Raw genomic sequence first — 220,364 nt, 5'->3', positions numbered from 1 at the left:
TAGGAGCTGGCTTGCCAGCGATGACGTCAGCACATCCAACATCTTCCTCGCCTGAAAAACCGCCTTCGCTGGCAAGCCAGCTCCTACAAGGTGATCACCATCAGACACAAATCCCGGCAACACCAATAAACCTGTAGGAGCTGGCTTGCCAGCGATGAGGCCGGCACAGCCAACACACCGCCATCGCCAGCAGGCTCGCACAGTTCAGGCTGAAAGTGATATCGCAAAGTCAACCGCGGTAATGGGCACATAAATCAGGGCGATTATCGAATACGCTTTGCGCGATTTTGCATAAAACGCGCAGACAGGAAGCACGATCATGATGACATCCAGGGCGCCCCAAAGTGCTATCGGCGATGCCCGGAATAAAACGACGTTCACGACGAGCCCGAGGAAAAGATAAGTCGACAGTGACAGAAGGGCATAGCGGCCATCCTGTTCAAAGTAGACACGAAGACCCTGTTGCTCGTCCTCGCTTCGGCTTGGCAGCAATAATGCGGCAGATACAAAAAGCGATAATGCCAACAAAACGAGCAATAGAAACTCAAGAAACGAGAATGTCCCTTTTATCTCGGGCAGCGCGTTGACGGCCCACCAGAAATCCAGCTGTGTGGCGAAAAGCATTGCCGCCCAGACCAGCGCAACCCAATCAGGCTTGGCCACACGACGGATGCGGAACACCGTCAACGCCCCCAGAAGCAGGCGCGTCACGGACAGCCCCAATATCATCGAGAGTACCGTGGCAACGATAGGGAAGTTGCTCATGATCGCTCCTGAACACCCATGATCTGGCAAGCGTAGACGATGGCTGCAGGGTGGCCATACCGGCGGGAGGCGCCGCAAGACGGGGGCTTTCAGGGGGGATGGTGGTCGGAAACAGCCGCCTGGCGTCCTGACAGGGACATGCGCAAGGGCGAGCACTTTGGTCTACGCTCATGTCTGATAGTGAACGTGGATGTCGGCGCCAGTCTGAGAACGGGGTTACTTTTCAGGGGCGGACGAATGCTATCAACCAGCGCGAAATGATTTCCAGGGGGGGTTGAGTCACACAAGGCTGGATTGATTCTCTGTCCTGTCATGTTGGCTTTGCACGTCGATCAGCCTCGATTTTGCGCAGACCTGTATACGTATACAACGCCTGAGAGTGTCGGCGATTTTACAGCCCGCTTGAAAAGGTATACCGCACATGCACGGCGCACTGCTTCGTTCCGGTAGTCTGCAAGAATTCAACGTGTTGGGGGTCGAAGGTCAGCCGGTGCATAGCGCTGCCTTGCAGTTGCGTGAAGCCATCCGGTTGAAAATCGGGCGTGAGGCCGCCGACTGCCTGGCCATTCCGCAGAAAAATGAAAGCGGCGATCGCATCGACTGGTATGCGCCTTTCGAGGGAGATGTGGTGCCCTGGTCTGCTGCGGTCAGTGAAGAGCGGGACTCGGCCTATTCCCGTTTGGAGCGTTTGCACGCTCAACTGCGTTCAGCCAGCGAGTTGATGCGTGCAGCGTCGCAGAGCCGGGAGAATCAGGTCTTTGGACGGTTGTTGGAAAAAACCGTGCATTTCCCCGCCAACGATCATGTCTATCTGGTCGATGGCCGGCCCGTGGTGACGTTCTGGGGCTTCACTGATCCAGAGGGCAACCGTGAGCGGGATCCTTTGTCCGGCTTGCGGCCCGCTCCGAACTTGGTTCTCGATCCTGGTATGGAAACGCCCAAGCATGAAGTGCCGATCGACAGCAAGGGTGTAACAAAACCTTGGTGGCGCTGGCTCTGGCTGTTGCTGCCTGTGCTTCTGCTGTTGGCACTGCTGTTCCTGATGCGCTCCTGTTTTCCGTCAGTACAGTTGCCCTTGAACCTTTCTCAAGTCGACTTGCCTGGTTTGCCGCCGCCACAGGTTCAACCCGTGCCGATTGAAACTCATGTCGTGCAGGGCGCGGCGACCGGGACTGTGGGTACCGTCGGCGTCAATGGCGTGCAAGGAGGAGCGGGGAGCGCGGCGGAAAACACCGCCGCCGACGTCGACAAAACGCTTCCTGCCGATGCCGGGTTACCGGCGAGTGATCCGTTGGCGCCGCAGGTTCCCGGCTCACCGGTACTCCCTGCCGATTCGACTGCCTCGCCACCCGAGCAAACCCCAACTCCGGCCCAGCCAGAATCCGTACCGTCGGCACCGCAGCAGGCGGGCCAGAAGAACGGGGCCGATGCCGCACCCTTGGCCATCCCAGCCGGGGCACAAGCCAACGGTTCGACCGATTTTCTCAATGGCACCTGGAAGGCCGGTGCCGGTATCCAGGATGCCAGTACCGGGCGCCCGCTACAGTTGGAGTACGACTTCAAGAATGGCGCCGGCGAAGTACGGGTGCGCACCAGTAATGGCGTCGAATGCGTTGGCAAGGCCCAGGCCTCGATGAAGGGTGGCAACCTGGCGATCAATAACCAGGGCGTGGCCACTTGCAAGGATGGCAGCAGTTACACGATGCCCGACGTCAAGTGTGCGCCGGGGGCGAAAACGGTGGCGCAATGCACAGGTAACTACGGGAGCCAGCAGTTCCCGATGTCGATGAAACAGGGCAGCCAATAGCGCGGAAGAACAGCACTATGTTTCCAGACACGACCGATTATGAAGAAAGAATCACCCTGATCATGGGAAGCGGCATCCAGTTCCTGGATTTCGCGCTCAGGCTCGACCTGCGTCATGAAATGCCTGGCGAGTTCGCCCGTCAGAGCGAGAATGGCCCGATGGCTCGCCTGCTGCTGGACGAGCGCAGCGACAGCTACTTTCACCCGGCGCTTCCCGGGCGCGCGGTCAGTCCTGATTACAGTGTCGCCATCGATCAATCGTTGCGATTGCTCAAGGGCAACTGGCTGCCGCTGCCGTTTTTGCGCTTCAGTCCACCGCGCCGGTTTGACGACGGCCCTTCGAACTGGGCACGGGTGCGTATCGTCGAACTCAAGGACCCTGATCAGGATGGCAACACCCACCGTATCTGCTTTGCTTTCGATACCAGCGTCCTGGTCGGTCGCAGCGATACCACCTACCTGGCGCCGACTCAGAGTGACGTCAAGGTGGGGGCCACGTTCGCCTTGGCCCATCGGGCTGACGAGATGGGATGGTTCCTCGACCTTCGCTGGGTCGACGGCTGGTTGCGCGAGGTGTTTACCGAACAGGCGCAGAACCCGCCGATTCGCATGCAACTGGATGACATCGAAGAGCAGTGCCGCGAGTTCTACCACCAGGCGCACTACCTCAACCTCCTGCATCTGCTGGGGACCCTGCTGCGAGTACCCGAGATCAAGGTGGTGTCCAACCGTGACAGCGACATGCAAAAGGCCATTCCCGTGGACATGGTGCTGGACGTGGGCAATTCACGGACATGCGGCATCCTGATCGAGGATCACCCCCAGGAGAGCGACGGCCTGAGCAAACGCTACGAGCTTGAATTGCGCGACCTGACGCAGCCGGAACAGGTCTATCCAGAGCCGTTCGAGAGCCGCGTAGAATTCTCTCAAGCGGTTTTCGGCAAGGATCATTTCTCGGTCCAGAGCGGTCGCAGCGAAGCCTTTCGCTGGCCCTCCATTGTGCGTGTCGGCCGCGAGGCGGGTCGTTTGGCCAGCCGCCGACGGGGCACCGAGGGTTCGACAGGCTTGTCCAGTCCCAAGCGTTACCTGTGGGATCAAGACCTCTACGAGCCGGGCTGGCGCTTCAACTGCGCCTTCGTCAAGACCGAGACCGAGCCCCATGCGACTGCCGCGCCCGTGGCCGGGCTCATCAACGAGATCGGCCAGGCGCTCTATAACCTGCCCGTCGAAGATCGCATGCCGGTCTTCCATCCACACTATTCACGCAGCTCGTTGATGACCTTCATGCTGTCGGAGGTGCTGGGGCAGGCGCTGATGCAGATCAACAGCCCTTCGCAGCGTTCGCGCATGAGCCACTCCAGGGTGCCGCGTCACCTGCGCTCGATCATCCTCACCATCCCGCCGTCGATGCCCAAGCCCGAGCGGGAGATATTCTCGAAATGCATGGAGCAGGCCATCGGCCTGGTCTGGAAAAGCCTCGGCTGGCATCCCGAGGACGAGTCGATCAACATCAAGGACCCGAAGAGCCGTGAAACGGCATGGCCCTGGCTGCCCGAGGTGCACGTCCAGTGGGATGAGGCCACCTGCGGCCAGGTGGTCTACCTGTTCAATGAGACGCAAAACAATTTCGCCGGTCGCCCCGAGGAGTTCTTCGCCACGATGTCGCGGCCCGACAAGGCCGACAAGAGCCGTTTGACCATCGCCTCGATCGACATTGGCGGCGGTACCACGGACCTGGTGATCACCGACTACAGCCTCGACGACGGTAAAGGCGACAACGTCTACATCAAGCCCGAACAGTGTTTTCGCGATGGCTTCAAGATCGCGGGCGACGACATCCTGCTGGATGTGATCCGCCTGTTCGTGCTGCCTGCGGTGAACGACGCTTTGCTCAAGGCCGGGGTCGAGAAGCCCGAACCGCTCCTTTCCAAGCTGATCGGCAGTGAACCGCTGACCGTACAGGAAGCCGTCTTGCGCCAGCAGTTGACCCTGCAAGTGTTCAGCCCCATCGGCCTTTGTCTGCTCAAGGCCTATGAAACGTACGACCCGCTGGAGCCGAGCAGTCTGGTCAGCGCTACGTTCGGCGAGCTGCTTGGCAACGAGCAGCCCACCGCGGATGTGCTGGATTATTTCAGTGCGGCGGTGCGCCGGCAGCTGGGTAACGGGGCGGGGGGCTTCGACCTGCTGCAAATCCCGCTCAATGTCAGCTTGAGGCGTATCCATGAAGCTTTCATCGGCGACCGGATGAACATCGGCAAGAGCATCCAGGCACTCTGCGAAATCGTCTATAGCTACCCTTGCGATGTTCTCCTGCTGACGGGACGTCCGTCGCGATTGCCAGGCATCCAGGCGCTGTTTCGCAAGCTGCTGCCGCTGCCGCCGGGCCGCATCCTGCCGTTGAACCAGTACCGAACCGGTGGCTGGTATCCGTTCAACAAACAGGACTGTATCGACGATCCCAAGACCACCGCGGCGGTGGGCGCCATGCTCTGCCTGTTGAGTCGCGGCATGCGGCTGCCTAATTTCTTTTTCCGGGCGGCGGCCTTCAAACCGTACTCGACGCTCAAGTACCTGGGGTTGATCGACAACAACAACGTCATCAAGGACAGCAACATCTATTTGTCCGGGATCAACCTGGACGACCCGGACTACAGTCTCCCCGATACCGCCTTTGACATGCGCGGCACCATGCGCCTGGGCTTTCGCCAGCTCGACAGCGAACGCTGGTCGGCTGCGCCGCTGTACATACTCAGCATCGATAACCCACGTTTGCGCGAGGACGTGGCTGCCAAGGGGCTGGTGCTCAAAGTGCGCCTGGGCATCACCCGGTCACGTAACCCGGCCGAAGGCAGCGAGAGTTTCGAGTTCGTCGGCGCCGAGTCGACCCAGGGCGCGATCAGTCGCAGTCACCTGCGCCTGAAGCTCAATACCCTGTCGGATGCGGGGTTGGGCGAATCCCAATATTGGCTCGACAGTGGGAGTGTGTACCGCAAATGACCACTCGTATCTCACCCCAACACCTGGCCCGGGATTGGGCTGCAATCCACGTGGGCGCCGGTGACGCGATCAACTGGATCAGCGAAGTACGCCGTAGTGCCCCGAGGCTGGACAACGAGGCCGACGATCTGATCCTGAGCCTGCGCCGGATACGCAACAGCGCAACGAGCCTGGGCGCGGCCTCTGAGCGCCCCATGACGGTGGGTTTTTTTGGCCTGTCGCAAGCGGGCAAGTCCTACCTGATCTCGACCCTGGCTGCGGGTACCAATGGCATGCTGGAGACCGACCTGGGCGGCCAACGGCTGGACTTCCTCACCCATGTCAACCCACCCGGCTCCGGCAAGGAAGCGACGGGGCTGGTGACCCGCTTCAGTCGCACGGCCAAACCGGGCCCGGACGACTTCCCGCTGGAGCTCAAGCTGTTCGCCGAGGTCGAGCTGGCCAAGGTCCTGGCCAACGCTTACTTCAATGATTTCGACACGGAAAAGGTGCAGTACCGCATCAACGAAACGGCCGTATTGCAGTTGCTCAAGGAGTTGGGCAAGCGACGCCAGGAGCGGGTGGTGCCTGGTATGAGCGAGGACGACGTCGTCTCGTTGTGGGACTATCTGCATAGCAGTTTTCCTGGCTCCCTCGCCGTACTCAATGGCTACTACTGGCCCGTGGCGGTGGAGCTTGCACCCTATCTGCGAGTCGAGGATCGCGTCAGGTTGTTCGCGATTTTCTGGGGTGAGCTGGCCGAGTTGAGTGCGGCTTACCTGGAGTTCGCCCGGGCGTTAGCCAGTCTGGGCAACCCGGATCGGGTCTATGCGCCCGCTGAAGCCTTGGTGCGCCCTACAGCGCAAGGCGGGTTGTCCCAGGCCGACAGCATCATGAATGTGGACATGCTGGAGCGCCTTGGTACACCCACCGACTTGCGAATCAAAGTCCGCCCATGGCGCGATGGCGTGTTGCACGCAGAAGTCGAACTGTCATTGGCGCAACTGGCGACACTGACTGCAGAGTTGGTTTTCCCGCTGGCCGAGCCCACCAGCGAGCCGTTGTTCGAGGAGGTCGACCTGCTCGATTTCCCCGGCTATCGCGGTCGCCTCAACATTGAATCCCTCGACGATGTGCGACGCGCATTGGGCCGTGATAAAGCCAGCCCGGTAGCCCAATTGATTTTGCGTGGCAAGGTGGCCTATCTGTTCGAGCGTTATACGGACAGCCAGGAAATGAACGTGCTGGTCGTATGCACGCCCTCAAACAAACAGTCGGATGTCACCAGCGTCGGTCCGGTGCTCAGCAGATGGATCGACAAGACCCAGGGTGCAACACCGCAAGAGCGTGCCCGGCGCAAGAACGGTCTGCTCTGGGCCATCACCATGTTTGATATACGCATCGCCAATGACCTGGACACAGGCGAGGACCTGCTGCGCATTGGCTGGGGCAGTGGCGGCATGATGAAAATGACCATGCTGGAGCGCTTTGGCCAGTACGCCTGGCTTCAGGAGTGGGCGGCCGGGAATGCGTTCGACAATACCTTTCTGGTGCGCAAGCCGCGGATGAAAGTGGCCTTTCTTGACCTGAAGGACGGGCAGGAAGTCGGCATCAACGGTGCGTTGGATGATCACTTGAAATTGATGCGGCAAACCTTCAGTGAAGATCAGACGGTGCGTCAGCATGTGCGTGATGCCGGCGTCGCCTGGGATGCCATGCTGGCCTTGAACGATGGAGGCATTGGGCGCATCAGCGCCTACCTGCGACTGGTAGCGCTGCGCGAAACGAAGCTGGTGCGCATCCGCGAGCAAATGGACGACGTACTGCACCAGCTGGAGACGCGCCTGGGGCGCTGGTACCAGGCTGAAGGCGCGGGTGAGCTGGAGAAAAAACGTGGCATCGCCAAACAGATTTCCGAGGCTATATGGCCGCGTCGGGCACTTCTGGGCGAGCTGCTCCAGCGCATGCAACTGGCGGATGACAAACTGCGTGGCCTGTACCTGCGGGCGGGTGAGGAGGATTCCGGCGTACCCGCCGCCGAGGGTGTTGGCAGCGCGGTAAAACTGGGCGCCGACCTGGGCGGCGACGATGGCTTCGACCTCTTCGATGAACCGCAAGTGCCGGTGGCACCGGCTGACACGGTTGTGCGCTCCAGTGGCAGCGACTCGCGTTTCGCCCAGGCGGTCTTGCGTGAGTGGATCGGTCATCTGCGCCACATTCCCGAGGACGTGCGCCTGATGACCTACCTGGGATTGGCCAAGCCTGCGATCGAAGCCCTGGTGGATGAAATCATTACGGGTGCGACTCGCCTCAACCTGCAGCAGCGTCTGCTGCAAGCCATCGTGCGCACCGAACAGGTGGGCAGCAAGCGCGAACAGCTGGTCAGTCGTCAGGTGCTGACGGCAAAAATGATCCTGGCGGACTTCATCGGTTGGCTGGGCTTTATCGATATGGAACTGGAACAACGACCGCAGAGCCGCGCGAACCCGGGGGCGAAACTGTTCCAGCCGCCCGAGAGAATCGCTGCGGGCCAGTTGCCGAAGTTGCTGCCCCAACCGTTGGAGCATACCCGCGGCTATGTGGGTGATTGGCTGGTGGCACTGGCCACCATCGCTACGGACAACGCCGGTCATAGCGCAGGGAGGGAGATCACGCCGCAGCAGAACGAGTCACTGGGGCGGATCATCGCGACCTTCGCAGCGGCCAGGGCGGTCTAGCCATGATCATCACGCTCAAGGCCGCAGCCAGCGGACAACCCGGCCGGGGCGAGTTGAGCGTGCCTGGCTGGAAGGGCGGCGAGACCGCTTTGGAGGTCACTGTCCGGCGCAGCCAGGATGGTCGTTACCTTGACTCCGATGGGACGTGGAGCAGTACCCCTGTCTGGCATGCCCTCCAGGGGCTGGCGTTTGCCAAGGATACGCTGACCGGTGAAGTAGGGCCCTGGCTGGTCGATCCCTTGTTGCTTGATCACCGGATGACCTACGAGGTGCAGTTGCGTGATGGTGTCGTCAGCGACAAGGGCGTACTGCGTATCTCCGGAACCATCCTTTCTTCGCTCGCCGCTGGAAACCCTCAAGGTGGGGAGGGTCGGGACAAGCCTGTCATTCACGCGCCCGAGAAGGTTCCGCTCGAGGAGGTTCAAGAGCCGGAAGAGATTATTGCGCTACGGGACGAACCGCGCGAAGAGCGCACGCCACCCAGGCGTTGGTGGCCATGGGCAGTGCTTGCTGCTTGCGGAGTGTTTGCGGCCGTATTGGTCGGGTACTTCTATTGGCCTTTCACTGCGACGCAGGCTCCAGAACATCTGGCCCAGTGCAGTAGTGAGGTCCTCAAGCAAAGCAGCGATGACATGGCGTTCATCCAGGCCTGCCTGAAAACCAAACCGAGCAGTGAACAAGTGCTGGAGGTCATTGCCCGCGCCAAAGAAGCCGGCCGCTGTGAATTGGCCACGCGGTTGTATGCCTATCAGGGCCAGGCCGGCGATGCCGACGTCGCGTTGGCTTATGCGCGCGAGCTCGATCCGAAAACATTCACCCCCGGCGGTTGCATCAAGGAAGCCGATGCGGAAACCGCGGCCTACTGGTACGAGATCGTGGAGTCCAGGGATGGTAAGAACCTCGAAGTCAAACAGCGTCTGGAAGAGTTGCGAAAAAAATGATGGAACACACCAGAACGAGTACGTGCCTGCATAGGTTGGCCTGGCTTGGGTTGCTGCTGATGGGCGCTTTCGCCACCCCGTTGGCCGCCGAGGAAAAACCCCTTCTGCAGGAAGGCAAGAAAACGCTCTACCAGCGCGTGCTGACCACGCCCGGTTGCCAGCTGCGCGAGAGCACCGGCGCGAGCACGGGGAAGGCTGTCCCCACCTTTACCCGGTTCTACGTTTATCAGCGTGACAAGCAATGGCTGCGGGTCGGCCCCGACAGCCTCGGCAAGAGTATCGGCTGGATCGACAAGGCCTGTTCGGTCGAATGGAAGATGCAGATGACCCTGGTCCTGACCAACCCGGCCGATCGAGAACCCCTGCTGTTTTTTCGCGAGCGCAAAACCCTCGATCAGATGGTTACCGCGGCGGACGCGAGCGCATTGCTCAAGCCCATTCGCGCCAACATGAAAAGCTCGGGACGCGATCCCAAGGTGATCGCCCGCGAGCCTGACTACTACGTCGATCCGGCGAAAAACTTCTATCTGTTGCCGGTGATCGAGGCGCAGGAAGTCATGACGAAGAAGGGCTACAGGCTACGGGTGCTGAACATCGCCTCGGTCAGTGCTCCGGCAAAAGCACAAGATGCCGAGAAGCCCGACGCGAAGAACGAAGCCAATATGCTCAAAGGCTTTTCTGCCGCAGTGGTCTTTGTCATCGACTCGACCAAATCGATGGGCCCTTACATCGATCGCACCCGGGAAGCGGTGACGAAGATCTACCAACGCGTTGAACAGGAGCAACTGCTCGATCGAGTCAAGTTCGGCCTGGTTGCCTACCGCTCCAGTATCAAGGCGGTGCCGGGCCTTGAGTATGTCAGCAAAATGTATGTCGACCCTTCAACCGTGAAGGGTGGCAGCGATTTTCTCGGCAGGGTCGCGGCGTTGAAACCGGCCAGGGTTTCCAGTAGCCGGTTCGACGAAGATGCCTATGCAGGTGTGATGCAGGCCCTGGACCAGGTCGCCTGGAACGAGTTCGGCGCCCGCTATATCGTCCTTATCAGCGACGCGGGGGCGCTTTCCGGGGGCGACGAGTTATCGGGCACCGGGCTCGACGCCGACCAGGTGCGCCTGGAAGCCAAACATAGAGGGGTGGCCATTTACACGCTGCACCTGAAAACCCCGAGTGGGGTCAAGAATCACGACTCCGCCCAGGCCCAATACACTGATCTGGCACTCAACCCCTACCTCAATAAACCCCTCTACTACCCCGTCGACGCCGGCGATGTCAGCCATTTCGGTGCCAGGATCGACGACCTGGCGAGTGCTATCACCGATCAGGTCAAGGCCGCCTACCGTGGCGACATGGCCGCCGGCAGTGCCCTGGGCGCGGATGCCGATTACGGCAAGGCAACGCCGGCGCCCACCAAGGCGGTCGCGGGCCAGCCAGCCGATGACAGCATGCTGGCCGACGCCGCATTGCTGGGACATGCCATGCGCCTGGCCTACCTGGGCGAGAAAACGGGGGCAAGCGTGCCTCCGGTATTCCAGGCCTGGATCAGTGATCGCGATCTCCTTGAGCAGCAGGTGCCGACCACGGAGGTTCGCGTCCTGCTGACCAAGGCCCAGCTCAGCGATTTGAGTGACGTGGTCCGCCGTATTGCGGATGCGGCCAACGAGGGGCTGATCTCGCCGGCCGATATGTTCGACCGCTTGCGTTCAGTGGCCGCGACCATGGGGCGTGACCCCAACCAATTGGCCAAGGGCGATTCGCCAACGCTCGGCCAGCTGGGCCTGATGGGGGAATACCTGGACGGGGTGCCCTATCCGAGCGAGGTGCTGAGCCTGGATGAAGATGAGTGGAAGCGCATGACCGGTACGCAGCAACAGGAACTCATCCGGCGCCTGAACACCAAACTCAAACTCTACCAGCGCTATAACGCGGATGTTGATCGCTGGGTGTCACTGGCAGAAGGCAGCGACCCCAGCGAGCACGTCTACCCGGTGCCGCTGGACGCGCTGCCCTGAATGGAGCGAGACCATGCTGTTGATCGAGGACCTGGGTATCAAGCGTGGCGTGGGCGCCGACAGCCTGATGATCAGCTTGCCGCGGCTGGCCTTGCACAGGGGCGAGATCGCAGCGATCACGGGTGCCAGCGGCAGTGGCAAGAGCACCTTGCTGGAGATGATTGGCCTGGTCCTGCGCCCTGAGCGGCTCGGCACCTATCGTCTGGCCACCGAACAGCCATTGGATATCGCCCGGTTGTTGCGCGAGGATCGCCATGGTCTCCTGGCCGACATTCGCGCCCAACGCCTGGGCTTTGTGCTCCAGACCGGAGGGCTGTTACCGTTTCTGCGTGTGCGGCAGAACATCGACCTGCCGCGGCGCATGCTTGGGCTGCCGCGCGAAAGCGAATTGGTCGAGACCGCCATTGAACGCCTTGGATTGAGCCATTTGTTGCGCAAGTGGCCGGCCCAGCTGTCCATAGGCGAGCGGCAGCGCGTGTCGTTCGTGCGCGCCATCGCCCACCAACCGGCGTTGCTGCTGGCCGATGAGCCCACGGCAGCACTCGACCCGATCCAGGCGCGCAAGCTGTTCGAGTTGATTCTCGAGCTTGTCCAGCGCTTCCAGATAGCCGCGTTATTGGTGACCCACGATTGGGACCTGGTGCGCGACTGTGGCGTACGAAACATCGTCGGCCATCCGACTACCGACGCCGACTGTGCTGGCACGGTGTTCCATGAGAGCGCCTGAAACAGGCGGCCGACGGCGGCTGCTGCTGGAGCTGGCGGCGCGTGACCTGTGGCACGACCGCAATGTTTCCCTGTGCATCGTCGCCTCCCTCGTGGCCGTGATCGCGCCGTTGCTGCTGCTGTTCGGGCTCAAATACGGGGTAGTGACGCAACTGCGTGACAAGTTGCTCCGCGACCCGAGCAACCTGCAAGTTCAAGTGCTCGGCAACTACAAGCTCGATCGGCAGTGGTTCCAACAACTGAATGGGCTACCGGGGGTCGGCTTCAACCTGCCGCTGACCCGCTCGCTGAATACCGTGGCCGACCTCTTCCTTGACCCTGTGCATTTCGTTTCGGGCGCCGAGGTGATTCCCAGCGCCAACGGCGATCCCCTGTTGGGCGAACTGGCAGCGCCCCAGGCCTTCGACCAGGTCGTGCTGAGTGCCAGCGCGGCGCGCAAACTCGGGGTCGGCACCGGCGAGCGCATTCACCTGCTCGTGCAGCGAAAGCTCCATGACCAAGAGGAAACCGGGCAACTGGAAGTGAACGTCAGCGGCATCCTCGCCGAAGGGGCTTTCCCGCGGCCTGGGGTACTGGTCACCCTGGAACTGCTCGAAGCTATCGAGAGCCTTCGTGATGGCGACCTGTCGCCGTTGTTTGGCCTGGAGACGGGCAACGGGCCGGCGCTGCCCCGTGAGTTCTACTCCAGTGCACGGATCTATGCCAAGGGGCTGGACGAGGTCGCCGGTATCGCCCAATGGTTGCAGCAGGGCAATATCGAGAGCAAAAACAGCGTTCATGAAATCGAATCGGTCAAGGCCATTACCCGGGTGCTGGGCCTGATCTTCTCCGTCATCGCATGGACAGCGGTCATGGGGTGCACGGCGTCGCTGGCCGGCGCCTTCCTGGCCAACATCGACCGCAAGCGCAAGGGCCTGGCGTTGTTGCGACTGCTGGGCTTTCGCCGGGCAGGGGTGGCCGCTTTTGTGATGATCCAGGCTGCGCTGCTGACATGCCTGGCCTTCATTCTGGGCTATGGCGCCTACCTGGCGGGAAGCGCGGTATTCAACCACGCGCTGGGAGTCGATATGGCAAAGGATGAGTTCGCCTGCCGATTGGAAAATATTCATGTGCTGCTGGCTTTTGTCAGTGCCTTGCTGCTCGCGGTGCTTGTCGCGGGCATAGGAGTGCTTCGTGCGATACAGATCCAACCGTCCGAAAGTCTGCGCGACATTTGAGCGTTATTGGCTCGCTGCGCTGGGTTGCCTGCTGGCCTTGGGCAGCCTGGACGCGCAGGCGGCCTGGGACGCCGAGTACTTCAACCCCATGCCGCAGGAACAGGACGTTATCCTGCCCATGCCGTGCAACGGGTCCATGGTCTTTCGCAAAATCAACGTGCCGGCGGCAAAAGGGCCGCTGGACGACTACTCCATCACGCTGGGGCAGGACAGTGACGAGTGGGGCTACCTGGAGCAGGCCCGACCCACCCAGATTGCCGGCAGTTTCGCCGACAATTCCGCGAAGTCGACCCGTTATTACCTGCTGGCCAAGTATGAGCTGAGCCAACTGCAGTACCAGGCCGTGATGGCCGATACCTGCCCGGTACCTGCACTCATGCTGCGCCTGCCGCAGACGGGGGTGAGCTGGTTCGATGCCACCCATTTCGCCGACAAGTACACGCTCTGGTTACGCAAGAACGCTGCGAAGGCCCTGCCCAAGGAAGATGACGTCGCCGGCTTCCTGCGTCTGCCAACGGAAGTCGAATGGGAGTTTGCCGCGCGCGGCGGCATTGCCGTGTCGGCGGCCGAATTCCGTGACATGCGCTTTCCCACGCCAGAGGGGTTGAACGCTTATGCCTGGTTCGCCGGATCACAATCGGCCAATGGCAAGCTCCAGCTCGGTGGCCTGCTCAAGCCCAACCCCGTCGGGTTGCACGACATGCTCGGCAACGTCGAGGAAATGACTTTCGAACCTTTTCACCTGAACAAGCTGAACCGCCAGCACGGCCAGGCCGGCGGCTTCATTCTGCGCGGCGGCAGCTACCTGACGCCCCAGGCGGATCTGCGCACGTCGATGCGCCATGAGCAGCCGTATTACAACAATACCGGCAGTGAGCAGAGTCGCTTCAAGAGCAGTGGTTTCCGCCTCGCCCTGGTGGCCCCCACGCTGACTTCACTCGAACGGGTCAAACAGATAGAAAGCGATTGGAAAACCCTGGGTGTCCGGCCTGAAACCGCCAGTTCCGAGGGGCAGCAGGCGGCCAGCAAGGATCCGGTCAAGGAGATCACCAGCATCGCCGCCGGCGTCGAAGACAATGCGCTCAAGTTGCAGCTGGAACAGCTGCGCAGTGATCTGCGCGCCAACACCCTGGCACGTGACGAGCAGCGCGACCACGCGATCCGTTCGGAGCTGCAACTGGGGACATTTCTGTGCACCAAGATGAAGGACGACGCAGAGCTTCTCGACTTGAACGAGAAGCTCTTCAAGATGACCTGCGCAGCGCAGAGCACCCTGGACAAATCGACCTGTCCTGCCCGTCGCAAGCGGCTCGACGAGCAGGGTAAAGTGCTCGACTTCCTGCAAAACTACTACGCCGATACGGTCGTCAACGGTGCCCTCAACTACAGTCAGGCGACGGTAGAACCGCAGGTGGGTGTGGTGGCCCAGCAAATGGCCGCGCGCGGCAAGAACAACCTGCGCACTTACCTCGACACCTACTGGAACCACCTGCAAGGCTACATGCAGAGTGGCAAGGTCGCCCGCAGTCACTGGCTCGAGAAGTGCAAATCCATCCCGACCGAAGGAGCAAAGACATGAACCCGGCACCCACTCGTCAACGCGTTCTGACAGGCCTCCTGCTGGTTTGCTTCCTGAACCTGGCGGGCTGCCAGGGTTCGGGGTCGATGTATTCCGATAGCCAGGCACCGGTGGATCCGCGCATAGCCAATAGCCGCTCCGCGGAATTTTTCAGCACCTCGGGGTGGCAGGCTTGCGCGGGTGGTGCAGGGGTCGGAATCCTCGGTTGCATGTTGGGCAACCCGAGTAACCAGACCCAATGCATGCTGATCTCGGCCGCTGTCATGTGCGGCGTCGGCATGGGCGCCAATTACTATCTGGATTACCTTCGCACCCGATACGCCAATGACGAACAGCGTCTGGATGCCATGACCGCCGACGTACGCAAGGACAACCAGGAGTTGCGCGCCCTCACGCAGTCTGCCCGCAGCGTGATCAACGACGACAAGCAAAAGATTGCCCAGATAAAAAAGGCCAACACAGCCAATCAACAGCAGCGCAGCAGAGCCCAGCAACAGCTGGCCGAAATCGATTCCAACACCGCCTTCCTCAAGGACAAACTGGCCAATGCCCAGGCCAAGCACCAGGAGTGGCAGAAGGTGGCGGTTTCCCAGCATGGCTCGGGTGCGCGAATGGATGCCCTGAACGCGGAAATCAACAACATGCAGCAGCAGATTACTGCCTTGCAGAACGAAATCGACCAGCTGTCCCAGCAGCGTTCCTCCATTCGATTGGGCTGAGGATCGAGCCATGCACGCACTCATTCGTTGCACGCTGGCTTCCGGTCTGATCGGCCTGGGTGGGTGCGCGGTCACTGCTGCCGATTGTGACCCGAACAATGCAGACGCCAGCTTCAACACCAAGTTCGGTTGTAACGTGCAAGGCGTCTATGCCCAGCGAGTCACCGAGAAAGAGAAGGTTCTGCTCGATGAACAGGAGGCCAATCGGTTGTTCCGCAACGTTTACGCGGCCATCGAAAAAGAGCGCGCCAGCGTCAGCAGCGAGCTTGGCCAGCAACAACGTGCCAATGACGAGCTGAACCGCTCGCTGAAAGCCTTGCTCGCCAGGCTCAACGAGAAGTCCAAGGGCAACCAGCGCGTCCAGGCGCAGATCAGCCAACTGGAAAAGGACATGGCCAAGGTCAACGACTCTGACGAAAAAGCCGTGATGCAGAAGCAGTATGAGTTGCAGCGTTTGCGCGACAACGTGGCCGATCTGGAAAGCGGCCTGGGATTGCGTTGAGTACCCTGAAGCCAAGGCAGGAATCACTCGAACATGAAACGAATCGCTCGTCAGTCCACACAAAACCAGAGTGCCGCCGATGTACTGGCCGGCCACGAGGAACTGATCGGCATTCTGAAACGCCACTTGCCGCCGAGTACGGCGACCCTGTTTGCCAAACCCAAAGCGGTTGAAGGGGACGTCATCGAGTGGTACAGCGACCTGGGTGGGCAGCCTTTGCCTTTCACCCAGTTGCCGGCCAGGGAGGCGGCCGAGGTTCGCCACCTGCTCGGTGAACGTCTTGCAGCGGTGGAGCGTTTGGCAACGCAGCTCCAAGGGCAGGGCGCAGATGGCCAGCGGCAGGCAAGCCTGTTGCGCCAGGCCGCTCGCTACCCCGCCGACAGCAACCTCTTCAGCCTGAACGGGCAACCGGTGCTGACCTTCTGGGGCGGTGGACAGCCCCCGCCAGCGATCATCCCACGGCGGTCCGTCGCGGCTGTAGAGGGTGCGGGCGCGCAGGAGAGCGCCGCGGTTGAGGGGCGGCCGCCCCGTCGTTGGTGGCTCTGGGCATTATTGCTGCTGCTTTTGCTCGCGCTCCTGGCAGCGCTCTGGTGGTGGCTGTTCTGCCGCGAGAAGCCGGTGGAAGTGCCGCCGCCCGTGGTGCCTCCTCAAGTCGAGGAGCCCAGGCAAGTGCCACCGGCGCCTGAACCAGAACCTGAACCAGTGGCTAAACCTGAATCTGAGCCTGAGCCTGCGCCTCAACCGGTGCCTGAGCCTCAACCGGAGCCCAAGCCTGCGCCGCCGCCAGCACCGCCGCCACCGCCACCCAAGCCAGTACCACCGCCTAAACCTGATCCAGTCGAGGCACTGGCCAAGCGTGTTGATGCGGCCGGCAGCAACTGCACCACCTTGCAGGGCATGTTGACCCAGGAGCCGCTGCTCAAGAGCAACCCGGCCCTGAAGACCCGGGTTACCGAGCAGCTCCAGCGTCACTGCAAAGAACAGATGATCACCAATGCGAAGAATCTCTGTCCGGATCAACGCCCCAAGGAACTGGCCCCGGAATTGTTGATTGTCTTCGATGCGTCCGGGTCGATGGACATCAGCCTGCTGGCCACCGATGAAGATCTCGAAAGAGCCGGTATGGAGGAGAAGATGGACAGGTTCGCCCGGATGATGACCGGGACGTCAGACACCAGGGCCCGGGAGTATGTGGTGCGTGAGCCCAAGCGCATCACGGCAGCCAAGCAGGCCACCAGCGCCGTCGTGCGGCAACTGTCCAGTGACATCAATGTCGGCCTGGTGCTGGTCGAGGACTGCCCACAGGCCACGAGCGTGGGTTACTTCTCCCCGGGGCAGCGCGGCAATCTGCTGTCGCGCATTGCGGCCATTCAACCCGTCAAGAGCACGCCTCTGGCGGATGGCATCGCCAAGGCCGGGCAGATGCTCGATGGCGTCAATCGTGAGTCGGTGATGCTGGTCGTCTCCGATGGCGTCGAAAGCTGCGGCCGCGACCCTTGTACCGTGGCACGCGCCCTGGCCCGCAGCAAACCCCACTTGAAGATCAATGTGATCGACATTCTCGGCACCGGCGCGGGTAACTGCCTGGCGCAGCTGACTGGCGGCAAGGTCTTCACGGCCAATAACGTCAACGAGTTGTCCTCGATGACCACGCGCGCGGCTCAAGACGTCATGGTCCCCGAGCATTGCAAGCGTTGACGGGGGCTTGGGGTAACGCTTCAGCAGAGCGTTCTCCTGTCCAGAACCCTGAACCTCAAGTGCACGGATGTGCCCTGTTTTTCCTGGATGGTCAGACTCGCTTCGCCGCCGAAGCTTTCCATGATCTGCTTGACCATGATGAACCCTATACCGAGCCTGCCGTGTCGGGTGGTGTAGAAAGACTTGTAGGCCATCATTTGCTGTTGGCGTGCAGAGCCACCCCCGGTGTCGCCAATGGTCAGGTTCAGCCACTGTCGGGCTTCATCCACGCTCGTCTGGATGGTCAGTTTTCCTGCTGTCGGCATCGCTTCTATGGCATTGGCAATGACGCTATTGAAAATCTGCGAAAGCAAAAGCGGATGACTGATTATCCAGGGCGAGGGCTCATTCTTGAACTCGACCTGGATTTTTGCATGACTCAGTTGCGCGCTGAAACTGTCAAGTGTGGCCTGTAGCATCGGCATCGGATCCACCCGTTCTGCCTCGCCGCGGATCGGGCCCAGGCACAGCAGTAATTCCTGCACCCAGCGCGACATCCGATCCACCTGGCCGACAATGTCTTCGATCTGCTTCTTTGCAGGCTGGCCTTCCATGTCTTTCGCCAACTCTGCGCTGGAACGGATGCAAGCCAGTGGATTACGAAGGCTGTGGGCGACGGCGGTGGACATTTCACCCAAGCCAACGTAGGTCTTGTTGGCAACGACTTGCTCCTCTTGCGAGGCCAATTGAACCGAGGTTCGTCGAGCAATCCGGTAAATCGCGAAATAAAGCAGCAGGCCGCCCATCGTGGTCAGCCAGATTATCCAGTGCCCGCGATTGAGGCGTTCAATCAGGTCGAAGGGCTCCCGGTAAATTTCAACCACCGCCAGAATGTTGCCCTGGCCATCGGCGAGAGGGATGTAACTCTCGATGAAGAACTTTTTCGGCGGGTGCAGGAATTTCTGCTCGCTGCGGCCTGCATCAACCTTACTGTATCGAGTGGATATACGTTCTTTGGAGTTGAATGCCTCTTTCAGCTCGTCATTCAAGAATACTTGCCCAACCAACTTCGGGTTGGTGGACCAGATGACGGTTCCAAGGGGAGAGTAAATGGAGATCAGGAGCGAGTTTGGCAGACGCGATAGATAATCCACGAGCTCGGAGCTGACAGCCTGGCTGCTCTGCCTGGTTTCTTCTGACGTCCTCTCATGTTGAACGAATGGCCGGCCTTCCTCGATCTGCATGGCCGCCAGCCCGCGATGACGTATCTCGCCTTTTGCAATGGTCTGGATGAACTGCGCCGACATCAGGGCATCGCGTTCAAGACTTTCCGCGACCAGGAAGTTTGTCGAAAAAGAACCCAACCCAAACGCTATGACGCTGATGAGCAGGAAACTGGCGATCGAAAACCAGCGCAGGAGATTGAATTGTCGAGTGGGTGCAATCGCGTCAGCCGTTCTACGGTGAAAGCGTTTATGCAATACGTCGATTGCCGGCATAGGGCGTACTCCTGGGTATGCTGTGGAAGTTCCAGCAACTTCAACCACTCATCCAAGCCCTGCAGGAGCAGCACTATCCATGCCAATGATTTGTCCGGATGACATGCCCAACACCTGTGCAACGCCGCGCTTGGTGGTGCGCCTTGCAATCATTTCGCCAGGAAAAACGCCAGGCACCCAGCGGGTTTCACAACCCATGTTCGGGGGGATTTCCCCTGCGTTTGGGATAGCGATTGCTCAGGAGGCGTTCACGCTCACGCCTGATCCATCGCCTCGGCCATCCCCTGATCCTCACCCAGAAAACCACCACTCTGATGCTGCCAGAGCCGCGCGTAGGTGCCGTTTCTTTCCAGCAGTTGAGCGTGGGTGCCTTGTTCGATGATGCGTCCCTCATCCATGACAATCAGCCGATCCATGGCCGCAATCGTCGACAGTCGATGGGCGATGGCGATGACGGTCTTGCCCTGCATCATTTCATCGAGGCTTTCCTGGATGGCGACTTCGACTTCGGAGTCCAGGGCGCTGGTGGCCTCGTCGAGTAACAGGATCGGAGCGTTCTTGAGCATCACCCGGGCGATGGCGATGCGTTGGCGCTGGCCGCCCGAGAGCTTGATGCCACGCTCACCCACCAAGGTGTCATAGCCGCTATGGCCTTGCCGATCGCTCAATTGACTGATGAAACCGTCGGCCTGGGCATTCGCCGCGGCGCTGCGGATCTGCGCGTCGGTGGCGTCCGGGCGACCGTAGGCGATGTTGTCGCGAATGGAGCGGTGCAACAGGGATGTGTCCTGAGTGACCATGCCGATGGCGCTGCGCAGGCTGTCCTGGGTCACCTGGGCGATGTTTTGCCCGTCGATGCGAATCTCGCCGCTGTCTACGTCATAGAAACGCAGCAGCAGGTTGATCAGCGTCGATTTGCCTGCACCGGAACGACCCACCAGGCCGATCTTTTCGCCTGGGCGGATGTTCAGACTCAAGCCGTCGAGCACCTGGCGTTCACCGTTGTAGTTGAAGCTCACCTTGTCAAAGGTTACCGCGCCGCCAGAGGGCACCAGCACGCTGGCGTTCGGCGCGTCCTGCACCTTGGGGCCCCGGGTCAGGGTGGCCATGCCATCCTGCACGGTGCCGATGTTTTCGAACAGCGAAGTCATTTGCCACATGATCCAATGCGACATGCCATTGATACGCAACGCCATGGCTGTGATGGCCGCCACGGCACCTGCACCGACCTCACCCTGGTGCCATAGCCACAGGGCATAGCCGCCTGCTGCCATGATCAACGCCACCACCAACGCCTGGTTCACGATCTCGAACTGGCTGACCAGGCGCATCTGGCGAAAGCCGGTTTGCTTGAAATCCTCCATCGCCGCGCGCGCAAAATGCGCTTCACGATTGGAGTGGGAGAACAGTTTCACTGTGGTGATATTGGTGTAGGCGTCGGAAATACGCCCCGTCATTGACGATCGTGCATGGGCCTGTTCCTGCCCGACTTGCCCCAGGCGAGGCACGAAGTACAGCATGGCCAGCCCGAACAACGCGACCCAGGCAATAAAAGGCAGCATGAGTTTCAGGGCGAAGCCGCCGGCCAGTGCGATGATCGCAATGAAGTAAACGCCGATGCCGGGTGCGATTTCGATGAGGGTGAACAGGACTTCGCGCACGGCCAATGCCGTCTGCATCACCTTGGTCGTGACCCGGCCTGAGAATTCATCGGAAAAGAATGAGAGGCTTTGACGCAGCATCAGCCGATGGAAGTCCCAGCGCAGGCGTAGCGGCAAATTGATCGCCAATATCTGGTGCTGCACCATGGTGCGCAGCGCCACCAGCCCGATGCTGGTCAGCAACACGATCGCGATCCCCCACAGCACTCGACTTTCCTGCCCGTTCGCATCGCCACCGGCCTGCCATGTCGAGAGCAGGTCCACGACCTGCCCAAGAAAGGAAAACAGCCAGGCTTCGTAGATCGACACACTGGCACTGAGCAGCGCAAGCAAAAGGACATAACCGCGGGCGCCTCGCATGCAGGCCCACAGGAACCGCATCAGGCCGACAGGCGGTGGTGGAGCTTCGTCGGGGGGAAATGGGTCGAGCCTTTGTTCAAACACGCGAAGCATTGTGGTCTCCGAATTGGTCAGCGTGAGGGGATTCTGCCATTTAATGGTTGCTTTGCGGGTTTGCAGGTTGAGTAATATGGCTAGGGGCCATGCCTCTGCACTAATCAGTTACCATTGGTATAAGGGAATAGTTAGCGACTACTCGCAAGCGTTCCACATGGAAGGGAATCAATAAACATGGATGGTGTGCATTCTGTGCAGGTTATTGCCGTGACCGGCGCAAAGGGCGGCGTCGGCAAGACGACTGTCGCGGTGAATCTTTCGTTGGCGCTTGCGAAACTTGGAAGGCGAGTGGTATTGCTTGATGGCGATCTTGGCTTGGCCAATATCGATACGCTGTTGGGGCTTTCCCGTCAGTACACGCTTGCCGATTTGATTGAAGGTCGCTGTGAGCTGTCCGATGTGCTTGTGCACGGTCCGGGCGGGGTACGAATCGCCCCCGCGGCTTCAGGCATCCAGAGCATGGCTCATTTGTCTGCGGCCCAGCACGCAGGCCTGATCCAGGCCTTCAGTGAAATCGGGGACAGTCTCGATGTGCTGGTCATTGACACAGCTGCAGGCATCGGCGCGTCCGTGATCAGTCTCGTCCGGGCGGCCCACGAAGTCCTGTTGGTGGTCTGCGACGAACCGGCTTCGATCACCGATGCCTACGCACTGATCAAACTGCTCAATCGTGATTACGGCTTAGTCCGCTTCCGGGTGATGGTCAATATGGCGCGTAGCCCTCAGGAGGGTCGCGCCCTGTTCGCCAAACTGGCCAAGGTCACCGATCACTTCCTCGACGTTTCCCTGCGGTATGTGGGAATGGTGCCGTACGATGAATATGCGCGTAGGGCGGTGCGCAAGCAGCGAGCGGTCTACGAACAATTTCCGCACTCGAAGTGCGCCCAGGCATTTCAGGAAATCGCTTTGAAGGTTGACGCTTGGCCTTTACCGGATTCCCCTGGAGGGCATATGGAGTTCTTCGTCGAGCGACTTGTCGAACATTCGAGAAAGCCGTAAAGAGCCTCAAGAGATGGAGAAGAGAAAAGGGATAGATGTATTTTTCCGGATTTATTTTTTCTGGAAATAATCCGTCCCGTTTTCGCGCTGTCGCAGCCTTGCCGGGATTTTTCAGGTCAGTAATACAGGTCGTCTTCGTCATCTCGCAGGTGGCAGTACCACCCATACAGCGAAGCAACAAGGGTGACAACGATCATAGCTATCAGGATGAAGATCAGATAACGCATCGTACTCGGCTGCCTTTTTGGTGCGAGTGTATGGTTGGGATGCGTCCTTGCTGGGGAGCGAATTTAAGCCACGTGGGCAAACTGCTGTCTGTAGGGCAATGCCCTATATGGCGGCTTTTTTTCCTTAGAAGGGGCTAGGGGGTTGCGGTGGGGGTGGCCATTAAACGGCCATTACCTTTATTTTAAGGATATTTCGTAAAGCACGGGGGCGCTGTAGAGGCAGCAGGGGTCGAATGTGCAGTTACACTCGAGAGGTGGCTTGGCTAGCAATCAGGGTGCTAGCGTAAGGAAAATTGGCAAGAGCGGCAAAATGACTCTAGAAGAACTTGCAATTGAAGAAGCTGCTATTGCGTTCGCGAAGGCTCAGCGTGCCTCAATCGCCCGAAAAATTGCCAACACCGACATCTTTATTCCTGAAAAATCGCCGATAACTGTTTTCATGGCCGGGTCACCAGGTGCGGGCAAGACCGAGGTCTCCAAAGCTATGGTGGAGGCTTTTGAAAGCGGGGACTTGGGCTTTGCAAGGCAGCGTGTGCTCCGTATCGATCCTGATGAATTTCGAAGCTTGCTTCCTGGGTACACTGGATGTAACTCATATTTGTTCCAGCGGGCAGTAACAAAGATTCTCGAAAAGGTTTTGGATCGTGCATTTGAAAAGCGTTTGTCGTTCATTCTCGATGGGACGATGGCGAATATCGAGGTGGCAAAACGAAATATTGATAGGGTATTGAGGTATGGTGGCGTTGCACAAATCATGTATGTCTATCAGCGGCCGGAGTTGGCTTGGGATTTTGTAAAAGCTCGGGAGATAACCGAGGGGCGAAACATTCCAATGGATGAGTTCGTTCGCCAATACTTGGCTGTGCGTAGGAACATCGCCGAACTAAGACGCTGCTACGACGTAAATGTTTATGTTGATCTACTCATTAAGAATACTGATGGCTCAGACGAGTCATACGAGGAAGGCGTTTCGGCGGAGCAGATTGACGCTATGCTTCCTGAAACCTATGATCAGGTTGAGCTCATCAAGCTCCTAACCGAGGTCGACAGAAATGACTGCAGCTAAGACCGGAAAAACCAGTCCTATGGCTGAATTTTTCTGCAATGCGTCCCCAGAGACGAAACGGGGCGTGTTCAAAAATGTGATCAGCAAGGCCATTGCTTCTCAACGCGATGTTGTCGAGAAAGCAGAGGCCATCAAGAACGCACACAAAACTGAGAAGACTTCAGCTTACTCGGATCGTGAGACTGACGAAAAAGCTCAGCTCAGCAAAGTGTCGTAATGCTCTTATGCGTTCGAATCGCAGCAGGTTTCCCCGAAAATCCGATACCGGATCTCTGGCATCGGATTTTTTATGTTTGTTCAGTAGGATCTGCTCGAGATCGACGACCTTTTCAACTTCTGCAGCGCGACGCCAGACTGCACAAAACACACTCAAAGCGAAGCCGATTCCTGTGGTGAGCGTACCAGCGTAGGCAGTGCGCACCTTGGGCGGTGATGAGAGCTTCAGTTCTTGTGTCGTAAGCTCAGAAACGACAAAGCCCTGAATAATCAGGGCTTTGTCGTATCAGATATGGCGGAGGCGATGGGATTCGAACTCATGGACCTGTTACAGTCGACGGTTTTCAAGACCGTTGCCTTAAACCACTCGGCCACACCTCCGTTTGTGTTGCGGGCGCCATAATACCTGAATGAAACACACTGTCAAACTCTCTGCATAGCTTGTTACAGGGCGTCTGTTATGATCTTTGCGACTGAACGTTTCAAACCAACAGGAGTGTCGCCATGCGCGAACAGGATTACGCAGTTAATAACAGCGTGCAGGCTGAGCAGCTAGAGGTTAGCCGCGTCCTGCGCAACACATACGGCTTGCTCGCTCTCACCCTCGCATTCAGCGGCGTGATGGCGTTTGTCGCCCAGCAGATGCGTGTCGGCTACCCGAACATCTTCGTGGTGCTGATCGGTTTCTACGGCCTTTTCTTCCTCACCAACAAGCTTCGTGATTCCGCCTGGGGCCTGGTGTCCGCCTTTGCCCTGACCGGTTTCATGGGCTTCCTGCTCGGCCCGATCCTCAACCGTTACCTGGGCATGCAGGGCGGTGCCGAGGTCGTGAGTTCGGCGTTTGCGATGACAGCCCTGGTGTTCGGCGGTCTGTCGGCCTATGTGCTGATCACCCGCAAGGACATGAGCTTCCTCGGCGGTTTCATCACGGCGGGCTTCTTTGTGCTGCTGGGTGCGACGCTGGCCAGCTTCTTCTTCCAGATCAGCGGCCTGCAACTGGCGATCAGCGCGGGCTTCGTGCTGTTCTCCTCGGTTTGCATCCTGTTCCAGACCAGCGCCATCATCCACGGCGGCGAGCGTAACTACATCATGGCTACCATCAGCCTGTATGTATCGATCTACAACCTGTTCATCAGCTTGTTGCAGCTGTTTGGCATCATGAGCCGCGATGATTGATCGCCAGCCATGATTGAAAAAACCCGCTTCGGCGGGTTTTTTTATGCCCGGCTTCTGTACCGGCGGCTATGCCATGGGTGGCAGGCGGCGCTTGACCGGGGTTTTCTTGACGATGGCGGTGTTGGTTTCGGCGTGGGTGTTGAGGCGGTCGAGCAGGGTGTCCAGTTGTTCCATCGAGCGCACATGCAGGCGGGCGATGAAGCAGTCGTCACCGGTGACCTTGTCGCACTCGGTGAACTCGGGGATGGCCATGATCTGCCGTTCCACTTCCTGCAACTGGCCGGGCAGCGGGCGGATGCGCACGATGGCCTGCAGCTGATAACCGAAACACTTCGGGTCGATTTCCACGGTGTAGCCCTTGAGCACCCCACGTTCCTCGAGACGGCGCAGGCGCTCGGCGACGCTGGGAGAGGACAGGCCGCTGATCTGCGCCAGGGCCTTGAGCGAACGTCGCGAGTCTTCCATCAAGGCGGTGATCAGCACCTGGTCGATGTCATCGGTCATGGCGAAACCTCAATTAGGCAGTTATGCAAAATTGCCTTCGCATTAAAGGCAGATTCGAAGTTTAGCCTGCTTTTTGCACTGGAGCAGCGCCCCGGTCAATTGGCATACTTTGCCCATCAATCACAGGAGTCTGATGATGGACAACTCGATACGTCGCGGCTCGTTCGAAATGACCGCCGCCATGCTGATCTCCGGGACCATTGGCTGGTTCGTGCTGGTGTCCGGGCAACCGGTGCTGGATGTGGTGTTCTGGCGCTGCCTGTTCGGCGCCGGCACCTTGCTGTTGATTTGCGCGGCCTTCGGTTTTTTGCGTGCGGACATCCTGACCCGCACCACCTTCCTGCTGGCGGTGCTCAGCGGCGTGGCGATCGTCGGCAACTGGGTGCTGCTGTTCGCCTCTTATTCCCGGGCCTCGATTGCCATCGGGACGGCGGTCTACAACGTCCAGCCGTTCATGCTGGTGGGGCTGGCGGCGCTGTTTCTCAACGAAAAAATCACCCTGCAGAAACTGGCCTGGCTGGCGGTTTCCTTTCTCGGGATGCTGGCGATCGTCAGTGCCCATGGCGGTCAGGGCGAAAGCGGCAGCCAGTACCTGATCGGCATTGTCCTGGCGCTGGGGGCAGCGTTCCTTTACGCGATCGCGGCGTTGATCATCAAGCGCCTGACCGGGACGCCACCGCATCTGATTGCGCTGATCCAGGTCAGCACCGGCGTGCTGCTGCTCGCGCCATTCGCGCATTTTTCGGCGCTGCCGCAAGCGCCGGGCGAGTGGGGCAGCCTGGTGACGCTGGGCATCGTGCACACCGGCGTGATGTATGTGTTGTTGTATGGCGCGATCCAGAAACTGCCGACGGCGCTGACCGGCGCGCTGTCGTTCATCTACCCGATTGCGGCGATCTTCGTCGACTGGTTTGCCTTCGGCCATCGCCTGGAACCGCTGCAATGGATTGGGGTTGCCGCGATTCTGCTGGCCGCTGCCGGCATGCAGCAGGGCTGGAGTTTGAAATTCCGGCGCACAGTGACCCCATGAACCCGTCAGATGTTCCAGTTCGGCGCGGTCCTGGCCAGGCGCTGGCGCATATCGCCGATGTTGGCGGCCAGTTGCTCAGTCAATAAACGGTAACCGTCCAGGGCGTTGTACACCGGTGCTTTGAGACTGACGACCGGTAACGCCATGGGGCGGTTCAGCCGCTCGGTGACGCCGGACTTCAGCGCCCGAGCCATGCCGATCAATTGCACGCGAATCAGCCGATGCTCCGCTTTCAATGCCGTTTGCAGGTCACTGGCGTCCGGCCGGGTGTTGCCCAGTATCTCCAGGGTGCTGACACACAGACGCAGTTGGCGCTGGATGGCATCGAGTTCGGTCATGGAAATCTTCACCTCCTTGGACACCGATGGCATCAGTGAGCGCAGCTGCACCATCACGGTGTTGAGGCGGCCCATCAGCTTGAGGTGTTCGTCGGCCGTCACCGATTGGCCGCTGATGATGCGCCCGTAGAGTGTCGCGCAATCTCGCAAGGCGTCAGCCAGGTTGTAACGCCAGGAATAGACCGCATAGAGCGGCAGGGCGAAGGAAAACGCCAGCGCCAGGGCAATGCCGATCAGGATGTCGACCCCGCGCCACAGCCCGTCGGAGACTGGATTGTCACCATGGCCGGCGACGATGAAGACGGTAATGCCGGCCAGCAGCGCGGTGTAGCCGCCTTTGCCGATGGCGTGGTACGAGAAAAATCCGCACACCACCGCCATGGCGAAATAGGTCAGCCACGGCATGCCGAGCCAGGACTGTTGCACCACCAGCACCAGGCCGACAGCCGCCCCGACCAGGGTGCCGATGGCGCGCTCGGCGGCTTTTTTGCCGATGTTGCCATGGTGCTGCAAGCCGCCGATCACCACCAGCATCGTCACAGAGGCCCACTCGCCGTGGGGCAGGTGGATGCCGGTGGTCAGCAGGATCGACGCCAGTAACCCGAGCGACACCCGTACCGCATGGATCATCCGCGCATGGCGATAGCGCCGGTACGGGTCCAGCAACGGACGCAGTAACCGACGCAGCAGCGGTGGCAGGCGAAGGGCCGTGGATGCGCTCAGGTTGGCTCTCCTCAGAAGATGTAATCAGTGGTCAGGAAGCTGGAACTGCGGCCGCTGATGATCTCGCTGATGAGATCCTTGTTGGTCTCCTGGAACTTGGTCGCCACCAGCGTGCGGATCGAAAACACCCTTAGGGCGTCATGGACCGACAAGGTGCCCTCGGCGGAATTTTTCCGGCCGTTGAACGGGTAGGTGTCCGGGCCGCGCTGACATTGGGCGTTGAGGTTGATGCGCCCGACCTGGTTGGCGAAGGTATCGACCAGTCGGCCGACCGCCACCGGGTTGGTGCCGAAGATGCTCAGTTGCTGGCCGAAGTCCGATTCGAGGACGTAATCGATCACCGTGTCCAGATGGCGATAGGGCACGATCGGCACCACCGGGCCAAATTGCTCTTCCTGGTAGACCCGCATCTGCGGCGTCACCGGGTACAGCACGGCAGGGTAGAAGAACGACGCGCGGGCCTCGCCGCCATGGGGGTTCACCACTTTGGCGCCCTTGCTTTCGGCGTCGGCCACCAATGAGTGCAGGTAATCGACCTTGGATGACTCCGGCAGCGGCGTCAGGGCCACGCCGCTGTCCCAGGGCATGCCGGGCTTGAGCGTGGCGAGCTTGGCGTTGAATTTCTCGATGAAGGCATCGACTACGTCTTCATGGACAAAAAGAATCTTCAACGCGGTGCAACGCTGGCCGTTGAAGGACAGGGCGCCGGTGACGGCTTCGTTGACCGCGTTGTCCAGGTCTACCTCCGGCAGGACGATACCGGGGTTCTTCGCATCGAGTCCCAGCGCCGCACGCAGGCGATGGGGCCTTGGATGCAGTTTCTTCAGGTCGCTGGCGGCCTTGTTGGTGCCGATGAAGGCAAAGATGTCGATGTTGCCGCTGGCCATCAGCGCACTGACCGTCTCGCGCCCGCTGCCGTAGATCACGTTGATCACCCCGGCCGGGAAGCTGTCGCGGAAGGCCTCGAGCAATGGGCGAATCAACAGCACGCCAAGCTTGGCCGGCTTGAACACCACGGTGTTGCCCATGATCAGCGCCGGGATCAGCGTGGTGAAGGTTTCGTTCAGCGGATAGTTGTAGGGCCCCATGCACAGCGCCACGCCCAGCGGTACGCGGCGGATCTGGCCGAGGGTGTCCTGTTCCAGCTCGAAGCGGCTGGAGCGACGGTCGAGTTCCTTGAGGGCGTTGATGGTGTCGACGATGTAGTCGCAGGTGCGGTCGAATTCCTTCTCCGAGTCCTTGAGGTTCTTGCCGATTTCCCACATCAGCAACTTGACCACCGCGTCGCGCTGTTCGCGCATGTGGCCGAGGAAGGTTTCGACGTGCTGGATGCGCTCGGCCACGCGCATGGTCGGCCACAAACCCTGGCCGCGATCATAGGCGCGCACCGCGGCATCGAGGGCGGTCAGGGCGGTGGCGGCATCCAGCAGCGGCGTGCTGCCGAGGATGACTTGTTCATCGCCGCCGGGGCCTGCGAGGTACACCGGGCTGCGAACCTGGGCGAGGGGACCTGGCCAGGTCTTGAGGACGCCGTCGACCAGGTACTCACGTTGTTCGGTCGGGCCGTCGAGACGGTATTTTTCCGGGATGCTGACGGCATCGGGAAACAGGTTGCCAAGGATCTGTGCTGTGGTCATGTCGCTACCCCGTGTGTAGTGTCAGCCGTGCGCTTATGGCTAGCCGTTGAAGAATCCGGTTCAAGGGTTATACGCCTTGTTGATGCGGTTTTTTAGCTGCAATCGAGCGCTGATGGGCAGAATAGAGGGGTGAAGCTGTGGTTGTTGTGCTTCAAGCGTAGACCGCAAACGGCGTTGGGTGAAACGCGATCTTTTGACCTGGGAGCACACAATGGCGGGTGTCGAGGTTAAACTTCGCGCTCTTTCATAAGGAGTTCACATGAGTCACTACCAGCCGGGCATCCTCGCCACCCCTGTTCCGCCTCTCGCTCGTCATATGTTTTTCGCCCTGGAATCGGTGGCTGCACTGCCGGCTGCGCTGGACAAGCTGATGCAACTGGTGGACGGCAAATCGGCGGTGGTCGGTTTCGGTGAGTCCCTGGTCAAGGCCCTCGACGGGCATATCGAAGGCTTGCGGTCATTTCCGGCGCTGGCCGGTGTCGGTGTCGACAACCCGTCGACGCAACAGGCGCTGTGGTGCTGGTTGCACGGTACCGACCGTGGCGAACTGCTCAACCGCAGCCACGCCTTCGAGGCGGCCTTGGCGCCGGCCCTGCGCCTGGTGCAAGTCACCGAGGGTTTCCGCCACCGTGACGGCCATGACCTGACCGGCTACGAAGACGGCACCGAAAACCCCCGTGACGAAGCCGCCGCGGCCGCCGCGCTGGTGGGGGCGGGCGTCGAGGGCACGGTGGGCGGCAGTTTTGCCGCGCTCCAGCAGTGGCAGCATGACCTCAAGGGTTTTCGCGCGATGCCGTCCCATGAGACGGATGACATCATGGGCCGTCGCCTGAGCGATAACGAAGAACTCGACGACGCACCGATCTCTGCCCACGTCAAACGCACCGCCCAGGAGAGTTTTGCCCCTGAAGCGTTCGTGGTTCGCCGCTCGATGCCGTGGATCGAAGGCGACCGCGCCGGGCTGATGTTCCTGGCCTTCGGTTTTTCCCTTGATGCCTTCGAGGTTCAGCTGCGACGCATGAGTGGGCTGGAGGACGGTATTACCGATGGCTTGTACCGCATCAGCCGTCCGATCACCGGCGGCTATTACTGGTGCCCGCCGTTGAAGGATGGCCATCTCGACCTGCGTGCGCTGCGCATCGGCTGAGACATTATCTGTAGGAGCCGGCTTGCCGGCGAATAGGGCGATGCGGTGAGTCAGGCATACCGCTTTCGCTGGCAAGCCAGCTCCTACAGTGAATCTAACCTTATGCTCAAACGGTATTTCTCATTCCCGTACTTAGAACCATAAGATCACATCATAACTCGTTATGACAAGTGATCCTCATGACCGATAACGTTCTATCCCTCAGCCCTCTTTCACACAGCAGTGTCCCGCTGCACACCCAGCTGCGCGACATCCTCCGTGCGCGCATCCTCGACGGTGAATACCCGCAGGACAGCCAGATGCCTTCCGAAAGCGAGCTCGGCACACTGTTCAAGGTCAGCCGCATCACGGTGCGCCAGGCCCTCGGCGATCTGCAGAAGGAAGGGCTGATCTTCAAGATCCACGGCAAGGGCACCTTCGTCGCCAAGCCGAAAACCTTCCAGAACGTCAGCACCCTGCAAGGCCTCGCCGAGTCCATGACCGGTCGCGGTTATGAGGTGATCAACCGCCTGCGCAGCTTCAAATTCATCGCCGCCGACAAGCTGGTCGCCGAACGCTTGCAGGTTGCCGAAGGCGAGACCGTGGCGCAGATCAAGCGGGTACGGCTGATCAACCGCGAGCCGATTTCGCTGGAAATCACCTACCTGCCCAAAGCCCTTGGCGAACGCCTGGAGAAGGCTGACCTGGTCACCCGCGACATCTTCCTGATCCTGGAAAACGACTGCGGCCTGGCCCTGGGTCACGCTGACCTCGCCATCGACGCGGTGCTGGCCGACAGCGACCTGACCCAGGCGCTGAACGTCGAGGCCGGCTCGCCGATCATGCGCATCGAGCGCCTGACCCACGACGCCCAAGGCCGCCCAGTGGACTTCGAACACCTTTACTACCGTGGCGATGCCTTCCAGTACCGCCTGCGGATCGACCGGCAAAAAGGGGATCAGGCATGACCCGAACGACACTGGAACAGGAATACGACATCGTCGTGATCGGCGGCGGCACCGCGGGGCCCATGGCGGCGATCAAGGCCAAGGAGCGCAACCGCGATCTGCGCGTGTTGTTGATCGACAAGGCCAACGTCAAGCGCAGCGGCGCGATCAGCATGGGCATGGACGGCCTGAACAACGCGATCATTCCCGGCCACTCGACACCGGAGCAGTACACCAAGGAAATCACCATCGCCAACGACGGCATCGTCAATCAGGCCGCGGTGTATGCCTACGCCACCCACAGTTTCGAGACCATCGAGCAACTGGACCGCTGGGGCGTGAAGTTCGAGAAGGACGAGACCGGCGACTACGCGGTGAAGAAGGTCCACCACATGGGCGCCTACGTGCTGCCGATGCCGGAAGGGCATGACATCAAGAAAGTGCTCTACCGGCAGTTGAAGCGGGCACGGGTGAGCATCACCAACCGCCTGGTCTGCACCCGCTTGCTGACTGGCAGCGAGGGGGCGGTCAACGGCGTGATGGGGTTCGATTGCCGCACCGCCGACTTCCATGTGATCAAGGCCAAGGCGGTGATCCTAGCCTGCGGTGCCGCCGGGCGCCTGGGCCTGCCGGCCTCGGGGTACCTGATGGGCACCTACGAAAACCCGACCAATGCCGGCGACGGTTACGCCATGGCCTATCACGCCGGGGCGGAACTGGCGAACCTGGAATGCTTCCAGATCAACCCGCTGATCAAGGACTACAACGGCCCGGCCTGCGCCTATGTTACGGGTCCCCTGGGCGGCTACACCGCCAACAACAAGGGCGAGCGCTTCATCGAGTGCGACTACTGGAGCGGGCAGATGATGTGGGAGTTCCACCAGGAACTGGATAGCGGCAACGGCCCGGTGTTCCTCAAGCTCGATCACCTGGCCGAGGAAACCATCCAGAACATCGAAGAGATCCTGCACAGCAACGAGCGGCCGAGCCGCGGTCAGTTCCACGCCAATCGCGGCACCGATTACCGCACGCAGATGGTCGAGATGCACATCTCCGAGATCGGCTTTTGCAGCGGGCATTCGGCGTCGGGGGTGTGGGTCAACGAGAAGGCCGAGACGTCGGTCAAAGGCCTGTATTCGGCGGGTGACATGGCCGCGGTGCCGCACAACTACATGCTCGGTGCGTTCACCTATGGCTGGTTTGCCGGCAACAATGCGGCGGACTTCGTCGCCGGCCGCGAGTTTTCAGCGCTGGATGCCGAGCAGATCGAAATCGAGAAACAGCGGGTCTATGCGCCCCTTGATCGCGAACACGGCCTGCCACCGGCCCAGGTCGAGTACAAGCTGCGCCGCTTCGTCAACGACTACCTGCAGCCGCCGAAAGTGACGAAAAAGATGCAGATCGGCCTGCAACGCTTCAGCGACATCCAGCGCGACCTCGATCAGATCAAGGCCCATAACGCCCATGAGCTGATGCGTGCCATGGAAGTCAGCATGATCCGCGACTGCGCCGAAATGGCCGCCCGCGCTTCGCTGTTCCGCGCCGAAAGTCGCTGGGGGCTTTACCACTACCGGGTCGATCATCCGCAGCGCAACGACAGCGACTGGTTCTGTCACTGCCATCTGAAGAAGGGGGAAGACGGCCTGATGAGGAGTTTCAAGAAAGCCGTCGAGCCTTACATCATCCCGCTGGACGCCGATGAAATGCAGGCCTACGACCGGTTGCGGGTCGGTGCCGATGCGGCTTGAGCATGACACTAGAGAGAGACCGTGAAATGGCCTACCAACCCCAGGAAATATTCTTTCGCTCCAATGCACCGGTCACCGTCGATGAGGACCTGTGCATCGCCCACAAAGGCTGCACCGTGTGCGTCGACGTCTGCCCGATGGACCTGCTGGCGATCAACCCGGCCACGCAAAAGGCCTACATGGCCTTTGATGAATGCTGGTACTGCATGCCCTGTGAAAAGGACTGCCCGACGGGGGCGGTGAAAGTCGATATCCCTTATTTGCTGCGTTGAAACACAATCAATGTGGGAGCGGGCTTGCTCGCGAAGACGCCGGCATGGCTGGCATCTCCATTGACTGAAAAGGACGCTTTCGCGAGCAAGCCCGCTCCCACAGGGGATCGCGTACAGACAAATCAAAACGCCATCCGGCCACCCCCGGACGCTTGCTTCAAGACACCCCTCGTTTCCCACCACGCCCTGATCGTGGCGGAGACGAACATCCTATAAATGATTCGAGGGGAAACACTCATGCTCTTACGTGCAGCGATTGCCGGTCTGGTACTGGCTTCATTCACCTTGTCGGCCCAGGCCGAAACCATCCGCATTGCCATCGGCACCCAGGACACCACCATCAACTGCGCCGCCGGCGGCCTGTTGATTCGCGAGCTGGGCCTGCTGGACAAATACCTGCCCCACGACGGCCAGTACAAAGACGCCCAGTACGACATCGAGTGGAAGAACTTCACCAGTGGCGCGCCGCTAACCAACGAGATGGTCGCCGGCAAGCTCGACTTTGGCGCCATGGCCGACTTCCCTGGTTCATTCAACGGCGTGGCGTTTGAAACCGCCGGCAAGCACAGCCTGTTCATCAGCGTGCTGTCGGGAAGCACCCAGGGCAGTGGCAACGGCATCGTGGTGCCGAGCGCCTCGGGTGTGCAGTCGCTGGCCGAACTCAAGGGCAAGACCATCTCCGTGCCGTTCGCCTCGACCGCCCACGGCATGTTGCTGCGCGCGGTGGCGGCCCAGGGCTGGGACCCGCTCAAGGACGTGAACATCATCGCCCAGCCGCCGGAAGTCGCCGGTTCCGCGTTGCAGGCCGGCAAGATCGACGCCCATGCCGACTTCGTGCCGTTCGCCGAACTGTTCCCGAGCCGCGGGTTCGCGCGCAAGATCTACGACGGTTCCCAGGCCGGCGCGCCGACCTTCCACGGGGCGCTGGTCGACCAGGCCTATGCGAAGAAATACCCGGAAGTCGTCGTCGCCTACCTGCGCGCCAGCCTCGAAGCCAATCAGCTACTCGCCGCCGAGCCTGAGAAGTACAGCGAACTGATCGCCAAGGTCACCGGGGTCGACGCCGAGGTCAACTACCTGTTCCACGGCCCCCTCGGCGTACAGACTCGCGACCTCACCTGGAAACCTGAATACCGCCAGGCCGTCGGTACCGCTATCGATACCCTTAAGTTGTTGAAGAAAGCCGATCGCGGGCTCGACCTGAATACCTTTATCGACGACCAGTACATCCGCGCCGCGTTCAAGGCCTCGAAGCTGGACTACAACGCGCAGCTTGCGAACTACCAGCAGACGCCGCTTAAAGCCGTCGATGCCTCCAGCGGCGAAGCCATCACCGACTTCAGCCATGTGGCCGAGATCTGGGTGCGCGGCGAGCCGAAAGTCCGTCAGTACGCTTCGGCGCAAGCGGCATTCACCGCGCTGGCCGCGCTGAAGCAGGAAGGCAAGAACATCCGCGCGGTGTATGCCCAGGCCGCTGACAGCGGGATCAAGTTGCTGGCGGACCAGGCGTGGTTTGCCAGTGATGCCAAGGGGCATTTGAGTGCATTCCTGCTCAAAGGCCAGGCCCAACAATTCGCCACGGCACAGGGCGGCAAGGTGTTCGATTTCACCGACGCCACTACCCAGGCCGTGGCCGCCCGCTAACCGCAAAACACCTCGAACCTGTAGGAGCTGGCTTGCCAGCGAAGGCGCCCGACCAGCCAACATCAATGTTGACTGACACACCGCAATCGCTGGCAAGCCAGCTCCTACAGGTTTCCCGGTGAGAGGGAATATTGTGTACGGATCATTTTTACGCTGGATTCCGAGGGCAGCATCCTTGCTGCTCTGCCTGCTGTTCTGGCACGTCGCCGCCAGCCACCACTGGAACCTTGGCCTGGTGACCTTCGCCAACGTCCCCACCCCCGTGGCCGTCATTGAAGCGGCGCTGGGCCTCGGTGACTCCGGCAAGCTCGCCCGGCACCTGGGCAGCAGCCTCAGCCGGGTATTTGCCGGTTACTTCGCTGCCCTGGTCATCGGCGTCGCCCTGGGCCTGGCCATCGGCCGCTCGAAGTGGGCCGAAGACTTGTTGCTGCCACCCCTGGAAGTACTGCGCCCAATCCCCGCCGTGGCCTGGATTCCCCTGGCGATCCTGATGTTTCCCTCGTCCGAGCTGTCGATGGTCTTCATCACCTTTACCGGCGCCTTGTTCCCGATCCTGCTCAATACCATGCACGGCGTCGAAGGTGTCGACCCACGGCTGATCGCCTCGGCGAAAAGCCTCGGGGCAGGGCGCCGGGCGATGTTGCTGGAAGTGATCCTGCCGGGTGCCGCACCGAGCATCATCACCGGCCTGGCCATCGGCATGGGCACCTCGTGGTTCTGCCTGGTGACGGCCGAGATGATCTCCGGCCAATACGGCATCGGTTATTACACCTGGGAGTCCTACACCATCCAGAACTACCCCGACATCGTGGTCGGCATGCTGCTGATCGGCGTACTCGGGATGGGCAGCAGCCTGCTGATCAAACGCCTGGGCGGCGTGTTCACGCCCTGGCACCGACCACGAGGAAAAGCCTGATGAGCGTTTTTCAACAGCCTGAAGGGCGTATCGATATCCGCGCTTTGTCGATCAGCCTGGGCGAGGGCAGTGCAGCATTCGAAGCCGTGCAGGGCCTGGACTGTCTGATCGAACCGGGGCAGTTCGTGTGCATCCTCGGGCCGTCCGGTTGCGGCAAGTCCACCTTGCTCGGCGCACTGGCCGGGCATCTGACAACGTACACCGGGACCCTGAATGTCGACGGTGCAAAAGTCTCGGGACCGTCGCCGCAACGCGGCATGGTGTTCCAGCATCACACGTTGTTCCCCTGGCGAACCGTGCGCGACAACGTGGCTTTCGGCCTGAAAATGCGCGGGGTCGGTAAAGTCGAGCGACACCAGGCCGCCGACGAAATCCTCGCCCTGGTGGGCCTGCAAGACTTCGCCGAGCGCTGGCCGGACCAGCTCTCCGGCGGCATGCAGCAGCGGGTGGAAATCGCCCGGGTGCTGGTCAATCGGCCACGGCTGTTGCTCATGGACGAGCCCTTTGGTGCCCTCGATGCCCTGACCCGTTTGAACATGCAGGAGCTGTTGCTGGACATCTGGACGCGCATCCGCACCACCGTGGTCTTTGTCACCCATGACATCGACGAAGCGCTGTTCCTCGCTGACCGCCTGCTGGTCATGAGTTCGCGTCCCGGGCGGATCATCGAAGACTTGCGCCTGGATTTCCCCCGGCCACGCACGAGCGAACTGGTGACCAGCCATGAGTTTTCCCGCTTGAAGCGACACTGCCTCGAATTATTGCGTCACGAAGATGGTCGGCAATTACCGCGCCTGAACCCTCTCGGACTGCCCCCTGAAAACAAACTGCCGCGATTTGCCCTATGACCTCACTATTCGATGTAACCGACAACGACGACATTCTCGCCCTGCAACCGCGACTGACCGATGACGATGCCGGCGTGCGCCGCATTGCATTGATCGAACTGGCCGACCTGGAAGAGCCGGACGGCTTGCTGTGGCTGGTCAATCGACTGGCTGAGGACCCGGCCGAAGAGGTCCGTGCCGAAGCCGCACGCTTGCTGGAGGCCTGGGAAGATGAACCGGTGGTCGAGGCGCTGTGCCAGGCGCTGACCGATCCATCCGTCGCGGTGCAAACTGCTGCCGCGCAAAGCCTCAGCCTGCTCAAGAGCGAAGCGGCGGGCCGGGTGATCCTGCCGTGGACCGGGCATGCCGACATCGGCGTGCGCATTGCCGCGTTCAGGGCCCTGCGCGAGTTGCGCTACCCTCAGGCGGCCTCGGCAGCGCTGTTGGCGTTGGGTGATCAGGACGCCAATGTCCGCCGTGAAGCGGTGGGTGTGCTGGGCTGGCTCAAACAGCTCGACGCCTTGCCGGCCCTGGCGCGCCTGGCCAGCGCCGACCCGGACACCGAAGTGCGCCGCGCCGCCACCGGCGCCCTCGGCCTGGCGTCCGACGCGCAGGTGCTGCCGGCCCTGCGCCAGGCCTTGCAGGACCAGGCCTGGCAAGTGCGCGAGGAAGCCGCCACCACCCTGGGCAAGGTTGGGCACGCTAACGCCGGCCCGGCATTGGTCCAAGCCTTGAGCGACGATTACTGGCAAGTGCGCCTGCGCGCGACCCGCAGCCTGGGTCGTTTGCGTTACGCCCAGGCTTTAGACGCGCTGATCGGCACCCTTGGCCACCGCATCAGCAACCTGCGCAAGGAAGCCGCCCTGGCCCTTGGTGAGTTGAACGATAAAGGCGCCATCGCGCCGTTGCAGGCGGCGCAGGACGATGGCGATCCGGAAGTGCGCAAGGCGGTGCGCATTGCCCTGAGTCAGCTGCAATGAACCCGGTGGCGGTGGGCAATTCCCGTAGCAAACAACAACTGCGCTTGAACTGGCCGGATGGCCGCGAGCAGTTGCTCAATCACGCAGAGTTGCGCCGGCAGTGCCCGTGTTCGCAGTGCCGGGCGTTTCGATTGCGGGGGATGACACCGCTGGTGGATTCACGCGTTCAGGTGATCGAAGTGAATTCCCAGGGGTACGGATTGCAATTGGTGTTCAGTGATGGGCATGAGCGGGGGATCTACCCGTGGGCTTACCTCGCCGGGCTTGGTCGGTGAATGGAATGCCGCTTTCGCTGGCAAGCCAGCTCCTACAATTTATCGGTGTTGCCACCAATAATGTGGTCACCTGGGTCCCTGTAGGAGCTGGCTTGCCAGCGAAGGCAATCTCAAATTCAGCACAAGATTCAAAGGCCAAATACAGAGTGGGCATTCAAAAGGATTTGCTGATGCTTGCCACCACCGTCGCGCTGCACACGTCGTCGAAGCCCCAGTTGCTGGTGCACTGGCTCTTGGACAAATCGGTGTCGATATAGCTCAGGCCCAGCATCACACCCGCCAGTTCGTGGGTCAGCTTGACCTCCCATTCACGGTAGGAATCCTCGGCTTCACCCGAGCTCGAATACAGGTGCGGGTCCTTGAAGTCCATCAAGCCGTAGCGCAGTTTCAGGCCGGTGTCGTAGGGCAATTCGGTCTCGTAGCCGACATAGCTGTAGAGCGAGTTCTGCTCGCTGTCGATGCCCGGTGCATCGTCGGAATAATAGGCGCCGAGTTTCACCCCATAGACGCTGAGAATCCCGTAGACCTCGCTTTGGTTGAATTGGCTCTCCTTCGGGTACGAATATTTGAGGTAGCCCAGGTCGAGGTTGATGGCGTCTGTGGCCTCCCAGAACCAACCGGCGTAGTAATCGACTTCCTGCCGGGTCTTCAGGCCGTAGCCAAAATCGACGTTGGACGTCCATGCGCCCAGGTACAGGCCGCTGCTGTGTTGCAGGGTGGCACCGGCCTGCAAGGCGGGGTCGTTCTGGGTTTGCGAGATGCCGCGGGTGCGGTAGTCGCTGGCCAGGGTCACGTCCAGCAGCAAGGAGAAATCATCGTTCAAGGGCACGGCCTGGCTGCACAAGGGCAGCAAACTCAAGGAACCGAGGGCGAACAGGGTGAAAGCTTTCATGGGGGTACGTCCCGTTGCTTTTTATTGTTAAGGGCAGGATTGTTATGGGCAGATTTCAAGCAAGGCTGCGCCGGGCCTCGTGTCGTAAAACACGAGGTCGGGCAGGGGGGGCGGTTTTTGTTAGAGGGTTGCCGCGTAGACTTGCCGGCCGGCGAACCAGGTCTGCAGCACCTGGGTGTCGTGCAGGGCTTTTTCGTCGACGCTGAATACATCGCGGTCGACCACGATGAAGTCGGCCTGTTTGCCGGCGCTCAGCGAGCCGATCTGTTTGTCCAGGCCAATGGTGCGGGCGGCGTTGAGGGTGTAGGCATAGAGCATGGTTTCGCGGTCGATGCGCTCCTCGGCGTTGAGCACGCCCAATGGACCGACCCGGGTCATGGCCTGGGCCATGGCGTTGAACGGGTTCGGCGTGGACACCGGCCAGTCGCTGGCCCCGGAAAGGGTCGCGCCCTGTGTGAGCAGCGAGTGCGCCGGGTACTGGTAACGGAACGCCTGGGCACTGACGTACGGCTTGATCATGTCCGTGGTGTAGTCGTCGGCGCTGGCCCAGAGCAGTTGCATCGAGGCGATGACGTCGAGGGGTTTGAAGCGGGCGAACTCTTTCGGGTTGACGATCTGCAAGTGCGTGATGGAGTGGGGCACGCCGCTCTGCCGGTCCTTGCGCGCCTGGGCAATGCCGTTCAGCGATTCGCGCACCGCACGGTCGCCGATGGCGTGGATGTGCACCAGCCAGCCGCGCTGATCGATGGCGCTGACCAGCTCACCGAAGTGCTTCGGATCGATCAGCAGTTCGCCCGGTTTGTGCGAGTTGGTATAGGGGTCGATCATCGCTGCGCTTTGTGCCGGGTACTCGATCACGCCATCGGCGAAGATCTTGATGCCGGGCAGCGTAAGGTTGGGAATGCCCTGGAATTGCTGGCGGACCTTATCGAGGGTGTCGAGATCGGCCGGAACGCTCTTGCCGTTGGCCACCAGCAGCGCGGCGACGTGGGCGGTCATGCCGCCACTTTCTGACAGGGCCTTGTACACCGGCAGCACGCCGACGGTTTTCTCCGTGGGCTTGAGGGCGAAAACCGGCTCGCCGGGCGCAGCGTTGGCGGCGGGGTCCATCCAGGCGGTGATGCCGAGGCTGTTGTTGTAGCTCACGGCGGTTTGCGCCGCTTTCAACATGTCGGCGGCACTCGGCGATGGCATTTTCGAGGCCACCCGGTCCCACCCGGCGTCCACCAGGAAGCCGTTGGGGCTGCCGTCGGCGAGTTTGCCGATGGTGTCTTTCTCGGCGTCTGGCAGGGTTTTGAGCAGCGCGGCATCGATGCCGCCGCGCTTGAGCATCACGTTGTTGGCCCAGGCCGTGTGGTGGTCGCTGCCGGTGAATACCACGCCGACGTCGGCCCATTCGCCGCTGTTGAATTTCTTGCCCAGCGCTTCGGCCTGGGCCCAGTAAGCCGAACTCATGCCGGCCACGCTCAGGACATCGCCATGCTTGGCCTTGCCGTCGTCACGCCAGGCGCGCAGGCGTTTTTCCAGTTCGTCGAGTTCGACCACCTCGTCTGCCATGTTGGCCGAGACCATTTCCAGGCCCCCGAAAATCGCGTGGGAGTGGCTGTCGATCAGGCCGGGCATCAGGGTCTTGCCGCCCAGGTCGATGACTTGGGTGCCCGACTCGATCAGGGCCTTGATCTGGGCATCGCTGCCCACTTGCAACACCTTGCCATCCTGTACCGCCAGTGCCTGGACCTTGGGCTGGTTAGCGTCGGCGGTGAAGATCTTGCCGTTGAACAGCACCAGGTCGGTCGCCGCCATGGCTTCCAACGAGGCAAAACTGACTGCCACCATCAACAGATTCGGGATGAATCTTTTCATTGAATGTTTCCTTGTTATTGCGTCTGATGGCCAGATTAGTGGCTTGCCGCGCTTGGCAGAACGCCTCACTCACGAAAAACGTTTTTGCCTGAATGGAAAAAGTATGGACAAGCTGGGTGCACTGAAAATGTTCGTGGTCACGGCGCAACTGGGCAGCTTCAGCCGCGCCGCCGAGCAATTGGGCAAAACCCCGTCGGCGCTGACCAAAGCGGTCAACCACCTGGAGGCGGAACTCGGCGCGCGTTTGTTCGAACGCAGCACCCGGCGGATCCTGCTTACGGAATCCGGGCGGCTCTACCTTGAAACTGCGCGCCAGGTGTTGCAGCGACTGGACGAGGCCGGCGAGGAGATCGAGCAATTGCAGCATGGTTTGCGCGGCAGCCTGAAAATCACCGCGCCGCTGGCCTATGGGCAGGCCTTTCTCGATCAGGTATGTGGCGGTTTTCTTGACCAGTACCCGCAGATCAACCTGCAGGTGGACCTGTGCGACGACTTCGTCAATCTGCTGGAGAGCGGCCATGACCTGGCCTTGCGCGAAGGGCACGACGACTTGCCGGGGTTGATCGCGCGCGTGGTCGGCAGCAATTGCCTGGCGCTGTGCGCGAGCCCGCAATACCTCGAACGCAAGGGGCAGGCGGTCACCCCGCAAACCCTCGACGAGCATGACTGGTTGCTGTATTGGCATCCGTTGCTCAGTCGCGAATTCTGGTGGGTCGAGCGCGACGGCCAGCGCCTGAGCCTGCCGCAGCCTCAGGCACCACGCCTGCGCAGCGACAACTACGACCTGCTGCTGGCCAATGCCCTGGCCGGACGCGGCCTGCTGCATACGCCCTTGTGGAGCGCGGCGCCGTACATCGCCGATGGCCGGCTGGTGCGGTTGATGGCCGACTACGACATAGACCCGGACAGCTTCGGCCCGCACATCCTGGCGGTGTATCCCAGCCATCGACGGGCCACGGCCAAGGTGCTGGCGTTCATCGATTACATCGCAGGTTTCCTGGCATCCCGTGGTTTGGGCGTACCCGTGATTCCCCCTGTAGGAGCTGTCTCGTGAAACGAGGCTGCGATCTTTTGATTTTGTTTTCAGAGAGCAAGATCAAAAGATCGCAGCCTCGTTTCACTCGTCAGCTCCTACACACAGGTGCTTGTCAGATAATTCCCACAGGAGTACAAATGTACTCCATGACAACCCTGACTCCCCGCCGTACCGCCATCCTGACCTTCATCCGCGAACGTATCGCCGAGCACGGTCAGTCCCCGAGCCTCGCTGAAATCAGCGAGGCGTTCGGTTTCGCCTCCCGCAGCGTGGCGCGCAAACATGTGCTGGCGCTGACCGAAGCCGGGTTTATCGAGGTCAACCCGCATCAGGCCCGGGGCATTCGCCTGCTCGGGCAGCCGCCGCGCCCTGAGCTGCTGGACATCCCGGTACTCGGCCGGGTGGCGGCCGGTGCGCCGATCGGTGCCGATGCCGAGGTCCACAGCCGTTTGCTGTTCGATCCGTCGATGTTCTCCCGGGTGCCGGACTACCTGCTGCGGGTGCGCGGCGACTCGATGATCGAGGATGGCATTCTCGACGGCGACCTGGTGGGCGTGCACCGCAGCCCCGAGGCGCTGAACGGCCAGATCGTCGTGGCGCGTCTCGACGGCGAAGTCACCATCAAGCGCTTCGAACGGGTCGGCGACCGGGTTCGCCTGCTGCCGCGCAACCCGGCCTATCAGCCGATCATCGTCGAAAGTGATCGAGACCTGGCCATCGAAGGGGTGTTCTGCGGCCTGGTGAGGCAAGGCTGATGGGTGCCGTCGTTGCGCTGGATACGCTGTTCAATGGCGGCCAGGTCTGGCGAGGCCGGCCTGCGCCGCCGGCCGTCAGCCCGCAACCCACCGGGCATGCCGCGCTGGATGCGGCGTTGCCCACGGGCGGCTGGCCGGAGGCGGCCCTGACGGAAATCCTCCTGGCCGGGCAGGGTGTGGGCGAATTGCAACTGGTGTGGCCGGCGCTGGCGCGGCTGTCGGCGGCGGGCGAACGCATCGTCCTGGTGGCGCCGCCGTATGTGCCGTATCCCCAGGCCTGGCAGAGCGCCGGGGTCGATCTGCGCCAATTGTCGATCATCCAGGCCAGCGAGCGCGATGCATTGTGGGCGGCGGAACAGTGCCTGCGTTCGGGCAGTTGCGGCGCGGTGCTGTGCTGGCCGCACAAGGCCGATGACCGCGCCTTGCGCCGCTTGCAGGTGGCCGCGGAAACCGGCTCGACCCTGGCCTTCGCCTATCGCTCGCTCAGTGAAGCGATCAACCCGTCGCCAGCGGCCCTGCGCATCGCCATCGATGCCAGGCCGGCACAGTTGCGGGTGCTCAAGTGCCGGGGCGGCTTGGCCCGTTCGGCGCCGATTGCCTTCGCCGTGGGGCATTGAGGTTGCCATGCGCTGGGTGTGTATTCTGTTCCCGCAATTGGCGCTGGACGCGGTACTGCGTCAGCGCGCCGACCCCGACGAACCGCTGGCGCTGTTGACCGGCCCGGCCCAGCGTCGGGTGTTGCAGGCGGTCAATGGTCCGGCACGGGCCCTGGGCTTGCGTCCCGGCCAGTCCATGAGCGCCGCCCAGGCCTTGAGCAAGGGTTTTGCCACCGCCGAGTACGACGTCGCCGCCATCGAACACTGGCAGCAATTTCTCGCCGCCTGGGCCTATCGCTTCAGCTCCCAGGTCAGCGTGCATTACCCACGGGCGCTGGTGTTCGAAATCGAGTCCAGCCTGGGTTTGTTTGGCGGCTGGGCGCCATTCGAGGCGCGTTTGCGGGCAGAACTCGGCGAGCTGGGGTTTCGTCACCGCATCGTCGCCGCGCCCAACCCGGTGGCGGCGCGGATGCTGGCCAACGCCCATGACGGCCTGGTGGTGCCGGACGAGCAAGCCTTGCAGCATCACCTCGGGCAATTGCCCGTCGACCGTATCGGGTTGCAAGCCAGCGTGGCCACGGCGTTGTCGCGCATGGGCCTGCGCACCTTGAGCCAAGTGCAGGCGTTGCCCCGGCACAGCCTGGCCCGGCGTTTCGAGGCCGAGGTGCTCAAGCACCTGGATGCCTTGCTGGGCACACGGCGGTTGGCGCTGACGTTCTACCTGCCGCCGGACCGTTTTGATGTGCGCATCGAGCTCAATTTCGATGTGCAGTCCCATCAGGCCTTGCTGTTTCCATTGCGCCGATTGACCGGTGACCTGTCGGCGTTCCTCTGCGGTCGGGACAGCGGCGTGCAGCGTTTCGACCTGCATCTGGAACACGCCGGGCTGCCAGACACGCTGATCAAGGTCGGCCTGCTCAGCGCCGAGCGCGATCCGGCCATGCTGTTCGAACTGGCCCGGGGGCGACTGGAGCAAGTCCAGGTCGAGGCCCCGGTGCGCGGTTTTCGCCTGCGCGCCGAAGACTTGCCGAGCTTCGTTCCGCAGTTTCAGGAGCTGTTCGACGATCGCCCGCAGCAGACCTTGCCCTGGGCGCAACTGCGCGAGCGCCTGCGCGCGCGGCTGGGGGATGACGCGGTGCATGGCCTGGGCTTTCAGGCCGATCACCGCCCCGAGTGCGCGTGGCAGGCCAGTGCAGACAACCAGCCCTGTACGGGCTTGCCGACCGTGCAGCGGCCGGGCTGGCTGCTGACCGAGCCGCTGGCGGTGCACGAAGGCTCGGCGCGCATCCTCATGGGACCGGAACGCATCGAGTCCGGTTGGTGGGACGGCGATGATGTGCGCCGCGATTACTACCTGATCGAAACCCGCGCCGGCCAGCAGGGTTGGGCTTATCGCGCGGTGGGCGAGGGTGGCCCGTTGTGGCTGCAGGGCTGGTTCGCATGAACGCCGGATATGCCGAGCTGCACTGCCTGTCGAACTTCAGTTTCCAGCGCGGTGCTTCCAGTGCCCTCGAGCTGTTCCAGCGGGCGAAAAAACAGGGCTACCAGGCCCTGGCGATCACCGACGAATGTACCCTGGCCGGTATCGTCCGTGCCTGGCAGGCGGCGAAGTCGGTGGAGTTGCCACTGATCATCGGCAGTGAAGTGCGCATCGAAAATGGCCCGAAACTGGTGTTGCTGGTGGAAAACCTCGAAGGTTACCAGACCCTGTGCCGACTGATCACCCGCGCCCGACGCCGTACACAGAAAGGCCAGTATCAAGTGCTGCGCGAAGACTTCGACGAACCCTTGCCAGGGCTGTTGGCGCTGTGGATCCCGGACGCGGTCGATGACGTTGAACAAGGCCAGTGGTTGCAGCAGGTCTTCGCCGAGCGCCTGTGGCTGGCGGTCCAGCTGCATCGCGGCCAGGACGATAGCCGGCGCCTGCGTGATCTGCTGGCGTTGGCCAGGGAACTGCGGATACCTGCGGTGGCCAGCGGCGATGTGCACATGCACGCGCGCGGACGCCGGGCCCTGCAGGACACCATGACCGCGATCCGCCATCACCTGCCGGTGGCCGATGCCGGGCTGCGCCTGCACCCCAACGGCGAGCGGCACCTGCGCGGCCTCGATGTGCTGCGCGAGCTCTATCCGCCTGCCTTGCTCGACGAAACCCTGAACATTGTCCGGCGCTGTACCTTTGATCTTGGCCAGCTGCGTTATCAGTATCCGCGGGAGCTGGTGCCAGATGGACACAGCGCAACCTCCTGGCTGAGGGAATTGACCGAGCGCGGCATTCGCGAGCGCTGGCCCCAGGGTGCCAGCGAGAAAGTGCGCGGGCTGATCGACAAGGAACTGGGGCTGATCGCCGAGCTCGGTTACGAGAGTTATTTCCTCACCGTCCAGGACATCGTCGCCTTCGCCCGGCGCGAAAAAATCCTCTGTCAGGGCCGGGGCTCGGCGGCCAACTCGGCGGTGTGTTTCGCCTTGGGCATCACGGAGATCGACCCCGACCGCATGAACATGCTGTTTGAACGCTTTCTTTCCAAGGAACGCGACGAGCCCCCGGATATCGATGTGGACTTCGAGCACGAGCGCCGCGAAGAAGTCCTGCAGTACGTATTCCAGCGTTATGGCCGCACCCGCGCGGCCTTGACCGCCGTGGTCAGCACTTACCACGCGGCCGGTGCCGTGCGCGATGTGGCCAAGGCCTTGGGGCTGCCGCCGGACCAGATCAATGCCCTGGCCGATTGCTGTGGACACTGGAGTGATGAAACACCGCCCGTGGAGCGCCTGCGTGAAGGCGGTTTCGATCCCGAGAGCCCGGTGCTGCGCCGGGTGTTGAGCTTGACCCAGCAGTTGATCGGTTTCCCCCGGCACCTGTCCCAGCACCCTGGCGGCTTCGTGATTTCCGAGCAGCCGCTGGACCACCTGGTGCCGGTGGAAAACGCCGCCATGGCCGAGCGCACCATCATCCAGTGGGACAAGGACGATCTGGACGCGGTCGGCCTGCTCAAGGTGGATATCCTCGCGCTGGGCATGCTCAGCGCGATTCGCCGTTGCCTTGATCTGCTGCGGCGTCATCGCAACCTCGACTTGAGCCTGGCGACCATCCCCTCTGAGGACTCGCTGACCTACGACATGATTGGCCGCGCCGACACCATCGGCGTGTTCCAGATCGAGTCCCGGGCGCAGATGTCGATGCTGCCCCGGCTCAAGCCGCGCGAGTTCTATGACCTGGTGATCGAGGTGGCCATCGTGCGGCCCGGGCCGATCCAGGGTGGCATGGTGCACCCGTACCTGCGCCGACGAAACAAGGAAGAGCTGGAAAGCTATCCCTCCGAAGAATTGCGCGAGGTGTTGAAACGCACCTTGGGCGTGCCGCTGTTCCAGGAACAGGTGATGCAGATCGCCATCGTCGCCGCCGACTACAGCCCCGGCGAAGCCGATCAGTTGCGCCGCTCCATGGCCGCCTGGAAACGCCATGGCGGACTGGAACCACACAAGGAACGCCTGGCCGCCGGGATGAAGAAAAAAGGCTACAGCGCCGACTTCGCCGCGCAGATCTTCGAGCAGATCAAGGGCTTTGGCAGCTACGGTTTTCCCGAATCCCACGCCGCCAGTTTTGCCTTGCTGACCTACGCCAGTTGCTGGTTGAAATGCCACGAACCGGCGGCTTTCGCCTGTGCCCTGATCAACAGTTGGCCCATGGGCTTCTACAGCCCGGACCAGATTCTGCAGGACGCGCGTCGCCACCATTTGCAGATCCGCCCGGTGGACGTGCGGGCCAGCGACTGGGATTGCAGCCTGGAGCCGATTGCCGGCGCGCAGCCGGCGATTCGCATGGGGTTACGCATGATCAAGGGCTTTCGCGAGGACGATGCCCGGCGCATCGAGGCGGCGCGGTCCAAGGGCGCGTTTGCCGACATCGCCGACCTGGGCGAACGGGCCCGCCTGGATGCCCGCGCCCAGGAACAACTGGCCGATGCCGGTGCATTGCGCGGGCTGGCCGGCGACCGGCATCGGGCGCGCTGGGAAGTGGCGGGGGTGGAAAAACAGCTCGGTCTGTTTGCCGGCCTGCCCCGTCAGGAGGAGGACGCGGTGGCGTTGCCCAGACCCACGGTGGGTGAGGACCTGCTGGCCGATTACAACAGCCTGGGCACCACCCTCGGGCCGCATCCGTTGGCCTTGTTGCGCGGCGAATTGAAAGCCCGTCGCTGCCGCAGTTCCAGGGAGTTGCTGGAGGTTGAGCACGGGCGACCGGTCAGCGTCGCCGGGCTGGTGACCGGTCGCCAACGGCCGAGCACCGCCAGCGGTGTGACCTTCGTCACCCTGGAAGACGAGTTCGGCAACGTCAACGTGGTGGTCTGGCGCGACCTGGCCGAGCGCCAGCGCCAGGTGTTGGTGGGGTCGCAGCTGCTCAAGGTCGATGGGCGCTGGGAGAAGGAGGGGGATGTGCGGCATTTGATAGCCGGGCGCTTGAGCGACCTGAGCCCACTGCTCGACGGCATCACCGTGCGCAGCCGCGACTTCCACTGACACACGCAACCCCCTGTAGGAGCGAGCTTGCTCGCGATGGACCTGAGAGCGCCGCGGGCTGTCAGGTTATCAGCGTTATCGTTGACGACCATCGCGAGCAAGCTCGCTCCTACAGGTTTTGGGGTGTGTCTGGTTATTTGGTGGAGGGCCAGAGGCGTTCGCCACCACCTGGTGCGTCCGTCCACGCCTGCAAAGAACGGGTTGGCAGGTCGAAGTAGTCGCGCGTGCGCGCATACCCATGCCCACCCATCCGCCCGATCGCATCAAGCCCCAGTTGATCGATGTACAGGGTCTTCGGGTCGATCAGCTCATCGCGCACATGGGCCATCAACACTTCACCAAGGATGATCTCCCGCGACTGGCCGATGGACAGCGCCATCATCCGCCGGCATTCCAGGGCCACCGGCGCTTCGCCGATGCGTGGGCATCTGACCGTGGTGCCGGGGATGGCGGTGAGGCCGGCGGCGGTCAGCTCGTCGAAACCCGGAGCGAAGGGCACGGCGCAGACGTTCATGGCTTCCACCAGGGCATCGCTGACGATGTTCACGGTGAACTCCTGGTTGAGCTGGATGTTGCGCGTGGTGTCCTTGGGACTCTGGTCGCCGTAGTTTTCCACGCCCAGCGCCAGGATCGGCGGATCGGCAGACAGCGCGTTGAAGAAGCTGAACGGCGCAGCATTGACGCGGCCTTCAGCGTCGACGGTGGTGACCAGGGCAATCGGCCGTGGCACCACGCTGCCGATCAGGATCTTGTATTTGTCTCGCGCACTCAGCGTGCTGAAATCGAAGCTTTGCATAGGCAGGATTCTCTAAAGGAGTGGATCGATGGCGCAGAGCGGCGCCTGTGCGCTGTAGTCGTCGGCGAACGGGATAGCCGGCTGGAACAGGGTCTTCCAGTCCGGTTGGCCGAAGGCTCGGTCGCTGTGGCTGCGCATCAGTTTTTCGAATTGCCGTTGGGCCTGGCGCTGCAGGGCGGGGTAGTCGACGCCCTGCACCTGACGGTCCTGCATCACGCAGCGACCGTCGATGTAGCTGGCGATGCAATCGTCACCGCGCCCGGCCAAAACCAGGTTTTTCAGTGGGTCGAACAGCGGTCCCAGGTGCAGGCCGCGCAGGTTGAACACGGTGATGTCGGCCTTGGCCCCCGGTGCCAGGCGCCCGAGATCGTCGCGTCCCAGGGCCTTGGCGCCGCCGAGTGTGGCGGCGTTGTACAGGTCCAGGGTGCTGGTCAGTGCATTGCCGCCTTCCATCAAGCGCGCGATGTTCAAGCCCTGGCGCATGTTGTCCAACAGGTCCGCCGGCCAGGTGTCGGTACCCAGGGCGAAGTTGATGCCCTTGGCGCGATAGCGACCAAAGGAATTCAGCGCCTCGCCATCCCGGGCGAACACCACCGGGCAATGCACCAGGCTGGCGCCGCTATCCACCAGCCGTTGCAGATCATCATGGCCCCGGGTGTAGATGCCATGGGGCAACAGGCTGCGCGGGGTCAGCAGGTGCAGATCCTCCAGCCAAGCCAGCGGCGAAAAACCGCGCAGTTGTTCAACCATCGCCACCTCGCCGAGCCCCTGGCAGCAGTGCAAACGCATCGGCGCGTTGAGTTCGCGGCTCAGTGCCGCGGTGCGTTGCAACAGCGCCGGCGTGCAGGTCTGGATGCGATCCGGCAGCAGCGCGCCGCGAATCAGGCCGCCATGAGCGCCATCGAAATTCCGGAAAAACCGCTCGGCCGCCTCGAGCCCGGCCATGCCCCGGGCTTCCTGCCAGTGATGGGCCAGCGTGCCGTCTGCCTGCCAGTAGCTCATGCCGCTCATGTAGCAGGGGCCAAGGTAAGTGCGCAGCCCCAGCTCGGCCGCCACCCCGGCCACCGCGGCAAACTCGTCGTAGGTTTCGGCCCACTCGCGGTAGTACATCGAGGTGATCGGCATGGCCGTGGTGATGCCGTTGCGGATCAATTGGGTGAAGGCGTAGCGGTATTTGAAGACTTCTTCTTCGGCGCTGTAGCTTTCCCGTGGGCCGCGCGCCAGATACTGCGCCGACCACATCCGGCCCATGGCGCGCTCGTCGCCGTTGTCCAGGGTCAGCACCGTGGAATCGAGATCGCCCAGCGCATCCAGATCGATGAAACCCGGGCCGATCAGCGCGTTGCCATGGTCGATCCACTGATCCACCGGCCCGGCGTAATCTCGCCCGACAAACAGGATGCGCGCGCCTTCGAACACCACTTCGCCGTCGCGCCACAGCACATGTTGCGCGCCGTCGAAGCCGACTACGCAGCTGGCCCGCAAGCCGATGCGTTTCACCGGCGGCTTTCCAGCAGACGACCGCCAGACGCGATCAGTTGACCACCGCGATACACCTGGCGAACCGGCCGCGAAACCACGGCTTCGCCCAGGGTCTGAACCGGCATCAACAGGAAATCCGCTGGCCGACCAATTTCCAGGCCATAGTTTTCACAGCCTAGCGCCCGAGCGCCATTGTCCGTCGCCGCCGCAAACGCCGCCGCCAGTTCTTCGTCCTTGTTCAAGTCGAAACGAAACGCCAGCAGCATCGCCCGCTCCAGCATGTCGCCGTTGCCCATGGGCGACCAGGCGTCGCGAATCCCGTCGGAACCCAGGCAGACGTTGACACCAGCCTCGCGCAACGCCAGGAACGGCGGCACTGCGCAGTCGGCCGGCGCCGAACTCATCAGCGAAATACCCAGCGCCGCCAGGCGTTCGGCCACAGGCTTGACCTGGCTCCAGGGCAACATGCCCAGGCAATAGGCATGGCTGATCATCACCCGGCCGTGCAGCCCGAAGCGCTCGGTGTAGTCGGCGATCAGCGCGATCTGCCACAGGCCCAGCTCGCCCTTGTCGTGCAGGTGGATGTCGACGCCACGCTCGAACTCGCTGGCCAGGTTGAACACGAAGTCGAGCTGCGCCACGGGGTCGTTGTCGATGCCGCAGGGATCAAGCCCCCCGACGTTCTCCACGCCCAGGGCCATGGCTTCGCGCATCAGCTCGGCGGTGCCGGGGCGGCTGATGAGGCCGGTTTGCGGGAACACCACCAGTTGCAGGTCGATAAGGTCGCGGTATTTTTCCCGCAGTTGCTGCATGGCTTCGACATGGCGCAGGCCGAATTCGGGGTCGATGTCGACGTGGCAACGCATCGTCAGCGAGCCGCGGGCAATGCAGTTTTCCAGCAGGGCGCCGGCCCGTTGCGCGATGGGGGCGGTGACTTCCCGCAGGATTCGGCGTTCGTTGGCGATGTAGTCCTTGAGGGTGGGACCTGCGCTGTTCGGGCGCCAGGGTTGGCCCCAGAGGGTCTTGTCCAGGTGTACGTGGCTTTCCACCAGGGCGGGGGTCAGCAGCTGGTTCTGGCCGTCGATGTCGGTGGCCAGCAGCTCGGTGTTCGAGGCCGGGCGACGTTGGGTGAAGTGGCCGTTTTCGATCAGTAGGTCTTCGGCGGTTGAGCCGTAGGGGCGCACGTTGCGTAGCCAGCGGGGTTGGGTCATTTCATACCTCCAATTCTGTGTTGTTCAGGCGGGCCTCTTCGCTGGCAAGCCAGCTCCTACAGGGGGACGTCGGCGTAAACACAATACCTGTAGGAGCTGGCTTGCCAGCGAAGGCCGCGAACTGGTCCAGGATCAGCCCTTGAGCTTCGCCCAAATGCGGTCCTGCAGCTCCCGCGCCTTGTTGCTGCATTCCTTCTCCGGGCGCAGGCGCGAGGCGAATTCGTCGGGCATGTTGATGGCGTCCATCACTCGCCACTTGGCGTCGATCAGCTTGTCGCTCTGGATGCCGTTGTCATAGGCGATAGCGTTGGACACGGCCGCGGCGTTTTCCGGTTTCATCATCCAGTCGATGAAGATCTTCGCGTTGCCGGGGTGCGGCGCGCTTTTCGGTACGGCGAAGTTGTCCTGGAACATCGCCAGGCCTTCCTTCGGGTACACGTACTTGATGGTGCTCTTCTGCAAGGTGGCCCGGGCCGTGGAGCCGTTCCAGTTCTGCATCATGATCACTTCACCGGAGGCCATGCGATCGACGGTGTTGTCCGAGCTGTACATCTTCAGGAAGGGCTTCTGCTTTTGCAGCAGCTCCAGGATGCGCTTGGCGTCCTGGGGGTTTTCGCTGCATTCGTCGACATTCAGATAGTGGCTGGCGGCGTTGATCACGCTGCTGGAGGTGTCGAGGGCGGCGAGTTGGCCTTGCAGTTCCTTGCGCGGCTCGAAGAACTCTTTCCACGAGTCGTCCAGTTTGCCGCCCGGCACCCGCGCGCTGTCATAGGAGAACCCGGTGGTGCCCCACAGGTACGGCGCCGAGAACTTGCGGCCGGGGTCGAAGCTCGGGTCGCGGAACGCCGGCTTGACGTGCTGGAAGTTGGGCAAGGCCGATGCGTCGATTTCCAGTAGCAGGTCCTGGTTGATCAGGGTGCGCATGATCGATTGCGACGGCACGATCACGTCGTACGCCGCGCCGCCTGCCTGCAACTTGGCCAGCAGGGTTTCGTTGCTGTCGTAGCCGTCCATGGTGACCTTGATCCCGGTCTCCTTTTCGAACTTGGCCAGCAGGTCGACCGGGTAATAGTCGGTCCAGTTGTAGAAGAACAGTTCCTTGGGCTCAGCGGCCTGTGTACTCAACGCGGTGAAGCAACTCAGGGCCAGACCGGCAACAGCGAAGCACATGCTTTTTGTTTTCATGGTTGAAGCGCTCCAGGATTATTGGTTTTTGCCGCGCTGTCCCAGCCAGAAGGCCAGCACCACCAGCACGATGGAAATCACCAGCATCAGGGTCGAGATCGCGTTGATCTCCGGCGTCACGCCGGCCTTGATCGCGGAGAAGATGTACACCGGCAACGTGGTCGAACCGGGACCGGCGACGAAGAAGGTCATGATGAAATCGTCGAGGCTGACCACGAACGCCAGCACCGACCCGGACAGCACCGCCGGCCACAACAGCGGCAGCGTCACCCGGCGAAACACCTGCCACGGATTGGCGTACAGGTCGTTCGCCGCTTCCAGCAGGCTCTTGTCCAGGTCATTGAGCCGCGCGCGGATCGGCAGGTAGGCGAAGGGAATGCAGAAGCCGACGTGCGCGACGATCACCGTCAGCAAACCGAGCTTGATTCCCAGCGCCATGAACAGCAGCAGGGTGGCGACGGCGGTGACGATCTCCGGCAGGATCAGCGGCAGGTTGATCCCGCCTTCGACCATCTTCTGCCCATAGAACGGCCGGTAGGTCGCCAGTGCCGCAAGCAGCGCAATTGCCGTGGCACATACCGTGGCGATGCTGGCGACGATGATCGAGTTCAGCGCCGCGGTCTGGATCGACGGGTTGGCGAGGATCCGTCCGTACCAGGCGAACGAGAACTCGGTCCACACCGTCGCCGAGCGGTTGGCGTTGAAGCTGTAGGCGATCAGCACGAAGATCGGCAGGTACAGATAGGCCAGGATCAGCAGGCTGACTTCCCGGGTCATCGGCAGTTTTTTCAAGTGCAGGGCGATCATGCGGTGGCTCCTCGGCGAAGCGTTTTGGCGGCGCTGCGGCTATAGAGGGCGTACAGCACCAGAGACAGCAGCAGAATCCCCAGCAGCAGGAACGACAGCGAACTGCCCAGTGGCCAGTTACGCGCCGTGCCGAACTGTTGCTGGATCAGGTTGCCGATCATCAGCGTCTTGCCGCCGCCGAGAATCGCCGGGGTGATGAAGGCACCGAGGCTCGGTACGAACACCAGCAATGAGCCGGCAATCACCCCCGGCATCGACAGCGGCAAAATGATCCGCCGCAGCGCATGCCAGCGATTGGCACCCAGGTCATAGGCGGCTTCCACCAGGCGCCAGTCGAGTTTTTCCAGGGTCGAGTAGATCGGCAAAATCATGAACGGCAGGAAGCTGTAGACCAGCCCGACGCTGACCGCGAAGTCGTTGTAGAGCAGGGTGATGCCGCCGGCCTGGGGCAACAGCGCGTTGAGGCTCTGGGCGACCCAGCCCTGTTCGCGCAGGATGATCAACCAGGCGTAGTTGCGGATCAACAGGTTGGTCCAGAACGGGATGGTGATCAGCAACACCATCAGGTTGCGCCGCCGCGGGGTCAGGCTCGACATCCACAGCGCCACCGGAAAGCCGAACAGGAAACACAGCACCGTGGTGCCGCCGGCCTGGAACACCGAGCGGATCAGCGCCTGGGCGTAGACCCAGTTCAGCTCCAGTTCGCCGTCGAAACCTTCCTGGAAAAACAGCTGCACGTAGCTTTGCAATTGCCAGTCGGCCTGCCAGTCGACGCCGCCATAGACGTTGCGCGGCAACAGGCTGATATAGCCCATGATGCCCAGCGGAATGGCGATCAGAGACAGCAGGGTCAGGACCACCGGGCTGAGCAACAGCGCGCGGTTGAGGGCTGGGGAAGTGCTGCTGACGCTCATCTCAGGCCTCCATCAACAGGCAGGCGTGGGGCGGAAGGTTGACCGCGACACGGTCGCCAACCCCGCGATTGCGGTTCAGGCCTTCGTTGTTTTCGCGCAGCATGACCTTGATGTCGTTGTTCAGGCGGCACTGGTAGAGGGTCGCCGTACCGACATACAACACCGCCTCGATCACCCCGCGCAGGTGGTGTGGTTGCGTCGGGTCGACCAGTTGCGAACGCTCCGGGCGGAACGCCAGTTGCACGCTGGAGCCGTCGAAGCCCTGGGCCGGGCAGGGGATTTCCACCGGCATGCCGTTGGGCACGAAGAGCTTCTCGTTCTGCTGACCACGTTTGATATGGCCGGGAAGGAAGTTGATGTCGCCGATGAACTGGGCGACGAACCGATGCTGGGGGTTTTCGTAGATGTCGTTGGGTGTGCCGATCTGCAGGATCTTGCCGGCGGACATCACAGCGATGCGATCGGACAGGGTCAGGGCTTCTTCCTGGTCGTGGGTGACGAAGATGAAGGTGATCCCGGCTTCCTTCTGCACGCGCTTGAGTTCGACCTGCATTTCCTTGCGCAGCTTGAGGTCCAGCGCCGACAACGGCTCGTCGAGCAACAGCACCTTGGGCTTCGGCGCCAGGGCCCGGGCCAGCGCCACGCGCTGCTGCTGGCCACCGGATAATTCCGCCGGTTTGCGCTGGGCCAGGTGTTGCATTTGCACCAGCGCCAGCATCTCATCGACCCGTTGCGGGATCAGCTTGCGATCAAGACCCTGCATCTCGAGGCCGAAGGCGATATTCTGCGCAACACTCATGTGCGGAAACAGCGCGTAGCTCTGGAACACCGTGTTGACCCTACGCTTGAACGGCGGCAGATCGTTGACCGGTTCCCCGGCCAGGCGAATCTCGCCTTCGCTGACGTGCTCGAAACCGGCGATGGTGCGCAGCAGGGTGGTCTTGCCGCAGCCGGAGGGGCCGAGCAGGGTGAAGAATTCGTTGTCGGCGATGTCGACCGAGACATTGTCCAGGGCTGGCGCCAGTCCGGGATCGTCGGAATAACGTTTTGAGACGTTTCGCACTTCAATTGCAACTGGATGACCCATAATGGTGCATTCCTCTAATTATTGTATGCAAAATCTGGATGCAATTTAGAAATACCCGGATTAACCTGCTTGTGCAACCCCCTTTTGCAAGGCTGTGGATTCGCCTGGAGTGGGTTGCGTAGCGATCAAGGAGTCATCGAATGGCGGAAAAGAAACTGGAAACCACGGTCGACCGCGTCTACCAAGGGGTTTACGAGGCGATCAGCAAACGCTCGCTGCGGCCTGGCATGAAGCTGGGCGAGGCTTCGTTGGCCGAACTTTTCAATGTCAGCCGCACGTCGGTGCGTGCCGCGCTCAAGCAATTGGAGGCCGATGGACTGGTCACCACCGAGCCCAATAAAGGTGCGTCGGTGTCGCTGCCGAGCGACGAAGAGATCCGTTCGTTGTTCGAAACCCGGCGCCTGGTCGAGATCGGCATCGTCAGCGAACTGTGTCGCCGACGCGATACGGCAGTGACCCGGGATCTGCGCGATCACCTGCTGCTGGAGGACGAGGCGCATCGCAACGGTGACCACGAACGCTTGATCCACCTGCTCGGCGAGTTCCACATCAAGCTGGCCCGCAGCCTGAACAACCCGGTCTTACTCGACTGGTTCCAGAAGCTGATCTCCCGAGCCTCGCTGTACGCCGCCGCGCTGGACGACGACAGCCACGAAGCCTGCCGCGACGACGAACACCTGCGGTTGATCGAGTACATCGAGGCGGGCAACCAGAGCGCGGCGATCGAGCTGACCTGCATCCATCTGAACGGGATCGAGAAGGCGATTCTGGATGTGGCGGCGACTTTGAAAACTGGCTATCACCCGCTCAAGCACCTGATCGAGGTCTAATGCTCCCCGCACCCCTTGTAGGAGCTGCCGAAGGCTGCGATCTTTTGATCTGCTTTGAGAAAATCAAAGTCAAAAGATCGCAGCCTTCGGCAGCTCCTACAGGGGGGGCTGCGTCAATTTCTCGAATCAGCTATACCTCTATGAAACCATTGCCATCCGCGATGCTCGAATCAAACGGGTGCAATAACCGGGACGCAGAGCCAGTCGATGCAGTTTCTAGAAGATAGCCACGGGTGTGCCGGCTGGGACGGCGAAATGGCCGAGCGTATTCGTGCGTTCGACTGGAGCCGGACCGAGCTGGGCAGCCTCGATGCCTGGCCGAGAAGCCTGAGCAGTTCGGTGCAGTTGATGCTCGCCTCGCCGTTGCCGATGGTGATGTTGTGGGGGCGGCCCGGCTACATGATCTACAACGACGCCTATTCGAAATTTGCCGGCGGGCGCCATCCCTATCTGTTGGGGGCGCCGGTGGAACTGGGCTGGCCGGAAGTGGCCGAATTCAATCGGCATGTGGTCGATACCTGCCTGGCCGGCGGCACCTTGTCCTACCGTGGCAAAGAGCTGGTGCTGCTGCGCGACGGCGTGCCCGAAGACGTCTGGATGGACCTCTATTACAGCCCGGTGGCGGACGATGACGGCAAGCCGGCCGGGGTCATGGCGATGGTCGTCGAGACCACGGAGCATGTGATTTCCGAACGTCTTCGGCAGGTGGCCGAAGATGCTTATCGCGCCGATAACGAGCGGGTACGCCTGGCATTGAATGCGGGCGCCTTGCTCGGTTCGTTCGTCTGGGACGTCAAGGCCAATGTGCTGAGCGGTGACGAGCGTTTCGCCCGGACTTTTTCCTACCCGGCCGAGCAAGACCTGGCCGACTTGCCATCGGACATTGCCGAAGCACGGATTCATCCCGACGACCTGAGCTGGATGCAGGAACAGGTCCAGCAATCAGTGGAAACCGGCGAGCCCTTTAATGCCGAATACCGGGTGCTGCGCACCGATGGCAGCTACTGTTGGGTACTCGCCAGTGGCTGCTGCGAGTTCAATGCAGAGGGCGAACCGTTTCGTTTCCCCGGGGTGCTGATCGACATCCATGAACGCAAGAGCGCCGAAGAATCCTTGCTCAGGTTCACCCGCAATCTGGAGCAGCGGGTCGCCGACGAAGTCGAGGCACGTCTCGCGGCGGAAGAGCAATTGCGCCAGTCACAGAAACTCGAGGCCATTGGCGGCCTGACGGGGGGCGTGGCCCATGACTTCAATAATCTGCTGCAAGTGATCGCCGGCAACCTGCACCTGCTGGCCCGGCATGAGCCGCAGAACGCCAATGTCCAGCGTCGGGTGGCGGCGTCGATTGCCGCCGTCGAGCGTGGGGCAAAATTGTCTGCGCAATTGCTCGCGTTTGCCCGTCGCCAGCCGCTGTCCCCGGCCATTTGTACGCCGCAGCAGATCTTCGACGAACTTGGCGAACTGTTGCAGCGTGCGCTGGGGGAAACCATCCACGTCCATATGAGCGCGCCACCGGATTCCTGGCAGGTCTTCGTCGATCGCAATCAACTGGAAAACGCCATCCTCAACCTGGCGATCAATGCCCGTGACGCCATGAAGGGTGAGGGGACCATCGACCTCAGCGCCGACAACATCGGCCTTGACCAGGTTTTTTGCGCCGGCAAGGGCATTGCCGCCGGCGACTATGTGCGGGTGTCCGTGGCTGACAGTGGTGCGGGTATGCCGCCGCAGGTGCTGGCCCAGGCGTTCGAGCCGTTTTTTACCACCAAGCCCGACGGCCAGGGCACGGGGCTTGGGTTGAGCATGGTGTTCGGTTTCGTCAAGCAGAGTGGCGGGCACATCGAGATGTCCAGCGTCGAGGGGCAGGGCACCCGGGTGCAGATGTATTTCCCGCGCAGCCTGCGTTCGATGGACAGTGAAACGCCCCGTGCCGATGTGCCGCAACAGGGCGCCAACGAGCGGGTCCTGGTGGTCGAGGACAATGAGGCGGTGCGCGTTTCCACCGTGGAGTTGTTGCGCGAAGAAGGCTATCAGGTGCTCACCGCCGCCAATGCCGACGTTGCCATGCAGATGTTGCTGGAGGGCGCGGCGGTGGACCTGATCTTCACCGACGTGGTCATGCCTGGTTTGATAAAAAGCTCGGACCTGGCGGCATGGGCCAAGGTACAGGAACCCCCGGTGGCGGTGTTGTTCACCTCCGGCCACACCCGTGACATCATCTCGCGCAACCACCAGCTCAGCCCGGATACCCATTTACTGAGCAAGCCCTATGGGCCGCAAGCGTTGACGCAGATGATCCGCACGGTTCTCAACGGCTGAACATGTCCTGTAGGAGCTGCCGCAGGCTGCGATCTCTTGACTTTGATTTTTCAAAACAAGATCAAAAGATCGCAGCCTGCGGCAGCTCCTACAGGTGTTTCGTGACTTTCTTGAATTCAGGCTGGGCCATGACTGACAAACGCACCTCCAACCCTCCCTCCGGCATGGTCAGGGTGCGTGGCGCCCGGGAGCACAACCTCAAGAACGTCGATGTCGACATTCCCCGCGATGCCCTGGTGGTGTTCACCGGGGTGTCCGGCTCGGGCAAGTCGTCCCTGGCGTTTTCGACACTGTACGCCGAAGCCCAGCGCCGCTATTTCGAGTCCGTGGCGCCTTATGCGCGACGCCTGATCGATCAGGTGGGCGTGCCGGATGTCGATTCCATCGAGGGCTTGCCGCCCGCGGTGGCCTTGCAGCAGCAACGGGGCACGCCGAGCACGCGGTCTTCGGTGGGCAGCGTCACGACCTTGTCGAGCCTGATCCGCATGCTGTATTCCCGTGCCGGCAGTTACCCGCCGGGGCAGCCGATGCTCTACGCCGAAGACTTTTCTCCGAACACGCCCCAGGGCGCGTGCCCGCAATGCCACGGCCTGGGCAGGGTGTATGAGGTCACCGAAGCACTGATGGTGCCGGACCCGAGCCTGACCATCCGCCAGCGCGCCGTGGCCTCCTGGCCCATGGCCTGGCAGGGCCAGAACCTGCGGGACATCCTGGTGACCCTGGGCTATGACGTCGATGTGCCCTGGCGCGACCTGCCGAAGAAGCAGCGTGACTGGATTCTCTTCACCGAAGAAACCCCGACGGTGCCGGTGTACGCCGGGCTCACCCCGAAGGAAACCCGGGTCGCCCTCAAGCGCAAGATGGAACCGAGTTACCAGGGCACCTTCACCGGCGCCAGGCGCTACATCCTGCACACCTTCACCCATTCGCAAAGTGCGTTGATGAAGAAGCGCGTCTCGCGCTTCATGCTCGGTAGCCCTTGCCCATTGTGCGACGGCAAGCGCCTCAAGCACGAAGCCCTTTCGGTGACTTTCGCCGGCTACGACATCGGCGAACTGTCCCAAATGCCCTTGCTGCAAGTGGCAGAAGTACTCAAGCCAGTGGCGGCCCGGCATTACCTCGAAGAGGGCGATGAGGCGGGAGAGGTATTAACTCACCAGCAAACCCGCGAGGCCCGTGAACAGCGCGTGGCCCACGGTGCCAGTGGCCATGCCAACGCCCCGGATGTACGCCACACGCCGAATCTCTCGGTGGAAAAACGCCTCGCCGCGCAACGCATTGCCCAGGATCTTCTGGAGCGGGTCAGCACCCTGACCGACCTGGGCCTGGGTTACCTGGCCCTGGAGCGCAGTACGCCGACGCTGTCGTCTGGCGAATTGCAACGCCTGCGCCTGGCGACCCAGCTGGGCTCGCAGTTGTTCGGCGTGATCTACGTGCTGGATGAGCCCTCGGCCGGCTTGCACCCGGCCGACGGTGAAGCACTGTTCGAAGCCCTGCAACGCTTGAAAGCCGCGGGCAATACCCTGTTTGTGGTCGAGCACGACCTGGAAACCATGCGCCGCGCCGACTGGTTGATCGATGTCGGCCCGGCGGCGGGCGAGCATGGCGGCCGGGTGCTGTACAGCGGTGCGCCGGCGGGGCTGGCAGCAGTGAAGGATTCGCAGACCCGCGCCTACCTGTTCGCCGAACACGCCAACCAATCCCGTCGTCCGCGTAAGGCCAGCGACTGGCTGCGTCTTGAAGGCGTCACGCGCAACAATCTGGACAACCTCAGCGTCGAGTTTCCGTTGGGCTGTTTCACGGCGGTGACCGGGGTGTCGGGCTCGGGGAAATCCAGCCTGGTCAGCCAGGCGTTGCTGGAGCTGGTCGGTGCGCATCTGGGGCGTCCGGGCACTGAGAGCGAACCGCAGGAACTGAGCCTGGAAGATGAAGCGCCGACCGTCAGTGGCGGGCAGGTTGCGGCGGGGCTGGCGTCGATCAAGCGTTTGGTGCAGGTCGATCAGAAGCCCATTGGCCGTACGCCGCGCTCTAACCTCGCGACCTACACCGGGCTGTTCGACAATGTACGCAAGCTCTACGCCGCCACGCCCGAGGCGCAGGCGGCGGGTTACGATGCCGGGCAGTTTTCCTTCAATGTCGCCAAGGGCCGCTGCCCGACCTGTGAAGGCGAAGGTTTTGTCAGCGTCGAATTGCTGTTCATGCCCAGCGTCTACGCGCCATGCCCGACCTGCCACGGCGCGCGCTACAACCCCGAGACGCTGGCGATCACCTGGCAGGACCTGACCATTGCCCAGGTGCTGCAACTGACCGTGGACCAGGCCGTGGACGTGTTCGCCGAACAAGCGGCGGTGCGTCGGTCCCTGGAGGTGCTGCGCGATATCGGCCTGGGCTACCTGCGCCTCGGCCAACCGGCGACCGAGCTGTCCGGGGGTGAAGCCCAGCGCATCAAGCTGGCCACCGAGCTGCAACGCAACCAGCGCGGGGCGACGCTCTACGTGCTCGATGAACCGACAACGGGCCTGCACCCGCGCGACGTCGATCGTCTGCTCGAGCAGTTGAACAACCTGGTGACGGCTGGGCACACGGTGATCGTCGTCGAACATGAAATGCGCGTGGTGGCGCAGAGTGACTGGGTGATCGATATCGGCCCGGGGGCGGGGGATCAGGGGGGCAAGGTTGTGGTGGCGGGGGAGCCGCGGAAAGTCGCGAGCAGCAAAAAGAGCCGAACAGCGCCATTTCTCGCCAGGGTTCTTGGGCATTGAAGATCAAAAGATCGCAGCCTGCGGCAGCTCCTACAGGGAAACGCGTACCCCTGTAGGAGCTGCCGCAGGCTGCGATCTTTTAATCAGGCGCCGTTGATGGTGCGCCGTACCTTGTCCAGCAGCTCATTGATCTGGAACGGCTTGATCAGTATCTCCATGCCGTCGCCGAGAAACACCTGGCGGTTGATCGCGGTTTCGGCATAGCCGGTCATGAACAGGATCGGCAGGTGCTCGCGCCAGCCCCGAGCGATGTCGGCCAATTCCCGGCCGCTCATGCGCGGCAGGCCGACATCGGTCAGCAACAGGTCGATGGATTCGTCGTTCTGCAGGCGTTCGAGGGCGCCCTCGATGTCGGCCGCCTGGGTGCAACGATAGCCGGCATCCACCAGCACTTCGGCGACGAACATGCGCACCGACGGCGTGTCCTCGACGATCAGCACATGTTCACCGCCACCCTCGGCAGGCGTCGTCGTCGATTCGACCGCGACGGCGGTGGGGTCGGCGCTGGCCGGCAACATGATGGTGACTTCGGTGCCGCGTCGCGCCACGCTGCGGATGTGCGCATCGCCCCCTGACTGGCGAGCGAAACCGTAGATCGTCGACAAGCCGAGCCCGGTGCCCTGGCCCAGGGGCTTGGTGGTGAAAAACGGGTCGAACACCTTGTCGATCACATGGTGTTCGATACCGGTGCCATCGTCGCGCACCGACAGCGCGACATAGGCACCATCGGCCAGGTTGGGGTCGCCGTGGGAATAGGCCGCATAGGTGTTGACCCAGATATTGCCGCCCTGGGGCAGGGCATCCCGGGCGTTGATCACCAGGTTGAGCACAGCGCTTTCCAGTTGAATCGGATCGACCAGCGCGATGGCGGGTTTGCTCGTCAGTTCAAGCTTGAGGGCAATGCGTTCGCCGATGGTGCGCACCAGCAGTTCCTCGAGGGAGCGGATGTGCTCGTTGATGTCCACGGGCCGGGTATCGAGGGGTTGCTGACGGGCGAACGCGAGCAGGCGATGGGTCAGGGAGGCGGCACTCATGGCCGAGTTCAGCGCCGCTTCGGCATAGAACGCGACCTTGTCGGTGCGTGTCTCGGCAACGCGCTTCTGGATCAGTTCCAGGCTGGTGATGATGCCGGTGAGCAGGTTGTTGAAGTCGTGGGCAATGCCGCCGGTCAGCTTGCCCAGGGCGTCCATTTTCTGCACCTGCAACAGCTGGGCTTCGGTGCGCGCGCGTTCGGCGACTTCGTTGGCCAGTTGGGTCGTGGCGTCGTCCAGTCGTGCCAGGTGCGAGCGTTCGCGGTGCCGGTGTTCGGTGACATCTTCGACGAACACCAGGCTCAATTCTGGTGTGCGGTAGGGTGAAATCTGCCACTCGGTTTCGCGAATCTCCCCCTGCACGCTCATGCTCAAGGTGCCTTTCCAGCGTTCGCCATAGGCCAGGCGCAGGCGCAGTTCCTCGATGACCGCGCACTGATCGTCGGCGAAACACTGGCGCAGGGTATCGGGGTCGAGGTTGTCCTGGATCAGTTGGGCGAACGCATGGTTGCACTCGTGGACCTTGAGTTGGGCATCCAGCACGGCGATGGGGGCCGACACATTGACAAAAATCTCGCGAAAGCGCGCCTCGCTTTCCCGCAGGGCATTCTCGGTTTCGCGCACCCGCAGCAAGGTGCGCAGGGTCGCCAGCAGCACATCCGGGTCCACCGGGTGGATCAGGTAGGCGTCGGCGCCGGCGTCGAGGCCAGTGATGATGTCGCCGGTCTGGATCGACGCTGCGGACACATGAATCACCGGGAGCAGGGCGGTAGCAGGCTCCGAGCGCAGTTTACGAACGATGTCGAAGCCGCTCATGTCCGGCAGGTTGACGTCGAGGATCAAGGCGTCGATCGCCACGCTGGCGATCAACTCCAGGCCTTCGCTGCCGGTGCCGGACTCCAGCACCTCATAGCCGTGGCGTTCCAGGCGCCGGCGCAAGGCATAGCGCGTGGCGACGTTGTCGTCGACGATCAGCAAGCGCAGGTCACGTTTCATCGGCAGGCTCCATGGCGATGGCCAGCGGGATGATCACGAAAAAGGTCGAGCCCACGCCCGGTGTGCTCTGGACCCCGACTTCGCCCCCCAGCAGCAGCGCGAAGCGTTTGCACAGCGACAGCCCGAGCCCGGTTCCACGCAGGCGTTTTTGCAGCGGAGAGTCGACTTGGGAGAAGTCTTCAAACAATGCGCCATGTAGCTCTGGAGCGATACCAATTCCGCTGTCGCTGACGGCGAAACGCACGTAGTCATCGTTTTCCAGTCGCGCCGAGACCCGCACTTCGCCGCGGGTGGTGAACTTCAACGAGTTGGCAATGAAGTTGCGCAGGATCTGCGCGAGCTTCTTGTCGTCGGTGTACAGCCGGGGCAGGCCCACCGGCTCCTCGAAGATAAGGTCCACGGCGCTGGTATCGACAATTGGCCTGAACATGCCGCGCAGGGCGGCGAACAGGTCGAACATGTCGAACCAGGCCGGGGAAATGGTGATGCGCCCGGCTTCGATCTTCGCCAGGTCCAGCAGGTCGTCGACCATGTCGCTCAGCTCCCGCGCGGCATTGCTGACGAAGGCCACCTGCTTGTGCTGCTCGTCACTGAGGGGGCCGTCGAGTTCATCGCTCAGCAGGCTGGCGATGCTCAGGATCGAACCCAGGGGCGTGCGAAACTCATGGCTCATGTAGGACAGGAAGCGGCTTTTCAGGTCCGAAGCCTGGCGCAGCTGTTCGGCCTGGTTGTCGAGTTCGGCATACAGCGCCAGTACGCCCTGGTTGGTTTCATCCAGCTCGGCGCGCAGGGCGTTGGCTTCACCCTGCAAGCGCGCGATCATGGCGGCTTGTTCGTCGATTTGACTCATGGGCATTTCAGCCATGGGCTGCCTCCAGGGCAATGACCAGTACCGTGACATCGTCTCGTCCACGGCAGAAATCGCGGTGCAGGATGGCGGCAATCACGGCCGGATGGCGGTGCACCAGGCCGGGGTAGTCCGCCAGGTTCCAGCGCGACTGCAGGCCGTCGCTGTACATGATCAGCAATTGTCCGCTCACTTGAGCATAGTCAAAGGGTTGCGCCTTTCGATATTGCCCGCCGACGATGCCGGGGTGCGAGGCCAGGCCGCGGGATTTGTCCGGTGCGACCAGGCAGGCGCCGATGTTGCCGATGCCGACGAACTGCAACGCATCGCGGCCAGCGTCGAACTGGACAATCGCCAGCGCACCGCCACGGGTACCGGTCATGGCCTGATGAATGTCTTCCAGCGCCAGCAACGGTGAGGCGAAGGGCTGCAGCGCGTAGGCTTTTTCGCCAGCGCGAGCGGCGAGTTCGGCTTCTTCGCCATGGCCCAGGCCATCGATCACCAGGGCGCTGATGCGTGGTCCGTCGAACGCCAGGTGCCAGGTATCGCCGCAGGCGGGATCGTCGCGCAACGAATGCTGGCTGACGCCGATGCGCAGGTCCCGGGCCTTGTCCGTGCGTGGGTACAAGCGCGTGAGCAGCACGGCACCCCGTGAATCGGCATACACATCGAACACCTCGGTCTGGCGCGACACGGCGCCCAGGCCGATGCCCTGGGTGCCGCCGGTGGAAAACCCGTCGGCCAGGCAGGCCTGCAGGTCAAAGCCCTGGGCGCGGTCGATGGCGAGCATCTCGATGCCGGCACCGCTAACCCGGGGCAAGACCCTCAGGTGCAATTCGCCGCGGGTGGCGTGCTTGAGAATATTGCTGGCAAGTTCGGTGGCGACCAACGCTACCCGTCCCGCGTCCGTGGTGTCGAAGCCATGAAGCTCTGCGAGTTTTTGCGCGGTGCGCCGTGCATGTCCGATCTGGCTGTTGTCCTCGATGACCAGCACTTGGGTCATCGTTCCACCGAAGTTCATGTCCATCGGGTAATCGTCACGCGAGTACCCTTTCCTGGCGCAGTGTCGAGTTCGAATTCATTGACCAGGCGCTTGGCGCCGGTCAGGCCCAGGCCCAGCCCGGAACCGGAGGTCCAGCCATCGGTCATGGCCAGCTTGATGTCGGGGATGCCCGGGCCTTCGTCACGGAAGACCAGGCGCAGGCCCACGCGCGGGTCTTCATCGAGGATCTGCCAGTCCATGTCGCCGCCACCGCCGTACACCATGGTATTGCGCGCCAGCTCGCTGACCGCGGTGACCATTTTGGTCAGGTCGATAAGGCGCATGCCGCATTCCTGGGCGAGTTTGCGCGCCAGTTGTCGGGCCAGGACCACGTCCTGCTCGATGTGAATCGGATGAGTGCCGCTGCTGCGCACAGTCATTGTTCGCGTACTCGTGCCTGAAGCAGTTTCATCCCGCGCTCGACGTTCAGCGCGGTACTCACGCCGGGCAGGGTGAGGCCAAGCTCCACCAGGGTGATGGCCACCGCGGGCTGCATGCCGACCAGCACGGTCTGGGCGTCCATGATGCTCGACAGCCCGGAAATGGTCCCGATCATCCGGCCGATGAACGAATCCACCATGTCCAGGGCGGAGATATCGATCAGCACGCCGCGGGCGGAGGTCCGGCTGATGCGCTCGGACAGGTCGTCTTGCAGGGTCAGGGCCAACTGGTCATGCATGTCCACCTGGATGGTCACCAGCAGGAAGTCGCCCATTTGCAGAATCGGAATGCGCTCCATCTCAATGCGCCTTGCTGACGGTCAGTCCCAGCCGGGTCAGGGCCAGTTTCAGGGCATCGGCCAGGTTGGCCTTGGTCACCACGCCTTGCAGGTCAAGGCCCAGGTGCACGATGGTCTGGGCGATCTGCGGGCGAACGCCGCTGATGATGCAGTCGGCCCCCATCAGGCGGATGGCGGTGACGGTCTTGAGCAGGTGCTGGGCCACCAGGGTATCGACGGTCGGTACACCGGTGATGTCGATGATGGCGATCTCCGAGCCGGTGTCGACGATCCGCTGCAGCAGTGATTCCATCACCACCTGGGTGCGTTGCGAGTCCAGCGTGCCGATCATCGGCAGGGCGAGGACGCCGTCCCACAGCTTGACCACCGGGGTCGACAGCTCCAGCAGTTCTTCCTGCTGGCGCTTGATTACCGCCTCGCGGGATTTCTGGAAGGTGCGGATGGTGTGCATGCCCAGGGCGTCGAGCAATTCGGAGATTTCCCAGAGTTGCTCGGCCAACAGCGCCGGGCTGTCCTGGTAATGGTTCTGCAACAGGGCAAACAGCGGACCCTTGAGCGAGAAGATGAAGCTGGCGGTCTGGTGAGAATCCTGGCCGAGTTGGGCACGGCTCTGGGAGAGCTTGTCGAGGAACTGGCGAATCTCATCCCAGCCGGACGTGGCAATGTTCTGGCCGTTGCCATTTTGCAGGCCCGAGATGACCAACTGCAGGAATTCCGAGGCCTGCTGTTGCAGGTCCTGCTCTTTGAGATTGCGCGTGGCGCCGCTGGACTCCAGGCCATTTTTCCATTCGGTCAGCAGTTGTGCCTGGTTGTTCTTCATCGCATCGAGCGTGCTGGTTTGCAGTGCCGCCATGGGACTTGTCTCCTTGAATGTGTGCGGCCGATTCCCCAAAAAATGACCGGCGCAAAGCAATGACATTTGGCGGATGAAATAGTTGTTGCGTTCGACAGGTATTTTCATCCGATACACAAGGACTGTAGGACAAAGACGAAGGGAACGTTGGTCGCGTGGTGGAGTTCGAACGGTTATGACCCGACGGTTTCGAACGCGACGCACGAGGTACTTATGAAAGATGAAAATGAACTAGACGAAAACGCCAAGACCCCCGAGCCGGAAAGTGCCGACAAAGCGGTCGATCAGAAAAATGTGCACAGCGATAATGACAACGAGTTCAGCCCGGGCTTCAAACCTGATCCTGATCGCCCCAAGCCTGGCGATGACACGGATGCCGATATCGATACCGACGGCGGTTAGGCTCGGCCCCAAACAAAAAGACCGCATGGATTCATGCGGTCTTTTTGTTTGATGAGCGGATTACTTGTCCGGATGCGCGGCTTGAAGCTTCTTCGCCATTTCCAGATGTTTTTCCAGCCCCGGCAACATTTTTTGCGCAAAGCCCTTGAGCTCCGTGGCGCCTTTGGTCTTGTCGTCGGTCACGGTATTGGCTTGTTTCTTGAACAGTTCGATGGTGTTTTCGTGTGCCTTGACCTGGTTGTTGGCGTAGGCCGAATCGAAGGACTCGTCACGCATGTCGAGGAGCTTTTCCTTGGCCTGTTTCACCAGTGTCGTGGTGTCCGGCACTTCAATGTCATTCTTTTTCGCGATGGTCGCCAGTTCATCGTTGGCCTTGGAATGATCGGTGATCATCATGTTGGCGAACGCCTTGATATCGGCTGACTGGCTTTTTTCCAGGGCCAGGCGGCTGGTCTCGATCTCGGCGATGCCGCCTTCGGCTGCCTTGTCGACAAAATCGTTATCGGTTGCCGCGAATGCCGCGCCCATGGTGGTGCTCAGGGCGATGGCCAGAGTGAGGTGGCGCAGGTTAAATCCGTCCATTGGTTCTTCTCCACACGGTAGTTCATGGGCGATCGAGTTGATCGTTATTCTGTGGAGGTCGCGGGTGGGGTAAAGGTTTTATCGCATTTGCGACAGGACGACGAACGGACACCGCTGGTCTGACAGGTGGTCGACAGAACGGGCCAACCAAGGCCATTCTGATAGTTGGCGAACGCAATCAATCGCGTTTGCTACCGATTAACAAACGGAGGTGTTCCATGCCGGTGCCCCATGACCTTTATCAGGATTTGAGTTGCACAAAGGAAGATATCCAGCAGAAACGCACCAAGGATCCGTTACTGGATTCACTGATCAACAAATACTCCCAGGCGGACGCCGAAGTGGTGAAGGCAGAGCAAGCCAAATCCAGTGATGACACGGTGACAAAGCTCAAGGCGAAGCGCCTGGAGGTCAAGGACAAGATCGTCAAGCAACTCCAGTTGCCGTGAGCCACCGACAATCGGTGGCTGAATAATTGGAACGGCGATATTGACCGGCACCTCGAATGTCTAGAGCCCGATGACGCGGCTTCATGCGAGGTGCCTCATGTCCGACCCAAAATTTCCCAGCGAAGAACAAGGGGGCTACGACCCCATTCCGACCCATCCCGAACCCTTGAGTCCCGGCCGTACTGCGGTCAATCCGGAGGACGAGCCGGGCATTGATGAACTGCCGAACAATGAAGGTGCCATTCCCATGGATCAGGACGACGGCACTGACATCGATCGGGAGCGGGTGCGGGAAGAAACCGATAATGCGGTGCGCGATGACGAGGCCGATCCGCGATAACCCAGAAACCACAGATCCCCTTGTGGGAGCGGGCTTGCTCGCGAAAGCGGTGTCCCATTCAGCATAGAAGTTGAATGTAATGGCCTCTTCGCGAGCAAGCCCGCTCCCACATTTGGATCTGCGTTAATTCTGCAACGCCGTGCTCAGTGGCAATCGCGCCATGTTTTTCGCTTTCAACGAGCCAAAATACAACCACTCCCCATACTCGCGCACGGTGGTGATCGGCGAGTAGCTGTCGCTGCTGCCGTCCTGCAGGTTGGCGATCACCTTGCCCTCAAGGTCCAGCCCCAGCACAAAGGCGCGTTTTTCCACCGGCCTGGGCAGGAGGGTCATCGCTCGGGCGATCATCTTGCGCACGAAAGGGTGCGCCGCCGTTTTGTCGAGCAAGGCGTTGCGCGGCGCATACAGCGCCACCCAGAAGCGGTCGCGACCATTGAAGGCCAGGTTGTCGGGAAACCCCGGCAGGTTGTCGATGAACAGGTCATGATTGCCGGCGTTCGGCCCGCTCAGCCAGTAGCGAGTGATGCGATACGCGCCGGTTTCGTTGACCAGCACATAGGCATCGTCCGGCCCCAGGGTAACGCCATTGGCAAACTCCAGCTTGTCCAGCAGCACCGAGGTCTTGCCGGTCTGGAAGTCATAGCGCAGCAAGCGCCCGTCGCCGCCATGTTCGATGATGGCCTGGCCGTCCTTGCCGTAGCCGAACCGGCTGGAGGCGTCGCTGAAGTAGGCGTAGTGCCCGGGCTTGTCGATGGCCACGTCGTCGGTGAAACCAAACGGCACGCCATTGGCGTCGGTGGTCAAGGCCACCAGGCGACCCTGGGCGTCCAGCGACAACAAGCCCTTGACCGCATCGGCGATCACCAGCAAGCCATTGGGGTGGCGGGCCAACCCCAGGGGGCGGCCGCCGGTGTCGGCCAAGACCTTGGTGTCCTGGCCGTCCAGGCTGGTGCGAATGACCCTGCCATCATGCAAGCCGGTGATCAGCGCGTTGTTTTCCATGAGCAGCGCTTCGGGGCCGTCGATGTCTGCGGCGCCGACGCGCTCCACGCCCTTGAGGCGCTGGTTGTCCGCGTACGGGCCGCTGCTGAGGGACGGCGCCGGTTGCGGGGTCCAGGCGACGGGCTTGACCTTGGTCGGCATCAACAGCAGGAAGGCGACGAGGACAACGATCAGCAGCAACAGCCAATGATGAAACCTGATCGTTCGGCTCACGCACGCACTCCTGTCGACGCCAGGTATCTTTCTGCGGTTTCGCGAAGTGCCAGCATCGACGCCGCCGATTCCCGTTCGATCCGTCGCTTGAGCAGCAACTGGTTGGCCATGCGCATCGCCAATCCACTGAACCGGTATTCCAGCGTGCGAACAAAGCGCGTGCCATCGCCCTCGGCCGCGCATTCGTAGGTCAGCAACAATGACAGACCATTATCGCCATGGGCCCGGGCAATCCAGCGGCGTCCAGGCAGATACTCATCGACCACCCAGCTCAAGTGTCCGTCACGCCCACCGGCGCGGATGTCCTCCTCGAACCGCGCGCCGGCATGCAAGGGCCCGTTCTGGCCATCGATCCTGAGGGAAGAGGGATGCCAATCCGGCCAGTGGATCACGGTGCTGGCATAGGCCAGCACGGTAATGGGATCACCGGCGATATCGACTTTATGTTGCATGCGGGTCATGGGCGTTCTCTTCAGGTGCTGGAAGTCCGGTTCCGGTTCCGGCTCCCAATAGAGGGTGCCGAACAGGTAATCCATCAACGGAAAAACGATGTTGAAATTGCGCTGCTGCATCATTTCGCGGCGGTGATGCAGTTCATGCAGGCGCCGCATCTGGCGGATCCAGGGCAGGCGCGTGATCCGGTTGTGCGGCGGCAAATGCTCACAGGCATGGAACACTTCATAGGTCAGGTACCCCAGGACCAGACAGCCGCCAACCAGTCCGGCAACGTTCGCATCCAGGGGCTTGAGCAGCCACCACAGGGGCAGGGTGACCAGCAGTGTGTGCAGCACGATCAGCCAGGCCGGGAACAGGATCACCCGCCAGTCGCGAGCACTCTCGTAGGTCATGTGGCCGGGGGCGAAAAAGCTGTGGTGGTCGCCGGCGTGGCGGGCATAGAACATCCGCGCGAAGCTTTTTTTGTGATGGCCCAGGTGCCGATGCACCAGGTACACGACGAGATTGAAGAACAGCAAGGCCACCGGTACCGACAGCCATTCGAGGAGCGTTACCTGGTGCACGGTGCTCCAGAAAACGCCGATCGCCACCAGGCCGAACACCAGTACGAAGGTGCCATGCAGCCAGGGGTTATAACGGGGATGAATGTCGCAACGGTAACGGGCGCGGAATGCTTCGGTGGTCTGCCTCACTGCAATCACCTGTCTTTTTTGTTATCTCCAGCAGATTAGCCGATCCCGCGGTTTTGGCTGGCAGCCGCTGGATTTTATTGCCGCCCCATCTCCCGCGGTTGTATCCGATCCACTGTGCGGGCTTGCCAGCGATGGCGGCATGACAGCAAACCAATCTCTCGCGGCTGTACCCGATCAAACTGTAGGAGCTGGCTTGCCGGCGATGACGGCCTCACAGCCAACCAATCTCTCGCGGCTGTACCCGATCTACTGTGGGAGCCGGCCTGCCGGCGATGGCGTCCTGACAGACGACCTATTATTTGCTAACCGAGTACATATCCATTCCTGCGGTAACGGCCGCTTATGGTTTCGCTCTTACAGCGAGTCACTTGGAAAAACGGAACGCCGCCCGGCCCCAAGTAACCAAGGGCTCTTGCCCCTGGCGTTCGGTGCCTCGCTAATGCTCGGCATGCCCTCGCTCCGGTCCTGCTCCGTGGGCCCACTGCGCAGAACCTCCACTCGGCCTCTCGATGGGGCAAGAAAATCAAAAGCCAGATCAAAAGCCAAAGCCAAAGCGAGGCGAGCTAACGCTCGACCTCGTTGTTGGGTGGGTACGCGTTCCCCTGTAGGAGCTGGCTTGTCGGGTCGCCGCATCGCAGCGATGGCGCCCGAAAGAACAGTGCAGTATTCAAAGCCTACTCAAGTCAGCGGATTCCACCGCTGCGACCAATCATCATCGCTCCTGATCACCTCGCGCAGCAGGTCGAAGGCCCGTTGCAGCGCCGGCGAGTCGCGGTCGCGGGAGTAGACAAGGTAGGTCGGGTAACTGAATTCCGGGGCCTTGGGCACAGGCTCCAGCATGCCGTTTTCCAGGTAGCTCTGGACCACCCGGGTGCGGAAGTAGCCGCTGCCACCGTGTTCGAGGATGTACTGCAACCCCAGGGGGCCAAGGTTGAAACTGAGCGCCGCCTTGGCTTTTTCCGGCAGGGCGGCGTCGTGCTGGCGGCGAAAGTGCTGGCCCCAGTCGATGTACACATAGGGTTCGGGGCGCTCGGGGTGACGTACGAGGATGAGTTTTTCCTCGAGGATCTGCTCGACCTGCAGGCGCGGCCAGTATTCGGGTTGATAGACCAGCGCCGCATCGAGCACGCCCAGCTCCAGTTGGCGCAGCAGGTTTTCGCCGTCGCGGATTTCCATGCGCAGCGCATGGCCGGGAATCCTGTCGCGCAGCACGCCGGCCCAACGGAGCATCAACGGATTGCACAGGCTGACCTCGCCACCGATGTGCAGGACGTCGTGGAACCCCTCGGGCAAGGGCAAGTCCCGGCGTGCGGCCTCCCAGGTTTCCACCAGTTGATTGGCATAGATCACGAAGGCTTCGCCATTGGGCGTCAGGCGGGCCCCGGCGCGGTTGCGCACGAACAGCGTGCTGCCCAGGTGGCTTTCGAGCTTCTGTACCCGCGCGGTGATGGCGGTCTGGGTGACGTGGAGTTTCTCGGCGGCCGCGGCAAGGCTGCCGTGGCGGACGATTTCCAGGAAGGTGCGGGCGAGGTCGATGTCCATGGGGTGGCCGGTGCAGGAAATGCTCGCATTGTAAGAGCAGGCTTCGCCAGCTGTCACAGGTGGTGTTCAGCGATGAAGAATGCACCTTCCACGCAGATCCAATGTGGGAGCGGGCTTGCTCGCGAAGGGGTCATGTCAATCAACGGAAATGTTGACTGAACTACCGCCTTCGCGAGCAAGCCCGCTCCCACATTGGGTTGCGATGCTAGCGAGATTGTCGTTTAGAACGCGAAACACGAACAGCCAAACGCCCCCCAGAACCCACGGAAGTCACTGACCGGCGCATTCGACAAGCGCGCCCGCTCATGACTGTGCGCATGCACCGCACACGCCCCGACGCATTGATGCACCTGGGCCGTCAGCGGCGCCGATGCTTTCCAGTGCCCAGGCACCTTGGTCACTGGCGACCACTCCGGTACCACGGGGATGGGCGGCGGCCCGAGTTTTTCGAACTCGACGCTGGCGTAGACGATCTTGCCATCGACCAGGGTCAGCACCGATTCGATACCCTTGATACCTTCGGCCTCCATATGGAAATAGTCCCCTGACAAGGCAATCAGGTCCGCCAGTTGCCCGACCTTGATCTGACCCTTCTTGCCTTGCTCGGACGAGAACCAGGCGCTGCCATGGGTGAACAGCTCCAGCGCGGTGTCACGGCTCAAGCCCTGCGGGTACAACGCCAGGCCGCCGACCGTGCGGCCACTGACCAGCCAGTACAGCGAAGTCCAGGGGTTGTAGCTCGACACTCGCGTCGCATCGGTGCCGGCACCCACCGGTACGCCTTCGGCCAACATGCGGGCAATCGGCGGCGTGTGTTCGGCCGCCTTGGCGCCATAGCGGTCGACGAAGTACTCGCCCTGGAAGGCCATGCGATCCTGGATGGCGATGCCGCCGCCCAGCGCCTTGACCCGCTCGATGTTCTGCGCGGTGATGGTTTCGGCGTGGTCGAAAAACCACGGCAGGCCGTCGAACGGAATGTCGCGGTTGACCTTTTCGAACACGTCGAGCATGCGGCTGATGGATTCGTTGTAGGTGGCATGCAGGCGAAACGGCCAGCGTTGCTCCACCAGGTGCCGTACCACCGGTTCCAGGTCCTGTTCCATGGAAGCCGGCAGGTCCGGGCGCGGTTCAAGGAAGTCTTCGAAATCCGCCGCCGAGAACACCAGCATTTCCCCGGCACCGTTGTGCCGCAGGAAATCGTCGCCCTGGCCGTAGCGCGAGGTACTGGTCCAGTTCTTGAAGTCGGTCAGTTCTTCCTTGGGCTTCTGGGTAAACAGGTTGTAGGCGATGCGCACGGTAAGTTGCTGGTCCTTGGCCAACTGCTGGATGACCTGGTAGTCGTCCGGGTAATTCTGATAACCACCGCCGGCGTCGATCGCGCTGGTGACCCCCAGGCGATTGAGTTCGCGCATGAATTGCCGGGTCGAGTTGACCTGGTACTCCAGCGGTAGTTTCGGTCCTTTGGCCAGCGTCGAATAGAGAATCATTGCGTTGGGCCGGGCGATCAACATGCCAGTGGGATCGCCGTTGGCATCGCGCTGGATTTCGCCGCCTGGCGGGTTCGGCGTATCGCGGGTATATCCCACCACTTTCAGCGCGGCGCGATTGAGTAAAGCACGATCGTACAGGTGCAGGACAAACACCGGCGTGTCGGGGGCGGCCTTGTTCAATTCGTCAAGCGTGGGCAGGCGCTTTTCGGCGAACTGGAATTCGTTCCAGCCACCGACCACCCGTACCCACTGCGGCGTTGGCGTGCGGTCGGCCTGGTCCTTGAGCAGGCGCAAGGCATCGACCAGCGAGGGTACGCCTTCCCAGCGCAGTTCGAGGTTGTAGTTGAGGCCGCCACGGATCAGGTGCAAGTGTGAGTCATTGAGGCCGGGGATCACCGTGCGCCCGTGCAGGTCGATGACTTGCGTGCCGGGGCCTTGCAACGCCATGGCCTGGGCGTCGCTGCCGACCACCACGAAGCGCCCGTCCTTGATGGCGACGGCACTGGCCTGGGGTTTCTTGCGATCGACGGTGTGCAGGCGTCCGTTGTAGAGAATGAGGTCGGCGGGGGTGTCTGGCATGGTTTTACTCCCTGCGAACAGCGGGCTGATCCAGGCACCGACGGCGCCTGCGCCAAGACCTTGCAGTACGTGACGGCGGTTGACGCCGTTGTGTTCCTCGGGTGGGCTCATATCAGTGCTCTGCGCAACGTGAGTTGAGGGCAAACAGCTGAAGCCAGCCGCATGCGGCCAGAAGGAATATAGTCGGCAAATTCGCAGTGAGTGGTTTTCAAACGCCGAAAACGACGAATCCCGCCACAAGGGGCGGGATTCGTTTGCAGCCAGGCGCGCTTGCGAAAGCCGCAAGCGGCGCGCTTAGGCCGGGAACAGCTCGGACAGTTTCATCGCCAGCATCATGTCGCCTTCAGCGCGCAGTTTGCCGCCCATGAACGCTTGCATGCCGTCGGTTTCGCCGCTGACGATGCCTTGCAGGGTTTCGCCGTCCATCACCAGGGTCACCTGGGCGTCCGGGTTTTCGCCTTCCTGCAGCTCGCAGGTGCTGTCCTTGACGACCAGTGAGAAGTTCTTGGTGTCGTCGATGCGGAAACCGAAGACCAGGTCCAGACCGGCAGCAGCGGCTGGGTTGAACTTGGCTTTCATTGCTTGTACGGCATCAGCTACGGAGGTCATGGTTTGATCCTTTTTTTGGTGATTAGAGCTGGGTGATTACAGCCAGGGTCACAATAGTCCGGACTCAGCGAAACGTGATGAGTTCGGGGGTCTTCAACAGTTGCAGGTGCGCATGACTGTTGAAGGAAGCCAGGGCCACCTCGCGACCACGAAACTTCAGGTGGTTGAGCGAGGTATTGACGATTTGCCAGTTCAGTTCAAACGCCTGTTTGGCAGGCATTTGGGTAATGAGGTGGAGCAGGGCGGTAATGGTGCCGCCGGAGGTGAACACGGCGATTTTCTGGGTGTTGTCGGCTTGTTCGAGGATGCGCTGCAAGCCGGCCTGAACCCGCTCGACAAAACCCAGCCAGCTTTCCAGGCCCGGCGTGTCATAGGTGCCGGCGAGCCAGCGTTCGATGATCAGGGCGAAGATGCGTTGGAACTCGCCTCGGTTCTGTGCGGCGTTGCGCAGGATGTTCAGCGCGTCGGGCTCGTCCGGCAGCATGGCCGGCAACAGCGCGCGGATCACCGCGTCAGCATCGAATTCATTGAACGCCGAATCGGTCTCCAGGATCGGCACCGGCAGGCCCACGGCGGCGTATTGTTCCAGTGCGCTGTTGGCCGTATGTTGCTGGCGACGCAAGTCGCCCGACAGGCACCGATCGAAGCTGATACCGAGTTCGGCGAGGTGCTGGCCGAGAATTTCCGCCTGGCGAATACCGGTGGGCGACAGGACGTCATAATCGTCTGCACCAAAGGAGGCCTGGCCATGTCGAATCAAATAGATGCTGCCCACGTCCGCGTCGTCCCGGTACGTTGAAGGTTTGGCGAGGTTATGAGGATGGCGCTGAGCTGTCAATGAAAAAACATACGCTTGTTTGAAATGCCCGTTACAGCCCTGTTGCCAGAGGTTTCACGACTGGTCGCAGGGGCGGCGCATGGGTATGCTGGTGATATCCCGCGCACTTGCATGCCGCGCAACGTTTAAGGAGTCCCTGTGGAGTTTTTGTCCGAGTACGCCGTTTTCCTGGCCAAGACCGTGACCCTGGTGATCGCCATCCTGGTGGTGCTGGCCAGCTTTGCGGCCTTGCGCAGCAAAGGTCGACGCAAATCCGCCGGCCAGTTGCAGGTCAGCAAACTGAATGATTTCTACAAGGGGCTGCGCGAACGCCTGGAGCAAACCTTGCTCGACAAGGACCAGCTCAAGGCCTTGCGCAAGTCCCAGGTCAAGAGCGAGAAAAAACAGAAGAAGCAGCCCGAGGCCAAACCGCGGGTGTTCGTGCTGGACTTCGACGGCGACATCAAGGCCTCGGCCACTGAAAGCCTGCGCCACGAAATCACCGCGCTGCTGACCCTCGCCACGCCCAAGGACGAAGTGGTACTGCGCCTGGAAAGCGGTGGCGGCATGGTCCACAGCTACGGCCTGGCGTCCTCGCAGTTGGCCCGTATCCGTGAGGCCGGCGTACCGCTGACCGTGTGCATCGACAAGGTCGCGGCCAGCGGCGGCTACATGATGGCGTGCATTGGCGAGAAGATCATCAGCGCGCCGTTCGCAATCCTCGGCTCGATCGGTGTGGTCGCGCAGTTGCCCAACGTCAATCGCCTGTTGAAAAAGCACGACATCGACTTCGAGGTGCTGACCGCCGGCGAATACAAACGCACCCTGACGGTATTTGGCGAAAACACCGAGAAGGGCCGGGAGAAATTCCAGGAAGACCTGGACATTACCCATCAGTTGTTCAAGAACTTCGTTGCCCGCTATCGCCCGCAACTGGCCATCGACGATGTGGCCACCGGTGAAATCTGGCTGGGCATTGCGGCGCTGGACAAGCAACTGGTGGACGAACTGAAGACCAGTGACGAGTACCTGGCCGAGCGCGCCAAGCAATCCGAGCTTTATCACCTGCATTACGCCGAACGCAAAAGCCTGCAGGAGCGTATCGGCATGGCAGCAAGTGGTTCGGTCGATCGTGTGTTGCTGAGCTGGTGGAGTCGCTTGACCCAGCAACGCTTCTGGTAATTTCCTGGGTCGTTGAAAAAAAACCGTGGGTAATTCCACGGTTTTTTTCTTTCAGGGCGATCCAAATTCCTTGCGAAGAAGGGAAGTTTCCTAAGCCCCCTGACGATTGCTCCCGCTTTTAGGGGGATCGGGGCCGGGTATGGTGGTGTTCCTGAAATGAGCGCAAAGGAATGCACCATGAATGAAATACCTCCCGTCAATGCTGCAAGCCCTGATCCCGCGTCGGCCCTGCGAATGCGCGATGAACTGAAAACCGCTTTGGCCATCTCCCTGCCGCAAACCCCCGGTCAGTTTGGCGAGCAGTTGATCAAAAAACAGTGGGGCCAGTACATCGATCCGGCGACAGCCCAGCTGGTGACCCTGGATTACGATTACAAGGGGCATCCTGCGCAGAACGGCATCCACCAGGGACGGGTGGCAAGTTCCATGTCCCTGGTGCAGGCGTTGCTGTCCAACTATCAGACCGTGGGCGACGGGCGCTTCGGTGAATCCGCGTTTGGGTTGTACACGCCACCGGATGTCGGGCCGTCGATAAGGATCGTGGCCCACGTTGACGAGTTTGCCGACATTGGCAGCGGCAACCACGCCAGCTATGAAGGCATCTACTGCCAGACTGTGCCGCAAGGCTACGGACCCGCCACTCAGATCGCCGTTAGGCCCGCCGATTTCAAGCAGTGGGTCTGGGGACTGGATCTCCAGGGCCTGTACCAGGCCTACCTCGGGCAAGCCTGGCCAGCGGACGCCGAGATTGTCGCAGTCAAACCGAACGCCCTGAAAACCTCGGCCAAAGCCGCCCTCGTCATGGCTGCTTTTCTGCAGTTTCGTGAGAAAAGCCTGAGCCAGAAAGGTCTGGAACTGGCCCTGCAGGCGGCGGGACTGCCGCCTGACCAGACATGGGCAACCCTGAAACTCGAACAACTGCAGGCACCGGGTCGCAGGCTGGCGCAGCTGAAGTCGGGTCGCCTGAAGCTCTATCGCTACAGCTCGAAGGATATCTGGGGCTGGCGTGATCCGAATGGCCGGATTGTTTTGTACATTCCCGGTAACTCTTCTCCGCTGCACCTATTCAGCGATGCCGGACAACTGCATCAATGGGTGGTGGAGCAGGGCACAAGTGACGCGACGAAACTGGCCCTGGCTGCGCACTTTGCCGAGGAGGACCGCAAGGACGGTACGTTCCATGCGGGTGTGGTGACGGCGTTGGACGGTATGGCGGTCTATCCGCGGCAACACCGGTTGACCAAAGAAGCGGGTTTCTTCAATGACGACGGTTTCTGGGAACCTGCCCGCTACATCGGTTTCGATGACTCGCCAGCAGGCGCCGACCCGTTTGCCCACCTGGTGTTGGCCATGAAGGAGGCCTCCCTGGCCAGTGTCAAAACCATTCGTGACGATGCCCAGGTCAATCGGGATAACCTGAGTGCCGCCGTCGAACCTGTGGTGCAGTGGATCAACCGTTTTGGCCCCCTGGCGCTGTTCGTCCCCGGTGGCGAAGGATTGCTGGCGCTGGCCGGCATCATCGACGCCGGTTATGGTCTTGATCAGGCGGTCAACGGTGAAACCGCGGATGATCGAGGGGCGGGCGTCACCCGAACAGTGTTTGGCTTGCTCAACGCGCTGCCGCTGGCAGGCGCAGGCGCGGTGCTGAAGGACGATGCTGAGGCAGGCGCCATTGCCGAGCGTTCCCGCGAACCGGGCCAGAATGCGGGCGATGCCAGGCCATTGCCGGATCAGGCCGCGGACCCCTCTGCGCCAACGGCCCCCGCAGCGTTGAACCGTGTGCAGCTTCTGCGCGGAATCGGACCCTCAGTGGCATCCTTGAGCGATGAAGTGCTGGCGCAGATCGGCAAGGTCAGCGAAATCGATGATGACATGCTGCGCCTGATGAACAGTGGGCGCCCGCCGACGCCCTTGCTGGCCGATACCATCAGCCGATTCAGGATCGATCAGGAACTCGGGCAGGCGGCAATGTCTCAACGCGCGCGTGCCGAGCTGTTTTCCACCCGGTACCAGGCGCTTCAGCACTCGGAACATCAGTGGGTGCGGTTGTTCCAGCGGCAATACCCTGGCCTGCCCAGGAGCGCCATCGAACATATGCTCGAGCGCTATGGCGTGGACCTCCAGAGCCCGGTGGACGCTGCACGCGTGCGGCAAGCATTCAAGCAGCTGAACCAAAAGGCCCTGCAATATCAGGAGCATGTGCGGCTCAATCGTGCCTATGAAGGCTTGTACATTCGCTCGCAGGTCACTGCGGAATCGGACACCCTGGCCCTGCATTCGCTGAAAAACCTGCCCGGATGGCCAAGGAGCCTGCGAATTGAAGTGCGCGAGCACTCCGTCATCGGCCCAATGCTGGACCGTAGCGGCGCGCTTGACGCCTCGAGCGTCCGTCGACTGATCAAGGTGGATGGCCATTACCAGGGGCGAGCCGGGCAGATAGACTTTTATGCAGCGCTTGTCGAAGTCTTGTCCGAGGACGAGCGTTCGGCATTGCAATTGTCTGCGGTTGATCCGGCATTGGCGTTGCGGCTGCAAGTCGGTAAGCAGGCATTGCCACGCCCGGAGCTGGTGCTCGGACTGCACAGGATGGACAGCGGCCTGCCCTTCGAGACGCAAGGGCTGCGTGGCGGCGGTTTCCCCGGTACGCCGCAGGGCGCGGCACTGACGCACGAAATGATGAGGCTGCAGCTCAAGGAGATCTACCCGGATTTCACCGATACTGAAGCCGATGAGCTGCTACAGCGTACCGGTGGCGGTGCGCAGGCACACATCGATTGGCTGAAACAACAGTTCCAGCAGCTCAACACGGACTTGAATGCCTGGATCGATCAGGTGATGGACGACATCGAGGACATGGACATTGACTTCCTCGACGCAGACGATGACGGGGCAGAGGGACTGGCGGATGAGGAGATCGAAGAGCATAACGAAGAGCTGGTCCAGAACGCGATCAACTACGAACGGGAAACCAGGATCGAGCTGGCTGACGAGCTTAAAGACATCTGGCAAAGGCGTGCGAAAGACGACCTGCGCGTTTATGAAGGCGCAGAACTTGTTGGATTCAGGCTGCACATGGGCTTCGAGAACTATCACCGATTGCCGGTCCTGAACATCCGGTTCAACCATGTCGTCGAGTTATCGATGCCACGCTTCCATGTGGCCGAACGTGGAACCTTGAACGGGTTCCTGGAGTGTTTTCCGAATCTGCAGACCTTGGATCTCGAAAGCGCCGAACTGATTGAATTCGACGCCCAGGGCAATGGGCAGACTGTACTGCCGACGGCCATCTTCAGTCTGACGCGTCTCACTTCGCTCAATCTCAAGTCCACCGGCCTGAAGTTCACCGTAGAGACATCAGGGCAGTTGAGCGGGTTGGTCAGGCTTCACACCCTGGACCTGAGTGACAATCCACTGGAAGTACCCCCTGTGCTGCTGCGGATGAATGACTTGCGGCGGCTGAACTTGAACAACACCCAAATTAACCGGTGCCCTTACGGCATCAGGGATGAGCCGTACATGATCTCACTGGATTTGCGTGACAACCAGATTGCGCGGATTCCGCCCGCGGTGATGAATCAGGCTGTCTCGGTGGATCGTGTGCTGCTGTGGGGCAATCCGTTGACGGACGAGGACACGCTGCGCCGACTGATTACTCATCGTGAGCAAACCGGGATCAATTTATGGCTGGGCGCGCCAGGCGCTGACTACGGACAACCGATGGCATGGCTACGAGACTGCGACGCCACGTTGCAACAGTTCCGACAAGCACTTTGGCAGCGGTTGGCAGGCAAACCCTCCGGTACGCGGTTCTTGAGCGCAATAGACAGGCTAAGCCTGACCCCCGACTTCCGGGTCGCGTATCCGACACTGCAGGCACGCGTCTGGCGACTCCTGGAGGAGGCGGATGCTTCAGAGATCGTATGGAGTCGATTGATCGCGGTGCGTGGGCGGCTGGAAAACCCATGGGTGGCTTTCAGGATGCTGGAACAAATCGCAGGCCTTTGAACGGATTTTATCCGTGGTGCCTGCAAGGAGGGAGCCTTGAACCCCGAACGGGGTTCAAGGCTGGACGATCAGCGGCGACGGAACAGCGGCAGCGGTTCGTCGGTGGCGGCCTGATAGGTCACCGAGAAGTCCTTGAGACCTTCCAGGGCTTCGTACGGGTCTTTATCGGGGCGAATCGCGAACGCATCGAAACCGCAGCGGTGCAGGTAGAACAACTGGTCGCGCAGCACGTCGCCAATCGCCCGCAGCTCGCCTTTGAAACCGTAACGGTCACGCAGCAGCCGGGCGTTGGAGTAGTTGCGGCCATCGGTGAAGGCCGGGAAGTTCAGGGCGATGACCTGGAAACTCGCCACGTCTTCACCGATTTCTTCCGCTTCTTCATCGGCGTCCAGCCAGATGCCCAGGCCGCCGTCGCGGGCCAGGAGCATGCGGCTGTGTTCACGCCACAACTGCAGCGGGACGATGTAGTCGTCGCAGTTGGTGATTTCGTCGATGCTGAAATCCTTGGGCAGCAGGTGCCAGGTTTCGTCGACGACTTCGTTGTTCTTAATGATTCGCTGCATAGACGCGTTCCTTGAAGAGGTCGATGCCAATACGCTGGTAGGTGTCGATGAAACGCTCGTCTTCGGTACGTTGTTCGATGTACACGTCGATCAGCTTCTCGATCACGTCAGGCATGGCTTCCTGGGCGAAGGACGGGCCGAGGATCTTGCCCAGGCTGGCGTCACGGCTGGCGCTGCCGCCGAGGGACACCTGGTAGAACTCTTCGCCTTTCTTGTCCACCCCGAGGATGCCGATGTGGCCGACGTGGTGGTGACCACAGGCGTTCATGCAACCGGAGATGTTCAGGTCCAGTTCACCGATGTCGAACAGGTAGTCCAGGTCGTCGAAACGGCGCTGGATCGATTCGGCGATCGGGATCGACTTGGCGTTGGCCAGGGAGCAGAAATCGCCACCCGGGCAGCAGATGATGTCGGTCAGCAGGCCGATGTTCGGCGTGGCGAAACCTTGCTCGCGCAACTCGCCCCACAGGGTGAACAGCTTTTCCTGCTCGACGTCGGCCAGGATGATGTTCTGCTCGTGGGAAGTGCGCAGTTGACCGTAGCTGTAGCGCTCGGCCAGGTCGGCCACGGCGTCGAGCTGCTTGTCGGTGATGTCGCCCGGGGCGACGCCGGTCGGCTTCAGGGACAGGGTCACGGCAACATAACCTGGCTTCTTGTGGGCCAGGGTATTGCGTGCGCGCCAGCGGGCAAAGCCCGGGTGCTGTTGGTCGAGTTCGGCCAGGGCGGCGGCCTGGTCGTCCAGCGCCTTGTAGTCCGGGTCGACGAAGTGTTTGGCGACGCGATGGACTTCGGCTTCGGTCAGCGTGGTCTGGCCACCGCGCAGGTGCTCCATTTCCGCGTCGACTTTCTGGGCGAAGACTTCAGGGGTCAGCGCCTTGACGAGGATCTTGATCCGCGCCTTGTACTTGTTGTCGCGACGGCCATAGCGGTTGTAGACCCGCAGGATGGCGTCGAGGTAGCTCAACAGGTCCTGCCACGGCAGGAATTCGTTGATGAACGCACCGACGACCGGCGTACGGCCCAGGCCACCGCCGACCAGCACGCGGAAACCCAGTTCGCCAGCGGCGTTGTGCACCGGCTCAAGGCCGATGTCATGGACTTCGATGGCGGCACGGTCGGAGGTCGAACCGTTGACGGCGATCTTGAACTTGCGCGGCAGGTAGGCGAATTCCGGGTGGAAGGTGGTCCACTGGCGGACGATCTCGCACCATGGGCGCGGATCGATCAATTCGTCGGCAGCGACACCGGCGAACTGGTCGGTGGTGACGTTGCGCAGGCAGTTGCCGCTGGTCTGGATCGCGTGCATCTGCACAGTCGCCAGTTCAGCCAGGATGTCCGGGATGTCTTCCACGGCCGGCCAGTTGAACTGCACGTTCTGCCGGGTGCTGATGTGCGCGTAGCCCTTGTCGTAGTCGCGGGCAATCCTGGCCATCATTCGCATTTGCCGCGAAGTCAGCTGGCCGTAAGGCACGGCGACTCGCAACATCGGCGCGAAACGCTGGATATAAAGGCCATTTTGCAGGCGCAGGGGGCGGAATTCTTCTTCGCTCAGCTCGCCTGCCAGATAGCGTCGGGTCTGATCACGGAACTGCTTGACGCGGTCCTCGATGATCCGCTGATCGTATTCGTCGTATACGTACATATAAGTCCTGTTCTCAGGCTTGGGTCGCTCGGATACCGCTGCGTTTTTGTGCTTGCCGGAGTCCGATAAAACCTCTGCAATTCTGCGCGCACGGCCGCGCACTCCCTACGGAGCCGGGGCAAGATACCAGTTTGCGGTTATGCGCAAAAGTGATGTTTGAGTATATGTAAAGAACCAAAAGGACTAATGAGAATCGTTGTTGCAAAGACCCTGTTTGTGGTGCGGGCAATCGTCGTCTTTAATGTGATCGAGTCTTTATGCAATCACCGATAAAACCGACAAGAGGCGATGCAATGAGCAACCCAACCAAAGCAACGAAAAGCGATAGTTCGGTCGATGCCTGGGCGATCCTGTTCCTGATCATCCTGGTCGTTGGCACTGCGGTATTCTGGGTCAGTCACCAATAAACCAACCCGTCCGGGTCCCATTCCGACGATTGTCGGACAAAAACCCGAATAAACGCCGTTTTCCGGGGTTTCGCTGGCTATAATGCGCGGCGAATTTCCGGGGCTCGGACGATCAATGCTGAAGTTCTTCTACTCCTTCCTGCTGCTGTTCGGCGCGGTTCACAGCACTGCTGCCCGAGCGGAATCGGTGTTGTTCCTGAACCCCGGAACGACCGAAGAAGCCTTCTGGGTCAGCTATTCGCAGTTCATGCAGGCGGCAGCCACGGACCTGGGCATCGACCTGCGGATTCTCTACTCCCAACGCATGCCGGAACTTACCCTGGCGCAAGCGCGTGTGGCGCTGCAAGGCCCCGGGCGTCCGGACTACCTGGTGTTCGTCAACGAACAATACGTCGCCCCGCAGATCATTCGCCTGGCCGAGGGCAGCGGGGTGAAGCTGTTCATGGTCAACGCGTCCTTGACGGCCAACCAGATGAGCCTGCTGGGCGAGCGCCCTGAGCGCCTGGGCAGCCTGGTGCCCAATGACGAGGAGGGCGGCTACCTGATGCTCAAGGAGCTGATTCGCCAGCATCCCCCCGTGGCGCCCGGGGAGGTCATCGAGCTACTGGCGTTTTCCGGCCTGAAAATCACCCCTTCGGCGCAGCTGCGCGAACAGGGCATGCTGCGGGCCCTGGCCGAGCACCCGCACGTGCGCTTGCGCCAGCTGGTTTACAGCGGCTGGACCCGGGAGCGGGCGTATGAACAGGCCGGGCTGCTGTTCCGGCGTTACCCGAAGGTCTCGCTGGTGTGGTCAGCCAATGACGAAATGGCGTTTGGCGCCATGCAGGCGTATTCGGAGACGGGCGGGGTTCCGGGCAAGGATGCCTTGTTCAGTGCGGTCAACAGCTCGCCGACGGCGTTACAGGCGTTGCTCGACGGACGCCTCAGCGTGCTGGTGGGCGGGCACTTCACCCTGGGTGGCTGGGCGTTGGTGGAGTTGCATGACCTGGATCAGGGTGTGGATCTCGACCATTACGGCGGCCGGGACCGGCGGATCCCGTTGCTGCAAATGATCGACAAGGCACAGGCCCGGCGATTGCTGGCCATGGGCGAATCACCGGCCTACGGTGTGAACTTCCGTCGACTGTCAGCCAAAGGCCGGCCGACGTCGTATCGCTATCCGTTCAGCCTGCAAACCCTGATGCGTTAAATGCCGGCCAGATGCAACACCAGTTGCACGATGCCATACAGCGTCAAGGCGAACACCGCCGTGAACACAATCCCCAGGATCACGAAATGGCTGGGCTTGCCGTGGGTAAAGTCCCGCGCCCGGTTTTTCCCGCTCTGCACCCCGAACGCCGCCGCCATGACGCTGTGCAGCATCTGCCAGAAGGTCGGCGGCTTGTTGTCGGCTGGATCGTCCATAAACCCCTCTTCACCAAGGTGTGAGAGCTAAGCATAGCCAAACCCCATAACTATGTACCGCCACGCCGGCGGATGGCCGTGATGTCCTGACCCGCTCTCAATCGAGCAACAGGAATCACATCATGCCGGACCTTTCCACACCCGCTGAATCCGGGTTTCATGTCCCGTTTATCAAGAGCCGTGTTCCCGACTGGACGCGTCACCTGGCCACCCCCCATCTGCAGGCCATGACACTGGCGCGCAATCCTGCCCAGCGTTTCATCGAGGCTTACCCCGAACTGTATGCCAAGGCGTCACCGGCGTTGCGCCAGGCTTTGCTCGACAGCCAGGCACGGAGCAATGTTTCCACTCAGGCGCTGGCCACGACGCTCAAGGATTTGCAGGGCATTACCGAATTTGCCAAGCCATTGCTGACCGATGCGCTACAGAAAACATTCGGCCAGGCGCCGGATGTGACCGACACGGCGCTGTTTCATCTGCGCTCGCCCAATCGGGCCGAAGAGCAGTCATTGTTGCAGGCGGCGCTGCGCAACTTCGAAGAGGACGAGCGCTTTGACGAAGTGGCCTTGCAGGAGACCAGCGCGCTGGCGCCTGCAGGGGCACTGGAAAGTCACCGCTACGATCAAAGCGAGCACTACCCGTTTGCGAAGGTGCGCTACAGCATCCGTGACAAGTTGTCGATCGAGCCCGCGGCATTCGCCAGCCTGTGCCGGGAGCTGGACGTGGGCAAGCAGTATCAGGACCACCTGAGTGCCGTGTTCGAGGCGCCCGACAAGGCGGCGACTGTCCGCCAGCAGACGATTGCGGCGAACAAGGACAGGATGCGCGTGCAGGCGCATGTCGCGTTGCTACAGTCGAATATTGACCCTGCGGACCATGCCACGGTGTTGGCGCTACTCGACGGAGCCTCGCCCGTGCGGCTCGATGGGGCCTTGGTCGCCTACAGTCGGCTGCACGTTTTTGGCTCGGAACTGAACGACGTACTGATCATTGGCGCTGCGTCGCGCCGAACCAGGGCGGCCCTGCAGAATCCCTGGCTCGGTCTTCTGCCGTTTTCATCCTTGCTGCCCACCCAAATAGATGATACCCGGATCATCGTCTACATCCCGGGCGATCCCGTCAGTCCTCTCAAGGCGTATGGCTCGGGCCGCGAGTTTGCCCGGGACCTTGCGATCAAGCTGCGTACGTACAGTTACCAGCGGTTCTTCACCAGCTTTGTCGCACAGGATGAATCGAGCCGTTTCTTTCGCCGGCTCAAGGCCCAGCTCAAGGTCCAGAAGTGGGACCCGGCCCCGGTTTATCCGGGCCCGCCCTATAACCGGGACGCGTTCCGCGAGGGCATGTATGTAGAAGTGTGGAACGAGGAGGTCGACCTGGGCATGGATGAAACCTTCATTGATGGCGAGGTGTTTGGCGCCTGTTATGAGTTTCATCTGGCCCGGGTGAAGTCCAACGCCAGGTTGCTGGCAATACCCACCGCCGAGGTTGACCACGAGGCCTGGATTGCCCGGCTCGAACACTATGCCGAATGTGGGCTGAGCGTCTTGAACGTGGCAGCCTTTTTCGTGCCAGGGTTGGGCGAGGTCATGCTGGCCGTCACCGCCGTGCAATTGACCTACGAGGTTTACCAGGGGATGCAAGCGTGGAAAGAGGCAGACGCCGAGGAGGCCTGGGGCCACCTCAGTTCGGTCTTGCAGAACGTGGCGTTCATGGCCGTGTTGGGTGCGGTGGCACACAAGGCACCACCGATCACGACCTCACGGTTTGTCAATGGCATGACCCGGATCGCCACGCCTTTTGGCGAGCCGCGTTTGTGGAGTCCGGATCTGGCCCCCTACAAGAGCAGTGTTTCCCTGGATGGAATCGAGCCGAACGCTTTGGGGCAGTATAAGATCGGGGGCAGGACCTACATTCGACAAGAGGGCAATGTCTACGAAAAGACCTTCGACCCGGCGTTGCAACAATGGCGGATCAAACACCCCAGCGACCCCCGGGCCTATCAACCTGTCTTGCGGCACAACCAGCACGGCGCCTGGCGCCACACGCTGGAACGGCCACTGGAATGGGATCGCTCGGCACTGTTGCGGCGGATGGGGCCGCAGATGGACGGTTTTTCCGATGCGCAGTTGCAGCAGATTGCCGAGGTCAGCGGCGTCAGTGATGACGCGTTGCGCCAGATGCACATCGATCACCAGCCACCGCCGCCGCTGTTGGCCGAGACCATCAGGTGGTTCAGAGGCGATCGGCAGGGGAGTGCTCACGAGGCTGATATCGAGCGACTGCAACGCAGTTTCCCGACGCTGTCGCCGGAGGGCGCGCGACAGGTGCTGGACAATGCCAGTGCTGCCGAGCTGGCCCAATTGCGCGACACCGCGAAAATACCCTTGCGCCAGGCCAGCGAGATTTGCGCCCATCTACAGCAAGCCAGCCTGAATCGGGCGCTCTGCGGTTTGCATCTGCAAGACATGGCGTCATTGGCCAGCGACCGTCTTGCGCTGCACTGTCTGGAGCAGTTGCCCGGCTGGGCGGCTGATCTACGCGTGGAAATGCGTACCGGTTCGCTCAAGGGCCCACTGCTGGACAGCGTCGGCAGCGACAGTGCGACGATTCGCTATTACCTGGTCAAGGGCGACGGTTACTTTCGCGCCTATGACGCGCAGGGCAGGGCTCTCAACAATTTGCCCGTCCATGGCCGCAATCTCTTCGAATCGCTACTGGAGTACTTGCCCGAAGCGGCACGGGCGAAACTGGATGGCAATCAAGTCCAGGCTTTGCAAAACAAACTGGCGAATTATGCCGGTGCTCATCGCCACGAGATGTCGCTGATCCTCAAGCAGCGCCCGTTGAATGGCGCCGGGCCGTCGCTACGATTGCCCGATGGCCGCCTCGGATACCTGGCCAGTGGCCGTGGGGTCGGTTTCCCGGATGGCGCGTTGGTCTCCAGGGTGCGAGACCTCTACCCGAACCTTTCCGATGCGCAAGCCAGTCAGTTCGTCAGAGGCCGTCTGAGTGCGGGAGACACCGATCGGCAAGTGTTCAATCTGTTGAACAACCGTCAACGGGAATTCGAGGCATTGGACCGCGCGTTGAACAACTGGGTCGACGCTGGCGAGCAGGCCCCTGCGGGTGGGCCGTCGCGCCGGGTCATCGCCGATCGGTTGATCCAGTGCTGGCGCAACGGTCTTGATCGAGGATTGGAGCCCGCTTTCGAGCTGAATTTAAGTGGGGCTGACACGTTGCCCGATTGGGATGCCGACTTCACTCATGTGCGCAGTGTACGACTGACCAGTGATCAGCTCATCGGTGATTCGGGCGTTGCGCTGCTGCGGCGGTTTGCGAAGCTCAAAAAACTGGAGATTTCCGTGCGAGGGCAGGATATGGCTGCCTTGGCCGAGAAATTGCCGGGATTGACGGCTATTACCGAGCTGGCGCTTGAAAGCCCGTTGCCGACCTTTGCGCCGCCATTGGTGCGGGCGCTGGAAGGGATGACTCAGCTTGAGCAGTTGGCGCTCACGGGCAATATGGGCGCCATGGACTTCAGCACGCTGACCAATCTGCGGTCCCTGAGGTTGGCGGGGGATCTGACCGAATGGCCGAACGGGGTGTTCGGCTTGAGCAGGCTGGAAACCCTCGATTTACGACGGATGCCGATCAGGTCGCTGCCTGACGAGCTGTTCAGTGGCAATGAGTCGCTATGGCGACGCATGCAGCTCAATTGGGCTGCGCTGGAACCGCAGGCCTTCAAGAAAGCCTATGGTTATGTGCACGACAACCCGGCCCATTTACTCAACGAGCCGCAAATGGTTGCCAGGTACTGCAGGGGGCGATTGTCAGAACTGGCACCCAATGATGACACCTTTGCATCGGACGCAATGGCGCAATTCAGTAAAGACGGGCTGTCCGGACGAGCATTACTGGATCAGGTCGAGGCACTGCATCAGCAGCAGCTGGCATTGAGTCAGTCGTTGGACGCCTGGAAGGACAGGGTTGTTCGGGTTGACGGCAGGCAGATGGAGTTACACCACCGCGCGCTGATCGCTGAAAAGATCCGCGAATGCTTTCTCAAGGGGCTGCGTGCCCGGTATGCACCCGCCCAGCCTGTGGCAGGCCCGTCGTGGGGGCAAGGTGACGCGCTGTTTGAAGGGTTGGACCTGACGGGATTTGGACCGTTGGGCGATTTACCCGAGCTTGGCGATACGGTCTTTGCTCATGTGCGCAGCCTGAAGCTCAGTAACAGCGCGCTATCGACCGAGCACGTCAGTGATTTTCTGAGTGGATTTCCCCAGCTGCGCGCACTCGACCTCAGCGCCAACCGGCTGACCGGGCTGCCCCAGGCACTTGACGGGCTCGGGCAACTGCGCGAGTTGAACCTCTCATACAATCAGCTGACGATCACGGCGTCGGCGCAAGCGCGGTTGAACCGTATGACCGCCTTGGAAACCCTGAACCTGGCCTACAACCGGGTCGGCGCCTTGCAGGTCGGTTCGATGACGGGCCTGCAAAGCCTGGACCTGAGCCATAGCAATATCCGCAACTGGCCCGAGGGTGTGCTGGCGTTGCCCAACCTGCGCCGTCTGGCCCTGAATCACAGCGGCATCACGGACATCCCCGCGGCGGCCCTGGCCGGGCATGACCAGCTGTTGGCGGCGACTTCGCTGCAAGGTTGCCGGCTGAGCCCGCAAGCGTTGACGTCGGTACGGACATACGCTGACCGCACGGCGTCGCGCAACCCGCTGGGTATCGAACGATTGCACCTGTCTGCCGGACGAACCGGAGGCGATCCGGAGTTCTATCCGGTTGAAGTATCGGAGCGCCCGGACCTGATACTGCCGTTGCACCTGGAGCCGGGCGAAGGTGACGTGCCCCGGACAGCGGCCGCCAGGCTGCAACGTCTTGATCCTCAACTCGGCGCTGCTCAAGCCGTTGAACGGATTGATGCCTGGCTCACCCGGGGCATGAGCGCTCTGGAAATTGAAGCCCGGCTGGTCCAGTGGCAGCAACAGCGGACGCAATTGATCAAGCAGTTGAATGACTGGATCGATGTCCCGGCCTTTCGCGGCCATCAGGGCTGGGTGGGCGCGTTGGACCGCCGCCGGGCGGCTAACCAGCTCCTGGAGTGCTGGCGGGCGACCTTGCGCGAGGCGCCTGCGGCCGAGGGCGCAGCGACTGATGCCGTGCTGGACTTTGCCGGCCTGGTCATCGGTGATTTGCCGGCCTTGCCGGTTTCGTTCGAGCATGTCGGTGCATTGGACCTGAGCGGTGTCGGGCTCACGGAAAACTCGGATGGGTTCCTGCGTGCGTTTCCCAAGTTGCGCAGCTTGACGCTCAATCACAACCGCCTGGGCGCGTTGCCCGACGCAGTGGGGCAATGTGAACACCTCATCCGCTTGAGCGCCAGCTATAACGATCTTGGCGCCAGTGATGAGTGGCAGCGTCAAGTGCGCTCCCTGAGGCATTTGCAATCGCTGGACCTGAGCGTGAACAGGCTGGTCAGTCTCGATGTCACCGGTCTTGAGCAGCTGCAAGCGCTGGATGTGAGCGGTAACCTTCTTTGGGATTGGCCGCAAGGTGTGCTGCAAGCGCCAGCGCTGGCAACCCTCGACCTGAGTGGCAACCGAATACAGATCATTCCTCCCGATGCGTTTCTGCCAGGGCACGCAGCCTTGATGGCTGGCACCAACTTGTCCGATAACATTTACCTGGAACAGGTGGAACTCATACGATTGCAGGAGTACCTGCAGGAAACTGGCCGAGGCCTGGGCTTTACCTCGCAACAGATTGAACGCCATCTGGAGGGCTTCGGGCCTGAATCTTCCGAGGGTTCCGAGGCCTCCGACGAGGAGGATCATCCCGACCATGAATCGCCGCAGGCACAGAAAGCCCGATGGTTTTCCGGCGTGGCGGCCGACTCGGAAAAACACCAGGTGTGGAGCGACTTGATGGAGCAGGACACTACCCACGACTTTTCATACATCCTCTCGCAACTTCAGCACACCCAGGACTTCGTCGCCGATCGCCTGGATCTGACGCAGCGCGTCTGGCGTGTCCTGGAAGCCGCCCATGGCGATGAAGCGCTGGGCAGGCGCTTGATGGACCTGTCGAGGGCATTGAGGAATCGCGTGACCTGTGGCGATGGCCGGATCCTGTTGTTCAACGAGCTGGAAGTCGAGGTCCATGAGTTCAATGCCTTGAAGTCCATTGCCCCGGAACACAAGGGCCGCGAGCTGCTGAAACTGTCCAGGGAGTTGTTCCGCCTGGCGCAGGTCGAAGAGATCGCCAGTACGCGTATCCAGCTCAGACCCAATATCGATCCTGCCGAGATTCGCCTGGCCTATCGAGTTGGCCTGGCCCGGCGTCTTGGATTGCCCAACCAGCCCAAAGGCATGTTGTATGAGAACCTGGCGCAGATGACGACAGGGGATCTGGACCAGGCGTACGCATCGATCCTTGCCAGGGAACGGACCCCGGTGTTCATCGAGCAACTGACGGCGCGCAAATACTGGCGCGATTACCTGGAGGAGAAATACCCGGGGGAATTTACCCGGGTGCAGCAGGGCTTCCAGGCCAAGGCCAGTGAGCTGGAGGATAAATACCCGCAGCTCAATTCGGCCTACCTGCAGGAGATGGAGGCGCTGGATACGGCCAATAAAGCCGAGCGCCTGCAACTGCTGACCACACTCAGCGAACGTGAGGTAGCCGAGTTGGGCGCTCAGGCCTGATTGTCAGCGCAAAAAACTCTGGAGTCGGCACAGGTCCGCCTCCAGAGCCCAAGGCTGCAAATCAATCAGTTGTCATAGCCAAGGTTCGGCGCCAGCCAGCGCTCGGTCACGCTCAACTCCTGGCCTTTGCGCGAGGTGTAGCTCTGCACCTGATCCTTGTCGATCTTGCCCACGGCGAAATACTGCGCTTGCGGGTGAGCGAAGTACCAGCCACTGACGGCAGCCGCGGGGAACATCGCGTAGTGCTCGGTGAGGAACACGCCGCTGCGGCCGGCTTTCATTTCGCTCGCCTCTGGGTCGAGCAACGCGAACAGCGTGCTTTTCTCGGTGTGATCCGGGCAGGCCGGATAGCCCGGAGCAGGGCGGATGCCGCTGTATTGCTCCTTGATCAACGCCTCGTTGTCGAGCGTCTCGTCCTTGGCGTAGCCCCAGTGTTCCTTACGCACCTGCTGGTGCAGCCACTCGGCGCAGGCCTCGGCGAGGCGGTCGGCCAGGGCCTTGACCATGATCGAGTTGTAGTCGTCGCCAGCGTCCTGGTAGGCCTTGGCCACTTCTTCGGCGCCGATCCCGGCGGTGGTGATGAAGCCACCCACGTAGTCGGTGACTTCGCTGTCCTTGGGCGCGACGAAGTCGGCGAGGGAGAAGTTCGGCTTGCCGTCGGTCTTGATGATCTGCTGGCGCAGGTGATGCAGCTTGGCCAATGGCTTGCCGTCATCGCCGTAGACTTCGATGTCATCGTCGCGCACCTGGTTGGCCGGCCAGAAGCCGAACACTGCGCGGGCGCTGATGAGTTTTTCGTCGATCAGCTTGGCGAGCATTTCCTGGGCGTCGGCGTACAGCGCGGTGGCGGCTTCACCGACCACTTCGTCTTCCAGGATGCGCGGGAATTTCCCGGCCAGGTCCCAGGAGATGAAGAACGGCGTCCAGTCGATGTATTCGGCCAGCACTTTCAGGTCGATATTATCGAGCACTTTGGCGCCGGTGAACGTCGGCTTGACCGGCTCGTAGGTGCTCCAGTCGAACTGCGGTTTTTTCGCAATGGCGGCGGCGTAGCTCAGGCGTTCGGTGCGGGCGCTGCGGTTGGCGGTGCGCTCGCGGACTTCGATGTATTCCTCGCGGGTTCTCTCGACGAAACCGGCCTTGAGTTCCTTGGACAGCAACTGGGTCGCCACGCCGACAGCACGGGAGGCGTCGGTGACATACACCACCGCGTCGTTGCTGTACTTGGGCTCGATCTTCACCGCCGTGTGCGCCTTGGAGGTGGTGGCGCCACCGATCATCAACGGCAGGTGGAAGTCCTGGCGCTGCATCTCGCGAGCCACGTGGACCATCTCATCCAGCGAAGGGGTGATCAGACCGGACAGACCGATGATGTCGCACTTCTGTTCCTTGGCCACCTGAAGGATCTTCTCCGCCGGCACCATCACGCCGAGGTCGACGATGTCGTAGCCGTTGCAACCGAGCACTACACCGACGATGTTCTTGCCGATGTCATGCACATCGCCTTTTACGGTCGCCATGAGGATCTTGCCCTTGGCTTCCGGCTTGTCGCCTTTTTCCGCCTCGATGAACGGGATCAGGTGGGCCACGGCCTGTTTCATAACACGGGCGGATTTCACCACTTGCGGCAGGAACATCTTGCCGGCGCCGAACAGGTCGCCAACGATGTTCATGCCGGACATCAGCGGGCCTTCGATCACCTCGATCGGGCGGGCGAACGACTGGCGCGACTCTTCGGTGTCTTCGACGATGTGCGTGGTGATGCCTTTGACCAGGGCATGTTCCAGGCGCTTGTTGACGTCCCAGTTGCGCCACTCTTCGGTCTCGGCTTCCTTGACGCTGCCGTCGCCCTTGTATTTGTCGGCGATGGCGAGGAGGGCATCGGTGCCTTCCGGGGTGCGGTTGAGGATCACGTCTTCGACGGCGTCGCGCAGTTCCACCGGGATCTGGTCGTAGATCTCCAGTTGCCCGGCGTTGACGATACCCATGGTCAGGCCGGCGCGGATCGCGTACAGCAGGAACACCGAGTGGATCGCCTCGCGCACCGGGTTGTTGCCGCGGAACGAGAACGACACGTTGGACACGCCGCCCGACGTCAGGGCATAGGGCAGCTCGTCGCGGATGTAGGCACAGGCGTTGATGAAGTCCACGGCGTAGTTGTTGTGTTCTTCGATGCCGGTGGCCACGGCGAAGATGTTCGGGTCGAAGATGATGTCTTCCGGTGGGAAGCCGACGTCGTTGACCAGAATGTCGTAGGAGCGTTTGCAGATCTCTTTCTTGCGTGCTTCGGTGTCGGCCTGGCCGGCTTCGTCGAAAGCCATCACCACCACGGCGGCGCCGTAACGCTTGCACAGCTTGGCGTGATGGATGAACTGCTCGACGCCTTCCTTCATGCTGATCGAGTTGACGATGCCCTTGCCCTGGATGCACTTGAGGCCGGCTTCGATCACTTCCCACTTGGAGGAGTCGATCATGATCGGTACGCGGGAGATGTCCGGTTCGCCGGCAATCAGATTGAGGAAGGTCACCATGGCCTTCTTCGAATCGAGCATCCCCTCGTCCATGTTGATGTCGATGATCTGGGCGCCGGCCTCGACCTGCTGCAGGGCGACTTCCAGGGCTTCGGTGTAGTTGTCTTCACGGATCAGCCGGGCGAACTTGGCGGAGCCGGTGATGTTGGTGCGCTCGCCGACGTTGACGAACAGCGAGTTGCGATCGATGGTGAACGGCTCCAGGCCCGACAGGCGGCAAGCCTTGGGGATTTCCGGAATCTGCCGCGGCGCATAGCCGGCCACGGCCTTGGCGATGGCTTCGATGTGGCCCGGCGTGGTGCCGCAGCAGCCGCCGACGATGTTGAGGAAGCCACTTTGGGCGAACTCTTCGATGACCTTGGCGGTTTGCGCCGGCAGTTCGTCGTACTCGCCGAACTCGTTGGGCAGGCCGGCGTTCGGGTGCGCGGAAACGTGGGTGTTGGCCTTGTTCGACAGCTCTTCCAGGTACGGGCGCAACTCGCTGGCACCCAGTGCGCAGTTCAGGCCGACCGAAATCGGCTTGGCGTGGGCCACGGAGTTCCAGAAGGCTTCCGTGGTCTGGCCGGACAGGGTACGGCCGGAGGCATCGGTGATGGTGCCGGAAATCATGATCGGCAGCTCGATGCCCAGTTCTTCGAACACGCCCTGTACGGCGAAGATCGCGGCCTTGGCGTTGAGGGTGTCGAAGATGGTTTCGATCAGGATCAGGTCGGCGCCGCCTTCGATCAGGCCCTTGGTGGCTTCGGTGTAGTTTTCCACCAGTTCATCGAAGGTCACGTTGCGATAGCCGGGGTTGTTCACGTCCGGCGACAGCGAGCAGGTGCGGCTGGTAGGACCGAGCACGCCGGCGACGAAACGCGGCTTGTCCGGGTTCTCGAGGGTTTTCGCATCGGCGATCTTGCGCGCCAGGCGAGCGCCTTCTACGTTCAATTCGTAGGCCAGTTCTTCCATGCCGTAATCGGCCATGGAAATCCGGGTGGCATTGAAGGTGTTGGTTTCCAGAATGTCGGCACCGGCATCCAGGTAGGCTTTCTCGATGCCACCAATCACGTCCGGGCGGGTGAGCACCAACAGGTCGTTGTTGCCTTTGACATCGCTCGGCCAGTCGGCGAAGCGTTTGCCACGATAATCCTGCTCTTCGAGCTTGTAGCTCTGGATCATCGTGCCCATGCCGCCATCGAGAATCAGGATGCGCTCTTTGAGGGCGTGCTTGAGGGCTTGGAGGCGAACGCTGCGATCGGACATTGGGACTACTCGGAAAGACCATGACGAAGGGCCGGGATGATAGCAAACCTGTGCGCTTTTAGAGCATGTCCGGGTTTTCCATGAATATCGCTCATGTTGGTGTGGCGGCCAGCCCGGTAGAATCGCGGCGTTTTCTAAAGGATCGGGACCAGGGACATGTCGTATCGCGTCGTCATCAGCAGTGTATTGCTGCTATTAAGCTGGGGCGCGGTTGCGCAGGACCCGGCGCTATCCGCCGGCATTTCCTACAGTCGCGACATCCAGCCGATCTTCACTGAAAAGTGCGTGGCCTGCCACGCCTGTAACGACGCCGCCTGTCAGCTCAACCTGGGCAGCGGGGAGGGAGCGGCCCGTGGCGCGACGAAAGTCCCGGTGTATGACGGCGATCGCAGCCACGCGGTCGCGCCGAGCCGGCTGTTCTTTGACGCATTCGGCAAGCGCGCCTGGCAACACAAAGGCTTCTATTCGGTGCTCGACGCCCAGGGCAGCCAGGCCGCATTGATGGCGCGCATGCTGGAACTGGGGCACAGCAATGCGTTGCAACCCAATGCCAAATTGCCTGCGGATATCGTCCTGGGTCTCAATCGCGAGAACATGTGCGCCTTGCCGGGCGAGTTCGACGGATATGCCAGCGCTCACCCCAAGGAGGGCATGCCCCTGGCGGTCACCGGCCTGACTGACCAGCAGTACCAGACGCTGCAACGTTGGCTGGCTTCCGGTGCGCCGATCGATGAACAGGCCCTGGTGCCGAGCGTGAAAGAAGCGTTGCAGGTGGTGCAGTGGGAAAACCTGCTCAATGCACCGGGCGCACGGCAGAGCCTGGTAGGGCGTTGGTTGTTCGAGCACTGGTTTCTCGCGCACATTTATTTCAAGGATGGCGAGCCGGGGCATTTCTTCCAGTGGGTGCGTTCGCGCACGCCCACCGGCCAGCCCATCGACCTGATCAATACCCGTCGGCCGAACGACGACCCCGGCACCCAGGTGTATTACCGCCTGTGGCCGGTGCAGGGCGTGATCGTGCACAAGACGCACATCACCTATCCGCTGAGTGCGGCGAAGCTGGCACGGGTCAAAAGCCTCTTCTATAACGGCAACTGGCAGGTCAATGCCTTGCCGGGTTACGGCCCGGAACGCCGGGCCAACCCCTTTTCCACCTTCGAAGCGATCCCGGCCCAGGCGCGTTATCAGTTCATGCTCGATAACGCCGAGTATTTCGTGCGCACCTTCATTCGCGGCCCGGTCTGCCGGGGGCAGATCGCCACTGACGTGATCCGCGACAACTTCTGGGCGCTGTTCCAGGCGCCGGAACACGACCTCTACATCACCGACCCGAACTATCGCGGCCAGGCCACGCCGTTGCTGGCGATGCCAGGGCAGAACGACGACGTTGGCAGCGTCCTCACCCTGTGGCACGACTACCGCGACAAACGCAACGAATACGAAGCCCTGCGCCGCGACAGCTACGCCGATCTGCCGCCGCCAAGCTGGTCGAGCCTGTGGGCCGGCAACGATAACGCACTGCTGACTATCTTCCGCCACTTCGACAGCGCTGCGGTGACCAAGGGCCTGATCGGCGACGTGCCACAGACGATGTGGCTGTTCGATTTCCCGCTGCTGGAGCGCACCTATTATCAGTTGGCGGTGAATTTCGACGTGTTCGGCAATGTGTCCCACCAAGCCCAGACGCGCCTGTATTTCGACCTGATCCGCAATGGCGCCGAGCAGAATTTCCTGCGCCTGATGCCGGCTGACTCGCGGGAGGGGTACCTCGACGACTGGTACCAGAACAGCGGGAGATTCAAGATGTGGCTGGACTATGAGTCCATCGACGACGACACGCCGACCGCGCTGAAGCTCAATGAACAAGACCCCAAGCGCGACTTTGCGATGCAGTTGCTGGCACGCTACGGCGAGCTGGATGCCAGGCCTGATCCGATCAACCGCTGCGACGGCGCCTATTGCTCGCGGCCGAACATCGATCCAGCGCTGCAGGCCGCCGAGCAGTCGTTGAGTCGCCTGGCCTCACGGCCGGCGGCCGGGCTCAGGGTCATCGATCTACTGCCGGAAGCGACCATGCTGCGGGTCGAAACCGCGAGCGGTCAGCGTGTGGTCTACAGCCTGCTGCGCAACCGCGCGCACAGTAATGTGGCGTTCCTGATCGGTGAGTCGCTACGGTACCAGCCGGGGCTCGACACGCTGACCATTTTCCCCGGGGTTCTGAGCAGTTACCCGAACTTCATGTTCAATATCCCCGCCGATCAAGTGCCACAATTTGTCGATGAGATGGAGAATGCCAAGGATGCCAATCGTTTGGAGAAAATCGTCGAGCGCTGGGGGATCCGTCGCAGCCACCCGCAGTTCTGGCAGTATTTCCATGATTTGAGTCGTTATATCCACGAAACCGAACCGGTGGAAGAGGGCGTGCTGGACATGAATCGCTACGAGAACCTCTAGAACCCCGAACCCACAGGGGTAAGCTCCGCATCTTTTCCCGACAAAAATACTAGGACTTTGTCCGCGGCGATGATTGGCGTAAACTGCGTCCAAGCCTGCGAGGAGTTTCCATGACCGCTATTACCATCACCGACGCCGCCCACGATTACCTGGCTGATCTGCTCTCCAAGCAGAACACCCCGGGCATTGGCATTCGCGTCTTCATCACCCAGCCTGGCACCCAGTACGCCGAAACCTGCATTGCCTACTGCAAGCCGGGCGAAGAAAAACCCGAAGACACCGCGCTGGGGCTGAAAAGCTTCACCGCCTACATCGACCATTTCAGCGAAGCTTTCCTGGACGATGCAGTAGTCGACTACGCCACCGACCGCATGGGTGGCCAGCTGACCATCAAGGCGCCGAACGCCAAAGTGCCGATGGTCAACGCCGACAGCCCGGTCAACGAGCGCATCAACTACTACCTGCAAACCGAGATCAACCCTGGGTTGGCCAGCCACGGCGGCCAGGTCAGCCTGATCGACGTGGTCGAAGACGGCATCGCCGTGCTGCAATTCGGTGGCGGTTGCCAGGGCTGCGGCCAGGCCGACGTGACCTTGAAGGAAGGCATCGAGCGCACCTTGCTCGAGCGTATTCCCGAGCTCAAGGGTGTGCGTGACGTGACCGACCACACGCAGAAAGAAAACGCCTACTACTAAGGTGTTCGCTGCGGCATAAAAAACGGCGCCCCGTGAGCGCCGTTTTTTTATGGGTGAAATCCACTGGCCCTATCGCGGTCAACACCAGATCTGTAGGAGCTGGCTTGCCAGCGAAGAGGCCCTATGGCCGATACAAATGCGCATGTCCAGCACGATACAGCGACGACTCACTGAAATGCTCACTGCCCAACACCCGACCCACGAGAATCAACGCCGTACGCCGAAACCCCTTGGCTTCAACCTTCCCGTTAATATCTTCAAGCGTCCCCACCACCCAATCCTGATCCGGCCAGGTCGCCCGGTGAATCACCGCAATCGGGCAGTCGGCGCCGTAAAACGGTAGCAACTCCTCGACGATTTTTGCCAGGTGATTGACCCCCAGATGAATCGCCATGGTCGCCCCGTGCTGCGCCAAGCTGGCCAGTTCTTCTCCGGCGGGCATCACGGTCTTGTCGGCATAGCGTGTCAGGATCACGCTCTGTGACACGTCCGGCAAGGTCAGTTCTGCGCCCAGAAGCGCCGCGCAGGCTGCCGTTGCGGTGACACCGGGAATGATTTCGAAAGGAATATCCCGTTCACGCAAATGGCGAATCTGCTCGCCGATGGCACCATACAGGCTCGGATCACCGGAATGCACGCGAGCCACGTCCTGACCCTTGGCATGGGCCGCGCTGATCAGTTCGATGATCTGCTCCAGGTGCAATTCGGCGCTGTTGACCACCTGTTCGGCGCGGTGTCCTTCCAACACTGCGGCGGGCACCAGCGAGCCGGCGTAGATGATCACCGGGCAACTGCGGATCAGCCGCTGGCCCTTGACGGTGATCAGTTCGGGGTCGCCGGGACCTGCGCCAATAAAGTAGACGGTCATCGTCGGTTCCTGTGAAAAAAGGGGGTGGGCAAGGCTTCAGATGAAGATTGCTCATGATCGAATGCGTGGATTATCGGGGATTTTACGCGGCGCCGGCCAATGCCAGGGTGGCCTGGGCATATTTTTGTCGCGGGATCAGCAATTTGGCCGGGGCGTTGGCCAGTTGTTCGGCCAGGGCCAGGGCGGCGCTTTCTGCCACGCCATAGCACCCGGTCCGTTCAAAGGCGATGTCCGAATGGTGACTGAGTCGGGGTTGATAGCCCGCCAGTTGTTCACTGCTGAAATACATCATCTGCAGCCCAAGCTGCTCGGCCAGTTCGCTCAGGGCCGGTTCGCCGCGCTTCTGGTCGATGCTGGCCAGGGCCTTGATCTGATGCAGTTCGATCTGGTGCGCCTGCAATGCCTGGTCGAGCAATGCCCGCAGCGTGCTGACGGGGCAGCCACGCTGGCAGCCCAGGCCGACCACCAGGGTCGGCGCTGTGCCAAGTTCAGTCATGCTTGGTATTGACCGTCGCTTTTACGGCGGAACAACCACGCACTGATCAGGCCCAGGGCCAGCCAGAACGCCACGTTGGTCAGCTGCGAAGCGATCTTGAACTGTGCTTCCAGAGCTTCTGGGGCGAGCATCGAATGCACTTCCGGTTGCGGTGCGCCAATCACGTGCGGAACGGCGAGGATGGCTACGCCGAGGATTTTCATCAGCCAGTGACGACTGAATACGATCAGCGCGATGCCGACAGCCGTGGAGGCGGCCGTACCGATCCACCAGATCTGCCGTTGCGCCAGATCCGCAGCCGCGGTGCCCGGCAACTCGGGCGGCAGGCCGAGCGTCGGCGCCAACACGAAGGTAACGTAACCGGCCAGGCCCCAGAGCAGGCCTTGGGAGGTCTTGGTCGGCGCGCGCAGGGTATAGAGGCCGGCGAGCATCAGGGCGAAACCGACTGCCACCACCAGGTTACCGCCCGTGGTCGACAGCACGCGCTGCCAGCCGTCTTCCGGCTCCCAGGCTTCGGCGTCGTGGCTGTGGGCAGCGACGCCCGCGGCGTGTTCGTGGACTTCAACGGCGGCAGGTTCCGATTTCTCGTAGGTTTCGGCCTGCAGAATCAGCGGCGAAACCCAGAAACTCTGCAGCAAGGTCAGCAGCAGGGCAGCCAGCAGCCCGCTGAAACCTGCGGTTTGCGCAATACGCTTGATCATGTCGGCAGGTCTCAATGGCACGGGAACGCAGCGCTGTGGCGGGTATCGTGAGCGGCGTTGTGCACCGCTTCGATGTGCGAGAAACCGGCGAAATACACAAGGCACGCGCCAAGAATCGACGCGCAAGCGGCGGCGGTAAGGCGTTGGGACAGGGTAGTGGTGTTGCTGGTGGTGGTGCTGTGGCCGGTGCTGCTGATGATCGACATGGCGCTTCCCTCTGTTCTGTCAGCGGGGAATAAGAGCGCAGGCAGGCCCTCGCACGACCGAGCGCGCAGAAGTCCGAACAGCGCCCGCCCACCGCGGGTTTGTTGAGTCAGTGATCGTGTTGGTCACTTTGTGTTGCGGGCCGGTCTCCGGGCTCACGAGGGGCGCAGGCGTTAGCCTTGACCTGCAAGCGTCACCTTCCCATGCCACATTGGCACAGTGGATCTGACGCTTCGCTCGCTTACCGTTGCGGGGGCAGCACCGGACTGACATGGGCTTGAGTAAAGCACATGATTCACCGGTTTCCCGTTTCACCCTGTGAAGGGCACCCGTAACAAGGTGCGTAGGAGAGCATGGGCGAGGGGCGGGCGTCAATTGGCAAGGGTTCTCAACTCGGGACCGAGTCGCTTCATTCGCGAGCAAGCCCGCTCCCACAGGTGATCGCATTCCCATGTGGGAGCGGGCTTGCTCGCGAAGGGCGAGCCGCCAATCTCATGTGAACATTGACCCGCCCCAATACCATGCGTAGCCTTGCGCATTCGAGGTTCTTCGGCGTTTGTCGAAGCTAAGAAGGGAACGCGGTCAATGCCGCGGCTGCCCCCGCAACTGTGAACGGTGATGTTCGCTGCCACGCCACTGCACGCTCAAGTCCGAGCCCGCGGGAAGGCGCAGCGAATGCCAGGCTTGAAGGCCAGCACACCGTCAGCCAGGAGACCTGCCTCGATACAGATTCTCACTACAACCGGGCGGGGTGATCCGGTGGCGAACGCTTCTGGCGCGCTTGTGCGTGGCCGGTCCTCGTCCCGTATGCCCGCCACCTTGCCAAAGGGCATCCGATGAAAACACTGGCCAAACTCCCCGTCACCATCGTCACCGGCTTCCTCGGCTCGGGCAAGACCACCTTGCTGCGGCACATGCTCGACAACGCCCAGGGCCGCCGCATCGCGGTGATCGTCAACGAGTTTGGCGAACTGGGCATCGACGGCGAAATCCTCAAGCAGTGCTCCATCGGTTGCACTGAAGAAGAAGCCAATGGCCGGGTCTATGAACTGGCCAACGGCTGCCTGTGCTGCACCGTGCAGGAAGAATTTTTCCCGGTGATGCGCGAACTGGTGGCCCGTCGCGGCGATCTCGACCACATCCTGATCGAAACCTCGGGCCTGGCCCTGCCAAAACCGCTGGTGCAAGCCTTCCAGTGGCCGGAAATTCGCAGTGCCTGCACCGTCGATGCGGTGATCACCGTGGTCGACAGCCCGGCCGTGGCGGCGGGCACCTTCGCCGCCTTCCCGGATCAGGTCGACGCCCAGCGCAAACTCGACCCGAACCTGGACCACGAATCGCCGCTCCATGAGCTGTTCGCCGACCAACTGTCCAGCGCTGACCTGGTGATCCTCAACAAGGCCGACCTGATCAGCCCGGAAGACCTGGCTCGCGTGCGCCTGGAAGTCGCCGAGGAATTGCCGCCGGCGGTGAAAGTCATCGAAGCCAGCAGCGGTCGCCTGCCGCTGGACGTGCTGATCGGCCTTGGCGCCGGTTCCGAAGAGCACATCGACAGCCGTCACAGCCACCATGATCATCACCACGATGGCGATGATCATGACGACCACGATCACGACGCCTTCGATTCCATCTCCATCGAACTGCCGCAAGCCGACGAAAGCCTGCTGATGGATGCGTTGACCCAACTGGTGGTCGAGCACAGCATCCTGCGCGTCAAGGGTTTCGCGGCGATCCCGAACAAGCCTATGCGCCTGCTGATCCAGGGCGTGGGAACCCGTTTCGACAAGCATTTCGACCGCCAGTGGGGCGCTGCAGAAGCACGCACCACGCGCCTGGTGTTGATCGGCCAGGCACTGGACGCCGCCTTGCTCGAAGCGCAATTGCGCGCCGCGCTCAGCGTGTAACCCATGCACCTGCTCAGGACCCAGCCCGGCGGATTCGTGTCGGATGACAACATTGCCGACCTTGGACAAACTCCCGCCGAGCTGGTGATCCTGTGCAGCGGCGACTCCAGCCTGGCGCTGCTCGCCGAAGCGGCGCAGCAGTTGCCCGACGACTACCCGAGCGTGCGCCTGGCCAATCCGATGCAGGTGCAGAATCATGCGTCGGTCGACCTGTATGTCGACCAAGTGTTGCGCCACGCCAAAGTCATTCTGATTTCGCTGCACGGCGGCATTGCCTATTGGCGTTATGGCGTCGAGCGGCTGGTGGAGCTGTCGCAGCGCGGCGTGCAGCTGATTCTGGTACCAGGGGATGACCGCCCGGACCCGGAGCTCAGCGACCTCAGCACCGTAGGTCCTGAGGAACGTGACCGGCTTTGGCAATTTCTGCGCCAGGGCGGCATGGGCAATGCCCTCGACTTTTTCCGCTGCCTGGCCAATCGCTGGCTGGATCGCGACTACGCCTGGGCCGAACCGCAAACCCTGCCGCGAACGGCGATTTACCACCCGCGAAAAAGCCCCGCGCAACCGAGCGACTGGCAAGCCGACTGGCAGGCCGGTCAACCGGTGGCGGCGGTGCTGTTCTACCGCTCGCATTTGCAGGCGGCGAACACCGCGTTCATCGATGTTTTCTGCCAGCGCCTGCAGGCGGCGGGGTTGAACCCGTTGCCGATTGCGCTGGCCAGTTTGAAAGAGCCCGGCTGCCTTTGCGTGGTCGAGGACTGGCTGGATGAAACTTCAGCCTCAGTGATCTTGAACACTACCGGTTTCGCCCAATCGAGCCCTGAAGCACCGCACTTGCGACCGTTTCGCCGCAATATCCCGGTGATCCAGGCCATTTGTGCCCAGGACAACGAGCCGGGCTGGCGCGCCAGCGAACAGGGCCTCGGCCCGCGAGACCTGGCGATGCACATTGCGTTGCCCGAACTGGACGGGCGCATCATCAGCCGGCCGATCAGCTTCAAGGACCTGGCCTGGCGCAGCGAGCGCAGTCAGTCCGACGTGGTCTGCTACCGCGCGCAGCCGGAACGCATGGACTTTGTCGCGCAACTGGCGCGGCGCTGGATCGAGCTGGCGCGGGTGCCCAACGGGCAAAAACGCATTGCGCTGATCCTGGCCAATTACCCGACCCGCGATGGTCGTATCGGCAATGGCGTTGGCCTCGATACCCCGGCCGCAGCGCTGAACATCTTGCGTGCGCTTCACAAGGAAGGGTATCCGCTACCGGCGCAGTTGCCAGGCAGCGGCACCGCGTTGATCCAGCAATTGCTCGGCGGTGTCAGCAACGACCTCGATACCCTCGACCAGCGTCCGTGCCAGCAAAGCCTGGCGATGGACGACTATTGGCGCATGTTCAATGCCTTGCCCGAAGCCAACCGCCAGGCCGTGCTGGACCGCTGGGGTGCGCCGGACAGCGATCCGATGTGCCGTGGCGGGCGAATGATGATCGCCGGGTTGCGTTTTGGCCTGACCTTCGTCGGCATCCAGCCCGCGCGGGGTTATCAGGTCGACCCGAGTGCGGTGTACCACGACCCGGACCTTGTGCCGCCCCACGGCTACCTGGCGTTCTATTTCTGGTTGCGCAACACCTACGGCGCCCACGGCGTGATCCACGTCGGCAAGCACGGCAACCTGGAATGGCTGCCGGGCAAGGGCGTCGGGCTGTCGGAGCACTGCTGGCCGGATGCACTGCTCGGGTCGCTGCCGAACATCTATCCGTTCATCGTCAACGATCCGGGCGAGGGCGCCCAGGCCAAGCGCCGCACGCAAGCGGTGATCATCGATCACTTGATGCCACCGCTGACCCGCGCCGAAACCTACGGGCCGCTACGCAACCTCGAACTGCTGGCCGACGAGTATTACGAGGCGCAATTGCTCGACCCGCGCCGTGCCCGGGAATTGCAGCGCGATATCCTGCAACTGGTGCGCGACACGCACATCGATCGCGAATTGCAGCTGGACGAAAAACTCGACAGCGATGCCGATGCGGCGATCTGGCTGCCACGCCTGGACACCTACCTGTGCGACTTGAAAGAGTCGCAGATCCGCGATGGTTTGCACGTGTTTGGCGAATCCCCGGTGGGACGGCTGCGCATCGATACCTTGCTCGCGCTGTTGCGTATTCCCCGGGGCGATGGTCGTGGTGCACAGTCGAGTCTGCTGCGGGCGTTGGCCAAGGCGTTCGAATTGGGCTTCGATCCGCTGGATTGTGCGCTGGCCGACCCATGGAGCGGACCTCGCCCCAACGCATTGTTATCGCTAAGCGAGGAACCCTGGCGCACCACCGGCGATACCCGCGAACGTCTCGAGCTATTTGCCACACAGCTGATCTCCTGTGGGAGCCAGCCTGCTGGCGATGGAGTGTCAGTCGACATCAATGTGGCTGGCACTCCATCGCCAGCAGGCTGGCTCCCACAGGAGGCGAGTTGGTCTGACGTGAACGCCATCCTCGACCATCTGCGCGAAGTCGTCGCCCCCCGACTGGACGCCTGCGGTCCCGCAGAGATGCGCGGCCTGCTCGACGCCCTCAGTGGCCGTTTCGTCCCCGCCGGCCCAAGCGGCGCACCCAGTCGCGGTCGCCTCGACGTGCTGCCGACCGGGCGGAACTTCTATTCGGTGGACGTGCGCAACCTGCCAACCACCACCGCGTGGCGCATCGGTTTCCAGTCGGCCAACCTGATTCTTGAACGCCATCTGCAAGACCATGGCGATCATTTGCGTCAACTCGGCCTGTCGGTCTGGGGCACCGCGACCATGCGCACCGGCGGCGACGACATCGCCCAGGCCATGGCGTTGATGGGCGTGCGCCCGGTCTGGGCCACCGGCAGTCAGCGGGTAGACGACTTTGAAATCCTGCCGTTGAGCTTGCTTGATCGACCGCGGGTGGACGTTACCCTGCGTGTATCGGGTTTCTTCCGCGATGCCTTTGCCAACTTGATCCGGCTGTTCGATGCCGCCGTGCAAGCGGTGGCCGAGCTGGACGAGCCAGACGACCTCAATCCCCTGGCCGCCAAGGTGCGCGCCGAACGTCAGGCGCTGCTGCAATCGGGGATGGATGAAGACGCTGCCCGGCGACAGGCCGGATGGCGCATTTTCGGCGCCAAACCCGGCGCCTATGGCGCGGGTGTCCAGGGCGCCATCGACGGTCGACTGTGGCAAAGCCGCGAGGACCTGGCCGAGGTCTACCTGAACTGGGGCGGCTACGCCTACGGCGGTTCCGACGAAGGCACCGCAGCCCGTGAGCAGTTCTCCCAGCGCCTGGGCCAGATGCAAGCCGTGCTGCAAAACCAGGACAACCGCGAGCACGACCTGCTCGACTCCAATGACTACTACCAGTTCCAGGGCGGCATGCTGGCCGCCGTGGAAAGCCTGCGTGGCGAGGCAGCGGCCAGTTATCACGGCGATCACAGCCAGCCGGACTTGCCGAAGATCCGCACACTGAAGGAAGAGCTGAACCGGGTCATCCGCTCCCGGGCGGCCAATCCGAAGTGGATCGACGGGGTCAAGCGCCATGGCTACAAAGGCGCCTTCGAAATGGCGGCGACGGTGGACAACCTGTTCGCCTTCGACGCCACCACGCAGTTGATCGACGATCACCAGTACGCGCTGCTGGCGGATGCCTATTTGCTCGATCCGGGTACGCGGGATTTCGTGCGTGAGCATAACCCTCATGCCCTGCGCGACATGACCGAACGCATGCTCGAAGCGCAACAGCGAGGGATGTGGAAAGAGCCGGGGGATTACCGCGAGGCACTGGAGAATCTGTTGCTGGATATAGAAGAAGACAGCTGATAAACACCACCGACCATGACCGAGATTGAACAATGACCGACACCCCCCATTTCCCCCTCTCCGCCGTGGTCGGCGCCGACGATCTGAAGCTCGCGCTGTACCTGACCGCCATCGACCCGAAGATCGGCGGCGTATTGATCGAAGGCCCGCGCGGCATGGCCAAGTCGACCCTCGCCCGCGGCCTGGCGGATCTGTTGGCCAGCGGCCAGTTCGTCACCTTGCCCTTGGGGGCCACCGAAGAACGCCTGGTCGGCACCCTCGACCTCGACGCGGCTCTGAGTGAGGGTCGCGCGCAATTTTCCCCGGGTGTGCTGGCCAAGGCTGACGGCGGCGTGTTGTATGTCGACGAGGTCAATCTGCTGCCCGATCACCTGGTTGACCTGCTGCTCGACGTGGCCGCCAGCGGCACCAATCTGGTTGAGCGCGACGGTATTTCCCATCGGCATTCGGCGAAGTTCGTGCTGATCGGCACCATGAACCCGGAAGAGGGCGAGTTACGTCCGCAATTGCTCGATCGCTTTGGCTTGAACGTCGTCCTCGGTGGTCACACCGCCCCGACCGAGCGCGGGCAGATCATCCGGCGGCGCCTGGATTTCGACAGCGATCCGCAACGATTCTGCGTCGAATGGGAGAGCCAGCAGCAGTCGTTGCGTGAGCGCTGCGAAAAAGCCCGCAGCACATTGGCGGGCATTCCCCTCGACGACGAAGCGCTGGCGCAGATTACCGAGCGCTGCTTTGCCGCCGGTGTCGATGGCTTGCGTGCCGATCTGGTCTGGTTGCGCGCGGCGCGTGCGCATGCGGCGTGGCGCGGGGCTGCATCGATTGATGTAGAGGATATCGACGCGGTCGCCGAGTTTGCCCTGCGCCATCGTCGTCGAGAGCATACGCCACCTGCACCACAACAGAACCAGGCCCAGTCCGGGCAGAATTCCAACCCCAGCGAAGGCCAGGGCCAGTGGGGCGAAATGCCCGCTCAAGCGCTGCCGGTCGGCGCGCGGCGTGAAGTGCCGAGCTGGCCAAAAAAGCCCTAGGCATTCGCCCTCGATCTGACGCGGGGGCGAATGCCAGACCCCGTGCCGGACGGCTCGATTCCGGCAAACAGGGTAAACGTCACGCGGCCGATGGTGGCTCGATCAATTGGCCTGGCACGCTGCTCAACGGTCGACCGCGCCAGCGCCAGGACGTGTTGTTCCAGCAACGCACGCGTTCGGCTCATGAACTGTGGCTGGTGATCGTCGATGCCTCGGCGTCCACCCGGCGTCATCAAGCCTTGAGTGATGCCAAGGGTTTGCTGGCGCAATTGTTCGACGACGCCTACCGACAGCGCGCGCGCGTGGCCTTGCTGACGGCCAGCGGTGCACAGCCGAAGTGGCAGGTGCAGGGGCTGAAAGCGTCGACGGGGTTGCGCCAATGGCTCGATGGCCTGGGCGCCGGTGGCGGTACGCCGTTGCTGGCGGCGCTGGGTGAAGCGGGGCGCTGGCTGGCCGTGCGGCAAAAGCGTTTTCCGGCGGAGCAGCAGCGCTTGTTGCTGGTGACCGATGGCCGTCTGAAAGAATGGCCGTCGTTGCCCACGCTCGATTGTCCTGCATTGGTGATCGACATCGAGCGCGGGCCGATTCGTCTCGGGCGCAGCAAGGTATTGGCGGCGCAATTGCAATCCGAATATCGGCATATCGACGAACTACTTCCGGGCTGAGTTCTGCGTTGTCTGTGCTGGCCCAATCGCCAGCAGGCTGGCTCCCACAGTGATGCGGGTGAGACACAGAAATCATAAACGCCGGATTCCCCTGTGGGAGCCAGCCTGCTGGCGATGAGGGCCTCAGGTTCAAAGCTGAAATCGCCAGGTACGCGTCATTCCAGCACCAGTGCTGAGCGAGGCACTGGAATCGGATTGCGCATCAGCGTGCCCACCACCAACGCCCCCAGCAGTCCCGCCAACCCCGCGACCCAAAGCAAGAGACTGAAACCACCCACAAACGCTTCTCTCGCCAGCGGCTCGACCACCGACCGCGCGGCCTCCGGCACCAGGCTCAACGCCGCCGCCATGTCACCGGCCACCACCCGCGAGGCAACCCCTTGGGTCTGTTCGAGCCATTGCCCGCCCTGTGCCGCCAGACTGTCGTGCAGCAACCGTTCGCTATGCCCCGAAAGCAAAGCGCCATACACGCCGATGGCCAGCATCACCGCGCTGAAGCGCATCGTCGTACTCATGCCCGAGGCCATGCCGGTGCGCTCCCGAGGCACGCAGGCCATGATGTTTTTCTGCGTATCGCCATTGAGCAGTCCCGCGCCGGCACCGGTCACGGCAATGGCCAGGGCGAAAGGCAGGTAACCGCCGCTATTGACCGCCCAGGCGCTGAGCAAATTACCGCTGCCCACCAAGGTGAGTCCGATGGCCATCATGTTTGCCGGCGTCACACGTCCCGCCAGGCGTGCACCAATGCGCGGAAAGATCAGCATGGTCACGGCAAAAGGTAGCATGCCCAGCCCGGCGGAAATGGCGGTAAAACCTAGCCCATTCTGCAAGTAGAACGGCAGCATGGTCATCATCACCTGGGCACACGCGGCGTAGGAAAACATGCCGAGCAGCGCGCCGATGAAGCGCGGGTGACGGAACAGTTGCAGATCGATCATCGGCCGCTCTTGCAGGCGCTCGATCACCACGAACAACCCCAGCAACAGGGCGCCGCCCACGAGGCGGGTGTAGGTGACGGGGTTGTCCCAGCCGATCCGGTTGGCTTCGATCAAGCCCCAGATCAGGCACAACAGGCTGGCGCTGAAGGCCAGGCTGCCCCACGGATCGAGGCGCGCAGCCTGGGCATCGCGGGATTCCGGCACCGCGCGCCAGACCATAACCATCAGCACCATCCCCACAGGCAGGTTGAGATAGAAGATCCAGCGCCAACCAATGTACTCGGTGATCAAGCCGCCCAGGGTCGGCGCCGCCGTCATCGCCACGCCCATGCAACCGCCCCAGAATGCCCAGGCCTTGGCCCGTTCGACTTCATCGTGGAAGGTGTGGCCGATGGAGGCGAGCGCTGAGGTCAACAGCAGCGCCGCACCGACGCCCTTGATGGCGCGGGCAATGTCGAGAAACAGTGCATTCGGCGCTGCCCCACAGCCAATCGACGCAAGGATGAAAATGCCCAGCCCCCACATCAGCATTTTCTGCCGGCCAAAGCGATCGGCCAGGCTGCCAGCGGGCAGCAACAGCGCGGCGAAGGCCAGCATGTAGGCGCTGACCACCCATTCGATGTCGGCGAAATTCGCTCCCAGGTCCCGGGCGATGCTGGGCAAGGTAACGGCGACGATGTTGGTGTCGAGCACGATCAGCGAGCACACCGCAGAGGCAGTGAGCAAGGTCAGGCGCGGGCTCACCTTGGGTTTGACGGACATGGCCAGGGTTCTCTACTGTGAGGTTGAGTGCAGCTTATCGCTGGCTGACGCGGCCTTTGTTAGGCGCGCACCTTCACTTCATTACCTTTGAGCTAATGCATCGATGGATATCCGTCATTTCCGCTATTTCCTCGCTGTTGCCCGGCAAGGCAACTTCACTCGCGCCGCCGAGCAACTCGGCATCGCACCGCCGACCTTGACTCGGCAGATCCAGGACATGGAAAACGAACTGGGCACGCGCCTGTTCGTGCGCCAGACCCGTGAAGTCAGCTTGACCGAAGCCGGCGCCGCACTGTTGATCGAAGCCGAGGCGACGGTGCGGCAATTCGAATACGCCCAGCAAAACGCCCAGCGCGCCGGGCGTGGCGATATCGGCCACATCGAACTGGGTTATGTCGCGTCGGCGGTGTATTCGGGGCTGCTGCAAAAACAGGTGCAGGGATTTGCCGCCGAGTACCCGGATGTCAGCCTCAATGTGCGGGAAAGCCCCATGGCCAGCCTGGCGAACATGATCCTTGAAGGGCGCTTCGACCTGGGCTATATCCGTTGCCCGCTGGCCCTGCCCGAGGGCATCGAGGCTGTGCAGTTGAGCGACGAAGGCTTTGTGTTGGCGTTGCCGGTCGACTCGTGGCTGAACCGTTTGCCGGTGATCAATTCGGCGCATTTACAGAATGAAAACTTCATTCTCCCGGAACAGGTCGTGGGTACATTGCAAGTCGCTTCCCAAGGTCATTTCGTCCCGAAACTCGGTGCGCAGCCCGGTGGGCTGGTGGCAGTGATTGCCTTGGTTTCCCTGGAGCAGGGCGTGGCGGTGGTGCCGGAGTCGGTGGTCGGCCACGTCAGTTTGCCGAATGTGGTTTATCGCCAGATCAACGACTGCAAGGCATCGTCATGGCTGGCGTTGATTCATCGGCGGTTCGAAAAGTCCCCGGCTGTGGTGCGGTACATCGAGCGAGTGAAGAATGATTGAAAAGCATCGCCTCCAGAGCAACACAACTCCAGGGTTGCTACAGATCTTGAAATAGTTTCCAGCTGTAGGAATTGTCTCTATCGCCTGTACGATTCAAGTCCTTTTTCCTTTTCAGGACTTGCATGAACACCCTTACGGAGCCCCCCAGTTATCCTTTCCCCTCGCGCCAACGCGCGGTCTTGATGGACGCGAAACATCCGGTCTTCTGGCGTCCCGATCTCCCTGTCATTGCACTTCCCCGGCCTCTGCGCCGTGCCTTGCCGTGCCCGGCATTCTGAATTCACTGAAGAGATCGAGACGTTCAAATGGAATGGTTAGCTGACCCCACCGCGTGGCTGGGCTTGTTGACGTTGATTGTGCTGGAGCTGGTGCTGGGCATCGACAATCTGGTGTTCATCGCGATCCTGGCGGATAAATTGCCACCCGAACAGCGCGACCGCGCGCGAATCATCGGGCTGTCCCTGGCCTTGTTGATGCGCCTGGGCCTGCTGGCGAGTATTTCCTGGCTGGTGACCCTGACCCAGCCGCTGTTCGAGGTATTCGACAAGAGCTTCTCGGGACGTGACCTGATCATGCTGTTCGGCGGTGTGTTCCTGTTGTTCAAGGCGACCATGGAGCTGCATGAACGGCTCGAAGGCCATGTCGGCGAGCGCACGTCCAACACGACTTACGCGCTGTTCTGGCCCATCGTGGCGCAAATCGTGGTGCTCGATGCGGTGTTCTCCCTCGATGCGGTGATTACCGCCGTGGGCATGGTCGACGAGCTCGCTGTGATGATGATCGCGGTGATCATTTCCATTGGCCTGATGATCGTCGCCAGCAAGCCGTTGACCCGCTTCGTCAACGCGCATCCCACAGTGATCATGCTGTGCCTGGGCTTCCTGATGATGATCGGCTTTGCGCTGACCGCCGAAGGCCTGGGCTTCCACATTCCAAAGGGTTATCTGTACGCGGCCATCGGTTTCTCGATCCTGATCGAAGTGTTCAACCAGATCGCCCGGGCACGCCGCAAGCGCTCGATGCAGGGCTTGCGACCTATGCGTGAGCGTACCGCCCATGCGGTGATGCGCCTGCTCGGCGGGCGCAAGTTGGCGGTGGAGGAGGTCGGTGAAGACATTGCCGACATGCTGGATAACGGTGAGGCCCCGGGCGAACAGCTGTTCGATCGTCGTGAGCGGGTGATGATCAGTGGTGTCCTGCAACTGGCCGAGCGGCCGATCCGCAGCTTGATGACCGTACGCGCCGACGTCGATCACATCGACCTGGCTGAAGACGCCGAGGCGATTCGTACAAGGCTGATGCACTCGTCCTACTCGCGACTGCCGCTGATTCGCGACGGCGCGGTGGATGAGCCGCTGGGCTTCGTACACAAGAAGGAGCTGTTGAAGGAATACCTGGGCGGCAACCAGCCCGATCTTGCACACCTGGCGCGCCAGACCATCAACCTGCTGGACAGCTATTCGATCCTCAATGCCCTGGAACAGATGCGCAAGGCCTCGACCCACATCGCGTTCGTGGTCAATGAGTTCGGTGACTTCGTCGGCGTGTTGACCATGACCGACATTCTTGAATCGATAGCCGGTGAGCTGCCCGACGCCAGCGAAATCGAAGGCCCGGACGTGGTCGAGGAGAAGGGCGGTTTCGTGGTCAGCGGCGCATTGAACCTGGCGCGGGTGCATCAGCGGACCGGGTTTGCGGCACAACCGACCGACGACTATCAAACCCTGGCCGGTTTGGTGGTGAGCCTGCTGGATCGGCTGCCGATGATCGGGGATAGCCACGAGTGGGAAGGCTGGCGGTTGACCGTCATGTCGGTTGAAGAGCGGCGGGTGACGCGGGTATCTCTGGTGCGTTTGGGCGGTTGATTCATTGCCGGGCCTTGTGTGGATCGAGTGCCGCGTTCTGGAGAATTTTCCTACAGAAGTTCAGACACTCCCTCACCTGACTTCAGGACTTGCCCCATAGGACTCTCGGAAACTGAGAAGCGCACAAAGTGCTAACTTTTGCACGTTCTCAACAATCGATATTAAGGGGTCTTATGGCAAAAGTAGTGAGGTCAGATTTGCTTGCGAGTGCTATTTTTAGCACTTCTAATAGCACTCTAAGGAACACTTTCATGCCGCATATCGTGCTTTCGCATGTAGTAGCGAGTATCTCGGAGCTCAAGAAAAACCCGATGGGTACAGTCGCAGCCGGTGGAGGGTCGTCCGTCGCGATCCTCAACCGCAACGAGCCCGCGTTCTATTGCGTCCCGGCCAAAGAATACGAGGCGATGATGAACCGGTTAGAAGATCTGGAGTTGGTTGCCCTTTGTAGAGAGCGAGAAAACGATCCGACGATAAAGGTTTCGATTGATGACCTATGAGTTGGAGTTTTCCGAAAAGGCCTGGAAGGAGTGGAGGAAGCTGGGGGTAAATCTTCGAGAGCAGTTCAAAAAGAAGCTTCAAGAGCGACTGGTCAATCCACACGTACCGGCGGACCGTCTGAGCGGTCTAGGAAACGCGTACAAGATCAAGCTACGCAGTGCCGGATATCGATTGGTTTATCGGGTCGTGGATGAAGTGCTGGTGGTGACTGTCATTGCGATCGGAAAAAGAGAGCGGGGTGATGTGTATAAAGACGCTGGCACCCGCTAAGTCATCGCTGCGTGACTGCTCGTTTCACAAGCAAGGGCGCACTAGTTGTGAACCTGCTACCCGCCCCCCGTAGCCAACGGTAGCGCTTCTAAAATCGTCCCTTTCGCTGAGTTGTTTCCCGGTTTCACGCATCCACCTGATTCAAAACACTTTTCATTCCCCCTACATCTCGTCCACAACCTGTGGCACACTTTCTGCTGTCTATTCCGTTGTTACATACCGTATTCCGGTATAGCGGAATAAACATCACCCTGGAGTGCTTGCCATGCATCGCCGACCTTCCTTGTTCAAAGCGTGTGTTCTTCTTTTTGCAGCGTCTGCTGCAGTCGTGGGCGTGGCCCAGGCGGCGGACGGCAAGCTCGACAGCGTTCTTGCCCGCGGCAAGCTGATCGTGGGCACCGGCAGTACCAACGCGCCTTGGCATTTCCAGGGGGCGGATGGCAAGTTGCAGGGCTTTGATATCGATATTGCGCGCATGGTCGCCAAAGGCCTGTTCAACGACCCAAGCAAGGTCGAGTTCGTGGTGCAGTCGTCCGATGCGCGGATTCCCAACCTGTTGACCGACAAGGTCGACATGAGCTGCCAGTTCATCACGGTCACCGCCAGCCGTGCCCAGCAGGTGGCCTTCACGCTGCCGTACTACCGTGAAGGCGTCGGCCTGCTGTTGCCGGCCAACAGCAAGTACAAGGAAATCGACGACATGCGAGCCGCGGGGGACAGCGTCACCGTGGCGGTGCTGCAAAACGTCTACGCCGAAGAGCTGGTGCACCAGGCACTGCCCAAGGCCAAGGTCGATCAGTACGACAGCGTCGACCTGATGTACCAGGCGGTGAACTCCGGCCGTGCCGATGCGGCGGCCACCGACCAGTCTTCGGTGAAGTACCTGATGGTGCAGAACGCTGGCCGCTACCGGAGCCCGGCTTATGCCTGGAGCCCGCAAACCTATGCCTGTGCGGTCAAGCGCGGCGATCAGGATTGGCTGAACTTCGTCAATACCACCCTGCATGAAGCCATGACCGGCGTTGAGTTCCCGACCTACGCGGCGTCGTTCAAGCAGTGGTTCGGTGTCGACCTGCCGACGCCTGCCATCGGTTTTCCCGCCGAATTCAAATGATCCCGTGAGGGCGGGGCGTTCGCGCCCCGCTCAAGGTACTGCCGACCATGAATTATCAGTTGAACTTTGCCGCCGTATGGCGCGATTTCGACAGCTTGCTGGCGGGGCTCGGCCTGGGCCTTGAACTGGCGCTGATGTCGATCGCCATTGGCTGCGTGATCGGCCTGCTGATGGCGTTTGCCTTGCTGTCGAAGCATCGCGCGTTGCGGGTGCTGGCTTCGGTGTATGTCACGGTGATCCGTAACACGCCGATCCTGGTGTTGATCCTGTTGATCTACTTCGCCTTGCCGAGCCTGGGGATTCGCCTGGACAAGATTCCGTCGTTCATCATCACCCTGTCGCTGTACGCCGGGGCCTATCTGACCGAAGTGTTCCGCGGCGGTCTGCTGAGCATTCCCAAGGGCCAGCGCGAAGCCGGCCTGGCCATCGGCCTGGGCGAATGGCAGGTCAAGGCCTACGTCACCGTGCCGGTGATGCTGCGCAATGTGTTGCCGGCGCTGTCGAACAACTTCATTTCGCTGTTCAAGGACACCTCGCTGGCGGCCGCGATCGCCGTGCCGGAGCTGACTTATTACGCGCGCAAGATCAATGTCGAGAGCTACCGGGTGATTGAAACCTGGCTGGTGACCACGGCGCTTTATGTGGCGGCCTGCTACCTCATTGCCATGATGCTGCGCTACCTCGAGCAGCGCCTGGCGATCCGCCGATAGGAGGCCCCCCATGTACGAATCTCCCAGTTGGTTGCATGAGTTATGGGTCGCGCGTGAGCCGCTCTGGCAAGGCTTCCTGACCAGCGTGCAGGTGTCTGCGCTGGCGATTTTGCTGGGCACGCTGCTCGGCGTGTTCGCTGGCCTGGTGCTGACCTACGGCAAGTTCTGGATGCGCGCACCGTTTCGTTTTTACGTTGATGTGATTCGCGGTACGCCGGTGTTCGTGCTGGTGCTGGCCTGTTTCTACATGGCGCCGGCACTGGGCTGGCAGATCAGCGCGTTCCAGGCCGGAGCGTTGGGGCTGACGCTGTTTTGCGGCTCACACGTCGCCGAAATCGTGCGCGGTGCGTTGCAGGCCTTGCCGCGCGGGCAGATGGAGGCGAGCCAGGCCATCGGCCTGACGTTTTATCAGGCCCTCGGCTACGTGCTGTTGCCCCAGGCGATGCGGCAGATCCTGCCGACCTGGGTCAACTCGTCCACCGAGATCGTCAAGGCGTCGACGTTGTTGTCGGTGATCGGCGTGGCCGAGCTGCTGCTCAGCACCCAGCAGATCATCGCCCGGAATTTCATGACCCTGGAGTTCTACCTGTTCGCCGGATTCCTGTTCTTCGTCATCAACTACGGCATCGAGTTACTCGGCCGGCACATTGAAAAGCGGGTGGCCTTGCCATGACTCAGACTCAAACCAACGCACAACACGGCCAGCCGCTGCTGGACATTCGCGGCCTTCACAAGCGTTACGACCAGCTCGAAGTGCTCAAGGGCGTCGACCTGAGCATGCAGCGCGGCAACGTGGTGACGCTGATCGGTTCCAGCGGTTCGGGCAAGACCACGCTATTGCGCTGCGTGAACATGCTCGAAGAGTTCCAGGGCGGGCAGATCCTGCTCGACGGCGAATCCATCGGCTATGACGAAGTCAATGGCAAGCGCATCCGCCACCCGGAGAAGGTCATCGCCCGCCACCGTGCCATGACCGGCATGGCGTTCCAGCAATTCAACCTGTTCCCGCACCTGACCGCGCTGCAGAACGTCACCCTGGGTTTGCTCAAGGTCAAGAAGCTGCACAAGGACGAAGCGGTGGCCCTGGCGGAAAAATGGCTGGAGCGGGTCGGCCTGCTGGAGCGCCGCGATCATTTTCCCGGGCAGTTGTCCGGCGGTCAGCAGCAGCGTGTGGCGATTGCCCGGGCGATTGCGATGAACCCGAGCCTGATGCTGTTCGACGAAGTCACCTCGGCGCTGGACCCGGAACTGGTGGGCGAAGTGCTCAGCGTGATCAAGGGCCTGGCCGAAGACGGCATGACCATGCTGCTGGTGACCCACGAAATGCGCTTCGCCTTCGAGGTCTCGGACAAGATCGTCTTCATGAACCAGGGACGCATCGAAGAGCAGGGGCCACCCAAGGATCTGTTCGAGCGCCCACAGTCGCCGCGTCTGGCTGAATTTCTCAAAAGCACGCGGTTTTAATATTCGATTTTCAATCAGGAGAAACACCCATGAGCATTACTCGTTACGGCACCGGCAGCACCGCCGCGGGCGGCCAGCCTCGCCCTTTCGCCCGCGCCGTTGAAGCCGATGGCTGGCTGCACGTTTCCGGGCAGGTGCCGGCGGTGGACGGCGAGATCATCACTGGCGGCATTGTCGAGCAGACCCACCAGACCATGAAGAACCTGGTCGCGATTCTCCAGGAGGCCGGTTACGGCCTGGAAGATGTGGTGCGTGTTGGCGTATGGCTGGAGGATCCGCGGGATTTCACCAGTTTCAACAAGGTCTTTGGCGAGTACTTCAAGCCTGAACATGCTCCGGCGCGGGCCTGTGTGCAGGCGAACATGATGGTTGACTGCAAGGTCGAGATCGACTGCATCGCGTACAAGAAAAAGGCCTGAACCGAGGTGGCTTCATCGCCAGCAGGCTGGCTCCCACATTTGGAATGCGTTTCCCTGTGGGAGCTAGCCTGCTGGCGATGGCGGCCTAACAGTCGCCACCGCACTCTCGGTAAACTCCCGGGATTTTGAAGGGGAACCACTGACATGACCGAAGACACCATCAAGCGCCGGGCACGCGGTCTGGACCGGGCGTTCGATATCCTCGATTTCCTCAAGGAGATCGGCCAGCCCCTGCGCCCGAACGACATTGCCAGCGGCATCGGCAGCCCCAAATCCACGGTCTACGAGCTGGTGGCCTCGTTGCTCGAACGGCGGATCCTCGAGCCGGTGGGCAAGGACGGTCACGTCTACCTCGGTCGCCAGCTGTACTTCCTCGGGCAGGCGCACCTGCGCCATTTCGACCTGAGCCGCGAGGCCGATCACGCCCTGCAGGACATCGTCAGCCAGACCCGTGAAACCGCGCAGATGTGCCTGCTCAATGGGCGCAAATACACCGTGGCGCTGATGAAGGAGGGCGAGCGGCATTTCCGCATTTCCTCGGACATCGGCGAGAACGCGCCCATCCCCTGGACCGCGTCCGGACGCCTGTTGCTGGCGCATTTGAGCGACCAGGAAATCGTCGACCTGATCGACCACGACGACTTCATCCTGCCCAACGGTGAACGCTTGCCGCTGGAGCAGTTTCTCAAGGAAATCCGCCAGGCCGGTATCGACGGGTTTTTCTCCTTCGATAGCGTGGCCGACACCTTTACCCATTGTTTCGCCGCCCCGGTCAAAGACCCGAATGGCGTGGCCATCGCAACCCTGTGCATCGTCGCCCCCCGGGCCGATGCCAGGAACAATTACAACGACTACCGCCGGGTGCTGATCGACAGCGCCAACAGCCTGGCCCGTCGCATCAACGAATAACAGCGGCTGCCCGCGGCCGCGAATGTGAGGAGTTCGACCATGTCTTCTGCGAAAAATACTGCCGCCGTGGAAAAGGGCTTTGCCCACACCGGCGCCAACCTGGTGCGCGACGTCAGCCTGCCGGCGCTGGTGCTGCATCGCGAAGCGCTGGAACACAACATCCGCTGGATGCAGGACTTTGTCAGCAACAGCGGCGCTGAACTGGCGCCCCACGGCAAGACCAGCATGACCCCGGCGCTGTTTCGCCGACAACTGGACGCCGGCGCCTGGGGCATCACCCTGGCCAGCGCCACGCAAACCCGTGCGGCCTACGCCCACGGCGTGCACCGGGTGCTGATGGCCAACCAGCTGGTCGGCACACCAAACATGGCGTTGATTGCCGATCTTCTGGCGGACCCGGCGTTCGACTTCTATTGCATGGTCGATCACCCGGACAACGTCGCCGATCTCGGCGCCTATTTCGCTTCCCGTGGCGTGCGCCTGAACGTGATGATCGAATACGGCGTGGTTGGCGGTCGTTGCGGTTGCCGCAGCGAACAGGAAGTCCTGGACCTGGCCAAGGCGATCGCCGCGCAACCGGCCTTGGCGCTGACCGGGATCGAAGGGTATGAAGGCGTGATCCACGGCGATCACGCGGTGAGCGGCATCCGCGCGTTCGCAGGCTCGTTGGTGCGTCTGGCGGTGCAGTTGCAGGACAGCGGTGCCTTCGCGATCAACAAACCAATCATCACCGCTTCGGGTTCGGCCTGGTATGACCTGATTGCCGAAGAGTTCGAGGCGCAGAACGCGGGCGGGCGTTTCCTCAGCGTCCTGCGCCCCGGCAGTTATGTGGCGCACGACCATGGCATCTACAAGGAAGCGCAATGCTGCGTGCTCGACCGTCGCAGCGACCTGCAGGAGGGCCTGCGCCCGGCGCTGGAAGTCTGGGCGCACGTGCAGTCGTTGCCCGAACCTGGCTTCGCGGTGATTGCCCTGGGCAAGCGCGACGTGGCCTATGACGCCGGATTGCCGGTGCCGTTGCTGCGTTACCAGGCCGGTGTGGTACCGGCCAAGGGCGATGACGTCAGCGCCTGCAAGGTCACCGCCGTGATGGACCAGCATGCCTTCATGACCGTGGCGCCGGGGGTTGATCTGCGGGTGGGCGACATCATTTCGTTCGGCACTTCGCACCCGTGCCTGACGTTCGACAAGTGGCGTACGGGGTGCCTGGTGGATGAGCAGTTGAACGTCATCGAGAACATGGAAACCTGTTTCTAAGATTTCGACCGCGGCGCGGCCATCGCCAGCAGGCTGGCTCCCACAAGGGTCTTGTGGAAACTGAAGATCCATTGTGGGAGCCAGCCTGCTGGCGATGGGGCCCTGACAGACAACATCGCAATACCAGAGACCCCACAATAATGAACACCATCAACACCCCACGCATCGCCCTGATCGGCGAATGCATGATCGAGTTGCAGCATCGCGCCGATGGCAGTCTGCAACAGAGTTTCGGCGGCGATACCCTGAACACCGCGGTCTACCTGTCCCGGGAACTCGGCGCCGCCGGCACGGTGGATTACGTCACCGCCCTGGGCGATGACAGTTTCAGCGATGCCATGTGCCAGAGTTGGGCCGACGAAAACATTGGCCTGGGCATGGTCCAGCGCTTGCCCGGTCGCTTGCCGGGGCTGTATTGCATCCAGACCGACGCCGCCGGCGAGCGGCGTTTTCTCTACTGGCGCAATGAAGCGGCGGTGCGCGATTGCTTCACCACCCCGGCCGCCGCGCCGATCCTGGCGGCGCTGCCGGATTACGACGTGTTGTATTTCAGCGGCATCACCCTTGCGGTGCTGGGCGTACAAGGTCGGGAAAAATTGCTGGAAACCCTGATCGAGGCCCGCCAGCGCGATGCCCGAATCGTCTTCGACAACAACTATCGCCCGCGTTTGTGGGCCTCGGTGGAGGAGGCGCAGGCGGCTTATCGCAGGGTCCTGCCCTATGTCGACCTGGCGCTGCTGACTGTCGATGACGAGCAGGCGCTGTTTCATTTCTCTGATTGTGCGGCGGTGTTTGCAGCGTACGAGCAGATCGGCACGCCTGAAGTGGTGCTCAAGCGCGGCGCCGAGGCGTGTTTGATTCGGTGTGACGGCGAGTCGTTCGAAGTGCCGGCGCAGAAGGTCGAGCGGGTGGTGGACACCACGGCGGCGGGGGATTCGTTCAGCGCGGCGTACCTGGCTTCGCGGCTCAAGGGGGGGAGCCCGGTTGAAGCGGCTGAGGCGGGGCATCGGTTGGCGAGTCGGGTGATTCAGGTGCCCGGAGCACTCATCCCCAAGTGAGTGCTGGATGGCCGCTGGCTGCGCCATCGGTTCGCCAGCAGGCTGGCTCCCACAAGGGCCTTGTGGACACAGAAGATCCATTGTGGGAGCCAGCCTGCTGGCGATGGGGCCCCAAAGCCAACCCATCAGTCGCGGTAAAACACCTGCACCAGGTGATACCCAAACTTGCTTTTGATCGGCCCATGTACCACCCGCAGCGGTTTTTTGAAGATCACCGCATCGATCGCACCGACCATCTGCCCCGGCCGCACTTCACCCAGGTCGCCGCCGCGTTTGCCGGACGGGCAGGTGGAGTACTTCTTGGCCAGCACATCGAAGGCTTCACCCTTGGCGATGCGTTGCTTGAGTTGTTCGGCTTCTTCCGAAGTTTTCACCAGGATATGGCGGGCTTGAGCTTTCATGGGGCAGGTACCTTGCAACGGTCGTGACAGCGGGGCGGGCGATTATGCCTTAACTCACTGCGCTTGACCGATCATCGTGCGAATCTTGTTTGCCAACAGATCGATGGAAAACGGTTTGGCCACCATGTCCATGCCTTCTTCGAGAAAGCCCTGGCGTTCGGCGGCCATTTGCGCGTAACCGGTCATGAACAGCACTTTCAGTTCCGGGCGATGCTGACGGGCAATCTCCGCCAGTTGCCGGCCATTCATCCCGGGCAGCCCGACATCGGTGACCAACAGATCGACTCGCAAGTCGGATTCGAGCAAGGGCAGGGCCGTCTTCGCATTTTCGGCTTCATAGGCGTGATAACCCAACTCCTTGAGCAGATCGAACACCAGCATTCGCACCGCCGGGTCGTCCTCCACCAACACCACCGTTTCGCCGGCAATCGCCGACGGTGCTTCGCTGATCACCGGCGACAGCACGTCCTGCGGCTCAACGTCGAGCAGTCGCGGCAAGTACAGGCGCACGCTGGTGCCCTGGCCGGGCATGCTGAACAGGGTTACGTGGCCACCGGACTGCTGGGCAAAACCGTAGATCATCGACAAGCCCAATCCGGTGCCTTGGCCGATGGGTTTGGTGGTGAAGAACGGGTCGAACGCCTTGGCCAATACCTTCGGGGTCATGCCGGTGCCGTTGTCGCTGACCGCGATCATCAGGTAATCCCCGGCCTTGACCGGTTCCAGGGTGGTGATGTCACTGCCGTCGAGATAGACATTGGCAGTTTCGATGCACAACCGGCCACCATCGGGCATGGCGTCCCGGGCGTTGATTACCAGGTTGAGCAGGGCGTTTTCCAGTTGACTGACGTCGGTACTGACCGGCCACACGTCTTCGGTCAGTTGCAGCTTGAGTTCGATATGGTCGCCCTTGGTTCGGCTGAGCAGGTCTTCCAGGGAGTGGATCAGGTCATTGGCGTTCAGCGTCTTGCGATCCAGCGACTGGCGCCTGGAGAACGCCAGCAGCCGATGGGTGAGGGCAGCGGCGCGGTTGGCCGAGGACACCGCGGCTTCGGTGAAACGGGCGATTTCGGCGGCGCGGCCGTCGGCGATGTAGCGTTGCATCAGGTCCAGGCTGCCGATGATCCCGGTGAGCATGTTGTTGAAGTCATGGGCGATGCCCCCGGTGAGCTGGCCCACCGCTTCCATCTTCTGCGCATGGCGCAGGGCTTCTTCGGCGCGCTCGCGTTCGAACATCTCGCTGAGCAGTTTTTCATTGGCCTCGGCCAGTTGGCGGGTGCGGGCGCTCACCCGTTCCTCTAGGGTTTCGTTGAGGTTGCGCAAGGCTTCTTCGGTCTGTTTGCGCTCGGTTTCGTCGATGACGAAGATGTAGAAACCATTTACCGCGCCATCCGCGCCGTGACGCGGCAGGTAATTCATCAGCGCCTGGCGGGTGCTGCCATCGCGGTGCGGGGTGCTGATACTGAAGCTGCAGGCCTTGCCGGCCAGGGCCTGGGCGATGTACCCGGCGCGCAGGGCATAGGCCTCGTCGCCCAGCACTTCGCGGACGGTGCGGCCGAAGAGTTCCTGGGGCGTGAGGCCATACCAGTCCAGGTAGGCGGCGTTGTTCAGGCGAAAGCGTTCCTCGCGGTCGACGTAGCTGATCAGGATCGGCATGGCGTTGATGATCAACTGCAGCTCGGTCTGGCTCTGGCGCAAGGCCTGCTCGGTGTTCTTGCGCTCGGTCAGGTCGAGGGCGGCGCCGAGGAAGCGGATCGGCCGGCCGTGGTGATCCTTGTAGCAACGGCCGCGGGCGAACACCCAGCGCAGCTGGCCATCGGCTAGCAGCAGACGGTATTCCTCGGCGTATTCGGTGCCGTGGGTAATGCAGTGCTTGATGCTGCGGGCGATCAGGGTGCGGTCTTCGGGGTGGACGCCGTGCAGGTATTCGCTGATCGGCAACTGGCCGGACAGCGCCGGTTCAATGCCGTGCAGTTGGGCGAAATGAGCGTCGGCGATGAAGCGGTCCTCGCTGATGTCCCAGTCCCAGGTGCCGACCGCGTCGGTGGCGGCGAGGGCCAGTTGCAGGCGCTCCTCGGTGTCTTGCTGGGCCTTGAGGCTCGCGGCGGAGCGCTGTTCCAGTTCGAGGGCGATGCGCCGGCGTTCGTTGGTTTCGATCGCAGTGACCAGGATGCCGGCGACCTGGGCGTTTTCGTCGCGGATGGGGCTGTAGGTCAGGTCAAGCCAGAAGTCGGAATCGATGCCGTCGCGCTGAAGGGTGAAGCGCTGTTCGCTGTAGGTTCGCACCTGGCCTTGCAGGACCGCGCTGTAGATCGGGTCGGTAAAGTCCTTCAATTCGGGCCAGATCAGGTGGGTTGGCTGTCCGAAAGCGTGCGGATGCTTGCTGCCGGCCAGCAGCGCGAAGCCATCGTTGTAGATCTGCGTCAGTTGCGGCCCCCAGAGCAGCAGCATCGGCATCGGCGAGTGAATCACGATGTCCACGGCGGTACGCAGGCTCTGCGGCCAGGTGCTGGCGGCGCCTAGGGGGCTGCTCGCCCAGTCGAGCCTGGCAATCAGGGCCTGGGCATCGCTGCCGGTGGGTGATGCGTTCATCTGGTTGTCCTGAACATGATTCGGTGTGGCGGCCTCTACTATTCCTGCAGGGCAGTAGACGCTGGATGGCCTGCTTCAGGTCATTCTTTTTATCATTGAATGCTCCACGGATATTTTTTGCCATGGAAATCGAACCCCTGCAGGTGTTTCAGTCCTGGAGTTCAGGGCGGTTGCGGAATTGCTCGAGGGCTTGGGGATTGGCCAGCGCATCGGTGTTTTTCACCTTTTGCCCGTGCACCACATTGCGCACCGCCAACTCGACGACTTTGCCGCTGATGGTCCGGGGAATGTCGGTGACCGCGACAATCTTCGCCGGCACATGCCGGGGTGTGGTGTTGGCGCGAATGACCTGGCGAATCTGCTGCTGCAACGCCTCATCGAGTTCCACGCCATCGCGCAGGCGCACGAACAGCACCACCCGTACGTCATCCTGCCATTGCTGACCGATGGCCACGCTGTCGAGCACCTGCGGGACCTTTTCCACCTGGCGATAGATTTCCGCGGTACCGATGCGCACGCCGCCGGGGTTGAGCACCGCGTCCGAACGGCCGTGGATCATCATCGCGCCATGAGGCAGCTGTTCGGCGTAGTCGCCCTGGGCCCAGACCCCGGGAAACTGGCTGAAGTAGGAAGCCTTGAGCTTTTCGCCGTCGGGGTCGTGCCACAGGCCGATGGGCATCGCCGGAAAGTGCCGGGTACACACCAGCTCGCCTTTTTCACCAATCACCGGTTGACCCTGGTCGTTCCATACCTCCACGGCCATGCCCAGGCTCTTGCCCTGGATCTCGCCACGGCGCACCGGCTGCCAGGGGTTGCCGTTGACGAAACAGGAGACGATGTCGGTGCCGCCCGACATCGACGCCAGGCACAGGTCGGCCTTGAAATCGCGATAGACGTAGTCGTAGCTCTGCGGCGATAGCGCCGAACCTGTGCAGAGCAGGGTCTTGAGGCTGCCCAGGTCATGGCTTTGCGCAGGCTTCACGCCGCTGCTTTGCAGAGTGGCGAGGTACTTGGGGCTGGTGCCGAATACCGTGATGCCCTCGTCGTCGATCAGATCGACCAAGCGATCGGCATCCGGCTGGAACGGCGAGCCGTCGTACAGCACCACGGCGCTGCCCACCGCCAGGGCCGAGACCAGCCAGTTCCACATCATCCAGCCGCAGGTGGTGTAGTAGAACAAGCGGTCACCGGGGCCGAGATCGCAATGCAGGCCGTGTTCCTTGACGTGCTGCAGCAGCACGCCGCCGGTGCTGTGGATGATGCATTTGGGCACACCGGTGGTGCCGCTGGAGTAGAGGATGTACAGCGGATGGGCGAAGGGCACCGGGACGAAATCCGGTTCGCCGCCAGGTTCATAGAAGTCGTCCCAGAGCGTGACGTTGGCCGGGGTACGGAAGTCTTCGATGTGAGTTCTGGGCTGTGCGTATGGCACGATGACCAACTGCTGCAAGGTCGGCAGGCGTTCGAGGATTTCGTTGACCTTGGCGGTCTGGTCGATCTCCTTGCCGGCGTAGCGATAACCGGCGCAGGTGACGAGCACTTTCGGTTCGATCTGGCCGAAGCGGTCGATCACCCCCTGGGTGCCGAAGTCTGGCGACGAGCAGGACCAGATGGCCCCGAGGCTGGTGGTGGCGAGCATGGCCACCAGGGTTTGCCAGGTGTTGGGCATGCACGCCGCCACCCGGTCGCCGAGGCCGACACCGGCCGCGATCAAGCCATTCTGGAAGCCGGCGACATGCTCGGCCAGTTCGGCCCAGGTCAGGTGTTCACGCTGACCGTTTTCAGCCACGGCCACCACGGCCACGGCATCGTCACGACGGCTCAGCAGGTGTTCGGCGAAGTTTAGGGTCGCGCCGGGAAACCACTGGGCGCTGGGCATCTGCGCGCCTTCGAGCAGCACCGCGTCGGGTTGCTCATGGAAGCGGATGTCGAAGAAGTCGACGATGGCCTGCCAGAAGTCCGTGCGCTGATCGATCGACCATTGGTGCAGGGCGGGGTAGTCGTCGATGTGCAGGTGGTGGCGTTGATTGATGAAGCGCCGAAAGGCCTCCATGCGGGTCTTGCCGATGCGCTCGGCGCTGGGTTGCCAGAGGATGTCGGACATGAGTTGCCTCTTTATTATTCACGCACAAGCCGAGGTAGACACATTTCATCTGTGGGAGCGGGCTTGCTCGCGAATGCGGTGAGTCAGACACCATAAATGTCGCTGATAGACCACATTCGCGAGCAAGCCCGCTCCCACAGGGTGGATGGTTACTGCGCCAACCACCCCCCATCGACATTCCATGCCGCGCCACGCACCTGGGTGCCGGCTTCGCTGCACAGGAACAACACCAGCTCACCCAATTGCGGTGGCGTCACGAATTCCAGCGACGGCTGCTTCTCGGCCAGCAAATCATGCTGCGCCTGCTGCGGGTCGATGCCGGTGGCGGCGCGGTCGTCGATCTGCTTCTGCACCAGCGGCGTCAGCACCCAGCCCGGGCAAATCGCGTTGCAGGTGATGTTGCTGGTGGCGGTTTCCAGGGCGACCACTTTGGTCAGCCCGATCACCCCGTGCTTGGCGGCGACATAGGCGGCTTTGCCGGTCGAACCCACCAGGCCATGCACCGAGGCAATGTTGATCACCCGGCCCCAGCCCTTGGCGCGCATGCCCGGCAGGCTCAGGCGGGTGCTATGGAACACCGACGACAGGTTGATGGCAATGATCGAGTCCCAGCGCTCCACCGGGAACTCGTCCACCGGCGCCACATACTGGATGCCGGCGTTGTTGACCAGAATGTCGACGCCGCCGAACTCACGCTCGGCGTAGGCGATCATGTCGGCGATCTGCGCCGCGTCGCTGACGTCGGCCGGATGATGGCCAACCTTGCCGCCGAACTGCTCTACCTCGGCGATCACTTTGGATGCATCGCCAAATCCGTTGAGAATCAGGTTGGCGCCCGCCTTGGCCAGGCTGAGGGCAATGCCCAGGCCGATGCCGCTGGTGGAACCGGTAACCAGTGCGGTCTTGCCCGAAAGAGTCGTCATCAATACCTCACACAATGCCAGTGGCGTAGAAAGTGCCGATCACTACGAAAACCGCGAGGGTCTTGATCAGCGTAATACAGAAAATGTCTTTGTAGGCCTCGCGGTGGGTCAGGCCGGTCACCGCCAGCAAGGTAATCACCGCGCCGTTGTGCGGCAGGGTGTCCATGCCGCCACTGGCCATGGCGGCCACCCGGTGCAGGACTTCCAGCGGGATGTTGGCGGCGTGGGCGGCTGCGATGAAGTCATTGGCCATGGCCGCCAGCGCAATGCTCATCCCACCCGACGCAGAACCGGTGATGCCGGCCAGCAGGGTCACGGTTATCGCTTCATTGACCAGCGGATTGGGAATGCTCTTGAGCCAGTCGGCCAAGACCAGGAAGCCCGGCAAGGAGGCGATCACTGCGCCAAATCCATACTCCGACGCGGTGTTCATCGCCGCCAGCAACGAACCGCCGACCGCACTTCTACTGCCCTCGGCGAGTTTGCCGCGAATCGCCTGGAAGCCGAACACCAACACCATGAGGATGCCGACGAGCAGCGCGGCTTGAACGGCCCAGATAGCCGTCAGCTTGGCGATTTCAGTGGTCACCGGCGCGGCCATGCCTGGCAGTGCGAGGCTGTGGGTCTTGCCGTACCACTGTGGGATCCATTGGGTAAACAGCAGGTTCATGATGCCCACGGCCAACAGCGGCGACAGGGCGATCCAGGGGTTGGGCAGCTTGATGTCGGCAGCGGTTTCCGGCTCGTTGCGCAGTTCGGTGCCATAACCCTCACCGGCCAGCTGAGCCTTTTTGCGTTGGCGCTGCAGAAACAGCATGCCGGCGCAGACCACGAAGATCGCGCCGATCAAGCCCAGCCATGGCGCAGCCCAGGCGGTGGTGTTGAAGAAGGTACTGGGGATGATGTTCTGGATCTGCGGGGTGCCGGGCAGGGCGTCCATGGTGAACGAAAAGGCGCCGAGGGCGATGGTCGCCGGGATCAGGCGCTTGGGGATGTTGCTCTGGCGGAACATTTCCGCGGCAAACGGATAGACCGCGAACACCACCACGAACAGCGAGACCCCACCGTAGGTCAGCAGGGCGCAGACCAGCACGATCACCAGCATCGCCTGGCGGGTGCCAAGCAGGCGAATGGCCGCCGCGACGATCGAGCGCGAAAAACCCGACAGCTCGATGAGCTTGCCGAACACTGCGCCGAGCAGGAACACCGGGAAATACAGCTTGATGAAACCGACCATTTTTTCCATGAACACCCCGGTGAAGGCAGGGGCGACGGCAGAAGGATCGGTGAGCAGGACGGCGCCGAGGGCGGCAATCGGGGCAAAAAGGATAACGCTGTAGCCACGGTAGGCAGCCAGCATCAGCAGCGTGAGGGCTGCCAAGGCAATGATCACACTCATGGTGTGTCTCCTGGATTGTTATTTTTTTAAGGTAGTACGTTGTGGGGAGGGGCTATAGCGAGATTTGTGCCAAGTGGTTAAGTTGTTGAAATATAAAGAAATATTAAAGAAGGCCAGGTTGCGATGGTTTGAGTTGTCTCGGTTTTGAGATTTTTGGTGGTCTTTCCGGCCTCTTCGCGAGCAAGCCCGCTCCCACAGGGATACCGTATGGCAGGAAGAATACGATCCCTGTGGGAGCGGGCTTGCTCGCAAAGAGGCCATATCTACCAATGGAGATTTATGTCTCTTTATAGAGACTCAGCAATCCCCAACGCCACCATCTTCTTGTACAACGTCGACCGCCCCAACCCCAATCGTGCCGCCGCTTCAATCACCTTGCCCCCACATTGCGCCAAGGCGTTTTCAATCAATTGCCGATCAAACCGTTCCCGCGCCGCACTGAACGTCTCATGCGCCACCGGCTCGATACTCAACGGCGCCACGCGCTCAACCGGCATAAACGTGCCGATCGCAGCCCGGATATCCATCTCCGTCAGCCGCAAATCATCACTGAGCAACGCCGCCCGCTCCAGCACGTTACGCAGCTCGCGAATATTCCCCGGCCAGGCGTGTTGACCCAGCAGCGCCAACGCTTCGCCGTTCAGTTCGTGCTGGCTGCGCAGCTCTTCAAGGATCGCTTCACTGAGGGCGGGCAGGTCGTCGAGACGGTCACGCAGCGGTGGCACCTGGATCGGCAGGACGTTGAGGCGGTAGTACAGGTCGGCGCGAAACTCGCCGCGTTTGATCGCCGCTTCCAGGTCGGTCGAGGTCGCGGCGATGACCCGCACATCGCTCTGGATCACCTCGTTGGAACCGACCGGCTCGAATTCCTTTTCCTGCAGCACCCGCAGCAATTTACTTTGCAGCGGCAACGGCATGTCGCCGATCTCGTCGAGAAACAGCGTCCCGCCCTGGGCGATCTGCAACTTGCCAGCGCGGCCTTTGCGGTCGGCGCCGGTAAAGGCGCCAGGGGCGGTGCCGAAAAATTCGGCTTCCAGCAGCGATTCGGGGATCGCGGCACTGTTGATGCTGACAAACGCCTTGTGCGCGCGCGGCGATGCATTGTGGATCGCCTGTGCCAGCAGTTCCTTGCCGGTGCCGGTTTCACCGAGCAGCAACACCGGCGAGTCGGTGCTGGCGCTGCGCCGGGCACGACGCTTGACTTCCAGGCTGGCGGCGCTGGTGCCGATGAAGTGGGCGAAGTTGTAGCGGGTCTGCCGCGCCCGCAGCAGCGAGCGCGTGGAAGCCAGCTCTTGCTGCATGCTCATGTAGCGCTTGAGCATCGGCGACAGGCTGCGCAACTCGTCGAACAAGGCAAAACCGATGGCGCCGATCACCTCGCCGGCATCGTCGTGAATCGGCAGGCGCATCACCACCAGCGGTTCCTTGGGGGTGTCCTGCATGTCGAGCAGGATCGGTCGGCCGGTGCGCACCACTTCGCGCAACAGGCTGCCGGGGATCACGCTTTCGCAGGCCTTGCCAATCGCGCTTTCGGCCGATTGCAGGCCGAATCGCTTGGCATAACGTTCGTTCATCCAGACGATGTTGGCGTCGCGGTCGACGATCACCGTGCCTTCACTGGACTGCTCGATGATCTCGAACAGCGAGCGGATCGCCAGTAGGCGTACGCGCTGGTAGTCCTTGAGGCTTTCGGTGGTGTTCATGGGGGCTGATCCTGATGATGTGTTGCCAGTGGCGGCCTCTTCGCGAGCAAGCTCGCTCCTACAGAAGGCCGCGACGCGGTCTGACGGGATTATGCCTGCCCCACATGTGCCGCCGCCAACAGCTCCTTGGTATAGGGATGCTGCGGCGAATCGAACACATCGTGGCTGGCGCCGCTTTCGACCACCTTGCCGTCCTTGATCACGATCATGTCGTGGGCAAGGGCGCGCACCACCGCCAGGTCATGGCTGATGAACAGGTAGGTCAGCCCGTGTTTTTCCTGAAGCTGGCGCAGCAGGGCCACTACCTGCTTCTGCACGGTACGGTCCAGCGCCGAGGTCGGTTCGTCCAACAGGATCAGCGCCGGCTTCAACACCAGCGCCCGGGCGATAGCGATGCGCTGGCGCTGGCCACCGGAGAACTCGTGGGGGTAGCGATGCCGGCTTTGCGGGTCGAGCCCGACTTCCTGCAGCGCCCGGATCACCTCGGCGTTGCATTGCTCAGTGGTCAACTGGCTATGCACTTCCAGGCCTTCGCTGATGATCTGCGCCACGGACATGCGTGGGCTGAGGCTGCCAAACGGGTCCTGGAACACCACCTGCATTTTCTTGCGCCACGGCCGCAACTGTTTCTGCGTCAGGCCATCGAGCGCCTGGCCCTGGAAGCGGATGCTGCCTTCGGAGTCCAGCAGGCGCAGGATCGCCTGGCCGAGCGTGGACTTGCCGGAACCCGACTCGCCGACGATGCCCAGGGTCTTGCCCCGTTGGATATTCAGGCTGATGCCGTCCACGGCCTTGAGGTAGGTCTTGCGTCGGAACAGTCCGCCACTGACCGGAAACTGCACCCGCAGGTCGTGCACCTCCAGGACTTTCTCGCGTTCGTCCCGGGGCAGCGCTACGCCTTCCGGCTCGGCATTGAGCAGCACGCAGCTGTAAGGGTGTTTCGGTGCGGTGAACATCGTCTCGCAGGTGGCCTGCTCGACAATTTCGCCGGCCTTCATCACGCAGACGCGCTGGGCAATGCTGCGCACCAGATTGAGGTCGTGGCTGATCAGCAGCAGCGACATGCCCAGTCGCTGTTGCAGCGACTTGAGTAGCAGCAGGATCTTGCGCTGCACCGTCACGTCCAGCGCCGTGGTCGGTTCATCGGCGATCAACAGTTCCGGCTCGCAGGCCAGGGCCATGGCGATCATCACCCGCTGGCGCTGGCCACCGGATAACTGGTGGGGGTAGGCCTTGAGCCGCTCCTTGGGCTTCTGGATACCCACCAGGTGCAGCAATTCGAGAATCCGCGCCTGTGCCGCCTTGCCGGCCAGGCCTTTGTGCACCAGCAGGGTCTCGCCGATCTGCTTCTCGATACTGTGCAGCGGGTTCAGGGAGGTCATCGGCTCCTGGAAGATCATCGCGATGCGATTACCCCGCAGTTTGCGCAATTTGCTCGCATCGGCGCCCACCAGTTCCTGGCCGCGATAACGGATGCTGCCGGTGGTCTCGGTGCCGCATTCGGGCAGCAGCTGCAGGATCGAGTGGGCGGTCACCGACTTGCCCGAACCCGACTCACCGACCAGCGCCAGGCATTCGCCGGGGCGGATGTCCAGGCACAGGTTGCGCACCACCGTCTGGCCACTGAAGGCCACGCTGAGGTCACGGATTTCGATCAGGTTGCTCATATCAACGGTCCGCTTCACGCACGAGGGTCAAAGGCGTCGCGCAAGGCTTCGCCGATGAACACCAATAGAGAAAGAATCAACGCCAGGGTGAAAAACGCCGTCAGGCCCAGCCAGGGCGCCTGCAGGTTCTGCTTGCCCTGGCCGATCAGTTCGCCCAGGGACGCACTGCCGGTCGGCATGCCGAAGCCGAGGAAGTCCAGGGCGGTGAGGGTCGAGATGGCCCCGGTCAGAATGAACGGCAGGTAACTCAGGGTCGCGTTCATGGCGTTGGGCAGGATGTGCCGCACGATCACTTTGCGATCGCTCAGGCCCAGCGCACGGGCCGCCTTGACGTATTCCAAGTTGCGCCCGCGCAGGAACTCGGCACGCACTACGTCCACCAGCGCCAGCCAGGAAAACAGCGCCATGATCCCCAGCAACCACCAGAAATTCGGCTCGACGAACCCCGAGAGGATGATCAGCAGGTACAGTACCGGCAACCCGGACCAGACCTCCAGCAGCCGCTGGCCGAGCAAGTCGACCCAGCCACCGTAATAGCCTTGCAACGCGCCGGCGGCGATGCCGATCAGCGCGCTGACGAACGTCAGCATCAAGGCAAACAGGATCGAAACCCGCGCGCCGAAGATCACCCGCGCCAACACGTCCCGCGCCTGGTCGTCGGTGCCCAGCCAATTCACGTTCGATGGCGGGCTCGGGGCCGGTTTGTTCAGGTCGTAATTCGGTGTGTCGTCGCTGAAGGGGATCGGCGGGAACAGCAGCCAGCCACCGTCCTTCTTGATCAGGTTCTGCACATAATCGCTGCGGTAATCGGCCTGGAAGGGCAGTTGTCCGCCAAATTCCTGCTCGGTGTAGCGCTTGAGCGCCGGGAAGTACAACGAACGCTGATAGCTGACGACCAGCGGTTTGTCGTTGGCGATCAGCTCGCCCCCCAGGGTCAGCAGGAACAGCCCGACGAACAGCCACAGCGACCACCAGCCGCGACGGTTTTTCTTGAAGCGCTCGAAGCGGCGTCGGCCCAGCGGCGAAAGCTTGAGCATCAGGCGTTCCTCGCGGCGAAATCGATGCGCGGATCGACCAGGGTGTAGCACAGGTCGCCGACCAGTTTTATCAGCAGGCCGAACAGGGTGAAGATGAATAGCGAACCGAACACCACCGGGTAGTCCCGGGACACGGCCGCTTCGTAGCTCATGCGGCCCAGGCCATCGAGGGAGAAGATCACTTCAATCAGCAGGGACCCGGCAAAAAACACGCTGATGAAGGCCTGGGGAATCCCCGACACTACCAGCAACATGGCGTTGCGGAACACGTGGCCGTACAGCACCCGGCGCTCGCTCAGGCCCTTGGCGCGGGCGGTGACTACGTACTGACGAGTGATTTCGTTGAGAAACGAATTCTTGGTCAGGATGGTCAGGGTCGCGAAACCGCCAATCACCAGGGCGGTCACCGGCAGTACCAGGTGCCAGAAGTAATCGGCGACCTTGCCCAGGGTCGACAGCGACTCGAAATTATCCGAGACCAGCCCGCGCACCGGGAACCAGTTCAGCGAGGTGCCGCCGGCGAACACCACGATCAGGAACATGGCAAACAGGAAGGCCGGCATGGCATAGCCTATGATGATCGCGGTGCTGCTCCAGACATCGAAGTGGCTACCGTGGTGCACGGCCTTGCGGATCCCCAGGGGAATGGACACCAGGTAGGTGATCAGCGTCGCCCAGAGCCCGAGGGAGATGGTGACCGGCATCTTTTCCAGGATCAGGTCGGTGACGGTGGCGCCGCGAAAGAAGCTCTTGCCGAAGTCCAGGCGCGCATAACTGGTGAGCATCAGCCACAGGCGTTCCGGTGCCGGCTTGTCGAAGCCGTATTGCTTTTCGATGTCCTTGATCAGCTGCGGGTCGAGGCCGCGGCTGGCCCGGGAATGGCCCATGGTCTCGCTGGAACCGCCACCGACACCGGCGCCGCCGATGCCCTGCAGGTGTGCGATGGCCTGTTCCACCGGGCCACCCGGGGCGGCCTGGACGATGACGAAGTTGACCAGAAGGATGATCACCAGGGTCGGGATGATCAGCAGCAGGCGTCGCAGGATATAAGCCCACATCAGTGCGGTCCTCCGGGGCTGCCGCGACGGATTCGCTCAGCGGTCATCTGCTGGTTGGTGAGTGGCGTGGTGCTCATTTCCCACCAGCTCTCGATGGCTTCGTCATTGCTCGCCTGCACGTTCGGTATGCCGAAGCGATTCCACCAAACGGTGGAACTGCCCGGCGGGTAATAGTTGGGAATCCAGTAATAGTTCCATTGCAGCACCCGGTCGAGCGCGTGGGCATAGTGCAGCATGTCGGCCTGGGTGTTGGCGCGGATCAGGCCATTGATCAAGGTGTCCACCGCCGGGTTCTTCAACACCATGTAGTTGTTGGCACCGGGGTCGGTCGCCGAGACCGAGGCGAAGTAGTTGATCAGTTCGCCACCGGGGGAGGTGGTGACCGGATAGCCGGTGACGATCATGTCGTAGTCGCGGCTCATCAGGCGATTGACGTACTGGGACGAATCGATGCGGCGGATGTTCAGGTCGATGCCGATCTGTTTCAGGGTGCGCTTGTAGGGCAGGAGCAAGCGGTCCATGCCGTTCTGGCTGACCAGGAAGGTGAAGCTCAGCGGCTCGCCTTCGGCATTCACCAGTTGATCGCCTTGGGGTTTCCACCCAGCCTGTTCCAGCAGCTCCAGGGCCTGCAGTTGCTTGTCACGAATCAAGCCGCTGCCATCGGTTTTCGGCGCCTCGAACACTTGGCTGAAGACTTCATCGGGGATCTGTCCGCGCAAGGGTTCCAGGATCGCCAGCTCACCGGCATCAGGCAATCGCCGGGCCGCCAGCTCGGTATTGGAAAAGTAGCTCTGCTGGCGGATGTACAGGTTGCGCATCATCTGCCGGTTGCTCCATTCGAAGTCCCAGAGCATCGCCAGGGCCTGGCGCACCCGGCGGTCCTGGAACATCGGTTTTTGCAGGTTGAACACGAAGCCCTGGGCCGATTGCGGCGCTTCGGTGGCCAGGTGGGCCTTCTGCAGGCGACCGTCGCTCAGGGCCGAGCTGTCGTAGCCAATGGAGTAGCCGGTGGCGGAAAACTCGCGGTTGTAGTCATAGGCGCCACCGCGCAAAACCTGGCGCGCGACATCGGTGTCGCCGAAGTACTCGATGCTGAAATGGTCGAAGTTGTACAGGCCACGGCTGACCGGCAGGTCCTTGCCCCACCAGTCGCGGTTGCGCTCGAAGGTGATGCTGCGCCCCGAATCGACCTTGCCGACCTTGTACGGCCCGCTGCCCAGGGGCGGCTCGTATCCGCCGCCATCGGCAAAGTCACGGGTTTTCCACCAGTGTTCGGGAAACACCGGCAAGGTCGCGATGTCCAGCGGCAGGGTACGGTTTTCGTTGTTCTTGAAGTCGAAGCGCACGGTCAATGGCGATTCGACTACCACGCCTTTTACGTCGGCGAACTGCGTGCGATATCGCAGGCTGCCCTGGGTCATCAGCAGGTCGAAGGTGTAGCGCACGTCCTCGGCGGTGATCGGCTTGCCATCGGCAAACTTCGCCTTGGGGTTAAGGAAGAAGCGCAGGGACAGGCCATCGTCGGAGCGCTCCATCTGCTGCGCCACCAGGCCGTACACCGTGTAAGGCTCGTCCAGCGAGCGCTGCGCCAGGGGCGAGTAGAGCAGGCCATCGATCTGGCTCACGCCGATGCCCTTGTCTATGTAAGGCAGGACATGGTCGAAATGCCCGATCTCGATCGCCGAACGGCGCATCGTCCCGCCCTTGGGCGCCTGCGGATTGGTGTAGGCAAAATGACTGAAGCCGGCAGGGTACTTGGCGGGCTCGCCGTAGACGGTCAACGCATGTTGCGGTGCGGCATTCACACCGGCGGCGCCCAGGAGCAGGGCCACGGCAGTGAACAATGAAGTCGGGAAAGCCAGTCGCATTTTCAGCCTTAGAGCCGGGTGGTCGTCAACCACGATTTGTACGCTAGCGGCGCGTCCCTCGCCAGCCGTATTACGTATCTGAAACACGACGGCCCACCAGAAGGCGGGCCGCTGCACAGTAAATCCAGGCGTCTATCAGTCCTGGCGGCTGGTCACTTCCAGCAGGTGGTAGCCGAACTGGGTCTTGACCGGACCTTGCACCACGTTGAGCGGTGCGCTGAAGACCACGGTGTCGAACTCCTTGACCATCTGGCCCGGACCGAACGAGCCCAGGTCACCGCCCTGGCGGCTGGAAGGGCAGGTGGAGTTGGCTTTGGCGACTTCGGCGAAGTCTGCGCCACCCTCGATTTGGGCTTTCAGTTCGTTGCACTTGGCTTCGCTGGCAACAAGGATGTGACGGGCAGTGGCTTTGGCCATGGGAAAACTCTCCATTCAATGTACGGTAAAGTGCTGAGCCTACCGGATTCAGTGGGCTATTTCTCCCCAAAGTTCCGTTGCCAGCGCTCTGGACGGCGGGCCTGGGTCAAAGCCCGGCTTTTTTCAGGCGCTCGGCGTGCTGCACATACAGATCGATCGGGTCGACGCGCCTTACACTTTGACCGCCTGACTGGCGAAGGGTGCCCAGATGGTCCAGCGGATAGTCCGAGCGGATGACGGTGCCCAGGTGGGAGCTGTAGCGGCCGACCAGGCCATCGTTCTGCAAGGGCTCGAGGGAGAAATAACGTGAGAGCGCGCGCATCAGTCCATGGGATGGATCAGCTACCTCAAGTCCTTCAGCCCGCCGCTTGCCCTGCAGGATGCCACTCCAGGAATAGTAGCGCACGCCGTTGACCTGCTCGCGGCCCTTGCCACCCCAGGTCTGCGGCAACCCCTGGGGGTACTTCTGGTTGAAGGCGTTCACGCCTTGCGTGGTCAGGGCGTTCAACGCGGCGACGGCATTTTGCGGCATCCGGCCTTTGCCACTGAGTAACGAAAGAAAGTCGGCGAACAAGGTGGCAATGGTCTCGGCCACGATTTCCGGCAGGTGGCCCGGTGTCAGTGCCTTGCGCAGCAGGTCCGCCAGTTCCGAGCCGTGGTTGGGGCCGCTGACGGACGTCACCGAGGCCACCTTGCCGGGCGCTGTCGCGGCGGCATAGCGTGCGGCCAACGCCCCTTGGCTGTGGCCGATCAGATTGACCTTGTCGGCCCCGGTGCCCTCCAGTACCCGCTGGATCTGCGCCAGCAGCTGTTCGCCGCGTACTTCGTTGCTGTGGGTGGCGGACAGATGCGGGACGAACACCCTCGTGCCAGCGTTGCGCAGGGCCTGCCTGACGTCGTGGAAGAGGTGCACGCTGGCGATCCGCTCGAAGCCGAACAGCCCGTGCACCAGCAGGATGGGATAATGAGTCTTTGCATTCCGTTGCATGTTCATTCCTTTTCCGGGGTTCAAGAAAGTGACTTCGATGTCACTCTAAAGACTCCAGCGCCGCAGCGATGCATGAAATGGCCGCTGTGGCCTGGGGAAAAAGGCATAGGCAGGGTACGAATTCTGGTGGCTGCCGACCCATCTTCGGATGAAGACGGGTTGGTGCAGCCCGATCATGCCGGTGGTCAGCGGGTTTACTGTGCCCGCAGCCGATCCGCCGCCTGGCGTAACAGTTGCTCTGTCGCACTCCAGCCCAGGCAGCCGTCGGTGACCGAAACGCCGTACTTCAGCGACGGGCTCAGCGGTTGGCAGCCTTCGAACAAATGACTTTCGATCATCATGCCGATCAGCGAGCGATCGCCCTGCAGGCGTTGTTCCAGCACGTCGTTGAACACGGCGGGTTGGCGCAGTGGATCTTTGCTGCTGTTGGCGTGGCTGCAGTCGACCATGATCCGGGCCGGGATCTTCAATCGGGTCAGGTCGCCGTGCACGCGGGCGACGCTGGCGCGGTCGTAGTTCGGTCCGTGATGACCGCCGCGCAGCACCAGGTGGGTGTCGACGTTGCCCGGGGTCTGGATGATCGCGGGGTGACCCTGGCTGTCGACGCCGAAGTGGCGATGTGGATGGGCGGCCGAGCGCATGGCGTCACAGGCGACGCCGACACCGCCATCGGTGCCGTTCTTGAAGCCTACCGGCATGCCCAGGCCGCTGGCCATCTCGCGATGGATCTGCGACTCGGTGGTGCGGGCGCCGATGGCCACCCAGCTCAGCAGGTCGTCGAAGTACCCGGCGGCCATGGGTTGCAGCAGTTCAGTCGCCACCGGCAGGCCGAGCATGAGCATTTCCCGCATCAGTTCGCGGGACAGGGTCAGGCCGCCGGCCATGTCATCGCTGCCATCGAGGTGCGGGTCGTACGCCAGGCCTTTCCAGCCCACCGTGGTGCGAGGTTTTTCGACGTAGGCGCGCATCACCAGGAGCATCTGGTCGCTGACGTCGGCGCTCAGGCGGGCCAGGTTGTCGGCGTATTCAAGAGCGGATTGCGGGTCGTGGATCGAGCAGGGGCCGACGATGACCAGCAGACGGGAGTCTTCACCGTCGAGGATTGCGCGAACCGCCTGGCGGTGAGTCGCGACTTGCCGGGCCAAGGCGTTGGTCAGTGGCAATTGCTGCTTGAGTTGCAACGAACTGGGCAGGCGCAGGGTCAGCGCTTCGTTGGCAGAGGTGAGGGTCGACAGTGGCAGAGCAGAGACGGACGAATTCATGTTCAGGCTTCCTGGGCGGCGGCGGGTTCATTCCCGCGCGCTCGGCCCTACTGGGGTGTTCGACAATTGGCCGGATTGGCTGCGTGTGTGTGCTTGCCACCTGTGGGTGACCGATCGGAGGCGGCAGGCTGTCCCGAGCGGAGGGTGGTAAATCGCCAGGCGGTAAAACTGTCGTGACGGTAATAAGTGGCGTTGTTCATTTGTAAAATCCTCTTGATGGCGGTGTGTCGCTAAAGCTGTGTGGTGGCGGGCCCAAAAAACAAAACCCCCGGTCGGGAGGCCGACCGGGGGTTGAGAATTCTCTGGTGGCGACCCGTTTGAAGTGGGCGCCGTGTGGGTATCAGGCGCGCCAGTGGCTAAACCAATACCCAAAATAAAAGCTTGCCGGAGTGCACACGTCATTCACCCGGGCAGCCGCAACCGAGCGCGGGGCGCTGGCGGTATGAAGCGATGGGCGGGCGTTGAACATGGTTTGTCTCCGATGAGTGCACCGAGCTTACTAGAGGCTGGTACGAGGTTTCAATCAGAAAATGCTATCGCTCGGCGCCGGCGTTTTCTATCGCTTGAGCGCCGATGAAGATGTGCCACACTTCTGGTTTTTTGCCACGGGATCAGCATGACGCCATTGATCGATGTTGACTGGCGCCCGGCGACCGATCACGACCTCGATTTCGCCCGGGACCTGACACGCATCAATATGCTGCGCTATTACATCCAGCACGATCTGTTGTGGCTGGACGAAGCGTTCGATGTCGCCTGGGCGGGGCGTGACAACCGGGTGATCGTGCACTTTGATCGTCGGCTGGGGTTCGTCAGCCTGAGCCGGGATGCCCGGGCGCTGTACATCCGCGAACTTCAGGTTGGCCAGGCGTATCGAGGGCAGGGGGCTGGGTCCTGGGCGATCGATCAGGTATTGGCGCTGGCGTGCAGGGAAGGGCGCGGGGCCCTGCGCTTGACGGTGTTTGAAAATAATCCGGCGCGAGCCCTGTACGAACGCAAGGGCTTGAAAGTGGTGGGCAGGGACGAGTGTTTCCTGCGCATGGAGCGTGAAGCCTCCGCAGCAATGCTCTGAAACACGCTGGCGACAAGCCCTGCAAGACGAGTGGAAACTTTTTATATAACGCTTGCCGCTAGGTCTGCCAGTTGCTTTTTGCTAAGGTGGCGGGCAATCCAACAAGATCATATCGCGGGGTGTCTGCTTGATTAGGGTGCTAGTAGTCGATGACCATGATCTCGTTCGTACAGGCATTACACGAATGCTGGCTGACATCGATGGCCTGCAAGTAGTCGGCCAGGCAGAGTCCGGGGAAGAGTCCCTGCTGAAGGCGCGCGAGTTGAAACCCGATGTGGTCCTGATGGACGTCAAGATGCCCGGGATCGGCGGTCTTGAAGCCACCCGCAAATTATTGCGCAGCCATCCCGACATCAAGGTCGTCGCGGTGACCGTGTGCGAGGAAGATCCGTTTCCCACGCGACTGTTGCAAGCCGGTGCGGCAGGCTACCTGACCAAGGGCGCCGGATTGCCGGAAATGGTCCAGGCCATCCGCCTGGTGTTTGCCGGTCAGCGCTACATCAGCCCGCAAATTGCCCAGCAACTGGCGATCAAGTCTTTCCAGCCAACCAACGATTCGCCCTTTGACGCCCTCTCGGAACGGGAGATCCAGATCGCGTTGATGATTGTCGGCTGCCAGAAAGTCCAGATCATCTCCGACAAGTTGTGCCTGTCGCCAAAAACCGTGAACACCTACCGTTATCGCATTTTCGAAAAGCTTTCGATCAGCAGCGATGTCGAGTTGACGCTGTTGGCGGTTCGTCACGGCATGGTTGATGCCAGCCTCTGAAAATGACTGAAATCTTCGATCCAAGCGCCTTCCTGTCGACGGTCAGCGGGCGACCCGGTGTGTATCGCATGTTCGACAGCGACGCGCGCCTGCTCTACGTCGGCAAGGCCAAGAACCTCAAGAATCGCCTGTCGAGCTACTTCCGCAAAACCGGCCTGGCGCCCAAGACCGCTGCGCTGGTGGCCCGCATCGCCCAGGTCGAAACGACCATCACGGCCAATGAAACCGAGGCCTTGCTGCTCGAGCAGACGCTGATCAAGGAATGGCGTCCGCCGTACAACATCCTGCTGCGCGACGACAAATCCTACCCTTACGTGTTTCTCTCCGATGGCCAGTTCCCGCGCTTGAGCATCCATCGCGGGGCGAAGAAGGCCAAGGGCAAATACTTCGGCCCCTATCCGAGTGCCGGCGCGATTCGCGAAAGCCTGAGCCTGTTGCAGAAGACCTTTTTCGTCCGTCAGTGCGAAGACAGCTACTACAAGAACCGCACGCGGCCTTGCCTGCAATACCAGATCAAGCGCTGCAAGGCACCCTGTGTCGGCCTGGTCGACCCGCAGGTGTATGCCGAAGACGTGCGGCACTCGGTGATGTTCCTCGAAGGGCGCAGCAATGCACTGACCGATGAGTTGTCGGCGGCCATGGAAGAGGCGGCGATCAACCTCGAGTTCGAGCGTGCTGCCGAATTGCGCGATCAGATCTCCCTGCTGCGCCGGGTCCAGGATCAACAGAGCATGGAAGGCGGCACGGGTGACGTCGACGTGATTGCCGCGTTCGTCAACCCGGGCGGTGCCTGCGTTCACCTGATCAGCGTGCGCGGCGGGCGAGTGCTGGGCAGCAAGAACTTCTTCCCGCAGGTGGGTATCGAGGAAGACGTTTCCGAGGTCATGGCGGCGTTTCTCGGTCAGTACTACGTCAGCAGCCCTGAACGCGACCTGCCGAGCGAACTGATCGTCAATGTGGTCCACGAAGATTTCCCGACACTGATCGCGGCCATTCACGAGCTGCGCGGTCGCGAATTGACCATCAGCCACAGGGTGCGCGGTACCCGTGCGCGCTGGCAGCAACTGGCGGTAACCAATGCCGAGCAGGCCCTGGGTGCGCGCCTGGCCAACCGGCAACACGTTGCCGCGCGTTTCGATGCCCTGGCAGAAGTGCTCAAGCTGGATGAACCGCCCCAGCGCCTCGAGTGTTATGACATCAGCCACTCCAGCGGGGAGGCGACCGTGGCCTCCTGCGTGGTGTTTGGCCCCGAAGGCCCGATCAAGTCCGATTACCGACGCTACAACATCGAAGGCGTTACCGCGGGCGATGACTACGCGGCCATGCACCAGGCCCTGACCCGACGCTTCAGCAAGCTCAAGGACGGGGAGGGCAAGCTGCCCGACATCCTCCTGGTCGATGGCGGCAAGGGCCAGCTGTCGATGGCCCGCGACGTGCTCAACGAGCTGGCGGTGCCCGACCTGATCCTGCTCGGCGTGGCCAAGGGCGCGACGCGCAAGGCCGGTTTCGAAACCCTGTACCTCAACGACGCCGCCCACGAATTCACCTTGCGCGGTGATTCCCCCGCGCTGCACCTTATCCAGCAGATTCGCGACGAAGCCCACCGTTTTGCGATTACCGGGCACCGCGCGCGCCGCGGCAAGACCCGCCGCACCTCGACGCTGGAAGGCGTTGCCGGGGTGGGGCCGACACGTCGGCGCGATTTGCTCAAACATTTTGGTGGATTGCAGGAGCTGTCTCGTGCCAGCATCGACGAAATCGCCAAAGCCCCCGGGATCAGTAAAAAGCTCGCAGAGTTGATTTATGCAAATCTGCACAGCGAGTAGAATGCCCCCTCACCTCGTAGCCAGTTGTGCCGATGAATATCCCTAATCTGATTACCGTTCTACGCGTCCTGCTCATACCGATCTTCATTTTGCTGTTCTACCTGCCGTACCACTGGAGTTACCTGGCGTCAGCCTCGGTCTTCGCCTTTGCTGCCGCCACCGACTGGCTGGACGGGTACCTGGCCCGACGCCTGGAACAAAGCACGCCGTTCGGGGCCTTCCTCGACCCCGTGGCCGACAAGCTGATGGTCGCCGTGGCCCTGGTGTTGCTGGTACAGGAACACGGCAACCTGTGGCTCACGCTGCCGGCTGCGGTCATCATCGGTCGCGAGATCGTGGTCTCGGCGCTGCGCGAATGGATGGCCGAACTCGGCGCCCGTGCGCACGTGGCCGTGTCGAACCTGGGCAAATGGAAAACCGCCGCGCAAATGCTGGCGCTGGTGATCCTGCTGGCCAATCCATCGGACTTCAGCTTCTGGGTCCTGCTGGGCTACACCCTGCTGATGGTGTCCGCGGGCCTGACATTGTGGTCCATGGTCCAGTACTTGCGGGCGGCCTGGCCGCATCTGCGTACCGACGTGCAAAAGAAATAAAACTTTTTTGAATCAAGGGGTTGACGGCGCTTCTGATTTCTATAGAATGCGCCACACCAAGCGGGAATAGCTCAGTTGGTAGAGCACGACCTTGCCAAGGTCGGGGTCGCGAGTTCGAGTCTCGTTTCCCGCTCCAAGTTTTACGCATTTGATGTCGCGCTACTGACAACAGATGTTTTGAGGCCGAGTAGCAAAATGGTTATGCAGCGGATTGCAAATCCGCCTACGCCGGTTCGATTCCGACCTCGGCCTCCACTATTGAAAGCCCCGCAGATTAACGTCTGCGGGGTTTTTTATTGGGCGCAGGAAATTGAAGGAGTTCCGAAACTTTAGGGGGTGGAGTTCCGAAACTATTTCATTTTGACGGTTGAGCGATCGCCCCGATACGACGATAAACGCGCTTGGTGATTTCCTGCTCAGAGTGACCCAGCAGGAGACTCGCGTCAGCGATGTCGGTTATTTCGGAAGCTGCTTTTGGTCGGATATCCTTGAACTGGAATTGGCGAATCTTCTCTGCGTCTTCACTCCGGCCTTCTCTGACTGCCAGCGATCGTGCCGATTCCCGGGCGTCATCCCATCTATTACGCAGCATCTGCTGAGAAACGCGCATCCCCGACTTGCTGAGGATGAAGTGCGACGCGCTGTGCTGTTTGTTCCTCTCCATGATTTCCTCTATGAGTAGGCCAAGACTATTTTTCACGCCATCGGCCTGCATCTGGATTCGAAGGCGTTTACTGGTTTTTCCTTGCTGCACAGTCAAGTAATCCCCTTCGATGTCTCCACGCGTCATTGCGATAACGTCAGCCGGCCGCTGTCCCGTCAAATAGGCCAGATCCATCGCATCCCTCAGTTCCTGCGGAGCTTGTCCATACACTGCCGACCAGACCATATCGTTGGCGTAGTAGTCCCGGACCTTTTCCTTGTTTTTCCGAACTCCTGCGCACGGGTTCTCCCGGTCAGTGAAACCCCATTCCCGTGCAATATTGAATACATGGGACAGGAGGGCAATTTCCCTGTTCGCCCTGGTCTTGGCCGTCCTTGCATCCCGGTACTGCGCAACCATGGATGGGGTAATTGCGTCGATTGGCGCGCCTTCAAACCCTTTGCGCAGATGCTTGAGCTCAGCCCTGTTGTCCTTTTGCGTGCGCGGCGCCTTCTTAGGGATAATGTCCCGCTCGTATCTGTCAAAAATCCCCTTCATTACCTTCAGGTCAGCCGGTTTTACCTTGGCTTCAAGTTCAGCCCATTTCAGCCTTGCCTTGTCGAAGTCCCCGCCAAGCGACAGTTCCTTGCCGTTCGCATCCCGGTAGTAGTACCCAACCCAGACGGTACCGTTCTTGCGCGGGCGTTTACGCCGCACCATCCCTGGTGGCAAATCCCTATTTTCTGTCTTGCGGGGGCGCATATCAGTTCACTCTGGAGAAGTCTGGCGTCCAGGCCGGACGCGTCGGGGGCGGGTTTGGGTCAGCGTTAGACGGGGAGCCCATGCCCAACTTCATGCGAGCGTACATCCGGCCAACCAAAGGGCGCTTGCCGCGGCTTTCGACGAACACCCACTGACGATCAATCAGCCAGCGACGCTGGTAGGCTCTGGCCTTGTAGCCAGTGAGTTCGGATAGTTCCTCGTCGGAGAGGATTTCAGTTTCCATGGAGATGCTCCATGCCGCGCGTGGCGGCAGAAGGTGGTTATTGGATTAGCCTGCTTTGCGCAATGCTTGGGCGAAGAGTCGGCGGCGGCTTACGAGAACCTGCAAGCGATACGCGTGGAATCGGCGACCGCCCTGCGATTTGATTTCCGGTGCCAGGTACGACAGGTCCTCTTTCAGTTGGCCAAAGTAATAGAGGTGCTCGCCGTCACTTCCCCGCTCGGGCTGTGCGGTTACCCAGTTGCGAGCAGTAAGACATGGCATGCATATTTTGAACGAGCCCATGTCACCCTCCCGGCTTCCGGATATGAGCTGATATTTCTGGCCGGGATCGATGTGCTCGTGGCACTCGCCGCATTTGCGCACCTTGCGAACGGTCGCGTGGATTTCGCTTGAAAATCGGACATAGCGATTCCTTGCCCGCCGCTCATCGGCAGGCTCGAGAGTTGTCGTCTGATGGGGGTATCAGGTGGGTTGGATGAGTGCATCGCGCGTACAGAGTCGCTGCAAGATTCTCTTTGTGAATTTTAATGTTGCATAGTAAATCTCCGAGATTTATGATGCCATCTCCACGGCAAGGAGGTGTTCGATGGGGCGATCGGTAGCGACAGAGGATGGGGCTAAAATTTATGCGCACGAATGCAGGGTTCGCGATGCTTACGCAGAAACTCTTAGCGATCACCGTAACGGAGAGATTCTGGCCAGAACAGAACAGGGTTATGACGGAACGCTTTTACGTGCGGATATGCGCACTATTGATAAAAGTGATTTGATACGGGAGTGGGAATTTAAAATTTCCGCTGACTACAAGGCATTAGGGCAAATCCTTCAATATGTTGCGTTGGCGAGAAAAACAGAGAATTTTCGCCCTATCCGTGGAGTAATTGCAGCGTTTCGTTTTTCGCCTGAGATGATTGTTGCCAACGAGGTAATGAACTTGAATATCGAGTTCGTGGTTTTGCCATCCTGGTTGCGTCGATCTGGTTTTGTTGTTGGCGCACCATTGCAAGTATTGCCAAAAATTCCTTTTCTTCCTAATGAATATGTTGAGATTAAATAATATGGCTATACCAAACTTAGCTAAAAAAGTTATTTTAACCAATAGCATTCCAAAGGATGGAGAATATCAAGGGCTTCGGATTGTACGTGCACAAAGCAATTCTGATGACCTTGATGCATTTGAGCGAAGTGCTTACGAATTTCAGAGTCCAACCTCTAACTATATTAGACTCCATGCAACACTTAGTCGGAAAGGTTTCGTTTCCGATAGTGGGCAGTGGCGTATTTTGGTTACTGCACATCCTACGTTAAGCGTATTTGTTGAAATGGTTCGATATGATCCTTCGAATCCTCCACCCGATAATTATGACGCTTTGCGAATGACCGAAATGCATGAGCGTACTCAAAGCGACTTTAAGGGGCAGAAGGCACAAAATAAGATTGATTTCCGAGATTATATACTAGAGGGAATTAGGGGGGATAGACCGTTATATCTACCTACGATTTCTGGGTGGCAATCATCAGTTGTATTTGATCAAACTGTTTTTGTTGCCTTGGATGAAACTAATCCAAATAGTTTGTATGGGATAATATATTTGCCTAAGTCGCCACTCATGCAGTCTGATGGTCAAACGCAGACGGCGGCCCTTTTTTCGGTAGCGAATTCTAAGGACGCGGTCGACGTTGGTGCCCTAGAAAATTTAGTGGTGACTCTAGAAGTTGAACTCAATATGGATGAGCGAAAGGCTGGCCAAAGCTTTGCTGATCGAAATGGTCGGGGTTCGAAGAAGAATAAAAACCTTGTGATAAGCCTGGACACATCTTCTGCACTAAGTGAGTTGCGTGTCAGTGCTATCGCTGGGACGATATTTGAATCAAGGCTCGCAACCGGTCGCAATACTAGTACCAGTGAGACAGCAACTAAGTGTCTTGTCGATTTGAGCACGATGGAGCAAATATTGCTGAATGTCGTGTCGGAAGGCAGATTGAAGACTGAGCACTTCAAGCACTTTCATGTTAAGCACTTTCTTCCTTTTGCGAAGGATTTTATAGCGATTCTTGAGCAAAATTTTGGCCCGGCCTGGTTGGAGGAAACTCCCGCCGACTCAGACCCCTTTAGAAAATTGTATGTCCATGGTTGGCCGTTTGCGTTAAAGGCGCTTGCAATTGCATATCATCGGTCTCGCATTGATGAGATAGGTCCTCTTGTATCGGCTATAGGAGCCAAAGATGCCGGAAAAACTGTCGAAGAGGCTTATAACTCGCAGGTTAATAATTTAAAGGCTAATTGGGATAAGAAACCGACGTTATCAGTTTCAGAGCTAAAAGATAGAATCTCTAAGATTGATTGGCTTAGATATAGAGCGCATTGGATTACTATCACAGGTTATAAACAAGATAAAAATGGTCAGCCTCGTCGTATTAAACTAAAAAGCACCAAGGGTGTGGAGGTTGCTATGGCCCAAGCTCAAAACACGGCGTCTGTTATTGGTTTGGTTGCGAATAAAATTGCATCGCAGACTTGGAGTGATTTGACGTCTACTGATAATTTCTAATACTTGGTTGGTTTTTAGCTTGATTTATAACCAACGCTGCCAAAAGGCAGCGTTAGGGTGTTAATAAAAGTTCGAATCCGACTCGATTGTCAAAGCGCCATCTCAACTTGAGTTTCTCGTTGCCAGGCCGGCGCACTGTTGTGCGCCTCAATCCGGTCGGCGATGACGTTCGCGCGCTGGCCAGCAGTAGGTGGCGCGTACATTCCGAAGCGACTGATGCTGCCCCCATTCACTGCTGCATTCGTGGAATCGGCAGAGGCCAGTGGCAATAGCTGAAATATAGCGGGGTCGAGCATGCGCAGTCCGTGGAGTCGGCATATTGGTCGGCCGCTATCATCGCAGATCGCATTCATTGCCGCGCCGATACGCTTCCACCATGGATTGGTTCCTGGGCTGGACCACTCGCCGGAACTGCCGATTGCAACGGTCTGCCAGTCAGATGCGAGCTTCTGTAGGCGCTCTAGAGATTCGTGGAGATGCCAGACCGGCACGCCATGCAATTCTCTCGGCCATGCCGCCAGAAGTGCGTCGTTCGCTGTCTCATTACCGTCGATTACATCAGGGATCAGCGCCCAGTCGAAGCCGGGGTGCCGGTGCCACTGTTCCACCCAGCGGGTGTATCCGTCGACGTCCAGGGTGCCGCCCTTCTTCCAGACGGAAAACGCGCCGTTGTCGAAGACGAACGACTGGCAAACTTCAGCAACGATGGCTATATCGTCCTGGCGCGGGAAGGGCACTAGCGCGTGCCGAGAGGCAAGGAAGCGAGCGCCATCTTGCCGAGTTCCGCCGACCGGTGTGCCGTGGTAATGGATCATGAAGGCTCCAATGTCTTTCAGACCTTTTTCTGGTCTGGTCGTTGAGTTTTTTTCATATGGAAATTACGTGATGGCTATGAGATATTCCGCCCTAGTTGTTATTAGAGAGCACGGAGCGGACATGAAAGTTTTTGTCAGTTGGTCAGGGCAAAGGAGCAAGGCTGTAGCGGAGTTGATTAGCGATTGGATCAAGTGTGTACTTCAGGCGTCTCAGCCGTGGATATCCACGCGAGATATTGACAAGGGAGCAATTTGGTTTTCTGAGATTTCAGATCAACTTAAAGATACGGCAGCTGGTATTGTATGCTTGACTCAAGAAAATCAAAACAAACCGTGGATTCTTTTCGAAACTGGCGCGCTTGCGAAAGGATTAAGTACGAACAGAGTGTGTACGTTTTTGATTGATTTACAACCTAGCGATATTCAAGACCCTTTGGCTCAGTTCAATCACACTGTTCCTGAGCGATCGTCGATGTGGAGTCTTATAAGCTCTTTGAATTCATGCATGGAGATCAACAAGCTTGATGAGCGAATCCTAAAGCAGGTGTTCGAAACTTATTGGCCCCAGTTTGTGGAGGGCTTTGCACTAGCATTAGAGTCGAATCCTCAATTAGTGGATGTTGTACCTCGTTCCGAAGAAAGTATTTTGGCCGAAATACTTTCAAACACTCGATCCCTATCAAGTCGCGTGAGGGACTTGGAGTTTAGAACGAGTTTGACTGCTGATGCTGGAAATCCGTTTTCCGATTTAGCGGAGAAGCGTCAGTTATTCATATCCCTAATAGAAAAAAATGTACCGATCGAACAGATTATTGAGATTGCGAAAAAAAATGAATTCCCTCTTAAAGAGTTAGATTCACTGTTAAGCGTTTTCCGTAAGACAACAAGGATTCGCGGTACGGTGGGTGCCTCGTACAACGGTGTTAATTCTGCTTCCGAGCCCAACTAAATCCTCATTGGAGAGCATCTCTTCCTTTTCTCGCGTCGCCCTCCATGACCGGATGCGGTGGGGTGATTCATTGAAGTGGGTTATTTGTGTTCGGCCCGGCATGGGGCCGGTCTTAAGGAGTCAATTTTGGATACAGCGGTTTGGGCAAATTGCATTGCGGGCGCCGCACTGCTGATTTCTGTAGTTGCAGCGATTCTTTCTTGGCGAGCGGTGGCCACCGCAAAACAAGCAAATCAAATAAATATTCATCTTTATCAAAAAATATTGTACGAGAAATTTCGCATTGCTTTTGAACAGCTAAAAAAATCAAATTCGGAATCAATGCAGCGAGAGTTTATGGAGTTTGGTCCCCATGTACAGTCAGCTAGCATTTATGTCTCTTCCGGCTTGGCTGAGGATATCAAGGAGTTTTACAGCGTTTGTTTGGACTTGCATGGGAGTAGAGAAATCTTGGAGGTTTCGAAGTCTAAGTTAGATAACGTGCAGGACCCTAATCTTGTGTCCATGAGCAATCCGATTTCAACTCAGGAAACAGAACTTGCTGCGCGAAATCATGCCAAAGCGCGTGGTAATTTCATCTACGCTCGTACGTATGCAATAAATCTCGGGACAAGATTGCAGGATAGGTTCATAAAAGAAATGGTGCTGGTTTGATGCGTAGTTACCTTCACGCAATAGACTGAGAATGGTTAGCAAGCAAAGCCCGTCATTTCGTCAAGTGAAAATTCGATAAGGTAAAAAAGTACCACCGGCGGTACTGTCGTTCAGAGCGTCGCCAAGTTGAGGAGTTACCTCCCGTTAGGCGCGGCCCTCCGTAACCGTTGGTGGCAATTTGGTTTTGGTTCGTGTCTGATACGCGGCTGATTATTTCCCGCCGGATCCTTTATGAAAGAAGATCTACTCGTTCCAGCTATCGTCGCCCTCGTCGTTGGCCTGATTGCAGCCGTTGTGTCTCTGGTTGTCTCTATTCTTGCAAAGGACCAGAAAACCTCAGAGTTTCGGCAGGCGTGGATTGATGCCTTAAGGAACGATGTCTCTCAGTTGATAGCGCAACTTGGGATCAAAATGACCACCACAGAGATTATCCAAAGCAAATCAACGGAACAGGTCGATGAGTATCTGCTTGCTCATCAGGAGGATTATGTGGAGATCGCCATGCTTATCTCTCGAATTCGACTGCGTCTGAATCCGGATGAGCATGAAAAACTGATTCATCTACTGATAAGCATGGACAATTTCAACGACAAGGGCATGGGAACCAGGATCGAGACTATATCGGTCGAGGCACAGCAAATTCTGAAAACGGAGTGGGATCGGGTGAAGGTGGGTGAGCCATCATTCGTCTGGTTGAAGAGAATTTCAAAAGCTGGCTTCTTCTCTGTTTTGGCTATTGGCGTAGGAGTGTGCGCTGCAGTCGTATCTGACCAGATCGGCACTTACTGGAGCAGGTGACAGAATTTCGTCCCCTATATCCTGATGAATCAACTGCAGGCTCTTCCGATGAAAAGCCGGCGACACGTTTTGGGATAGCTCGATGACGTGTCGCGGTGCGGCAACCAGCGGCGCGGACTTTTGAGGGCCTAATCCATGAAGATGATGAGTCATCAGCGTGATTGCCTCACCCTGTTCCTCGATACCGCTCCAGGCCATCATCTCAGTGAGCGCTTGGCGCTTGCCGGGCAGGCAGTGCAGCCTGATTTCCTCTTCGCCGCGCTCCTTCCTCTTCGCCGCGGCTTTCGCTGAGCGATCCGCATTGCTCTTGACCATGGCCTGCCTCTTCAATTCCGTGGGCTGGTAGATCCAGCCATGTCTGTCGTCGGCGCTGGCGCACCTGGTTGCTGATGCGTCTCACGGCGGCCCCGGGAACTTTATGTTGTTCTCGCGGGCGATGAGCCTGGCGCGCTTCGTTTCCATGCCCATCTCTTTCGCTGCTTGAATGACAGTCTTGCCGGCGTCGGCCAGCTCCTTCAGCCGAGGCGCCTGCTTGTTGCGCCCGACCCGCAGCTTGTTGCTGTGGGAGGTGCCGAACATGGCGTCATTTTCGCCGGTGACGCCGGCGGCAACTTCCTGCACCTCGCGACCTGCGCCGAAGAAGTGATCCAGTTGCTGGTTCAGGTTCGCGATTATCGAGTCCCGTGGGTTGGGCATTGGTACGCCGATCATTTCCGATCACCTGACAGCGAGAGCTTGATGCCGTCGGCGCGCGCTTCCAGTACCTGGGCCAGGTTGATCGCTTCCTTCCACGTCCAGCGGAACCCCTTCACCTTGCCGGTGGATCGCTCGACGATGTGATAGGCATGGGTGCCCTTGGCGATGACCTGGAAGCGAATCTCTTGCAAGGGCTGCTCCTTGCCAATCATGGCGTAGAACGCGGCGGTGGCGATGCTTGCACGAGCGCGCAGGGCGGCAACCCCGTCGACTCGCAGTTGAAGTGATGGATGCATGGCGATTCCTCGTTGGGGTTGCGTGTATTCGTCAGCACTCGGGCCTCCTGCTGGTTGCCGTTGGGCGCAGGGGAGAGTACTGACGGGTAGACGCAGGCGTAAAAAAGCCCGAGATCACCCGGGCTTTTGTTGGTGTCACGAAGACCTCCCTACGTGAGCGCCTCCCAGGCCCGCTACTGGCGACAGCCTGGGTTTGAATCATCAGCGGTGACCTTGAGCTTTTGGGGTGGCCTACCGGTTGCCCGGTTGGTGCGCGGTGACACCGTCGGCGCAGATGCCCGCTGCCTGCCAGGGTGAAGGGCGCAGCCTTCAGGCTTACTGCGCCACGCAGGTGAAGCGGTCAACGCTGCATTGGTGCAAACCCTCCGTGCTTGAGATGGAAAAACCATTCCGGTTAGGTGCAATTTGTTTCCGGTCCCGCTGGATGCAGGGGGCCGCTTTGCGCGGTGCAGAATCATCCGCATCGGGGTGTGATCTGCATGACGTTTCTCAGCCGTTGCTCTCGCGCTGGCTGGCGGTACTCAGATCACACTCCGATGCGACCTGGTGCTGGGGAGTACCAGGTGCTCGGGCAGTTATCGTCAGGCTGACGTGGCGCTGGTTGGTCTTACCCGTGAGTGATGGATAGATCACTGATCACGCAAATCGAAGCGTCCTCAGGATCGGTTGAATCGGAGTAGTCGATCTGGTTGTATACGCCGCCGTGGAAAGCGAGAGTCTTCGTGTCCCAGGTGTTGTCGAGGCGCATGATCGCGGAGGTGGATTTGGCGCCGTTGCAGCTCGCAGATACCGATATAGCGCCGCTCGAATTGGCGTGAATGTTGATTTTGAAGAGTGCGCCGAGAGGCACGTTTTCCAATACCGTCGAGTTGACCGGATCGTCCTGCAGGTAGCTCGACCGGAACCCCATTGTGATTTTGCCCTTGTTCCAGAACACCTTTACCGGAGGGCGTTCGGAACCCTGCACATGAATTTGGCCGATCACGACCTTCTGCAACGAATTGACCTTCGTCAGCCGCATATCTTGACGGCACCAATGGTCTGCGGCACTGGCAAACAGCCAATAGCCAGGCTCTTTCCATTCACAACGAGTTCGATGGACGCTTGTACTGGAAGCGCCAAGGGTTGGCGCTGTCATCTGCAGCGATCCGTCGGGAAGCATCGAGATGACGCTTGGGCATTCGATCAGCGCTCGCCAACCGATCAAGTCGAGGGAGATAGGGTTCGCGTCGGAAATTGGAAGCGGGGTAGCGATGGTGAAGTTGCTGATGTCCACAGTCATTGTCGATTCCTTCTTGCCCGTTGATTTCCCGTCTGGCCCTGTCGCCAAGGCCAGCCAGTGAAATCCGTTGTTGCCGTCTCGCTACGCTTACTTGGGTCATTCTCCAGTTCGGTATTCCTCGTCCGCCGCAGGTTCTCCCTGCGTTTCCTTCCAGCGCCAAAGTCACTCCCGTGGCGGTAGGTCAGATCGGATCGCCGGTCACCAGCAGAGGCGTAGCGGCCAATCGTTAGGTTTTGTTGAGAGCCTTTGCATCGACCCTCCCTGTCCTTGCCGGACAGGAGGCCCCACTGTTGTTTCCGCAGCGGGAGCGTGTTTTAAGTTATTAAAGAGCTTGGGCCTTCGCCCCGGCAGCGCGGTGCTACGTTGCAATGAGGTGAAATTTAGCTCCAGGCTAAAAACCAGTCAATAGCTCATGGCTAAATATATTTAGCTGGGCGTGAAAATTTGACACAACGCTTGGGAGGCGCCGCGTCGACAACGATGTAACAGGATGGCCTTTACCTTCGGCTTAGCACTGAGCTATGATTTTCTAATGCTGTACATACATACAGCTATTAAGGGATGGCTGATGACCGCCGCACAAAAACAAAAGCAGCAAGAACGGAAACCGATGTCTGGAATAGAGCGTCTGAATCTCAGGGTTTCGAACATGATCAATCACCCGATTGCTCAGGATCAGCGATGGGTTACGATTCATCGACTCGATACTGACGGTGATCGGGAGTGGGAGGAGGTGATGGACGTGCTGTCCGAGGTGGACGGGATAGAAATGACGTTCAACGACGAGGATGAATCAATCACGCTGAGGTGGGAGGCGTCACCTGGGGACGATCATCAGGTTGAGGCGCACGATGAGTTTCTGATGGTGGAGGAGGTGGCGCCTTTTTGAAAGGGAAAGAAAAGCCCGCAGGGGCGGGCTGTTTTTGCACACTAGGTGCTGATCCTTCTGCTGCGATCAGTGTAGTTAGCGCCTCTAACGCCATTCTGATCGCCATGAGGGCTATTTACTAGTCGACACTATTTATAGATAATCCCATCGATACTCTTCTAATCGAAAAATGACTTTCGAGACCTCCATGCCCTTCCCACTGATTACGCTTGAAGATAAAAATAGTAATTGTATCTCTATAATGGGTACGATGACTCTCTCTAAATATTTGGCTCTCGTAGAGAATGCATACAGCGAACAAGGAGGATTGAATGGACAGCGTGCTCCAATTCGCACCAAAACCGGATTGAAAATTCGAAGTCGGTTGGTAGAAGATCTAAAAAAAGGTGCGGTGATTCCTCCAATCGTTATTGGTGCGGTGAGTAAGCCTGCTATCCTCAATCGGCTAAAGAAGCTTAAAACTTCTGCCGAGTTAATAGCGGCACTGCTAGAATCAAAAATCGACTTGTCAATTATTGACGGTATGCAGCGTACTACTGCTTTGTTGGAGGCAAAGGAGGAGGGCGGCATAGAGCCAATGGTTCGCGTTGAAATATGGCTTGCCCGGAAAGTGGAGAGTCTGATTTATCGAATGTTGGTTCTTAATACCGGTCAAGTTCCGTGGGATCTCAAGCGACAGTTGGAGACTCTTTATCGCCCAATAATCGCGAAGATATCATCAGAAGTTAAAAATATTCGCGTCATTGGGCTTGATGAGAATAATCGTAGATCCCAGGCTCGGGAATATCGAAGCACGCGTATTATTGAGCTTTTTTTAGCTTATACATCTAGATCTATTGATGTTGATATTAGAGAGCGAGTTGCGGAAGAGTTTGCGAAAATTGATATCACTGAAGCTACTTCTAGTGATGCATTTTTTCCATTGTTTGTTGATACAATCAAAATTATGGCTCAGGTAGATCTGCAATTCGATAGAGTTACGCGAGATTTTGTGGTGTTTGAAGAGGCAAAAGTTAAATCAGGCCGAGATATTTTTACTTCGGCGCCTGCGTCTATTGGCTTTGTTGTCTCAATTGCTGAGAGGCTGTTAGGATCGCCCGGCTTTGACTATGATTTGAAGTCGGCAGAGGCAGAGATAAAGCAGGTCAAACAAAGCGCGAATGATCTAACTAAGTACATGGCATCTCTATCCAGCGAACAGCTTGCTGAGTTTATAGATTTAGATACTTTGAATCAGATGCTGACCGCAAAATCGAGCCGTATTGGTGAGTATGAACGGAATTTGTATAAGCGGGCATTTCTTCTTATGTTGTCTAAGACTCCCCAACTAATTGCTCAAGGCTCTCTATCGCCTTGCTGGAAAGCGAGATAGTTTTGTCGATTAATATCAAAGAGCTTCTAAGCGTCAGTCTTCGTAATTGGGTTGGCTCAGAAATGATTGCGCCAGACGGAGTTTCTGTAGCTCAAAAATTCTGGGTGAATCCGGTTGATGAACACGACCCGGAATTCAAGGCTTTGGTATCTGAAGGGATAGCCAAGATAGAGTGCACGCGAATAGTTGATAGTCTCAAGCATGATGCGTTGCTCTACGTACTCATTGAGGACGACTCCGGGAGGAAGATTTTTATAAGCCACTCATCGGGAGTTTTGCCGGAATTTAGAATGGATGACTCATTCTCGGAGTTTCTAGATGGTGAGTTGCATTTTTTGCAGTTTGCATATTTAGTTACAAGGTTTAATGTACCTGCTTTTCAAAAAATACCTCATTCGCTTGTGGATTCGCTACCTATTTTTGAAGACGATTTATTGCCTTATTTTCCAAGGGTGTATGTTTTTGATCTTAAAGGTAGTGCAGGTTATGATGATATGTGGGTTGTGTGCTTAAAAGCTTCTTTGCTTCTGGAGCGAGGGCAGTCTTATGTTGCGGATTTTTATTCGCATATAGTTGAGGTGGCACTTTCAATACCATCCGATGGGCATGATTGGATTTTTGAGCAGCTATTAACGGCAATACAATCTAGCAGGTTGATAAGTTTCTATCTTGAGCTTTATAAGATTTTTGAGTTCTTTTTTCCGCTCGATAGTATTTTCAAACTTGCAGACCGACTTGATTTCTATAACTCTGAGCTAGAGCTTTTGGGGCATTGTCGTGGAGCTTTGAGTTGGAATGTTAACCACCAACGTGGCGCCCGGTCCGCGCTGGCTTATGCAACGGTTTCATTTGCAGAGATATGCCTTGATGAGCAATATTGTGCGTCGACATCCGAAGTTGCGTTTAAAGAGCGTGCTGCAGAGAAAATGACCACAGCACGGCACTCATTAACGCATCAAGATTTTAGATCAGTTGCAGTGTCGTCTGGTGAGTTGCATCGGATGACTCTTGCGCTTCTGGTTTTTCTTCAGGATGCCTTTAAAGAATACTCTTCGCGGCGGAAAGAAAGGGGGGGACGGAAAGCTGCGTTGTCCCTAAGAGGGGGCGCTAGCAAAGTCGGAATTCAAGAAGCCTAAGTTTCAATGGTTTCAAATGTAAACTCTCAAATTCACCACATTCGTATAACCTGGCAACCGATCCTCAGTCTCCTCAAAACCCACGGCAATCTTCATTAACTCGCGAGCTCGTCTTCATGGCCGGCTTCCGAGAGCTTAGTACCTCCTGGAGTAGGTCGACGTCAGACCATTTAATCAATGCAGCATCCCGTTTCAGGTCTTGACGTGGCAGTTGGCCGGGGGTAGTGAGGGGAATCACTTACGCCTTCCGGGCATTCCAGATGAGCAGAACTTTGGCGTGAATCGTCACATCATCGATTCTGGCTGTCTGATTCTCATAGTGCTGATTGTCCGAAATCAGTCGATAGTGATCCTCGTCCAGGCGCATCAGTCGCTTGATATACAGCTCTTGATGCCAGGTCAAAACGTAGATTCCCTCGCCAATGAAGTCTTTCACGCCTTTGTCGACTATCACCAAGTCTTTGTCATTGATGGTTCCCTCCATGCTCTGGCCCCACCCGTTGATCATCGCCAGAGCCGTCTTAGAAGTGTAAGTGACGCCTTTTTCGCGAAGGATCTCTTCGCGAACCACCAAGTTGCGCACTACTTCGCTGTACTCGGGCGGGACTTGTCCGTGCCCCATCGCGGCGCGGATGTCGTACTGAGGAATGAGGATCTCTTCATTTGTCGGGCTCAGACCGGCGAGACTCGACGGGAGATAACCAGTGGGGCCGTCTTCTGGCTCTTCTGCCGCGGCAACTATTCTGTCTCGCGCCTCCATGGTCAGCCCCCTGACCTTCGCAAGCATCTGCTTGATCTGATCCGAGGCAGAAGAAGCCGATTCAACAACTTTCAAAGGATTCGCTGACTCGGCCTTCTCTGGTTGAGGGTGCGTAAACACCTCGTCGACGAGCATCGAGTCAAACCAGCCGCGCGGCAATTTTTCAACGGCCTCGATGCGTCGAGCTACGTCGTCGCCAAGGTTCTTGGCAGTTTTGTCCGAAAGAATCTGGCTCAGATGAGCAGGGGCCATCCCCCAGCGCTCGGCGCAGGCCCCTTTTCTCTGGCTACCGATCAATTTGACCAGGTTGTGTTTGCGAATCGCGTAGATATCCATGCGCGCAAGCATGCCAGTGTTTAGCTGAATGCTAAATGTGCTCATAGCTAAATATTCCTTGCTCATAAATTAGCCCTAAGCTAAATTTATGCCATGCGTAAGGAGAAACCATATGAGTGAGCATCTTCGTGACTGGCTTGCTAGCGCTACAAACGATCGCCGCCAGTTAGTTGCAATCGCCGCAAAGACCACGGTCGGCCATCTGTGGCAGCTTGCGGGTGGTCATCGTAAAGCATCCGCAGAGCTTGCTGCGCGCCTTCAAGACGCATCTGGCGGCGAGATCACCATCGCTGGTCTCCGTCCCGATCTCGTCGACCTCGCTCATAAAGTGTTGCGAGGCGCTGCTTAACTAGCTGCGAACGGAACGACGCAGTCGCCCGTTCAAACTCTCGCGGCTCTTCATGACCAAGCCACTCTCTTAGCCGACTCGCAACCGTCCCAAACCCGGGCCAAAGCCTGAGTTGAGAAGACAAGGGAAGGGTGGAGGCCAAGGCGACGACCAAGCAGCATAGGGCGGATATCTCGCCTTGTAGTTCGGAAGATTCGGTCATGGATGCGTCCTTGATCATTTCGGTGATGGCATTTTGGCCGTATCAGTACAAAGGAAAAACTAGGACATGAAAACGCCCGTACTAGAGACCCGTCGCCAAGTGATGGCAGCCGTGTCCAGCGCCTTCCCGGGCGGCATGGACTGTGCGGCGGCTCGTCTTGGCATCAAGGACAAGCGCCTCGAAAACCAGATCTACGAGACGGCAGGCTGTAAGCCTTTGAGCGACACCGAAATTTTCGTCCTGGAAAGCGAAACCAAAACCGAGCATCTGCCGAACTACATCTGCGCCATGTACGGCGGTGTGTTCGTGCGATTGCCCGAGGCCGGGCAGCTGGATAACGTCGACCTGTACCAGCGTTCTCTGAATGCCTCGGCACAGCGCGGCGCTTTGGACCAGATGGTGGCGACCGCGTTAGAGGACGGCGAGATCAATGCCCCAGAAGCCAAGAAGATCCGCGCCCTGCATGCCAAGTACATGTCAGCCAGCCTTGAGGCTGTAGCCGCGGTGATCGAGCTACACAAGGCCCGGTAAGCAATCGCAACACAGTGGCCGAGACCGATGAGCAAAAAAGGTGACGCTGGCAGTTAAGCCGCTCGCACCAGGAAGACCATTAGGGAAAAGGAAATGGACGGCAAAACATCAGGACGTGTGTGGACATTGAACGCTGTGGGCGGTAGCTCATCCGGCGGGCTTCGTCGCGACTTTGGAAAAGGAACTGCCTGAATCGCAGGCACAAAAAAGCCGGTGGCTAGACCGGCTTCTTCAAAACGCAAAACACTGAGGGGCCAGTATGAACACGATCGTCGCTCCAAGCAATACGATCACCATGTCGAGCCGGGAGATAGCCGAGCTCACAGGAAAGCAGCATAAGGATGTTATTCGCGACATCCGTGTGATGCGCAAAGCCCTGGCTGTTGATGGCGCAGATCTGCGCCATCTCCACGAGTTCAAGGATGGGCGCGATTACACCGCCGAATTTCGCCTCGACCGGGTTCTGACCGAAACCCTTTTGACCGGCTACAGCATTCCGCTTCGCCATCGTGTCGTGACACGTTTGAGCGAACTAGAAAGCGTGTCACGACATGCTGTCACGGTTCCGCAAACTCTCCCTGAAGCCCTAAGGCTCGCGGCGGACCAAGCAGAGCAAAACCTTCAACTTCAGGCCGTCATCCTAAAGCAGGCGCCGAAGGTCGAAGCGTTGAATCGGCTCGCCAATACCCATGGCTCGGTATGCATCACCAGCGCAGCCAAGCAGCTCGGCGTGGCGCCTCTGCGGCTATTCAAGTGGCTAAGCGACAACCGCTGGATCTATCGCCGGACCAGTCACTCCAGTTGGTCTGCGTTCCAACCGCGCCTGTCGTCCGGACTGCTTGAGCACAAGCTGGTGAAGGTCGGTACCGAGCGCGAAGAGCTCAAAGTCGTCGAGCAAGTCATGGTCACTCGCCGCGGCATCACCACCCTCGCCGAACAAATCCAAGGAAACTCGTTGTGAGCGTTCAAGCAATGTCCTGGGCGCTCTCTCTGCCCACCGAGTCCCTGAAAGACTCAAGCGCGCGTCATGTGTTGCTGTGCCTGGCCAACTATGCCGGATCGAACGGCGCTGGTGCATTCCCGTCGGCGTCGACCCTGGCGCAAGACACCGGGCTTTCCGAGCGCACCGTTCGTTACAAGCTGGACGATCTGGAGAAGTCCGGACTCATCCAAAAGGGCAATCAAGCCATCGCCGCCGTGCACATTGATCGTCATGACCGTCGTCCAGTTGTTTACGACCTTCAACTATCGCGGGGTGCAAATCCTGCACCCCGTACAAAACGGGATGCAGATGACGCAACGGGGTGCAGTTCACAACAGAACGAGGTGCAGCCTGGAACAGAACGGGGTGCAGAATCTGCACCCAATCCGTCACTTAACCATCAGGTAACCGAAGAGCAGCTGCAGCGCGAATTGGCCGATGAGATTTCTCGACAGGACCAGGTCGCCGTCGATGCGCCGGATGATCGCCAACGCTTCGCCATGTTCGCTGCCTGGGAGCCGAATGTTAAATCCCTGTCCGACCAGATCACGATTGCTGGTCTGCCTGCTGACGCGGTGCCTGACGCCGCCGTCCGTGCGTTCAAGGGTTTCTTCGTGGCCAAGCCCGCCACCATCGACTCGGCTGCTGGCTGGTGCTTCCGGTTGGTGCAGTGGGTGAAGCGCGAACGCGTCAAGGCGTCGGGGCAGGGCAAGGCGCCTGATTTCGATAGCACCAGCTGGGCTGACGACCTTGGAGGTCTGTGATGAACGCACCCGCGAAAAAGCCGACCGTTAAAAGCGCCACCATTCTCCTGCAAACCATGGGCAATCTGCCGCCGGTTGTTCCCTCGGTGCCGACTCAGCTCGCCCCAGGGACCGCCGAAGTCGTCAACGCTCTGTTCAAGGAGCTCAAGGCCATCTTTCCGGCTTGGCGTCAGGCGTGGCCAGACGACGAAACCCTAGACGCGGCGAAGCGTAGCTGGATCAAAGCGTTCATCGCCGAGGGCATCAACCAGATCGAGCAGATCCGGTACGGCATCCAGAACTGCCGAAACCTCGGCGGTGACTTCGCGCCCAGCGTCGGAAAGTTCATCAAGTGGTGCCAGCCCACCGCTGAAATGCTGGGTATTCCTTCGCACGAAAAGGCCTTCCGCGAAGCCCTGGATAATTCGCACCCGAGCCGGTTTGGCGAGCGCACCTGGTCTCATCCGGCCGTACGGCATGCCGCGCTCCAATGTGAGATCCACAACCTTTGCGATCAGATTCCCGAGATAGCCAGCAAGGTTTTCGATCGGGCTTACGACATCACGATTCGCAGGCTGGTGAAGGGGCTTCCGCTGGAAGAGATCGCCGTTGGTATCGGACACGATGGTCGCAAGTCCCAAGTCGAGTTGGCCTCTGAGCTGACCGAACGAGTTGCGCAGGCCCAGGTGTCGCGGATGGGCATTCCCGCTGACGGGAAGTCCGCCCGGGAGCAGCTCCTGCGCCGCTTCGGGTTGACGCCCTCGCCGCGTGCCGTGGGAGGCGATCATCATGCCTAACCCGTATCTCGCGCCCACTGACCCAGCCGAGTACCGCTTTGCCGTGCACAGCTGCGGCTACAAGTGGGACCTGGGCTACCAGCCTGATCGCGCCGTGGCGTTGTTCGCAGACTCGGCAGCAGCTCTGCGGTTTGGCCAGTCGATGTGGCCATCCACCTGCGAAGTTATCGATATCACAACAGGGGAGCGGGTATGCGCGTGACCTCGAAGAAACTCCGCGCCTCAGCCAACGGCCAGGAATGCACTGTGCGCCTGACGGGCATCTGCAATTTCAACCCGGCCACCACCGTGCTCGCGCATCTGCCGTGCGGGCAGAAGGGCATGGGCATGAAGGGTTTCGATACCGTCGCGGTGTACGCGTGCAACGCCTGCCATGACGTGATCGATGGCCGTGGCGCCGGCGACGTTGATTGGCAGGACATGCCACGCGCCATCGCCGAAACGCATGAGGCCCTGATTCGGGCCGGAATACTGACCGTAAAGGGGGCTGCATGATTGACCCAATGACTTTGCTCGTCCTGATGATCCTCGCCAGTTGGGCGCTCTACGAAGTGTGCCGCTGCCTAAATGACCGGTACCGGAAAGCGCGTGGTGACCGTAAATGAAGCCGGTAGCCATGAAGTTGTTCAAAGCCCCGGCCACCCGCGCAAAATCAGTCGATCGTGAGGGGCTGGAGCAAGCGGCTTTGATGCCTGAGCTGCGCGCCCGCATGCCGGAAGTCGCTGACCTGATCTTTCATGTCCCCAACGGCGGGCATCGCGTCAAGGCGGTCGCCGCGAAGTTGAAGGCCCAGGGTGTGAAAGCCGGAATCCCTGACCTGGTCCTGCCGATGGCCCGCGGCGGGTTCTTTGGCCTGTACATCGAATTCAAGGCCACCCCGCCGTACGATGCCGCGATCTCGGACAGCCAGCACGAGCGCATTCGCAAGCTCAATACTCAGGGCTATCTGGCGGCGGTGTGCCGCGGCCACTTCGACGCGATGGAGCAGATCCGTGCCTACTTGCGCCTCGCGCCGACCGTGGTGGCCGCATGAGCGAGACGATGCTGACCACCTTTTCGGACGCCGAGATCCGCCGGCAGGCCGATAACCTGCGCGTGCGGGACATGCGCGACGCGCGGTACCCGGGCGTGTATTTCCGGTTTCACCAAAACCGCCAGCGCGGGTCGTGGCACCTGGTAGTCGGCAAGAAATGGGAGAAGATCGCCGGCTTCCCGGAGCTGCCGGCGAAAGGACTGATCAGTGCGCTGCCGAAGATTCGTGAGCGCCTGGCGGCCGATCCGAAAGCTTCTGCCGCCGCCGGCACATTGCAGACGGTCGGCCAGCTGCTGGACTGGTTCATGGTCCGTCAGTCGACTGAGCGGAGCCTGTCGGCCAAGCGCCGGGCCACCAATACCTCGATCATCACCTGCCACCTCAAGCCACGCCTCTGTGATCTGCTGGTAGACGAAGTCGACCGGTCATCCCTGGACAAGCAGGTAATGTGGCCGATGCAAGCCGAAATGTCACTGTCCTATGTCCGGCTGATGTGGGGCGTGCTGGTGGTCGCCTTTCGCCAGGCCGAGAAGCTGCGCCTGATCGCCAAGAATCCCATCGCCGGGTTCAAGTTCACCGATTTCACCAAAGCCCGCATCTTGCCGAAGCCGTCCCGCTTGCGCGCAGTGCAGCTGGAGGAAGTCATCGAGCAACTGGCCGACGGTTTCGATCAGCACCCGCAAGACTGCATGCTGGCTCTGATGATGCTCTGCCATGGCACCCGCGTCGGGGAAACTCGCATGGCCCGGTGGGTACACCTGACCCTGGGTGAGCAGGGCGAGTGGTTCATCCCGGCCGAGAACACCAAGACCCGTTGCGAGCATCGGTTGCCGATCACCCACCAGGTCTGCGCGCTGCTCGAGCGGTACCGGGATTGGCAGTCGGCCAAAGGGTACAAGGGCGCCTACCTGTTCCCAGCGCGCAGCCGTGGGCCGATCAGCGACAGCCAGGCGTGTGCCGTGTTCACCCGCCTGGGCAAAGGCGAGTGGACCAGCCACGACCTGCGCAAGGTGGCCCGTACCGGCTGGACAGACCTTGGTGTCGACTTCCTGATTGGCGAGATGCTGGTGAACCACACGATGACCCGCAACGTGCAGACCTACATCCACACGTCCGCCGAACAGCTGAAGCGCGATGCGTTGAACAAGTGGCACGAATGGTTAGACGGGAAGGGCTTCGACCTGATTCACCGCTCGACCAAGACTAGAAACGGAAATTCGCAGAATGCCGTCGAGGCCTTGAATGGCGCGGCCTCTAGCCCAATCACGAATCCATAAAAGGCGAGGTTTAAAAACGATGAAAAAGCAGCATGGCCCCGCCTTTGTGCGCTGCCTGATCCCGATGACTGATTGCCCCTCATGCCATGGCGCCGGCTTGATCCAGGGTGTCTTCCACCAACTCGAATGCATCGGCTGTCACTCGTCCGGGTTCGTCCGTGCCGAGACGCTGGAGCCGTTACTGATACATGACCTGGTGGTTCAGCTCGGCCTGAAGGTACGCAGCCTGACAGCACAAATGAAGAAGCTCGACTGCTCGGCGCCCAGCGCTGAAGCCAAGCACTACCAGCAAGACAATACGCGCGGCGCTGGCCGCACGACTTTCCGGGGGGATTGAGTCATGGGCATCTATAAAGACGTGATGGGCACACTGGTGCGGGTGCTGGCTGCCGACAACATCGACAACAGTACGAAGCAGTCCTGGCAAAAACTCATCGATGCTGATCTGCGCTCAGGCGGTACCGGCAGTTCGCTGTCAGTGCGCGACAAGTTCGATTACGAGTGCTGCCTCTATGCGCTCCTGCATCGTCAGCTTGACCCAGCGCAGTGGGATGTATTGGTCGCCAAGTACTCGACACACAAGGCCAACAAGGTCGCAGCCATCGGCCGCCTGGTGACTCGGATGGTTTCTCCCGCGCCGCAGTTGTTCATCTATAAGGCGCTCACAGCGTGGGCCATCCCGAGACTCAAGGGTGTCCAGTCTGGCAAGCGCTCCACTGACATGATCGTGCTTCCGGCTGAGTTCTACGACATGAACACCTGGGACATTGAAGGCAAGCCAGAGTCGACGCGCCGACGCTGGAAGACCGGCATCGCAAAGCGTCTTGAGTCGTTGGAGGAGGCTGCAGTAATCCATGCGACTGAGATATTCGATCGGGAAGAAATCTTCATCGACGCCGCTTGACGTAGTGGCGGAATGATCATAAATTAGCCCCATCATGTCGATCTTGCGCGTTATGAGAGACGACAAAAAAAGCCCAGCCAATCGCTGGGTTTTTTTGTTGGAAACTCCTGTCCTTGGTAGTGGCCAATTGATATATTCCCGCCCTAATTTTAGGAGGGACCCATGAAAAAAGCCGCTATCGCCCTACTTCTTGCTGCTGTTGCAACCTCGGGCTGTACTATTCGTGTTGCTGACATGACCGTCGCGAGCACGAAGAACTACAACATCAATGCCTCGAAATTTGTAAAGGGCAAGCGCGTCACTGGAGAGGATAATTACCCAGTGATTATCTTCCCAACGGGGATCCCAAACATGAAGACAGCAATGGATAACGCCATCCAGCAAGACACCTGCGCAGTAGGCCTGACGGATGTGGTCATGAGCCAGTTGAACCATTCCTTCTTGGTCGGGATGATTGGCTTCCGCGTTGAAGGCGACTTGGTCATCGACACATCTCGTCCCGGGTGCGAAGCACGCGCTTAAGACATCAAGAAATACCGAAGCCCTGGCATTTGCCGGGGCTTTTTCGTTTTCGGCTCCACCACACCCATCGCTCCGAGCTGGGAGTGATGTTGGGGCCGAACCTATATCGCTCCCCGCAAGGGAGGACGCTGGATGCCACATATGCCAGAGAAGAACCCAGAAACATGGCTCATCGTCATGGCCTGGCTTAGCCAGCATGCCCCGATGTTCTATGCCGCGGCGCTGTCGTGCTGGATTGCCTTCCTCCGCGTCATCTACGGCGGCGGGGGGCGACGTCAGGCCCTGCTGGAATCCTGCCTGTGTGGTGCGATCACAGCCGGAGCATTCCCGCTGCTTGAATATTTCAACCTCCCATCGAGCCTTGCAGCTGCCGTTGGCGCCTGCATCGGCACGCTCGGCGTGAAGAAGGTTGCAGCCTTGGCTGACCGATTCACCGACTTCAAATTGCCCAAACGGCAGGAGTGATCCATGCAACTGATCGACAACTGGAAACAAGCGCTGAGCATGACCAGTGTTCAGGCGGGCGGCGCTATCACAGTGCTGGGCGTGGCTGAGCAGCTGATGCCGCAACTTCAGGCTGTGCTGCCACCGGTGGCCTACGGCGTACTGGGTCTGCTGGTGATGATCGCCCGCGTGGTCCTACAGCCGAAGCTGGTGAAGTGACAGTTGAAACCAATTACCAATCAGGCCTTAGGAAGACCACAGGAGAGTCGGCTGTGATGGGGTGAGAAAGCACTCCATTCAGTTGACGGCAATGGCTGTCTGCCTGTTCAGCCTGTAAGAAATTTCGATTCACTGCCTCCCCTGTACGAATGTCGACGATTCGGTAGTAGAAACCGTTCGAAACTCCGTGGGCGGGTCGTTTTTGCACGATAAATACTTCCCCCATCATCTGGCCCCCTGTTGGTCATCCATACACCTTAATCCCTGATGTGCATTTATCAAGGAAGGTGGATGAATGGGAATTTCGTAAAGCTGGAAGATCGATCAAAGCATTCGTCGCGACACGTTGCGCGAATCAGAAAATTGTCGCCAAAGGTCAGTCATGCATGCCTCGACTCAAAACACTCCCGCCTCGCATGAAACAACTCGAAGGCAGGTCCTTCGCCCTGCCAGTTGGACCGGAGGGTGAAGCAGGCTGGGGGGCAGGGCGAGGAGGGCGTCCTTGGCGCCGTAAGCGCGCCGCAGTTCTTTTGCGTGATGAGTACACATGTCGGGCTTGTGGCTTGGTAACGCTACAGCTGGAGGTGGATCACATCGTGAACCGCGCTCGCGGTGGGTCGGACGATGAAGAGAACCTCCAGGCGCTCTGCATCCCGTGCCACAAGCTGAAGACTGCCGCCGAGGCTGCCGCTGGAGCAGGGCGAGCGTGAAGTTGCGACGCCTTTCCTGCAATTGAGAATCGTTGTCGATTTCGCTTGCGGCACGCCAGTGCCCCACCCCCGAGGGAGGGGGCGGGTCAAAACCGTGGGAGGTTTAGCCTCGGCCACCACTCGCCCCCGCACGGACAGATTTTTTCCCCCACACAGGTTTTTTGTTAATGGCGTTAACAACCAAGCAGCGTGCTTTTGTCGACGCTGTGAGGAGAGGTGCGTCCAACAAAGACGCAGCGATAGCCGCAGGATATGCGGCCTCCAGCGCTTCGGTGGCCGGTTCACGATTGGCCAAACACCCGAACGTTCTCGCCGCATTGGCCTCTTCACCCATTAACAAAAATGTTAAAGCCGGCCCCAAGCCGGTCAATGAAAAACCGCCGGCCGAGGACCTAGCCCGGGGTGATGCCGAATCCTCCTTCGACTTTTCCAAGGCGATGACATTCACCGATCCAAAAGCATTCTTGATCGCGACCATGAACGACTACGACGCGGACGCGAAGCTTCGGGTCGACGCAGCGAAAGCGCTCATGCCGTTCATTCATCCGCGTAAAGGTGAAGGCGGCAAAAAAGAAGAAAAGGAAGATGCCGCGAAGAAGGCTGCCAAAGGCAAGTTCGGCGCTGCACCTCCACCCCCTCATTTGCGATCGGTGAAATAAGTGAACGAACCCACCTGGGACACAGCGTGCCCAGACTGGGAATCGCGAATCATCCATCGACAATCGCTGGTTCCGTTTCCGCCTCTGTTTCCAGATGAGGCGGCTGCGTGCATGCAGGTCCTGAATGACCTGCGGATTGTCGACGCACCGGGTAGCCCGCTGATTGGCGAATCCTGTGCGCCGTGGATCAGTGACCTGGCCGGCGCTATTTTCGGTGCCTACAACTCCAATACCGGCGAGCGGCTGATTCAGGAGTTCTTTCTCCTTATCAGCAAGAAGAACGCAAAGAGCACCATCGCTGCTGCGATCATGCTCACGGTGCTGATCCGGAACTGGCGCCAGTCAGCCGAGTTCATCATCTTGGCGCCGACGATCGAGGTGGCGAACAACGCCTACGCGCCGGCCCGCGACATGGTCAAACATGACGAAGAGCTGTCGGCACTGCTGCATGTGCAGGATCACGTTCGGACGATCACGCACCGCGAGTCCGGCGCCACGCTTAAGGTAGTAGCCGCTGATCAAAACACTGTCGGTGGGAAGAAGGCCGCTGTCGTCCTGGTCGACGAGCTTCACTTGTTCGGCAAGAACCCGCACGCGGCCAACATGCTGCGTGAAGCCACCGGTGGGCTCGCGTCTAGGCCCGAAGGGTTCGTGATCTATCTCACGACACAGTCTGACCAGCCCCCGGCGGGCGTGTTTCGCGAAAAGCTCCAGTACGCCCGGGGCGTGCGTGACGGCACGATTGTCGATCCGAACTTCCTGCCGGTGATCTACGAGTTTCCGCAAAAGATCCTTGAGGCTGATGATCACCGAAAGTCCGAGAATTTCTACATCACCAACCCGAACATGGGGTACTCGGTTAGCGAGAAATTCCTGATCCGTGAAATGAAAAAGGCGGAGGAGGCCGGTGAGGCTGAAATACTGGGCTTTATGTCCAAGCATCTCAACGTCGAGATCGGACTCGCGTTGCGCTCCGATCGGTGGGCAGGCGCTGATTACTGGGTCGGCGCAGCGGAAAAGAAGCTCACCCTCGATGATGTAATTGCCCGATGCGACGTCATCGACATCGGGATCGATGGTGGTGGCCTGGACGACTTGCTGGGCTTTGCCGCGGTGGGCCGGGACAAACGAACCCGTGACTGGCTGGTTTGGACTCACGCCTGGGCGCATCCCTCGGTGCTGGAGCGAAGAAAGGCAGAAGCCCCTCGTTTTCACGATTTTGAGAAAGACGGCGACCTGACCCTGTCAAAGCGAATCGGCGATGACGTGCTTGAGGTGGCTGACCTGGTTGAACAGGTGGAAGAGTCGGGCTTGCTGGACAAGGTCGGGGTCGACCCTGTGGGTATTGGTGCGATCTATGACGCGATGATTGAGCGCGAAATTCCCCCGGAAAAAATTGTTGCCATCAGCCAGGGCTGGAAGCTCGGCGGGGCGATCAAGACGGCGGAACGCAAGCTCGCCGAAGGCGGGATGAAGCACGGTGGCCAACCCATGATGGCCTGGTGTGTCAGCAATGCGAAAGTCGAGCCGCGCGCGAACTCAATCCTGATCACCAAGCAAGCCAGTGGCTCGGCCAAGATCGATCCCTTGATGGCTCTATTCAACGCGGTGACCTTGATTTCTCTGAACCCCGAAGGCCGGGGTAACGATGACTTCATGGCCGCCATTAGGAACCCGATCATCGTATGAACCCATTGCACGTATTCATTCTGCTCGCGCTGTGCGGGTTCGGTTCGGCCGTTGCAGGCGTTTACGTTCTGCAAGGCTTGGGCTGGGCGCTAATCGCCGGAGGCGTTGCGTTACTTCTGATCGCTGGATTTGTGCGTAAGGGGCTGATCAGTGACTAAATCATTATCGGCCGTGCTGGGCCGCGCGGCCCGCAAGCCGAGCGCGTCGCTGGGGCACACCCTGAACGAATGGATCGGTCGGCAGATCGGCTTGGGCGACGGCGGCTTTTGGGGGCAGTTCCTCGGTGGCGAATCCAGCTCGGGCAAGAACGTTACGGTCGACAACGCTATGCAGCTCTCGGCGGTTTGGTCCTGCGTCAGGATCATCTCGACGTCGGTGGCCGGCCTACCGATGGGTGTGTATCGACGCGAAGCTGACGGTGGACGCAAGGATGCCCGGGACTTTGGCCTCTACGACATCGTACATACAAGCCCCAACGAGGACATGACGGCGTTTCAATTCTGGCAGGCGATGGTTGCCGCCATGCTTCTGCGCGGAAATGCATTTGCGGAAATCTTGCGTATTGGTAACCGAGTTGTCGCCTTAGATTTCCTGCTACCGAGCCGTGTCGATTTGGAATTGGATGCGGATGGCAGGATCACTTACTGGTACCGCCCGAAAAAAGGTGCCAGGCGCCAGATCCAGCGTTCAGACATGTTGCATATCCCGGCGTTTAGCCTGGACGGGTGTGTTGGTCTTTCAGCCATCCGCTACGGCGCTGATGTTTTCGGCGCTGCAATGTCCGCGGATGATGCCGCGAATGGAACGTTCAAGAACGGGTTGCTTCCCGCGGTGGCATTTAAGGTTGATCGCGTGCTCAAGCCAGAGCAGCGAGAAGAGTTTCGCGACTATGTAAAGCAGGTGTCGGGGGCTTTGAATGCTGGGCGATCGCCAGTGCTTGAGCAGGGAATCACGCCAGAATCCATTGGGATTAACCCCGTGGATGCTCAGCTGCTCGAGTCCAGGGGGTACAGTGTTGAAGAGGTGTGCCGCTGGTTCGGCGTTCCGCCATGGATGGTTGGAAAAACGGATGCGGGCAGTAACTGGGGTACCGGGCTCGAGCAGCAGATGATTGCCTTCCTGACCTTTAGCATCAGTTCGATTACCAATCAGATTCAGCAGTGCGTTAACAAGCGATTGTTGACTCCGGCAGATCGCGTTTCGTACTACGCTGAATTTTCGCTTGAGGCATTCCTGAAAGCCGACACTGCCGGGCGCTCAGCCTGGTATAGCCAGATGACCCAGAACGGCATCATGACTCGTGACGAGTGCAGGGAAAAAGAGAACCTCCCCCGGCACGGCGGCAATGCAGGCGTGCTAACGGTTCAAACAAACTTGACCCCCATCGACAAGCTGGGCGAATCCACCGATGGCCAGGCCGCGCAGACAGCCTTGAAAAGCTGGCTCGGCCATAAGGAGTAACCATGGCACTGAATATCAATGCTCGCAGTTTCAACTGCGAGCTGAGCCCGCGCGCGCTCGATCTATGGAACCCGGATCTGCGCGCGGCCCTGGAGGCCGGTACAGACACCATTACCATGTACGGCATTATTGGTGAGGACTGGTACGGCGAGGGCGTCACTCTCAAACGCGTCGACGCAGCGCTGCGGGCCATTGGTGATAAGCCGGTCACCGTTTACATCAACTCGCCAGGTGGCGACATGTTCGAAGGCATCGCGATTTACAACCGCCTGATCGAGCATTCGCAAGAGGTCACCATCAAGGTGCTTGGCCTGGCCGCTTCGGCGGCATCCGTTATCGCCATGGCAGGCGCCAAACGTGAAGTTGCCAAGACCGCGTTCCTGATGATCCACAACTGCTGGACGTACTTCGCTGGCAACCGGCACGCCATCCGAGAGCTGGCCGATACCATGGAGGAGTTCGATCGCGCCATGATCAGCTTGTACGCAGACACCAGCGGGCAAAAGGAAGCTGCGGTAGAGAAAATGCTCGACGCCGAGACCTACATGAACGGATCTAATGCCGTCGAGAAGGGGTTCGCTACGGGTCTTATTTCCGCAACCGAGGTTGAGCAAGCGCCAAGCGAAACGGGGGCGCAGGCCCACTCAGCGCGTAAGCTCGACGCCGCACTGGCGAAGTCCGGCATGCCTCGCAGCGAACGGCGAAAACTCATTTCCGAAATCAAGACCAGCACGTCTAGCACTGCTGGCGGCGACACGCTTCGCGCTGTCGTGCCGGGCATGCCCAGCGCTGCCCTTGATGTATCCGCGTTTGAAGAAACCGCAAACCAGGCGTCAGCGCTTCGAAGTTTGTTCCCGAGCCGCTGAGCGGCTGTAACCGCACTCGATTACCTACCGCCCCTGTGGCGGTTTTTTCATTTCTGAAAGGACCAAAAAATGCCAGCTCCGGATTACGCTCAAATCGAAGCCTCCCAGAAGCAAACCCAGGCCGACCTAAAAGCGGTTGGCGATCAAATCAAAACCTATGCCGAGCGCACCGAGAAGGAAATCAAAGCTTCCGGTGAGATGCAGGCGGAAACCCGTGGCAAGGTTGATGAGCTGCTGCTCAAGCAAGGCGAGCTGCAAGCCCGTGTGCAGGAGGCGGAGCAGAAGCTGGTCAATGCTGGCAAGCTGCATGAGCCAGAAGTGCAGCAGTCTGCTGGTCACCTGGTGGCCGCCAAGATGACCGAAGAGGGCGTGACCAGTTCGTTTCGCGGCTCGCGTCGAGTCGAGGTTCCGCGCGCCGCCATCACCACCGCCACCGGCGGCGCCCTGGTCGCCCCTGACCGCGTCGGCGTGATTAATGCCCCTCAGCGCCGCCTGACTATTCGCGACTTGGTCGCGCCGGGTACCACTGGCAGCAACGCTGTTGAATACGTCCGAGAGACCGGCTTTACCAACAACGCCGCGATCGTCGGCGAAGGCTTGGCCAAGCCATACAGCGATCTGACTTTCGCGCTGGATAACGCCAACGTTCGCACCATTGCTCACCTGTTCAAAGGTAGCCGCCAGATTCTGGATGATGCCGCCGCACTGCAAAGCTACATTGACGCACGTGCGCGTTACGGGCTGCTGCTGGCCGAAGAAGCCCAACTGCTGTATGGCAACGGTACCGGCAACAACCTCAAAGGCATCATTCCTCAAGCTCAAACGTACGCTGCACCGGCCGGAATCACCGTGGCCGCCGAGCAGCGCATCGACCGCATTCGCCTGGCACTACTGCAGGCGACCTTGGCTGAGTTCCCATCGACCGGCGTGGTCCTTAACCCTATCGATTGGGCAGCGATCGAGCTCCTGAAGGACGGCGAAGGTCGTTACATCATCGGCAAGCCTCAGGACGGTACCGCGCCTCGCCTATGGAACCTGCCGGTGGTTGAAACCCAGGCCATTGTCCAAGACCAGTTCCTGGTCGGCGCCTTCAGCCTTGCCGCGCAGATCTTCGACCGTATGGGCATCGAGGTGCTCATCTCGACCGAGAACGACAAGGACTTCGAAAACAACATGGTCACCATCCGTGCAGAAGAACGCTTGGCGTTCACCGTGTACCGACCTGAAGCGTTCGTTACCGGCGACCTGACTGCCGCTTAATCCCCGATAAAAAGGCCACCGCTTGGTGGCCTTGCTCGTTTAGGAGATATCGATATGGCGCGTAATACTCCAAGCTCGCCTGTGGAAAATGACAATGCCACTGATACGTCTGTGGACACGTCTCCCGCGGGCGGAGCGGTTACTGACAACTCGATCATGATTTACCCGCTGCGAAGCTACCTGGACGGCAAAGAAATCCGCCGCCGGGGTGGTGCCGGTTATCTTTCGTCGAAGCATGACGCGACCTCGCTGATCGCTGCTGGCCTCGCGACTGATACAGATCCAAAGGCCTGATATGAACGCCATATCGACCGACGAAGCAATTCAGCATTTGCGGGCGGAGGAAGATGATCGAGCGCATGTGGAGTTGCTTTTGGCGGCGGCCGAAGACAGCGCGGCGCAGTTTCTCAATCGCCGGTTCTATGCAAATGCGGCTGCATTGGACGCCGCTGTCCTCAACGGATCTGCCGGTTTGAAACCGATCTTGATCAATCCTTCCATTCGAGCAGCGTGCTTGCTGATTTTGGGAGACCTTTACAGTAATCGCGAAGACGAGTTGGTGGGGGACGAGTTCAGCAGCATGCCTGCCGGTTCGCGGTCACTGCTGACGCCGTATCGGATAGGGTGGGGGATCTAATGGCTCGTGGCGCAAACCAGCTTCGTGAACCGCATACCGGCGAGCTCAACAGGCGTATCACCCTTCGACTCAGATCCGATGTCCCAGCTTCGGATATGGGCCTGGAACCGGTGTTTTCTGAGCCTAGAAAACGCTGGGCGAAGATAGAGCCTGTCGGGACCGCGATATACGCCCATGGAGTTCAGACAGACAACAAGCTCACTCATCGCATCACGCTGCGCTACCACCCTGGTATCACCGATGCTCATGAAATCGTTCACGGTGAGACATTGTACCGAGTGAAACGCATCGCCGACTTGAATGGGGCGCACAGATTTACAGTCCTTGAAGTTGAGGAGTTAGGCCAACTCAAGAGCGGAGGCGACATCTATGGCTAACTCCGCTTCGATTGACGGTTATCTACACGTTGAGGGTTTCGACAGCTTTGAACGAGACGCCTTCGACAAGCGAATGATTCGCGCCGGGATGCGCAAAGTTGGTCTGCTGATCACCCAGCGAGCACAGATGAATCTTGCGCTGGGCAAAGGCCAGGACGGCTATCCGGTAAATCGAACGGGCGCCACGGTTGAATCGGTAAGTTTTAAGGTTTCCCGCTCGGGTTTCCTTGTCCGTATCTCCCCGACCAAAACTTCTGCTATGGAAGAGTTTTACCCGGCTTACCTTCACTATGGGGTGAAGAAGGGTCGCAAGCTCGGAAAGCTCGCACCCGGTAAGGGGAAGGGCAAATCGAACCGCCGCGCCATTGGCGCAAGGGCTGCCGCGCTCGCTGAGCGTGCCGCCGGTGCGTGGCGAATCAAGCCTCGCGATAACTACATGGCCGATGCTTTGCAGGATTCATCATCGCAAGTTCAATCGATTCTTTCTGCTGCGTTTGCCGCTGCCCTGCGTTGATCGCTGACCCCTCCGGACACCTCTATGAAACTGAACCCGATCGTTGCTCACTTGCGAGTGACGTGCCCGTCTTTTGCCGGCCGAGTTTGCGGCGGCATCGACTGGGATGCAGTCGTCGAAAGTGCCCACCTGGCTCTCCCTGCTGCTTACGTCATTGCAACTGCTGACGCTGCGAGCTCGAGCAAAGCGCAGAACATGGTGATCCAGGAAATCACTGATCAATTCAATGTGGTGATTGTTCTGGAAGCCTCTGACGAGCGGGGGCAGGCGGACAACGACATTTTGCACGATCTCCGCGCCGAGCTCTGGCGGGCTCTGGTTGGCTGGATACCTTCCGCTGAGTACGACCCCATTGAATATGGTAAGGGCGCGCTTCTGCATATCAGTCGTGCCCGAGTGGTTTACCAGTTCACGTTCTTTTCCGGGTTCCAGCTTGGTCGCAATCGTGACGATGAGCCTGCCGAAACCTGGCAAGAATTCGAGCTCGATGGTCTGCCCGGTTTTACAGGTGTCGATGTCAACGTGGACTTTATCGACCCGGCTGACCCCAACCTGCAGCGCCCTGGCCCCGATGGTCGAGTCGAGGCGACATTCTCCGTTGAACTACCGCAACTTACTGAGGACTCTCCATGAGCCGCATGACTGTGTACCCGGCCGCGGGCCGAGTGGTGCCCGACCCTGAAGCCGGCGGCAACTTGCCCGCGGAGGGACGAGATGTCCCGCGTGACGCGTATTGGCTGCGCCGCCTCCAGGATCAAGACGTCACCCACGACGCGCCGAAAAAGGCCAAGGCCACCCCAAACCTTCCGGCTCCGGCCGCCACTGGGAGCGCTGAAGAATGACCATCAGCTTTAATTCCATCCCCAGCGATCTACGCGTGCCGCTGTTCTACGCCGAGGTCGACAATTCGCAAGCCAACAGCGGCGGTTCGAGCATGCCGCGGTTGATCGTGGCGCAGGTCAATGACGACTCTACCGCCGCGGAAATTGGCCAACTGACTCTGGTGTCGAGCCTGGGCTTGGCCAAGAGCATCGGCGGCAATGGTTCGATGCTTGCGCAGATGTATGACACCTGGCGCCGTAGCGATCCGGCCGGCGAGGTCTGGTGCCTGCCGATCAAGGCCACCGGTACCAAGGCGGCCGGCAGCGTGACCATTACCGGTTCGGCCACCGCCGGTGGAGAGCTGAATCTGTACATCGGAGGCACCCGGGTACGCGCGACCGTGACCAAGGGTGCCACCCCGACTGCGGCAGCCTCGGTGTTGGCGGCGGCGGTGAATGCCGCCGGACTGGCGGTGACGGCGGTGGCGGCGGCCGGTGTGGTGACGCTAACCTGCAAATGGTCGGGTCTGAGCGGTAACGATCTGGCGTTGCAGCTTAATCGCCTGGGCCGTAACAGCGGCGAAGCCACGCCGGCCGGCCTGACCGCAGTCGTCGCGCCGATGATTGGCGGGGTGGGCACGCCTGACGTCGCGGTGGCCTTGGCCAGCCTCGGCGATGAGCCGTTTGAGTTCATCTGTGCGCCGTGGGCCGATGCTACCTCGTTGGATGCCTGGAAGGCGTTCATGGATGACTCCAGTGGGCGCTGGAGCTGGGCTAAGCAGCTTTATGGGCATGTCTACACAGCGCAGCGCGGCACCCTCGGCGAATTGGTCGCCTTGAGCGCGACGCGCAATGATCAGCACGCAACGATTCACGGCTTTGAGGCGGCCTGCCCTGATCCTGTGTGGAACGTGGCTGCGGCCTATGCGGCGCGCACCGCAGTGTTCATCTCGGCGGACCCGGCGCGGCCAACGCAAACCGGCGAACTGGCAGGCATCACCCCGGCCCCGGCTGGTGCGCGTTTCACCCTGACGGAGCGCCAGTCGTTGTTGAATCGCGGCATTGCCACTGCCTACTTCGCCGGCGGCGCGCAGCGCATCGAGCGGGCAATCACCAGCTACCAGTTCAACGCCTTCGGCCAGGCCGATGATTCGTACCTGGACAGCGAGACGCTGCACCAGTCGGCGTTTGTCATCGGTTACCTGAAGTCGCGGGTCACCAGCAAATACGGCCGGCACAAGCTGGCCAATGACGGCACGCGCTTCGGCGCCGGCCAGTCCATAGTCACGCCGAACGTGATTCGCGCGGAAATGATCGCTGGCTACTACGCGCTGGAGCAGTTGGGCATTGTCGAGAACGCCGAGGCCTTCGCAGCCAATTTGATCGTGGAGCGCTCGGCCACCAACCCGAACCGGCTCAACGTGTTGTATCCGCCAGACCTGGTCAATCAGCTGCGGATCTTCGCGCTGCAGTACCAGTTCCGTCTGCAGTACGCGGTGTGATCCATCCAAGGTCTTTAGCCCGCCACGTGCGGGCTTTTTTGTAGGAGAGAGGCCATGGGCCAGAAAGTTGCGGGCACCGTTTACATCAAGGCAAACGGCGTTCAGTTCACCGTCACCGGCGGCGTGGAAGTGCTGCTGGGTGACAAAAAACGTGAGTCGGTGGCGCCGGGCTTTTTCAAGGAAGAAGACCTGGTGCCGTTTGTGAAGGCCACCATTGTCGATGCGCCGGATCTGCCGATCAAAGAAATCATGGCCGACACCGATGCGACGATCACCGTCGAGTTCAAGAACGGCCGCGTCTACGTGTTATCGGGCGCGTATGTGGTGGATGAGCCGACCGCCAAGGGCGATGACGGCACCATCGACATTCAATGGGACGGCAACAAAGGAGGTTTTCAATGAGCGAATTGGAAGAAGGCCAAGTGAAGGAAGCGAAGCCTTATCAACTGGCAGCGCCGATTCAGGCGCATGACCAGGAAGTGCTGGAAGTCACTTTGCGCCGGCCGACGGTGGCCGAGGTGCGTGCGATCAAGGCGCTGCCGTACAAGATCGACAAAAACGAGGAGGTCACCCTCGACATGGAGGTGGCGGCCAAATACATCGCGGTCTGTGCAGGAATTCCGTCGCCGTCGGTGAACCAGCTGGACCTCTACGACTTGAACAACCTGGGCTGGGCTGTGACGGGTTTTTTCATGACTGCGGCATCGAAGACGTCGAAGGCCTGATTGCCGTGGTGTACGACCTGGCTTTCTTCTGGAAGGTCGGGCCCGAGCAGATGATGGCGCTGCCACTGGATACGTTTGCCGAGTCGTTGGCGAACGCCCAGCGCATTAATCAAATTCCGCAGGGGTAGGGTATGGCCGACAAGTTTCAACTCAAGGCACTGATCACCGGTGTGGACAAGCTGTCGCCGACCCTGGCCGGTATCCGCAAAAACGTCGCCGGCTTTCGCAAGGGGCTGGAGCGTACGGGGCTAGGCAAGATTGGCTTTAGCGACATCGTGACCGGGGGGGCTTTGGCCGCCCCGTTTATTGCCGGCGCGGCGGCGGCGATTCAGTTTGAGACGGCCATGGCGGACGTGAAGAAGGTGGTCAACTTCGACACCCCGGTGCAGTTTAAACAGATGGGTGACGACATTGGCAAGCTGTCCGAGCGTCTGCCCATGGCCGCCAATGATATCGCCAAGATCGTCGCGGCTGGTGGTCAGTCGGGCATTGCCCGTGAGGAACTGCTGGGCTTTGCTGAAGCGGCGGTGAAGATGGGCATTGCCTTCGACCAGACAGCCGATGAGTCGGGTGACATGATGGCGAAGTGGCGCACCTCGTTCAAACTGACCCAGGGCGATGTAGAAACGCTCGCGGACAAGATCAACTACCTGGGCAACACCGGCCCGGCCAACACCAAGCAGATTTCCGACATCGTCACCCGCATCGGCCCGCTGGGCGAAATTGCCGGTCTTGCCTCCGGGCAGATCGCTGCGCTCGGCGCGACCATGGCGGGCGTCGGGGTGGAGCAGGACGTAGCGGCCACCGGCATCAAGAACTTCATGCTGGCCATGACCAAGGGCTCGGCGGCGACCAAGGACCAAGCACTGGCCTTTAAGGCCTTGCGCCTGGATTCCAAGACGTTGGCCAAGGCCATGCAAACCGATGCGCAGGGGGCGGTGCTGGACATCCTCGACCGCATCAAACGCGTCGACAAGGACAAGCAGGCGGGGTTGCTCTCGGAACTGTTTGGCACCGAGTCGATCACCGCGATTGCGCCGCTGTTGACCAACCTGGATCTGCTCAAAGGCAACTTGCAAAAGGTCGCGGATGCGCAGAAATACAGCGGCTCAATGGAAAACGAGTACGCCTCTCGCGCGGCGACCACCGCCAACAACTTGCAACTGTTGCGCAATGCCGTGGCCAGTGTGGCGCGGGCCGTCGGCAGTGCCTTGTTGCCGGGAATTAATGCGGTGGTCGACGGCCTGCGGCCGATGATGTCCGGAATCGCGGACTTGATTCAGCACAACCCGCAGTTGGTCAAAGGCATCGCCATGGCGGCCGGTGCCTTCACCGCACTGCGCATTGCCGTGTTCGCGGCCACCGTGGCCACCCGGATCCTGGGTGTCGCATTTGCCGCAACACCGGTGGGCATCATCGCCGTGGCCATTGCCGCTGCGGCCGGCCTGATCGTAGCCAATTGGGAAACGGTTGGGCCGTTCTTCACCGCCTTGTGGGAATTGATCAAGGCGCTGGCCACGCCGTTTATGGACTTCATGAAAACAGTCTTTGACTGGTCTCCGCTGGGCCAGATCGTCAAGCACTGGTCGCCGATCACTACCTTCTTCAAAGGCCTGTGGGAGGGAGTCAAACCGTACCTGCAGCCGATTCTCAGCATGTTTGGGGTGGAGGATGGCGGGGGCGGCCTGACCGCCAAAGTCGCCAGTTATGCCGAGGAACAACGTCAGCGCAATGCCGGCGCCGGTGGCGGCACCGGGGCGTTCCTGCAGGCCAATGCGGTGAGCGTGGCGAGGAATCTGCAGAGCGAACGCAGCCTGACCCAGCCCGGCCTCGCGCCGGGGCAGCTGTTGCGTCCGCCAGGGCTGCCGGCGCCGGGCGCCTTGCTGCAGTCGGGGCACGCGAATAACCGCACGCAGTTGGAAGGCGGTCTGGTGATGCGCTTTGAGAACGCTCCGGCCGGCTTTCGGGTCGATCCGGGGACGACCAATCAACCTGGGCTGTCGATCACGCCGAAAGTGGGCTACCGCTCGCTGTCAGGGAGTAAGCCGGAATGAGTGAATGGCGCGACCGTAAACAAGGCGCCTCCTTTCGGGGGGTGCCGTTCCAGGTGGACACCGACAGCGTACCTGTCGGTCGGCGGACTCAGTTGCATGAGTTCCCGCAGCGCGATCAACCCTTTGTCGAAGACCTGGGGCGGTGCACCCGGCACTACAAGTTCACCGGGTTTGTCGCCGGGGACGATTGCCTGGCGCAGCGCGATCGCCTGCTAACGGCGCTGGACAAGGCCGGCTCGGGAGAGTTGGTGCACCCGTGGTTTGGCCGCCTCACCGTCACCGCTGGCGAGTGTGAGGTGTCGCATGCGCGTAACGAGCAGGGCGTGGTGCGCTTCAGCCTGGAGTTTATCGACGGCATGCTGGCCTTCCCGGTGCAGTCGCCGAATACCCGCCGGCAACTGGCGGGGCAGGCCCCGAGCCTCCTAGCCTCGATCAAGGGCCGCTTCAACGCGGCGATGGCGCCGGTGGACTTGGCGCGGCAGCGGGCCAGCGCGCTGCGCTCGGCGCTGGCGGGGGCGATGGGCTATGCCTTGAAGTTCCTGCAGCCGGCGTCCAGCTTGGGTACCGACCTCAACGGCCTGGTGGCCTCGCTGAGGAATGGGCCGGGGGCGTTTGCCGACAATCTGCTGGCCGGGATTAGCGGCCTGTCGCGTGCGTTCGGCGGCTACGGCTCCAGCAGTTCGTTCCAGGGCAGTAGCGCCAAGGCGACGCAGGTGGCGGCGTTATCGGCCTCGGCGCCGGCCACCGAAGACATCGATGTGGCGACGATTCAGGCTGCGGTGATTGCCCTGGTGCAGGACGCGGCGCTGCTGGATCTGCTCCTGGACATGGCGGAGGTGCCGGTGGCGATCCGTCCGGGGGTGAGCGCGCCGGCGGCGCTCGACGTGCAACTCGCGCAACATGGGCCGACGGTGGCCGCCGGTACCGCGGTAGAAACGGCGGTGCCAGTCGCCGAGGATGTCCTGGTCGTGCGTGACGCGATCAGCGAGGCGTTGTGGTCGGTGGCTGGCGAGAGCCCGTCGGATCATTTCGGCACGCTGAGCGAGGCGCGTCAGGCTGTGGATCGGCACTTGACGGAAGTGGCGCGCAGCGGCGTGGGTCTGCGCCGTTACGCACCGGCCGAAACCATGTCCGCCCTTGTGCTGGCCCATGCGCTGTATGGCGATGCCTTGCGCGGCGGGGAAATTGTCGAGCGTAACCGTGTGCGTCATCCGGGCTTTGTGCCGGCCACCGATCTGCAAGTAGCGAAGGCCTGACCATGGATCAGCTGAATAACGTCACCCTGAGCGTAGGTGGGCACGACTACGGCGGTTGGAAAGCCGTCAGCATCGGCGCCGGCCTGGAACGCCAGGCGCGCAACTTTAGCCTGGGCATCACCTGGCGCTGGCCGGGCAGCGGGGAGGTTCCGGTGCGGATTGCCCAGGGCGAAGCGGTGGAGGTGCGCATTGGCCAGGAGCTGCTGTTGACCGGTTATGTGGACAGCACGCCGATTCGCTACGACGACAAGGAAGTCACCCTGAGCATCAGCGGGCGCTCGCGCACCGCGGACCTGGTGGACTGCGCGGCGGTCAATCAGCCGGGGCAGTGGCGCGGGCAAAACGTGCAACAGATCATCGCGGCGATTGCCGCTGAATACGATATCAAGGTGGTCAATGACGCGGCGCTGACCCTGGGCGTGGACGACCACAGCATCGAGCCGGGGGAAACGGCGTTTGAAAGCATCGACCGCTTGTTGACCCTGTCGCGGCTGTTTAGCACCGACGATGGCCAGGGCCGCCTGGTGATTGCCAAGCCGGGCAGCGCCGGGCGGGCGGTCGACACCCTGGTGCTGGGCAAGAACCTGCTGTCGGGGGACGCCGCCCTGGACTTTTCCGGGGTGTTTTCCGAATACATCAGCAAGGGTCAGCGCAGCGGGTCCGACGTCAGTTTTGGCGCGGAGGCCAGCGAGGTCGAGGCACGGATCGCCGACGCGCGGATCTCCCGCCGGCGGGTCAAGATCATTCAGCAATCCGGGCAGCTGACCAGCAAGCTGGCCCGTGAGCGGGTCGAGTGGGAGCGGGCCACGGCGGTCGGCAAGGCCTTGACCGTCAACTACGTGATCCAAGGCTGGCGGCAAAGCAACGACGCGCTGTGGCGGCACAACATGCTGGTGCGGGTGGTCGACCCCTTGATCGGTCTGGACCGCGACATGCTGATCAGTGAAATCAGTTATGAGCTGAGCGAGCAGGGCACCACGGCCAAAATTATCGTGGCCCCGCCCGAGGCCTTTTTGCCGGAGCCGAATGACGCTTACGAGAAGCGCAAAGTCCAGAAGGGCAAGAAAACAGACAACTTTGAATACCTCATTCCAGCGGACTACAAACCATGAAAAACGGCATTGCGAACATGCTGGCACGCGGGGTGGTGGCCTTGGGCAACTCGGCCAGCAAGCTGCAAAGCCTGCAGATGCGGTTGTTGGCCGGCGAGGTCAAAGATAACGTGGAGCACTTGGAGCCCTATGGCTTTACCGCCTGCCCGCTGCCGGGAGCCGAGGCGCTGGCGGCCTTCATCGGTAACGACCGCAGCCACGGGGTGGTGGTCGTGGTGGCGGACCGGCGCTTTCGCCTGCAGGGCCTGAAGCCGGGCGAGGTGGCCCTGTACACCGACGAGGGCGACCGGATTCATTTCAAGCGCGGGCGCATCCTCGACATTGAAACCGAGACCCTGAACATCAAGGCCAGCGCGTCGGTGAACTTCGATACGCCGCTGATCACCAGCACCGGGCGTATCGAGTCGCAGGGCGATCAGATCGCCGCCGGCATCAGCCAGATCAATCACCCGCACGGCGACGTGCAACCCGGCAGTGGCCAGAGCGGGCCGCCGCTCGGAGGTAGCGCATGAGCCGCGAGGAACTGTTGCGCCGCTCCGTGACCATCAGCCTGTTCACTTGGCGCCGCGCCGGGCCGGATGACGCGGTGGACGACAGCGACCGCAAGGGCTGGTGGGGCGACTGCCTGCCCTCGGTGGCCGGCGACCAGATCGGCTCGCGCCTGTGGCTGTTGGCGCGACGCACGCTGGTCGCGCAGACGCTGCTGGATGCCCAGGCCTACGCCGAAGAAGCACTGGCCTGGCTGCTTGAGGACGGCATTGTCACCGCGGTGGGCGTTACGCCCGAGCGCCGGGGCAACGACCGGATGAACTTGCGGGTGACGCTGACCGAACAGAACGGCGCCACCGTGGAGCTGGACTTTGAGAACACCTGGGGGCTGATCAATGCCGTATGAGATTCCAACGCTGCCGGCGCTGACCCAGCGCACCGAGGCCGATTTTGAGCGCAATGCCCCGGATGCCTTGCGCCGCGCCGATGCCAAGGTGGCGGCCCGCGCGCTGAGCGGTACTGCCTTCGAGCTGTACGGTTATCAAGACTGGATTTCCCGTCAGTCCAACCCGGCGACCTGTGATGAAGAGATGCTGTTGCGCTGGGCCGAGTGGCGCCTGGAAGGCGGGCGCACACCAGCCGTGGCGGCCAAGGGCTTGGCCTCGGTGACCGGCTCCAGCGGTGCCCTGGTCGATGTCGATCAGGCCTACCGGTCTGACGATGGTCGGCGCTATGTGGTGGCGCAAGCCGTCAAGCTGGTGAATGGCGCCGCCACCTTGCAGTTGGTCGCCGAAGAGGTCGGCAGCCTGGGCAACATCGAGGCCGGCAACCTGACGGCGGTGACGCCGGTGCTGGGTGTGAATCCCACGGCCAGCATCGGCGCCGATGGCATCGTCGGCGGCGCCGAACTGGAGGGCCTGGAAGCCTTGCGCGGGCGGGTGCAGGCCGCGTTTAAAAACCCCAGCAAGGTCGGCAACGGCGCCGACTTTGTCGAGTGGGCCTTGGAGGTGCCGGGCGTCACTCGCGCCTGGGCGTTGCCGCGCTGGATGGGGCCGGGCACGTTTGGCCTGGCCTTTGTGCGTGACGGCGATCCCGACATCATCCCGACGCCGGCGCAGGTCGCCGAAGTCCAGGCGCACCTGGAACAACGCCGCCCGGTGACGGCCGAGGTGTATGCCGTGGCGCCGGTGGCGCGGGCGATTCACTTCAGCCTGCGTCTGGTGCCGGATGGCCTGGCCCTGCGTGAGGCGGTCAAGCAGGCGCTGCGCGGGCTGATCGTCGACGAAGGCGGGCCGGGGCAGACCCTGAAAATCTCCCGGCTGCGGGCGGCGATCAGCAACACCCCAGGGGAAGCCGACCATGTGTTGAGTGTGCCGGCGGCCGATGTGTCGATGGCGGCCAATGAGGTGGCGGTACCGGGGGTGATGACATGGCTATGAGCGAGGCGGACTACGTCGACAAGCTGCGGCAAATGCTGCCGCCGGGCCCGGCCTTCGATCTGGAGCTGGAGCCGGATTGGGCGCAGCTGGTGGCGGCGCTGGCGCCGGAACTGGCGCGGATCGAGGCCGGTGGCGAGGCCTTGTTGCTGGAGTTGAATCCGGCCACGGCCACCGCCCTATTGCCGGACTGGGAGGCCTACCTCGGCCTGCCCGATGTCTGCACCGTACCGGGCTCGCAAACCCTGGAGGAGCGCCGCCAGGCGGTCCTCGACAAGCTGACCGCGACCGGGGCCCCGCAGCTGAGTTACTACCGCAAGCTGGCCAATCAGGTCGGACTCGCCGCCGATATCGAGGAGTTCCGTCTGCCGCGGGTGGGGCCGACGAATGCCGGCGATTTCCTGTATGGCGATGGCTGGCCCTGGGGCTGGATCGCCTCGGTGCCGCTGGAGGCCTATGGCACGCCCGAGGCGGCGGCGCTGGATTGCCGCCTACAGCGTGATGCGCCGGAGTACACCGACGTGAGGCTGGCCTTCGGGCGCTCGCAGTTCGACGGCATTGCGCTGAAGGTGGACGAACTGTTTACCGCCATTCATTACACCCTGCCGGCCGCCGTCGCGGGGATCGAGGAACTTTAAACATGCAGAGAATTTCAGCCTGGTCTGATCTGGTCACGCCGGACGGGCAGTTTCGTTATGGTTCGCTGGCCCTGGGGATTCCCCCGACGCCGCTGTCGGCGGAATGGTTGAACATGCTGCAGGAGGAACTGGCGCATGTCGTGCAGACCTACCTCCCGGGGCTGGACAAGAACGACAACACGCAGCTGCTCAAGGCCATCCAGAAGTTCGGTTTGGCTTATGCCGTGAAGTCGACCACCCTGGCCGGTTATGGTATCGGCGATGCCTACACCAAAGCGCAAACGGACGCGCTGTTGACGGCCAAAGCCAATTGGGGGGCCACCCTGGCGGCGTACGGCATCACCAACGCCTATACCAAGCCTGAAGCGGATTGGCTGCTGTCACAAAAAGCCAATAACGCCATCACCTTGGCTGGTTATGGGATCAACGATGCCTACACCCAAACGGCCGTAAATGCGCTGTTGGCGGCCAAGCAAACGCAAATAGACGGCCTGGCCTCGACCAAGCAAGACAAAAACACTGCGTTGATGGCGGCCAATGGTTGGCGTCTGGATAAGGCCACGGGGTTACTGGAGCAGTGGGGGACTGGGGTTTGTCCGGCGGACACCACCACCGCGCCCATTAACTTCCCCACGGCTTTTGCCGAGGTCTACAACTGCTTCGGAAACAAGATCAACACCAACTCGGTGGACGGCGATGGCAACGCCGCTGGCGCGTTTGCCACCAGCGCAACGCAGTATCAGCTGTTCAATGATACGAACCTGATGGCAGTCACCGTGCATTGGCGCGCCCTTGGCCGGGCGCCCGGCTATTGATCGCCAGATTCGTCAGATTCACCCAACCCGCTACGGCGGGTTTTTTATTGCTCAAGGAAAAGTAAATGACTGAAGTCGCAGCGCTTGAAGGCTATGCGGGGATGTTTTCCGAGGCCGCCCAAAAATCAACGACGGCGGCGGCAAAACAGCATGAGTTCGTCAATGGCGATGCCTTGACGGATGTGGCCACCGAATCAGGACCGTTGCCGTCCTTGGCCAAGCAGGCACGGCTGTTTGCCCAATCGCTGCCGGATGCGGTTGCTGTGCTCAGTGCCCAGGCATCCAGTGGCAAGATTTTCTCGACGTTTCTCGAAGGCCGTACCGCGACGGCCTTGAACCAGTATTTTTGGATGGCCCCAGCCGGCTCGGGTCTGACCCGCGTGGCGCTGTTTCAGAAGACCAGCGACACCACGCAGTCGTTGGTGTTTACCTGGGCCACGGGCAACGAGGTCGATAGCCTGGTGCAACCCACCACGTCGATGGCGGCCGAGGTCGAGTATCTGTCGTTGGCTGATCCTGAGGGTGGCCAGCTGGTGCGCTTGACCAGCGAAGTACTTGAAACCCTGCTCTTTCGGATTGCGACGGGACAGGCCACCGTCATCGGTGACGGGGAAGGCGGTGCGTTGCTGTACGCCGATGATGAGCAGGTGCGTTTAGGCGGTTTGGAGATGCGTCCAGCCTCGATGCCGGGGATCTATGTCACCGACCCCGAAGGCGGGGTGCATCAGGATCTGACCGGCGCGAGCACGGAAGCAGCGCCGGTGTTATCACCGTTTGATAATGGCTTGCTGTTTGCGCCGGTGTTGGCCACCGGGCCGTTGCGTGACGCCACGCTGTATGTGGACGGGTTGTTGCCGAATCGTGCCTTGGTCGAGCAGACGCAGATGTCTCTGTCCAGTTCTTCAGGCCTGGCCTGTGCCGCGGGACGTTCGCTGTCGTTCAACGCGGTGCGCTTTGGCAGTGACGCCATGCTGACATTGCGTGACCGCGCCCAGCCTAGCGATCACCGCTTCATGAAGCTGACGCTGAAAGCGGTTCCGGTGCAGAACCCGGTGGTATCGGTGAAGATCCTGTTCATCGGCGACAGCATTGGTAATCGCCAGGGCGGCACGTTCTTGCGGCAATACCTGGAGGAGATGGGCTTTGCTCCGACGTTCTTGGGGACGCTACCCGGTACGGCCGTGGCCACCGCGAGCACGGCGGACAATGGCGAGCTGGGTGAGTGCCGCGAGGGTTGGGAAACCGGGGACTTTACTTATGCGATCACGGATCGAGTGGGCAAGGTGCTGCCGGGCGAAGAGGCGGCCTACATGGCTTTGGGCAAACAGGAACGTTGGCCGATCAATCCGTTTTTGCGGGTGGCCACCGGGGCCGACTCGGCCGACATTGTGCGCAATGGTTATGTGTTCGACCCGGCCTTCTATCAGCAGCGTTTCGGCCTGGCGACCCCCGATGTGGTGATCATCACCCTGGGCACCAACGATGTGCGCGACCGCACGGCGGCGACCGTTTATGACCACGTGCTGGCCAACGACACCTTGATGCTGCAGCAGATCAAAGCAGCCTGGCCAAACGCAAAAATCATCCGCTCGGTGCCCGGCACGTCGCTCAACGTGACGCGCAATGGCCTGTGGCAAACCCATTACACCCCGGTCATTCGAGCCATGCAGCAGGCGGCCAGCAACCTGGCCTACAGCAAGCTGACCATTGCCCCGCTGTGGGCCATGACTGACCCCGAAAGCGGCTACGCGGTGCCGGCGACCGCACCCGGCAGTGACGGTTTTATCAGTGGCGACTGGTCGGACGCGGTCCATCCGGTGGGATCTTCCCGTTCGGCCTTGTACGCCGCATTGGCGCCGTACGTGGCGGCCGCTGCAATCAACCTCATCTAAGCCTTCAACAAGGAACACATCCCATGGGTATCAAACTGATTTCGAACAACACGCTGGCCCCTTGGAACAGCAAGGTGGTCCCGCCGGTCAGTCGTGGCCTTGAAGGCTGGTTTAACTTCGACACGGACGCGGGGCGCTTTGGTTGTAACCGTGCCTTAGGCAAGCCCGATGCCAACATCATCGGCGCGCCGGTGGCCTTTGCCACGCACGGCCGCTTCAAAGGCTTGAGCAACTACCTGCAGACCAAGATCGCCGAAACCGACGAAGTTACTCTGATCGTGGTCGGCAAGGCGGCGGCTGCCATTCCGGCTGGTGCGTCGACGACTGGCGATGCGAATACGCCGTTTTACGTGGGCAACTATCGCGGCAACTCGGTCACGCCTGGCGTGACGGGTTCGGCCTACGGCGCTTCGCTATACCATGTGGCCACTGCATCGCTGACGGGCGGAGCGGCCCGCGAAAACGGAACGGGTGGCGCCACGTCCTCGGTCAACAGCGTGTTGGGTGAGGTGCCTACCGAGTGGGGCATTCGCGTGCTGCGGGCCAGCTCGGCTATGTATACCAAAACGCAGAACCTGACGAAAAACCTGATGAGCCAGGGTAACGATCTGCGTGCCCGCGCGCTGTCTGATTCGTTGTTCCGCATCGGTAGTGGTACCGCCGCGTTTGGTGCCGAAGTGGATATCTCGGCGGTGATCATTCACTCCGTAGTGCTGACAGATGACGAGCTGGCCAAGCAGGTGGAGATTGCGCGCAAGCGCATGGCCCGCTTGGGCATCGTCGTTTAAACCCAGCGCCCTGTCCTGAGCCGCCGATAGCGGCTTTTTTGTACCTGGTTTTGAGTCCGCCCGCGCGCGGGCTTTTTTTCGTCTGGAGAATTGTCATGACAACAACCGAGAAAGATCGCGACGTCCTCGCTCGCACACTCTGGGGTGAGGCTCGTGGCGAAAGCCTCATTGGCCTGATCGCTGTGGCCTGGACCATTCGCAATCGCGTGAACGATGGCAAGGCAAAGTCCTGGTGGGGGGAGGGCTACACCGGTGTTTGCCAGAAGCCCTATCAGTTCAGCTGTTGGAACAAGAACGATCCTAATTACGCCTACCTTGGCGGCGCCAAGCCCATCCCGTTTCGCGAGTTTGCCCAAGCGCAGATCGCTGCTGACCAGGTAATTGCCGGCAAAGTGCCGGATCCCACAGGCGGCGCCACGCATTATCACGCGACCACCATGGTCAAGCCTCCGACTTGGATTGTAGGAGCGAAACGGACCACGACGCTCGGCCGCCACGTATTCTTCAAAGATGTTCCATGATGGACGTATACCACTACTCTCTAGCCGATCGGTCAAATAAAAAGGTGGTGGAATGGATGGTGTAGAACTGAGCTCAAAGATTGAGCGTGAAGTTGACAAGCTGCTTGCCCAGATCACCCAGGCGGATTCGATGATTGTTGCGGTGAAAGCGGACGCACGCGCTGAGGGGTTTGTGCTTGGCTCAGAATCCGCCCGCACGCTGAGTGAGGCGATCATTGATCGGCTCTATGTCATCTTCGATTCACCGACTGAAGGGCGGCTGAGATCGCTGGCCATGTCATCTTGCATGTAGCGAACACGAGTTGAATGCTTCCTCCCCTTTTTGCTATCAAGACGACCTCTTTCAGGAAGCTTACGAAATGGATAGCACTCAACAAGCCTTGGCTGATGCTTACCGCGATGTACTTGCAGACCTACCGCAGCACTGGCTCGACTGTAGTCGATCCCACGAAGGGGAATACGCCAAGCTCTCTGGCCTTTTTCTCCCCGGAACCTCGCTTGGATTCCATTGCGCACCGCAGAGGATTTTGTTGGTCGGGCGTGAAACCAGAGGTTGGAGTGTGTTGAAAGGCGATGACAAATTCGAGAACCTGGAGACATACATCTGCAAAGCTATGGCTAAACAGCAAGATCACCTCTCCAAATTCATATCAGAGCCCAAAGATCGAGGCGAAAGCTTCTTCAACCTGCTACGCGACCTAGCCAACGATCACGGTACGCAAGGCATCGCATGGGCAAATTTGTTCAGTTTCGCTTGGAATAAAAAGTCTCCGATGCGCTGGAAGCATTTTGCGAAGTTATTGGAGATTTCGGAGCAATTGCTCAAAGTCCAAATAAGCATTTTGCAGCCCGATATCATTGTCTTCGCTAACGGCGCCAGTAGTGCGAAGTATCGCCAAGGTTATTTTCCCCATAAGGGGAAATCCAGTGTATGTAGCGAGCTGAGTGACTTTTCCAAGCAGAGGATCCCGATTAATCAACTGTGGCGATTCAAGCTACACCAGCGCATTCAATGCTTTCGAATCCAGCACCCGAGCAGCATTAGCATACCTTCTCGTGCGGCGCGTCGGTTTTTGCTGGAGCAGTTGCGCGTTGGGGTGGCAGGCGGGGTGAGGTCTATTCGTTCGCCTGGATAACCGTTTAGTCTAAATAGTCGACTGAGCGGCTTTGGCCGATAGTTGCTCGTCACGGTCGATCGCTCTGGCTGGATAGTCGGTCACTGCCGGAGGTTCTGCGATCGACTCCGTTTCGTCTACGCAGCCTTAAGTCATACACGGAATGTTTAACTCCAACGAACCAATCAGGCAATCGCCCCTTGGGTGCTGATAGCGGCCGTGGTAAAGCTCCACGCACCGCGAGCGATAGCCCCGTAGTTTCACCTTCATCGGGCACTGCCTCCGCACTTCTTGCAGGTTGGCAGTTGGTATAGCTTTGAGCTAAAGGTTTTTTGCTATCAGCCGATATCTGGACTGATGGTCCCTTGGCTCACTGGATGAACAGCCGATGAAAGCAATATTGCGCAAGTGCAAAATAGAAGACTTTAACTATGTTTCTCGCGTTCTGGACAACTATGTATCTCTGACTAATGATTCGCGGCGCAAGGAGTTGCTCGCCCAAGCTGAGAACAGTGCCGCCGCGAAAGAAGCGTTGGTTGAGCTGATGGATAAACAAATTCGCTATTTTGGCTCATCAGATGTGGCCTATCTTGCACGGTCGCTTTTCAATAGCGATGGCGGCGTTTCAGCAAGCGAGTTGATTTCTGAAGTATGCGTCAAATCTAAAGTTAAAATTAAGCTGGGTGGCTCAGTGGAGTCACGGTTGGAGAAGCTTGTCACAGCCGTCGTCGAAAAGGAACTTCTGAGTAAGTCGCCTGAAGAACTGGCCAAAGCTTTCAAAGAGATGGGCATTGAGGATATTGACCGCGAGAAGGTAATGGAACATCTGAAAAGTAATGGGAAGGTCGCTATCCTGCCCATAATTTTCCAGATTCTTGGCCCTAAAGTTGCGTTGGGTATCATTGAAGTCATCATCATTAGCATCATTGCTCAGATTATTGGTCGCGAAGCGGCCAAGGCTCTAGTCCAAGAGATGGTTAAACGCAATCCGTGGCTTAATACTCTCGGCCCGTGGATGTGGGCGTTATCTGCGGCGTGGCTCGCTTTTGACGTGCAAGGCCCGGCCTACCGTAAGACCGTTCCTATCTGCCTATATCTCGGTGTGGTAGGGCTGCGTGACGGAGCAGAGACTTCAATTACTGATTTGGCTTAAAAGGATTACAGAGGCTTGTAGATCTGGCTGGTGGTGAGGATCATCTGCCATAGCCTGGGTTTTGTGGGGCACCGGCCGTTCAAGCCATAAAAAAGTGCACGTATAGCAAAATGGGCAATCAACCAGAGGCGGCGACAGCGCAAGTTATTATGCCAGCGGGTACAATGCCTTCCCATCTATTTGCCATGAGTTCGGCTATGACACGCCATTGGTCTGAAGACCCCTACTGGACGGAGGCTGCTGATCGCTTCTACGAGCTTCGCGAAGAAGGGACGAAGCAGCTCGTCATTGACCTCGATGCCATTGACGAGACGCTATACGATTGGGATGGTCCAGCATACCGAGCGCTTGAGGCCATGCTGTCGGTGCACGAGCATGAAGGCATGGATGGGTTCCGCGGGGCTCCACGAATTGTCCTGGCACTGCTGCAGATACTCAGCGAGCAAGACCGCAACACTAAGAAATAAACTCCATGCCCAGACTCATTTACGTGCTGAAAAACGAGGCCATGCCCGGTCTTGTGAAAATCGGACTCACCACTGATACCGTCGAATCCGGCATTTCCAATCTAAGTTCCAGCACTGGAGTGCCGCTGCCGTACGAGTGCCACTTTTCCGCCGAAATACCGTAGGAGGTCAATCTGGTCAAGCTGGAGAGGGCCCTCCACCAGCTATTCGCCGAACACCGCATAAACCCAAAGCGGGAGTTCTTCAAGGTGGAGCCCAGAGAAGGTCGTGCTGGCACTCAGCATCGGCACCTTAAAGGAAGTCACGCCAGGCAAAGTCGACATCGACCCCATCGAAGTGAAAGCCATGGAAAAGGCGAAGGAGCAGCAGCTTCAGTTGTACAGTCGTATGGGTCACAGCTTTCTGAAGTCGTCGAGCGACGGGTAATGGCAGATAGCAGCCTCTTTCGAACTGGGCGGCAACCGGCAAAAATTGGACGGTGGACACAGTGATGGCAAATGAGTAGTGTCGCGGATGCTGATATTGAATCTAGAGGGTAGCGGGGGTTACCATAATGCGTGTCAAGTCTCTCCTCAAGCAATGTCACATTGCCGCGACAACCTCTAAGCTAAACAACGACTAGCCGGGCGCAAAAGGGAGACTTTATGCCAAGTTTTGTATGGGATAGAGACACAGAAGATGCATGGAATGAACCCTATGAGTACGGGGGGCAAGAGCAATTTCATCGAGAGGCTTTTAAAGTCCTACTGTCAATAAAGTCTCACTATGCTGAAAAGGATATGCATTATGATCGAGATGAAAAAACCCTCGACAAAGCGATCTGGCTAATACAAATAGATGCCTTAGAAGCGCTAGTGGATGCCTTGCAGTTAACGGAGGAAAAGAGACATCGAGTTGCCTCACGCCTATTTCGTGATGCAGTAGAGACAATGGATATTTCGGCCTACTTTTATTTTGCTGGTGATAGTGCAAGGAAAGATCTTGAAAAATGGTATAATAATGAAGTAATTCCACATAGGGTTTTTAGAGAATTCATAAAGAAATTCGAGTGCCAGGATAAAGCTAAAAACTTAAGTGGCCTGTACAGCGACCTTAGCAAGTACACACATAGGACGCATAGCGCTATAACTAAGAGCTATTTGCTAGGCAGGAACAATAAAATTGCCTATGATGGTTTTTCTGAGAGCGGTTTTAGAGTGCTTCCACACGTCATATCTCTTTCGTACGCAATAATTGCAGCGTTAATCAAAAGATTCATCACGATTGCTGAAAATACCCAGCAAATTGACTCTGCCAAAGTTCGCGATATTTGGTCGATTTCATTGGAGGAAGAGACAGTTCCAAGACGCTTTGGCCCTGGCCCAAGGCAATTACTAAGAAGCGCTCCTATAGAGTTTGATCTAAAATTTAATGAGGGCTAACTGAGTCATCCCAAGTTTTGTAGATACTTTGAGTGTCTGCTTTTGGTCGAGAGCAGGATGTCAAGAGCAGCAAAGTTCGGCCATTTGCTGCCACTTAGAGCAGGGAACCAACGAAAAAATCAAACGTGAAATGCCCTACATTGAAATTAATTTACTCATTGCTCCCACTCACACGCTGGCCTGCTCTTTGTGGTATGTCTGAACCGCAGCTTCCAAGCTTGTTATATACCGATGAAATTCATTCACAGCATACATTAGAAACTCACCGTCCATAAGGACGCCGTCGAAGTAATTGACCGATACCCCCTTAGCTCGGTTAATTGCATTCAACAACCTTTTCTCAGCAGGGGTCTTCTTGCCTTGCTTACTTAGAATTTTTTTATAATCGGTGGCAACACCATCGTCGTGTATCATTATGTTTCGGATCTTTGTGAGGTGGTCTACATCCGGAATGCCTTTACCTCCAATGAATTTCTTCAGAACTACGTGAGCCTTCTCAATCGGCCCCTTACCTTTGATTTCTCTTTCGTCGCATTTAATTAAATCAACCATAAATGTCAAGCATTTGCTTATGCGATGCTCGAACAGACCGAACATTGTAAGATATGCAGAGCGCCGAGTGAGCTGGGTTATTAAGGCTTTGTATTCAGATTTTACATCGTCATAGTCATAACCGACAGACGAGCCGCATGAGTAATAAGTTCGTTGATGTGGGTGACTTATACCATATTCATCACAAACTTCATCCTCATATTCGTATTCCGTCACACCCCCTGGAATATCGGCCTCTACGACTGCGAGAGACAAATTTTTTTCTGCTTGGTCGGCAAGCATTTTCATCACTGAAATGGACTCGGTAGCAGCCCAGAGATGAAAGCTAAATATAAAGTTGAGATCTGTCAAATTCTATCCATCCAAAAATAACAACCAGAAACTAATTCGCAACCCGTTGATTTGCGAATGCAGATATCCCATCAAAACTCAGCATCATCGATAACGGCGTCAAGGAGTTGTGTTTTTTCAAATTCTAACTGATTTTTTTATTATTCATTAGCCGTATTATCAAGGTTGATGAAGTTACATACTAAAAATACCTTAGCATACGAAGCGACCGCTTGTGGACGATTAAAGCCACTCAGCAGGGTGACAAAGCCGTGGCCAGCCTGTACTAACTTCTTGAGTCGAGTCACCATCAGCCTGCCTGGAGTGTAATCTTAGGGAAAAATTAGGGCAAATTCAGGGCCGCTGTAGAGCGTATGAGGCCATCGGGAAGTTGCTGAAGCATTTTCGAGGCCGACTACTTCTGCTAGTAATGCTCAGCCACCATGAAGTGGCTGAGCATTACTACTTTGGAACACTAAATGACTGCAGCCATTTCCATTAGTTGGCTCATGACATCATCGCTTACATGAAGGGGCAATTCGTAGCGCTTATAGATTTTACGCTCTATCGGGAAATCGCCGGGTACCAATCTTGTGTATTTTATTTTTGGCGAAAATTCATTCAGTTGTGGTATCTTCATGGTTTTATAGATAAGGCTTTCTCGACCCTCTGAAAGTTGCGGTGGGTGCATCAGATAGGAGCTAATATTATTTTGGAGTTCTTCGTAGTTTTCGTACAGCTTAAACCAACCCAAGTGATGGAATTTATCGTCGCGCTTCACTGAGATTAGTGGAAATGTATTTGAGCTAAAATATCTTGCTAGGATTTGCTCGTCCACAACAGGAATACCGTTAATGGGGAAGCCAGAATGAATTTTATTGCTGTTTAGTACTACTGGAATAAACTGATATGAGATGCTTGGATCATGAGTCCAGCCAAGGACATCAAATATTTCTGCGATATTACTTGAGAAGAAAAAAGATTTTCTTCTGGCTTGGTCGGTAGCTCCTTTTAACGTGCTATATGTACGATGGTAAGAAATTGATGAGTCTGTAGTTACGATGGACTTAGCCTCTCCGATCAAGATTACGCTGCCAAGGTTTAAGATGAGATCGATCTCCTCCTCGGCTCCTGATTTAAGTTTCAATCGTTTTGAAAATGCTGAAATAGGATGAGGCAAAAGTTTGTTAGAGAGCAAGTTTAGATTTATTTCACTCAAAGATACCTCTTCGTAATGCATGCCTTTAATTGTGAGCTCTACCTCAAGCTCCGCAAGCCAATGCTCAACAACTCGAACTAGAACCGGGGTTGATAAGGCGCTAGTTAAAAATATCAATTTGTCGTGTGATATTTCCAGAATCGGATGACTCCATAAATCCCTGGTTTGGTCGTTGAAAATTATGAACTCTAGTATGAGCTTTGCTTTGGCATATTTGATTCCAGAGGCCTTAATTATGGCAAGTAACAAGTCTTGCTTGCTGGCCTTGGAGCTAAATTCTGCAAGTTTTTTGTGGTTGTATACACTGTTATCTGCTGGATATTTATTTTGAAATTGCTTCGATAATAGTATTAGCAACCTAAAGACATCCAAGGCTTCCATGATTGAGAAGCCAGCAGGTAATTGGCTTTCAATGAGACTGCTTGGGAAGTCGTCAGTTAGGAAAAGTATCTCGCCTTTTATTTTTGAGTTAAAGAATCTAATTTCGTCCGAAGCATGTTTCAAAGCGGAGGTCTTGAGCGATTTTTTCTTTCCAGATCCCACTGGTATAATATACGTATCGTTATTGTAAAGATTAATTATGCTGGGATTGTTGTGAACCATAATAAACTGCATGCTAAGTCTGCTTTTGCGCAAACTTGTTAGCTCATAAGATACCTCTCTATCAGTGGATAGCTGGCGGATCTCATAAACATTGTGATCGGTATCTCGCACGACAAACTCGTAGTCGCCCCACAAGAGAGCTTTCCAATACTGATCGTAGGTTCCATACAGTTGAGAAAGATCAGCCTCCATGCCAGCGAACTCCAGAACAGAAATTGGCGTTTTTCCAGGCGGAATCAGAAGGTTTTTCTTGATGGCTTTAATGCTTTCCAGGATAGCGAGCTCCACCCCATCAACAGCGCCATGAGCAATTTCCTCTAGGGATACGTCAGCCCCGTATCGATTTGCATTGCTCGAAACACTGTGAATACTTTGTCCTGTCCTGAGACCTGTTTCTTGTATATCTTTTAATATTGCTATATCTCGATTTGAAATTGCGCTAAGCAGTTCTAGGTGTGTTGTTCGAGATATTGCGGGAGCCTTGTCGTTGTAAAGGGATGTGAGTATCGTTCTTATTTCGCTGAAAACTGTATGAAAAACCTCGCCCGCCTCAAAAAAATGCTGGTCATCAGCGCTATGAGCTTTTTCATTTTTCCATGCCGCCTGCCACAATGCCAATGTAAATTTTCGATCAGTAGGGCCCAAAATTGTTTTAGCTCTGACTTTTTCTTTGAAGCTCAGCAATTTTTTTTATCTCTCATTGTTTAGTTTTAAGTTTGTAATTTCTCTAGAGTAAACTACGCCATTATCGATCACCCAGGTTTTGTAAACAGTTTTGAGTGACTGCTATTGGCAGATTCTGTTGAAAAAGTCGGCCATGGTTTCCACTGCAGAAAAGTAAGCGCTTGAGATTGAAATCTTTACTTTGTGCAGAGGATTTCGGGCTCAGATTTCGCGTAGCTGCGCGCAAAAAAGGCATTTTCATCAGTCAGTACGCGGGCAGTCTGGAAGTACCGACTTTTTCAACACAATCGGCAGATCGCTGTCATTCTGGCGTCATCAATACGGCGAGCGTCAGCTTGATAAACTCTTCGTTCTTGTCGATGGTGTCCAAGGCGCCACGGATATTGTCGGCGACGTAGGTCCCGTCACGTTGTTCGACCCAGTTAGAAAGCTCCATGATGGCGGCTTCCAGGGCGAGCTGATTTTCGTTGAGTTTGTAGAGCAGGGAAGGGAGCAGGTCTGAGTTGGGCATCGCGAATCCTCCATGAAGAGGTGAGCGTAGCATTTCAAGAGTCGTGCACGAAGGGATGGTGTGCGTCGGCAGGATGCCGGAGGAGGGATAAAATCAGTTCCCAAACTCAAGGTCGAGCCCGCATTCTACGCGGTCTGCAGAGCATCTGTTTTGCCTTGGTTTCGGAACTAAAAAAGGCTACAGGCCGCAGCCAGTATGCGTTTCACTAGCGGATTGCAAATCCGCCTACGCCGGTTCGATTCCGACCTCGGCCTCCACTATTGAAAACCCCGCAGATTAACGTCTGCGGGGTTTTTTATTGCTCTCAGGAAAGTGATGTGTTCCGCAACTTTTGCAAGGCTTTCCGCAACCACCACACCGATTGCTCATTAACTCACCCACCCATCAGATTTTTCCTACAAAGAAATTGACCGCAAGGCCTTCTGGACGTTAACTGTATATTCGTACAGTATTGGAAGTCGTGCGTCATGAGCTTTGCAATTTTAGGACCTATCGGCCAGGGCGGTCGGAAACTGCCGCTCTGCCTGTTCCAGGTGCCGGCAGGTTTTCCATCGCCGGCAGCGGACCACATCGAGGCGCACATCTCCCTGGATGAGGTGCTGAACATCCGTGCACCGCACGTCTACCTGGTATCGATCACCGGGGAGAGCATGCAGGGCGCCGGGATTTTCGAGGGGGACCTGGCGATCGTGGATCGCTCGCTTGAACCGGCCCATGGCCATATCGTCGTGGCCTTGCTGAACAACGATCCGGTGTGCAAGCGCCTGTGCATTCGCGGCAAGGACGTGATCCTGCTGTCGGAGAACCCCAAATACCCGCCACGCTATGTGCTGGAGAGTGACGAGCTGTCGATCTGGGGTGTGATCACCGGCAGTGTGCGCAGCCATGTCTAAGCCAGTGCCAGTCTTCGGTCTGATCGATTGCAACAGCTTCTATGCCAGCTGCGAGCGGGTGTTTCGCCCGGACCTGGCCAAGGTTCCGATCGTCGTCCTGTCGAACAACGATGGCTGCGTCATTGCGCGCAGCTACGACGCCAAGCCTTTCGTGAAAATGGGCGAGCCGTATTTCCAGATAAAGAACAAGCTCCGCCAGCAAGGCATCGTCGCCTTCTCGTCGAACTATGCGCTGTATGGCGACATGAGCGAGCGGGTGATGACGCTGATCGAGTCGATGGTGCCGGCGGTCGAGGTCTACAGCATCGATGAGGCGTTTGCCGACCTGACCGGTATCGAAGGCCTGGACGTACTGGGTCGACGGATTCGCAGCCAGGTTTTGCGCTGCACCGGTATCCCGGTCGGCGTTGGCATCGCCCCCACCAAGACCTTGGCCAAGCTGGCCAACCACACGGCGAAGCGCTTGCAGGCGCAGACTGGCGGCGTGGTGAACATCTGCGATCCGGTAAAACGTGACTGGGTGCTGCGCAACACCGACGTGGGTGAAGTGTGGGGAGTGGGCCGGCGCATGAAAGTGCACTTGAACACACTGGGCATCAAGTCGGCCATGGACCTGGCCAAGGCGGACGCCTGGTCGCTGCGCAAGCACTTCAGCGTGGTGATCGAGAAGACCGCCCGGGAACTGGCGGGCACCCCGTGTCTGGAACTGGATGAGCCAGACCCGCCGAAGCAGGAGATCTGCTGCAGCCGAATGTTCGGCATGCGGCTCAAGGAGCTTGCACCGATCAAGGAGGCCGTCGCCACCTACATGATGCGCGCCTCGGAAAAGCTCAGGGCGCAGCATTCCCTGTGCAAGAAGATCCGGGTCAGCATCCGGACCGGCATGTTCAACCCCGAGGAAGCCAAATACGCCAACGGTGTGGTGGTGGAGCTACCGTATCCAACAGACGATGTGCGTCTGTTGACCAAGACGGCCGTAGATGCGCTTGATCGAGTATTCCGCCCTGGCTTCGCCTACAGCAAAGCGGAGGTCATGCTGCTGAGCCTGTGCCAGCCCGGCGAGTACACCGATGATTTGTTTGCCACCTCGCAACCGGCCGGGGCAAGCCGGGTCATGGCGGTGCTGGATCAGATCAATGGCAGGTGGGGAAGGGGGACGCTTCGCGCGGCCAGTGTGCCGACCAATCCCGACTGGGGCATGCGCCGGGAAATTATGAGCCAGAGCTACACCACGAGGCTGGATCAGCTATGGAGGGTGTCATGCGTTTGATTTCGCGCTGCAGCAAGACAACCCATGGGCTCGGTCCTTGTGAGGGTAGAAATCGGAGACTTCCCCGGTTTCAGGCATTGGCTGGCGCGGCCGCTGGATGTGCCTGGGCTATGCTGGTAAGCTATTGAAATATAAAGTGATATTCCGGTTCTTGCGATGTGCTGGGCGCGGGGTCACCATCGATCTTGCCCAGCACTGTAAAAAAGCTCCGTAGACCCATGATTTAAGAAGCTTTTTTTTACGCAATCGGCCCGATCCAATCGCCAAAAAACACCGTCGCAAACTTGCTTCACCCGGACGGGATGTATATATTCCCCCCTCTGCTTCACCGCGCTACCGCCCGAATGGCGAAACTGGTAGACGCATGGGACTTAAAATCCCCCGCTCGTAAGGGCGTGCCGGTTCGATTCCGGCTTCGGGCACCATATAAAATCAAGGGTTTACCGATATCGCGGTAAGCCCTTTTTGTTGGGCGCGAGTTTTCGTGTCTATACGGTGTCTGTTAGACGGGCACGCGAAGAAACAGCCACCAGAGGTCCCACTTCGGGACACGGCGAGGCGCGGAACCAACTCAATCGCAAACCCACCGGTAATTCCAATTGCAACCTGCCATCTGTCAAGGCGTTATTGGCTTTTACACCTACACGGGAAACCAGATCTTCGAGCGCTCGTTCTGGGCGCAACGACGCGATCAGGTTGTAGCACGGCCCAGCCAGTCGCGCGAGGTGACGGGAGATGCTGTGCCGATAGCGCGCGGCAGGAGGGCCTGCAGTCGGCCGGTGATAACGCGTATCCTAGGCTCTGTACGAAAAGAGTTGTCGTAGACACCGTATGGAACAAGCCAGCGAGAGCATCGCGGCGCAGCTTTTTGCAAGCTTATTGAAGCGTGTCACGATTCGACGGTTCTCTTTCAGCCAACCAAACATGCGCCCGAGCTTACAAGGTTCATGAATCGACGAATATCGCCTGCAACTAGTGGCGATAGGCTATATCATGCGCCCGGTGTTTGGCAGCCTATTTCAGCGCCGCTGAGCAGTGCGAACATGACAAGGAGCGAGGCGCGTGTCGGGCATTAGTCAACTGGGATGGGTAGATTTCTCGAACGAGGACCGGGAGCGCGTCAAGCATGCTCTCAAGCAGCTCTCGGAGCCCGGGACTCTGGATGAATTGGGGGTAGGGGGGCTGCGCGATGGATTCGCAGACCTCATGTTCCCGGGCTTTTCCACCCTGCAGACACGGGCCAAATATTTCATCACTGTACCGCGGATCATTCGCGACTTTTTACGTCTCAGCCCGGCCAGGCAGCGGAAGCAGCCGCTTGCGGATTATCTGGACGAACAGGAAGCGCACCTGTCGGAGCTGCTCAGGGAGAGGCACCAAGACGGAAGCCAGACCGGCATTTCCGGCTTTTCCCTGAAAAAGGGAGAGCGGGTCTCCCGGCAGCCTTCGTCGATCTACTGGGTTGGCCTGCGGACCTGGAAGTTGGTCGATACTGGGGGCTCGCTCCGGCAATTCCTGCAGGCCATCGGGTCGCCAGAAGAGCCAGTTGTCAGCACGCAAGGTGATGAAGGCGACGACAGCGATGCGCATAGTCCTGTCAGCCGCGTGCACCTGGACCGCTACATGCCTGACTGGCTCGATGAGGTGAGGATCGAGTTGACCGTTTCCGAAGCGCATTTTTTGAGCGAAAAACTCAAAGCCAGGCCCGGACAGAGCCTACCCACCCAATTGGAGCGACTCGGATTGCGCGATCAGGCTCTAGCGAAAGGCAAGCCCGGGTTCCCGGCGCTGGCGGCCTGGGTGGCGGGTCAACCGGCGTTGCCCAGCCAGACCCGCGACACTGTGGCCATGGCACAGGCGTTCAGCGAGCTGATCTATGGGGCCCATCTGCGCTTCAACATGATCCTTGTCCGCCACGACCGCCACGACCATGGCGGCTTGCTGGAGGACTTCACTGAGCGCTGGGGCGCGTGGAGGGAGCAGATCCGAGCCAACCCAGCAGACATCTCCCGATGGCTGGAACAGACCCAGGTGACGCTAGCCAGCCATACGACGACGTTCCTCAAAAATTGGGCCGAAGGGCTGGCCCGAGGAGTATCGGAGGTTGAACTGGACAGGCTGGTCGAGCAACAAGCCCGGGCGAACAAGAAGCAACGCAGCGTCCTGAACAAAGCACTGCCCGAAGGGTTCCAGTGGCTCGGCATGGCGCGGCTGGACTACCGCTGGTGGCAGGTTCGCACTGTGCTGCAGGATATCCAGGAGGGCCTGGCTTGCTGAATCCGCACACCGATCGCCTCGACTATGGGGACAAACTCAAAGCGCCCGAAGGCTTCACGTTGAGCCACGCCGTGGCGACGACTTACACTCTGGACCTCGAGACGCTGCTGTGCCTGCCGTTGTCGCTGTCGTTCAACTGCACGCCGGAGGGTGACGTGCAGGCCGACAAGCTGGCATTGCTCGAAGCGATCAGCCAATTGAAGGGCAAGGTGAAAGTCTTCTTCCAGCAAGGCTGCATAAAGCTTCCGCGTCAGTTCAACCTGCTGTTTTCCCTGCTCGAGCCGTTGCTGGTGCCGCAGGTTCCCGCGGAGCCCTTCAGCTCGTTTCACCCCAAGCTGTGGTTGCTGCGCTTCAGCAATCCGGCCAAGGCCGTACGTTATCGATTGCTGGTGCTGTCGCGCAACCTGACCTTCGACCGCAGTTGGGACCTAGCGGTCGCCCTTGAAGGGGAACTCGCGGGGCAGCGCAGCGACGACAACGATGGGCTTGTGGCAATGCTGAGGTCCCTTGTGCCCGGCGCAGGGGATTTCCAGCCCGCGCTCGAGCTTTTTACCAGGGAGTTGCCTCGGGTCGCTTGGGATAGGCCGGATGGGTTCACAGCGTTAAGGACCTTGCCGGAAAAACCAGGGAAGTCGCCCCTGGCGTTTTGCTCAACCGTCGACACCGTGATGGTGATGTCGCCGTTTCTCCATCCCGACGCACTCGACCTGCTCAAGCAGGCCGGCGCACGGCATTGGCTGTTTAGCCGTGCGGAAGAGATCGAACGCTTGGGTGAAAGCCGCTTGCAGGGCTGGGAGTGCTTCGTGCTCAACCCCAGCCTCATCAACGGCGAGGATGAACTCAGCCAGGCTCGCCCCCAGGATCTGCACGCGAAGTTGGTGCTGCTGCAGGAGGGCGCTGTCGGCCACTGGCATATCGGTTCGGCCAATGCCACCAAAGCGGCCCTTGGCGGTACCAACGAGCCGCCACGCAATACTGAGTTCATGCTGCGGCTGTCGAGCAAGATCGGCCAGCAGTCCGCCCGGCAGTTATGGGTCGAGTTGGTCGGGAACGAGGAGGCGCCGACGGGGATCTTTATACCTTATCGTTTTGGTGCGCTGTCGCTGACGGCCGACACGTCGACAGACGAATGCTTGCGCCGGCTCCAGCACAGCCTGATCCAGGCAGACTGGTGCATGCGTGCGGTAGTCGAGGCGAACGGTACCTTTACCTGCGTCATCGACTGCCCGCCACAATTGCTGGAACACGATCGCGACTGGGTGATTGAGGCGCAGCCGCTGGTCATGGGCCAGCCTCTGAAGCTGGCCCAGCGCCTGGTGTGGGAGGGCTTGAGCCTCACCCAGGTCAGCGCCTTCCTGATCCTGCGCGTGATACCAGCGTCAAAGGAACCCACCGAATTGTTGATCAAGATGCGCCTGGAGATCGAGGGCGGCGATACTCGCGAACAGAAAATAACCTCCACGCTGATCGACAGTCCACACAAGCTGCTGGCCTATATCCAGATGCTGTTGCACCCCGCGTATGCCTACCCGTTAGATGCGGATGCCGCAGGCGGGAGAGGGCACGGGACCGATGCCGACGCGATCATCGGCCAGATGCTCAGCGGGCCACTGCATGAAGCGCTGCTGCGCTGCGCTGCACGGCAACCTGAAAAGCTGCAGCGCATCGATGCTGTCCTGGAAAAGTTGCGTGACACCGAGAATCTGATCCCATCTGGACTGTCCGCCTTGTGGGCGCAGTACCAGCAGCTTATATGGAAGAAGAAAGCATGACCCGGTTTGTTTCCGAGCGCGACAACGTCGACCTGGCGCTGCAGATGACCTGGTGCAGGCTAAAGGATTTTCAGCGCGCGACAGTCGAGCGCATTGCCGCACAGTTCAAGGATCCTCAGCGCAGCCATCGAGTGCTGGTTGCCGATGAGGTAGGGCTGGGTAAGACGATCGTCGCCAAGGGCCTGATCGTTTCGATGTTGCGTGAGTGGCGTAAACGCGATCCGCTGCGCGTTACTTATATCTGCTCCAACCTGAGCCTGGCCGCCGAGAACATCGGTAAACTAGCGGTGTTCCCGAGCGAAAGCGGCTGGGTACGGCAGCCTTCCTACGCACGCCTTGCGCACGTCGCTTTGCGTCAGCCTGAGCAGGACGGCGCCCTGCTGGAAATCTGCACGCTCACCCCGGCTACTTCTTTCTCGCTGACGCATGGCGTCGGAGACCGGTATGAGCGAGGCATCATTCTTGCTGCGTTGCTGCAGCATCCACAGCTTAGAGGGTTCCGTCGGGGGCTGACAGGCCTGTTCCAGGACAGGGTCAAGTGTGCCCAAGGCTGGGAGGACGAACTGGAGGGAATCGAGGAGCAAGGCCTGGAGCAGGACATCGTCATCGACTTTCACGCGGTGATCGCCAACCTCCCGCAAGACGGAGCCCCCTCGCTGCTGACACGGTTGCGCACCGCTGCACGCCAACGCTTGGAGATCCACCGTTACAGCAAGCGCGAACTGATGCGCGAGCTGCGTGTGTTGTTCGCCCGATGCTGCGCCAAGCATCTGCGAGCCGATCTGTTCATCCTCGACGAGTTCCAGCGCTTCGACAGCCTGTTAGATCAAAGTGAGGGCAATGAACACTCCCTGATTGCGCAGGAAATTTTCCACCGGGAGCGAGACAGCAATGTGCTGCTGCTCTCGGCCACGCCGTTTAAGGCGATGAGTACCGTGGCCGACGATGAGAACGATGACGGCCATTTGCACAAACTCAAGCAGATTTTGGCGTTTCTTAACCTTTCGCCACTCGACGCCTACGAGCCTGCCCGCAAGGCGCTGCAGGCCGAGTTGTTGAGCCTGCGGCACGACAGTGTCGAGGTCGCGGGGCTGAGTGACGGCCCTCGCCGGGAAGTGGAGCGGTTGTTGCGTCCCCTGATCTGTCGCACCGAGCGCAGCCAGGTCGCGAGAGATATCGACACGTTGATCGACGGGGCGCCGCCGCAGCCCGGCCCGCAACTGCGGACAGACGATATCCGGGCCTACATGGAACTGGATCAACTGGCGGTTGTTCTGGAGGGCGGCAGCCCGCTGCGCTTGTCCGGGCAGATCATGAGCTTCTTCAAGTCGGCGGCCTGGCCATTGTCATTCAGTACCGGCTACAAATTGCAGGAAGTGCTGCAACGCCGGTACGATCGGTCGCCTGACGAGTTCAAACGGATCAATGCCAGCAAGAACCTCTGGTTACCCCGTGAGCGAATCAAGAAGTTCGCACTCGATGTTGCTCGCGAGGCGCCCAATCCTCAGGTTCGCTGGCTGGTCACGCACTTGTTCGGCGAGGGGCGCAAAGCCGGGCCGGAAATGCTGCTCTGGCTGCCACCCAGCCGGCCGCACTATCCGTTGAGCGGTTTTTTCGCCGGTCACGAACAACTCAGCAAAACCTTGCTGTTCTCCTCTTGGGCCATGGTGCCGCGGATGGTCGGTGGGTTGATGAGCTATGAGGCGGAGCGGCGGGTGCAGCAGCACGTTGCGGACAAGCCCGACTATTTCAGCAGGCGCCGCGCCGGTTTCAGCCAGGACGAGCAGGACAGGCACCAGCAACAGCGTCGGGCCGTCATCAAACTCGACAGCGGCGACCTTGCCAACTGGTCGTTGATTTACCCCGCCCGGTGCCTGATCGACATCCCGATCGAACGCACCCCGGTCACACTGGAGCAGCGAGTTCGCGAACTCACCAGGCATTTCGCAGAAAAGCTCAAGCAGTTAGAGGTTCGCAATCACGGTAGCCAGAACAGTCACTACTGGTATCTGTTTGCGCCGATGCTGCTAGACCGCAAGCACGAGGAGTGGACTGCGTCGTGGTTTGATGCAATGTCGGAACTAGGCGGTCTGTCTGTCAGCATTCGTCAGCGTGTCGACGAGATTTCCCGTCGTTTCGGTCAGTTGGACGAGTTGGGTGCATTGCCTGCGGACCTGCCGCAGTACCTCGCTAGGCTGGCCTTGGGGTCACCAGCGGCATGTGCTTATCGTGTTCTGCAACAGTTCTACCTCGGTCGTTACTTGGGCGGCCACGCCAGCCGGGTGGCGCTGGGGTTTGTCAGTCTGTTCAACGGTGTCGCCGGCAATGCGATCGCCAGGCGGCTCGACAGTCTGCACCCCTGGCGAGGCATTGTTGGATACTGCGCCGACGGCGGAGTGCAGGCGATGCTGGAAGAATACTGCTACCTGCTTTCGCCAGGCAGATCGCTAGACGATGTCGTGGGTACCCTCGAAAACGTGCTTCGCACCACCCCGTCGAATGTGAAGGTATGGAAGGTCGACAGGGAGGAGGATGATACCCATCTGAGGTGCCACTACGCCGTGCAATTGGGGGCCCAGAAGACCACGGATGCGGCCGGTCAGGAACGGATCATCAACATACGGGAAAGCTTCAACTCGCCGTTCCGCCCCTTCGTCCTAGCTTCGACCTCCATTGGTCAGGAAGGGCTGGACTTCCACTGGTACTGCAGCGAAGTGGTGCACTGGAACCTGCCGAGCAATCCGATTGACCTGGAACAGCGGGAAGGGCGGGTCAATCGCTACCAATCGCTGGTAGTCAGGCGTCGCGTAGTGCAGGCGATGGCAGGGCGCGAGACGGTGCCAGAGAGTTGGAAGGCGCTGTTCGAATCCGCCGAGAGTCCGTCCTGGCAGACCGATCTGGTGCCCTATTGGCATTATCCTGAGGGTGATGCGAAAATCCGCCGGCTGGTTCCGAGCCTGGCCTTCAGTGAGGAAGCCCGACGCTATCCGAACATGCAGAAGATTCTCTCGCTTTATCGTCTGGCTTTCGGTCAACCGGGGCAAAGCGAGTTGCTCGAGCATTTGAGGAGCCTGAACCTGAGCAACGAAGCGCTCGAACACTTGAAAAGACAGTTGATTATCCAGTTGGCGCCCATTCTGTACCAGGCCGAAACGTGACGTGCCTGATGCAGGGTGGAAGGTTGTATGCGCACTCTTGCATCAGCAACAGCGCGTCGACCGGCTGTGGCGCATGTATTTGCATTTGCTGACAGTCTTAGCCCTCGGGATGAAGGCGCTGGCCATTTGTTGCGCTTGGGGGGACTCAGGATGCATTACGCATCGAAGCTTGCCCTCATCTATCCTGCTCACGCTCTCGACGAACTCTCCCAGATTTCCGGCGTGTCAAAAGTATCAGGGCCGCCGAAAAACATTTCACTAATCACACTGGCAATGTCTCCGGCAAATACGATCTATCCCGCGGAAGCCGCTCGACTCCCAAAAAACCATTGAAGGCGCCGCCGCCTTGATCGAGGGGGGCGACAGGCAGCACACGCGCTCAGCAACTGCAGCCCGTCCGATTGGTTTGTTATGGCATATAGCCATGAAGTGCGGCTAGAATGTGCAATCACATTGGCGCAGTAACCGACCGCGCAAATCCAGACAGGAGAGCCTGGATTGTTCAGTATTTTGGGACGTATGTTGGAAGGGCTGGTGCAGGATCTTGAGCCTCGCCGCACGAACACATCGCCACGACCGCGACCTACGCCTGGCGTATCGGTCCTTGGCCCTGAGAACGTTGGAAGGATCGTCACTGGGCGGGTCGGCAAGATCGCGCCTGGTTACGTGCTGGTCATGCATGGTGACACCAAGGTCCTGATTCCCAAGCATGAGTTGGTCATGGGCGATGTACGGGTTGAAGATCCGTCCGGGTACGTGTCCGAAGGGGACATGCTTGAGTGCGTTCTGCTGGAGAAGAGTGAGCGCGGCTGGAAGGGCAGTGTTCATGCCATCACCGAGGCGCATAGGCGCCGGGCTCTGGCCAGTGTGCGCGCAGGCTCCAGGATGGAAGCTCGAGTCGATCGGTTTGAAGCCAGTGGAGCCTGGCTGAGAGCAGGTGGACTGGACATCTGGGTGCCGCTCGCAGAAATATGCTGGAGCTGGATCGATCATCCATCCGAGGCGTTAAGTTTCGAGCAGCGGGTCTCGGTACAGATCAGCGACATCTTTCTAGATGAGAAATGGCTCACCGACAAGCGTGCGCGTCGCTCTCGGGTGACGGCCAGTATCAAGGCGTGCCAGGCGCAACCGGCAGCCGCCAATGTCACCATGTACTTCAAAGCCTTCGAATTTCAGGTGCGTACCTCGGCGCGGATTCCAAGGCGTTGTGACGCGGTCGCACTCTTTGTTCTCGAGGCGGTGTGTCATGGCTTGGACTTGACCGGGATAGCCAATCTGACGGGGTTGCCTACAGCCTCGGTGCAGCAGATTGCGACGCTGTTGACGGAGGAGGGGTTGTTGCGTGGTGACGTGCTTTCAGAATCGGGCCGGCGGTTGCTGGCCGGACTGGAAACGTCCAGGGCGCTCAACGAGTCTTCCCTCGGTGGATTGTTTGCCAGTGCGGCACCTGTCGATCAGCAGGTTCATCCGCTGAGCACAACGACCCAACAATATCCAAGAAACCTGCCGGTGCCCGTGGCCAACATCAGGAACCTCACTCGCTTTCTGCGTTTGCGCGGGGATGCACTGCCCAACTGGTTGTTGGGCAAGGTCCAGGTGGGCGATGAGCAGCGCGATCAGCTCGCTGCAATGATCGCCAATCCTCATGTTCGTGTGTACCTGTCACAGACCCCGAACTGGCGAGCCTTGGCGCTCGATGTGCCAGAGCGCTGGTTGCTTGCAGGTCTGTGGAGGAGTTTCGAGCCCGTGGGAGAGGCACCGTTTCGACCTCCACCCAAGGAACAGGGTTGCGATGCTTTTCTCATGGTTCGTTACATGAAAGGTGCACAGGCCCTTTTCTGGGAGCCGGTCACTCAAACGCTCTGGGCGCCGCGCAACGGGAAGCAAACCGTTCACCAGGCGGGCACCTGCCAGGACGACGTCCTGCAGCATATGCCTGCCGGGGCTGCACTTCGCTTAGCGCAGGCAACTTCTCCCACATGGTGCTGGATACAATCCTAGGAAGATCGATCATGGCTACACAGGTCCCGCGCCAGGCGATTTATTTCACCAAGACGTTCCTGGCGGCAAGCGCTCGCCATGGCTTTTCCGGCGGACTCAAGAAAGCTGCGGCCGGGGCCAACCCGGTGCTGATGGGCATTGAAGCGGCATCAGCAGTGCTGAGAGCTGTCGACTCCTATTTGCAACTGTGCCAGGCGCGGGCTCATCGCGATGGATTGAGCGCGCTCATTCCGGAAGAACAGCGGCGGTTGAAGCTTGAGCGCAAGCAACTGGAGGAAGACATCAATCTGGCTCGTCGAGAGATGGCTCAGATTGCCCTTGTTCGGCAGGCAATGGGGCGTATGACGCTCGGGTGCGTAGCGTTGACTCGCCACTGCATGGATGAACTCACGATCATTAGAAATAGCGATCTGCCAGACATACAGGCGTTCGAGGATACGCTTGAGCGTCTCATGGAAGCGGACCGCGCGCTAAGGCGCAGTCTGGAGTATTTCAATAACAGCGTTTCCTGAAGGAGTGTGTGGCGTGTCTAACCAACGATTCAAGTTGCCAGCCAACCTTGCCAGAACGGCGGGCGCGACCGGTAAATCCGGTAACTCGGGTACTGATGCCCTCGAACTTGCCCGTGAGCGCACCCGCCAGGCTGAAATCAAGCGGGATACCGCATTTAGCGCTGATCGGACCCAGGTCCTGTCACAAGGCATCGGGTTGCTCAGGGACCTGATGGGGGTGCTGCAGTCCGCCATCGAGCTGGGCAAGACCGTCACCGAATGGAATGGACGTGTACGCGCGGCGCAGGAAGCGGTCAATCTTGCGCAGAAAAAGCTTGAGCAGATACGGGCGACCAATGCGCCTGTTCATCGCCAACTGGACCAGGTCGACCTGGTACTGAATGAATGCCTGAAAGTATTTGGCAAGCTTGAGGCGGTGATGGACCCTTCCCTGATAGCAGACGACAACCAGCGCGAGATCCGGGCAACCATGGAGGTCTACATGGGGCGTATGGTTGAGTTGATCCAGGCAGGGAAGCGCTGACGTATGTTCATGCTTCTGCTGGCAGGCATCACCCTCACGGCCACTGCAGTCAGCTGGTGGAACGGCAAGCGCCTAGATGGTGTGAATGCAGAGATCGACGAGCTAGAGGCAAAGCTAGAAGCCATCTACGCTGCGGACGCTCGCCAGCGCGCGGCGTTGGTACGGCCCTACTTGTTGCAGTTGTTGGCAGTCTTTGAGGCTGAACAGGAAATTCGCGCCGAAATCGCCAGCGAGCTTGAGCGTGCGCACAGCAAGGCACAGCAAATCCTGCGTCAGCGTTTCGGTGCGCGCGAGTCTGGAAGCTTTCGCCGTATGACGCTCGAGATAGAGCTGGCCAGGGGGCGCGTTGCTGCGGAGCGTGCGTATCTTCAGAGCACGAGTGGGTACATCCGGACGCTCGTCGGCCAGTTGCCGCAACATCTACCCACGGTCGCCTGGCTTGACATGCCCCACGATTATCCGTGTGAAGGCTCAACCGTGGCCTTGCACGGGGGGCTGCCCGGACGCTTGCATGACTATGTGCTCGAGGCGAGCGATTTCGATGGTCGAGGCGTGTTTTACGATGTCGACCATCAACAGGGCAGCGCGCGGATCTGCAGTCGCCGCGCGAAGCTGCTCGACGCTGCGCTGGCGAGCACCGCCGAGCCTCTCACTGTGACGGTGACAAGGCTTGAGGGCAGTACCGCAGAGCTGGAAGGGCTTGATGTCACCATGAGCCTGCGGCTTGGCAGAAACGAAGGGCAATGGATCAAACCAGGCAGCGAGCTGGAAGTGTTCGCCGATGGCTGGACCTTCCAGGAGATTCTCAGCAACGAGCGAAGCGGGGGCTTGCCGGTCAGGTTGCACCCGCGGATTGCCGGGCTCGAAGAGTATTGGTGGCCAGTAGCGTTGGGGGTCAGCGAAGACCAGATCCCGGCAGTTCAGGATATCTGGGATTACTTCCAGACGCCTGCGATCCAGGACCTGCCTTGGCATATCTATCAGCAAGAGAATGGATATCTTGTATTTCGCCTGGGGCGATATGGCCTGGTGACCGCTATTGACCCGCTTCAATCCTGCTTCCGCTTGGTCGATGTCAGTACGGCTGATGAGTCTCCAGAAGATATCTTGCGTTGTTATGTCGCGCTGGCGCCGTTTCTGCTTGGTAGCTCGGATGACGAACTTGCGCAACGTAACCGGTTCAACGATTTCGTGTGCGCGTTGAATGAAGAGCGTCTTGTGCATCGCAACGCGGCGCAGCAAAGACAGGCGGCACTGCGCCTGCGTAAATTGTCCCTGATCTACCGCGAGCAGCAGACGTATCTGGCTAACAGTGCCAGTTGTGGTTTTCTGCCCGGAAGGGCAGAAGATAACGGGCGTCGAGTGACAGGCACGCTGAGTGTGCAGGGCATACCTGCCTGGTTGAAAAGTGCACTGAGCGAGCGAGGGACGCCGCGATTGCGCGCAGTCGGCAGAGATAGAGTGTGGCCGGTGCTTTCCTTCAGTTTACTGGACCAGCAATTGGGTATCTGTGAACTCACGCTGTCGGTGCCCAAAAAGATCACTGAGAACGAAATCGATCCTTTTAACCTGTTCCGCATCGAGTTGGTTAAGGAAGGTAGCCAGAAAGAGATGCTGTCCAGAGCACTGGAACGGGCGATTATCGGCGACTTCGTTGCGCCGTCCGTACACAGCGCACTGCTGGCGATGGAGACTGACCCGGATCAAACGTGCAACCTTGGACGCGAAGGGGTTTTGCGGGTTCTCCAATCCACCGAGCCTGTCGTGGCCGTTTGGGGCCCCCCGGGTGCGGGTAAGACAACCACGCTTGTACAGTGGCTCAAGACGCTTTTCCCCGCCGATGCCCCGAGTACATGGCCTCGGATTCTTATCACTGGACCTACTCATGTGGCGGTGAGCAAGCTGATAGAGGATCTGTTGGAGCAGGCGGAGTATCTACGCCCTGTCACTGTTCGCTATGGCAAGGAAGAAAAGATTGGCGAGGCGCTCAAGCCTTGCTGGCATCAGTCCGGAATCGAGGCGCTGGGGAATGGCGACGCCGGTATTCATCCCGAATTGCACAGCGCCTGGCACACTCTGTTGCGCTCACGCAGGGGGCGTGAGGCGGCAACTCGCTGGACGTTTCGCGACAAATTGATCCACGGTGCCACCTGCACCGGCATGGCGCGCAGCGACTTTGCGTTGTTGAAGGATCCTTTCGATCTGGTGGTCGTGGATGAAGCCGGTAAAGCCTTCGCCGCTGAGCTGATGATCCCTGCGGCGGTGGCTCGGCGTCTGGTCCTTGTGGGCGATCATAATCAGTTGCCACCGACGGTAACCGCGGACAGTCTGGACGAGAGGATCGGTTATTCGTTACCCATGCCTGAAGTGGAAGCACTGCTGCGCAAAAACTTCTTCCAGGAACTGTACGACGGCCTTGCACCTGAAGCCAAAGGCATGCTGACCGTTCAATACCGAATGCATAAAGACATCGGTGATCTGGTGAGCAAACTCTTTTATGAAGACCGGCTCGAGTCGTATCGCACAGGGGCGGGCTGGCACCTGACTTGCGCCAGAACGGTCTTCGTGGATTTTTCCGATATGCCCAATTATCGACACAAACGGGCAGCGAATGACGACGTGGCGTCGTCTCTGGAAAATGTAACGGAGCGGGCTGCGCTGTATCGGTTGTTGACGGCGCTCGACCGCCGAGTGTGTGCATCTGGAAAACCATTGAGCCTTTTGATTGTGTGTCCGTACAAAGGTCAGTTAAGAGTCGTTGCGCGTGACACATCTGCCAGGCGATACGCGATGAACCTGTCTGTTGCAACGGTGGATGCCGTGCAAGGCGGAGAGGCCGACATGGTCATCCTTCTAATGACCCGCGCGTGGGGCAACACTCAATTTCTTCTGGACCGACATCGACTTAATGTTGCCCTCTCCAGGGCGCGTGATGCTGTGATCATCCTGGGGAGTCGCGATTGTCTGGCGCACAACGATGAGGGGCCCATCGCCGATTTGATCAGAACCGGCATCCGCCAGCAGACGCTGAAGGTAATTCGCTTGCCGACTAACGCAGGCTTCGAGAAAGACCTTGTGCCTGAAGTGTTCATGTGAACGAGGACATGGGCTTACCTGGCGCCAGGAGAAACATGAGCATGTAAGCGGGAAGGCTAATATGTGTAGGGTGGAAACTCAGTAGAAAATGCGGCCACCGGTAGGTGATTTAGATAAGTAATGCGTCGCGGCATGACAAGGCGGGTTCAGACATTTTTTTGGGGCCTTACAGGAGTGGAATGTGAAGATTGGGGTCGATTTCGGAACAAGTTTTTCCAGCGCAGCAGCCTGCATAGAAGGCAAGGTACGGCACATTACTTTTGGCCATGAACGGCAGTTTCGGACGGCTGTGTTCTTCCCTGACCGCTATGTGGACCCGTCGCAGTTTTTCCTGACAGCCGAGAATGAACAGGAGATTGACAATGCGATCAGGTCGCACAAAAGCCTTTATAGCGAGCTTGTCGCCCAGTATGAGGCGCGGTTGGATAGATTGGTCAGGGAAGAGAAACATAGTGCTAAAGATGGTGCACCCTACTCGGCCCAGCAGAAGGTGAAACGGCGAGAGTTGCTTGTAAAACCCAAGCGTCTTTCAGACGAAGAAGTTCGGCGAACTACAATCAATGCTATCCGACGACGCTGGGTCAGCATGCAGAGGAAGAGCATCGCGCAGGAAGGACTGGACGTTCGCCAGGCCAGCGGTGTGTTTGGCGAGGAGGCTATCGACGCGCTGTACAACAATGAGCTTGGACGTATCTTCCAGTCACCCAAATCCATGCTTGGGTATAAGTTGGAGCCTCGCCACCAGGACGTCGTGGTCGGCGTGGTAGCGCAAGTGTTGGCGCACATCCGAACCGTGGCCGGGGAGCAGTTGGGAACCGAAGTGAAAGCGGTAATGCTGGGGCGGCCTGTTGAGTTTCGAGGAGTGGTCGGCAGTACCAACGATCAGGCTGCTCAGGACTTGCTGGAGCGAGCCGCCAGGGAGGCCGGTTTTTCGGACGTTGAGTTCCTAATGGAGCCTTCTGCTGCTGCCTTTGGTTATCACCGTGAATCCGTGAATTCGCATGCAGCGCTCATCATCGACATTGGTGGTGGCACAACCGACATAGCCTATGCGCAAGTGGGTGGTGATGCTCATGAGCCAGTTATCCATAAAATTTGGGGCAGGGGTCGTGGAGGGACCGATGTCGATGTTGAGTTGTCGGTGCGAACTGCCATGCCGCTATTCGGCAAAGGGCATGAGCACGGCTTGCCTCTTCACGTCTATCGCAGCGCTGCGAAAGTCAGCGATTTGAGCCTGCAGCGGGATTTTGCTAATCAGTCTACTGCGCGTGTGATCGAACCGTTCAAAGCGCGGCTGGAAAGGCTCAAGGAGAAAGGCACTACGGTCAGGCTGAACCGGGATATTGAACAACTCAAGATCGATTTGAGTGACGAGAGTATCGCCGACGTGCCCCTTGAATATATTGATCATGATTTGAGTTTGCACGCTGATCGCACGGACCTTGAGTCTAGCGCGGAACGTTTTATGGCTGGGTTTCGCGATCTGCTCGAGAAGGTCTGCACCGAGTTGCCGGAAACCGACCCGGTTGTCTTCTTGACCGGAGGCATGTCCAGAGCTCCCTACGTGCAAACTTGCGTGAAAGAGGTGTTCAGCCAGTCGGACATCGTGATGGGTGATGCTTCGTTAGGTGTTGTCGCTGGGTTGGCACAATTTGCGGCACCACCGACGAACTCGGGTAGTCAACCGTTTTCCACCTTGGTTGCTGCACCCGCGTGCGCCGAGGATAAAAAGCGAGTGGTACGACAGCGTGAATTGTTCACTCATGGGATGGCACGTGCCGACAAGATCGCCGACGCGTACGAGAAACAGAGAGAGGTTTTTCAGCGCCACTATGATGTGCAAGAGAAAATTTTTGTAGGGACGCGAATCGGCGATTATCTGGCGGTGCTGAACGAAAACGTTTACAACGCGTATGAGCTCAACGTGCAAGCAGGGTGGCTGCCTTCGGGAGCGAAATTCACTGAGTTGGAGTTTTTCGAAACGCTGATCAGACACGACCGTAGCGGTCGCCGCTACAAATCGTTGGCTAGTGTCCCGTTGTTTTTGCACGATGAGTTCGAAGGTAATGATGACAAGGATTTCGAGGGTTATGCGCATGAGCTAAGAGAAGCATGCCGCTCTGCCTACGATGAAATGCCAGACCTGCGCGAAAACATGGATGACGAGCCCGCTGAAGGCGATTTTTTTGATGCGTTGCATGCTTGGCCAGAAGAGGCTGACGCGCCAGAGCGTGAGATTGTGGAGGGACGTGCACTTTTCGGCAATTTACAGAAAGGTTGGCTAGGCTGCCAGAAAGTCGGGTTAGGGCTGCTACATATGGCTAATCATCTGGGGGACGATGACTATGACCCTGGCCTTATGGATGCCCTGCTCGATTCGTGAATCGCCCGGTATGGTTGAGGTACTCAACTAGCAGGCTAGAACCTATCCCACGAGCAATTGTTGTGGGATGGGACTTACCGGGGTCAAGGCACTGACCGATTCCCCAATGATGGTGTTTGGCTGAAAGTGGCACGGCCCAGTTAGCAGGTACTAATGCGTTGAAAAATCCGTTCACTCTGACGGGCGGCGGTTGTATTCTCTTTGAGGTAATTCAACGCGAACGTTGGAGGCAGCCAAGGAAGTGCAGAAGACATTTCTCTTGTGGTGTCCTATTGCACGGACAAGAGGTGTCATGTTCTGTTTAGTGAAAGATTCTGAAAGTGATGGCTTGGGTAAGCTCGTTGGCCGTGATGGTTCGATAGGTGTCGTTGAGTATTTCGACTGTCCGACCAGCGCGATGCGGCACCGGGTTCACGTACCTCTATCCTCAATCAAGCAAAAGCGCTTGGGACGAAATACCCGAGTTTTTACGTACGACGAACTAGATGGTCAGTGGCGTATCGGGCGAGTACGCGAGGACGACGGTGAAGGCGTCGAGATCCGCTTGGCTGACAAAGTCGACGTTTATCTTGGCTACGAGCAGGTCTTTGTTCGATGGAAGCGACCGGTCCAAGACCCGGTCAGTTTCCTTGGTAACTTTGTTACCGAAACGCCTCGCTTTGCTGATGCGCGGTCTGGCTTCCTACAGAATTACCTTCATCAACGAGGCGCTGCGTTTGGCATTTCTGCCTTGCTGTCCTCTGCTATCGAATTGGAATCTCACCAGGTTGATGTAGTGCGACGTGTTTTGACCGATCACTCCCAGCGTTATCTGCTTGCGGACGAGGTTGGCCTCGGTAAGACGATCGAGGCGGGAGTTATCATCCGCCAAGTTGTGCTCGATGATTTGCGTAAGCATCGAGTCCTCGTGCTAGTCCCGCATGCCTTGGTGACCCAATGGCGGGATGAGTTAATCGTTCGCTTTGGATTGCGCGATTTCATCGATGAATCGGTATTCGTGCTGCCCCAGGAAGATAACGAGGGCTTGCGCGACGTTCTGTCCAACCTATCTTTACTAGTCATCGACGAAGCGCATCATTTGGCCGACCCTCACGCTGACGATGCAAAGCAAGACTTGTACCGTCTAATTAGCGATGTGGCGCAGAGTACTGACCGTTTGCTCCTGCTGTCGGCGACGCCGATTTTGCGTAACGAGGAAGGCTTTCTGCGCATGCTTCATCTGCTGGATCCGGTGGTTTACCAACTCGATGATCTAGAGAACTTCCATGCCAAGATCGTCAATCGACAGGCGCTCGCTGAGACGGTCGCAGCCCTAGATCCGAGCAATTTCTTTTTCATGGATGCTGCGCTCGATGATCTGACTGAGCGTATTCCGAACGACCTGCGTTTGGCGCAGTTGACTCGAGCGCTGAAGGAGAAGTTGCTCGAGTTGCCCGACGAGGATGACGCGGAATTTTGCATGGCTGTGCGGCACCTGCGAGCTCATATCTCCGAGACTTACCGTCTCAATCGCCGCATCCTGCGCAACCGCCGTAGCCAAGTGGAGGGTTTAACGCCCGACCGCAAAGGAGCGCAAGTCTGGACGGTTAAGGATTCAGCGATGAAGCGTCTCGAATCAGTTGTAGAGGACTGGCGCGTTAGTGCCTCGCTGTCGATCGGGTCAGCGGATGCCGCTGTTGCGCAGGCGCTCGTGGCGTTTTACTGGACCGTGACTTGCGCTCTTTTGGAGGATCTAGGTGTCCTTCGCCAACTTTGCACGGAGCGCCAACGCAGTATTGAAAGCGACGCGTCTAAGTCTTTTATCGGAGAGGAGGTACTCCTCAGGACCGTCATCCGTGCGATTGAGGACGAGGAGTGGATGGAGACCCGCCTCGACCGGTTGTATGTGGGGTTGCGAACGTTGCCGGAGTCGACCAAGGCGGTAGTTTTCTGCGCCAGCGAGAGTGTCGCTGACAAAGTCTTTGCTCACTTAAGGAGCAGCAACCTCGGCCTGATACGACACGATGTTGGCGAGGTTAGTGATGGAGTTAATGAGCATTGTTGGCGAGAATTTCTAACCAATTCCGCGATTCGGGTCATTGTCTGCGACCGCCAGGCAGAAGAGGGCATCAACCTGCAGGGCGGGGATAAGGTCGTGGTGCATTTTGACCTCCCCCTACAGCCAAATCGCATCGAACAGCGCATCGGGCGTGTTGACCGCTATGGCGCCGGCACTTCGGTGCAGTCATACGTATTGCTCGATGAAGACGCGCCGCTCCAATCCGCATGGTTCGGCATTCTCGACCAGGGATGGGGCGTTTTTAACCAGTCCATCTCGAGCCTGCAGTACCTGGTTGAGGCTGAACTAGATGTTTTGAGGGGGGCACTGATCCATGGCGGCGTAGAAGCACTTGACGCGTTGCGTGATCGTTTGGCTGGTTCCTCCGGCTTAGTGGCCCGCGAACTCAAACTGATTGATCAGCAAGACGCGCTGGACCAACTGTCGCCGTTGCCTGAAGCGGATCTAGACGACTTGTTCGAAGTAGATGGGGATTGGAGGACCATCCGTGACACGATGATGTATTGGATCGAAGATACGCTTCTGTTCCGCAAGGAAGGTGAACCGCGAACTCCTGGTACCCATTCGGTGGACGATCCGTTCCGCTTTCACTACTACCCGCCGGATGGCAACAATCAGTCACCGACACTCATTCCCTCGTCTGGATTCATTAACGATTTTTTGGGCGCTATTGATTTCGAAGCACCAGGCAGTCGTGCTGCCCTACCGAAATCCTATCCGTATGCTGTACACCGTCCTACTGCCGTCAGGCGCAGAGTGAGCCCATTGCGTTACGGAACAGCGTTTATTGAGGCTGTCATGTCATTTTCGGATTTGGACGACCGTGGCCGTAGTTATGTGATGTGGCGGCAAGTGTTCGACCATTTTTCGCCTTCAGAAATCCGACTTTGTTTCCGCTTCGACTTTGTGGTGGAGGCGTGCTTGGATGATGCCATCGCGGTTCTGACTACCGATCATGGCCAATCGGGCGAAGCAGCACAGGCTGTACTGGCAAGACGCGGAGACTCCTTATTTAGCCCTGCGGTGGTGCAAGTCTGGGTGGACGAGGACGGAGATGAACTGCCGCAACATTTTATTGAGCGTTTTTTGATTGCTAAGTATGCAAAAAAGGGTGGTAAGGGATACATCGACAAGAATCTTGAGACACCTTACTTACGTGCCTTTCGGAGGGTGGCGCCGGATACTTTTGCCAACTGGGAGGAGCGCTGTGAGCGGATGCGCGACCGCGCGCTGGCTATTGTGATGGCGAGGCCGGAATTGAAGGGGCGACAGCACCGCGCGCTGGATCGGGCGGTGGCCGAAGACGAGATACGCTACGCTCAGTTGCAGACCCGTATCCAGTCCTTGCAAGGTCGGGAGGCTCAGGGCGAGGCACACCAGCTTATATTAGAACAGGAGCTTAACCGCGCTCTCCATCGGGGCATATTGTCCCCTTCGATAAAGGTCGACGTCGCCGGCGTGGTCTTCCTCACTAGCGAACCTGTATCCCTTATCCAACGCTTCATACAGGAAGGCGCATGAGTTTCGGTTTCGATGAATTACAGACTATCCTCGGGATTTGGCCAGTAGCCACTGATTGGTCGGAAAAGGCAGATGACAGCTTGCTGGAGCGGATTTTCCAGTTGTTGAGTGCAGCGCAAGCCCAGCCTAGCGACATAACATGGCATGCCGACCTGCAACCCTTGTTGCGGCATGTTTTGCTCCGCGCCAGCGACGGCGCGGGCAAGAATATGAGGCTGCGTGTGCCTGCCGATCGGGGGTGGCCCGATCGGGCAAGTTGGGCTGACCATGGGGTGGAAGCGATGGAAGCGGGACCCACTGCATATCTGCTAACAGCTCGAGAGTGGCATCCAGAGTGGCTTGGTAGCGGAGAACATGGCGTGTTCGCCGATACCTTTTCCGACAAGAAAGTACGTCGGATGGTGCATTGCGAGGTGGATCCCTTCGTTCATGATAGAACCGGCTTTACGAACTATTCGTCCCCGGGTCAGCGCGAGGCGGTGCGTGCCGCCTTTCTGATCCCAGAAGGCGATACCCTGATGGTCAATTTACCGACGGGCTCTGGAAAAAGCTTGGTCGGGCAGGCCCCCGCTTTAGTAAATAAAGAGGATGGCCATCTGACCATCTTCGTCGTGCCGACGGTCGCCCTTGCTCTCGACCAGGAGCGCGCTATGCAGCAACTGTTTCGAAGTAATGGTTCTTCCCGCCCCGACTGGCCGCTGGCTTGGTACGGCGGCTTATCGAAAGAAAAGCGTGCAGAGATTCGGCAGCGTCTGCGCAATGGCACCCAGCGAATCCTGTTCACCTCACCAGAAGCGCTCACCACTTCGCTACTACGTGTTGTGTCGGATGCCACCACCGACGGCATGCTGCGGTACTTCGTGATTGATGAGGCTCACCTGGTCACCCAGTGGGGTGACGAGTTCCGTCCTTCCTTTCAGGCCTTGGCAGGTCTGCGCCACAGCCTGCTTCGGTTGGCGCCGCGTGGTTTTCGAACCTTGCTAATGAGTGCCACCTTCACGGATGAAACGGTAGAAACATTGGCTAGCCTATTCGGCCCCCCCGAACGGGTACAAATGGTATCGGCAGTGCATCTTCGCCCGGAACCGCAATATTGGTTCTACAAGGCTGCATCGACGTACGAAAAGCAAGAACGCGTGCTTGAGGCACTGCGACATGCGCCGCGACCGTTCATTCTTTACGTCACTAAGCGAGAAGAAATCGCGTCTTGGAACACAGTGTTGCGTTCTCGCGGAGGCCTGCGCCGCCTAGCCACGTTTGACGGTGGAACGCCCGATCGCGAGCGGCAGCGAATCATTTTGGAGTGGGCAGCCAATCGCCTCGATGGCATTGTCGCCACGTCAGCTTTTGGCGTTGGTCTCGATAAGATTGATGTGCGCACGGTGATCCACGCGACGATTCCGGAAACTCTGGACCGATTCTATCAAGAAGTGGGGCGCGGTGGCCGTGATGGCAAGTCGTCGGTCAGCCTGTTGGTATTCGACGATACCGACTGGGCTTTGCCGGAGCGACTCGCAAAGCCCAAGATAATTTCCGATGAGCTTGGATTCAGCCGCTGGAAGGCCATGTACCAGTCACGCCAGCCAACTACTGAAGAGGACTTGTGGGGCATCAATATCGACGCCGTGCGCGAAGGATTACCGGGGGGAAGCGAACACAACGTTAACTGGAACATGCGAACCCTCATCCTGATGGCGCGTGCTGGCCTAATAACTCTCGAACTAGAGGTCAATCGCGACGAGCAGGATACCGAACCGGGCGAGGATGCTTCGTCAATGCTAGCGGCAATGGCAAACGTGCGAGTACGAATCCGAAACGACGGCCATCTTATTTCCAAAGTCTGGGAAGACGCGATCAGAGCCTCGCGAAACAAGACGCTAGAGGCGGCTGAGCGGAACTTGCAAATGATGCGGCAACTGCTGCCTCGGTCCTGCGGCCTGGACCAGCAGATCGGTCAAGAAGTCGGTGCCACGCTTACGCAGTTGTACCGCATTCGGTCGTTGCGCTGGCCGGTTCAGGTAATGCAAGTTTGCGGCGGCTGTCCGGCGGATCGCTTCGACACTGAGGATCGCAGGCACTATGCCGAACCGGTCGTCGTTCCGGTGAATCGTGTCTTATCGTCGTCCGCCGACGCCTGGCGGGAAAATTTTCCTTGGGTGGACCCCGCTTTTGCCTATGTCTTCTACGACGAGAGTCGACCCAGGGATGGCGTCCGACAAGCCATCCTGCAATTCGCTGGATGGCTGGTGCAGTCATGCGGCGTACGTGAGTTGGCAGCCCACCCTGAATCGCCACTGATGTGCATTCCCGAGTGGACCCGGTTATATCAGTTCGCGCGCGACCGGGTACTGCTACATCGGTCGGTTTTGGACTCCGATCTGGAGCCTTACTCCCCGCTTGCCCGTTTGACGGTGCTGGAACCGGACTCCTCCCCTGAACTCATCATGGATACCCAGATGTTGCAGCGGCCCTTCCATGTTGTGCTGCTACCGCTCGGCATGCCGGATCCTGGTAATAGCTTGCGCCGTCTTGCCGACGTCACCCCGAATGCGTTGCATCTGGAAAAACTAATTCAAGTGATAACCCAATGAGCATTCTTAACCGTGAAAACGATGGTCTCCATCCGATACTCCTGACTCTGGCCAGAATCGTCGCCCGAGACAAAGCCATTTCTCGCGATGATCTGATTAATGTCTGCGTCCCGCATTCCGGCATCGATAAGGAAAGCGGCAAAGAAACCGATAACGACAAACGCAAGGACCTGGCATCCCGGGCTCGTGCAACGCTGCTCCGTTGGGTCGCTCTCGGATTGTTCGCCGAAGACCGCGACCAAGTTCGTTTGGATGTTGAATTTACACGAGGGGAGTCTGCTGACGCATTTACGGAGCGTCTTCCCACCATTTGCCGCGGCCTTGCCTTGCGCCTGGAGTACGGGATGCCCTTGTGGCCCGCCAATGGCAGCATTTCGGAAGAGGAGGTTGGGCGCACGGCCGACCTATGCCGCGGTTTGGCCTGGTGCCTGACTCAGGATATCTACGCGCTACCAAGCACGCATGGTGAAATCGAAAGTTTGATTACAACCCAGGTGCAAACAGGACGATTCATCTTTCTGAACGACACACGTTGGGCTGGGCTCCGGTCTTGGGCGAGATTCCTTGGCTTTGCCACTGGTGACGACTCCAGCTTTTTCTTCGACCCGACAGTAGCGGTGCGCTCGGAATTAAAAGAGGTTATTCGAAAAGGCGAAACAGTGCCTGCGGCTGAGTTCGTGTCGCGCTTGGCCGTACGTTTGCCGGTGTTGGATTCTGGCGTCTACCGTCTTGAAGTGGAACAGGTCCTGAGGCCTGAGAGTTGGACAGCACCTGCTACCGGACACTTGTCGACTGCGCTGTCATTCGCTTTGCGGCGTTTGCAGAAGCAGGGAATGATCGGCTTGGTGACTCTGGCTGATGCCGGTTCACGACTAACGCTCGTCGGGCAGGGGGGGCGGACATGGGAAAGCTTTACCCATATCAGCTTGTTGAGGGACGCACCATGAGTTTGCTGAGTTATTGGCCTAATGCTGACGAAGTTAATGACTGCATCAAACACGAAGCTGAGGGCGCCCACGATGCCGTCCTGCTAGCTGTCCACAAACCTTCGCCACTAAGTTACAAGCAGATTTCTTCGGGTGTAAAGTTCGAAGCTAGCGAAGAAGATCTATTCAAGTACCTGATCACAAAGGATGTACCCACCGGAGTTCATGTTGTTCCCATCACCGGGGCATCCGGTGTCGGCAAATCGCACATGGTGCGTATATTAACGGCTCGTCTGCAGAGCACGAATGAGGATGACCGATATGTGATCATCCGCATCCCAAAGAGCGCCAGCCTCCGGAGAGTTGTGGAACTGATCCTGGAAAAACTGCCAGGGGAGGAGTACGCGCCAGTCAAGGCAGAGTTTTCTAAGGCGTTCACTGAAGAACTCAACATCGAAACTGCAGTTGTCAGGTTCCAAAGAGAGCTAGAGATCGCTTTGGGCGAATTAACGAAAGGGTTAGAGGCTAGTGTTAGGGCTAATCCTCGAGATTCGGCATTGAAAGAGCAATGGGGCCATGCTGCTAATTTACCAAAGTTCATGGGTGACCCAGTACTTGTCGATTATTTTCGCGAGAACGTATTTCCAAGGTTCGTGCAGCGAGCTATTGCTGGGCAGAATCAGGCTGAGCAGGAGGCATCCGTCAAGGACTTTGATCCGAGCGACTTCCAACTGCCAGATGCCATAGACATCAGCAAGGCCGCTTCGCCTACGCACGCTTATTACACTCGGACATTGCTAGTTCGGGAAGGTGAAGGCATGCG

Annotated in this window: 193 protein-coding genes, 4 tRNA genes, 4 pseudogenes and 2 riboswitches (1 of these 203 cut by a window edge); of the genes and pseudogenes, 137 read left to right on the top strand and 64 right to left on the bottom strand. The window is 59.7% G+C overall.

Annotated elements, in window-relative coordinates; all coding sequences use genetic code 11:
• Positions 1-204: 204 nt before the first annotated feature.
• On the bottom strand, positions 205-765 hold the full coding sequence (locus SOP95_RS04965; RefSeq protein WP_323606425.1) for a hypothetical protein: 561 nt from the start codon (positions 763-765) through the stop codon (positions 205-207).
• A gap of 421 nt (positions 766-1,186) precedes the next feature.
• Between SOP95_RS04965 and SOP95_RS04960 the strand changes: the two genes are divergently transcribed.
• The 11 genes from SOP95_RS04960 (at position 1,187) to SOP95_RS04910 (ending at position 17,655) form a co-directional block, all read left to right on the top strand.
• Positions 1,187-2,572, top strand: coding sequence for an SrfA family protein (locus tag SOP95_RS04960; RefSeq protein ID WP_323606423.1), 1,386 nt, complete (start codon positions 1,187-1,189; stop codon positions 2,570-2,572).
• Between the two features lie 17 nt (positions 2,573-2,589).
• On the top strand, positions 2,590-5,568 hold the full coding sequence (locus tag SOP95_RS04955; RefSeq protein WP_323606421.1) for a virulence factor SrfB: 2,979 nt from the start codon (positions 2,590-2,592) through the stop codon (positions 5,566-5,568).
• Positions 5,565-8,264 carry a putative virulence factor gene (locus tag SOP95_RS04950; RefSeq protein ID WP_323606419.1) on the top strand — a complete coding sequence of 900 codons (2,700 nt, stop codon included), beginning with the start codon at positions 5,565-5,567 and terminating at the stop codon, positions 8,262-8,264. The genes SOP95_RS04955 and SOP95_RS04950 overlap by 4 nt, the downstream gene beginning before the upstream one ends.
• Before the next feature lie 2 nt (positions 8,265-8,266).
• A complete protein-coding gene (locus tag SOP95_RS04945) occupies positions 8,267-9,205 on the top strand; it encodes a hypothetical protein (protein ID WP_274075878.1) in 939 nt (312 codons plus the stop codon).
• A 59-nt stretch (positions 9,206-9,264) separates the two neighbouring features.
• On the top strand, positions 9,265-11,214 hold the full coding sequence (locus SOP95_RS04940; RefSeq protein ID WP_274076000.1) for a vWA domain-containing protein: 1,950 nt from the start codon (positions 9,265-9,267) through the stop codon (positions 11,212-11,214).
• Between the two features lie 13 nt (positions 11,215-11,227).
• Positions 11,228-11,941 carry an ABC transporter ATP-binding protein gene (locus SOP95_RS04935; RefSeq protein ID WP_323606417.1) on the top strand — a complete coding sequence of 238 codons (714 nt, stop codon included), beginning with the start codon at positions 11,228-11,230 and terminating at the stop codon, positions 11,939-11,941.
• Positions 11,928-13,157, top strand: a complete 1,230-nt coding sequence (locus tag SOP95_RS04930; protein ID WP_323606416.1) for an ABC transporter permease — start codon at positions 11,928-11,930, stop codon at positions 13,155-13,157. Before SOP95_RS04935 ends, SOP95_RS04930 begins: the two co-directional genes overlap by 14 nt.
• An 88-nt stretch (positions 13,158-13,245) precedes the next feature.
• Positions 13,246-14,736: a formylglycine-generating enzyme family protein gene (locus SOP95_RS04925; protein ID WP_323606441.1), complete on the top strand. Its 1,491-nt coding sequence runs from the start codon at positions 13,246-13,248 to the stop codon at positions 14,734-14,736.
• Entirely contained in the window at positions 14,733-15,455 is a 723-nt protein-coding gene (locus SOP95_RS04920; protein WP_274075881.1) for a hypothetical protein, read from the top strand. The genes SOP95_RS04925 and SOP95_RS04920 overlap by 4 nt, the downstream gene beginning before the upstream one ends.
• 10 nt (positions 15,456-15,465) lie before the next feature.
• Positions 15,466-15,957, top strand: a complete 492-nt coding sequence (locus SOP95_RS04915) for a hypothetical protein (protein WP_274075882.1) — start codon at positions 15,466-15,468, stop codon at positions 15,955-15,957.
• A gap of 33 nt (positions 15,958-15,990) precedes the next feature.
• Positions 15,991-17,655 (top strand): hypothetical protein, encoded by a 1,665-nt coding sequence (locus tag SOP95_RS04910; RefSeq protein ID WP_323606415.1) that lies wholly within the window; start codon positions 15,991-15,993, stop codon positions 17,653-17,655.
• Positions 17,656-17,675: 20 nt separating this feature from the next.
• Here SOP95_RS04910 and SOP95_RS04905 read toward each other — a convergent pair whose 3' ends face one another.
• A complete protein-coding gene (locus SOP95_RS04905; protein WP_323606414.1) occupies positions 17,676-19,133 on the bottom strand; it encodes a sensor histidine kinase in 1,458 nt (485 codons plus the stop codon).
• Positions 19,134-19,387: 254 nt separating this feature from the next.
• Complete coding sequence (locus SOP95_RS04900) at positions 19,388-21,247, bottom strand: ABC transporter ATP-binding protein (RefSeq protein ID WP_274075885.1); 1,860 nt, start codon at positions 21,245-21,247, stop codon at positions 19,388-19,390.
• 177 nt (positions 21,248-21,424) lie between these two features.
• Between SOP95_RS04900 and SOP95_RS04895 the strand changes: the two genes are divergently transcribed.
• The 3 genes from SOP95_RS04895 to SOP95_RS04885 all read left to right on the top strand — a co-directional run bounded on the left by SOP95_RS04895 (position 21,425) and on the right by SOP95_RS04885 (position 23,759).
• Positions 21,425-22,249 carry a MinD/ParA family protein gene (locus SOP95_RS04895; protein ID WP_323606412.1) on the top strand — a complete coding sequence of 275 codons (825 nt, stop codon included), beginning with the start codon at positions 21,425-21,427 and terminating at the stop codon, positions 22,247-22,249.
• Positions 22,250-22,786: 537 nt separating this feature from the next.
• Positions 22,787-23,542, top strand: coding sequence for a zeta toxin family protein (locus SOP95_RS04890; protein ID WP_274075887.1), 756 nt, complete (start codon positions 22,787-22,789; stop codon positions 23,540-23,542).
• A complete protein-coding gene (locus SOP95_RS04885; RefSeq protein ID WP_274075888.1) occupies positions 23,529-23,759 on the top strand; it encodes a hypothetical protein in 231 nt (76 codons plus the stop codon). The genes SOP95_RS04890 and SOP95_RS04885 overlap by 14 nt, the downstream gene beginning before the upstream one ends.
• A 292-nt stretch (positions 23,760-24,051) precedes the next feature.
• Here SOP95_RS04885 and SOP95_RS04880 read toward each other — a convergent pair.
• Positions 24,052-24,139, bottom strand: a tRNA-Ser gene (locus SOP95_RS04880).
• Positions 24,140-24,262: 123 nt separating this feature from the next.
• Here SOP95_RS04880 and SOP95_RS04875 point away from each other — a divergent pair.
• On the top strand, positions 24,263-24,934 hold the full coding sequence (locus SOP95_RS04875; RefSeq protein WP_034147218.1) for a Bax inhibitor-1/YccA family protein: 672 nt from the start codon (positions 24,263-24,265) through the stop codon (positions 24,932-24,934).
• Positions 24,935-25,000: 66 nt separating this feature from the next.
• Here the strand turns inward: SOP95_RS04875 and SOP95_RS04870 are convergent, their stop codons facing one another.
• On the bottom strand, positions 25,001-25,438 hold the full coding sequence (locus SOP95_RS04870) for an Lrp/AsnC family transcriptional regulator (protein ID WP_007987480.1): 438 nt from the start codon (positions 25,436-25,438) through the stop codon (positions 25,001-25,003).
• Between the two features lie 136 nt (positions 25,439-25,574).
• On the opposite strand from SOP95_RS04870, the gene SOP95_RS04865 reads away from it, so the two are divergent.
• Positions 25,575-26,468 (top strand): DMT family transporter, encoded by an 894-nt coding sequence (locus SOP95_RS04865; protein WP_323606410.1) that lies wholly within the window; start codon positions 25,575-25,577, stop codon positions 26,466-26,468.
• A gap of 5 nt (positions 26,469-26,473) precedes the next feature.
• Here SOP95_RS04865 and SOP95_RS04860 read toward each other — a convergent pair whose 3' ends face one another.
• Positions 26,474-27,496 (bottom strand): FUSC family protein, encoded by a 1,023-nt coding sequence (locus SOP95_RS04860; RefSeq protein WP_323606439.1) that lies wholly within the window; start codon positions 27,494-27,496, stop codon positions 26,474-26,476.
• Positions 27,497-27,540: 44 nt separating this feature from the next.
• Positions 27,541-29,166, bottom strand: a complete 1,626-nt coding sequence (locus tag SOP95_RS04855; protein ID WP_323606409.1) for an NADP-dependent glyceraldehyde-3-phosphate dehydrogenase — start codon at positions 29,164-29,166, stop codon at positions 27,541-27,543.
• 259 nt (positions 29,167-29,425) lie between these two features.
• On the opposite strand from SOP95_RS04855, the gene SOP95_RS04850 reads away from it, so the two are divergent.
• The 9 genes from SOP95_RS04850 (at position 29,426) to SOP95_RS04810 (ending at position 37,901) form a co-directional block, all read left to right on the top strand.
• Positions 29,426-30,313, top strand: coding sequence for a Dyp-type peroxidase (locus SOP95_RS04850; RefSeq protein ID WP_323606408.1), 888 nt, complete (start codon positions 29,426-29,428; stop codon positions 30,311-30,313).
• Positions 30,314-30,492: 179 nt separating this feature from the next.
• The gene (locus SOP95_RS04845) at positions 30,493-31,260 is read left to right on the top strand and encodes a GntR family transcriptional regulator (protein ID WP_323606406.1); all 768 of its coding nucleotides are present in this window, start codon (positions 30,493-30,495) and stop codon (positions 31,258-31,260) included.
• The gene (locus tag SOP95_RS04840; protein WP_323606405.1) at positions 31,257-32,987 is read left to right on the top strand and encodes a fumarate reductase/succinate dehydrogenase flavoprotein subunit; all 1,731 of its coding nucleotides are present in this window, start codon (positions 31,257-31,259) and stop codon (positions 32,985-32,987) included. Before SOP95_RS04845 ends, SOP95_RS04840 begins: the two co-directional genes overlap by 4 nt.
• Positions 32,988-33,013: 26 nt before the next feature.
• Positions 33,014-33,259: a 4Fe-4S dicluster domain-containing protein gene (locus tag SOP95_RS04835; RefSeq protein ID WP_008060065.1), complete on the top strand. Its 246-nt coding sequence runs from the start codon at positions 33,014-33,016 to the stop codon at positions 33,257-33,259.
• Positions 33,260-33,496: 237 nt separating this feature from the next.
• Positions 33,497-34,903, top strand: a complete 1,407-nt coding sequence (locus SOP95_RS04830; RefSeq protein WP_323606403.1) for an ABC transporter substrate-binding protein — start codon at positions 33,497-33,499, stop codon at positions 34,901-34,903.
• A 133-nt stretch (positions 34,904-35,036) separates the two neighbouring features.
• On the top strand, positions 35,037-35,819 hold the full coding sequence (locus SOP95_RS04825; RefSeq protein WP_323606402.1) for an ABC transporter permease: 783 nt from the start codon (positions 35,037-35,039) through the stop codon (positions 35,817-35,819).
• Positions 35,819-36,667 (top strand): ABC transporter ATP-binding protein, encoded by an 849-nt coding sequence (locus SOP95_RS04820; RefSeq protein ID WP_274075896.1) that lies wholly within the window; start codon positions 35,819-35,821, stop codon positions 36,665-36,667. The genes SOP95_RS04825 and SOP95_RS04820 overlap by 1 nt, the downstream gene beginning before the upstream one ends.
• Positions 36,664-37,626 (top strand): HEAT repeat domain-containing protein, encoded by a 963-nt coding sequence (locus SOP95_RS04815; protein WP_323606401.1) that lies wholly within the window; start codon positions 36,664-36,666, stop codon positions 37,624-37,626. The genes SOP95_RS04820 and SOP95_RS04815 overlap by 4 nt, the downstream gene beginning before the upstream one ends.
• Positions 37,623-37,901, top strand: coding sequence for a DUF971 domain-containing protein (locus SOP95_RS04810; protein ID WP_323606400.1), 279 nt, complete (start codon positions 37,623-37,625; stop codon positions 37,899-37,901). The genes SOP95_RS04815 and SOP95_RS04810 overlap by 4 nt, the downstream gene beginning before the upstream one ends.
• A gap of 154 nt (positions 37,902-38,055) precedes the next feature.
• Here the strand turns inward: SOP95_RS04810 and SOP95_RS04805 are convergent, their stop codons facing one another.
• Both SOP95_RS04805 and SOP95_RS04800 read right to left on the bottom strand, forming a co-directional pair.
• A complete protein-coding gene (locus tag SOP95_RS04805) occupies positions 38,056-38,793 on the bottom strand; it encodes a TorF family putative porin (RefSeq protein WP_274075899.1) in 738 nt (245 codons plus the stop codon).
• 120 nt (positions 38,794-38,913) lie between these two features.
• Positions 38,914-40,656, bottom strand: coding sequence for an amidohydrolase (locus SOP95_RS04800; protein ID WP_323606399.1), 1,743 nt, complete (start codon positions 40,654-40,656; stop codon positions 38,914-38,916).
• A gap of 103 nt (positions 40,657-40,759) precedes the next feature.
• Between SOP95_RS04800 and SOP95_RS04795 the strand changes: the two genes are divergently transcribed.
• The 5 genes from SOP95_RS04795 (at position 40,760) to SOP95_RS04775 (ending at position 47,561) form a co-directional block, all read left to right on the top strand.
• Entirely contained in the window at positions 40,760-41,710 is a 951-nt protein-coding gene (locus SOP95_RS04795; protein ID WP_274075901.1) for a LysR family transcriptional regulator, read from the top strand.
• Between the two features lie 119 nt (positions 41,711-41,829).
• The gene (gene lexA / locus SOP95_RS04790) at positions 41,830-42,447 is read left to right on the top strand and encodes a transcriptional repressor LexA (RefSeq protein ID WP_274075902.1); all 618 of its coding nucleotides are present in this window, start codon (positions 41,830-41,832) and stop codon (positions 42,445-42,447) included.
• Positions 42,447-43,064 carry a translesion DNA synthesis-associated protein ImuA gene (gene imuA, locus SOP95_RS04785; protein ID WP_323606398.1) on the top strand — a complete coding sequence of 206 codons (618 nt, stop codon included), beginning with the start codon at positions 42,447-42,449 and terminating at the stop codon, positions 43,062-43,064. Before lexA ends, imuA begins: the two co-directional genes overlap by 1 nt.
• A gap of 7 nt (positions 43,065-43,071) precedes the next feature.
• Positions 43,072-44,487, top strand: coding sequence for a Y-family DNA polymerase (locus SOP95_RS04780; protein ID WP_274075904.1), 1,416 nt, complete (start codon positions 43,072-43,074; stop codon positions 44,485-44,487).
• Positions 44,463-47,561 (top strand): error-prone DNA polymerase, encoded by a 3,099-nt coding sequence (locus SOP95_RS04775; protein WP_323606397.1) that lies wholly within the window; start codon positions 44,463-44,465, stop codon positions 47,559-47,561. The genes SOP95_RS04780 and SOP95_RS04775 overlap by 25 nt, the downstream gene beginning before the upstream one ends.
• A 133-nt stretch (positions 47,562-47,694) precedes the next feature.
• On the opposite strand, the gene SOP95_RS04765 is transcribed toward SOP95_RS04775, so the two are convergent.
• The 7 genes from SOP95_RS04765 to SOP95_RS04735 form a co-directional block, all read right to left on the bottom strand.
• Positions 47,695-48,357, bottom strand: a complete 663-nt coding sequence (locus tag SOP95_RS04765; RefSeq protein ID WP_323606396.1) for a flavin reductase family protein — start codon at positions 48,355-48,357, stop codon at positions 47,695-47,697.
• A gap of 12 nt (positions 48,358-48,369) precedes the next feature.
• A complete protein-coding gene (locus tag SOP95_RS04760; protein ID WP_323606395.1) occupies positions 48,370-49,857 on the bottom strand; it encodes an amidohydrolase family protein in 1,488 nt (495 codons plus the stop codon).
• Entirely contained in the window at positions 49,854-51,050 is a 1,197-nt protein-coding gene (locus SOP95_RS04755) for an amidohydrolase family protein (RefSeq protein WP_323606394.1), read from the bottom strand. The genes SOP95_RS04760 and SOP95_RS04755 overlap by 4 nt, the downstream gene beginning before the upstream one ends.
• Positions 51,051-51,182: 132 nt before the next feature.
• Positions 51,183-52,235, bottom strand: a complete 1,053-nt coding sequence (locus tag SOP95_RS04750) for an extracellular solute-binding protein (protein ID WP_323606393.1) — start codon at positions 52,233-52,235, stop codon at positions 51,183-51,185.
• An 18-nt stretch (positions 52,236-52,253) separates the two neighbouring features.
• A complete protein-coding gene (locus SOP95_RS04745; protein WP_274075911.1) occupies positions 52,254-53,042 on the bottom strand; it encodes an ABC transporter permease in 789 nt (262 codons plus the stop codon).
• Positions 53,039-53,956 carry an ABC transporter permease gene (locus SOP95_RS04740; RefSeq protein WP_274075912.1) on the bottom strand — a complete coding sequence of 306 codons (918 nt, stop codon included), beginning with the start codon at positions 53,954-53,956 and terminating at the stop codon, positions 53,039-53,041. The genes SOP95_RS04745 and SOP95_RS04740 overlap by 4 nt, the downstream gene beginning before the upstream one ends.
• Before the next feature lies 1 nt (position 53,957).
• Positions 53,958-55,043 carry an ABC transporter ATP-binding protein gene (locus tag SOP95_RS04735; RefSeq protein ID WP_274075913.1) on the bottom strand — a complete coding sequence of 362 codons (1,086 nt, stop codon included), beginning with the start codon at positions 55,041-55,043 and terminating at the stop codon, positions 53,958-53,960.
• Positions 55,044-55,183: 140 nt separating this feature from the next.
• Here SOP95_RS04735 and SOP95_RS04730 point away from each other — a divergent pair, with 140 nt between their 5' ends.
• The 3 genes from SOP95_RS04730 (at position 55,184) to SOP95_RS04720 (ending at position 60,954) form a co-directional block, all read left to right on the top strand.
• Positions 55,184-55,873: a GntR family transcriptional regulator gene (locus SOP95_RS04730; RefSeq protein ID WP_046820177.1), complete on the top strand. Its 690-nt coding sequence runs from the start codon at positions 55,184-55,186 to the stop codon at positions 55,871-55,873.
• 207 nt (positions 55,874-56,080) lie between these two features.
• Complete coding sequence (locus tag SOP95_RS04725) at positions 56,081-58,192, top strand: hybrid sensor histidine kinase/response regulator (RefSeq protein ID WP_323606392.1); 2,112 nt, start codon at positions 56,081-56,083, stop codon at positions 58,190-58,192.
• A 128-nt stretch (positions 58,193-58,320) separates the two neighbouring features.
• A complete protein-coding gene (locus SOP95_RS04720; protein WP_323606391.1) occupies positions 58,321-60,954 on the top strand; it encodes an excinuclease ABC subunit UvrA in 2,634 nt (877 codons plus the stop codon).
• An 83-nt stretch (positions 60,955-61,037) separates the two neighbouring features.
• Here SOP95_RS04720 and SOP95_RS04715 read toward each other — a convergent pair whose 3' ends face one another.
• The 6 genes from SOP95_RS04715 to SOP95_RS04690 are packed head-to-tail and all read right to left on the bottom strand — an operon-like array spanning position 61,038 to position 66,462.
• Positions 61,038-62,981: a response regulator gene (locus SOP95_RS04715; protein WP_323606390.1), complete on the bottom strand. Its 1,944-nt coding sequence runs from the start codon at positions 62,979-62,981 to the stop codon at positions 61,038-61,040.
• Positions 62,971-63,846, bottom strand: coding sequence for a sensor histidine kinase (locus SOP95_RS04710; RefSeq protein WP_274075917.1), 876 nt, complete (start codon positions 63,844-63,846; stop codon positions 62,971-62,973). The genes SOP95_RS04715 and SOP95_RS04710 overlap by 11 nt, the downstream gene beginning before the upstream one ends.
• Positions 63,839-64,849 carry an ATP-binding protein gene (locus tag SOP95_RS04705; RefSeq protein ID WP_323606437.1) on the bottom strand — a complete coding sequence of 337 codons (1,011 nt, stop codon included), beginning with the start codon at positions 64,847-64,849 and terminating at the stop codon, positions 63,839-63,841. The genes SOP95_RS04710 and SOP95_RS04705 overlap by 8 nt, the downstream gene beginning before the upstream one ends.
• Complete coding sequence (locus tag SOP95_RS04700) at positions 64,846-65,250, bottom strand: anti-sigma regulatory factor (RefSeq protein WP_323606389.1); 405 nt, start codon at positions 65,248-65,250, stop codon at positions 64,846-64,848. The genes SOP95_RS04705 and SOP95_RS04700 overlap by 4 nt, the downstream gene beginning before the upstream one ends.
• Positions 65,247-65,609: an STAS domain-containing protein gene (locus SOP95_RS04695; RefSeq protein ID WP_274075919.1), complete on the bottom strand. Its 363-nt coding sequence runs from the start codon at positions 65,607-65,609 to the stop codon at positions 65,247-65,249. The genes SOP95_RS04700 and SOP95_RS04695 overlap by 4 nt, the downstream gene beginning before the upstream one ends.
• Position 65,610: 1 nt before the next feature.
• A complete protein-coding gene (locus SOP95_RS04690; RefSeq protein WP_323606388.1) occupies positions 65,611-66,462 on the bottom strand; it encodes an STAS domain-containing protein in 852 nt (283 codons plus the stop codon).
• A 213-nt stretch (positions 66,463-66,675) separates the two neighbouring features.
• On the opposite strand from SOP95_RS04690, the gene SOP95_RS04685 reads away from it, so the two are divergent.
• Positions 66,676-66,864, top strand: coding sequence for a hypothetical protein (locus tag SOP95_RS04685; RefSeq protein WP_274075921.1), 189 nt, complete (start codon positions 66,676-66,678; stop codon positions 66,862-66,864).
• 60 nt (positions 66,865-66,924) lie between these two features.
• Here the strand turns inward: SOP95_RS04685 and SOP95_RS04680 are convergent, their stop codons facing one another.
• Positions 66,925-67,446, bottom strand: a complete 522-nt coding sequence (locus SOP95_RS04680) for a DUF4142 domain-containing protein (RefSeq protein WP_274075922.1) — start codon at positions 67,444-67,446, stop codon at positions 66,925-66,927.
• Positions 67,447-67,664: 218 nt separating this feature from the next.
• Between SOP95_RS04680 and SOP95_RS04675 the strand changes: the two genes are divergently transcribed.
• Positions 67,665-67,895: a DUF465 domain-containing protein gene (locus tag SOP95_RS04675; RefSeq protein ID WP_274075923.1), complete on the top strand. Its 231-nt coding sequence runs from the start codon at positions 67,665-67,667 to the stop codon at positions 67,893-67,895.
• A gap of 97 nt (positions 67,896-67,992) precedes the next feature.
• The gene (locus SOP95_RS04670; RefSeq protein ID WP_323606387.1) at positions 67,993-68,235 is read left to right on the top strand and encodes a hypothetical protein; all 243 of its coding nucleotides are present in this window, start codon (positions 67,993-67,995) and stop codon (positions 68,233-68,235) included.
• A gap of 123 nt (positions 68,236-68,358) precedes the next feature.
• On the opposite strand, the gene SOP95_RS04665 is transcribed toward SOP95_RS04670, so the two are convergent.
• From SOP95_RS04665 to SOP95_RS04640, 6 genes are all read right to left on the bottom strand, one after another.
• Positions 68,359-69,450 (bottom strand): SMP-30/gluconolactonase/LRE family protein, encoded by a 1,092-nt coding sequence (locus SOP95_RS04665; RefSeq protein WP_323606386.1) that lies wholly within the window; start codon positions 69,448-69,450, stop codon positions 68,359-68,361.
• Complete coding sequence (locus tag SOP95_RS04660; protein ID WP_323606385.1) at positions 69,447-70,598, bottom strand: sterol desaturase/SRPBCC family protein; 1,152 nt, start codon at positions 70,596-70,598, stop codon at positions 69,447-69,449. Before SOP95_RS04660 ends, SOP95_RS04665 begins: the two co-directional genes overlap by 4 nt.
• Before the next feature lie 678 nt (positions 70,599-71,276).
• On the bottom strand, positions 71,277-72,140 hold the full coding sequence (locus SOP95_RS04655; protein ID WP_323606384.1) for a LysR family transcriptional regulator: 864 nt from the start codon (positions 72,138-72,140) through the stop codon (positions 71,277-71,279).
• A gap of 221 nt (positions 72,141-72,361) precedes the next feature.
• Positions 72,362-74,209 (bottom strand): amidohydrolase, encoded by a 1,848-nt coding sequence (locus SOP95_RS04650; protein WP_274076004.1) that lies wholly within the window; start codon positions 74,207-74,209, stop codon positions 72,362-72,364.
• Between the two features lie 294 nt (positions 74,210-74,503).
• Complete coding sequence (locus SOP95_RS04645) at positions 74,504-74,818, bottom strand: SCP2 sterol-binding domain-containing protein (RefSeq protein WP_323606383.1); 315 nt, start codon at positions 74,816-74,818, stop codon at positions 74,504-74,506.
• Positions 74,819-74,882: 64 nt separating this feature from the next.
• The gene (locus SOP95_RS04640; RefSeq protein ID WP_323606382.1) at positions 74,883-75,593 is read right to left on the bottom strand and encodes a histidine phosphatase family protein; all 711 of its coding nucleotides are present in this window, start codon (positions 75,591-75,593) and stop codon (positions 74,883-74,885) included.
• A gap of 201 nt (positions 75,594-75,794) precedes the next feature.
• Here SOP95_RS04640 and sohB point away from each other — a divergent pair, with 201 nt between their 5' ends.
• Together sohB and SOP95_RS04630 are read left to right on the top strand one after the other, a co-directional pair.
• Positions 75,795-76,817 (top strand): protease SohB, encoded by a 1,023-nt coding sequence (sohB, locus tag SOP95_RS04635; protein WP_274075929.1) that lies wholly within the window; start codon positions 75,795-75,797, stop codon positions 76,815-76,817.
• 177 nt (positions 76,818-76,994) lie between these two features.
• Positions 76,995-80,822: a dermonecrotic toxin domain-containing protein gene (locus SOP95_RS04630; protein ID WP_323606380.1), complete on the top strand. Its 3,828-nt coding sequence runs from the start codon at positions 76,995-76,997 to the stop codon at positions 80,820-80,822.
• A 68-nt stretch (positions 80,823-80,890) separates the two neighbouring features.
• Here SOP95_RS04630 and SOP95_RS04625 read toward each other — a convergent pair whose 3' ends face one another.
• Positions 80,891-81,385 carry a DUF934 domain-containing protein gene (locus SOP95_RS04625; protein ID WP_274075931.1) on the bottom strand — a complete coding sequence of 165 codons (495 nt, stop codon included), beginning with the start codon at positions 81,383-81,385 and terminating at the stop codon, positions 80,891-80,893.
• Positions 81,369-83,027: a nitrite/sulfite reductase gene (locus SOP95_RS04620; protein ID WP_274075932.1), complete on the bottom strand. Its 1,659-nt coding sequence runs from the start codon at positions 83,025-83,027 to the stop codon at positions 81,369-81,371. Before SOP95_RS04620 ends, SOP95_RS04625 begins: the two co-directional genes overlap by 17 nt.
• A gap of 522 nt (positions 83,028-83,549) precedes the next feature.
• Here SOP95_RS04620 and SOP95_RS04615 point away from each other — a divergent pair.
• Positions 83,550-84,623, top strand: coding sequence for an ABC transporter substrate-binding protein (locus tag SOP95_RS04615; RefSeq protein ID WP_323606378.1), 1,074 nt, complete (start codon positions 83,550-83,552; stop codon positions 84,621-84,623).
• Here SOP95_RS04615 and SOP95_RS04610 read toward each other — a convergent pair.
• The gene (locus SOP95_RS04610; RefSeq protein ID WP_323606377.1) at positions 84,620-84,838 is read right to left on the bottom strand and encodes a DUF2970 domain-containing protein; all 219 of its coding nucleotides are present in this window, start codon (positions 84,836-84,838) and stop codon (positions 84,620-84,622) included. The two genes, SOP95_RS04615 and SOP95_RS04610, sit on opposite strands and share 4 nt — an antisense overlap.
• Positions 84,839-84,960: 122 nt before the next feature.
• Here SOP95_RS04610 and SOP95_RS04605 point away from each other — a divergent pair, with 122 nt between their 5' ends.
• Positions 84,961-91,557 (top strand): NEL-type E3 ubiquitin ligase domain-containing protein, encoded by a 6,597-nt coding sequence (locus SOP95_RS04605; RefSeq protein ID WP_323606376.1) that lies wholly within the window; start codon positions 84,961-84,963, stop codon positions 91,555-91,557.
• Positions 91,558-91,622: 65 nt separating this feature from the next.
• Here SOP95_RS04605 and metH read toward each other — a convergent pair whose 3' ends face one another.
• Positions 91,623-95,333, bottom strand: a complete 3,711-nt coding sequence (gene metH, locus SOP95_RS04600) for a methionine synthase (protein WP_274075936.1) — start codon at positions 95,331-95,333, stop codon at positions 91,623-91,625.
• Between the two features lie 156 nt (positions 95,334-95,489).
• Here metH and SOP95_RS04595 point away from each other — a divergent pair, with 156 nt between their 5' ends.
• Together SOP95_RS04595 and nfuA are read left to right on the top strand one after the other, a co-directional pair.
• Complete coding sequence (locus SOP95_RS04595; RefSeq protein WP_323606375.1) at positions 95,490-97,787, top strand: fatty acid cis/trans isomerase; 2,298 nt, start codon at positions 95,490-95,492, stop codon at positions 97,785-97,787.
• A gap of 110 nt (positions 97,788-97,897) precedes the next feature.
• Positions 97,898-98,482, top strand: coding sequence for a Fe-S biogenesis protein NfuA (nfuA, locus tag SOP95_RS04590; RefSeq protein ID WP_007912592.1), 585 nt, complete (start codon positions 97,898-97,900; stop codon positions 98,480-98,482).
• Between the two features lie 121 nt (positions 98,483-98,603).
• On the opposite strand, the gene cobM is transcribed toward nfuA, so the two are convergent.
• The 4 genes from cobM to SOP95_RS04570 form a co-directional block, all read right to left on the bottom strand.
• Entirely contained in the window at positions 98,604-99,350 is a 747-nt protein-coding gene (gene cobM / locus SOP95_RS04585) for a precorrin-4 C(11)-methyltransferase (RefSeq protein ID WP_274075938.1), read from the bottom strand.
• Between the two features lie 82 nt (positions 99,351-99,432).
• Positions 99,433-99,846 (bottom strand): cobalamin biosynthesis protein, encoded by a 414-nt coding sequence (locus tag SOP95_RS04580; protein ID WP_323606367.1) that lies wholly within the window; start codon positions 99,844-99,846, stop codon positions 99,433-99,435.
• On the bottom strand, positions 99,843-100,547 hold the full coding sequence (locus SOP95_RS04575; protein WP_323606365.1) for a CbtA family protein: 705 nt from the start codon (positions 100,545-100,547) through the stop codon (positions 99,843-99,845). Before SOP95_RS04575 ends, SOP95_RS04580 begins: the two co-directional genes overlap by 4 nt.
• Positions 100,548-100,558: 11 nt before the next feature.
• A complete protein-coding gene (locus SOP95_RS04570) occupies positions 100,559-100,753 on the bottom strand; it encodes a CbtB domain-containing protein (protein WP_323606364.1) in 195 nt (64 codons plus the stop codon).
• A gap of 121 nt (positions 100,754-100,874) precedes the next feature.
• A riboswitch (cobalamin riboswitch) is annotated at positions 100,875-101,099 on the bottom strand.
• 177 nt (positions 101,100-101,276) lie between these two features.
• Positions 101,277-101,488, top strand: a riboswitch (cobalamin riboswitch).
• A 99-nt stretch (positions 101,489-101,587) separates the two neighbouring features.
• On the opposite strand from SOP95_RS04570, the gene cobW reads away from it, so the two are divergent.
• From cobW to SOP95_RS04550, 4 genes are all read left to right on the top strand, one after another.
• Positions 101,588-102,655, top strand: coding sequence for a cobalamin biosynthesis protein CobW (cobW, locus tag SOP95_RS04565; RefSeq protein ID WP_323606363.1), 1,068 nt, complete (start codon positions 101,588-101,590; stop codon positions 102,653-102,655).
• A gap of 3 nt (positions 102,656-102,658) precedes the next feature.
• Positions 102,659-106,483 carry a cobaltochelatase subunit CobN gene (cobN, locus tag SOP95_RS04560; protein ID WP_323606362.1) on the top strand — a complete coding sequence of 1,275 codons (3,825 nt, stop codon included), beginning with the start codon at positions 102,659-102,661 and terminating at the stop codon, positions 106,481-106,483.
• A 32-nt stretch (positions 106,484-106,515) separates the two neighbouring features.
• Positions 106,516-107,514, top strand: coding sequence for an ATP-binding protein (locus SOP95_RS04555; RefSeq protein ID WP_323606361.1), 999 nt, complete (start codon positions 106,516-106,518; stop codon positions 107,512-107,514).
• A gap of 119 nt (positions 107,515-107,633) precedes the next feature.
• Positions 107,634-108,179: a vWA domain-containing protein gene (locus SOP95_RS04550; RefSeq protein WP_323606436.1), complete on the top strand. Its 546-nt coding sequence runs from the start codon at positions 107,634-107,636 to the stop codon at positions 108,177-108,179.
• Between the two features lie 155 nt (positions 108,180-108,334).
• Here SOP95_RS04550 and SOP95_RS04545 read toward each other — a convergent pair whose 3' ends face one another.
• Positions 108,335-109,879, bottom strand: a complete 1,545-nt coding sequence (locus tag SOP95_RS04545) for an MFS transporter (RefSeq protein ID WP_323606360.1) — start codon at positions 109,877-109,879, stop codon at positions 108,335-108,337.
• A 103-nt stretch (positions 109,880-109,982) separates the two neighbouring features.
• On the opposite strand from SOP95_RS04545, the gene SOP95_RS04540 reads away from it, so the two are divergent.
• From SOP95_RS04540 to SOP95_RS04485, 12 genes are all read left to right on the top strand, one after another.
• Positions 109,983-110,849: a LysR family transcriptional regulator gene (locus tag SOP95_RS04540; protein ID WP_323606358.1), complete on the top strand. Its 867-nt coding sequence runs from the start codon at positions 109,983-109,985 to the stop codon at positions 110,847-110,849.
• Positions 110,850-111,154: 305 nt separating this feature from the next.
• A complete protein-coding gene (locus tag SOP95_RS04535; protein WP_274075947.1) occupies positions 111,155-112,714 on the top strand; it encodes a TerC family protein in 1,560 nt (519 codons plus the stop codon).
• 251 nt (positions 112,715-112,965) lie between these two features.
• A complete protein-coding gene (locus SOP95_RS04530; RefSeq protein WP_274075948.1) occupies positions 112,966-113,214 on the top strand; it encodes a type II toxin-antitoxin system Phd/YefM family antitoxin in 249 nt (82 codons plus the stop codon).
• Positions 113,204-113,485: a type II toxin-antitoxin system RelE family toxin gene (locus SOP95_RS04525; RefSeq protein WP_274075949.1), complete on the top strand. Its 282-nt coding sequence runs from the start codon at positions 113,204-113,206 to the stop codon at positions 113,483-113,485. The genes SOP95_RS04530 and SOP95_RS04525 overlap by 11 nt, the downstream gene beginning before the upstream one ends.
• 265 nt (positions 113,486-113,750) lie before the next feature.
• Positions 113,751-114,599, top strand: a complete 849-nt coding sequence (locus SOP95_RS04520) for a transporter substrate-binding domain-containing protein (RefSeq protein WP_274075950.1) — start codon at positions 113,751-113,753, stop codon at positions 114,597-114,599.
• A gap of 47 nt (positions 114,600-114,646) precedes the next feature.
• Positions 114,647-115,309 (top strand): amino acid ABC transporter permease, encoded by a 663-nt coding sequence (locus tag SOP95_RS04515; RefSeq protein ID WP_274075951.1) that lies wholly within the window; start codon positions 114,647-114,649, stop codon positions 115,307-115,309.
• A gap of 10 nt (positions 115,310-115,319) precedes the next feature.
• The gene (locus tag SOP95_RS04510; RefSeq protein WP_274075952.1) at positions 115,320-115,982 is read left to right on the top strand and encodes an amino acid ABC transporter permease; all 663 of its coding nucleotides are present in this window, start codon (positions 115,320-115,322) and stop codon (positions 115,980-115,982) included.
• Positions 115,979-116,773 carry an amino acid ABC transporter ATP-binding protein gene (locus SOP95_RS04505; protein ID WP_323606355.1) on the top strand — a complete coding sequence of 265 codons (795 nt, stop codon included), beginning with the start codon at positions 115,979-115,981 and terminating at the stop codon, positions 116,771-116,773. Before SOP95_RS04510 ends, SOP95_RS04505 begins: the two co-directional genes overlap by 4 nt.
• 29 nt (positions 116,774-116,802) lie before the next feature.
• Positions 116,803-117,192 carry a RidA family protein gene (locus tag SOP95_RS04500; RefSeq protein WP_274075954.1) on the top strand — a complete coding sequence of 130 codons (390 nt, stop codon included), beginning with the start codon at positions 116,803-116,805 and terminating at the stop codon, positions 117,190-117,192.
• A 144-nt stretch (positions 117,193-117,336) separates the two neighbouring features.
• Positions 117,337-118,101: an IclR family transcriptional regulator gene (locus tag SOP95_RS04495; protein ID WP_323606352.1), complete on the top strand. Its 765-nt coding sequence runs from the start codon at positions 117,337-117,339 to the stop codon at positions 118,099-118,101.
• A gap of 39 nt (positions 118,102-118,140) precedes the next feature.
• Positions 118,141-119,358, top strand: a complete 1,218-nt coding sequence (locus SOP95_RS04490) for an amino acid deaminase (protein WP_274075956.1) — start codon at positions 118,141-118,143, stop codon at positions 119,356-119,358.
• A 140-nt stretch (positions 119,359-119,498) separates the two neighbouring features.
• Positions 119,499-120,416 carry a sugar kinase gene (locus SOP95_RS04485; RefSeq protein WP_323606351.1) on the top strand — a complete coding sequence of 306 codons (918 nt, stop codon included), beginning with the start codon at positions 119,499-119,501 and terminating at the stop codon, positions 120,414-120,416.
• Between the two features lie 125 nt (positions 120,417-120,541).
• Here the strand turns inward: SOP95_RS04485 and SOP95_RS04480 are convergent, their stop codons facing one another.
• From SOP95_RS04480 to SOP95_RS04420, 13 genes are all read right to left on the bottom strand, one after another.
• Positions 120,542-120,817, bottom strand: coding sequence for a peptidylprolyl isomerase (locus SOP95_RS04480; protein WP_007933743.1), 276 nt, complete (start codon positions 120,815-120,817; stop codon positions 120,542-120,544).
• Between the two features lie 54 nt (positions 120,818-120,871).
• Positions 120,872-123,409: a PAS domain-containing hybrid sensor histidine kinase/response regulator gene (locus tag SOP95_RS04475; protein ID WP_323606350.1), complete on the bottom strand. Its 2,538-nt coding sequence runs from the start codon at positions 123,407-123,409 to the stop codon at positions 120,872-120,874.
• Positions 123,410-123,557: 148 nt separating this feature from the next.
• Positions 123,558-125,513 (bottom strand): acetoacetate--CoA ligase, encoded by a 1,956-nt coding sequence (locus SOP95_RS04470; RefSeq protein WP_323606348.1) that lies wholly within the window; start codon positions 125,511-125,513, stop codon positions 123,558-123,560.
• 149 nt (positions 125,514-125,662) lie between these two features.
• The gene (locus SOP95_RS04465; RefSeq protein WP_323606347.1) at positions 125,663-126,436 is read right to left on the bottom strand and encodes a 3-hydroxybutyrate dehydrogenase; all 774 of its coding nucleotides are present in this window, start codon (positions 126,434-126,436) and stop codon (positions 125,663-125,665) included.
• Positions 126,437-126,443: 7 nt separating this feature from the next.
• Positions 126,444-127,835 (bottom strand): GntP family permease, encoded by a 1,392-nt coding sequence (locus SOP95_RS04460; protein WP_274075961.1) that lies wholly within the window; start codon positions 127,833-127,835, stop codon positions 126,444-126,446.
• A 287-nt stretch (positions 127,836-128,122) separates the two neighbouring features.
• A complete protein-coding gene (locus tag SOP95_RS04455; RefSeq protein ID WP_323606345.1) occupies positions 128,123-129,538 on the bottom strand; it encodes a sigma-54 interaction domain-containing protein in 1,416 nt (471 codons plus the stop codon).
• 89 nt (positions 129,539-129,627) lie between these two features.
• Positions 129,628-131,205 (bottom strand): ABC transporter ATP-binding protein, encoded by a 1,578-nt coding sequence (locus SOP95_RS04450; RefSeq protein ID WP_323606344.1) that lies wholly within the window; start codon positions 131,203-131,205, stop codon positions 129,628-129,630.
• Between the two features lie 14 nt (positions 131,206-131,219).
• The gene (locus tag SOP95_RS04445) at positions 131,220-132,242 is read right to left on the bottom strand and encodes an ABC transporter permease (protein ID WP_323606343.1); all 1,023 of its coding nucleotides are present in this window, start codon (positions 132,240-132,242) and stop codon (positions 131,220-131,222) included.
• Entirely contained in the window at positions 132,242-133,300 is a 1,059-nt protein-coding gene (locus SOP95_RS04440; protein ID WP_323606341.1) for a microcin C ABC transporter permease YejB, read from the bottom strand. The genes SOP95_RS04445 and SOP95_RS04440 overlap by 1 nt, the downstream gene beginning before the upstream one ends.
• Positions 133,300-135,168 (bottom strand): extracellular solute-binding protein, encoded by a 1,869-nt coding sequence (locus SOP95_RS04435; protein WP_323606340.1) that lies wholly within the window; start codon positions 135,166-135,168, stop codon positions 133,300-133,302. The genes SOP95_RS04440 and SOP95_RS04435 overlap by 1 nt, the downstream gene beginning before the upstream one ends.
• 135 nt (positions 135,169-135,303) lie before the next feature.
• On the bottom strand, positions 135,304-135,585 hold the full coding sequence (locus SOP95_RS04430) for a peptidylprolyl isomerase (RefSeq protein WP_059405911.1): 282 nt from the start codon (positions 135,583-135,585) through the stop codon (positions 135,304-135,306).
• Between the two features lie 106 nt (positions 135,586-135,691).
• Positions 135,692-136,573: an esterase/lipase family protein gene (locus tag SOP95_RS04425; RefSeq protein WP_323606339.1), complete on the bottom strand. Its 882-nt coding sequence runs from the start codon at positions 136,571-136,573 to the stop codon at positions 135,692-135,694.
• A 194-nt stretch (positions 136,574-136,767) separates the two neighbouring features.
• A complete protein-coding gene (locus tag SOP95_RS04420; protein WP_323606337.1) occupies positions 136,768-137,835 on the bottom strand; it encodes a 3-deoxy-7-phosphoheptulonate synthase in 1,068 nt (355 codons plus the stop codon).
• A 616-nt stretch (positions 137,836-138,451) separates the two neighbouring features.
• Here SOP95_RS04420 and SOP95_RS04415 point away from each other — a divergent pair.
• The 6 genes from SOP95_RS04415 (at position 138,452) to SOP95_RS04390 (ending at position 142,350) form a co-directional block, all read left to right on the top strand.
• Positions 138,452-138,907, top strand: a complete 456-nt coding sequence (locus SOP95_RS04415) for a GNAT family N-acetyltransferase (protein WP_406591699.1) — start codon at positions 138,452-138,454, stop codon at positions 138,905-138,907.
• Positions 138,908-139,034: 127 nt separating this feature from the next.
• Positions 139,035-139,676, top strand: a complete 642-nt coding sequence (gacA, locus tag SOP95_RS04410; RefSeq protein ID WP_008015884.1) for a response regulator transcription factor GacA — start codon at positions 139,035-139,037, stop codon at positions 139,674-139,676.
• A 2-nt stretch (positions 139,677-139,678) separates the two neighbouring features.
• Positions 139,679-141,502, top strand: coding sequence for an excinuclease ABC subunit UvrC (uvrC, locus tag SOP95_RS04405; RefSeq protein ID WP_274075969.1), 1,824 nt, complete (start codon positions 139,679-139,681; stop codon positions 141,500-141,502).
• Between the two features lie 32 nt (positions 141,503-141,534).
• Positions 141,535-142,095 carry a CDP-diacylglycerol--glycerol-3-phosphate 3-phosphatidyltransferase gene (pgsA, locus tag SOP95_RS04400; protein WP_274075970.1) on the top strand — a complete coding sequence of 187 codons (561 nt, stop codon included), beginning with the start codon at positions 141,535-141,537 and terminating at the stop codon, positions 142,093-142,095.
• A gap of 60 nt (positions 142,096-142,155) precedes the next feature.
• Positions 142,156-142,231 (top strand) — tRNA-Gly (locus SOP95_RS04395).
• Positions 142,232-142,276: 45 nt separating this feature from the next.
• A tRNA-Cys gene (locus SOP95_RS04390) sits at positions 142,277-142,350 on the top strand.
• Between the two features lie 100 nt (positions 142,351-142,450).
• On the opposite strand, the gene SOP95_RS04385 is transcribed toward SOP95_RS04390, so the two are convergent.
• The 3 genes from SOP95_RS04385 to SOP95_RS04375 are packed head-to-tail and all read right to left on the bottom strand — an operon-like array spanning position 142,451 to position 144,026.
• The gene (locus tag SOP95_RS04385; protein WP_323606330.1) at positions 142,451-143,500 is read right to left on the bottom strand and encodes a tyrosine-type recombinase/integrase; all 1,050 of its coding nucleotides are present in this window, start codon (positions 143,498-143,500) and stop codon (positions 142,451-142,453) included.
• Position 143,501: 1 nt separating this feature from the next.
• Complete coding sequence (locus tag SOP95_RS04380; RefSeq protein WP_323606329.1) at positions 143,502-143,744, bottom strand: DUF4224 domain-containing protein; 243 nt, start codon at positions 143,742-143,744, stop codon at positions 143,502-143,504.
• A gap of 45 nt (positions 143,745-143,789) precedes the next feature.
• A complete protein-coding gene (locus SOP95_RS04375) occupies positions 143,790-144,026 on the bottom strand; it encodes a hypothetical protein (RefSeq protein WP_323606328.1) in 237 nt (78 codons plus the stop codon).
• Positions 144,027-144,330: 304 nt separating this feature from the next.
• Between SOP95_RS04375 and SOP95_RS04370 the strand changes: the two genes are divergently transcribed.
• Entirely contained in the window at positions 144,331-144,801 is a 471-nt protein-coding gene (locus tag SOP95_RS04370) for a hypothetical protein (RefSeq protein ID WP_323606326.1), read from the top strand.
• 1 nt (position 144,802) lies between these two features.
• Positions 144,803-146,296, top strand: coding sequence for a hypothetical protein (locus SOP95_RS04365; RefSeq protein WP_323606325.1), 1,494 nt, complete (start codon positions 144,803-144,805; stop codon positions 146,294-146,296).
• Positions 146,297-146,385: 89 nt separating this feature from the next.
• Here the strand turns inward: SOP95_RS04365 and SOP95_RS04360 are convergent, their stop codons facing one another.
• Positions 146,386-147,111 (bottom strand): hypothetical protein, encoded by a 726-nt coding sequence (locus SOP95_RS04360; protein ID WP_323606324.1) that lies wholly within the window; start codon positions 147,109-147,111, stop codon positions 146,386-146,388.
• 121 nt (positions 147,112-147,232) lie between these two features.
• Between SOP95_RS04360 and SOP95_RS04355 the strand changes: the two genes are divergently transcribed.
• The 4 genes from SOP95_RS04355 to SOP95_RS04340 all read left to right on the top strand — a co-directional run bounded on the left by SOP95_RS04355 (position 147,233) and on the right by SOP95_RS04340 (position 149,803).
• Positions 147,233-148,060, top strand: a complete 828-nt coding sequence (locus SOP95_RS04355) for a hypothetical protein (RefSeq protein WP_323606323.1) — start codon at positions 147,233-147,235, stop codon at positions 148,058-148,060.
• Positions 148,061-148,186: 126 nt separating this feature from the next.
• A complete protein-coding gene (locus SOP95_RS04350) occupies positions 148,187-148,714 on the top strand; it encodes a hypothetical protein (protein ID WP_323606322.1) in 528 nt (175 codons plus the stop codon).
• Between the two features lie 231 nt (positions 148,715-148,945).
• Positions 148,946-149,512 carry a hypothetical protein gene (locus SOP95_RS04345; RefSeq protein ID WP_323606320.1) on the top strand — a complete coding sequence of 189 codons (567 nt, stop codon included), beginning with the start codon at positions 148,946-148,948 and terminating at the stop codon, positions 149,510-149,512.
• Between the two features lie 135 nt (positions 149,513-149,647).
• Positions 149,648-149,803, top strand: coding sequence for a hypothetical protein (locus SOP95_RS04340; protein WP_323606319.1), 156 nt, complete (start codon positions 149,648-149,650; stop codon positions 149,801-149,803).
• A 105-nt stretch (positions 149,804-149,908) separates the two neighbouring features.
• On the opposite strand, the gene SOP95_RS04335 is transcribed toward SOP95_RS04340, so the two are convergent.
• The 3 genes from SOP95_RS04335 to SOP95_RS04325 form a co-directional block, all read right to left on the bottom strand.
• Entirely contained in the window at positions 149,909-150,223 is a 315-nt protein-coding gene (locus SOP95_RS04335; RefSeq protein ID WP_323606318.1) for a hypothetical protein, read from the bottom strand.
• A complete protein-coding gene (locus SOP95_RS04330; protein WP_323606317.1) occupies positions 150,220-150,504 on the bottom strand; it encodes a hypothetical protein in 285 nt (94 codons plus the stop codon). Before SOP95_RS04330 ends, SOP95_RS04335 begins: the two co-directional genes overlap by 4 nt.
• 607 nt (positions 150,505-151,111) lie before the next feature.
• A complete protein-coding gene (locus SOP95_RS04325) occupies positions 151,112-151,786 on the bottom strand; it encodes a polysaccharide lyase family 7 protein (protein WP_323606316.1) in 675 nt (224 codons plus the stop codon).
• A 568-nt stretch (positions 151,787-152,354) separates the two neighbouring features.
• Between SOP95_RS04325 and SOP95_RS04320 the strand changes: the two genes are divergently transcribed.
• The 3 genes from SOP95_RS04320 to SOP95_RS04310 all read left to right on the top strand — a co-directional run bounded on the left by SOP95_RS04320 (position 152,355) and on the right by SOP95_RS04310 (position 155,183).
• Complete coding sequence (locus SOP95_RS04320) at positions 152,355-152,675, top strand: DUF1654 domain-containing protein (RefSeq protein ID WP_323606433.1); 321 nt, start codon at positions 152,355-152,357, stop codon at positions 152,673-152,675.
• Positions 152,676-152,862: 187 nt separating this feature from the next.
• Positions 152,863-154,047 carry a hypothetical protein gene (locus SOP95_RS04315; protein ID WP_323606315.1) on the top strand — a complete coding sequence of 395 codons (1,185 nt, stop codon included), beginning with the start codon at positions 152,863-152,865 and terminating at the stop codon, positions 154,045-154,047.
• A gap of 2 nt (positions 154,048-154,049) precedes the next feature.
• Positions 154,050-155,183 carry a hypothetical protein gene (locus SOP95_RS04310; RefSeq protein ID WP_323606314.1) on the top strand — a complete coding sequence of 378 codons (1,134 nt, stop codon included), beginning with the start codon at positions 154,050-154,052 and terminating at the stop codon, positions 155,181-155,183.
• Between the two features lie 238 nt (positions 155,184-155,421).
• On the opposite strand, the gene SOP95_RS04305 is transcribed toward SOP95_RS04310, so the two are convergent.
• Positions 155,422-156,324 carry a S24 family peptidase gene (locus SOP95_RS04305; protein ID WP_323606313.1) on the bottom strand — a complete coding sequence of 301 codons (903 nt, stop codon included), beginning with the start codon at positions 156,322-156,324 and terminating at the stop codon, positions 155,422-155,424.
• Positions 156,325-156,391: 67 nt separating this feature from the next.
• Between SOP95_RS04305 and SOP95_RS04300 the strand changes: the two genes are divergently transcribed.
• The 49 genes and pseudogenes from SOP95_RS04300 to SOP95_RS04070 all read left to right on the top strand — a co-directional run bounded on the left by SOP95_RS04300 (position 156,392) and on the right by SOP95_RS04070 (position 190,660).
• The gene (locus SOP95_RS04300) at positions 156,392-156,628 is read left to right on the top strand and encodes a hypothetical protein (protein WP_323606312.1); all 237 of its coding nucleotides are present in this window, start codon (positions 156,392-156,394) and stop codon (positions 156,626-156,628) included.
• Positions 156,629-156,896: 268 nt separating this feature from the next.
• The gene (locus SOP95_RS04295) at positions 156,897-157,361 is read left to right on the top strand and encodes a YmfL family putative regulatory protein (RefSeq protein WP_323606310.1); all 465 of its coding nucleotides are present in this window, start codon (positions 156,897-156,899) and stop codon (positions 157,359-157,361) included.
• A gap of 259 nt (positions 157,362-157,620) precedes the next feature.
• Positions 157,621-158,322, top strand: a complete 702-nt coding sequence (locus SOP95_RS04290) for a phage regulatory protein/antirepressor Ant (RefSeq protein ID WP_323606309.1) — start codon at positions 157,621-157,623, stop codon at positions 158,320-158,322.
• A gap of 11 nt (positions 158,323-158,333) precedes the next feature.
• Positions 158,334-159,107 (top strand): helix-turn-helix domain-containing protein, encoded by a 774-nt coding sequence (locus SOP95_RS04285; RefSeq protein WP_323606431.1) that lies wholly within the window; start codon positions 158,334-158,336, stop codon positions 159,105-159,107.
• Positions 159,107-159,883 (top strand): replication protein P, encoded by a 777-nt coding sequence (locus SOP95_RS04280; RefSeq protein ID WP_323606308.1) that lies wholly within the window; start codon positions 159,107-159,109, stop codon positions 159,881-159,883. Before SOP95_RS04285 ends, SOP95_RS04280 begins: the two co-directional genes overlap by 1 nt.
• The gene (locus SOP95_RS04275; protein ID WP_323606307.1) at positions 159,876-160,085 is read left to right on the top strand and encodes a hypothetical protein; all 210 of its coding nucleotides are present in this window, start codon (positions 159,876-159,878) and stop codon (positions 160,083-160,085) included. Before SOP95_RS04280 ends, SOP95_RS04275 begins: the two co-directional genes overlap by 8 nt.
• Positions 160,076-160,378, top strand: a complete 303-nt coding sequence (locus SOP95_RS04270; RefSeq protein WP_323606306.1) for a nuclease domain-containing protein — start codon at positions 160,076-160,078, stop codon at positions 160,376-160,378. Before SOP95_RS04275 ends, SOP95_RS04270 begins: the two co-directional genes overlap by 10 nt.
• Before the next feature lie 106 nt (positions 160,379-160,484).
• Positions 160,485-160,916, top strand: a complete 432-nt coding sequence (locus tag SOP95_RS04265) for a VRR-NUC domain-containing protein (RefSeq protein ID WP_323606305.1) — start codon at positions 160,485-160,487, stop codon at positions 160,914-160,916.
• Positions 160,913-162,193, top strand: coding sequence for a tyrosine-type recombinase/integrase (locus SOP95_RS04260; RefSeq protein ID WP_323606304.1), 1,281 nt, complete (start codon positions 160,913-160,915; stop codon positions 162,191-162,193). Before SOP95_RS04265 ends, SOP95_RS04260 begins: the two co-directional genes overlap by 4 nt.
• Before the next feature lie 19 nt (positions 162,194-162,212).
• Positions 162,213-162,530, top strand: a complete 318-nt coding sequence (locus SOP95_RS04255; protein ID WP_323606303.1) for a hypothetical protein — start codon at positions 162,213-162,215, stop codon at positions 162,528-162,530.
• 3 nt (positions 162,531-162,533) lie between these two features.
• Entirely contained in the window at positions 162,534-163,097 is a 564-nt protein-coding gene (locus SOP95_RS04250) for a hypothetical protein (RefSeq protein ID WP_323606302.1), read from the top strand.
• Between the two features lie 162 nt (positions 163,098-163,259).
• Complete coding sequence (locus tag SOP95_RS04245; RefSeq protein ID WP_274643401.1) at positions 163,260-163,619, top strand: hypothetical protein; 360 nt, start codon at positions 163,260-163,262, stop codon at positions 163,617-163,619.
• Between the two features lie 132 nt (positions 163,620-163,751).
• Positions 163,752-164,084 (top strand): phage holin, lambda family, encoded by a 333-nt coding sequence (locus SOP95_RS04240; RefSeq protein ID WP_274643402.1) that lies wholly within the window; start codon positions 163,752-163,754, stop codon positions 164,082-164,084.
• Positions 164,085-164,087: 3 nt separating this feature from the next.
• Positions 164,088-164,282 carry a DUF7940 domain-containing protein gene (locus SOP95_RS04235; RefSeq protein WP_323606301.1) on the top strand — a complete coding sequence of 65 codons (195 nt, stop codon included), beginning with the start codon at positions 164,088-164,090 and terminating at the stop codon, positions 164,280-164,282.
• A 386-nt stretch (positions 164,283-164,668) separates the two neighbouring features.
• Entirely contained in the window at positions 164,669-164,992 is a 324-nt protein-coding gene (locus SOP95_RS04230) for an HNH endonuclease (RefSeq protein WP_323606300.1), read from the top strand.
• 167 nt (positions 164,993-165,159) lie between these two features.
• On the top strand, positions 165,160-165,651 hold the full coding sequence (locus tag SOP95_RS04225; protein ID WP_323606299.1) for a terminase small subunit: 492 nt from the start codon (positions 165,160-165,162) through the stop codon (positions 165,649-165,651).
• 111 nt (positions 165,652-165,762) lie between these two features.
• Positions 165,763-167,340 (top strand): terminase large subunit, encoded by a 1,578-nt coding sequence (locus SOP95_RS04220; RefSeq protein WP_323606298.1) that lies wholly within the window; start codon positions 165,763-165,765, stop codon positions 167,338-167,340.
• Between the two features lie 150 nt (positions 167,341-167,490).
• Positions 167,491-168,801 (top strand): phage portal protein, encoded by a 1,311-nt coding sequence (locus tag SOP95_RS04215; protein ID WP_323606297.1) that lies wholly within the window; start codon positions 167,491-167,493, stop codon positions 168,799-168,801.
• Between the two features lie 2 nt (positions 168,802-168,803).
• The gene (locus SOP95_RS04210; RefSeq protein ID WP_323606296.1) at positions 168,804-169,667 is read left to right on the top strand and encodes a head maturation protease, ClpP-related; all 864 of its coding nucleotides are present in this window, start codon (positions 168,804-168,806) and stop codon (positions 169,665-169,667) included.
• Positions 169,668-169,736: 69 nt separating this feature from the next.
• On the top strand, positions 169,737-170,927 hold the full coding sequence (locus tag SOP95_RS04205) for a phage major capsid protein (RefSeq protein WP_323606295.1): 1,191 nt from the start codon (positions 169,737-169,739) through the stop codon (positions 170,925-170,927).
• A 54-nt stretch (positions 170,928-170,981) separates the two neighbouring features.
• Positions 170,982-171,221 (top strand): hypothetical protein, encoded by a 240-nt coding sequence (locus SOP95_RS04200; RefSeq protein ID WP_323606294.1) that lies wholly within the window; start codon positions 170,982-170,984, stop codon positions 171,219-171,221.
• A gap of 1 nt (position 171,222) precedes the next feature.
• Positions 171,223-171,564, top strand: a complete 342-nt coding sequence (locus SOP95_RS04195; protein WP_323606293.1) for a head-tail connector protein — start codon at positions 171,223-171,225, stop codon at positions 171,562-171,564.
• On the top strand, positions 171,564-171,941 hold the full coding sequence (locus tag SOP95_RS04190; protein ID WP_323606292.1) for a phage head closure protein: 378 nt from the start codon (positions 171,564-171,566) through the stop codon (positions 171,939-171,941). The genes SOP95_RS04195 and SOP95_RS04190 overlap by 1 nt, the downstream gene beginning before the upstream one ends.
• Positions 171,934-172,455: a hypothetical protein gene (locus SOP95_RS04185; protein ID WP_323606291.1), complete on the top strand. Its 522-nt coding sequence runs from the start codon at positions 171,934-171,936 to the stop codon at positions 172,453-172,455. Before SOP95_RS04190 ends, SOP95_RS04185 begins: the two co-directional genes overlap by 8 nt.
• Positions 172,456-172,479: 24 nt before the next feature.
• Complete coding sequence (locus tag SOP95_RS04180) at positions 172,480-173,088, top strand: phage tail terminator protein (RefSeq protein WP_323606290.1); 609 nt, start codon at positions 172,480-172,482, stop codon at positions 173,086-173,088.
• Entirely contained in the window at positions 173,085-173,297 is a 213-nt protein-coding gene (locus SOP95_RS04175) for a DUF2635 domain-containing protein (RefSeq protein WP_323606288.1), read from the top strand. The genes SOP95_RS04180 and SOP95_RS04175 overlap by 4 nt, the downstream gene beginning before the upstream one ends.
• On the top strand, positions 173,294-174,778 hold the full coding sequence (locus tag SOP95_RS04170; RefSeq protein WP_323606287.1) for a phage tail sheath subtilisin-like domain-containing protein: 1,485 nt from the start codon (positions 173,294-173,296) through the stop codon (positions 174,776-174,778). The genes SOP95_RS04175 and SOP95_RS04170 overlap by 4 nt, the downstream gene beginning before the upstream one ends.
• Positions 174,779-174,832: 54 nt before the next feature.
• Positions 174,833-175,180, top strand: a complete 348-nt coding sequence (locus SOP95_RS04165) for a phage tail tube protein (protein ID WP_274643417.1) — start codon at positions 174,833-174,835, stop codon at positions 175,178-175,180.
• Positions 175,177-175,503: a phage tail assembly protein gene (locus SOP95_RS04160; RefSeq protein WP_323606286.1), complete on the top strand. Its 327-nt coding sequence runs from the start codon at positions 175,177-175,179 to the stop codon at positions 175,501-175,503. The genes SOP95_RS04165 and SOP95_RS04160 overlap by 4 nt, the downstream gene beginning before the upstream one ends.
• 131 nt (positions 175,504-175,634) lie before the next feature.
• Positions 175,635-177,557: a phage tail tape measure protein gene (locus SOP95_RS04155; RefSeq protein WP_323606285.1), complete on the top strand. Its 1,923-nt coding sequence runs from the start codon at positions 175,635-175,637 to the stop codon at positions 177,555-177,557.
• Entirely contained in the window at positions 177,554-178,813 is a 1,260-nt protein-coding gene (locus SOP95_RS04150) for a DNA circularization protein (RefSeq protein ID WP_323606284.1), read from the top strand. Before SOP95_RS04155 ends, SOP95_RS04150 begins: the two co-directional genes overlap by 4 nt.
• Before the next feature lie 2 nt (positions 178,814-178,815).
• A complete protein-coding gene (locus SOP95_RS04145; RefSeq protein ID WP_323606283.1) occupies positions 178,816-179,925 on the top strand; it encodes a phage baseplate assembly protein in 1,110 nt (369 codons plus the stop codon).
• The gene (locus SOP95_RS04140) at positions 179,922-180,437 is read left to right on the top strand and encodes a phage baseplate assembly protein V (RefSeq protein WP_323606282.1); all 516 of its coding nucleotides are present in this window, start codon (positions 179,922-179,924) and stop codon (positions 180,435-180,437) included. Before SOP95_RS04145 ends, SOP95_RS04140 begins: the two co-directional genes overlap by 4 nt.
• The gene (locus SOP95_RS04135) at positions 180,434-180,820 is read left to right on the top strand and encodes a phage GP46 family protein (RefSeq protein ID WP_323606281.1); all 387 of its coding nucleotides are present in this window, start codon (positions 180,434-180,436) and stop codon (positions 180,818-180,820) included. The genes SOP95_RS04140 and SOP95_RS04135 overlap by 4 nt, the downstream gene beginning before the upstream one ends.
• The gene (locus SOP95_RS04130) at positions 180,810-181,853 is read left to right on the top strand and encodes a baseplate J/gp47 family protein (RefSeq protein ID WP_323606280.1); all 1,044 of its coding nucleotides are present in this window, start codon (positions 180,810-180,812) and stop codon (positions 181,851-181,853) included. Before SOP95_RS04135 ends, SOP95_RS04130 begins: the two co-directional genes overlap by 11 nt.
• Positions 181,844-182,488 carry a putative phage tail protein gene (locus tag SOP95_RS04125; RefSeq protein ID WP_323606279.1) on the top strand — a complete coding sequence of 215 codons (645 nt, stop codon included), beginning with the start codon at positions 181,844-181,846 and terminating at the stop codon, positions 182,486-182,488. The genes SOP95_RS04130 and SOP95_RS04125 overlap by 10 nt, the downstream gene beginning before the upstream one ends.
• Before the next feature lie 299 nt (positions 182,489-182,787).
• Positions 182,788-182,919, top strand: a pseudogene (locus SOP95_RS32095) (hypothetical protein); the annotation flags it as partial.
• Between the two features lie 96 nt (positions 182,920-183,015).
• A complete protein-coding gene (locus SOP95_RS32090; protein WP_442967722.1) occupies positions 183,016-183,303 on the top strand; it encodes a gp53-like domain-containing protein in 288 nt (95 codons plus the stop codon).
• A gap of 65 nt (positions 183,304-183,368) precedes the next feature.
• Entirely contained in the window at positions 183,369-185,195 is a 1,827-nt protein-coding gene (locus SOP95_RS04115) for an SGNH/GDSL hydrolase family protein (protein WP_323606275.1), read from the top strand.
• A 23-nt stretch (positions 185,196-185,218) separates the two neighbouring features.
• A complete protein-coding gene (locus SOP95_RS04110) occupies positions 185,219-185,983 on the top strand; it encodes a hypothetical protein (protein ID WP_323606273.1) in 765 nt (254 codons plus the stop codon).
• A gap of 95 nt (positions 185,984-186,078) precedes the next feature.
• Complete coding sequence (locus SOP95_RS04105; protein ID WP_323606272.1) at positions 186,079-186,504, top strand: cell wall hydrolase; 426 nt, start codon at positions 186,079-186,081, stop codon at positions 186,502-186,504.
• 52 nt (positions 186,505-186,556) lie between these two features.
• Positions 186,557-186,796 (top strand): hypothetical protein, encoded by a 240-nt coding sequence (locus SOP95_RS04100; RefSeq protein WP_323606271.1) that lies wholly within the window; start codon positions 186,557-186,559, stop codon positions 186,794-186,796.
• Between the two features lie 67 nt (positions 186,797-186,863).
• Positions 186,864-187,640: a hypothetical protein gene (locus tag SOP95_RS04095; RefSeq protein WP_323606270.1), complete on the top strand. Its 777-nt coding sequence runs from the start codon at positions 186,864-186,866 to the stop codon at positions 187,638-187,640.
• A gap of 367 nt (positions 187,641-188,007) precedes the next feature.
• Complete coding sequence (locus SOP95_RS04090) at positions 188,008-188,772, top strand: hypothetical protein (RefSeq protein ID WP_323606269.1); 765 nt, start codon at positions 188,008-188,010, stop codon at positions 188,770-188,772.
• Positions 188,773-188,882: 110 nt separating this feature from the next.
• Entirely contained in the window at positions 188,883-189,239 is a 357-nt protein-coding gene (locus SOP95_RS04085; protein WP_323606268.1) for a hypothetical protein, read from the top strand.
• A 5-nt stretch (positions 189,240-189,244) separates the two neighbouring features.
• Positions 189,245-189,403 carry a GIY-YIG nuclease family protein gene (locus SOP95_RS04080; RefSeq protein ID WP_323606267.1) on the top strand — a complete coding sequence of 53 codons (159 nt, stop codon included), beginning with the start codon at positions 189,245-189,247 and terminating at the stop codon, positions 189,401-189,403.
• A gap of 9 nt (positions 189,404-189,412) precedes the next feature.
• A pseudogene (locus tag SOP95_RS32085) lies at positions 189,413-189,490 on the top strand (GIY-YIG nuclease family protein); the annotation flags it as partial.
• Between the two features lie 16 nt (positions 189,491-189,506).
• Positions 189,507-189,665 (top strand): hypothetical protein, encoded by a 159-nt coding sequence (locus SOP95_RS04075; RefSeq protein ID WP_323606266.1) that lies wholly within the window; start codon positions 189,507-189,509, stop codon positions 189,663-189,665.
• Positions 189,666-189,883: 218 nt separating this feature from the next.
• Positions 189,884-190,660 (top strand): hypothetical protein, encoded by a 777-nt coding sequence (locus SOP95_RS04070; protein WP_323606264.1) that lies wholly within the window; start codon positions 189,884-189,886, stop codon positions 190,658-190,660.
• A 168-nt stretch (positions 190,661-190,828) separates the two neighbouring features.
• On the opposite strand, the gene SOP95_RS04065 is transcribed toward SOP95_RS04070, so the two are convergent.
• The 3 genes from SOP95_RS04065 to SOP95_RS04055 form a co-directional block, all read right to left on the bottom strand.
• On the bottom strand, positions 190,829-191,563 hold the full coding sequence (locus SOP95_RS04065) for a hypothetical protein (protein WP_323606262.1): 735 nt from the start codon (positions 191,561-191,563) through the stop codon (positions 190,829-190,831).
• A 454-nt stretch (positions 191,564-192,017) separates the two neighbouring features.
• Positions 192,018-194,048 (bottom strand): hypothetical protein, encoded by a 2,031-nt coding sequence (locus tag SOP95_RS04060; RefSeq protein WP_323606260.1) that lies wholly within the window; start codon positions 194,046-194,048, stop codon positions 192,018-192,020.
• Positions 194,049-194,349: 301 nt separating this feature from the next.
• Positions 194,350-194,559, bottom strand: a complete 210-nt coding sequence (locus SOP95_RS04055) for a hypothetical protein (RefSeq protein WP_323606259.1) — start codon at positions 194,557-194,559, stop codon at positions 194,350-194,352.
• 467 nt (positions 194,560-195,026) lie between these two features.
• Here SOP95_RS04055 and SOP95_RS04050 point away from each other — a divergent pair, with 467 nt between their 5' ends.
• From SOP95_RS04050 to SOP95_RS04040, 3 genes are all read left to right on the top strand, one after another.
• Complete coding sequence (locus tag SOP95_RS04050) at positions 195,027-195,452, top strand: LexA family protein (RefSeq protein WP_046820111.1); 426 nt, start codon at positions 195,027-195,029, stop codon at positions 195,450-195,452.
• Positions 195,445-196,722 carry a translesion error-prone DNA polymerase V subunit UmuC gene (gene umuC / locus SOP95_RS04045; RefSeq protein ID WP_323606257.1) on the top strand — a complete coding sequence of 426 codons (1,278 nt, stop codon included), beginning with the start codon at positions 195,445-195,447 and terminating at the stop codon, positions 196,720-196,722. Before SOP95_RS04050 ends, umuC begins: the two co-directional genes overlap by 8 nt.
• A 338-nt stretch (positions 196,723-197,060) precedes the next feature.
• Positions 197,061-197,147, top strand: a tRNA-Leu gene (locus SOP95_RS04040).
• A gap of 282 nt (positions 197,148-197,429) precedes the next feature.
• Here the strand turns inward: SOP95_RS04040 and SOP95_RS04035 are convergent.
• Positions 197,430-197,510, bottom strand: a pseudogene (locus SOP95_RS04035) (lytic transglycosylase domain-containing protein); the annotation flags it as partial.
• A 6-nt stretch (positions 197,511-197,516) separates the two neighbouring features.
• Positions 197,517-197,651: pseudogene (locus SOP95_RS04030) on the bottom strand (IS5/IS1182 family transposase); the annotation flags it as partial.
• A 133-nt stretch (positions 197,652-197,784) separates the two neighbouring features.
• Between SOP95_RS04030 and SOP95_RS04025 the strand changes: the two are divergent.
• The 12 genes from SOP95_RS04025 to dpdH form a co-directional block, all read left to right on the top strand.
• Positions 197,785-198,999, top strand: coding sequence for a DUF6361 family protein (locus tag SOP95_RS04025; RefSeq protein WP_323606256.1), 1,215 nt, complete (start codon positions 197,785-197,787; stop codon positions 198,997-198,999).
• Positions 198,993-200,771, top strand: coding sequence for a phospholipase D family protein (locus SOP95_RS04020; protein WP_323606255.1), 1,779 nt, complete (start codon positions 198,993-198,995; stop codon positions 200,769-200,771). The genes SOP95_RS04025 and SOP95_RS04020 overlap by 7 nt, the downstream gene beginning before the upstream one ends.
• Entirely contained in the window at positions 200,768-203,929 is a 3,162-nt protein-coding gene (locus SOP95_RS04015; RefSeq protein ID WP_323606254.1) for a DEAD/DEAH box helicase, read from the top strand. The genes SOP95_RS04020 and SOP95_RS04015 overlap by 4 nt, the downstream gene beginning before the upstream one ends.
• Before the next feature lie 498 nt (positions 203,930-204,427).
• On the top strand, positions 204,428-205,930 hold the full coding sequence (locus SOP95_RS04010) for a hypothetical protein (protein WP_323606253.1): 1,503 nt from the start codon (positions 204,428-204,430) through the stop codon (positions 205,928-205,930).
• Positions 205,931-205,941: 11 nt separating this feature from the next.
• Positions 205,942-206,442 carry a hypothetical protein gene (locus SOP95_RS04005; RefSeq protein WP_323606251.1) on the top strand — a complete coding sequence of 167 codons (501 nt, stop codon included), beginning with the start codon at positions 205,942-205,944 and terminating at the stop codon, positions 206,440-206,442.
• A 13-nt stretch (positions 206,443-206,455) separates the two neighbouring features.
• Positions 206,456-206,965 carry a hypothetical protein gene (locus SOP95_RS04000; RefSeq protein ID WP_323606249.1) on the top strand — a complete coding sequence of 170 codons (510 nt, stop codon included), beginning with the start codon at positions 206,456-206,458 and terminating at the stop codon, positions 206,963-206,965.
• A 3-nt stretch (positions 206,966-206,968) separates the two neighbouring features.
• A complete protein-coding gene (locus SOP95_RS03995) occupies positions 206,969-210,061 on the top strand; it encodes a DEAD/DEAH box helicase (protein ID WP_323606247.1) in 3,093 nt (1,030 codons plus the stop codon).
• A gap of 181 nt (positions 210,062-210,242) precedes the next feature.
• Entirely contained in the window at positions 210,243-212,444 is a 2,202-nt protein-coding gene (locus SOP95_RS03990; RefSeq protein ID WP_323606245.1) for an Hsp70 family protein, read from the top strand.
• Positions 212,445-212,736: 292 nt separating this feature from the next.
• The gene (dpdE, locus tag SOP95_RS03985; protein ID WP_323606243.1) at positions 212,737-216,024 is read left to right on the top strand and encodes a protein DpdE; all 3,288 of its coding nucleotides are present in this window, start codon (positions 212,737-212,739) and stop codon (positions 216,022-216,024) included.
• Positions 216,021-218,615 (top strand): protein DpdF, encoded by a 2,595-nt coding sequence (gene dpdF / locus SOP95_RS03980; RefSeq protein ID WP_323606241.1) that lies wholly within the window; start codon positions 216,021-216,023, stop codon positions 218,613-218,615. Before dpdE ends, dpdF begins: the two co-directional genes overlap by 4 nt.
• Complete coding sequence (gene dpdG / locus SOP95_RS03975; RefSeq protein ID WP_323606239.1) at positions 218,612-219,562, top strand: protein DpdG; 951 nt, start codon at positions 218,612-218,614, stop codon at positions 219,560-219,562. The genes dpdF and dpdG overlap by 4 nt, the downstream gene beginning before the upstream one ends.
• Positions 219,559-220,364, top strand: partial view of a protein DpdH gene (gene dpdH, locus SOP95_RS03970; protein WP_323606238.1) — the 5' portion only. The gene runs 2,293 nt beyond the window's last position; only the first 806 of its 3,099 coding nucleotides appear in the window; its start codon is at positions 219,559-219,561; its stop codon lies beyond the right edge, outside the window. The genes dpdG and dpdH overlap by 4 nt, the downstream gene beginning before the upstream one ends.

This window comes from Pseudomonas sp. YuFO8, assembly GCF_035065025.1.
Classification (GTDB): domain Bacteria; phylum Pseudomonadota; class Gammaproteobacteria; order Pseudomonadales; family Pseudomonadaceae; genus Aquipseudomonas; species Aquipseudomonas putida_AE.
The sequence above is the reverse complement of the archived record's forward strand: the minus strand, read 5'-3'. Positions and strand labels throughout refer to the sequence as shown.

Bases quoted from the DNA above. Each gene is read 5' to 3' on its own strand.
- uvrC (WP_274075969.1), top strand. From the start codon at position 139,679: ATGACTGAAATCTTCGATCCAAGCGCCTTCCTGTCGACGGTCAGCGGG.
- SOP95_RS04620 (WP_274075932.1), bottom strand. From the start codon at position 83,027: ATGTACGTATACGACGAATACGATCAGCGGATCATCGAGGACCGCGTC.
- SOP95_RS04130 (WP_323606280.1), top strand. From the start codon at position 180,810: ATGCCGTATGAGATTCCAACGCTGCCGGCGCTGACCCAGCGCACCGAG.
- SOP95_RS04875 (WP_034147218.1), top strand. From the start codon at position 24,263: ATGCGCGAACAGGATTACGCAGTTAATAACAGCGTGCAGGCTGAGCAG.
- SOP95_RS04250 (WP_323606302.1), top strand. From the start codon at position 162,534: ATGGGCATCTATAAAGACGTGATGGGCACACTGGTGCGGGTGCTGGCT.
- SOP95_RS04155 (WP_323606285.1), top strand. From the start codon at position 175,635: ATGGCCGACAAGTTTCAACTCAAGGCACTGATCACCGGTGTGGACAAG.
- SOP95_RS04450 (WP_323606344.1), bottom strand. From the start codon at position 131,205: ATGAGCAACCTGATCGAAATCCGTGACCTCAGCGTGGCCTTCAGTGGC.
- SOP95_RS04280 (WP_323606308.1), top strand. From the start codon at position 159,107: ATGAACGCACCCGCGAAAAAGCCGACCGTTAAAAGCGCCACCATTCTC.
- SOP95_RS04375 (WP_323606328.1), bottom strand. From the start codon at position 144,026: ATGGGCTCGTTCAAAATATGCATGCCATGTCTTACTGCTCGCAACTGG.
- SOP95_RS04490 (WP_274075956.1), top strand. From the start codon at position 118,141: ATGTCTTCTGCGAAAAATACTGCCGCCGTGGAAAAGGGCTTTGCCCAC.
- SOP95_RS04850 (WP_323606408.1), top strand. From the start codon at position 29,426: ATGAGTCACTACCAGCCGGGCATCCTCGCCACCCCTGTTCCGCCTCTC.
- SOP95_RS04415 (WP_406591699.1), top strand. From the start codon at position 138,452: ATGACGCCATTGATCGATGTTGACTGGCGCCCGGCGACCGATCACGAC.
- SOP95_RS04940 (WP_274076000.1), top strand. From the start codon at position 9,265: ATGGGCGCTTTCGCCACCCCGTTGGCCGCCGAGGAAAAACCCCTTCTG.
- SOP95_RS04135 (WP_323606281.1), top strand. From the start codon at position 180,434: ATGAGCCGCGAGGAACTGTTGCGCCGCTCCGTGACCATCAGCCTGTTC.
- SOP95_RS04885 (WP_274075888.1), top strand. From the start codon at position 23,529: ATGACTGCAGCTAAGACCGGAAAAACCAGTCCTATGGCTGAATTTTTC.
- SOP95_RS04485 (WP_323606351.1), top strand. From the start codon at position 119,499: ATGAACACCATCAACACCCCACGCATCGCCCTGATCGGCGAATGCATG.
- SOP95_RS04495 (WP_323606352.1), top strand. From the start codon at position 117,337: ATGACCGAAGACACCATCAAGCGCCGGGCACGCGGTCTGGACCGGGCG.
- SOP95_RS04170 (WP_323606287.1), top strand. From the start codon at position 173,294: ATGACCATCAGCTTTAATTCCATCCCCAGCGATCTACGCGTGCCGCTG.
- SOP95_RS04230 (WP_323606300.1), top strand. From the start codon at position 164,669: ATGCCTCGACTCAAAACACTCCCGCCTCGCATGAAACAACTCGAAGGC.
- SOP95_RS04340 (WP_323606319.1), top strand. From the start codon at position 149,648: ATGAAGATGATGAGTCATCAGCGTGATTGCCTCACCCTGTTCCTCGAT.
- SOP95_RS04710 (WP_274075917.1), bottom strand. From the start codon at position 63,846: ATGGCTGAAATGCCCATGAGTCAAATCGACGAACAAGCCGCCATGATC.
- SOP95_RS04910 (WP_323606415.1), top strand. From the start codon at position 15,991: ATGAAACGAATCGCTCGTCAGTCCACACAAAACCAGAGTGCCGCCGAT.
- SOP95_RS04330 (WP_323606317.1), bottom strand. From the start codon at position 150,504: ATGCATCCATCACTTCAACTGCGAGTCGACGGGGTTGCCGCCCTGCGC.
- SOP95_RS04655 (WP_323606384.1), bottom strand. From the start codon at position 72,140: ATGGACATCGACCTCGCCCGCACCTTCCTGGAAATCGTCCGCCACGGC.
- SOP95_RS04525 (WP_274075949.1), top strand. From the start codon at position 113,204: ATGACCTATGAGTTGGAGTTTTCCGAAAAGGCCTGGAAGGAGTGGAGG.
- SOP95_RS04705 (WP_323606437.1), bottom strand. From the start codon at position 64,849: ATGAACTTCGGTGGAACGATGACCCAAGTGCTGGTCATCGAGGACAAC.
- SOP95_RS04425 (WP_323606339.1), bottom strand. From the start codon at position 136,573: ATGCAACGGAATGCAAAGACTCATTATCCCATCCTGCTGGTGCACGGG.
- SOP95_RS04265 (WP_323606305.1), top strand. From the start codon at position 160,485: ATGAAGCCGGTAGCCATGAAGTTGTTCAAAGCCCCGGCCACCCGCGCA.
- SOP95_RS04935 (WP_323606417.1), top strand. From the start codon at position 11,228: ATGCTGTTGATCGAGGACCTGGGTATCAAGCGTGGCGTGGGCGCCGAC.
- SOP95_RS04725 (WP_323606392.1), top strand. From the start codon at position 56,081: ATGCAGTTTCTAGAAGATAGCCACGGGTGTGCCGGCTGGGACGGCGAA.
- SOP95_RS04475 (WP_323606350.1), bottom strand. From the start codon at position 123,409: ATGAACGCATCACCCACCGGCAGCGATGCCCAGGCCCTGATTGCCAGG.
- SOP95_RS04080 (WP_323606267.1), top strand. From the start codon at position 189,245: ATGCCCAGACTCATTTACGTGCTGAAAAACGAGGCCATGCCCGGTCTT.
- SOP95_RS04810 (WP_323606400.1), top strand. From the start codon at position 37,623: ATGAACCCGGTGGCGGTGGGCAATTCCCGTAGCAAACAACAACTGCGC.
- SOP95_RS04835 (WP_008060065.1), top strand. From the start codon at position 33,014: ATGGCCTACCAACCCCAGGAAATATTCTTTCGCTCCAATGCACCGGTC.
- SOP95_RS04270 (WP_323606306.1), top strand. From the start codon at position 160,076: ATGCGCGTGACCTCGAAGAAACTCCGCGCCTCAGCCAACGGCCAGGAA.
- SOP95_RS04110 (WP_323606273.1), top strand. From the start codon at position 185,219: ATGGGTATCAAACTGATTTCGAACAACACGCTGGCCCCTTGGAACAGC.
- cobN (WP_323606362.1), top strand. From the start codon at position 102,659: ATGCACCTGCTCAGGACCCAGCCCGGCGGATTCGTGTCGGATGACAAC.
- SOP95_RS04070 (WP_323606264.1), top strand. From the start codon at position 189,884: ATGCCAAGTTTTGTATGGGATAGAGACACAGAAGATGCATGGAATGAA.
- SOP95_RS04925 (WP_323606441.1), top strand. From the start codon at position 13,246: ATGCCGCAGGAACAGGACGTTATCCTGCCCATGCCGTGCAACGGGTCC.
- nfuA (WP_007912592.1), top strand. From the start codon at position 97,898: ATGACCGCTATTACCATCACCGACGCCGCCCACGATTACCTGGCTGAT.
- SOP95_RS04595 (WP_323606375.1), top strand. From the start codon at position 95,490: ATGTCGTATCGCGTCGTCATCAGCAGTGTATTGCTGCTATTAAGCTGG.
- SOP95_RS04570 (WP_323606364.1), bottom strand. From the start codon at position 100,753: ATGTCGATCATCAGCAGCACCGGCCACAGCACCACCACCAGCAACACC.
- SOP95_RS04505 (WP_323606355.1), top strand. From the start codon at position 115,979: ATGACTCAGACTCAAACCAACGCACAACACGGCCAGCCGCTGCTGGAC.
- SOP95_RS04150 (WP_323606284.1), top strand. From the start codon at position 177,554: ATGAGTGAATGGCGCGACCGTAAACAAGGCGCCTCCTTTCGGGGGGTG.
- SOP95_RS04465 (WP_323606347.1), bottom strand. From the start codon at position 126,436: ATGACGACTCTTTCGGGCAAGACCGCACTGGTTACCGGTTCCACCAGC.
- SOP95_RS04515 (WP_274075951.1), top strand. From the start codon at position 114,647: ATGAATTATCAGTTGAACTTTGCCGCCGTATGGCGCGATTTCGACAGC.
- SOP95_RS04530 (WP_274075948.1), top strand. From the start codon at position 112,966: ATGCCGCATATCGTGCTTTCGCATGTAGTAGCGAGTATCTCGGAGCTC.
- SOP95_RS04650 (WP_274076004.1), bottom strand. From the start codon at position 74,209: ATGCCAGACACCCCCGCCGACCTCATTCTCTACAACGGACGCCTGCAC.
- SOP95_RS04780 (WP_274075904.1), top strand. From the start codon at position 43,072: ATGCGCTGGGTGTGTATTCTGTTCCCGCAATTGGCGCTGGACGCGGTA.
- SOP95_RS04695 (WP_274075919.1), bottom strand. From the start codon at position 65,609: ATGGAGCGCATTCCGATTCTGCAAATGGGCGACTTCCTGCTGGTGACC.
- SOP95_RS04360 (WP_323606324.1), bottom strand. From the start codon at position 147,111: ATGATCCATTACCACGGCACACCGGTCGGCGGAACTCGGCAAGATGGC.
- SOP95_RS04750 (WP_323606393.1), bottom strand. From the start codon at position 52,235: ATGAAAACAAAAAGCATGTGCTTCGCTGTTGCCGGTCTGGCCCTGAGT.
- SOP95_RS04180 (WP_323606290.1), top strand. From the start codon at position 172,480: ATGAAACTGAACCCGATCGTTGCTCACTTGCGAGTGACGTGCCCGTCT.
- SOP95_RS04240 (WP_274643402.1), top strand. From the start codon at position 163,752: ATGCCACATATGCCAGAGAAGAACCCAGAAACATGGCTCATCGTCATG.
- SOP95_RS04715 (WP_323606390.1), bottom strand. From the start codon at position 62,981: ATGAAACGTGACCTGCGCTTGCTGATCGTCGACGACAACGTCGCCACG.
- SOP95_RS04510 (WP_274075952.1), top strand. From the start codon at position 115,320: ATGTACGAATCTCCCAGTTGGTTGCATGAGTTATGGGTCGCGCGTGAG.
- SOP95_RS04185 (WP_323606291.1), top strand. From the start codon at position 171,934: ATGGCTAACTCCGCTTCGATTGACGGTTATCTACACGTTGAGGGTTTC.
- SOP95_RS04520 (WP_274075950.1), top strand. From the start codon at position 113,751: ATGCATCGCCGACCTTCCTTGTTCAAAGCGTGTGTTCTTCTTTTTGCA.
- SOP95_RS04225 (WP_323606299.1), top strand. From the start codon at position 165,160: ATGGCGTTAACAACCAAGCAGCGTGCTTTTGTCGACGCTGTGAGGAGA.
- SOP95_RS04205 (WP_323606295.1), top strand. From the start codon at position 169,737: ATGCCAGCTCCGGATTACGCTCAAATCGAAGCCTCCCAGAAGCAAACC.
- SOP95_RS04380 (WP_323606329.1), bottom strand. From the start codon at position 143,744: ATGGAAACTGAAATCCTCTCCGACGAGGAACTATCCGAACTCACTGGC.
- SOP95_RS04160 (WP_323606286.1), top strand. From the start codon at position 175,177: ATGAGCGAATTGGAAGAAGGCCAAGTGAAGGAAGCGAAGCCTTATCAA.
- SOP95_RS04125 (WP_323606279.1), top strand. From the start codon at position 181,844: ATGGCTATGAGCGAGGCGGACTACGTCGACAAGCTGCGGCAAATGCTG.
- SOP95_RS04900 (WP_274075885.1), bottom strand. From the start codon at position 21,247: ATGCTTCGCGTGTTTGAACAAAGGCTCGACCCATTTCCCCCCGACGAA.
- SOP95_RS04920 (WP_274075881.1), top strand. From the start codon at position 14,733: ATGAACCCGGCACCCACTCGTCAACGCGTTCTGACAGGCCTCCTGCTG.
- pgsA (WP_274075970.1), top strand. From the start codon at position 141,535: ATGAATATCCCTAATCTGATTACCGTTCTACGCGTCCTGCTCATACCG.
- SOP95_RS04210 (WP_323606296.1), top strand. From the start codon at position 168,804: ATGGCACTGAATATCAATGCTCGCAGTTTCAACTGCGAGCTGAGCCCG.
- SOP95_RS04500 (WP_274075954.1), top strand. From the start codon at position 116,803: ATGAGCATTACTCGTTACGGCACCGGCAGCACCGCCGCGGGCGGCCAG.
- SOP95_RS04200 (WP_323606294.1), top strand. From the start codon at position 170,982: ATGGCGCGTAATACTCCAAGCTCGCCTGTGGAAAATGACAATGCCACT.
- SOP95_RS04090 (WP_323606269.1), top strand. From the start codon at position 188,008: ATGAAAGCAATATTGCGCAAGTGCAAAATAGAAGACTTTAACTATGTT.
- SOP95_RS04630 (WP_323606380.1), top strand. From the start codon at position 76,995: ATGAATGAAATACCTCCCGTCAATGCTGCAAGCCCTGATCCCGCGTCG.
- SOP95_RS04535 (WP_274075947.1), top strand. From the start codon at position 111,155: ATGGAATGGTTAGCTGACCCCACCGCGTGGCTGGGCTTGTTGACGTTG.
- SOP95_RS04315 (WP_323606315.1), top strand. From the start codon at position 152,863: ATGCCCTTCCCACTGATTACGCTTGAAGATAAAAATAGTAATTGTATC.
- SOP95_RS04670 (WP_323606387.1), top strand. From the start codon at position 67,993: ATGTCCGACCCAAAATTTCCCAGCGAAGAACAAGGGGGCTACGACCCC.
- SOP95_RS04420 (WP_323606337.1), bottom strand. From the start codon at position 137,835: ATGAATTCGTCCGTCTCTGCTCTGCCACTGTCGACCCTCACCTCTGCC.
- SOP95_RS04965 (WP_323606425.1), bottom strand. From the start codon at position 765: ATGAGCAACTTCCCTATCGTTGCCACGGTACTCTCGATGATATTGGGG.
- SOP95_RS04675 (WP_274075923.1), top strand. From the start codon at position 67,665: ATGCCGGTGCCCCATGACCTTTATCAGGATTTGAGTTGCACAAAGGAA.
- SOP95_RS04295 (WP_323606310.1), top strand. From the start codon at position 156,897: ATGAAAACGCCCGTACTAGAGACCCGTCGCCAAGTGATGGCAGCCGTG.
- SOP95_RS04140 (WP_323606282.1), top strand. From the start codon at position 179,922: ATGAAAAACGGCATTGCGAACATGCTGGCACGCGGGGTGGTGGCCTTG.
- SOP95_RS04680 (WP_274075922.1), bottom strand. From the start codon at position 67,446: ATGGACGGATTTAACCTGCGCCACCTCACTCTGGCCATCGCCCTGAGC.
- SOP95_RS04855 (WP_323606409.1), bottom strand. From the start codon at position 29,166: ATGACCACAGCACAGATCCTTGGCAACCTGTTTCCCGATGCCGTCAGC.
- SOP95_RS04795 (WP_274075901.1), top strand. From the start codon at position 40,760: ATGGACAAGCTGGGTGCACTGAAAATGTTCGTGGTCACGGCGCAACTG.
- SOP95_RS03995 (WP_323606247.1), top strand. From the start codon at position 206,969: ATGTTCATGCTTCTGCTGGCAGGCATCACCCTCACGGCCACTGCAGTC.
- SOP95_RS04430 (WP_059405911.1), bottom strand. From the start codon at position 135,585: ATGGCCAAAGCCACTGCCCGTCACATCCTTGTTGCCAGCGAAGCCAAG.
- SOP95_RS04050 (WP_046820111.1), top strand. From the start codon at position 195,027: ATGAGCTTTGCAATTTTAGGACCTATCGGCCAGGGCGGTCGGAAACTG.
- SOP95_RS04735 (WP_274075913.1), bottom strand. From the start codon at position 55,043: ATGGGTCATCCAGTTGCAATTGAAGTGCGAAACGTCTCAAAACGTTAT.
- SOP95_RS04300 (WP_323606312.1), top strand. From the start codon at position 156,392: ATGAGTGAGCATCTTCGTGACTGGCTTGCTAGCGCTACAAACGATCGC.
- SOP95_RS04685 (WP_274075921.1), top strand. From the start codon at position 66,676: ATGAAAGATGAAAATGAACTAGACGAAAACGCCAAGACCCCCGAGCCG.
- SOP95_RS04575 (WP_323606365.1), bottom strand. From the start codon at position 100,547: ATGATCAAGCGTATTGCGCAAACCGCAGGTTTCAGCGGGCTGCTGGCT.
- SOP95_RS04690 (WP_323606388.1), bottom strand. From the start codon at position 66,462: ATGGCGGCACTGCAAACCAGCACGCTCGATGCGATGAAGAACAACCAG.
- SOP95_RS04335 (WP_323606318.1), bottom strand. From the start codon at position 150,223: ATGATCGGCGTACCAATGCCCAACCCACGGGACTCGATAATCGCGAAC.
- lexA (WP_274075902.1), top strand. From the start codon at position 41,830: ATGTACTCCATGACAACCCTGACTCCCCGCCGTACCGCCATCCTGACC.
- SOP95_RS04220 (WP_323606298.1), top strand. From the start codon at position 165,763: ATGCAGGTCCTGAATGACCTGCGGATTGTCGACGCACCGGGTAGCCCG.
- SOP95_RS04700 (WP_323606389.1), bottom strand. From the start codon at position 65,250: ATGACTGTGCGCAGCAGCGGCACTCATCCGATTCACATCGAGCAGGAC.
- SOP95_RS04730 (WP_046820177.1), top strand. From the start codon at position 55,184: ATGGCGGAAAAGAAACTGGAAACCACGGTCGACCGCGTCTACCAAGGG.
- SOP95_RS04815 (WP_323606401.1), top strand. From the start codon at position 36,664: ATGACCTCACTATTCGATGTAACCGACAACGACGACATTCTCGCCCTG.
- SOP95_RS04615 (WP_323606378.1), top strand. From the start codon at position 83,550: ATGCTGAAGTTCTTCTACTCCTTCCTGCTGCTGTTCGGCGCGGTTCAC.
- SOP95_RS04625 (WP_274075931.1), bottom strand. From the start codon at position 81,385: ATGCAGCGAATCATTAAGAACAACGAAGTCGTCGACGAAACCTGGCAC.
- SOP95_RS04015 (WP_323606254.1), top strand. From the start codon at position 200,768: ATGACCCGGTTTGTTTCCGAGCGCGACAACGTCGACCTGGCGCTGCAG.
- SOP95_RS04765 (WP_323606396.1), bottom strand. From the start codon at position 48,357: ATGCAAAGCTTCGATTTCAGCACGCTGAGTGCGCGAGACAAATACAAG.
- dpdF (WP_323606241.1), top strand. From the start codon at position 216,021: ATGAGTTTCGGTTTCGATGAATTACAGACTATCCTCGGGATTTGGCCA.
- SOP95_RS04915 (WP_274075882.1), top strand. From the start codon at position 15,466: ATGCACGCACTCATTCGTTGCACGCTGGCTTCCGGTCTGATCGGCCTG.
- SOP95_RS04285 (WP_323606431.1), top strand. From the start codon at position 158,334: ATGTCCTGGGCGCTCTCTCTGCCCACCGAGTCCCTGAAAGACTCAAGC.
- SOP95_RS04440 (WP_323606341.1), bottom strand. From the start codon at position 133,300: ATGTGGGCTTATATCCTGCGACGCCTGCTGCTGATCATCCCGACCCTG.
- imuA (WP_323606398.1), top strand. From the start codon at position 42,447: ATGGGTGCCGTCGTTGCGCTGGATACGCTGTTCAATGGCGGCCAGGTC.
- SOP95_RS04145 (WP_323606283.1), top strand. From the start codon at position 178,816: ATGGATCAGCTGAATAACGTCACCCTGAGCGTAGGTGGGCACGACTAC.
- SOP95_RS04115 (WP_323606275.1), top strand. From the start codon at position 183,369: ATGACTGAAGTCGCAGCGCTTGAAGGCTATGCGGGGATGTTTTCCGAG.
- SOP95_RS04480 (WP_007933743.1), bottom strand. From the start codon at position 120,817: ATGAAAGCTCAAGCCCGCCATATCCTGGTGAAAACTTCGGAAGAAGCC.
- SOP95_RS04290 (WP_323606309.1), top strand. From the start codon at position 157,621: ATGAACACGATCGTCGCTCCAAGCAATACGATCACCATGTCGAGCCGG.
- SOP95_RS04755 (WP_323606394.1), bottom strand. From the start codon at position 51,050: ATGACCCAACCCCGCTGGCTACGCAACGTGCGCCCCTACGGCTCAACC.
- SOP95_RS04435 (WP_323606340.1), bottom strand. From the start codon at position 135,168: ATGCGACTGGCTTTCCCGACTTCATTGTTCACTGCCGTGGCCCTGCTC.
- SOP95_RS04175 (WP_323606288.1), top strand. From the start codon at position 173,085: ATGAGCCGCATGACTGTGTACCCGGCCGCGGGCCGAGTGGTGCCCGAC.
- SOP95_RS04005 (WP_323606251.1), top strand. From the start codon at position 205,942: ATGGCTACACAGGTCCCGCGCCAGGCGATTTATTTCACCAAGACGTTC.
- dpdE (WP_323606243.1), top strand. From the start codon at position 212,737: ATGTTCTGTTTAGTGAAAGATTCTGAAAGTGATGGCTTGGGTAAGCTC.
- SOP95_RS04605 (WP_323606376.1), top strand. From the start codon at position 84,961: ATGCCGGACCTTTCCACACCCGCTGAATCCGGGTTTCATGTCCCGTTT.
- SOP95_RS04105 (WP_323606272.1), top strand. From the start codon at position 186,079: ATGACAACAACCGAGAAAGATCGCGACGTCCTCGCTCGCACACTCTGG.
- SOP95_RS04355 (WP_323606323.1), top strand. From the start codon at position 147,233: ATGAAAGTTTTTGTCAGTTGGTCAGGGCAAAGGAGCAAGGCTGTAGCG.
- SOP95_RS04255 (WP_323606303.1), top strand. From the start codon at position 162,213: ATGAAAAAGCAGCATGGCCCCGCCTTTGTGCGCTGCCTGATCCCGATG.
- SOP95_RS04580 (WP_323606367.1), bottom strand. From the start codon at position 99,846: ATGACTGAACTTGGCACAGCGCCGACCCTGGTGGTCGGCCTGGGCTGC.
- SOP95_RS04905 (WP_323606414.1), bottom strand. From the start codon at position 19,133: ATGCCGGCAATCGACGTATTGCATAAACGCTTTCACCGTAGAACGGCT.
- dpdG (WP_323606239.1), top strand. From the start codon at position 218,612: ATGAGCATTCTTAACCGTGAAAACGATGGTCTCCATCCGATACTCCTG.
- SOP95_RS04305 (WP_323606313.1), bottom strand. From the start codon at position 156,324: ATGAGCACATTTAGCATTCAGCTAAACACTGGCATGCTTGCGCGCATG.
- SOP95_RS04610 (WP_323606377.1), bottom strand. From the start codon at position 84,838: ATGGACGATCCAGCCGACAACAAGCCGCCGACCTTCTGGCAGATGCTG.
- SOP95_RS04870 (WP_007987480.1), bottom strand. From the start codon at position 25,438: ATGACCGATGACATCGACCAGGTGCTGATCACCGCCTTGATGGAAGAC.
- SOP95_RS04195 (WP_323606293.1), top strand. From the start codon at position 171,223: ATGAACGCCATATCGACCGACGAAGCAATTCAGCATTTGCGGGCGGAG.
- SOP95_RS04235 (WP_323606301.1), top strand. From the start codon at position 164,088: ATGCAACTGATCGACAACTGGAAACAAGCGCTGAGCATGACCAGTGTT.
- SOP95_RS04325 (WP_323606316.1), bottom strand. From the start codon at position 151,786: ATGACTGTGGACATCAGCAACTTCACCATCGCTACCCCGCTTCCAATT.
- SOP95_RS04320 (WP_323606433.1), top strand. From the start codon at position 152,355: ATGACCGCCGCACAAAAACAAAAGCAGCAAGAACGGAAACCGATGTCT.
- SOP95_RS04645 (WP_323606383.1), bottom strand. From the start codon at position 74,818: ATGACCTCCGTAGCTGATGCCGTACAAGCAATGAAAGCCAAGTTCAAC.
- SOP95_RS04745 (WP_274075911.1), bottom strand. From the start codon at position 53,042: ATGATCGCCCTGCACTTGAAAAAACTGCCGATGACCCGGGAAGTCAGC.
- SOP95_RS04455 (WP_323606345.1), bottom strand. From the start codon at position 129,538: ATGAACACCACCGAAAGCCTCAAGGACTACCAGCGCGTACGCCTACTG.
- metH (WP_274075936.1), bottom strand. From the start codon at position 95,333: ATGTCCGATCGCAGCGTTCGCCTCCAAGCCCTCAAGCACGCCCTCAAA.
- SOP95_RS04100 (WP_323606271.1), top strand. From the start codon at position 186,557: ATGGATGGTGTAGAACTGAGCTCAAAGATTGAGCGTGAAGTTGACAAG.
- SOP95_RS04740 (WP_274075912.1), bottom strand. From the start codon at position 53,956: ATGAGCGTCAGCAGCACTTCCCCAGCCCTCAACCGCGCGCTGTTGCTC.
- SOP95_RS04445 (WP_323606343.1), bottom strand. From the start codon at position 132,242: ATGCTCAAGCTTTCGCCGCTGGGCCGACGCCGCTTCGAGCGCTTCAAG.
- SOP95_RS04095 (WP_323606270.1), top strand. From the start codon at position 186,864: ATGGATAGCACTCAACAAGCCTTGGCTGATGCTTACCGCGATGTACTT.
- SOP95_RS04720 (WP_323606391.1), top strand. From the start codon at position 58,321: ATGACTGACAAACGCACCTCCAACCCTCCCTCCGGCATGGTCAGGGTG.
- cobM (WP_274075938.1), bottom strand. From the start codon at position 99,350: ATGACCGTCTACTTTATTGGCGCAGGTCCCGGCGACCCCGAACTGATC.
- SOP95_RS04930 (WP_323606416.1), top strand. From the start codon at position 11,928: ATGAGAGCGCCTGAAACAGGCGGCCGACGGCGGCTGCTGCTGGAGCTG.
- SOP95_RS04165 (WP_274643417.1), top strand. From the start codon at position 174,833: ATGGGCCAGAAAGTTGCGGGCACCGTTTACATCAAGGCAAACGGCGTT.
- SOP95_RS04365 (WP_323606325.1), top strand. From the start codon at position 144,803: ATGGCTATACCAAACTTAGCTAAAAAAGTTATTTTAACCAATAGCATT.
- SOP95_RS04470 (WP_323606348.1), bottom strand. From the start codon at position 125,513: ATGTCCGACATCCTCTGGCAACCCAGCGCCGAGCGCATCGGCAAGACC.
- SOP95_RS04840 (WP_323606405.1), top strand. From the start codon at position 31,257: ATGACCCGAACGACACTGGAACAGGAATACGACATCGTCGTGATCGGC.
- SOP95_RS04370 (WP_323606326.1), top strand. From the start codon at position 144,331: ATGGGGCGATCGGTAGCGACAGAGGATGGGGCTAAAATTTATGCGCAC.
- SOP95_RS04555 (WP_323606361.1), top strand. From the start codon at position 106,516: ATGACCGACACCCCCCATTTCCCCCTCTCCGCCGTGGTCGGCGCCGAC.
- SOP95_RS04245 (WP_274643401.1), top strand. From the start codon at position 163,260: ATGAAAAAAGCCGCTATCGCCCTACTTCTTGCTGCTGTTGCAACCTCG.
- SOP95_RS04895 (WP_323606412.1), top strand. From the start codon at position 21,425: ATGGATGGTGTGCATTCTGTGCAGGTTATTGCCGTGACCGGCGCAAAG.
- SOP95_RS04385 (WP_323606330.1), bottom strand. From the start codon at position 143,500: ATGCGCCCCCGCAAGACAGAAAATAGGGATTTGCCACCAGGGATGGTG.
- SOP95_RS04805 (WP_274075899.1), bottom strand. From the start codon at position 38,793: ATGAAAGCTTTCACCCTGTTCGCCCTCGGTTCCTTGAGTTTGCTGCCC.
- SOP95_RS04845 (WP_323606406.1), top strand. From the start codon at position 30,493: ATGACCGATAACGTTCTATCCCTCAGCCCTCTTTCACACAGCAGTGTC.
- SOP95_RS04865 (WP_323606410.1), top strand. From the start codon at position 25,575: ATGGACAACTCGATACGTCGCGGCTCGTTCGAAATGACCGCCGCCATG.
- SOP95_RS04820 (WP_274075896.1), top strand. From the start codon at position 35,819: ATGAGCGTTTTTCAACAGCCTGAAGGGCGTATCGATATCCGCGCTTTG.
- SOP95_RS04085 (WP_323606268.1), top strand. From the start codon at position 188,883: ATGGGCAATCAACCAGAGGCGGCGACAGCGCAAGTTATTATGCCAGCG.
- SOP95_RS04345 (WP_323606320.1), top strand. From the start codon at position 148,946: ATGAAAGAAGATCTACTCGTTCCAGCTATCGTCGCCCTCGTCGTTGGC.
- SOP95_RS04800 (WP_323606399.1), bottom strand. From the start codon at position 40,656: ATGAAAAGATTCATCCCGAATCTGTTGATGGTGGCAGTCAGTTTTGCC.
- SOP95_RS04260 (WP_323606304.1), top strand. From the start codon at position 160,913: ATGAGCGAGACGATGCTGACCACCTTTTCGGACGCCGAGATCCGCCGG.
- cobW (WP_323606363.1), top strand. From the start codon at position 101,588: ATGAAAACACTGGCCAAACTCCCCGTCACCATCGTCACCGGCTTCCTC.
- SOP95_RS04955 (WP_323606421.1), top strand. From the start codon at position 2,590: ATGTTTCCAGACACGACCGATTATGAAGAAAGAATCACCCTGATCATG.
- SOP95_RS04460 (WP_274075961.1), bottom strand. From the start codon at position 127,835: ATGAGTGTGATCATTGCCTTGGCAGCCCTCACGCTGCTGATGCTGGCT.
- SOP95_RS04950 (WP_323606419.1), top strand. From the start codon at position 5,565: ATGACCACTCGTATCTCACCCCAACACCTGGCCCGGGATTGGGCTGCA.
- SOP95_RS32090 (WP_442967722.1), top strand. From the start codon at position 183,016: ATGGCGGCCAATGGTTGGCGTCTGGATAAGGCCACGGGGTTACTGGAG.
- SOP95_RS04830 (WP_323606403.1), top strand. From the start codon at position 33,497: ATGCTCTTACGTGCAGCGATTGCCGGTCTGGTACTGGCTTCATTCACC.
- SOP95_RS04945 (WP_274075878.1), top strand. From the start codon at position 8,267: ATGATCATCACGCTCAAGGCCGCAGCCAGCGGACAACCCGGCCGGGGC.
- SOP95_RS04545 (WP_323606360.1), bottom strand. From the start codon at position 109,879: ATGTCCGTCAAACCCAAGGTGAGCCCGCGCCTGACCTTGCTCACTGCC.
- SOP95_RS04055 (WP_323606259.1), bottom strand. From the start codon at position 194,559: ATGCCCAACTCAGACCTGCTCCCTTCCCTGCTCTACAAACTCAACGAA.
- SOP95_RS04540 (WP_323606358.1), top strand. From the start codon at position 109,983: ATGGATATCCGTCATTTCCGCTATTTCCTCGCTGTTGCCCGGCAAGGC.
- umuC (WP_323606257.1), top strand. From the start codon at position 195,445: ATGTCTAAGCCAGTGCCAGTCTTCGGTCTGATCGATTGCAACAGCTTC.
- SOP95_RS04275 (WP_323606307.1), top strand. From the start codon at position 159,876: ATGCCTAACCCGTATCTCGCGCCCACTGACCCAGCCGAGTACCGCTTT.
- SOP95_RS04190 (WP_323606292.1), top strand. From the start codon at position 171,564: ATGGCTCGTGGCGCAAACCAGCTTCGTGAACCGCATACCGGCGAGCTC.
- SOP95_RS04890 (WP_274075887.1), top strand. From the start codon at position 22,787: ATGACTCTAGAAGAACTTGCAATTGAAGAAGCTGCTATTGCGTTCGCG.
- SOP95_RS04960 (WP_323606423.1), top strand. From the start codon at position 1,187: ATGCACGGCGCACTGCTTCGTTCCGGTAGTCTGCAAGAATTCAACGTG.